The 230,686-nt window shown below is 34.4% G+C and carries 194 protein-coding genes (2 of these 194 only partly in view); 100 read left to right on the top strand and 94 right to left on the bottom strand.

Annotated elements, in window-relative coordinates; genetic code table 11:
* Together AA088_RS02735 and AA088_RS02730 are read right to left on the bottom strand one after the other, a co-directional pair.
* On the bottom strand, positions 1–1,271 hold the 5' portion of the coding sequence (locus tag AA088_RS02735) for an efflux RND transporter permease subunit (RefSeq protein WP_046743416.1). It extends 2,026 nt beyond the left edge of the window; the window shows 1,271 of its 3,297 coding nt (coding positions 1–1,271); its start codon is at positions 1,269–1,271; its stop codon lies off the left edge, out of view.
* A 3-nt stretch (positions 1,272–1,274) separates the two neighbouring features.
* Positions 1,275–2,444, bottom strand: a complete 1,170-nt coding sequence (locus tag AA088_RS02730; RefSeq protein ID WP_046743415.1) for an efflux RND transporter periplasmic adaptor subunit — start codon at positions 2,442–2,444, stop codon at positions 1,275–1,277.
* A 366-nt stretch (positions 2,445–2,810) separates the two neighbouring features.
* Between AA088_RS02730 and AA088_RS18525 the strand changes: the two genes are divergently transcribed.
* On the top strand, positions 2,811–2,948 hold the full coding sequence (locus AA088_RS18525) for a hypothetical protein (RefSeq protein WP_162199665.1): 138 nt from the start codon (positions 2,811–2,813) through the stop codon (positions 2,946–2,948).
* On the opposite strand, the gene AA088_RS02720 is transcribed toward AA088_RS18525, so the two are convergent.
* The gene (locus AA088_RS02720) at positions 2,949–3,545 is read right to left on the bottom strand and encodes a riboflavin synthase (protein ID WP_046743413.1); all 597 of its coding nucleotides are present in this window, start codon (positions 3,543–3,545) and stop codon (positions 2,949–2,951) included. It abuts the gene before it with no gap.
* Between the two features lie 56 nt (positions 3,546–3,601).
* Between AA088_RS02720 and pdxA the strand changes: the two genes are divergently transcribed.
* The 6 genes from pdxA (at position 3,602) to accC (ending at position 8,600) form a co-directional block, all read left to right on the top strand.
* Positions 3,602–4,648, top strand: coding sequence for a 4-hydroxythreonine-4-phosphate dehydrogenase PdxA (gene pdxA / locus AA088_RS02715; protein WP_046743412.1), 1,047 nt, complete (start codon positions 3,602–3,604; stop codon positions 4,646–4,648).
* Positions 4,649–4,725: 77 nt separating this feature from the next.
* Positions 4,726–5,262: a YceD family protein gene (locus AA088_RS02710; RefSeq protein WP_046743411.1), complete on the top strand. Its 537-nt coding sequence runs from the start codon at positions 4,726–4,728 to the stop codon at positions 5,260–5,262.
* Between the two features lie 8 nt (positions 5,263–5,270).
* A complete protein-coding gene (rpmF, locus tag AA088_RS02705; RefSeq protein WP_046743410.1) occupies positions 5,271–5,471 on the top strand; it encodes a 50S ribosomal protein L32 in 201 nt (66 codons plus the stop codon).
* Positions 5,472–5,648: 177 nt separating this feature from the next.
* Positions 5,649–6,647, top strand: coding sequence for a beta-ketoacyl-ACP synthase III (locus AA088_RS02700; RefSeq protein ID WP_046743409.1), 999 nt, complete (start codon positions 5,649–5,651; stop codon positions 6,645–6,647).
* Between the two features lie 20 nt (positions 6,648–6,667).
* On the top strand, positions 6,668–7,162 hold the full coding sequence (accB, locus tag AA088_RS02695; RefSeq protein ID WP_046743408.1) for an acetyl-CoA carboxylase biotin carboxyl carrier protein: 495 nt from the start codon (positions 6,668–6,670) through the stop codon (positions 7,160–7,162).
* A gap of 88 nt (positions 7,163–7,250) precedes the next feature.
* Positions 7,251–8,600 (top strand): acetyl-CoA carboxylase biotin carboxylase subunit, encoded by a 1,350-nt coding sequence (accC, locus tag AA088_RS02690; protein ID WP_046743407.1) that lies wholly within the window; start codon positions 7,251–7,253, stop codon positions 8,598–8,600.
* Positions 8,601–8,681: 81 nt separating this feature from the next.
* Here the strand turns inward: accC and AA088_RS02685 are convergent, their stop codons facing one another.
* Both AA088_RS02685 and AA088_RS02680 read right to left on the bottom strand, forming a co-directional pair.
* Positions 8,682–9,239, bottom strand: coding sequence for a YbhB/YbcL family Raf kinase inhibitor-like protein (locus AA088_RS02685; protein WP_046743406.1), 558 nt, complete (start codon positions 9,237–9,239; stop codon positions 8,682–8,684).
* Between the two features lie 89 nt (positions 9,240–9,328).
* Positions 9,329–10,171 (bottom strand): helix-turn-helix transcriptional regulator, encoded by an 843-nt coding sequence (locus AA088_RS02680; RefSeq protein WP_046743405.1) that lies wholly within the window; start codon positions 10,169–10,171, stop codon positions 9,329–9,331.
* A 108-nt stretch (positions 10,172–10,279) separates the two neighbouring features.
* Here AA088_RS02680 and AA088_RS02675 point away from each other — a divergent pair, with 108 nt between their 5' ends.
* Both AA088_RS02675 and AA088_RS02670 read left to right on the top strand, forming a co-directional pair.
* The gene (locus AA088_RS02675) at positions 10,280–11,392 is read left to right on the top strand and encodes an NAD(P)/FAD-dependent oxidoreductase (protein ID WP_046743404.1); all 1,113 of its coding nucleotides are present in this window, start codon (positions 10,280–10,282) and stop codon (positions 11,390–11,392) included.
* The gene (locus AA088_RS02670; RefSeq protein ID WP_046743403.1) at positions 11,389–11,838 is read left to right on the top strand and encodes a 3-oxoacyl-ACP synthase; all 450 of its coding nucleotides are present in this window, start codon (positions 11,389–11,391) and stop codon (positions 11,836–11,838) included. The genes AA088_RS02675 and AA088_RS02670 overlap by 4 nt, the downstream gene beginning before the upstream one ends.
* 142 nt (positions 11,839–11,980) lie before the next feature.
* On the opposite strand, the gene AA088_RS17520 is transcribed toward AA088_RS02670, so the two are convergent.
* The 9 genes from AA088_RS17520 to AA088_RS02625 form a co-directional block, all read right to left on the bottom strand.
* Complete coding sequence (locus tag AA088_RS17520) at positions 11,981–15,019, bottom strand: FG-GAP-like repeat-containing protein (protein WP_052752756.1); 3,039 nt, start codon at positions 15,017–15,019, stop codon at positions 11,981–11,983.
* Between the two features lie 64 nt (positions 15,020–15,083).
* Positions 15,084–16,184, bottom strand: coding sequence for a hypothetical protein (locus tag AA088_RS02660; protein WP_046743402.1), 1,101 nt, complete (start codon positions 16,182–16,184; stop codon positions 15,084–15,086).
* A gap of 136 nt (positions 16,185–16,320) precedes the next feature.
* Positions 16,321–17,271 (bottom strand): ABC transporter ATP-binding protein, encoded by a 951-nt coding sequence (locus AA088_RS02655; RefSeq protein WP_046743401.1) that lies wholly within the window; start codon positions 17,269–17,271, stop codon positions 16,321–16,323.
* A gap of 176 nt (positions 17,272–17,447) precedes the next feature.
* Positions 17,448–19,607: a prolyl oligopeptidase family serine peptidase gene (locus AA088_RS02650; RefSeq protein WP_046743400.1), complete on the bottom strand. Its 2,160-nt coding sequence runs from the start codon at positions 19,605–19,607 to the stop codon at positions 17,448–17,450.
* Between the two features lie 143 nt (positions 19,608–19,750).
* A complete protein-coding gene (locus AA088_RS02645) occupies positions 19,751–20,146 on the bottom strand; it encodes a DoxX family membrane protein (RefSeq protein ID WP_046743399.1) in 396 nt (131 codons plus the stop codon).
* 182 nt (positions 20,147–20,328) lie between these two features.
* On the bottom strand, positions 20,329–21,318 hold the full coding sequence (locus tag AA088_RS02640; RefSeq protein ID WP_046743398.1) for an aspartate-semialdehyde dehydrogenase: 990 nt from the start codon (positions 21,316–21,318) through the stop codon (positions 20,329–20,331).
* Between the two features lie 193 nt (positions 21,319–21,511).
* Positions 21,512–21,928, bottom strand: a complete 417-nt coding sequence (mscL, locus tag AA088_RS02635) for a large conductance mechanosensitive channel protein MscL (RefSeq protein ID WP_046743397.1) — start codon at positions 21,926–21,928, stop codon at positions 21,512–21,514.
* A gap of 86 nt (positions 21,929–22,014) precedes the next feature.
* Positions 22,015–23,124 carry an alanine racemase gene (gene alr, locus AA088_RS02630; RefSeq protein WP_046743396.1) on the bottom strand — a complete coding sequence of 370 codons (1,110 nt, stop codon included), beginning with the start codon at positions 23,122–23,124 and terminating at the stop codon, positions 22,015–22,017.
* 8 nt (positions 23,125–23,132) lie between these two features.
* Positions 23,133–23,777 (bottom strand): thymidine kinase, encoded by a 645-nt coding sequence (locus AA088_RS02625; protein WP_046743395.1) that lies wholly within the window; start codon positions 23,775–23,777, stop codon positions 23,133–23,135.
* A 103-nt stretch (positions 23,778–23,880) separates the two neighbouring features.
* Between AA088_RS02625 and AA088_RS02620 the strand changes: the two genes are divergently transcribed.
* The gene (locus AA088_RS02620) at positions 23,881–24,720 is read left to right on the top strand and encodes a hypothetical protein (protein WP_046743394.1); all 840 of its coding nucleotides are present in this window, start codon (positions 23,881–23,883) and stop codon (positions 24,718–24,720) included.
* Between the two features lie 53 nt (positions 24,721–24,773).
* Here the strand turns inward: AA088_RS02620 and AA088_RS02615 are convergent, their stop codons facing one another.
* Positions 24,774–28,838, bottom strand: a complete 4,065-nt coding sequence (locus AA088_RS02615) for a T9SS C-terminal target domain-containing protein (protein ID WP_046743393.1) — start codon at positions 28,836–28,838, stop codon at positions 24,774–24,776.
* A 137-nt stretch (positions 28,839–28,975) separates the two neighbouring features.
* Here AA088_RS02615 and rsmI point away from each other — a divergent pair, with 137 nt between their 5' ends.
* Positions 28,976–29,647 (top strand): 16S rRNA (cytidine(1402)-2'-O)-methyltransferase, encoded by a 672-nt coding sequence (rsmI, locus tag AA088_RS02610; RefSeq protein WP_046743392.1) that lies wholly within the window; start codon positions 28,976–28,978, stop codon positions 29,645–29,647.
* A 34-nt stretch (positions 29,648–29,681) separates the two neighbouring features.
* Here the strand turns inward: rsmI and AA088_RS17515 are convergent, their stop codons facing one another.
* Positions 29,682–30,116: a glycosyltransferase gene (locus AA088_RS17515; RefSeq protein WP_052752755.1), complete on the bottom strand. Its 435-nt coding sequence runs from the start codon at positions 30,114–30,116 to the stop codon at positions 29,682–29,684.
* A gap of 51 nt (positions 30,117–30,167) precedes the next feature.
* Complete coding sequence (locus tag AA088_RS02600; protein ID WP_046743391.1) at positions 30,168–31,343, bottom strand: response regulator; 1,176 nt, start codon at positions 31,341–31,343, stop codon at positions 30,168–30,170.
* 309 nt (positions 31,344–31,652) lie between these two features.
* On the opposite strand from AA088_RS02600, the gene AA088_RS02595 reads away from it, so the two are divergent.
* The 4 genes from AA088_RS02595 (at position 31,653) to AA088_RS02580 (ending at position 38,768) form a co-directional block, all read left to right on the top strand.
* The gene (locus tag AA088_RS02595; RefSeq protein WP_046743390.1) at positions 31,653–34,733 is read left to right on the top strand and encodes a membrane protein; all 3,081 of its coding nucleotides are present in this window, start codon (positions 31,653–31,655) and stop codon (positions 34,731–34,733) included.
* Positions 34,730–35,941: a hypothetical protein gene (locus tag AA088_RS02590; RefSeq protein ID WP_241483373.1), complete on the top strand. Its 1,212-nt coding sequence runs from the start codon at positions 34,730–34,732 to the stop codon at positions 35,939–35,941. The genes AA088_RS02595 and AA088_RS02590 overlap by 4 nt, the downstream gene beginning before the upstream one ends.
* Entirely contained in the window at positions 35,938–37,452 is a 1,515-nt protein-coding gene (locus AA088_RS02585; RefSeq protein ID WP_046743389.1) for a glycoside hydrolase family 2 TIM barrel-domain containing protein, read from the top strand. Before AA088_RS02590 ends, AA088_RS02585 begins: the two co-directional genes overlap by 4 nt.
* A gap of 170 nt (positions 37,453–37,622) precedes the next feature.
* The gene (locus AA088_RS02580; RefSeq protein ID WP_156168370.1) at positions 37,623–38,768 is read left to right on the top strand and encodes a hypothetical protein; all 1,146 of its coding nucleotides are present in this window, start codon (positions 37,623–37,625) and stop codon (positions 38,766–38,768) included.
* 29 nt (positions 38,769–38,797) lie between these two features.
* Here AA088_RS02580 and AA088_RS02575 read toward each other — a convergent pair whose 3' ends face one another.
* The 3 genes from AA088_RS02575 to AA088_RS02565 all read right to left on the bottom strand — a co-directional run bounded on the left by AA088_RS02575 (position 38,798) and on the right by AA088_RS02565 (position 41,765).
* On the bottom strand, positions 38,798–40,006 hold the full coding sequence (locus AA088_RS02575; protein ID WP_046743387.1) for a glycosyltransferase: 1,209 nt from the start codon (positions 40,004–40,006) through the stop codon (positions 38,798–38,800).
* 160 nt (positions 40,007–40,166) lie between these two features.
* Positions 40,167–41,399 carry an oligosaccharide flippase family protein gene (locus AA088_RS02570; protein WP_046743386.1) on the bottom strand — a complete coding sequence of 411 codons (1,233 nt, stop codon included), beginning with the start codon at positions 41,397–41,399 and terminating at the stop codon, positions 40,167–40,169.
* An 87-nt stretch (positions 41,400–41,486) separates the two neighbouring features.
* Positions 41,487–41,765, bottom strand: a complete 279-nt coding sequence (locus tag AA088_RS02565) for a hypothetical protein (RefSeq protein ID WP_046743385.1) — start codon at positions 41,763–41,765, stop codon at positions 41,487–41,489.
* 210 nt (positions 41,766–41,975) lie between these two features.
* Between AA088_RS02565 and AA088_RS02560 the strand changes: the two genes are divergently transcribed.
* Entirely contained in the window at positions 41,976–43,964 is a 1,989-nt protein-coding gene (locus tag AA088_RS02560) for a tetratricopeptide repeat protein (protein WP_241483372.1), read from the top strand.
* Positions 43,965–44,461: 497 nt separating this feature from the next.
* Here the strand turns inward: AA088_RS02560 and AA088_RS02550 are convergent, their stop codons facing one another.
* Entirely contained in the window at positions 44,462–46,909 is a 2,448-nt protein-coding gene (locus tag AA088_RS02550; protein WP_046743382.1) for a DUF4114 domain-containing protein, read from the bottom strand.
* A gap of 163 nt (positions 46,910–47,072) precedes the next feature.
* Here AA088_RS02550 and AA088_RS02545 point away from each other — a divergent pair, with 163 nt between their 5' ends.
* Positions 47,073–47,741, top strand: coding sequence for a class I SAM-dependent methyltransferase (locus AA088_RS02545; protein WP_046743381.1), 669 nt, complete (start codon positions 47,073–47,075; stop codon positions 47,739–47,741).
* 1 nt (position 47,742) lies between these two features.
* Here AA088_RS02545 and AA088_RS02540 read toward each other — a convergent pair whose 3' ends face one another.
* The 8 genes from AA088_RS02540 to AA088_RS02505 all read right to left on the bottom strand — a co-directional run bounded on the left by AA088_RS02540 (position 47,743) and on the right by AA088_RS02505 (position 54,800).
* On the bottom strand, positions 47,743–48,450 hold the full coding sequence (locus AA088_RS02540) for a LytR/AlgR family response regulator transcription factor (RefSeq protein ID WP_046743380.1): 708 nt from the start codon (positions 48,448–48,450) through the stop codon (positions 47,743–47,745).
* A 4-nt stretch (positions 48,451–48,454) separates the two neighbouring features.
* Positions 48,455–48,772 carry an Hpt domain-containing protein gene (locus tag AA088_RS02535; protein WP_046743379.1) on the bottom strand — a complete coding sequence of 106 codons (318 nt, stop codon included), beginning with the start codon at positions 48,770–48,772 and terminating at the stop codon, positions 48,455–48,457.
* A gap of 2 nt (positions 48,773–48,774) precedes the next feature.
* Positions 48,775–49,824 (bottom strand): sensor histidine kinase, encoded by a 1,050-nt coding sequence (locus tag AA088_RS02530; protein ID WP_046743378.1) that lies wholly within the window; start codon positions 49,822–49,824, stop codon positions 48,775–48,777.
* Positions 49,825–50,964 (bottom strand): FIST signal transduction protein, encoded by a 1,140-nt coding sequence (locus AA088_RS02525; protein ID WP_046743377.1) that lies wholly within the window; start codon positions 50,962–50,964, stop codon positions 49,825–49,827.
* A gap of 1 nt (position 50,965) precedes the next feature.
* A complete protein-coding gene (locus AA088_RS02520) occupies positions 50,966–52,945 on the bottom strand; it encodes a PAS domain S-box protein (RefSeq protein ID WP_046743376.1) in 1,980 nt (659 codons plus the stop codon).
* Complete coding sequence (locus AA088_RS02515; protein WP_046743375.1) at positions 52,942–53,484, bottom strand: heme NO-binding domain-containing protein; 543 nt, start codon at positions 53,482–53,484, stop codon at positions 52,942–52,944. Before AA088_RS02515 ends, AA088_RS02520 begins: the two co-directional genes overlap by 4 nt.
* 89 nt (positions 53,485–53,573) lie before the next feature.
* Positions 53,574–53,987, bottom strand: coding sequence for a response regulator (locus tag AA088_RS02510; protein WP_046743374.1), 414 nt, complete (start codon positions 53,985–53,987; stop codon positions 53,574–53,576).
* Between the two features lie 222 nt (positions 53,988–54,209).
* Complete coding sequence (locus tag AA088_RS02505) at positions 54,210–54,800, bottom strand: carboxymuconolactone decarboxylase family protein (RefSeq protein ID WP_046743373.1); 591 nt, start codon at positions 54,798–54,800, stop codon at positions 54,210–54,212.
* A gap of 66 nt (positions 54,801–54,866) precedes the next feature.
* Here AA088_RS02505 and AA088_RS02500 point away from each other — a divergent pair, with 66 nt between their 5' ends.
* The 5 genes from AA088_RS02500 (at position 54,867) to AA088_RS02480 (ending at position 61,068) form a co-directional block, all read left to right on the top strand.
* Positions 54,867–55,289 carry an OsmC family protein gene (locus tag AA088_RS02500; protein ID WP_046743372.1) on the top strand — a complete coding sequence of 141 codons (423 nt, stop codon included), beginning with the start codon at positions 54,867–54,869 and terminating at the stop codon, positions 55,287–55,289.
* A gap of 126 nt (positions 55,290–55,415) precedes the next feature.
* The gene (gene recJ, locus AA088_RS02495; protein WP_046743371.1) at positions 55,416–57,104 is read left to right on the top strand and encodes a single-stranded-DNA-specific exonuclease RecJ; all 1,689 of its coding nucleotides are present in this window, start codon (positions 55,416–55,418) and stop codon (positions 57,102–57,104) included.
* Between the two features lie 131 nt (positions 57,105–57,235).
* Complete coding sequence (locus tag AA088_RS02490) at positions 57,236–59,311, top strand: glycoside hydrolase family 97 protein (protein ID WP_052752753.1); 2,076 nt, start codon at positions 57,236–57,238, stop codon at positions 59,309–59,311.
* Positions 59,312–59,379: 68 nt separating this feature from the next.
* Positions 59,380–60,651, top strand: coding sequence for an MFS transporter (locus tag AA088_RS02485; RefSeq protein ID WP_046743370.1), 1,272 nt, complete (start codon positions 59,380–59,382; stop codon positions 60,649–60,651).
* Between the two features lie 60 nt (positions 60,652–60,711).
* Positions 60,712–61,068 (top strand): hypothetical protein, encoded by a 357-nt coding sequence (locus AA088_RS02480; RefSeq protein ID WP_046743369.1) that lies wholly within the window; start codon positions 60,712–60,714, stop codon positions 61,066–61,068.
* A gap of 19 nt (positions 61,069–61,087) precedes the next feature.
* Here the strand turns inward: AA088_RS02480 and AA088_RS02475 are convergent, their stop codons facing one another.
* The 6 genes from AA088_RS02475 to AA088_RS02450 all read right to left on the bottom strand — a co-directional run bounded on the left by AA088_RS02475 (position 61,088) and on the right by AA088_RS02450 (position 67,324).
* Positions 61,088–61,852: a UDP-2,3-diacylglucosamine diphosphatase gene (locus AA088_RS02475; protein WP_046743368.1), complete on the bottom strand. Its 765-nt coding sequence runs from the start codon at positions 61,850–61,852 to the stop codon at positions 61,088–61,090.
* 48 nt (positions 61,853–61,900) lie between these two features.
* Positions 61,901–62,353 carry a 6-pyruvoyl trahydropterin synthase family protein gene (locus tag AA088_RS02470; protein ID WP_046743367.1) on the bottom strand — a complete coding sequence of 151 codons (453 nt, stop codon included), beginning with the start codon at positions 62,351–62,353 and terminating at the stop codon, positions 61,901–61,903.
* A gap of 129 nt (positions 62,354–62,482) precedes the next feature.
* A complete protein-coding gene (locus tag AA088_RS02465) occupies positions 62,483–64,357 on the bottom strand; it encodes an AAA family ATPase (RefSeq protein WP_156168368.1) in 1,875 nt (624 codons plus the stop codon).
* Between the two features lie 203 nt (positions 64,358–64,560).
* Positions 64,561–65,328: an enoyl-CoA hydratase/isomerase family protein gene (locus tag AA088_RS02460; protein WP_046743365.1), complete on the bottom strand. Its 768-nt coding sequence runs from the start codon at positions 65,326–65,328 to the stop codon at positions 64,561–64,563.
* 158 nt (positions 65,329–65,486) lie between these two features.
* Entirely contained in the window at positions 65,487–66,818 is a 1,332-nt protein-coding gene (locus AA088_RS02455) for an MATE family efflux transporter (RefSeq protein WP_046743364.1), read from the bottom strand.
* Positions 66,815–67,324 (bottom strand): GNAT family N-acetyltransferase, encoded by a 510-nt coding sequence (locus tag AA088_RS02450; RefSeq protein ID WP_046743363.1) that lies wholly within the window; start codon positions 67,322–67,324, stop codon positions 66,815–66,817. Before AA088_RS02450 ends, AA088_RS02455 begins: the two co-directional genes overlap by 4 nt.
* Before the next feature lie 100 nt (positions 67,325–67,424).
* Between AA088_RS02450 and AA088_RS02445 the strand changes: the two genes are divergently transcribed.
* Together AA088_RS02445 and AA088_RS18140 are read left to right on the top strand one after the other, a co-directional pair.
* A complete protein-coding gene (locus AA088_RS02445; protein ID WP_046743362.1) occupies positions 67,425–68,219 on the top strand; it encodes a universal stress protein in 795 nt (264 codons plus the stop codon).
* Between the two features lie 114 nt (positions 68,220–68,333).
* Positions 68,334–68,501 (top strand): hypothetical protein, encoded by a 168-nt coding sequence (locus AA088_RS18140; protein WP_156168366.1) that lies wholly within the window; start codon positions 68,334–68,336, stop codon positions 68,499–68,501.
* A gap of 40 nt (positions 68,502–68,541) precedes the next feature.
* Here AA088_RS18140 and AA088_RS02440 read toward each other — a convergent pair whose 3' ends face one another.
* The 6 genes from AA088_RS02440 to AA088_RS02415 all read right to left on the bottom strand — a co-directional run bounded on the left by AA088_RS02440 (position 68,542) and on the right by AA088_RS02415 (position 78,622).
* Entirely contained in the window at positions 68,542–69,393 is an 852-nt protein-coding gene (locus AA088_RS02440) for an alpha/beta hydrolase family protein (RefSeq protein ID WP_174442395.1), read from the bottom strand.
* A gap of 2 nt (positions 69,394–69,395) precedes the next feature.
* Entirely contained in the window at positions 69,396–72,161 is a 2,766-nt protein-coding gene (locus AA088_RS02435) for a PD-(D/E)XK nuclease family protein (RefSeq protein ID WP_046743361.1), read from the bottom strand.
* Between the two features lie 66 nt (positions 72,162–72,227).
* On the bottom strand, positions 72,228–73,601 hold the full coding sequence (locus tag AA088_RS02430) for an OmpA family protein (RefSeq protein ID WP_046743360.1): 1,374 nt from the start codon (positions 73,599–73,601) through the stop codon (positions 72,228–72,230).
* A 121-nt stretch (positions 73,602–73,722) separates the two neighbouring features.
* A complete protein-coding gene (gene kbl, locus AA088_RS02425; protein ID WP_046743359.1) occupies positions 73,723–74,916 on the bottom strand; it encodes a glycine C-acetyltransferase in 1,194 nt (397 codons plus the stop codon).
* Positions 74,917–75,041: 125 nt separating this feature from the next.
* Positions 75,042–78,188, bottom strand: coding sequence for a UvrD-helicase domain-containing protein (locus tag AA088_RS02420; RefSeq protein WP_046743358.1), 3,147 nt, complete (start codon positions 78,186–78,188; stop codon positions 75,042–75,044).
* A 134-nt stretch (positions 78,189–78,322) separates the two neighbouring features.
* Positions 78,323–78,622, bottom strand: coding sequence for a hypothetical protein (locus tag AA088_RS02415; RefSeq protein ID WP_046743357.1), 300 nt, complete (start codon positions 78,620–78,622; stop codon positions 78,323–78,325).
* 270 nt (positions 78,623–78,892) lie between these two features.
* On the opposite strand from AA088_RS02415, the gene AA088_RS02410 reads away from it, so the two are divergent.
* On the top strand, positions 78,893–79,501 hold the full coding sequence (locus AA088_RS02410) for a superoxide dismutase (protein ID WP_046743356.1): 609 nt from the start codon (positions 78,893–78,895) through the stop codon (positions 79,499–79,501).
* Positions 79,502–79,807: 306 nt separating this feature from the next.
* Here AA088_RS02410 and AA088_RS02405 read toward each other — a convergent pair whose 3' ends face one another.
* The 5 genes from AA088_RS02405 to purN all read right to left on the bottom strand — a co-directional run bounded on the left by AA088_RS02405 (position 79,808) and on the right by purN (position 84,509).
* Positions 79,808–81,706, bottom strand: coding sequence for an amidophosphoribosyltransferase (locus tag AA088_RS02405; protein WP_046743355.1), 1,899 nt, complete (start codon positions 81,704–81,706; stop codon positions 79,808–79,810).
* Between the two features lie 71 nt (positions 81,707–81,777).
* Positions 81,778–82,704 (bottom strand): PfkB family carbohydrate kinase, encoded by a 927-nt coding sequence (locus AA088_RS02400; protein ID WP_046743354.1) that lies wholly within the window; start codon positions 82,702–82,704, stop codon positions 81,778–81,780.
* Positions 82,705–82,811: 107 nt separating this feature from the next.
* Positions 82,812–83,402, bottom strand: coding sequence for an START domain-containing protein (locus AA088_RS17510; RefSeq protein WP_052752752.1), 591 nt, complete (start codon positions 83,400–83,402; stop codon positions 82,812–82,814).
* 58 nt (positions 83,403–83,460) lie between these two features.
* A complete protein-coding gene (rnhA, locus tag AA088_RS02390; protein ID WP_046743353.1) occupies positions 83,461–83,937 on the bottom strand; it encodes a ribonuclease HI in 477 nt (158 codons plus the stop codon).
* Complete coding sequence (purN, locus tag AA088_RS02385) at positions 83,937–84,509, bottom strand: phosphoribosylglycinamide formyltransferase (RefSeq protein WP_046743352.1); 573 nt, start codon at positions 84,507–84,509, stop codon at positions 83,937–83,939. The genes rnhA and purN overlap by 1 nt, the downstream gene beginning before the upstream one ends.
* A 186-nt stretch (positions 84,510–84,695) precedes the next feature.
* On the opposite strand from purN, the gene AA088_RS02380 reads away from it, so the two are divergent.
* The 6 genes from AA088_RS02380 to AA088_RS02355 all read left to right on the top strand — a co-directional run bounded on the left by AA088_RS02380 (position 84,696) and on the right by AA088_RS02355 (position 89,758).
* Positions 84,696–84,932 (top strand): acyl carrier protein, encoded by a 237-nt coding sequence (locus AA088_RS02380; RefSeq protein WP_002988156.1) that lies wholly within the window; start codon positions 84,696–84,698, stop codon positions 84,930–84,932.
* Between the two features lie 108 nt (positions 84,933–85,040).
* On the top strand, positions 85,041–86,291 hold the full coding sequence (gene fabF / locus AA088_RS02375) for a beta-ketoacyl-ACP synthase II (protein ID WP_046743351.1): 1,251 nt from the start codon (positions 85,041–85,043) through the stop codon (positions 86,289–86,291).
* A gap of 9 nt (positions 86,292–86,300) precedes the next feature.
* Positions 86,301–87,035 carry a ribonuclease III gene (gene rnc / locus AA088_RS02370; RefSeq protein WP_046743350.1) on the top strand — a complete coding sequence of 245 codons (735 nt, stop codon included), beginning with the start codon at positions 86,301–86,303 and terminating at the stop codon, positions 87,033–87,035.
* 174 nt (positions 87,036–87,209) lie between these two features.
* Complete coding sequence (locus AA088_RS02365) at positions 87,210–87,695, top strand: IPExxxVDY family protein (RefSeq protein ID WP_046743349.1); 486 nt, start codon at positions 87,210–87,212, stop codon at positions 87,693–87,695.
* On the top strand, positions 87,695–89,125 hold the full coding sequence (gene pyk, locus AA088_RS02360; RefSeq protein WP_046743348.1) for a pyruvate kinase: 1,431 nt from the start codon (positions 87,695–87,697) through the stop codon (positions 89,123–89,125). The genes AA088_RS02365 and pyk overlap by 1 nt, the downstream gene beginning before the upstream one ends.
* A gap of 6 nt (positions 89,126–89,131) precedes the next feature.
* Positions 89,132–89,758, top strand: coding sequence for a low molecular weight phosphatase family protein (locus AA088_RS02355; RefSeq protein ID WP_046743347.1), 627 nt, complete (start codon positions 89,132–89,134; stop codon positions 89,756–89,758).
* A gap of 61 nt (positions 89,759–89,819) precedes the next feature.
* Here AA088_RS02355 and dinB read toward each other — a convergent pair whose 3' ends face one another.
* Entirely contained in the window at positions 89,820–90,932 is a 1,113-nt protein-coding gene (dinB, locus tag AA088_RS02350; protein ID WP_046743346.1) for a DNA polymerase IV, read from the bottom strand.
* Positions 90,933–90,972: 40 nt separating this feature from the next.
* Here dinB and AA088_RS02345 point away from each other — a divergent pair, with 40 nt between their 5' ends.
* The 6 genes from AA088_RS02345 (at position 90,973) to AA088_RS02320 (ending at position 96,917) form a co-directional block, all read left to right on the top strand.
* Complete coding sequence (locus AA088_RS02345; RefSeq protein ID WP_046743345.1) at positions 90,973–91,449, top strand: CYTH domain-containing protein; 477 nt, start codon at positions 90,973–90,975, stop codon at positions 91,447–91,449.
* A complete protein-coding gene (locus tag AA088_RS02340; RefSeq protein WP_046743344.1) occupies positions 91,442–91,930 on the top strand; it encodes a YciI family protein in 489 nt (162 codons plus the stop codon). The genes AA088_RS02345 and AA088_RS02340 overlap by 8 nt, the downstream gene beginning before the upstream one ends.
* 28 nt (positions 91,931–91,958) lie before the next feature.
* On the top strand, positions 91,959–92,840 hold the full coding sequence (locus tag AA088_RS02335; RefSeq protein ID WP_046743343.1) for an endonuclease/exonuclease/phosphatase family protein: 882 nt from the start codon (positions 91,959–91,961) through the stop codon (positions 92,838–92,840).
* Between the two features lie 653 nt (positions 92,841–93,493).
* Positions 93,494–94,804 carry a PcfJ domain-containing protein gene (locus AA088_RS02330; RefSeq protein WP_046743342.1) on the top strand — a complete coding sequence of 437 codons (1,311 nt, stop codon included), beginning with the start codon at positions 93,494–93,496 and terminating at the stop codon, positions 94,802–94,804.
* A gap of 10 nt (positions 94,805–94,814) precedes the next feature.
* The gene (locus AA088_RS02325) at positions 94,815–96,212 is read left to right on the top strand and encodes an RtcB family protein (RefSeq protein ID WP_046743341.1); all 1,398 of its coding nucleotides are present in this window, start codon (positions 94,815–94,817) and stop codon (positions 96,210–96,212) included.
* 138 nt (positions 96,213–96,350) lie between these two features.
* On the top strand, positions 96,351–96,917 hold the full coding sequence (locus tag AA088_RS02320; protein ID WP_046743340.1) for a tetratricopeptide repeat protein: 567 nt from the start codon (positions 96,351–96,353) through the stop codon (positions 96,915–96,917).
* A gap of 61 nt (positions 96,918–96,978) precedes the next feature.
* Here AA088_RS02320 and AA088_RS18135 read toward each other — a convergent pair whose 3' ends face one another.
* On the bottom strand, positions 96,979–97,140 hold the full coding sequence (locus tag AA088_RS18135; protein WP_156168364.1) for a hypothetical protein: 162 nt from the start codon (positions 97,138–97,140) through the stop codon (positions 96,979–96,981).
* A gap of 110 nt (positions 97,141–97,250) precedes the next feature.
* Entirely contained in the window at positions 97,251–98,363 is a 1,113-nt protein-coding gene (locus AA088_RS02315) for a TolB family protein (protein WP_046743339.1), read from the bottom strand.
* Positions 98,364–98,408: 45 nt separating this feature from the next.
* Between AA088_RS02315 and AA088_RS02310 the strand changes: the two genes are divergently transcribed.
* Complete coding sequence (locus AA088_RS02310) at positions 98,409–99,656, top strand: M28 family peptidase (protein ID WP_046743338.1); 1,248 nt, start codon at positions 98,409–98,411, stop codon at positions 99,654–99,656.
* 226 nt (positions 99,657–99,882) lie between these two features.
* Here the strand turns inward: AA088_RS02310 and pbpC are convergent, their stop codons facing one another.
* The 6 genes from pbpC to AA088_RS02280 all read right to left on the bottom strand — a co-directional run bounded on the left by pbpC (position 99,883) and on the right by AA088_RS02280 (position 109,960).
* Complete coding sequence (gene pbpC / locus AA088_RS02305; RefSeq protein WP_046743337.1) at positions 99,883–102,234, bottom strand: penicillin-binding protein 1C; 2,352 nt, start codon at positions 102,232–102,234, stop codon at positions 99,883–99,885.
* Positions 102,235–102,251: 17 nt separating this feature from the next.
* Positions 102,252–102,596, bottom strand: a complete 345-nt coding sequence (locus AA088_RS02300) for an antibiotic biosynthesis monooxygenase family protein (protein WP_046743336.1) — start codon at positions 102,594–102,596, stop codon at positions 102,252–102,254.
* Positions 102,575–108,118, bottom strand: a complete 5,544-nt coding sequence (locus AA088_RS02295) for an alpha-2-macroglobulin family protein (protein ID WP_046743335.1) — start codon at positions 108,116–108,118, stop codon at positions 102,575–102,577. The genes AA088_RS02300 and AA088_RS02295 overlap by 22 nt, the downstream gene beginning before the upstream one ends.
* Positions 108,119–108,224: 106 nt before the next feature.
* Positions 108,225–109,265 carry an isoaspartyl peptidase/L-asparaginase family protein gene (locus AA088_RS02290; protein WP_046743334.1) on the bottom strand — a complete coding sequence of 347 codons (1,041 nt, stop codon included), beginning with the start codon at positions 109,263–109,265 and terminating at the stop codon, positions 108,225–108,227.
* Positions 109,266–109,416: 151 nt separating this feature from the next.
* Entirely contained in the window at positions 109,417–109,650 is a 234-nt protein-coding gene (locus AA088_RS02285; RefSeq protein ID WP_046743333.1) for a hypothetical protein, read from the bottom strand.
* Between the two features lie 19 nt (positions 109,651–109,669).
* Complete coding sequence (locus AA088_RS02280) at positions 109,670–109,960, bottom strand: hypothetical protein (protein WP_156168362.1); 291 nt, start codon at positions 109,958–109,960, stop codon at positions 109,670–109,672.
* Between the two features lie 168 nt (positions 109,961–110,128).
* On the opposite strand from AA088_RS02280, the gene AA088_RS02275 reads away from it, so the two are divergent.
* From AA088_RS02275 to amaB, 3 genes are all read left to right on the top strand, one after another.
* Complete coding sequence (locus AA088_RS02275; protein WP_046743331.1) at positions 110,129–110,674, top strand: 3-hydroxyanthranilate 3,4-dioxygenase; 546 nt, start codon at positions 110,129–110,131, stop codon at positions 110,672–110,674.
* On the top strand, positions 110,667–111,380 hold the full coding sequence (locus AA088_RS02270) for a hypothetical protein (protein WP_046743330.1): 714 nt from the start codon (positions 110,667–110,669) through the stop codon (positions 111,378–111,380). The genes AA088_RS02275 and AA088_RS02270 overlap by 8 nt, the downstream gene beginning before the upstream one ends.
* 85 nt (positions 111,381–111,465) lie before the next feature.
* Positions 111,466–113,019, top strand: coding sequence for an L-piperidine-6-carboxylate dehydrogenase (gene amaB, locus AA088_RS02265; RefSeq protein WP_046743521.1), 1,554 nt, complete (start codon positions 111,466–111,468; stop codon positions 113,017–113,019).
* A gap of 129 nt (positions 113,020–113,148) precedes the next feature.
* Here the strand turns inward: amaB and AA088_RS02260 are convergent, their stop codons facing one another.
* The 13 genes from AA088_RS02260 to prs all read right to left on the bottom strand — a co-directional run bounded on the left by AA088_RS02260 (position 113,149) and on the right by prs (position 123,056).
* Positions 113,149–114,138: an acyl-ACP desaturase gene (locus AA088_RS02260; protein ID WP_046743329.1), complete on the bottom strand. Its 990-nt coding sequence runs from the start codon at positions 114,136–114,138 to the stop codon at positions 113,149–113,151.
* Between the two features lie 35 nt (positions 114,139–114,173).
* Complete coding sequence (locus tag AA088_RS02255; RefSeq protein WP_046743328.1) at positions 114,174–115,667, bottom strand: nicotinate phosphoribosyltransferase; 1,494 nt, start codon at positions 115,665–115,667, stop codon at positions 114,174–114,176.
* A 166-nt stretch (positions 115,668–115,833) separates the two neighbouring features.
* Positions 115,834–116,469, bottom strand: coding sequence for a transglutaminase-like domain-containing protein (locus tag AA088_RS02250; protein WP_046743327.1), 636 nt, complete (start codon positions 116,467–116,469; stop codon positions 115,834–115,836).
* The gene (locus AA088_RS02245; protein WP_046743326.1) at positions 116,466–117,221 is read right to left on the bottom strand and encodes a metallophosphoesterase; all 756 of its coding nucleotides are present in this window, start codon (positions 117,219–117,221) and stop codon (positions 116,466–116,468) included. Before AA088_RS02245 ends, AA088_RS02250 begins: the two co-directional genes overlap by 4 nt.
* Before the next feature lie 94 nt (positions 117,222–117,315).
* Positions 117,316–117,864, bottom strand: coding sequence for a 2OG-Fe(II) oxygenase (locus AA088_RS02240; protein ID WP_046743325.1), 549 nt, complete (start codon positions 117,862–117,864; stop codon positions 117,316–117,318).
* Between the two features lie 49 nt (positions 117,865–117,913).
* Positions 117,914–118,453, bottom strand: coding sequence for an RNA 2'-phosphotransferase (locus tag AA088_RS02235; RefSeq protein WP_046743324.1), 540 nt, complete (start codon positions 118,451–118,453; stop codon positions 117,914–117,916).
* Positions 118,450–119,085: a DUF4291 domain-containing protein gene (locus tag AA088_RS02230; RefSeq protein ID WP_046743323.1), complete on the bottom strand. Its 636-nt coding sequence runs from the start codon at positions 119,083–119,085 to the stop codon at positions 118,450–118,452. Before AA088_RS02230 ends, AA088_RS02235 begins: the two co-directional genes overlap by 4 nt.
* A 102-nt stretch (positions 119,086–119,187) precedes the next feature.
* Positions 119,188–119,718 (bottom strand): O-acetyl-ADP-ribose deacetylase, encoded by a 531-nt coding sequence (locus AA088_RS02225; protein ID WP_046743322.1) that lies wholly within the window; start codon positions 119,716–119,718, stop codon positions 119,188–119,190.
* A 1-nt stretch (position 119,719) separates the two neighbouring features.
* The gene (locus AA088_RS02220; RefSeq protein ID WP_046743321.1) at positions 119,720–120,586 is read right to left on the bottom strand and encodes an MBL fold metallo-hydrolase; all 867 of its coding nucleotides are present in this window, start codon (positions 120,584–120,586) and stop codon (positions 119,720–119,722) included.
* A gap of 90 nt (positions 120,587–120,676) precedes the next feature.
* Positions 120,677–120,820, bottom strand: a complete 144-nt coding sequence (locus AA088_RS18790) for an NADAR domain-containing protein (protein WP_316931668.1) — start codon at positions 120,818–120,820, stop codon at positions 120,677–120,679.
* A gap of 4 nt (positions 120,821–120,824) precedes the next feature.
* On the bottom strand, positions 120,825–121,226 hold the full coding sequence (locus tag AA088_RS02215; RefSeq protein ID WP_316931667.1) for an NADAR family protein: 402 nt from the start codon (positions 121,224–121,226) through the stop codon (positions 120,825–120,827).
* Complete coding sequence (locus tag AA088_RS02210; RefSeq protein WP_046743320.1) at positions 121,223–122,170, bottom strand: ADP-ribosylglycohydrolase family protein; 948 nt, start codon at positions 122,168–122,170, stop codon at positions 121,223–121,225. The genes AA088_RS02215 and AA088_RS02210 overlap by 4 nt, the downstream gene beginning before the upstream one ends.
* Before the next feature lie 70 nt (positions 122,171–122,240).
* Positions 122,241–123,056, bottom strand: a complete 816-nt coding sequence (gene prs / locus AA088_RS02205) for a ribose-phosphate diphosphokinase (RefSeq protein ID WP_046743319.1) — start codon at positions 123,054–123,056, stop codon at positions 122,241–122,243.
* A gap of 161 nt (positions 123,057–123,217) precedes the next feature.
* Here prs and AA088_RS02200 point away from each other — a divergent pair, with 161 nt between their 5' ends.
* Entirely contained in the window at positions 123,218–124,222 is a 1,005-nt protein-coding gene (locus AA088_RS02200) for a hypothetical protein (RefSeq protein ID WP_046743318.1), read from the top strand.
* Between the two features lie 309 nt (positions 124,223–124,531).
* On the opposite strand, the gene AA088_RS02195 is transcribed toward AA088_RS02200, so the two are convergent.
* From AA088_RS02195 to AA088_RS02170, 6 genes are all read right to left on the bottom strand, one after another.
* The gene (locus tag AA088_RS02195) at positions 124,532–125,209 is read right to left on the bottom strand and encodes an NUDIX hydrolase (RefSeq protein ID WP_046743317.1); all 678 of its coding nucleotides are present in this window, start codon (positions 125,207–125,209) and stop codon (positions 124,532–124,534) included.
* A gap of 16 nt (positions 125,210–125,225) precedes the next feature.
* The gene (locus AA088_RS02190; RefSeq protein ID WP_046743316.1) at positions 125,226–126,362 is read right to left on the bottom strand and encodes an ATP-binding protein; all 1,137 of its coding nucleotides are present in this window, start codon (positions 126,360–126,362) and stop codon (positions 125,226–125,228) included.
* Positions 126,359–126,988 (bottom strand): HD domain-containing protein, encoded by a 630-nt coding sequence (locus AA088_RS02185; RefSeq protein ID WP_046743315.1) that lies wholly within the window; start codon positions 126,986–126,988, stop codon positions 126,359–126,361. Before AA088_RS02185 ends, AA088_RS02190 begins: the two co-directional genes overlap by 4 nt.
* Entirely contained in the window at positions 126,988–127,740 is a 753-nt protein-coding gene (locus tag AA088_RS02180) for an SDR family NAD(P)-dependent oxidoreductase (RefSeq protein WP_046743314.1), read from the bottom strand. The genes AA088_RS02185 and AA088_RS02180 overlap by 1 nt, the downstream gene beginning before the upstream one ends.
* Before the next feature lie 84 nt (positions 127,741–127,824).
* A complete protein-coding gene (locus tag AA088_RS02175) occupies positions 127,825–128,694 on the bottom strand; it encodes an aldo/keto reductase (RefSeq protein ID WP_082106535.1) in 870 nt (289 codons plus the stop codon).
* A 178-nt stretch (positions 128,695–128,872) separates the two neighbouring features.
* Positions 128,873–130,705, bottom strand: a complete 1,833-nt coding sequence (locus AA088_RS02170; RefSeq protein WP_046743313.1) for a sodium:solute symporter family protein — start codon at positions 130,703–130,705, stop codon at positions 128,873–128,875.
* Positions 130,706–130,940: 235 nt separating this feature from the next.
* Here AA088_RS02170 and AA088_RS02165 point away from each other — a divergent pair, with 235 nt between their 5' ends.
* The 9 genes from AA088_RS02165 to AA088_RS02125 all read left to right on the top strand — a co-directional run bounded on the left by AA088_RS02165 (position 130,941) and on the right by AA088_RS02125 (position 141,966).
* Positions 130,941–131,936, top strand: a complete 996-nt coding sequence (locus tag AA088_RS02165) for an AAA family ATPase (RefSeq protein WP_046743519.1) — start codon at positions 130,941–130,943, stop codon at positions 131,934–131,936.
* Positions 131,937–132,003: 67 nt separating this feature from the next.
* A complete protein-coding gene (locus tag AA088_RS02160; RefSeq protein WP_046743518.1) occupies positions 132,004–132,870 on the top strand; it encodes a DUF58 domain-containing protein in 867 nt (288 codons plus the stop codon).
* Positions 132,871–132,873: 3 nt separating this feature from the next.
* Positions 132,874–134,568: a hypothetical protein gene (locus tag AA088_RS02155; RefSeq protein WP_064972157.1), complete on the top strand. Its 1,695-nt coding sequence runs from the start codon at positions 132,874–132,876 to the stop codon at positions 134,566–134,568.
* Complete coding sequence (locus tag AA088_RS02150; protein ID WP_046743312.1) at positions 134,565–135,572, top strand: vWA domain-containing protein; 1,008 nt, start codon at positions 134,565–134,567, stop codon at positions 135,570–135,572. Before AA088_RS02155 ends, AA088_RS02150 begins: the two co-directional genes overlap by 4 nt.
* 8 nt (positions 135,573–135,580) lie before the next feature.
* Positions 135,581–136,615 (top strand): vWA domain-containing protein, encoded by a 1,035-nt coding sequence (locus AA088_RS02145; protein ID WP_046743311.1) that lies wholly within the window; start codon positions 135,581–135,583, stop codon positions 136,613–136,615.
* A complete protein-coding gene (locus AA088_RS02140; protein WP_046743310.1) occupies positions 136,612–137,472 on the top strand; it encodes a tetratricopeptide repeat protein in 861 nt (286 codons plus the stop codon). Before AA088_RS02145 ends, AA088_RS02140 begins: the two co-directional genes overlap by 4 nt.
* A 39-nt stretch (positions 137,473–137,511) precedes the next feature.
* Entirely contained in the window at positions 137,512–139,284 is a 1,773-nt protein-coding gene (locus AA088_RS02135; protein WP_046743309.1) for a BatD family protein, read from the top strand.
* A 6-nt stretch (positions 139,285–139,290) separates the two neighbouring features.
* Positions 139,291–140,052 (top strand): tetratricopeptide repeat protein, encoded by a 762-nt coding sequence (locus tag AA088_RS02130; protein WP_046743308.1) that lies wholly within the window; start codon positions 139,291–139,293, stop codon positions 140,050–140,052.
* Positions 140,053–140,103: 51 nt separating this feature from the next.
* On the top strand, positions 140,104–141,966 hold the full coding sequence (locus AA088_RS02125; protein ID WP_046743307.1) for a SulP family inorganic anion transporter: 1,863 nt from the start codon (positions 140,104–140,106) through the stop codon (positions 141,964–141,966).
* 298 nt (positions 141,967–142,264) lie between these two features.
* Here the strand turns inward: AA088_RS02125 and AA088_RS02120 are convergent, their stop codons facing one another.
* Positions 142,265–142,852, bottom strand: a complete 588-nt coding sequence (locus AA088_RS02120; RefSeq protein WP_046743306.1) for a CvpA family protein — start codon at positions 142,850–142,852, stop codon at positions 142,265–142,267.
* A gap of 316 nt (positions 142,853–143,168) precedes the next feature.
* Between AA088_RS02120 and AA088_RS02115 the strand changes: the two genes are divergently transcribed.
* From AA088_RS02115 to AA088_RS02105, 3 genes are read left to right on the top strand one after another with little or no spacing between them, the layout of a single operon-like run.
* Positions 143,169–143,525, top strand: coding sequence for a hypothetical protein (locus AA088_RS02115; RefSeq protein WP_046743305.1), 357 nt, complete (start codon positions 143,169–143,171; stop codon positions 143,523–143,525).
* Between the two features lie 43 nt (positions 143,526–143,568).
* Complete coding sequence (gene pheS, locus AA088_RS02110; RefSeq protein ID WP_046743304.1) at positions 143,569–144,588, top strand: phenylalanine--tRNA ligase subunit alpha; 1,020 nt, start codon at positions 143,569–143,571, stop codon at positions 144,586–144,588.
* A gap of 41 nt (positions 144,589–144,629) precedes the next feature.
* Positions 144,630–145,025: a hypothetical protein gene (locus tag AA088_RS02105; RefSeq protein ID WP_046743303.1), complete on the top strand. Its 396-nt coding sequence runs from the start codon at positions 144,630–144,632 to the stop codon at positions 145,023–145,025.
* A gap of 147 nt (positions 145,026–145,172) precedes the next feature.
* On the opposite strand, the gene AA088_RS02100 is transcribed toward AA088_RS02105, so the two are convergent.
* A complete protein-coding gene (locus tag AA088_RS02100; RefSeq protein ID WP_046743302.1) occupies positions 145,173–146,174 on the bottom strand; it encodes an NAD(P)H-dependent glycerol-3-phosphate dehydrogenase in 1,002 nt (333 codons plus the stop codon).
* Between the two features lie 128 nt (positions 146,175–146,302).
* On the opposite strand from AA088_RS02100, the gene AA088_RS02095 reads away from it, so the two are divergent.
* From AA088_RS02095 to AA088_RS02085, 3 genes are all read left to right on the top strand, one after another.
* On the top strand, positions 146,303–147,247 hold the full coding sequence (locus tag AA088_RS02095; protein WP_046743301.1) for a hypothetical protein: 945 nt from the start codon (positions 146,303–146,305) through the stop codon (positions 147,245–147,247).
* A 210-nt stretch (positions 147,248–147,457) separates the two neighbouring features.
* Positions 147,458–147,955, top strand: coding sequence for a peptidoglycan-binding protein LysM (gene lysM / locus AA088_RS02090; RefSeq protein WP_046743300.1), 498 nt, complete (start codon positions 147,458–147,460; stop codon positions 147,953–147,955).
* 132 nt (positions 147,956–148,087) lie between these two features.
* A complete protein-coding gene (locus AA088_RS02085) occupies positions 148,088–148,489 on the top strand; it encodes a hypothetical protein (protein ID WP_156168360.1) in 402 nt (133 codons plus the stop codon).
* A 10-nt stretch (positions 148,490–148,499) separates the two neighbouring features.
* On the opposite strand, the gene nadD is transcribed toward AA088_RS02085, so the two are convergent.
* From nadD to AA088_RS02070, 3 genes are read right to left on the bottom strand one after another with little or no spacing between them, the layout of a single operon-like run.
* Positions 148,500–149,081 (bottom strand): nicotinate (nicotinamide) nucleotide adenylyltransferase, encoded by a 582-nt coding sequence (nadD, locus tag AA088_RS02080; protein ID WP_046743298.1) that lies wholly within the window; start codon positions 149,079–149,081, stop codon positions 148,500–148,502.
* Positions 149,082–149,085: 4 nt separating this feature from the next.
* Entirely contained in the window at positions 149,086–149,667 is a 582-nt protein-coding gene (gmk, locus tag AA088_RS02075) for a guanylate kinase (protein ID WP_046743297.1), read from the bottom strand.
* A complete protein-coding gene (locus AA088_RS02070) occupies positions 149,667–150,527 on the bottom strand; it encodes a YicC/YloC family endoribonuclease (protein WP_046743296.1) in 861 nt (286 codons plus the stop codon). The genes gmk and AA088_RS02070 overlap by 1 nt, the downstream gene beginning before the upstream one ends.
* A 158-nt stretch (positions 150,528–150,685) precedes the next feature.
* Between AA088_RS02070 and AA088_RS02065 the strand changes: the two genes are divergently transcribed.
* Complete coding sequence (locus tag AA088_RS02065) at positions 150,686–151,363, top strand: PrsW family intramembrane metalloprotease (RefSeq protein WP_046743295.1); 678 nt, start codon at positions 150,686–150,688, stop codon at positions 151,361–151,363.
* Here the strand turns inward: AA088_RS02065 and AA088_RS02060 are convergent.
* Complete coding sequence (locus tag AA088_RS02060; RefSeq protein ID WP_046743294.1) at positions 151,350–152,318, bottom strand: YheT family hydrolase; 969 nt, start codon at positions 152,316–152,318, stop codon at positions 151,350–151,352. The two genes, AA088_RS02065 and AA088_RS02060, sit on opposite strands and share 14 nt — an antisense overlap.
* Positions 152,319–152,350: 32 nt before the next feature.
* Here AA088_RS02060 and AA088_RS02055 point away from each other — a divergent pair, with 32 nt between their 5' ends.
* Together AA088_RS02055 and AA088_RS02050 are read left to right on the top strand one after the other, a co-directional pair.
* On the top strand, positions 152,351–152,827 hold the full coding sequence (locus AA088_RS02055) for an acyl-CoA thioesterase (RefSeq protein WP_046743293.1): 477 nt from the start codon (positions 152,351–152,353) through the stop codon (positions 152,825–152,827).
* A gap of 75 nt (positions 152,828–152,902) precedes the next feature.
* The gene (locus AA088_RS02050) at positions 152,903–153,346 is read left to right on the top strand and encodes a DUF1761 domain-containing protein (protein WP_046743292.1); all 444 of its coding nucleotides are present in this window, start codon (positions 152,903–152,905) and stop codon (positions 153,344–153,346) included.
* Positions 153,347–153,398: 52 nt separating this feature from the next.
* Here the strand turns inward: AA088_RS02050 and AA088_RS02045 are convergent, their stop codons facing one another.
* Positions 153,399–154,106 carry a hypothetical protein gene (locus AA088_RS02045; protein ID WP_046743291.1) on the bottom strand — a complete coding sequence of 236 codons (708 nt, stop codon included), beginning with the start codon at positions 154,104–154,106 and terminating at the stop codon, positions 153,399–153,401.
* A gap of 113 nt (positions 154,107–154,219) precedes the next feature.
* On the bottom strand, positions 154,220–154,951 hold the full coding sequence (locus AA088_RS02040; RefSeq protein ID WP_156168358.1) for a DUF6733 family protein: 732 nt from the start codon (positions 154,949–154,951) through the stop codon (positions 154,220–154,222).
* A 441-nt stretch (positions 154,952–155,392) separates the two neighbouring features.
* On the opposite strand from AA088_RS02040, the gene gltB reads away from it, so the two are divergent.
* The 9 genes from gltB to AA088_RS01995 all read left to right on the top strand — a co-directional run bounded on the left by gltB (position 155,393) and on the right by AA088_RS01995 (position 171,744).
* The gene (gene gltB, locus AA088_RS02035; protein ID WP_046743290.1) at positions 155,393–159,898 is read left to right on the top strand and encodes a glutamate synthase large subunit; all 4,506 of its coding nucleotides are present in this window, start codon (positions 155,393–155,395) and stop codon (positions 159,896–159,898) included.
* A 3-nt stretch (positions 159,899–159,901) separates the two neighbouring features.
* Complete coding sequence (locus tag AA088_RS02030) at positions 159,902–161,368, top strand: glutamate synthase subunit beta (RefSeq protein ID WP_046743289.1); 1,467 nt, start codon at positions 159,902–159,904, stop codon at positions 161,366–161,368.
* An 801-nt stretch (positions 161,369–162,169) separates the two neighbouring features.
* Positions 162,170–163,063 (top strand): branched-chain-amino-acid transaminase, encoded by an 894-nt coding sequence (gene ilvE / locus AA088_RS02025; protein ID WP_046743288.1) that lies wholly within the window; start codon positions 162,170–162,172, stop codon positions 163,061–163,063.
* A 2-nt stretch (positions 163,064–163,065) separates the two neighbouring features.
* Complete coding sequence (gene ilvD, locus AA088_RS02020) at positions 163,066–164,745, top strand: dihydroxy-acid dehydratase (RefSeq protein ID WP_046743287.1); 1,680 nt, start codon at positions 163,066–163,068, stop codon at positions 164,743–164,745.
* Positions 164,746–164,817: 72 nt separating this feature from the next.
* Positions 164,818–166,551, top strand: coding sequence for a biosynthetic-type acetolactate synthase large subunit (gene ilvB / locus AA088_RS02015; RefSeq protein ID WP_046743286.1), 1,734 nt, complete (start codon positions 164,818–164,820; stop codon positions 166,549–166,551).
* Between the two features lie 2 nt (positions 166,552–166,553).
* The gene (ilvN, locus tag AA088_RS02010; RefSeq protein WP_046743285.1) at positions 166,554–167,081 is read left to right on the top strand and encodes an acetolactate synthase small subunit; all 528 of its coding nucleotides are present in this window, start codon (positions 166,554–166,556) and stop codon (positions 167,079–167,081) included.
* Between the two features lie 123 nt (positions 167,082–167,204).
* Complete coding sequence (ilvC, locus tag AA088_RS02005) at positions 167,205–168,707, top strand: ketol-acid reductoisomerase (protein WP_046743284.1); 1,503 nt, start codon at positions 167,205–167,207, stop codon at positions 168,705–168,707.
* Between the two features lie 161 nt (positions 168,708–168,868).
* Complete coding sequence (gene ilvA / locus AA088_RS02000) at positions 168,869–170,143, top strand: threonine ammonia-lyase IlvA (RefSeq protein WP_046743283.1); 1,275 nt, start codon at positions 168,869–168,871, stop codon at positions 170,141–170,143.
* A gap of 23 nt (positions 170,144–170,166) precedes the next feature.
* A complete protein-coding gene (locus tag AA088_RS01995; protein WP_046743282.1) occupies positions 170,167–171,744 on the top strand; it encodes an NADP-dependent glyceraldehyde-3-phosphate dehydrogenase in 1,578 nt (525 codons plus the stop codon).
* Positions 171,745–171,893: 149 nt separating this feature from the next.
* Here the strand turns inward: AA088_RS01995 and AA088_RS01990 are convergent, their stop codons facing one another.
* From AA088_RS01990 to AA088_RS01980, 3 genes are read right to left on the bottom strand one after another with little or no spacing between them, the layout of a single operon-like run.
* On the bottom strand, positions 171,894–173,036 hold the full coding sequence (locus AA088_RS01990) for a hypothetical protein (protein WP_046743281.1): 1,143 nt from the start codon (positions 173,034–173,036) through the stop codon (positions 171,894–171,896).
* Positions 173,033–173,932, bottom strand: a complete 900-nt coding sequence (locus AA088_RS01985) for a DMT family transporter (RefSeq protein WP_046743280.1) — start codon at positions 173,930–173,932, stop codon at positions 173,033–173,035. The genes AA088_RS01990 and AA088_RS01985 overlap by 4 nt, the downstream gene beginning before the upstream one ends.
* On the bottom strand, positions 173,932–174,282 hold the full coding sequence (locus AA088_RS01980; protein ID WP_046743515.1) for an arsenate reductase family protein: 351 nt from the start codon (positions 174,280–174,282) through the stop codon (positions 173,932–173,934). Before AA088_RS01980 ends, AA088_RS01985 begins: the two co-directional genes overlap by 1 nt.
* A 133-nt stretch (positions 174,283–174,415) precedes the next feature.
* Between AA088_RS01980 and AA088_RS01975 the strand changes: the two genes are divergently transcribed.
* Both AA088_RS01975 and AA088_RS01970 read left to right on the top strand, forming a co-directional pair.
* Positions 174,416–175,672 (top strand): cation:proton antiporter, encoded by a 1,257-nt coding sequence (locus AA088_RS01975; protein ID WP_046743279.1) that lies wholly within the window; start codon positions 174,416–174,418, stop codon positions 175,670–175,672.
* Positions 175,673–175,825: 153 nt separating this feature from the next.
* On the top strand, positions 175,826–177,676 hold the full coding sequence (locus AA088_RS01970) for a PLP-dependent aminotransferase family protein (RefSeq protein ID WP_046743278.1): 1,851 nt from the start codon (positions 175,826–175,828) through the stop codon (positions 177,674–177,676).
* Here AA088_RS01970 and AA088_RS01965 read toward each other — a convergent pair whose 3' ends face one another.
* Positions 177,677–179,326, bottom strand: coding sequence for a M1 family metallopeptidase (locus AA088_RS01965; protein ID WP_052752749.1), 1,650 nt, complete (start codon positions 179,324–179,326; stop codon positions 177,677–177,679).
* Positions 179,327–179,420: 94 nt separating this feature from the next.
* On the opposite strand from AA088_RS01965, the gene AA088_RS01960 reads away from it, so the two are divergent.
* A complete protein-coding gene (locus tag AA088_RS01960; RefSeq protein WP_046743277.1) occupies positions 179,421–180,563 on the top strand; it encodes a cystathionine gamma-synthase in 1,143 nt (380 codons plus the stop codon).
* Positions 180,564–180,626: 63 nt separating this feature from the next.
* Here AA088_RS01960 and AA088_RS01955 read toward each other — a convergent pair whose 3' ends face one another.
* On the bottom strand, positions 180,627–181,415 hold the full coding sequence (locus AA088_RS01955) for a THC0290_0291 family protein (RefSeq protein ID WP_046743276.1): 789 nt from the start codon (positions 181,413–181,415) through the stop codon (positions 180,627–180,629).
* A gap of 251 nt (positions 181,416–181,666) precedes the next feature.
* On the opposite strand from AA088_RS01955, the gene gdhA reads away from it, so the two are divergent.
* The 9 genes from gdhA to AA088_RS01910 all read left to right on the top strand — a co-directional run bounded on the left by gdhA (position 181,667) and on the right by AA088_RS01910 (position 199,050).
* Entirely contained in the window at positions 181,667–183,010 is a 1,344-nt protein-coding gene (gene gdhA / locus AA088_RS01950; protein WP_046743275.1) for an NADP-specific glutamate dehydrogenase, read from the top strand.
* A gap of 173 nt (positions 183,011–183,183) precedes the next feature.
* The gene (gene porZ / locus AA088_RS01945; RefSeq protein ID WP_046743274.1) at positions 183,184–185,490 is read left to right on the top strand and encodes a type IX secretion system anionic LPS delivery protein PorZ; all 2,307 of its coding nucleotides are present in this window, start codon (positions 183,184–183,186) and stop codon (positions 185,488–185,490) included.
* A complete protein-coding gene (gene recO, locus AA088_RS01940) occupies positions 185,491–186,210 on the top strand; it encodes a DNA repair protein RecO (RefSeq protein WP_046743273.1) in 720 nt (239 codons plus the stop codon). It begins immediately after the preceding gene.
* Entirely contained in the window at positions 186,194–188,614 is a 2,421-nt protein-coding gene (locus AA088_RS01935; RefSeq protein ID WP_046743272.1) for a TonB-dependent receptor plug domain-containing protein, read from the top strand. Before recO ends, AA088_RS01935 begins: the two co-directional genes overlap by 17 nt.
* 171 nt (positions 188,615–188,785) lie before the next feature.
* A complete protein-coding gene (locus tag AA088_RS01930) occupies positions 188,786–193,681 on the top strand; it encodes a GEVED domain-containing protein (protein ID WP_046743271.1) in 4,896 nt (1,631 codons plus the stop codon).
* 116 nt (positions 193,682–193,797) lie between these two features.
* Positions 193,798–197,250, top strand: a complete 3,453-nt coding sequence (ileS, locus tag AA088_RS01925; RefSeq protein ID WP_046743270.1) for an isoleucine--tRNA ligase — start codon at positions 193,798–193,800, stop codon at positions 197,248–197,250.
* A gap of 3 nt (positions 197,251–197,253) precedes the next feature.
* Entirely contained in the window at positions 197,254–197,634 is a 381-nt protein-coding gene (locus AA088_RS01920; protein WP_046743269.1) for a TraR/DksA family transcriptional regulator, read from the top strand.
* A gap of 103 nt (positions 197,635–197,737) precedes the next feature.
* The gene (locus AA088_RS01915) at positions 197,738–198,355 is read left to right on the top strand and encodes a hypothetical protein (protein WP_046743268.1); all 618 of its coding nucleotides are present in this window, start codon (positions 197,738–197,740) and stop codon (positions 198,353–198,355) included.
* 53 nt (positions 198,356–198,408) lie between these two features.
* Complete coding sequence (locus tag AA088_RS01910) at positions 198,409–199,050, top strand: lipoprotein signal peptidase (RefSeq protein WP_046743267.1); 642 nt, start codon at positions 198,409–198,411, stop codon at positions 199,048–199,050.
* Positions 199,051–199,054: 4 nt separating this feature from the next.
* Here AA088_RS01910 and AA088_RS01905 read toward each other — a convergent pair whose 3' ends face one another.
* Complete coding sequence (locus AA088_RS01905) at positions 199,055–199,627, bottom strand: 5-formyltetrahydrofolate cyclo-ligase (protein ID WP_046743266.1); 573 nt, start codon at positions 199,625–199,627, stop codon at positions 199,055–199,057.
* Between the two features lie 248 nt (positions 199,628–199,875).
* On the opposite strand from AA088_RS01905, the gene uvrC reads away from it, so the two are divergent.
* The 10 genes from uvrC (at position 199,876) to AA088_RS01855 (ending at position 215,833) form a co-directional block, all read left to right on the top strand.
* The gene (gene uvrC, locus AA088_RS01900; protein WP_046743265.1) at positions 199,876–201,666 is read left to right on the top strand and encodes an excinuclease ABC subunit UvrC; all 1,791 of its coding nucleotides are present in this window, start codon (positions 199,876–199,878) and stop codon (positions 201,664–201,666) included.
* A 7-nt stretch (positions 201,667–201,673) separates the two neighbouring features.
* Entirely contained in the window at positions 201,674–203,899 is a 2,226-nt protein-coding gene (locus AA088_RS01895; RefSeq protein WP_046743513.1) for a patatin-like phospholipase family protein, read from the top strand.
* A 316-nt stretch (positions 203,900–204,215) separates the two neighbouring features.
* Positions 204,216–205,376 carry a homogentisate 1,2-dioxygenase gene (locus AA088_RS01890; protein WP_046743264.1) on the top strand — a complete coding sequence of 387 codons (1,161 nt, stop codon included), beginning with the start codon at positions 204,216–204,218 and terminating at the stop codon, positions 205,374–205,376.
* 124 nt (positions 205,377–205,500) lie between these two features.
* Positions 205,501–206,664, top strand: a complete 1,164-nt coding sequence (hppD, locus tag AA088_RS01885) for a 4-hydroxyphenylpyruvate dioxygenase (RefSeq protein ID WP_046743263.1) — start codon at positions 205,501–205,503, stop codon at positions 206,662–206,664.
* 62 nt (positions 206,665–206,726) lie between these two features.
* Positions 206,727–207,671, top strand: coding sequence for a tryptophan 2,3-dioxygenase family protein (locus tag AA088_RS01880; protein ID WP_046743262.1), 945 nt, complete (start codon positions 206,727–206,729; stop codon positions 207,669–207,671).
* A 593-nt stretch (positions 207,672–208,264) separates the two neighbouring features.
* The gene (locus AA088_RS01875) at positions 208,265–209,041 is read left to right on the top strand and encodes a DUF3108 domain-containing protein (RefSeq protein WP_046743261.1); all 777 of its coding nucleotides are present in this window, start codon (positions 208,265–208,267) and stop codon (positions 209,039–209,041) included.
* A gap of 2 nt (positions 209,042–209,043) precedes the next feature.
* Positions 209,044–210,009, top strand: coding sequence for a tryptophan 2,3-dioxygenase family protein (locus tag AA088_RS01870; protein WP_046743260.1), 966 nt, complete (start codon positions 209,044–209,046; stop codon positions 210,007–210,009).
* Complete coding sequence (locus AA088_RS01865; RefSeq protein WP_046743259.1) at positions 210,006–211,295, top strand: peptidoglycan DD-metalloendopeptidase family protein; 1,290 nt, start codon at positions 210,006–210,008, stop codon at positions 211,293–211,295. The genes AA088_RS01870 and AA088_RS01865 overlap by 4 nt, the downstream gene beginning before the upstream one ends.
* Before the next feature lie 5 nt (positions 211,296–211,300).
* The gene (gene pgi, locus AA088_RS01860; RefSeq protein ID WP_046743258.1) at positions 211,301–212,944 is read left to right on the top strand and encodes a glucose-6-phosphate isomerase; all 1,644 of its coding nucleotides are present in this window, start codon (positions 211,301–211,303) and stop codon (positions 212,942–212,944) included.
* A gap of 156 nt (positions 212,945–213,100) precedes the next feature.
* A complete protein-coding gene (locus AA088_RS01855) occupies positions 213,101–215,833 on the top strand; it encodes a TonB-dependent receptor (protein ID WP_046743257.1) in 2,733 nt (910 codons plus the stop codon).
* A 77-nt stretch (positions 215,834–215,910) separates the two neighbouring features.
* Here the strand turns inward: AA088_RS01855 and AA088_RS01850 are convergent, their stop codons facing one another.
* The 3 genes from AA088_RS01850 to AA088_RS01840 all read right to left on the bottom strand — a co-directional run bounded on the left by AA088_RS01850 (position 215,911) and on the right by AA088_RS01840 (position 217,968).
* Entirely contained in the window at positions 215,911–216,081 is a 171-nt protein-coding gene (locus AA088_RS01850; protein WP_156168356.1) for a hypothetical protein, read from the bottom strand.
* A 68-nt stretch (positions 216,082–216,149) separates the two neighbouring features.
* On the bottom strand, positions 216,150–216,902 hold the full coding sequence (locus tag AA088_RS01845) for a nucleotidyltransferase domain-containing protein (RefSeq protein WP_046743255.1): 753 nt from the start codon (positions 216,900–216,902) through the stop codon (positions 216,150–216,152).
* A 4-nt stretch (positions 216,903–216,906) separates the two neighbouring features.
* Positions 216,907–217,968 (bottom strand): lanthionine synthetase LanC family protein, encoded by a 1,062-nt coding sequence (locus AA088_RS01840; RefSeq protein WP_046743254.1) that lies wholly within the window; start codon positions 217,966–217,968, stop codon positions 216,907–216,909.
* Positions 217,969–218,096: 128 nt separating this feature from the next.
* Here AA088_RS01840 and AA088_RS01835 point away from each other — a divergent pair, with 128 nt between their 5' ends.
* A complete protein-coding gene (locus AA088_RS01835) occupies positions 218,097–218,543 on the top strand; it encodes a hypothetical protein (RefSeq protein WP_046743253.1) in 447 nt (148 codons plus the stop codon).
* Between the two features lie 118 nt (positions 218,544–218,661).
* Here the strand turns inward: AA088_RS01835 and AA088_RS01830 are convergent, their stop codons facing one another.
* Complete coding sequence (locus AA088_RS01830; RefSeq protein ID WP_046743252.1) at positions 218,662–219,708, bottom strand: endonuclease/exonuclease/phosphatase family protein; 1,047 nt, start codon at positions 219,706–219,708, stop codon at positions 218,662–218,664.
* Positions 219,709–219,845: 137 nt separating this feature from the next.
* Between AA088_RS01830 and AA088_RS01825 the strand changes: the two genes are divergently transcribed.
* Both AA088_RS01825 and AA088_RS01820 read left to right on the top strand, forming a co-directional pair.
* Positions 219,846–222,650 carry a carboxypeptidase regulatory-like domain-containing protein gene (locus AA088_RS01825; protein WP_046743251.1) on the top strand — a complete coding sequence of 935 codons (2,805 nt, stop codon included), beginning with the start codon at positions 219,846–219,848 and terminating at the stop codon, positions 222,648–222,650.
* Positions 222,651–222,714: 64 nt separating this feature from the next.
* Positions 222,715–224,124 carry a DUF5689 domain-containing protein gene (locus AA088_RS01820; RefSeq protein ID WP_046743250.1) on the top strand — a complete coding sequence of 470 codons (1,410 nt, stop codon included), beginning with the start codon at positions 222,715–222,717 and terminating at the stop codon, positions 224,122–224,124.
* Between the two features lie 173 nt (positions 224,125–224,297).
* Here AA088_RS01820 and AA088_RS01815 read toward each other — a convergent pair whose 3' ends face one another.
* Positions 224,298–224,483, bottom strand: a complete 186-nt coding sequence (locus AA088_RS01815) for a hypothetical protein (RefSeq protein WP_046743249.1) — start codon at positions 224,481–224,483, stop codon at positions 224,298–224,300.
* Positions 224,484–224,600: 117 nt separating this feature from the next.
* Positions 224,601–226,358 (bottom strand): helix-turn-helix domain-containing protein, encoded by a 1,758-nt coding sequence (locus AA088_RS01810; protein ID WP_046743248.1) that lies wholly within the window; start codon positions 226,356–226,358, stop codon positions 224,601–224,603.
* Positions 226,359–226,757: 399 nt separating this feature from the next.
* Between AA088_RS01810 and AA088_RS01805 the strand changes: the two genes are divergently transcribed.
* The 6 genes from AA088_RS01805 to AA088_RS01780 all read left to right on the top strand — a co-directional run.
* On the top strand, positions 226,758–226,955 hold the full coding sequence (locus AA088_RS01805) for a hypothetical protein (protein ID WP_046743247.1): 198 nt from the start codon (positions 226,758–226,760) through the stop codon (positions 226,953–226,955).
* An 88-nt stretch (positions 226,956–227,043) separates the two neighbouring features.
* Positions 227,044–227,637 carry a hypothetical protein gene (locus tag AA088_RS01800; protein ID WP_156168354.1) on the top strand — a complete coding sequence of 198 codons (594 nt, stop codon included), beginning with the start codon at positions 227,044–227,046 and terminating at the stop codon, positions 227,635–227,637.
* Positions 227,638–227,644: 7 nt separating this feature from the next.
* Positions 227,645–228,559, top strand: a complete 915-nt coding sequence (locus AA088_RS01795; RefSeq protein WP_046743245.1) for an HTTM domain-containing protein — start codon at positions 227,645–227,647, stop codon at positions 228,557–228,559.
* A gap of 52 nt (positions 228,560–228,611) precedes the next feature.
* On the top strand, positions 228,612–228,947 hold the full coding sequence (locus tag AA088_RS01790) for a PadR family transcriptional regulator (RefSeq protein ID WP_046743244.1): 336 nt from the start codon (positions 228,612–228,614) through the stop codon (positions 228,945–228,947).
* Positions 228,944–229,522: an HAAS signaling domain-containing protein gene (locus AA088_RS01785; protein ID WP_046743243.1), complete on the top strand. Its 579-nt coding sequence runs from the start codon at positions 228,944–228,946 to the stop codon at positions 229,520–229,522. The genes AA088_RS01790 and AA088_RS01785 overlap by 4 nt, the downstream gene beginning before the upstream one ends.
* Positions 229,523–229,595: 73 nt before the next feature.
* Positions 229,596–230,686 carry the 5' end (the start) of a peptidase associated/transthyretin-like domain-containing protein gene (locus AA088_RS01780; protein WP_156168352.1) on the top strand. Its footprint extends 1,522 nt past the window's final position, so 1,091 of the gene's 2,613 nt are visible here — the first part of the coding sequence; the start codon lies at positions 229,596–229,598; its stop codon lies off the right edge, out of view.

The raw sequence follows: 230,686 nt of genomic DNA, 5'->3' as shown, positions 1-230,686 counted from the left end.
GTTCCGTCAACGGCGGCTTTTATTGGTGATTTCCCTTTTTCATAGTGTTGATAGATATTTTCTGCAATAACAATTCCGTCATCAACCAAAATACCAATTACGATAATCATCCCAAAAAGAGACAGCACGTTGATTGTTACATCAAATTGTCCTGCAAAAATAAACATTCCCAAAAAAGAAATAGGCAATCCAAATGCTACCCAAAAAGCCAAACGAGTGTTGAGAAATATAGAAAGGAATATCAAAACCAATAACATTCCTATGATAGCATTTTCAATAAGTAAATCTGTTCGTTGATTCAATGTAACAGATAAATCACGTACTACGTCCAAACGAACGTTGTCATATTTTTGATTGAATTCTTCTATATACTTCTTAACATTATCTGCTGAGCTGATAAGATCTTCATTATTGGTACTTGTGACAGAAATATTTACCGATAGTTGCTGATTGAAATAAGTAGCATTCGGTGTTTCTGAAAAACGATCGCGAATAATTGCGACGTCTTTTAATCGAACTGTTTTCCCGTTGGGTGTGGCTTTTACGATTAAGTTTGAAAGCTCATCGCCATAATATGAACGATTATTGGCACGAATCAAATATTCTTCAGTATCTGTTTTGATATTTCCTCCAGTTACTAGAATATTCGAAGTGCTTACTGCTTGTGCTACATCTGCAAATGTTAGATTGTATGCTAGTAAACTAGCTTCATTAACTGCAATCTCAATTTCTTCGGCAGGATACCCAGAAATTGATACTTGTGAAATACCTTCAATTCCACGAAGGTCATTTTCAATTTGCCGTCCTATTTGTTTTAAAGTAACCAATGGCACATTGTTTCCACTTACAGCAAAAGAGATGGTTTCACGTACAGCTTCTTGTTTGGCAACAATGAGTGGCTCCATTCCTGTTGGAAAGCTTGGCACACGATCTACTGCATTTTTGACCTCTAGGAGCATGAAATCAATATTTTCTCCCTTTTCGATTTCAACAGTGATTGTTCCACTATTTTCTCGAGATGTTGAGGTAACCCGATCAATTCCTTTTAATCCTTTTAAATTGTCTTCAATTTTTAATACGATTCCTTCTTCAATTTCTTGAGGAGATGCTCCAGGATACGTAATATTGATATTGATGATTTTTGAGTCTACTAGAGGAAAAAAAGATGATTTTAATGAAAAAGCACCGATGATTCCAAAAATGACAAAAGCAAATATGAATACATTAACGGCAACGTGATAGCGAATAAAATAGGCAATTAACTTTTTCATAACCTATTTTTTTGTAGTTGTAGAATCGTTTTTAGAAATATTTTCGTTCATTTCTTTATCTCGTTTTTCACTAAAGGCTTTAACTGCCATACCTGCATAAGCTCCTGGTATGGGTTTAGAAAGAATTACGGTACCATCAGGAATATTTTTTAACACTACTTTTGTGTCTGAAAAGTATACGGGATCCACTGAAATTACATCTAATATACTGTCTTTTACCACATACACTTCTTCGCTGTCGAGCAAAAGAGCTCGGTTAATTTCGATTGCGTTTTCTTCATTTTTGGCATTCAATTGTGCTTCAAGATACATTCCTTCTTTTAGGCGTTCATCTGAAACTTCAATGTAAGCTGTAATAGTTTGTGTAGTTTGATCAATACTTCCATTTACACGAGATATAACACCAGAAAAAGTTGCGGTATTTTCCAAATTTTTAAGTGTAACTTTTTCTCCTACTTTGAGTAGTGTAGCATAGGTTTTACTTAAGGCAACTTCCATTTCATATACTGAGTCATCAATAAATTCTCCTAGTTTTTGCCCGTTACGAACCAAAGAACCTTCAGTAACTAGAGATGCTGTTAAAATTCCTGAGAAAGGTGCTCGTATAGTATATTTTACCAATCGTTGCTCTTGATTTTTTACGTTGTAGTAGCTTGACACAATTCCACGTCCTGTAATAAAGTATTTTTCTTTCTCAGAAGTCATTTGTGGTAATATAGGTGTAGTTTTATTGAGATCAAAACTAGTAAGGTATGCTTGCCATTTAGGATAAATTTCAGGGAAATCCAATCGTAGGTCAGGCATAATAGCAGCAATAGAATTGTATAAATTACTTTTTGCAGCTTGAACACTAGCTTGGTATTCAGAAGCGTCAATACGAATCATGGTTTCTCCTTGGCGATATTCTTGTCCGGGCTTAAATAACTTATTGCTACCTCTAAATATACCTTGAACTTCCGAGTATAACTCTACACGTCTTTTTGCAACTAAATTTCCGTTGGCAGGTACGACAATAGGAATAATTGAATTTTTTACCGTATCTGTGTATACAGTTTTGATTACTTTTTTCGGCACAGGTTTTGGTTGTTTTTTATCGGCAATTAATTTTTGAGCATATAAGAAAGCTCCCACGATAAATAACAATCCAATAATCGAAAGAATTATTTTTCGCATTAGGCGGAATTATTTTAAGATGGTTAGATTACAAATTTATTTATAAGTTCTATGTAACATTCTTAAAAAAAACTTAATAAAAATTTTTATTTAAATAAAAAATAGTCTCCGTAGCTTTGCAGACAGAAATTTGTGCCTCAAGAACATAAAATTTTAAGAGTTTAGAAAACCAATTATATTAAAAATGCGTATAAATAAGTAAGTAAAATATTCGTTTGACGTTTTATTTTGTTATTTCATAGATAAATTTGCAATGATATAACACAAAATATTTTGTCAGAACCTATAATTTTATACTTTTACATCGTTATGGCAAAAATGAATCAAAAGACCCTGATGTGTTTTGTTGTATTAGCATTTGCTTTTTTGACATCAACAAACGCCCAAATCGCACCGCCGCCACCAGGACCGCCACCGCCACCGGGATTTCCGATTGACGCTGGAATTATAGGTGTATTAGCTGCAGGATTATTATATGGTATACGGAAAAAAGTGAACAAGTAATTACTTCGATAGCCCCTGAAGCCTTGCAACGTATTTCCCTATAACATCAAATTCTAAATTTACAATTGAGCCAACTTCCAAATATTGGAATGTTGTATGCGTATAAGTATATGGAATAATTGCAACAGAAAATGAGTTGCGTTTAGAATTAACAACAGTCAAACTTGTACCATTCACAGTAATCGATCCTTTTTCTATAGTGATATTATTCAAAGACGCATCATACTCGAACGTATAATACCAACTTCCATCACTTTCTTCAATGGCTGTACATGTTGCTATTTGATCTACATGTCCCTGTACAATATGTCCATCTAAGCGGTCTCCTAATTTCATAGCACGCTCTAAATTAACACGATCATGTACCTTCCATGTACCAATATTTGTTTTTTCTAAGGTTTCTTGAATAGCAGTTACGACATATGTATGGGTGTTTAAATCTCTATCGACAACTGTTAGGCAAACGCCATTGTGAGCAACACTTTGATCAATCTTTAATTCTGGCGTCAGTTGACTCTGAACTGTAATATGAAGGTTTTCTTTTTCCTGTTCTAATTGTGTGATAATACCTAAATCTTCAATAATCCCCGTAAACATCTATTAATTTCGTTAAATTTGCATGTAAAATTAGAAATAAAAGTTTTAAAACTTAAATGAAGAAAGAGGAAAAAATAAAAGTAGGTATTTCAATTGGTGATTTGAATGGAATAGGAACAGAGGTAATTCTAAAAACATTTGAAGACAATAGAATGCTAGAATTATGTACACCTATTATTTTTGGTTCGACAAAAATTTTATCATTTCAGAAAAAGCAATTTAATATACAAGCTAACTTTCACGGGATTCCAACTGCTGATAAAGCCCAGCATGGAAAAATAAATGTAGTGAACATTTCTAAAGACCCTATTACAATTGAGTATGGGAAGTCATCGGAAGAGGCTGGAAAGTTTGCGATAAAATCTTTCACAGAAGCGACAAAAGCTCTTAAAGAAGATATGATTGATGTACTGGTTACAGCTCCAATCAATAAACACAACGTTCAATCGGAAGACTTTTCTTTTCCTGGACATACAGATTATTTAGGTCAAGAGTTAGAAGGCGATAGTTTGATGTTAATGGTAAATGATACGCTTAGAGTAGGTTTACTGACCGATCATGTAGCGGTTAAAGATGTTTCTAAGAGTATTACACCTGAACTGATAAAGAAGAAAGTACAGGTAGTACATAACACATTGAAGCAAGATTTTGGTATCATGAAGCCAAAAATTGCAGTTTTAGGAATCAATCCGCACGTAGGAGATAATGGAGTAATTGGCAAAGAAGATGATGAGGTTTTGAAACCTACTCTAGAAAAAATAAAAAACGAAGGCAAGTTGGTTTTTGGACCATATGCAGCAGATAGTTTTTTTGCGTCGAGTAATTATAAAAACTTTGATGCAATTCTAGCCGCATATCATGATCAAGGTCTTATTCCGTTCAAAACCCTGTCTTTTGGACAAGGTGTGAACTTCACAGCAGGACTCAATAAAATACGTACTTCTCCCGATCATGGAACAGCGTATGAAATTGCAGGAAAAAACAAAGCAGATCACAACTCGTTTAAAGAAGCGGTATTTACAGGTATACAGATTTTTAGGAATAGAAGTCTGTATCAAGAGATTGCAAAAAACCCTTTAAAAAAACAGCCAAGTAAGATATAAACAAAAAAATGTTGACAACTTTACGTTGCTAAAGAAAAATTTATATCTTTGCACGCTCGAAACTGATGTTTAAGAAGATGGAATTAAAGGATTTTACAATTCCTTTTATAGGATTAAAGGAAGGAAAGCACCAGTTTGATTATCAAATTGATAATTCGTTCTTTGAACTTTTTGACTTTGATGAATTTAATGCAGCAACCATACAGGTTGAGTTAGAATTTCTTAAAAAACAGACCATGCTCGAACTAGCATTTAGCGCTTCGGGAACGGTAAATGTGAATTGTGATTTAACAAACGAACCGTATGAGCAAGCTGTAAAAGGAAGTTTAGATTTAATTGTCAAGTTTGGTCATGAATACAATGACGAAAATGAAGAAATTCTAATAATTCCTCATGGTGAGTACCAAATAAACGTTGCTCAATACATATATGAAATGATTGTATTGGCAATACCATCAAAACGAGTTCATCCAGGTATTGCAGATGGTACATTACAATCTGAAATATTAGAAAAGTTAGAAGAATTACAACCTGGTACAGAAAAAAAAGAAACAGAAGAGGATATTGATCCTCGATGGGATACATTAAAAAAACTATTAACGGATAATAAATAACATAGAAAATGGCACATCCAAAGAGAAAAATCTCAAAAACTAGAAGAGATAAGAGAAGAACACATTATAAAGCTACAGTTCCTCAAATCGCTACGTGCCCAACAACTGGTGAAGCACATTTATATCACAGAGCACACTGGCACGAAGGAAAATTATATTATAGAGGAAAAGTATTGATTGACAATACATCAGAAGAAAACTTAGCATAAATCATACATGTTTAGTCATAAAAGCTCTCACTTTCGTGAGAGTTTTTTATTTGTTCTCTATTTTCTTGGTAAAAATGTAAAAACAACATAATTTGCCGGGATTATCAGAGATTTTTAGTAATTTCGTTTAATTTTTAATGAATTTTTGTTAAAAAGCAAAAAAACCAACGTGAAGGTATGACCAAAATTACAGCAGCAATAACAGCTGTAGGAGCCTATGTTCCTGAATATGTATTAACCAACAAGATACTTGAAACAATGGTTGATACTAACGATGAGTGGATTACTACTCGAACAGGTATCAAAGAACGCAGAATTCTTAAAAAAGAAGGAGCTGGAACTTCATATTTAGCTATTAAAGCTGCGGAAGATTTACTCGCAAAAAAGAATTTAGATCCTAAAGAAATCGATCTTGTTATTGTTGCGACAGCGACTCCTGATATGCCTGTAGCTTCAACTGCGGTATATACTGCAACTCAAATTGGTGCTACCAATGCGTTTGCATTCGATCTTCAAGCAGCATGCTCAAGCTTTCTATATGGAATGTCTACTGCAGCAAGTTATGTACAATCTGGACGTTACAAAAAAGTGTTATTGATAGGAGCAGATAAAATGTCTTCTATTATTGATTATGAAGATAGAGCGACTTGTATCATTTTTGGTGATGGTGCTGGTGCAGTTTTATTTGAACCAGATGAAGATGGCTTAGGCTTACAAGATGAATATTTACGAAGTGATGGTGTTGGACGTGAGTTTCTTAAAATTGATGCTGGAGGATCCATATTGCCTGCTTCTGAAGAAACTGTAAAGAATAAACAACATACTGTTTTTCAAGATGGTAAAACAGTTTTTAAGTTTGCAGTATCTAACATGGCAGATGTGAGTGCCAAAATCATGGAAGACAACCAGCTAACGAACGAAGATGTACAATGGCTAGTACCACATCAAGCCAACAAACGTATTATCGATGCTACTGCACGACGTATGGGCGTAGACGAAAGTAAAGTCATGATGAACATTCAACGGTACGGAAATACCACTTCGGCAACGTTACCCTTGTGTTTATATGAATATGAAAAACAACTCAAAAAAGGAGATAATCTCATATTTGCTGCTTTTGGTGGTGGATTTACTTGGGGCGCTATCTACTTAAAATGGGCATATAATTCAAACTAAAAACGACTAAAACCTGTATCATGGATTTAAAAGAAATTCAAAGCTTAATTAAATTCGTAGCCAAATCTGGAGCAAGTGAAGTAAAACTTGAAATGGAAGATGTTAAAATTACCATTAAAACAGGAAGTGGCGAGTCTAAAGGAGAAACAACAACTGTGGTTCAACAAATACCAATGGCTGGTATTCCTCAACAAGCAGCTCCTGCTCCAGTAGCACAACCGGTAGCTCCTGCTGCTAAAGAAGTTTCTGCTGCAGCATCAGATGACGACTCAAAATATGTAACAATAAAATCACCAATCATTGGTACTTTCTACAGAAAGCCATCACCAGACAAACCTGCATTTGTTGAGGTTGGTAAATCTATTTCAGAAGGAGATGTATTGTGTGTGATTGAAGCAATGAAACTTTTCAACGAAATCGAATCAGAAGTTTCAGGTAAAATAGTGAAGGTTCTTGTAGATGACGCTTCACCTGTAGAATTTGATCAACCATTATTCTTGGTAGATCCATCGTAAGAAATTTTAAATAATGCTTGGTGCTTTACAAATTATAAAAAGCATCAACACTTACTGATCTTAATTTCAACATTTAAAATTTCAAAAGATGTTCAAAAAAATATTAGTTGCCAATAGAGGTGAAATAGCACTAAGAGTTATTAGAACCTGTAAGGAAATGGGTATCAAAACCGTTGCAGTATATTCAACTGCTGATGTAGATAGCCTTCATGTACGATTTGCTGATGAAGCAGTATGTATTGGACCTGCTCCTAGTAGTGAATCGTATTTAAAAATGTCAAATATTATTGCGGCTGCAGAAATTACGAATGCAGACGCTATTCACCCAGGATACGGATTCTTATCTGAAAACGCTAAATTCTCAAAAATTTGTGAAGAACACAATATCAAATTCATTGGAGCTTCTGCCGAAATGATTGATAAAATGGGAGATAAAGCTTCTGCTAAAGCAACTATGAAAGCAGCAGGCGTTCCATGTGTTCCAGGAAGTGATGGAATTATTGAGAACTTTGAAGAATGTGAAAAATTAGCACTTGAAGTAGGCTATCCAGTAATGTTAAAAGCTACTGCTGGTGGTGGTGGGAAAGGAATGCGTGCCGTATGGAAACCAGAAGATTTAAAACCAGCTTGGGATTCTGCTCGACAAGAATCAAAAGCTGCTTTTGGAAATAACGACATGTACATGGAAAAACTGATTGAAGAGCCACGACACATCGAAATTCAAGTGGTAGGTGATTCTACAGGAAAAGCATGTCACTTGTCTGAACGAGATTGTTCTGTACAGCGTCGACACCAAAAACTAACAGAAGAAGTACCTTCTCCATTTATGACAGACGATTTACGTCAACGTATGGGAGAAGCTGCTGTAAAAGCTGCAGAATATATCAACTATGAAGGTGCTGGAACGGTGGAATTTTTGGTAGATAAGCACCGAAACTTCTACTTTATGGAAATGAACACACGTATTCAAGTAGAGCATCCAATTACAGAACAAGTAATTGATTTTGATTTGATTCGTGAGCAAATTCTAGTGGCAGCAGGTGTTCCGATTTCAGGAAAAAATTATACACCAAATTTACATTCAATTGAGTGTAGAATTAATGCCGAAGATCCTTATAATAATTTTAGACCTTCTCCTGGAAGAATCACAACCTTGCATGCTCCAGGTGGACACGGAGTACGCTTAGATACACACGTATATGCTGGATATGCAATTCCACCTAACTATGATTCAATGATTGCAAAGTTAATTACGACGGCTCAAACGCGTGAAGAAGCAATCAACAAAATGAAACGTGCGTTAGATGAATTCGTAATTGAAGGAATTAAAACAACCATTCCGTTCCATAGACAATTAATGGACCACCCTGATTATGTGGCAGGAAATTATACAACAAAATTCATGGAAGATTTTGAAATGAAACCAGAAGCAGAGTAAAATTCAATCCAGATTCAATATAAAAAAAGCTCCGTACTGATTAAGTACGGAGCTTTTTTATAGTATTAAAAAATACGCATATTACTTTTTTTCGCGCTTGTAATATGCTACTATGCTTGCTTTTGCCAACATATTATTCCAAATATAATATCCTACAACTGCTGGATTTGTATCTTTTGTTAATTCTAAAGAATCCGTCTTCAAAGCATACACCGTAATAATATATTGATGGAATCCGTGACCTTCTGGCGGACATGGACCACCGTAACCAGCACTTCCATAATCGGTAATGCTTTGTATACTTCCCTTAGGGATTAAATTAAGAGATGCATTTCCTGCGTTACTAACAAGTTCACTCACGTTGGCAGGAATATCAAACACAATCCAATGCCACCATCCGCTGCCCGTTGGTGCGTCTGGATCATACATTGTAATTGCAAAACTTTTGGTGCCTTCTGGAGCATTTGACCATGATAGTTGAGGTGATTCATTTTTTCCAGTACAACCAAAACCATTAAATTCTTGCGTTGTTGAAGCTTGTCCTCCTAAATCTTTACTTGTTAAAGTAAATGTATTTTGCCCAAAAGTAGAGGTAACAATCAGTACAAATAATAACAAAAAAAGAGTGGTATGTTTCATAATTAAAAGAGTTTAAAATTATAAAACAAAACTATGCTATGATGCGTGATAAGAAAATATCTGTTAGCTCAAAAAGTAGTGATAAAAGCTCAATTTAATAATTGATATTGCTTAGGAGTCATTCCAAATTTAGTTTTAAAAGCATGGACAAAGTTAGATAAGTTTTCGTAACCAAGCGCTTCAAAAATATCTGAAGGTCTTTTATTTTCATTTTTTAATAAAAAAGCGGCATGTTCTAACCGTTGATTTAGAAACCATTTTATAGGTGGTTGCTGAAAGTGTTTTTCAAATGTTCGCTTGAAAGTAGAAACGCTCATATGAGCTAAAAAAGCAAGTTCTTTCAAAGTGAGTTTCTGTAGCTTGTTACTTTGTACCACATTCATAAAATGACTTGTTTGATTATCTTTTGCCGCTAATAAAAATGACAAAAAATCAGCGCCTTGTGTGGCGACCAAATACAATAAAATTTCTTCCAGCTTTACTTGTAAAAGTTTCTGTTGTGCATTGTACGGAAGTTGTAGCAAATCTTCCAAGCTCTTTACAAACAATCGGATAAAATCGTCGTACTTGCAGGATTTTGCCGAAATTGTAGCTGCAACATTTGTGTTATTAATTTGATGTTTTTCCACAAACTGAAACAAAGCTTCATCCGAAAAAAAGAGCAAAATACTTTTATAAAATTGATTGCTCTCCGACAAATTTTCTGTCATCAAGCAATGACCAGATTTCATAATCAAAAAAGCATCATTGGTTATAGAAATAGGTTGATCACTAGTCGCCACTTTTTTAAATCCTTCTTGTAAAAAGCTAAAGGTATTTTGGGTGAGATTGATTTTACTGTTAAAATGTGAAGTTGTAGATTCATAATTGAATAACTGAATGGACCATTTTTTTTCAGTAATTAAATAATCAGGCAATGTATAAATATGCATATCGTATGGTTCTCAATACACAAAAATACAATCTTGATGCAATTTTTCAATCCAGAATAAAAACAATTGCAAACCTTTAGTTATCTTGAAACGCAAAGAAGGAAGCCTATGAAATTAAGCTATTGGGAATACAAAACATGGTTGCGTAATGTCGATTTCACTATTGTGGGAAGCGGCATTGTGGGATTGAATTGTGCGTTACAACTTCGAAAGCGCTATCCTTCAGCAAAAATTGTAGTGTTGGAAAAAGGAATCTTACCACAAGGAGCGAGCACAAAAAATGCTGGTTTTGCCTGTTTCGGAAGCCTCTCAGAGATTTTAGATGATTTAAACAGTCATTCGGAAGAAGAAGTTGTAAACCTTGTTAAAAGACGTGTAAAAGGCTTGCAATTGCTTCGCAAAACCTTAGGCGATACCACAATTGATTATCAAGGTTGGGGCGGTTATGAATTGTTTACGGAGGAAGATGCTGCATTGTACGAAGCATGTTTGGAAAAAAAAGACAGCATCAATCAGTTACTATATTCGGTTTTTGATGGAAAAGTGTTTAGCGAAGTTGCAAATACATTTCACTTTGAAAAAATTCAGTCACGCTATATTTTTAATCAGTTTGAAGGGCAAATTGATACAGGAAAAATGATGCAAGCCTTGTTGCAAAAAGCAGTTTCGCAGAACATTCACATTTTAAATTCCGTTTCGGTAGATGCATTCTCGGAAGCTGGAAATACAGTACACATACAAACCAATCATTTTGACTTTTACACAAATAAATTATTGATTGCGACCAATGGATTTGCTTCGCAATTACTCAACGAAAATGTACAACCTGCGCGCGCGCAAGTATTAATTACCAAACCGATTAAAAATTTACATATCAAAGGAACATTTCACTTAGATAAAGGGTATTACTACTTTCGAAATATTGACAATCGTATTTTATTTGGTGGTGGACGAAATTTAGATTTTATAGGAGAACAAACGACTGAATTTGCGGAAACTGAATTGATTCAGCAAAAATTAGAAGCGCTTTTACAAACGACCATTTTACCGAATAGAACTTTTGAAATTGACCATCGCTGGAGTGGTATTATGGGAGTCGGAACGCAGAAAAAAGCCATAGTAAAAGCACTTTCCAGTCATGTGTTTTGTGGTGTTCGTTTGGGCGGAATGGGTGTTGCAATTGGAAGTTTGGTAGGAAAAGAATTGGCAGATTTGATATGAAAATTAAAGAATCTTTATACAACGTATGTTTGGAGATTGTCAACGAGCGACATACAAAAATTCAAGAACGTTTTTCGGAAATTCAAGAGGCGATGTTGTCAGAAACCAAAAGTTCGGCAGGTGATAAGCACGAAACCGGACGCGCTATGTTACAATTGGAGCGTGAAAAGATAGGCAATCAATTGGCAGAAATTCAAAAAGTAAAAGAAACCTTGTATAAAATTGATTCGAAATGGGAAGCAACACAAGGTTGTTTGGGAAGTATTGTATATACTTCTCAAGCCAATTATTTTATTGCTGTAAGCGTGGGCAAACTCATTGTCAACAACGATACATTTTATGCTATTGCTACAAATACACCTATTGGAAAATTACTACTTGGTAAAAAAGTAGGTGATGAGGTTACATTTAGAGATCAATCGTTTGTGATTCAAAAGATTTTTTAAACTTGTTTGAAAAGGGTTACTAGAAAGTATAAAGAAGTAATTTTTTAGTTGATTGGCTAACCTAACTAAAAACGTAACCGATAAGAATAAAAAAACTCCAACACTTATATCTGTTGGAGTTTGATTCTCATCATGTAAGTTGTTATAGTTTGATGAATTTTTGGGTGAATATTTTTCCGTCTGATTCTAATCGTAAAATATAGTTTCCTGTTGGTAAGTTAGATACATCAATAGAATGCTCTTTCAATTTTAGGTTCATCATACGTTTTCCTTCTATATTGAAAATTGTTGCAATTTTACCAACCAAATCTACGGGACTATTAATATTCATAATTTTTCCTACTGGATTTGGATGAATGGCTACATTTTCCAAGGTTTCATCAACAATACTAAGTGTTTGTCCTTCGGTAACAATATGATGTGTATTGATGGATGGGTTCACAATATTATCAACAGTTCCAGAAGGCCAGTAAATGATAATATTATTAATTGTGGTATCAGTTCCCAATCCAAAATGTGTATTTAATGTGCTCATAAATCGGAAGCCTTCACCACTTCGTACATCACGAATTTGTACGCCAGAAGCAGTATGTAACTCAATACGAGCTCCAATTCCATTGATATTGCTGGCAACACCTGTAGTGGTAATTTTAACCCAATTGTTACTATTAGTAGTATTTGTATAAAGAGTCGTTCCCGAGATTGCATCAATAAAACCATCATTATTAAGATCTCCAAAAGAACCATTATTTCCAGCAATTACATTATCATATACTGTAAAAGTCATGTCTCCATTTCCGAAAAGAATACTTCCATTAGAAGCTATATCTAAATTTCCATCATTGTCAAAATCGTATGTGGCATTTTCAATTCCTGTATTGGTTAAAGCAGGCAATATTCCAGAAGTGGAAGTTACATCTGTAAATGTACTATTTCCATTATTACGCATTAATTTATGAGTTCCGTTGGCCGTTGAACTTGCTCCTACAAAAACATCCATATCTCCATCATTATCAAAATCGCCCCAAGCAGAAGACCAAGTTTGAATTGGATCTGCTAAGCCTAGCGTAGAAGCAACTTCCGTAAAAGTTCCGCTTCCATCATTTTCATGCATTTCATTGATATTAATAGTTGTAGCACCACCACGACACTTGGCAATAAACATATCCATATCTCTGTCATTGTCATAATCAATCCAAATAGAACCATAATTTCCTCCGCCGGCATCATCTCCTAGTCCACCTTGATTAAAAGTAAGGTTTCCACTTCCGTCATTTATATAGTATACATTTGGGTCAACATCATGACAAACAAATGCATCTAGATGTCCATCTTGATTAATATCCACAAAATTGGAGCGTTGAGAAAAAACATATTCAGTCCCTGAAATTTCTGTAAATCCTGTTCCTGTAGAATTTGCTCGCATAAAAGTTACTCCATTTCCACCACCATATAATAAATCCGTAAAACCATTACGATCAAAATCAGCAGCAGCCAAACTCCACGAAGGAGTATTATCAGCAGCAGTTGTTGTTATGTTTGTAGGTGTAGTTCCTAAACCTCCGGTTGCTTGTTGATAAAATATATTTACATTCGTAGTTCCAATAGAAACCACATCATCTAAAAAGTCACCATCCATATCAACAGCAGCTCTTTGTGTTCCTGTAGTATTTACAGTTGAAGTAGTAAAGCTTGCTGGCGGCGGCGGTGCTAAGGTTGTAAATGTAAGTGGGCCACCCCAAATACTAGCGTCTAAACCACAAATTGCACGTACATATACTTCATAATTGGTAGCTGGAGTAAGTGAAGTTGGATTGACTGTAGTTGAACTTGCCGCAGTTCCTGCACTAGTTGGTGTTCCAGTACCAGCAGGTTGTACAACGTATTCCCAAGCAGTTTCTCCACTATTGGCTACCCATGAAATAGTAGCCGAGTTTTGTGTAATTGTTGATGCAGTTATACTAGAAGGCGCAATACAAAAAGACCCGCAGGTTTCTACTCGTACTAAATCGATTGACATATCACCTTCAAAACCTGTTCCTGTTCCTGTGTGACTAAATTCCAAATAAATGACTTGACCTAGATATGCATCTAAATTTATACCCACAGGAACCCAAGCTTCAGTCGCACTCATTTGCAACTCGCCAACCTGTGTAAAAACGGTTGTAAAAGGACCTGAAGCTGATGTTCCAACTTTTACGTTCAGTGTTCCCATATCACTACCAAAAGCATGTAAATAAAAAGATAATTCGGCACCATCAGTAGCACTAGATAAATCAATTGCAGGACTAACTGCTGAAGCGGTTGCGGTAGTATTTCCAGAAGCTTCATAATTCATAAAGCTTCCACTGCTATATGCTGCACTTGGGCCAGTTCCTGTTGAACCAGAATCATTAGGGATTTCCCACGAACCATTTCCATTATTCAAATCGCCTGTCCATCCAGCAGCAGAATCAAATTCTTCAGTGAAAATATAAGTTGATGAACCAGAACCACAAGTAACACCTGTAGGGGCAGGAGGCGGACAATTGCTTTGAGTGAGTGAAGCACTATTGATACTACAATTAACATCTTGGTCATTTTGAATAGAAATTGTAATGTCAGTACCATTTGCGTATGGACCAAACTGAACAGTTCCTGCAGCTGATAGCGCCTGATTTGCACTACCTTGGTTGTCTGAAATAGTGAGTGACGTTGCAGAACCTAAATCTGAAACGGATACATCTACTAAAAATCCACCACTAGTAGCACAATCATCAACAATGGTATATGCAGCGGTTGGATTGGTACAGGTAGCACAACTTACATCAAAATCCCAAGGAATATACCCATTATCACTACAATTAACCGTTACATCTGAGTTAATAGAAACGGTAATAGTGTCTCCATTTGATTGGAATGTTAGTCCAGTAAGATCACCACCATTTCCATAACCATTATATAATTCTGTGCCATTGGTATCAAGAACAATCAGTTCATCCCATGTATTTTCTACTTGACCAGCATTAAATGTTACTTGCAAAGCAGAGCCATCTGAACTTGTAAAAACAAAGCTAGTAGTATCATTATTGACATAACAATAGGTTGTATTTACTGCGCCTAACGTACAATCGACGGTAGTTTGCGCATTTGCAAAAAAGCAACATGCTAAGAAGCAAATAAGAAGTGTAATTTTTTTCATAGGTTGGTTTTTATAGCTGTTAATCTAATTAGAGATTTACAGCGAAAGTTTAGTTAATAGTTTCTTAATCACATTCGGTTGTTAATCCATCAATCCATTGTCCAATCATTTCGACTGCTTCTTCATGGATAATGCTTCTTCCGAGTAAAGGCATTCTGAACTCTTCAGCAGTAGTATTTAAACGATAGTACATTACTGAACGTTCTTTTAGCGAAGGCGTTACAATTTTGATCATTCCAGGGATTTCGGTATCAGGATCAACACAAATACCCAAGTTTGCATCAATAGAAGATTCATCAAAAGCAAAGCGAACTGGTCGATAATCGCAATGTGATAATTCTTGATGGCAATGCGCACAATTGATGTCAATATAGGAGCGAACACGAAGATTGATAGGTTGTGTGTCATCACTCCATTTTACGACTGTATTAATTGTTTCAGGTAAATTGTTTTCCAGATAACCTTTGTCTATTAGTTTTTGTAATTGGTTTTTAGTTCCATCCGCATAGTCGTAATTGCTGTTAAGGTTTTGAGGTTTAACACCAATAGGAACGGAAGCTTCTCCGCTTTTATGACAAGTGAAGCATTCAACTTCCGAAGGAATTCTGTAGTTGGTGTTTTTCAGCACACCATTTTCCATAAAGTCTATATTAGTAAAAGAGCCTGAAAGGCTAAAAGTAGCTTCGGTTTGAGCATCGTTCCAAATATAGTCTGCAAAATACCAATCATCTGCTTTTTTAAGCATGATTCTAGTTTCTACAATACGAGTATTATTTTCAGGTTGTACATTGTTGTAATAGAATGTTTTGATAAGAAATGTTCCGACAGGAAAATTGATTAGTTCGCTATCACCCATATACGTAGCTTGCACATCATCTGGCATCCATACAAACCGTTTCTTTTTGGCATAATCAGTAAATAATGTAGAAATTGGTTCATAAGGAATTACACCCAATACAGGTTCTTGTTCTTTCATGTCGCCTTCAAAAAAGTGATATTCTGATAATGTATTGAATGGAAAAGCTTCCATGTCAAGTACTACAGGCGACACAGGAATTGGCACGTAGTCATCATCTACAGTAGTGGTGTCATTATCGTCAGCACAAGAAAAAAGCGTAGCGGAAAGTAGCGCTACACTAGCGATTTTGAGTAATTTTTGAATCATGTTTTAGTTTAGTTAGAACACTAATATAGCAAAAAAAACAAATGTATCGTTTGAGTATTAGTGAGTTAGTCAATATATAAAACAACTCAAAACGTTTTTTTCCTACTTTTTAAACGGAATTATTTAAAAAAACTGGCTATAATTGTAGCATTAATGAAGTTTCAACACCATTTTCCAACGCCTCCAAACTTTCAAAAAAAACAATGGTATTTTTATGTTTAGCCAATATTAAATAATGGCTTCCTTTAAAGTAACTTTTACGAACTGTGACTTTAAAGTTAGAGTTTTCAGAAATTTTGAGTTGATGTGGATAGATAAGTAGCGTTTCGTTTTCGGTTTCTATATGTGGAAATAAGTCGCTTGACAATTCGTTAACTTCGCCAAAGAGAGATGCTATATATTTACTTGGTGGATTGTTATACAGTATTTTTGAGTCGTTTTGTGCGATAAGCTCCCCTTTTTTAAGCACAAGAGTTGTATCTGCAAATGAAAGGGCGTCAGTACGATCGTGTGTGGCTACAATGCAGGTAATGTTTTCTTTTTTAAGATAGTGGAAAAGATTTCTGCGCAAGGCGTTTTTACGAAAGTTATCAATATGACTAAACGGTTCGTCCAACAAAAGGATTTCAGGTTCGCGAGCCAATGCTTTGGCAAGTGCGACGCGTTGTTGTTGTCCACCGCTCAAAAGTTTTGTTTTTACATGTGCAAAAGCAGTCATTTCCACCATTTGTAGCAGTTCGTTGACGCGCTGTTCTTTTTTTTCTAGATAGAAATTAGAGAGATGTGTTCCGATGTTTTCAGCAACAGTTGTATATGGCATCAAGTCAAAATCTTGTGCGACGTATTTCATGCGCTCAAACCCAGGAACTAAATGATAACTGGGTCCTAAAATTTGTTCATCATTCCAAAAAATATCACCTTTATCCACATCATGTAAACCGTACAGCAGTTTAAGTAAGGTGCTTTTTCCACAACCACTTTCCCCAATAATAGATACATGTGCGCCTTTTGGAATACGAAAAGAAATATCTTTTAAAATAGGTGTGTTTTTATTATATGAAAAGGAAAGATGTTCAACCGTGAGCATAGCAATTGTTTGGAGGTGCAAAAATACGCAGATAATCCTTTAAATGCTATTTTTTAGATTCTAGAATCATGAATCAAGACTTTTTCTTAATCTTATCTGTTTTAACTTTTTATCAATAAAAAACCGTCAAACGTAGCTTCGTTTGACGGTTTTGTGTGTTTATAAACGATGTTCTCTTAGTCTTTAAACTTTTCTAAGATTGCTTTGTTTGGCAATTCTTTAAAGCCCATATTATACAACGTGAAGCCGTAAATGTCTGCATATTGCTCAATAGTTTTTGAAATAGGTGTTCCAGCACCGTGTCCCGCATCCGTTTCAATACGAATAAGTGTTGGATTGTTTCCTGCTTGTTTGGCTTGCAATTCGGCAGCAAATTTAAAACTATGTGCTGGCACAACACGATCGTCATGATCGCCTGTTGTGATTAGTGTAGCGGGATATTCAACCCCTTCTTTAACATTATGAACCGGAGAATACCCTTTTAGGTATTCAAACATTTCTTTGCTATCATTTGCAGTTCCGTAGTCGTATGCCCAACCTGCACCGGCAGTAAATGTATGGTATCGTAACATGTCTAATACGCCAACAGCAGGCAAGGCCACTTTGATTAAATCTGGGCGTTGAGTCATGGTTGCTCCTACTAATAAACCACCGTTTGAGCCTCCGCGAATAGCTAAGAAGTTACTTGAAGTATATTTTTCATCAATTAAATATTCTGCGGCAGCGATAAAATCATCAAAAACATTTTGCTTTTGCATTTGAGTACCTGCTTTGTGCCATTCTTTACCGTATTCGCCACCACCACGAAGATTAGCCACTGCATAAATTCCTCCTTGTTCCATCCAAACCACATTAGCCACACTAAAAGAAGGCGTTAAGGAAATGTTGAAACCTCCATAACCATATAGAATTGTTGGATTTTCCCCATTCATTTTAACTCCTTTTTTGTGGGTAATAATCATCGGAATTTTTGTGCCATCTTTTGATTTATAGAATACTTGTTTGCTTTCGTATTGATCTGGATCAAAGTCAATTCCAGGTTTTCTATATACATTAGAAGTTCCATCTGTAGGATTGTAAGTATAGGTTGTACTAGGCGTTTTGTAGTTGGAAAATGAATAATATAAAACTTCATCTTCTTTTTCTCCATTAAATCCTCCAGCACTTCCAACGCCTGGTAATTTTATTTCACGAACTAATTTTCCTTCATAGTCATATTGCAATACTTTGGAAACAGCATCTACCATATATTCTGCAAAGAAATAACCTGAACCTGTCGAAATGCTTAATACATTTTCTGTTTCAGGAATAAAATCTTGCCAGTTTTCAGGAGCTGGATTTGAAGCATCAACGGTTACTATTTTTTGATTTGGTGCATTCATGTTGGTCATGATATACAATTTTGACCCTACATTTTCAATAATATATGAGTCAGTATCAGTATGATCTAAAATTGTTACAATTTCACTATCAGGCTTAGACAAATCCTTCATTAACATTTTATTCCCTGAGGTAGAAACTCTAGGATAAATAAATAAATAGTTTCCATCTTCAGTTACGCTTCCGCCTATGTATCTATGTTTCTCTTCTGGTGTTCCTCCATAAACCAGTTTGTCTTCTTTTTGAGATGTTCCAAGTTTATGATAATATAATTTGTGTTGATCTGTTTTGGCAGACAATTCACTTCCCTTAGGTTTGTCATAACTAGAATAGTAAAAACCTTCATTTCCTTTCCAAGATATTCCAGAAAACTTGATGTCTACTAATGTGTCTTCTATAACTTCTTTGGAAGCAACGTCCATAATGATAATTTTACGCCAATCGCTTCCTCCTTCTGAAATAGAATAGGCAACAATTTCTTTATTGTCAGAAAAATTTAGCCCACTACCTAAAGAAATCGTTCCGTCTTCGGCAAATTTATTAGGATCTAAAAATACTTCTGGCTCGCTATCACCTTTTTGGCGGTAAATTACAGATTGATTTTGCAGCCCGTCGTTCTTGTAAAAATAGGTGTATTCACCTCTTTTTACAGGGGCACTGATACGTTCATAGTTTACCAATTGCGTATATCGTTTTTTGAGTGCGTCACGAAATGGAATACTATCTAAATACCCAAAAGTTGTTTTGTTTTGTTCTTTTACCCATGCTTCAGTTTCTGGAGAACGGTCATCTTCCAGCCAACGATATGGATCTTTTACTTCAGTTCCAAAGTAGGTGTCAACTTCTTCTTTTTGTTGCGTTTCTGGATACGTCACTTTAATTTCAGTTTTTTCAGGTTCTTTCTCGCAGGAGAAAAAAAATAGTGCGAGACAACTAATTTTTAGTATATGTTTCATAGGATGATTTTTTAGTATGTGTGATTAAACAAATATTAACTAAAATATTCGTTAGATACACGATTGGTCTTTTTCAAATGTACTTCAAAAAAAACCACTTCAGAACAAATAGAAGCGGTTTTAACAAAATACTAAGATTTCGTTCAATAAAATAATGGTCGGAACTGTGACCAGTGTTTATAGATTAAGATTCCGTTGAGTACTACGACAATAATAGCTCCAATCATTCCGCCAGAAAGGTCTAAAAAGATGTGAAAAAGAAAAATGTTTACAGAAATAGGCGCAAGAAGAATTAAAGCAAAAGGCACCCATTTTTTGATTATGAGTAATATTCCAATATATACTTCAAGTGCCCCGACAATTGGAAGGATATATCCAGTAGCGCCTAGAGATGCCATAAAACTACTTGCGTTAGGAGGTAGTGAAGGTTGAGGCATGAAGCCGGTACCATTGAAAATCATAAAGAGTTTGTTGGCGCCAAATACGATGAGGATTAGCCCCAAAACAAAGCGAATGATTTTAGTGAATTTTGAGTTCATACGCAAAATATTTAGTGTTAGAGTTCTTTGAAGATAAGAAAAAGAAAGTGGATTTTCTAAATATTTCGACAACAGGAGTATTTATTCTTTGGTAATAACTATCTAATTTGTAGATGTTTGAAAAAAATAAGGACGCAGAATAATTCTGCATCCTTAAAGAAAGATTATTTATTTTTAATAAATCAAACCAACTTATTGGCTACCAAATGCTGTGCAATTTGAACTGCATTGGTGGCAGCGCCTTTTCGTAAATTGTCTGACACAATCCACATATTTAAAGAATTGGGTTGCGAACCATCTCGACGAATTCTTCCGACAAAAACATCATCTTTTCCTTCGGCATAGATTGGCATTGGATATACATTTACATCGGGATTGTCTTGAACAATAACTCCTGGAGATTCATGTAGTAATTTACGAACCTCGTCGATATCAAAGTCATTTTCAAATTCTACATTTACACTTTCAGAGTGTCCGCCAACTACAGGAATTCTAATAGCTGTTGCTGTAATAGCAATACTTTTATCATCCAAAATTTTTTGTGTTTCCCGCACCAATTTCATTTCTTCTTTAGTGTAACCATTGTTTTCAAAAACATCACAATGTGGCAATGCATTTCGGTGAATAGGATATGGATATGCCATTTCTCCTTTTTGACCAGCATATTCATTTTCGAGCTGCTGTACGGCTTTGACACCAGTTCCTGTAATAGATTGATAGGTTGAAACGACGATTCGTTTGATTTTATATTTTTTATGTAAAGGAGCTAGAGCAACCACCATTTGAATGGTAGAACAATTAGGATTAGCGATAATTTTATCAGTACGTGTCAACTCATTCGCATTGATTTCTGGAACTACTAATTTTTTTGTGTGATCCATTCGCCATGCAGAAGAATTATCAATGACAGTTGTTCCAACTGCTTCAAATTTTGGTGCCCATTCAAGCGACGTATTTCCTCCTGCAGAAAATAATGCAATATCAGGTTGAGCATTTACAGCATCTTGCATACTTACAATAGGATACGCTTTTCCTTGATAATTGATTTCTTTTCCAACGGATCTTTCTGAAGCTACAGGAATTAGCGTTGAAACAGGGAAATTCTGTTCAGCTAATACTTGAAGCATAACAGTTCCTACCATACCTGTGGCTCCAACAACAGCTACTTTCATAGTTTTTATTTTTTTAGACTTTTATATTGATGGTAAAAATTGTCTTTTACCTTGATTTTTTAGCAAAATTAGTAATAAATATAGCGCAGACAGTATAAAAAAAGTAAATTCTCAAAAATATCACATAAAGTTATATATAACACAAAAGCCACTCAATATTGAGTGGCTTTTACGTGATTTTATGTATTGATTATTATTTTTGATCTTTTAATAAATCTCTAATTTGAGTTAGTAATTCTTCTTGAGTTGGACCTGCTGGTGGTGCTGGTTCTTCTTCTTTTTTCGTTCTTGTTTTGTTATATGCTTTTACAATCATAAACATTACAAATCCTACAATAATCAAGTTTACAATCGAGTTGATCCAAATACCATATGATATTACAGCACTTCCTGCTTCTTTTGCAGCTTCTACGGTTTCATATTCTTTCCCATCTAAAGTAATGAATAAGTTGGCAAAGTCAGTTCCACCAGTAAAGTATCCTACAAATGGCATCACGATATTGTCTACAAAACCTTTTACAACAGCTCCAATAGCACCAGCCATGATTACCGCAACGGCAAGATCCACGACATTTCCTGTCATGATAAACTTCTTAAATTCTTTTAACATAATGTGTAGTTATTAGTTATTATTGAATCTAAAAATAGTAAAAATTACGTTAGATTTCAATTTGCTGTGATTAACTTTTTGTTGAGTTATCGAAGAAAGATGCGTTTTATTCGTTGAGAGATTGCTGTTAGCAGTTCATAGGAAATGGTATTTACTTTTGCAGCAAGTTCCTCGGCGGTTTGTCCTTCACCAAAAATAATGACTTCGTCTCCTTCATCACAACGGATACCTGTAATATTTACCATGATCATATCCATACACACATTTCCAATGATAGGCGCTTTTTTTCCATTAATTAAGACGCTTCCAACACCATTTCCAAATCTTCTATTGATTCCATCAGCATGTCCAAGAGGTATCGTTGCAATTGTTGTGAAATCTTCTGCAACAAAAGCACGATTATAACCAACACTTTCTCCTTTTTCAATACGGTGAATTTGAGAAATGACTGATTTTAAAGAAGCAATAGGACGTAAGTTTTTAGCATATTTAGGATCATTTCCAAAACCATATAAACCGATTCCTGAGCGAACCATGTCAAAATGTGCTTCAGGATAGTTCAAAATACCAGAGGTATTGGTCATATGCTTCATCGGTTTGTAAGGCAATCCTTTTTCAAACGCTTCCGCCACGTTATTAAACAAACGAATTTGATTTTGTGTAAACGTTTTTTCGTTGGCATCTTCAGAGGCAGCTAGATGTGAAAATATTGAAACTGCTTTGATTTGCGAAAGTGTTTTCAGTTTTTGAACGACATGCGGAGCATCTGTATGGAAAAAGCCCAAACGGTTCAATCCTGTATTGAATTTTATATGAACAGGATAGTCTTTTTTTCCTTGTTTGGCAGCTTCTTTTGCAAAGGCTGTTAAAATGCGGTCGTTATATAAACTCGGCTCCAAGTTGTAAGCTATGGCATGTTTTAAATTGATAAGCTGTGGATGTAATACCAAGATAGGAGTGGTAATGCCAGCAGCTCGTAGATAGGCACCTTCTCTAATATAGGCAACAGCAAAATAGTCAACATTGAGCTCATCTTGCAAGTATTTAGCAATTTCAGTAGCATCACTTCCGTAGCCAAATGCTTTGACAACGGCAAGCATTTTCGTTCCTGCTTTTGTTTTGGATTTTAAAAATTCAAAATTTTGTTGGAGAGCTTTAAAATTTATCTCTAAAACAGATTCTTGTACGTGTAGCATTATGGTAGTTAATTGTCAGATGATTGTTTTGGAATTACTTCTTCCGCATCGTCAACTTCAATCTCTTTTACAGATTCTTTAAGCATTGCTTTGTAAAAAGCGCCACGACTTAGGGGTTCGTATTCGTCTGTTTCTCCAAGTAAAACTAGATCGTCACTTTTAGATTTTCTGAAACTATATTGTGCTAGATTTCCAGTGCGTGTACAAACGGCATGTACTTTCGTCACATATTCGGCAGTAGCCATTAGGGCAGGCATAGGACCAAAGGGATTTCCTTTAAAGTCCATATCTAATCCAGCTACGATTACTCGAATTCCTTTGTTAGCCAAGTCATTACATACAGCAACAATTCCATCATCAAAAAATTGGGCTTCATCAATCCCAACAACATCACAATCATCGGCTAATAAACGGATATTAGCTGCAGCAGGGACAGGCGTTGAACGAATTTCGTTTGCGTCGTGAGATACAACTTTTTCTTCATCATAACGAATATCAACAGCAGGTTTGAAGATTTCTACTTTTTGCTTTGCAAATTGTGCTCTTTTGAGTCTACGGATCAGTTCTTCGGTTTTTCCAGAGAACATTGAACCACAAATAACTTCAATCCAACCAAATTGTTCTTTATGATTTACTGTATTTTCGAGAAACATTTTGTAATTTTCAAGTCGAAAACGAATTTATACTCGTTTTTGTAAAGGTGGAACAAATTTATTAAAAAACCAAAGGTTATACAACGACATTAGTTTAAAAATTATGAAGAAAAAATTAGAAGGAGATTTAGTGAGTATCGCACATCGAATCCTTAAATTAAAAGGGAAAGAGGACGTTGTAGCATTGCATAAAGAAGCGAAGGAAGTTTTTGAAAAATTGTCGGTGCTCTTATTTTTTGAAGAGCAGTTTAAAGACACTGTTCCTGATTATGCAGACTCTTCTTTTTTTCAAACTTTAGAGAATGTGTATAATCATGATAAGGTTGAAAAAAATGCAGAAGAAGAGGAAATTATTCGTCATCATTTAGTGAGTGAAGATCCTGAACAAGACGAACTAATAGAGCCTTTAATGGAAACTATTAAAGATATGGTGGCGGAAATGCCAGAAGATGATGACAACGGTTCAGAAGAAGTAGAGATACAAATTCCTCAAAAACCAACACCATCTGCTCCAAAACAAGAAACACTCGAAGATATTTTGGCAGATGTGTTGCCACAACCCACATTTGTAAAAAGTGATGAGGTTGTTAATAATAATGTTGTAGACGCTTCTGCTGTAGAAACCGTAACTAAAGAGGTGACAACTAAAGTTGAAGTTGAGGTTAAAGCAACAAAAACAGAGACCAAACCTAAATCGTTGAACGATCGATTAAATACAGGAATTTCCATAGGTTTAAATGATCGTATTGCGTTTACGAAACATTTATTTGATGGCAATCAAGAAGATTATAATAGAGTAATTTCGCAGTTAAATACTTCAGAAACAGAAACTGCAGCCAAAGACTTTATTTATAATATGATTAAGCCCGAATATAATAATTGGGTAGGCAAGGAAGAATACGAAGATCGTTTTATTGAAATTATTGAGCGGAAGTTTGCCTAAGCAAGGATTTTTTTAGAATACAAATAGAAAACTACTAACAATCAAGGAGATTGTTAGTAGTTTAAGTATATCCATCCTGTTTTTTTGATTGTATTTTCTTGTAATTTAAGAATATAGAAGTAGGTTCCTATGGGTAATCGTTCATTATTGCCCAATAAAACTAGGTTTTGATTGCTTCTGCCATTCCAGTCGTTTGCATAATTTTTAGTTTGATACACTACTGTTCCCCAACGATTGAAAATAATCAATTCATTATCATTATAATTCTCTAGACAATTTATTTCCCAAACATCATTTATATGATCATTGTTTGGAGAAAATCCACTTGGAATTTCTAAACAATCTGGAAATGTAGTGGCATTAGCAGAATTGTTAGCGATGTTTAAGTCGGTTTCTGAGAGATTCGTAATTTGAACAATATTTGTATAATCATCACTATCAACTACGATAACATGTAATGTTAATGTTGCTGAACTTCCAGCGGGAAGAGATGAAATAGTCCATACTTGAGAAGTATTATTATATAATCCAATACTTGCATTATGTGAATTATATTCATAACCATTAGGAAGCAATTCTTCCACGATAATATTGGTTGCTTCAGTATTGCTATAGTTGGTTATTGTTATAGTAAATTGAATAGTTTCATTAATAGAAGGAGTTTGTGTATCAACTTCTTTTTCTATTCCTAAATCTACACAAGAAATTGCTGTAACAGAGACCATTTCTCGAGCAATCCCAGGACAATTATTTTCGTTCAAGACTTCTATTTCATATACTGTATTTGCCAAAATAACAGGTGTTTCATACGCTGTTCCTGTAAATATAGGTTGTGTAGGGTTTGATGTGTCGTACCAGTTGTAGGTATAGTTGGTAATAGGATTGTCAATTGTAAGTATGGTAGTGCTTCCTATACATGTTTCAGTATTGCTTACAGTTATGTTGATGTTATCATGAACTTCAAAAACGCTTAGTTGTAGTTGTATTTCATCATCGTCTGTAATTCCATCTCCTAAATCATCCACATCAAAACTTGTATTAACATCACTATCTAAATCAATAGTACTTGTTGCGGTAATTTCGGCAGTTACTTCAAATTGATTCGCAATGCTTGAATCGATATCTAAAATCGTAGTGATAATTGTTGCGGTAAATGTATTGTTTCCTGCATTACTAGATATTGAAATTCCTGAGAGTTCCCAAATTCCTGATACATTCGAATAAGTTCCGCCTACATCATCTGAAATAAATGTAAATCCAGAAACACTTAAATTACTTTCTATCGCAACAGCTGTAACATCATCAGGGCCATTATTTGTAATTGTCAGCGTAAATATAGCTTCATCACCTTCACAATATTGTGTCTGGTTTGGCGTCATTGAAATTTCCAGATCTGCACTTGGCGGAATAGGTAATACATTTAAGGTTGCAAAAGTGCTTGTAGCATCAATATTATTTAAGTTTGAAAAATTTGAAAATTCATTTGTATAAAAATTGGGTGAGTTGGATGTAACAAGAACTGAAAAGGAGCAATTGGCAACACCATCCGGAAAAACCAAATTTGCAATTCCCACAAAGTCATCATTTGCTAGACCTACAAAATCAGCCGTACAACCATTACTTTGTACCCAAGTTGGTGAGCTTGCCAAAACGATTCCAGAGGGCAAATTATCTGTAAAGGAAATACCTGATTGTGCAGCGTTTCCAGGAGTGTTTTGAATTGTAAATGTTAGAAGGGAAGTTTCAGAAGTAAAGATTTCATTAGGTGTAAAGTTTTTAGTTACACTTGGTGATAATACTTGCGCACTAGAAATAGAAATATTAGTACTTGGATCTGCTTCTGAATTATTGGCAGGGTCTGGTTGAACTTCTGCAATATTGTTAAAAGAACCTCCAAAACTTGGCGATGAAACAGGAATGATAATCTGAATAGTCGCATCAGGTTCTAAAATAGGAATGAACCCAGAAACTTCATTGGTAGTATTATCTATTGAAAAAGAAGGTATGCAAGTTGCATTTCCATTGGTAATTGTACATGTCGGAGCTCCCGTTATTGTAAAAGCACTATTTACGTTCGTAGAAAAGAACGCATTTGTTGCTGTTGAACTTACAATACTATTGGTAATATCTACAATCCAATTAAAATTTGAATTGATAGGAATTGTAGCTTGTGAAGGATACGTCTGAATAATCAAATCAACACAAGAGGTTAGGTAACTTACTTCAGAAGCTGTTTGAGTTGAATTTGCTAAACCTACAATGCTCACAGAAGCAGCATTTTCTACAGGAACAACCAAGTCAGAACATTGAGGATTCCAGTTTACGACAACTTCAAAAGTTATAGTACTTTGTGTAGGTAATATCCAATTTTCTGCTTCTGTAATTTCCCAGAAAACTTCATCAATTTGTGTAAGCTCACTTCCTATATTGGCATTGGTTATATTATAACAATCTGCTGTTCCCGTTGTTTGAATACAAGTTACAGACTGTAACACTCCTGTGGCTGTTGAGGTTCCTCCATAAAAATCAATTAAAGTTAAAGGAATATCATTCGTATTATTATTAGCAACGGTAATATGGTAAGTTACGTCTCCCCAGGGCATTGGGTTTGTATCCGAACCACCTATAGGTAATGATGGACTTACTTGTGTTTTGGTTATAGAAACATTGTCAGGGGTTATGCAATCGTTCGTACCTGTTGCTTGTGGGAGTAATATGGTATCAAAATCATTGTTATTGCCCAAATCACAATCTATGTGTTGTAAAACATTTGCTGTAGTTCTGTATGGAGAATCTATAATACCATCAGTTGGGCAAACCGGTTCTGTATAATCTACAATTGTTTCTATTACGATTACAGTGCCTACAGGAATTTGAAAATTTTCGATTTGCCAAAATTGTTCTTGAATATCAAAGGTCAGGTCAGCACATGTTATGCCTCCTGTTGTACTGATACATGTAATGCTGACAAATTCCCAAGGGATGCCTAAATTTTGCATAAAAAACTGAATAGATGTATCTAACGGACCATTATTTACCAATGTAGTTTGATATGTTACCTGTTGATTAAAGTCAGAGAGAACAGGACCAGGCATTGGATCTATTTGTTCGGTAGCAATACTTACATCCGTACACGGACATTCAGTAGAAAAGAGCAAATCTGTAATTTCAATATTTGATTGATTTGAATTTGTATTATTTTCCGCAAGAACTAATTGTACAAAACTTTGAATGATAATTAAGTCAGAATCAATTCCGCAATCTCCTTCGGTATATTCAAAAACAACCCTAAAAGAGAGGCTACCTTGAGAGGGAAAAATAATTTCTTCAGGAATACCATATACTTGTTGAATGGGAACAATCATAGTAGGGTTTCCTGGTAATACGCCAAAATCGGTCGGACACAAAACACCATTAGTACTTCCCAAACATTCAAGTGATAGTAACTGCAAAGTAGCACTTCCGTTTACAGAATTAGACTGTAATCCTTGAAACAATAAAAAACTATCAAGAGGATATTGTACACTACTATTATTGGTAATTGTAAACTCGAATGTAACTTGATCGCCCCAAGCAGAAATACCAGTTCCTGAAACAGGGTTGACTTGTTGGTAGGTTACTGAAAAATCTAATGGTACATAGGTAACATCCATAGAAACAATAGAAGTATTGTTATTGGGAGTGCTATCTGTGGTTCCGTTGGGAGGAGTTACCGTAGCTGTAGTTGAAATTCCTCCCGAAAACTTAGGAGCTCTTGCTAAAATCCTTATTTGAACACTTGATGCATTGGGCATATTGGGAAGTGTCGCTGTTACTATGGCTGTATTAGCATTGTAAGTAAGACTAGTTGCTAAATTTGCTCCTCCAACAGCATTGATACTTTCTACAGATAAGGCTTCTACATTAGCATTAAGTTGTTGTAAAAATGTAGCATTGCTCACAGCATTACCAGAATTACTGATTGTGACTGTATAGTAAAACTCTTCAAAAAGAACAACATTGGAAATAGGAGTTCCGTTCAAATTTGTTACTTCTATACTGGTAGATAAGTCTGTGGTTTGACTCCATCCAGTATATAAGCTAAAAAGAAGAAGGATAGGTAGGTATAGTTGTTTCATATTATTATTAATGATGTGGAAATCCTATAAGGTTGCGTATATATAACAATAAAGATAGAGGAATTACGACTTATATTCTTTTAATAGTTACTTTTGAACTGTATTTTAATAAGAACTTCAACTTTAAAATGTAGACCATCATGAAACTTTATATTGTGCCAACACCTATTGGAAACTTACAAGACATGACATTTAGAGCTATTGAAGTTTTAAAAAATGTAGATGTAATCTTGGCAGAAGATACACGCACAAGTGGAAAACTATTGAAACATTTTGAAATTAGTACACCAATGCAAAGTCATCATATGCACAATGAACATAAAACAATGGAAACGTTGGTAAAACGCATGCAGGCGGGTGAAACGTTTGCTTTAATTAGTGATGCGGGAACACCAGCTATTTCTGACCCAGGGTTTTTATTAACGCGTGAATGCATTGCTAATGATATTCCTGTAGAGTGTTTGCCAGGAGCTACAGCATTTGTTCCTGCCTTGGTCAATAGTGGTTTGCCAAATGATAAATTTGTGTTTGAAGGATTTTTACCGGTAAAAAAAGGGAGGCAAACACGATTAAAACTTTTAGCAGAAGAAACTAGAACGATGATTTTTTATGAGTCACCACATAAATTGACCAAAACACTAGGACATTTCTGCGAATATTTTGGCGATGAGCGTCACGTTTCAGTTTCTCGCGAACTAACCAAACTTTATGAAGAAACCTTTCGAGGAACAGCAAAAGAAGTCCTGACACATTATGAAAACAAACCTCCCAAAGGAGAAATTGTTATCATAGTGGAAGGAAAAAAATAAAACACTCTTTAATGTATCGCAGAGTATTTACAATTTAACAAGCTCTTTCCAAGATTCCGCGAAGAGAGAATACATTTTTATGGACAATTCTTTTCGTTTTATTAAAAATACTCACTACAATTCCTTTTTTTTCTTCAATAATGTGAAAAACATTTGTCAAAAGCTTGATATCCTTACGATGAAATTTTTGCAAACATAAAATATAAGGGAATTCCTTTTTGCTAGTCAAGTAGCGAACTCCAGCTTTTATAGCTGCATTATGCCCACGATCTTTTTTAACATCAATAGTTGCGATTTGGATAGGGACTTCTTCTTTAATTTCATGTAGCTTTTTTAATGTACCATCAGTACTTCCATTGTTGACAAAACAAATTTCTAAGCGAGTTTTGTTAGCCAAGATGTCTGTAAATTGTTGTACGTCGATATCTTTTTCATTATTCCGAAATACAATCAGAATTCCAATTTTCATAAATAGTAGGTTTAGGGGAAATTAGGGGAAACGTATATATATTTTTTAGAGTTAAATAACGGTAAGACTTGTGTTTTTAGGAATACTTTTTTTTCCTCGATATGACCATGCAATTTGTCCTAACTGACCAATAATTTTGATTGAATCTTTCATAGACAGTTTTGAACCATCTGCATGAATCCAACGCTTAAGAGGCTTTTCACACATCATTGCTTTGGCTTTATCAAGTCCGAAATGCTTGCGCATACGCATGAAAATTTCTACATCAAATAACCATTTAGTAATGAATTTTTTATCAAACGCCAGTTGAATTACATCTTTATGAAAGATTTTAGCACCGCATTGCGTATCTTTAAAATTCATAGCTAAAATTGTTCGAATAATTAGATTAATAGTCATGCTGATAATTTTTCGAGCAGATTCTTTTGTAATATTTGCGCCCATTCTACTAATTCTTGAACCACTCACAATCTTAAAATTAGAGTTTTCTATAGTAGAAACTAAGTCGTCAAAATCTGCGAGATCTGTAGACAAATCGGCATCTAAGAATCCTATATAATCTAAATCTTCCTGTTGTGCCATGTGCAACATGCCTAAACGAACGGCTTCGGCTTTGCCTCCATTTTTTTCGCAATTGTATACTGTAATAAAATCTTCTCTTCCTTTCTGCAAATTGTGTAAAACTTCTAAAGTAGTATCCTTGCTTCCGTCATTTACAAAGCACAATCGATAACCAGAGTTGCGATCGACAAAATCAGTAAACTCTTTACTTAACAAACGTTCGGCTTCATTATAACAAGGTATTACAACACCCACACAACGCTGTTGTATCATTACGGTTTCTTTATGAGCTACTGTTTCTGTTCTTGGAACTCCAATCAAACGTTTTACACGAGCGCAGACCTCATTTAGGCTCAGTGGTTTTTTCATATAATCATTTACACCAAGGTCAAACCCTTTTACAATCATTTCATCATCGGTATTTCCCGATAAAATCATTATTGGTGTTTTATCTCCTTTTTGATTTCTAATGTGTTGAACAATCTCCATTCCAGAAATCGTAGGCATATTCATGTCTACAATTACTAGATCAGGATGAAATGTATCATACAATTCGATCCCTTTAAGAGCGTTGGTTTCGGTTAACACTTCATAGCCCAATTCCTGTAATCTATTTTCTAAAGGAATCAATACTAACTTTTGATCGTCTATTGCTAAAATTTTCATAATACATTGTTTTTGAGGTTCAACAACGGTTCAAAAGTAAACTGGATTTGCAGAGTAATTTTTGAGAAACGTGTCAAAAGAATCTATCTTTAGACGAAATGCAATTTCCTTTAGTCCAATTAAAAACGGTACCGTTTATCTTTACTGTAACAAAAAATATTAAGACATATACACGCTAATTAGAAGTATTTAAAAGCATAAAATAAAATGTGAAATCTTTCTTTTTTTGGAGTGTGGTAGTTATTTTTTAATAAAACTTAAAGAAGGAAAATTCACGAGCTCTAATTGAAGGAAGAGCTGAAAAATATTATGGAAAAGGCGACCAACAAATTATTACTAGTAGCATTACTTCTCGGAGTAGCTTTTCATGGTACGTCTATCTTTTTTACGTTAGAAACTACTTATGATGCACTGATTCACTTGTTTTTTGCAGATCATTATGCAAATAGTTGGTTTGAACCGTGGAACTACAAATGGTATACAGGATTTACTGTAATGAGTTATCCGCCGCTCGTACACCAAGCTATTGCTGCTCTGTCTTATATTGGAGGGCTTAAATTTGGGTTGTTTACGGTGGCCATTATCGCTGTATTATTATTTATTACAAGTGTATATCGTTTTTCTTTACTTCTCACTGGAAATAAAAAAGTTGCCGGTTATGCGGCTTTACTGGCGGTTTTTTCATCGTCATTTTTAGAAACATTACACATTTTTGGACAACTGCCTAGTATTGTGGGAATTTCGATATTGATGCATGCTTTGCCAGAAATATATCTGTGGTTAAAAACAGGTAAATACCAATACTTATGTACATCGCTTTCGTTGATTGCGGTAACAGTGACTTCACATCATGTAACGCCTATTTTTGGAATGGTATTCTTCATTTTTCCTCTAATAGGAATGGTAATTATGGATGTTTCCCGTGAACAGGTTAGCACGAATAAAGGAGTTACTTTTATTGTTTTTTGGAAAAACTTTTGGAAGCTATTCAACCGTATTGCGGGTTTTGGCATCTCGTCTTTAGTCGTTATAATAGGATGTATTTTACCATATTGGATTAATTCTAAAAACAATCCTATTACGCAAGTACCAATTCCGCACGGATCGCGAGATCATTTCTTGGAAATTACATCGTCTGGATTGGTTTTTTTTCTAATTCCTTGGGGAGTTTTGTTGTTTTTATTGCCCTATATTTTTTATAGGTATTACAGCAAGCGATACTTATTTTTTGGATTATCAATTTCGTTATTATTCATACTTGGAACTGGTGGCACAACTCCAATTCCTCGAATGATTTTGGGAGAAACTGCATTTAATATTCTAACCTTAGATCGTTTTACATTATGGGCTTCAATTATGTCATTACCGCTTTTTGGAGAATGTATTTACAGATTTGTAGAAACGGATCTTAAAACCATTTTTCAAGAAAAAGTTGGGGTAATTTATCACCGGATTATTGGAGGAGTTTTAGCCATAGTGTTTGTCTTTATGAGCATTTTTACAATGAGTTTGGGTTATTTTAGACCTTCTCAGCCGCAAAAAATTAACATGCTGCCTATCGTGAATTTCTTAAATCAAGATCAACACGATCAATGGCGTTATTTAACCTTGGGATTTGGAGATCAAATGGCTTGGTTGTCTGCGCAAACTAATGCGTTATCTGTTGATGGAAATTACCACTCGGCACGTCGTTTGCCAGAATTAACCACGCGACCTATAGAACGTTTGGAAAATTCAAAATTTAAAGGAGTTGCGGGTATTGGTTCGTTACAACAATTTTTAACCACACCTGAAAAATATAATTTAAAATATATATTTTCGAATGACAAATTCTATGATCCAATACTGTATTTCTGTGGTTGGCAACGTTTATCTCCTTTGGAAAATGGCATCATAGTTTGGGAAAAATTAAACGTTCCGCCCTTATCATCTATATTGCCGAAAGATGAGGTTGCGACCTGGCAAAAACTTGCATGGGGAATTATTCCATTTACGACGGTGATTTTAGCTTTTCTTTTCACTATTCAGCCAGTATTTTTAAGATATATTCAAAGAAAAGAAACAGATGCACACCAATATATAAAGTTTAGCAAAAGCTATTCTAAATTTTCTGAGAGACTCTTTACAATCAATCATATGTGGGCAATTGTATTGGTGATAATTAGTATTTTAGGAATGTATCAACTTTATATTAAAAATGATACTCAGCGATTCCCTGAAAATGTTGTAAAAGCCTATTATGATGCTCTCGATTTTAAAGAATTTGAAAAAGCACACAGTTTTATCAACCCCGAAAATAACTTAACAATTGCACAATACATGCTCGAAATTTCCGCCACGGATGGTTTGTTAAGTTCATATGCAAAACTTGATGCAATCTCTACAAAAATAATGACACAAACGGATAGTTTGGCAACGATACAAGTTGTAACCAAATGGATTACTCCGTTGGAAAAAATAGAAAAAATAACGCATAAAACAGTAATAAAAAAGAATGGCAAATGGTTTTTGGAGGCAGAAAAAGTAACAGCCGATCTTCCGCCAGATCAATTATTTTCTCAAAACAAAACACTTTATTTTAACCATGGAAGAAGACGAATTACAACCGAGCAAACATATCATGAAGATGTATTAAAACAACCGGTATTAGAAATTATTTCAGCAAAATTGGTAAAGCGAAATGGTCATTATGCAATCATTGGCGAAGTACAAAATATAGACAATGTGCCAGCAGATGTCGTACTAAAAGGAACATTGTACAATGATGAAAACAAGGCATTGGCAACATACAACGCTAAATATCATATGAAACATAAATTGATGCCAAAAGAAAGTACGTCATTCCGTATCAATTTTGAAGGGATTGCTTGGTCAAAAGTACAAGATTCTATTTCAGATACATTCAATCCGGATGAATTTACACCCGTTGATTTGGTGGATGAACCTACTAAATTTAATGTACAAGCAGCAGGAAATGTGTCTAGTTCTAATCTTTACAAAAGTATCGTTCTTAGTGATATGGTTGTGACTCCCCAAACAATAACAGGAACTCTTTTTAATAGCGGATTACAGGAAATTACGGTTCCACAATTACTCATTTCCTATTACAATGAAGCCCAAGAAATTTTATGGGTAGATCATCAATTTTTGGATGAAGGAATTCGCCAACAACGAAAACAACCGTTCCATTATCCGATTATACAACAAGACACTATTCAGGTGATTAGTACTAATATGGAGAATTGTTATGTAAATGGATTGCCAAACGCAGACATTTCTAACAAGATTGTTCCCAACAGAAAAACACACAATGTATTACAACAAATAGAAGGTTCGGTATACAGTTACGTCAAGATTGAACTGAATTCTTACATAGGAAACCCAAAATGATGAAATTAAATTACTTTTTATATGGTCTTTTATGGTGTATATCGTCTAGTACGAATAATATCAGTGTGATTAATAACGATTCGATTCGACTAAAAACAGAACAACAAAACTTCACTGCAGGAACAACCATTGTATTAACATTTTCTGGTTCAGAAGATGCTTCTATTAGGTTGTATTGTTCTAATAGTTATGGAACTACATTACTCAATCCAAAAGTGACTACTAATGAATTGCAATATATATTGCCTGCACATATTAGTAATAAAGCTGGTGTTGTTCAATGGAAATTGCTCAATAACGCCTCTTCACTATCAGGAATAGTACACATTGTTCCACAAGAACAACCAGTTTCTTTAGAAACGTATGTTGGTCCGCCAAGTATAGAAGCAGGAAAAACAGACTATACAATGCTAGTTACCATACCAACAGATACTTTTGATAATCCTTTGCCAGAAAACACAAAAGTAACGCTACGACGCCAATTTTTATCAAGTGAACAACAAGATACAATCAAAACAAGTAATTTAATTGCATATCAAAATATGTATGCTCCCATAAAAAGTGGAAGAATGTTACTTGCTACCGAATGTTTAAACTTAAATTCTAAAGAATATACTGTTGAGATTATGCCAGCAATTGCAACAGATTTTGAGATTTTTTCAAAGCGTTCACATGAATATGCAGACGGGAATCAGCTCACAACTTTTACCACTTCAATACTCAAAGATAAGTATGGAAATACAGTTAGCGATGGCACTTACGTAGAATTTATCATCAAAAATGCTCATGGTAACCTATTAAAAACTGTAGGAATGACGATTGATGGTGTAGCAACGGCACAAATGATGCATCCGGATCATGAAGAAACATGGAAAATAAAGGCATATGTAACTGGAATTTCAGAAAGTAACACGCTCTCTTTAACATATAAGCAAGTGGTAAAAGACTTCACAGTTTCGTTTTCAAAAAACAACCGAAATATTGAAGTCGGACCATTACAAAGCTTTATGAAACAACACATTCCAGATGGTTTGCAGGTAATGTTACACATTTCTCAAAATGGAAACGTAGTAAAAAGTGATCTCAAAGAATCGCGAAATGGTTTTGTGAATTTTGAGCTAAATCCAAATGTAATTAGTAATGGAAAGTATGTTATACACATTACTGCGGCAGGAATCACTAAGATATTTAAAGAAATACAACTATGATAAAAACAGATAAGAATATCATGAGAGGATTTTTGGTGTTAACCTATGTGTTCATCATTTCCATGTTAATTTTCCTAGTGAGTTCTGCATTTGGATATCTAAATACGGGAGCCGATAGAAGTCATATGTTGCATACAGAAGTGAAAAAAGAGCAAATATATTTGCCTAAAATGACATGGATTAACGATGGAAATAAAGGAAGAAAACTAGATACACAAACATTAACCCAAATAGAAAATGATTACTTAAATGCTTGGTATATACGACATGTAGCATACAAAACCAATCAAACAGTTGGAATTGACGATTATTATACAGAAAATGCTCGCAAAAACATATTAGAATATGTTGCGCAAAATGAAGAGCAAAAAATCACGATACATACTACGACACTTTCACATGAACCCAATATTGAATTTTTTAGTGAAGATGGACAATTGGTAGTTTTAAAAGATACCAATGTAATAGCATACAAGCAAGTGTATCAAAACGAAACATTTGTGACAGAAACGACAGAGATTGCAAATTATACAGTGATTTTACTATTGGAAGACGGTTTTTGGCGCATTCGCCATTTGGTAAAAGATTCTGTAGAAACACTTCAAAATACGACTCAAACTAAAAAGATAGCAAGTGTAAATTTACAAGGAATCAATTATTATCCACAAGCGACTCCTTGGGATATGTATGGTGATAATTTTGATCTAAAAAGTATCCAAAATGACTTTGAAATTATTAAAAAAGCAGGATTAAATACTATTCGAATCTTTATTCCGTATGAAGATTTTGGCAAAGCCAATGTACAATCGAGCAAACTAGAAAAACTTCAAAAGGTGTTGGATGCTGCTGAAGAGAAACAGCTAAAAGTAATTGCTACTTTGTTTGACTTTTATGGTGATTATAGAATTTTAGACTGGACACTTACGCAGCGACATGCAGAAATGATTGTTACTACTTTTAAAAATCACAAAGCCCTCTTTGCGTGGGACATCAAAAACGAACCTAACTTAGACTTTAAAACACGCGGAAAACAAAACGTAATTGCTTGGTTAGAGAGCATGATTTCATTGGTCAAATCTATTGACAACAAACACTTGCTTACCATAGGTTGGTCAAATATGGAAAGTGCTCACTTATTGCAAAACACTGTTGATTTTGTGTCTTTTCACTATTATGACGCTCCAGCAGATTTTTCTCAACAGTACGCTCAATTAAAATTAAAAGTTACTGATAAACCGATTGTTTTGGGAGAATTTGGACAATCGTCCTACGGTGGTTTTTGGAAACCTTTTGTAGGTTCAGAAAAAAAACAAGCAGCCTATTTCACAGAAATGCTTCAAATTCTTGAAGCAGAAGATATGTCTTATTTGGTTTGGACGCTCTATGATTTTGAAGATATTCCTAGCAAGGTAGTGGGGAAACGCCCGTGGCGTACCAATCCACAAAAAAAGTTTGGTATTATTGACAATAAAGGAAATAAGAAAAAAGCATTTGAGTGTATAGCGCAATAAAAATCTATTAAAACACATTTAAACTAAAAAATTAGTTAAAACTAAATATTTAGTTATATTTGATTGCAATCAAAAAATCAGTAAGAATGTATTTTAAAAAGAAGCTCAAATTTCTCTTCCTTTTTATGGTTGGAATATGTTTTTGGAGATGTTCGGAAGTTTCAAAAAATGTGGAAACCATAGAATTTTCAACCGAATATAAATTCAATTCGCAAATTCAAGAAAAAGTAAAAAAAGATACAGTTGCTTGGAAACATCAAATATCTGCTGCAGATTATGCTTCCAAAGGTGATTATAAAAATGCTTTATTACAATGGGATAACGCTATGAGAGGACGTAATCGTAACTACACACCTTTCCAAAAAGATTCGTTGCATGCTTTATACACAGCAGTACCTGCAAAACATACAATCATAGCTGAGGCTAAAAATCATCAAGTGGTAATTATCAATGAAGCACATCATAATTCAATGCATCGGATGTTTACAAAATCGCTCTTAGAAGACTTGTATACTGTAGGATACCGTTATTTGCTTTTAGAAGCTTTAGCAAATGGTGAATATATGGATGCGGATTTGAATACTAGAAAATATCCTGTACAACAAACGGGTTATTATACCAAAGATCCGCAATTTGGTAATCTTATTCGAACAGCTTTAGCGCTAGGATTTACACTAGTACCTTATGAATCTTCAGAAAATGTCAATGGTAAACAACGAGAGATTGCCCAAGCAAGAAACATCCAAAAAATTATTCAAAATGATCCTTCAGCAAAGTTTTTGATTCACTGCGGATTTGATCATGTGCTTGAAGGAATTCATCGTTCTTGGGAGAAAACCATGGCAGAACGACTGAAAGAATACACAAAAATAGATCCACTTACAATTCATCAAGTATTGTATAGCGAAAAAGGAAACTCACAATTCAATCATCCATTATTGAAGGTTTTTCACATACAAACTTCTTCTGTGTTAATGGATAAAAATAAAAAACCTTTTCCATACAAACGAGGAGAAACTTGGTGCGACCTAGCTGTTTTTCATCCCAATACAATATATATTGATGAAAGACCTGATTGGCTTTTTCAGTATGGAAATCAAAGAGTAATGATTGATTTAACTTCTATAAAGATGTCATTTCCAGTAATGGTTTTAGCCTATATAAAGGGAGAAGATATCAAAACGGCTGTTCCAGTTGATATCACAGAAGTGGCAACCAAAACAACCGTTTGCAGTTTAGGGCTAAAAAAAGGGAGTTATGAAATTATCGTAACTAACGGAAAACAATCCGTAAAATTTAGTGAAACGGTAAAATAAAACCGCTTATACTGTTTTTTGTATCCTTGTTATGAACGTATAGATTTTAATACGCCAATGTTTTTAGTTTTCAGTATGGTTTCAAACAGTTCCAAATACATATCTGTAATGCGCTTCATAGGAAAAGCTGTGGCAGCTTCATAATTGGTTTTACCAAGCGAAATTCTATACACATCATTCATAACAATTGCTTCAATGGCTTTTGCTAAACTATCTGTATTACCAGGTTCAAAAAATTCACCTCGATATCCTTCGTCTTTTACAAGTAAGGCCAAATCGCCTAAATCAGGCATTACAACAGCTTTGCCATAACTTCCAGCTTGGTGTAATACACCCGAACTTCCAGTAGTTGAAGTATAAGGAAACACTACAACAGCACTTTCATTAAATAAAGTTGCAACTGCTGCCTCTGGCACATATCCTGTAAATGTTAGCTGTGGAACATGAGCATATTGTTTTTGAACGCTTGCTAAATACCTAGGCACATTTGGATTATCGGTTCCAGCGATTACAATCTCTAAATCTAAACCTGTTTTTTTACGAACTTTTACTACTGCTTCAATCATAGTTTCTACCTTTTTGTAGGTCCCAAACTTACCAAAAGCCATTACCTTTAGCGCTCCTTTAGGTATTTCATAAGTAGGTTTTTCTGCAATTTCAAATGTTCCATGAGGAATTAGAGTAATATTATCTGCATAATATTTAGCTTCCAAAATATCGACATACTTCTTCATAGTAACAGCTACAATATCAGCTTTGAGTACTAATTTAGTTAGGTTGGTTCCTATAAAATTGTAGATTTTTTGTAGCATTTTGTTGGATGTAAAACCAGCGCTTCCCAAATCAACCTCTTCCAAAATATTGTGTAATAGTACAATAGTAGGAATGTTTTTAATTTTACAAAACCAAGGAATCATCAATCCTAATGCAGCAGGAATTTTTTTATCGCCAAATTTCATAAACTGTAAATTGAACAATACCGCATCTGGTTTGGTTTGCTGAATCGATTTTGTAACCGAGAATATATTTTTATAACTATTAAATTTCCAACATTCTTTTACCGTTACCTTGCAACCATCTTCCGAAAAGTTTAAGTCCTTAGTTTCCGGTGTTTTATCTGTCAACAGAATAATTTCTGTAATAGTTTCTTTTTGACGAAAACTTTTTACCAAATGATAAGCGTATTCATTTAGTGTAACTTTACTAGGCGGATAAGCGGTAACAATGGCAAGCTTCATAATATTTAATTTTAAGTACAATACAAATTTGCACTTTCAACTATTAAAAAATAGACGAGTTGTGCCGAAATGCAATTATGTTTAGACGAAAGGAAAAAGAGTTTAGATTTTGTTTTTACATGTATATTGAATGTAACTTCAAAAGATGTAGCATGATCTACTATTTATTGCTAAAGAAAAATGATAGTTGAACAAATAATAGTAAAACCATAGCAATGATTTGTACATGCACTACTTGAGCAAGATCTTTATGAAAGAAAAAGATTAATAGTACTTGTAACATTCCAAAAACTCCTGAGATTAGTACAGGAATATACTTGTCTAGTGATAAATAGTAATAGGCAAAAATATTAGAGAGCGCAAAAATGCCAGTTGCCAATGCATATTTCCAAAGTAAAGGTGTAATCTCTAAATAGCTTTGCCCAAATAAGATTGAAACTATTTGGGTTGGAAAAATGATACATCCTACAATTATAATTGCAGCAATCACAGCAATATAACTCACGTATTTCAATAAAATTGGCGCCGTGGCTTTTCCTTCTTTTTGTAATTTAACCACGGTAGGTAAAAGCAGCATGACAAACATCCATGCAATAAAATACACAACGCGACCAATAAGCGCTAGCGAGGCATATAATCCAGCTTCATACGATTCAAAATAGTGTTTTACTAGTAAAATATCACTATTGTTAATAATAATCTGTGTTAGTTCGTAAAAAGCTGTGATAACAAAAAAATTACGCACCAATTTGTTCTGCGATTTGGTAAGAAGGCTTTTACTTTTCCAATAAATTTTTGAAATATCAAAAGGAATAAGCCCGCAAAAAAAAGAAGCTAAGATTCCTATAGAAATGATTAACGAAGATTCAATTTTTAAACTGTATAAAAGTACCAATGTAATAAGCAAACGACTTAACATTTCGGCTTGATAAGTTACAGAAAGCGATACCAATTGTTGTTTTCCTTGAAAGATACCTCTATTGATACTCATGATAAAATATAGAGGAACTCCTACTCCGAAAATGATAAACATTGCTGCTGTTGAGGTTTTAAAGAATACTTGTAATTGGTTGGCAAATACAATAATTACACTTCCTAGAATAATACCAAAAAAAATGGCTTTTTTATACATAGCTGCCGCAAAATCCCTGAAAACATTGGCTTCAAATACTACTGAAAACTTTGCAGTAACCAACTGAAATGTCATTGCAATGAATGAGAATATCAACAAAAAAGTAACTAGAATTGCAGCATCTGCAAACTTTTCAGGACCTAAAATTCTCCCTAGCAGCAAATTGTAAACATAATTTCCGCCATTTACCAACAGCACACTTACCATAAACAAATGTGCTGTGGTAAAACGGGTTTTTAGTTTTTTTGTGATAGTAATCATTAGTAATGTGTAATTTTTTTAAAAATTAGGTGTTTACAGTACTCAATACCATATGTTGAAAACAATAAAACATACATTGCATACTTGTTAAGCCACTTGTGAACAATTAAAATCTTGGTAAATATCTTTACAGCCATTTCCAATAACAGAAAACAACTTATAATTGCGCAACGCAATTGCAGTTAGTGTTTTGATACCTTCTACACCATCATGATCAATTTCTGTAATACCATCAATATTGACAACGATATTTTCTTGTTTTTCAATAAGATATTCAAAGTGTATAATGAATGATCTAGTTGTTAACGAATTTAATTTTCCACGTAGTAAAAAAGTCTCGTTTTGTTGTGTGATTTGTAAAGCCATTTTTTTAAGTTTTTGGGATTAATTCTGCTACAAATATCTTTGAAATACCATGAAAAAAGATGTGACGTCGGTGAGATTCAATTTTCTTACGATGAATGATTGATAGGTTGTGCTTAACTTACAATTGTCTAAAAATCAATAACTATGTATATAAAATTTAGGGTCTTTTTCACAGTTATATTTGTTACTGCATTATGTTTCTCACAACAAATGGACGAAGGGTTTTTGTATTTGGAAAACGGAAAGTATCAAGCAGCAGAAACTTTTTTTGAAGATGTTCTTAAGGAGTTTCCAACACATAAAACGGCACGTTTATGTTATGGTCGCGCTGTAGGATTGAATGGGAATGCTCTAAAAGCAAAAAAAATATTTACCAAATTGATAAACGACTATCCAAATGATTTTGAAGTAAAGTTAAATTATGGAGAATCGTTATTATGGAATGGTGAGTTTGATGTTGCGAATGCATACTACCAAAAATTAGTTATTGAAGATTCAACAAGTTTTCCTGCGTTATTAGGGTATGCAAATACCTTATCAAACCTTCAAGAATATGAAAAAGCACTGCAATTTGTAAACAAAGCTTTGGTAGTATCTCCAAAAAATCCAAATGCTCTGGTTTCTAAAAAATATATTTATTTAGGAAATGCCTATCAAAAACAGCAAATGCAACAGTATGAAGCTGCAGAAAGCGTATTAAAACAATGTTTGTCAATTTTTGCTGACGATAAAGACGCATTATTGAACTTAGCAAATTTATACCTAATCGTAAATGCCTTGGAAAAAGCTGAAAAAACCTATACAAGGTTATTAGATAACTCTACAAATAGTACAGACAAAATAAGTGCTATTAATGGATTGGCTTTAGTTGAACATTTAAAAGGAAAAGAAAAATCAGCTTTAAAAATGAGTCAAGTAGCATATGATTCATTAATAGATAAAATAGAAACAAAAGTGCAGCAACAAACGCAAGAGCGTTATATTCAAGCTTTGATTTGGAATAAAAAATTCAAAAAAGCACAAATGTTAATTGACGAGTTGATGAAGAATCAATCAAATGAAAACTGGATACTAGCTTTACGAGCAACTTTGAATGTATATAAAAGCAACTTTAAAGAGAGTTTGAACGATTACGAGCAAATTTTAACCAATGACTCAACTTCTTTCGACGGAAATTTAGGAAAAGCGAACGTATTAAAAGCATTAGGGCGCTATGATGAAGCATATGCTGCTGCAGAAAACACACTGATATTTTATAATAACCAAAAAGATGCAGTTAATTTTATCAAAGAGCTCAACCTAAAATTTTCGCCATTCTATGAAGGAAAAGCATCGTATACATTTGATAATGGAAATAATAAGGCATTCTCTGTAAATAATTCTGTAGAAATTCCTTTTTCTACACGTTTGCGATTGCTCGGAAATTATACGTTTCGAACAACGCATACTACAGGAATAGATAATCAAGCAAACTCACATGCTGTTTCTGCGGGCGTAGCTTATCAATTATTATCAAACTTGGCCATTAAAGGTACATTTGGAGTGACATCTGCGTCAGCAAAAAATAATGAGTACACACAATTACTAGCAGATGTGTTGGTAAATATAAAGCCATTTAAACTACAAACATTGGATATGGGTTACAAGCGTGAACTACAAAGTTTTAATGCAGCGTTGTTGGATCGTGAGATTATGCAAAACCATTTGTATGCAAACTATAACATTAGCTCTAATTTTGGTGTGGGATGGTTTACACAATATTATTATACAACACAAAATGATGATAATTCAAGACATTTGTTATTTACCTCTTTGTATTACACTATGCTGAATACACCTTCTTTAAAAGTTGGTGCAAACTATCAGTATATTACCTTTCAAAATCAAGTTCCAACAATTTATTTTAGTCCCAAACGATTCAATGCTGGCGAAGTTTTTATAAACTTGATAAAAGATGAAAACATTGCCAAAACAGGCGAATGGTTTTACGAACTGACAGCTGCCACAGGACTGCAATACACTGAAAACCTAGAACGCCAAAATACCTATCGTTTTCAGGGAAAAGTAGGCTATAAATTTTCAGACAAAGGCTTTGTGAATATTTTTGGCACACGTAGCAATATTGCTTCTGCTACTGCTGCTGGATTTACCTTTACAGAATTAGGGATACGCTTGAAGTGGTTCTTTCAGAAAAACTAATTTTGCTAACACGCAATTAAAAAGGATTTTTTGAGTAAAAGGTTGATTTGCAAAGTTTCTAAAAACACATAGTTTTTTAAAAATGATGCTAAAAATATTTGTACAATACAACATAGGAGCTTTTAAAATTTGAGTATTAATCACGCCTTTTCTTTCTTCTATTTCAATTACACTTTTATTATGAGAAGACGTAGCATTAGCATTGAAAAATATATCAATGTTGCTATTTTCTCTGAATAAGGTAAAAACATACATTTTGTTGGCAATTTTTCCCTGTTTAGGCTCTATTAATTAGTCTTTTGTATATCACCATATATGAATTTTAGTGTTTTATTACTTGCGTGTAAATACTATTCTAAGGGTAATTATTAAGAAAGTTATTCAAAAATTTTGGTTATTTTTTGTAGAGTCATTAAATAAAAAAAGACAAAAGAAGTATTTCTTTTGCCTTTTCAATCAACCAATTAAAATTACTATGAATATAAAAACAACCTAAGTTACTTAGCAATAAGTTTGAGGGTTTTGAAGGTTTGTGCTTTGCTTTTTATACTACAAAAATACAATCCAGGACGCCAGTTATAACGGTTTAGGGGAACCGTGTTCTGACCAATTTCGGCTTTAACCATTTGCATATAAACTACTTTTCCTAGTTGATCGTACACGAGTAACTGTACGTCCTCAGATTGTTTTGCTGTAAAGTGAATATTTGTTTGTGTAGTTATCGGGTTTGGAACAGCCATAAGCTTTGTAGTGTTGTCTATTTCAAATTGTGCAACACTTAATGTGTTTTCCAATCCAAAGGATACATTGTTCACTTGCACATTAAATGGAACATAACTATGATAATCGCCTTGGATGGAAAAAATAACCGTTTTTACATCTGAAATTGTAGCAGGAGTTCCGCTTCCGTCCAAGAATTCATCAAATGAAATCGTGTAAACAGTTTCTGAAGTATTTGCTGGAATGATTTTGCGATATCGATTGTTCCAATCGGTTAGGTTTTCCTGTACTAGGATGACTTCTACAGGTTGAGAGTTGGTAATATTGAACTGAATATTCTCATAATCACTCACCACCAAGGTTTGATCGCCTGGCAATACATGTCTAAAAAGGTTCATAGTTCCTTTTACTTGCCCAGAAACCAAAGCTTCTCTTTCAATTTCAAATGTATTTTCAAGATCATTTACCGTGGTATTGTGTACCTGAAAATTATTAACAATTACAAGTTCTTCTAAATAATCAATTCCCCACGGGCCGTCTGCTAAATACAGGGCATCTTGCTGTGATGAAGCAGAGGTGCTTAATGAAATACCAGCATCAAATAATTGCCCAGTTGGTATAACCACGGTATCTGTCCAAAACCCTGTTAGCGATATATTTTGTGTCATTGTGGTACGATTTGCTATTTCTGTGGCAGCGATGCTTGCTTCAAAAAAAGCAGTATATACACTAGCTTTATTTATAATATTGAGGTAAATATTTCCATTAGCATAGTAGCCCGACCGAACAAATACTGGCGGAACGATATCGTTTACTATTTGACTGTTTAATGGTTTTTCTAGTGTAAGAGTGTCAATAATATGATTTCCAATGGTAAACACTTGTGATAGTGAACTTCCCCAAATTTGAAAATTGTAGTAATCGCCTGCCGGATATTGCTCAATATTCCAAAAACTGTATAGTTCATTCGCTGTATTTCCAAGTTTTACAGAGAAGCTTAATGTATATTCTGTTTCTCCCGAAGCTCTTTTAATTTTGGAACTAATCAATTGATGGCCACGCACCATTACTGTTCGTATATCTTCTAGTGAAGAACTATTCAATCGATCACAAATAACCTTTGAATGATCATAAATGGCTCCTTGAGTAGCAGTTGCCAATACGGCAGAAACTCTTGTATTATCTTGATACACATCTAGAGCAAAAATTTCAGAAGCGTTCGTAATTGGAATTAAGTCTGTTGGACTTGATAAATACGTGGTTTCCGTTCCGTACATACCTGTATCAGGCAAGTAGGTGTCCAAACTGGTTCCATCTTCAGCGTGCAAAGAAGCATAGGTTTGCTTGTTGAATAAGGTTTGCAATTGTTTCGTATTTTGAACATTTCCTGTTTGAGTACGTTTAAGATTTCGTTTTGCAATTAAGCTTGCTAAGTTTCCATTACTTTCCAACCCGCCATCATTCGCTGAGGTTACATCTGTAGCACTTTCTACATCTGCATAATTTGTAGTTTTTAAAGCTGTATATGGATTGGCAGTTATATAAAATATAGCATCATTAAAATCATTATCACAGGATCCATAATCACGTCTAATGTCTTCAAAACCTAATATAATTCGCTCATTATCAGGGTCATTTAATAATACATTATGATGTTGTAAATTTTCATCGGCTTCAGGATTGTACGAAGGGTTGGAATATAGTTTCCACAATCCATCTCCAACAGTACTCGTATTTGAATCCCATGCATTGGCTAGTAAAACCCAGCCAATTCCTGTTCCTGAAGAAAATGTACCAATCTTCACTTTATCACCTACTAACAATCCACCACCGCTTCCTAATGCAGATACATTTGGAAAAATTATAGTGATATCTTCAGGTTGAGGCGCTGTAAGAGGTGGATTATTGACATCATACGTATAAAACCCTAACACATTTCTATAACCAGCACCTTCACTTACAAAGGTTACCCAAATATCTGCAGTTTGGTTAATAATCAAGTCTGTATCGTATCCTGAAGAAATATAATGCGGATTGTAATCAGGGACAGGGTAGTTCTCCGGAAGTGTATTACTAATCATCTCTAAAGTTTCTATTGAAACATTGTCGCCAGGGACTTCCAAATATAAAGGAGTTCCATTTGATGTATAATTGCCTAAATATTGATAGTTTTGAGCATTTGTAACTATAGTTGCTAATATGCTGATAAGTAATAGTTTTTTCATAACTCTTCCGTTTTGTATTACAAAGCTAGCAACAGGAAAAAAGTAAAATTGAGATCATCGGTATGATTAGTTTAAGTGTAGACGAAATGCAATTTTCTGTTGACTAATTTAGTTCGCTTTTCAAGATTTTATTATATCTAATTATCTTTACAGTCAATAACTTATGAAAAAAGAACCCTTGAAGAAATATAAAACGCCATGGCCCACAAAAGCGGCAATGGAACAGATATATGAATTGAACTTGTGGGGAACTAACGGTTCTGAATTCTATTCGGGAAGTGGTTCACATGACGAAAAAATTATTGTACCGTATATAAAAGCAGTAAATTCTTTTTTTAAATCTTTTAAAGAGCCTTTGACAGTTTGCGATCTTGGTTGTGGTGATTTTAATGTAGGCAAACAATTGCTAACATATGTAAAAGAGTATATTGCCGTTGATATTGTTTTTGATTTGATTGAACGTAATAAGGAAAAGTTTAAAAGAGAAAATGTTCACTTTGTGTGTTCGGATATTTCTAAAGATACGTTACCAAAAACAGATTGTGTGTTGATTCGACAAGTATTACAACATCTATCTAACGATGAAGTTTCCCGTATTGTACCTAAGTTAAAAGAGTATACGTATCTCATCCTTACGGAACATCTTCCAGAAAATGATTTTATTCCCAATCTTGATATTATTTCTGGACAAGGCATTCGTTTAAAAAAGAATAGCGGCATTAATTTACTTGCAGCTCCATTTTATTTAAAAGTAAGAGAAACACAGGAATTAGTGTCTATAACACTACCAAATGGAAAAGGGAAAATTGTGACGTATGTATATACTCTTTAGACTATAGTAAGTCCAAACGTTTCATAAGTTCAGGTCTTTTAGAACGGCTTACAGGAATCACATCTTTTTTAATCAAAACACTATTGTCTTCTATGTCAATAATCTTTTTTAAATTGATGATATATGAGCGATGAATTTTTAAGAATAGGGACTCAGGAAGCTTTTCTTCAATTTTTTTTAAGGTAGAATGTACTGTGTAGTTTTTGTCTTCTGTTTTGATATGAATATAATCTCCTTTAGCTTCTACTAGATAAATACTTGGAATATCAATTTTAATCAAACGACGATCTATATTGATATAAAAGTCATTTTCATAGGTTTTATCAGTTTTGGACGTATCTGAAGTTTTCGCAATGAGTTGATGTTTCTTTGCTTTTTCAATGGCCATTTTAAAGCGATCGGTTGCAATGGGCTTTAATAAATAATCAACAATACATTCATATTGGAATGCTTCAATTGCAAATTTAGGATCGGAAGTTGTTAAAACAATACTCGGTGGATTTTTAAGTGTTTTTACAAAGTCAAAACCAGTAAAATCAGGCATGTGGATATCCAAAAAAATAAGATCTACTTTGTGTTCGTTGAGGTATTTTATAGCTTGCATTGCGTTGGGAAATTCACTGACAACTTCTAGCGATCTCACATCATCGCAGAGTGTTTTTATAATTGTTCTTGCCAGTTTTTCATCATCAATAATAATACAATTCATCACCTCAAAATGTTTTTAGATATGTCGTAATTGAGCGTAAGATTTGTTCAAAGTCTTGCTGCCCTTTTAAGCTTTTTTCTCGAAGATTATGTTCATAGCTATTTGCGAGTTCATAACTTTTTTCGAGACCTAAAATACTAATTTTGTGCTTAAGTTTGTGAACGTTTTCCTCTATTTTTTTGTAATCTTTTTTCTTCAAACTTTCATAGTATTCTTTTTGCTCTTCAGGGAATTCGGTTAAAATTACATCAATCAGCGTTTTACGCACAGATTCATCTCCACGCGCCAATTGCTCAATATAATGTAAGTTTGGTTGTTCCATTATTACTTTTTTAGCGTAAAGTAAAAAGTAGTTCCTTTGCTGGGAGTCGACTGTATCCAAATTTCTCCCTTATAAAGTTCGATGATTTTTTTGACAATTGAAAGTCCAATCCCTGTTGATTTATAGTCGTTTTCTAGTTTTTGAAACGCAATAAAAATTTTGTCAAAGTATTTTGCTTCAATTCCTTTACCATTATCTTTTACATAAAATTCCCAAAATTCATTTTTATCTGAAAAACCAATCGTAATTTTTCCTTCAGTTTTGTCATTGAATTTGATTGCATTTCTTAATAAGTTACGAAATAATTCTTTCAATCGAAAATGATCGCCTGTAACTGTTGGCAATGATTCAGGAATCGAAATAGTAATATGAGACGGAATTTGTGTGAAACTGATGACTTCTTGAAGTACTTCATTGGTATCAACTTTGTAAAAGTCTTTTTCAACACGGCTTATTGTAGAGTATTTTAAAATTCCTTTTACCAGCATGTCCATCTTTTCCACATTATCACGAATTAATTGGATAGTTTCCTTTCCATTATCGTCTAGCAATGCTTTATAATCTTCTTCAAGCCAAGACGTAAGTGCATCAATACTTTGTAAAGGTGATTTTAAATCGTGAGAAACCAAATGTGTGTAGTCTTTCAACTCTTGATTTTGACGTTCTAAGTTGGTCAATAGTTTATCCCGTTGTTGATTAATTTTTAAAATTTCTTTAGTTTGATTTTCAATAATATCTACCAAACGTAATGAGTCTGGAGTAACATTTTCATCGTCCTTATTTTTAGTAGTTTCATAGGTGTTAAGGATATCAATTACACTTTGAAGTTTTTTAATAATTTCTTTTTGCGCCTGTGATTCTTTTCGAAGTTGTTTGTTAGCCTCAAATAATTCCTCTGAACTGATTGCCGTTGCGCGTTGTAGCATGGCAAATTGTTCATTAGATGTGTCATACGAACGATTTACCGCATCCAAAAAGCGTTCAATCTCAGGATTTGATTGCAAATCTGAACTCAAATATTTTCGTATTTGTCTTTTTAAAAGAGGATTCATTTATTCGCTTATTAGCGTGATAGTCATTGTTTGATTGTGTAATTGGCAGTTTTGCTCACCGCGAAAAGGAGCAATTTCTCCATACGAATACAATCCGCAAATTGTAGTATGTTTTCCAACAACTTCAATTACTTCTTCTACTTCTTCTTCAACACGTTGATCCAGCACTAATTTTCGTCCAATACAACTAACTAAAATTGCTAGATCTGGTTCTTTTTCTTGAAATTCTAGAGCATTGGATGCCGCTTCTTCAGAAGCATCTACAATATTATCTACATTAGTCATCATGAGTTGTACCCGAGAATTTTCAAGAATATCTCCAGCCAATACCATCGAGTTGTCTTCTTCATTAATATTGAGAATGGTACGCACAATAGATTGCTTTTCATTGGATGATTTTACTTTTAGCGGATATAACAATGCTGCAGCAGGCAATTCTTTCGATTTTTCGCCTAAGTATTTTTTATAGAGATCCAATGCAGGTTGATCATCCAATTCGTATAAAATATTAGCTTTTGATCGGGTTACAACACGTTCTGGACCAAATGGTGTCCATCCACCATTTATAGAAAAACTTACGTTTAAACTTTCTCCATATAGCCCAATAGCTACAATTTCTCCAGATTTTGGAAGTTCATTGTATGATGCTATTGTTTTTTCAAACCGAGCTGCATCACCACACAAAGCTCCTGTGATAAGGATATTGTTATCAACAGCAGCATTCATTCCTTGTGTTAATTGACTTCCGTTGATAAAACTTCCTTCGGAAACAACAAATATGTGTTTAAGGCCTGTTACAGGAAATTGATTGATTAAGTTTTTACCGGTCAAAAAACTGTCTGTCTTTTCAGAATCGGTTAACACATTTGCCGTTTTAATTTCGTAGTAACTTTTTTCAAACTCGATTGCTGTAATGGTAACACTTTCGTCATCTACATATTGTGAAGTAATATCGCCTGCAGAAGAGCCAAACACAAATTCGCCATCTGCAAAAAGGGCTTTAACTTCATCAAGTATAGATTCATCTTCTAATAAGTATCTATTTCCAAATACTAGCACCAAGGGTTTTTTTAGCGAAATGTTCTCACTTAAATATTCCCAAGTTGAAGAAGCCGTCTTTTTAAGTTGTACCGTTTTCATCCTATTTTTTTATCGTGAAGAAGAATGTTGTTCCTTCTCCTAATTCGCTTTTTAGCCAAATGGTACCTCCATATAAATCAACTATTTTTTTTACAATAGACAATCCGATACCTGTAGACTCTTTGTTTTTATGTAAGGAATGAAAGATTTTGAATATGCGTTCATGATACTTTTTTTCAATTCCAATTCCGTTATCTCGGACAGAAAATTGATAAAAAGAAGGTTTTTCTACATAATCAATTTCGACAATTCCTTGTTCTTTGTTACAGAATTTAATAGCGTTGCTCATTAAGTTCTGAAAAAGTTGTTGAAATTTGGTAGGATCGCCTTTTACAATAGGCAGTTTTTTTAATAGGTTAATGGTGATGTGATCTGGAACAAATAATAAACGTTTTACATCGTCCATTGTTGTGTTGAGATCTATACTTTCAGCTTCTTTGGTTTCAGAGCCCGCACTGGAATATTCTAAGATATTGGAAATCAATTTTTCCATAGTTTCCAAAGTGGCTTCAATCATATTGAAATTTTGAAGCGTTTCTTCGTCAAATGTTCCTTCATTATCTGACTTAATCCAAGAAATCAAGGCATCAATGCTTCGTAATGGCGATTTGAGATCGTGCGAAACAATATGTGCATATTCGTAGAGTTCGTTATTGCTTTTTTCAAGCTCTTTTAGAATTTTTTCTTTTTGCTTTTCGAGAGTTTTAAGTTCTGTAATATCCAAATGAATTCCAATAGAACCAATAATTTCTCCTTGAATGTTATAATTTGGCGCACCACTTATCAACCAATTTCTTGGTTCCCCTTTTTTATTGGTTACATGAATTTCGTATGAGTTGGACTCGCCAGCCATTCGTTTTTTGTTTTCTTCGGTAATTATATGTTCATCTTTCGCAATAGGGAACATTTTACCTCCTATTTTACCGATTAATTCTTCTTCAGAATAACCAGACATTTCACAGAAGCTTTGGTTTACCATTAAAATTTTATCATCACTATCTACTTCTACTAAACCAAGGTTCATATTCGCAATGATGCTACTATATTTTTCTTTTTGGGTTTCCAAACTTCTTCTATATTGCCTTTTTAACGTAATATCTCTATACGTCCATAAGTGACCTTTATACCTATTTCCTTCAATAATAGGAACAAAGTCAAGCTCCAGAATTGTACCATCGTTCATTACCAACTCTTTGCCAATTACCTGCTTCTTTTCTTTTAAGATTTCGTTGAGAGTTTCAATAAAAATATCAGGCTCTTTAAATAAGCTTTTGCTTTGTTCAGCAGCATTCGAACAGTCTTGACCTATCATCATTTCGGGAGCTACTGGAATTTTAAAGATTTCGCAAAACTTTGCATTAGTAAGCACAATTTTTCGATCTTCATCTTCTAGTAAAATTGCACTATCTAAGTTGAGAATAAGAGTTGCTAGTCGGTTCTCAGATTCAATGAGTTTATCATCAAATACTTTTTGAGAAGTAATATCACGAATAATTCCTTGTGCCGCAATCGGTTTTTGATTGGCATCATAAATTAAGCTCGCATTAATTTGTATCCAACGAATTTCTTTTGTTTTGGTATATACGCGAGCTGTGTAATTTGAAAAGGTTCCTTTTTTTATTAATTCTTTAAATGAAGCACGAGTGTAAGCAGCATCTTCAGGATGAATTAGGTGATTAACATTTAGCGATTCTTTGGAAACATCAAAGCCAAAAAGCGCACAAGCAGCATCATTCATTGTTAGTACATTTCCGCTTAAATCCATAACCAAATACGCATCGATTATATTTTCAAAAACACCTGCCAGTTGCGAAGTTTTTTCGCTGACAGATGCTTTTAATTTGGCATTTGTTACTTTGAGTTCTTCAGAAAGCTCGTATAATTCTCTAGATTTATCTTCTAGGATTTTTTCGGCGGCTCGGCGTGCTGCTCTTTCGCGTTCAAGTGTGCGTTGTAATATGTCGATTTTTTCTTGACTCATGAATGTTTTTTGATGATAAACTTTACTTCAGTTCCATCTTCTTTAATTTTTTCTAAAACAATTTCTGCAGAACTGTTAAAATGCTCAAAGGTTTTATTCATCAAACCCAATCCAAAATGATGCATAGCACGACTTGATTTGTAAATCATTGTCAATGAGTTTTTTGTCTTTTTTTCTACAATAAAAGTAGGCAATTCGGCATCGGGATATATTTTTTTGACTTCTACATGAATATGATTTTCAATAGAAGATAACATTTCTATCGGATCTTTGTAAGTGTCTAAAAGACCAGGGTAATTTTTTTCAATAACACTAAAAAAGTGTTCTGCATAGGTTAATAATAAGTCATCAATAGAAATGTCTGTATTTGTGCTTAAGTTTTGTAACAACTGAAGCATTTCGGAAAATCGATAAGTCCCAATTGATGTATATATTCCGTTAGATTCTAATTGTGATTGCGTAATAATTGTATCAACCATTTCTAGACCAAATTTGTCTTCTACTAAGTCTAAAAATTCTGTAAAAATGATTCCTTTCATAAAACATTTTTCAGGTCAAACGCAGTCAAGACCTATTTTTATATTGTAATATACTATCTTTTTCTACTGCGTGTAAAAAGATAGGCGCATTAAGCGCTTTTTAATTCATTGATGGACCAATATGAAAGAGTAATGTCAATTTTAGAAACGTATTCTTCATATTTTAAAGGTTTTAAAATATAGCCAGAAATACCAATTCTATAACATTCTAAAATATCTTTTCTATTATCTGATGTTGTTAAAATAATGGTTGGAATATGTCGCAAATCAGGATTACTTTTTAAAATAGATAGGAACTCAATACCATTAATTTTTGGCATATTCAAATCTAACAAGATGATATCAGGTAAATTATCTTTGGTTTCTAAAATAGCCAAGGCTTCTTCAGCATTTTTAGCTTCAGTAATTGTATGTTTTGCCTTTAACAATGAAACCGTACGATTCATTTTCATGATTTCGATCAAGTTATCCTCTATTAATAATACTTTCAATGCATTTTTCATTTTTTTCCAGTTTTCAGCAATTATGATACAATTTTACTTTATAAAAAATCATTAAAAGTCAATTGAAGATTAAACAAGAATATGTATAGACGAAATGCAAATATGTATAGATGAAATATTTTGTATGTGCACGATTTTTCCTTTCTTCACAGAAGAAGAATGAGCTAAAAAAACCTTTATTTTACTAAATAAAGGTTTTGTATAGTGTTAGTTTTGAGTTGTTTAAATGTGCTTTCCTTTTTCCCAGCCGTGCTTCCCTAAGTATTGATTTCCACTTTCAACAGCACCTTCTTCAATAGATGTTCCCATACTATCATTCCAACGATTTAAGTAACCAAATAAGGAAATGACACCTAGCATTTCAACTATTTCGCCTTCGTTCCAATGTTTATATAATTCGTCTTTAATTTTCTCATCTACCGCATTAGGAATTACCGATGCAGCCAAAGAAAAATCCAACGCAGCGCGTTCTGCATCTGAAAAAGCAGGATGTGTTTTATATTCCCATATGTTATCCAACTGTTCTTGCTCAGCTCCATAACGCTCAGCAGCTCTAATTGCATGTGCTTGACAATAACGACAACCAGTCGCATTACTACTTACCCAAGCAATCATTCGTTTCAAAGCAGAAGTTACACGACCTTCATTTGCCATTACAGCTTTGTTAAGGTTGATAAATGCTTTTGAAATGGCGGGTCTGCGCTGCATAGTCAATACAGAGTTTGGACAAAACCCAAGTGTTTCGTTAAAAAATTCAGCTAATTCTTTGGTTTCCAAATCATGTTCTGGGCTCAAAGGTGTTACTAAAGGCATAGTATATTTTTTTTAATTAATTACTCGTATTTTTGATACCAACAAGAAACGAAAAAAACTTCAAATATGGCACACAAAGTCACTACACATTGGAAAGGAAATATGTTATTTGAGTCAGATAACCCAAGTGGAAAAACGGTTTTGATTGATACGTCTCCTGAAAACGGAGGAAACAACGAAGGATTGTCACCCAAAGCCATGATGTTGTCTTCGCTTGCAGGTTGTTCAGGATTGGACGTCGTTTCTATTTTAAAAAAAATGAAAGTTACTGTAGACGATTTTAAAATGGAAGTTTCAGGAGAACTTACCGAAAATCACCCGAAATATTATCATACCGTAACGATAGACTATCATTTTTATGGGGCTAACTTAGATGAAAAGAAAATCAAACGTGCCGTAGATTTGTCTGTAGAAGTTTATTGTGGTGTGATGGAAATGTTTCGTCGTTTTGCAAAAGTGGAAACTAATACGTACTTTCATAACTCTTAATTCCGTAGTATAATTTTCCTCAGTTTATAAACATCAAAAAATCATTCCGTACATAGAGCGTAGCCAAAAATGTAGGGAAGTATACTTCTTGAAGCTAAGAAAGAAGTAATTTTTAATAGCAGATACATGCGTTGGACGTTAAAACCAAAACCAGAAACACATAAAATAAACCATTTAATGGAAGTGCTTCAAGTAGATGAAGTCATAGCAACATTACTTTTGCAACGTGGCATTGAAACCTATGAAGAAGCAAAAACTTTTTTTCGCCCTTCTATTAAACATCTTCACGATCCGTTTTTGATGAAGGATATGGAGATTGCTGTAGCACGAATTGATAAAGCAATTTCTGGCGGAGAAAATATATTGGTATATGGTGATTATGATGTAGATGGAACTACTTCGGTCGCTTTGATGTCTTCGTATTTAAAAACACTATACCCAAATGTAGCAACGTATATTCCCGATCGTTATGAAGAAGGTTACGGATTGTCATTCCAAGGAATTAATTATGCGTCTGATAATGATATCTCACTCATTATTACGCTTGACTGTGGTATTAAAGCGATAGACAAAGTTGCGTATGCAGCAGAAAAAGGAATTGATATTGTAATCTGTGATCATCATCGACCAGGAAGTGAATTGCCCAAAGCAGTTGCTATTTTAGATCCTAAACGAGACGATTGCAACTATCCATACGATGAACTTTGTGGCTGTGGAGTTGGGTTTAAATTAATTCAAGCACTAGCTTCTAGAAGAGGACAGTCTGTTGTCGAATTGTTTCCTTACCTCGATTTAGTTGCTACAGCAATTGCTGCAGATATCGTTCCCATTACTGGAGAAAATAGAACGCTTGCATATTTTGGAATGCAAGTTATCAATTCTGCTCCAAGAGCAGGAATCAAGGCAATTATTGCTCAGTTAAAAAAACAAACATTAACAATTACAGATGTTGTTTTTGTTGTTGCTCCTCGAATCAATGCAGCAGGAAGAATAAGTCATGGATTGCATGCTGTTGAACTTCTTACAGAACAAAATGAAGATGTGGCGAAACAGTTTGCTGCATCTATTGAGGAATTCAATGCTGAGCGTCGTGAGTTGGATCAGGATATAACACTAGAGGCTTTTCGTCAAGTAGAAAAACTTGGAGAAGAAGAACGCAGTACAACTGTGGTGTATAATGAAAATTGGCACAAAGGGGTTATTGGAATTGTGGCTTCTCGACTGATTGAAACCTATTACCGTCCAACATTGGTTTTTACTAAAAGTGGTGACAAATTGGCTGCATCAGCACGCTCTATTAAAGGATTTGATGTATACAATGCGATAGAACAATGTCAAGAACATCTTATTCAGTTTGGCGGACATACATATGCTGCAGGACTTACCTTGAAAGAAGAAAATTATCAAGCATTTAAAGATGCATTTGAAGAAGTTGTAAAAACAACAATTGATACACATCTTTGCACACCTGAAATATTGATTGATAAAGAGATTACTCTTCCGGAAGTTACCCCAAAATTTTATCGAATTCTAAAACAGTTTGCTCCGTTTGGGCCTAAAAATATGAGTCCAATCTTTATGAGCAAGCAATTACAAGATACGGGTTGGGCAAAATGTGTAGGAACAGATAATGCGCACTTAAAAGTAACTGTTGTTCAGCGAAATACACAACCTATTGGTGGAATCGGCTTTGGTTTAGGAGACAAACTTCCTAAAGTTGCCAATAAAAAGCCGTTTGATGCTGTTTATTCCATCGATGAAAATGTGTGGAATGGAGAAACCAATCTTCAACTACGATTGCGAGACATAAAGTAACGATTTCCTTTTGCTTATTTTTTTGTCAAGGAAAAAAGGTGTTTAGAACAACTTATCAACACGAAAACGGTTGCGTACTGTCTGTTAATCCTGAAAAGACTATTTTTAAATATAATTCAATCAAAACCATCATGAAAACTATCCTAAAAATTGTTTTTTTCATTGGAATTTACTGCTTTTATTCGTGTATAAAAGAAGTAACTACAACAACTATTTTATCACCCAATCAGAAGATTAACGTTTCTTTTTTCTTATCAGAAAATGGAGAGCCACAATACAAAATTACTCATAAATCAAAGACAGTAATTGACACGTCAGCTTTAGGTTTTGATTTAAAAGATGTTCCTTCTTTAGCCAAGAATTTTAAAATTATCAAAACTAAAACAAACTCTACTGATGAAACTTGGAAGATGCCTTGGGGCGAACAGGAAACCGTACGAAATCATTACAATGAACTAACAATTGAGTTACAAGAAAAAAATACATTAGCAAGGAAACTCAATATTGTTTTTAAAGTATATGACGATGGTGTAGGTTTTCGATATGAATTCCCTAAACAAGAACAATTAAAAGAAGTGATTATTGTAGATGAAAACACTCAATTTCAGCTTACAGACGACCATACTACATGGTGGATTCCAGGTGATTGGGACATTTATGAACACTTATACACCACATCTAAAGTTTCTGAAATTGATGCACTAAGTAAAGTCAATCATGAAAGTTTAGCACAAACCTATATTCCAGAAAATGCTGTAAATACACCAGTAACAATGAAAACAGCAGATGGCTTACATATCAGTTTTCACGAAGCTGCTTTGATTGATTATTCAGGAATGACACTGAAAGTAGATACAGAAAATCTATTATTACAAAGTGAATTAGTAGGTTCGGAACGAACAGATTACAAAGTAAAACGCACGACACCATTCACCACACCTTGGAGAACAATTCAAATTACAGAAAAAGCAACAGAATTAATCGATTCAAAATTAATAGTTAATCTAAATGAACCTTCAAAAATAGCTGACATTTCTTGGTTTACACCGATGAAATATACTGGTATTTGGTGGGAAATGCATTTAGGAAAATCTTCTTGGGACAAAGCCTCAGGTAAACATGGGGCAACAACTGAAAATGCGAAAGCATTTATCGATTTCTCCGCCAAAAATAACATTAAAGGAGTTTTGGTTGAAGGGTGGAATACAGGTTGGGAACATTGGATTGGTTTTGAAGACAGAGAAGGAGTCTTTGATTTTATAACTCCTTATGATGATTATGATTTACATGAAGTAGTGCGGTATGCAAAAGAAAAAGGAGTCGAAATTATTATGCATCATGAAACGTCGGCGGCTATTGGAACCTATGATAAGCAAATGGACAAAGCGTATCAGTTGATGAAGGATTTGGAAATTCATTCGGTGAAGTCTGGTTACGTGGGTAAAATTATTCCAAAAGGAGAATATCATCATGGACAATGGATGGTGAATCATTACAACAACGCAGCCATAAAGGCAGCCGAATACGAAGTGGCAGTAAACGCGCACGAACCCATCAAAGCAACAGGATTACGTAGAACCTATCCAAATATTATTTCACGAGAAGGACTACGTGGACAAGAGTTCAATGCTTGGGCAGCAGATGGAGGAAATCCACCAGAACATTTGCCAATTGTAGCTTTTACACGAATGTTGGCTGGTCCAATTGATTATACACCTGGAATTTTTAATATCAAACTCACTCCTTATAAGGAAACTAATCAAGTCAATACAACAATTGCACAACAACTAGCACTGTATGTAGTAATATACAGTCCAATACAAATGGCTGCCGATTTGATAGAAAATTATGAAGGAAACCCTGCCTTACAATTCATTCGTGATGTTGGTGTCGATTGGAAACAAACCAAAGTGTTGAATGGAGAAGTAGGTGATTTTGTCACGATTGCTCGTGAAGAACGTAACACAGGCAATTGGTTTTTAGGAAGTATTACCGATGAAAACCCACGCAATCTAGAAGTTTCGTTAACCTTTCTCGAGCCTAATACTACATATACAGCAACTATCTATAAAGATGGAAAAGAAGCCCATTGGGATAAAAATCCTACTGCTATAGAAATTGAACATATGGAAGTAACTTCAACGACTAAAATAACGTTAAAGCTTGCTGCAGGTGGTGGAACTGCAATTAGTTTTATCAAAAAATAAATTGTAGAACATGGAATGTATCGTATTTATATTATGTATTGCGTATTTTTGTGAAGAAATATAACAACGTGCCTAAACAAGATCCATACGCTGCATTACGATTTCGAGAATTTAATATTTTTCTACTAGTTCGCTTCTTTTTAGTATTTGCATGGTCTATGCAATTTATTGTGATTGAATGGGAAGTATACTCTATCACAAAAGATCCGTGGTCTCTTGGTTTAATTGGATTGATGGAAGTTATTCCAGCAGTTTCAATGGCTTTGTTTGCAGGACATGTGGTAGATCAACGTGAAAAAAGAAATCTATTGGCTATATGTATTGCCTTCTTTTCATTGATTAGTTTTGGACTCTTTTTTTTAACATCTCCTCAAATAACTGCAAATTGGTCACAACAATCAATTTTATATAGTATTTATGGCTTGGTTTTTTTTGGTGGATTTTTACGTTCTTTTTTTGGACCAACTATTTTTTCGTTAATAGCACTCATTGTTCCCAAAAAAATCTATCCAAATGCGGCAACTTGGAGTAGTTCTACTTGGCAAACAGCAACAATTTTAGGACCTGCTTTTGCTGGGTTTACTATCAATTGGATTGGAGTACATTGGTCGTTGTGTATCATTTTTGGATTAGTTCTTTTATCATTTATCATTGTATTTTTTATTGAGAAAAAGCCAATATTGAATCCAAAAATTGGAGAAAATGTATGGAAAAGCTTAGGAGAAGGTCTGCTTTTTGTATACAATGAAAAAGCAGTGTTAGGCGCATTAACCTTAGATATGATTGCTGTTTTATTTGGAGGCGCAGTTGCATTATTACCTGTATTTGCGCAAGATATTTTGGAAGTAGGATCGCAAGGATTTGGAATGTTACGCGCAGCTCCAGCGGTTGGTGCAGTCTTAACAATGTTGATTACTGCTTATATTCCAATTAGTAAAAATGCAGGACTTAAATTACTGGGAGCTATTTTTGGATTTGGAGTGTGTATCATCATTTTTGGATTATCGACTATGTTTTGGATTTCTCTGATAGCTCTGTTTTTTAGTGGTGTATTTGATGGTGTTTCTATGGTAATTCGACAAACCATACTTCAACTTAAAACACCTGATGAAATGCGTGGACGTGTTGCTTCTGTAAACTCAATGTTTGTAGGATCATCAAATGAATTGGGAGCGTTTGAAAGTGGGTTAACAGCAAAGTTGATGGGAACCGTTAACGCAGTTGTTTTTGGAGGAACCATGACACTTATAACGGTTATTACTACAGGATTAGCTTCGCCTACTTTTAGAAAGTTAGATTTAACGGAAGATATGAAAGCGCATTCAGAACAAGAATCTTAACATTATTTATTTAGACTAAATATAAATAATTAATATATTTGTTCACTCAAAGTAAAAAACATGAGTGATATACAGCATATTTATCATAATACAATTGGCATATCTTTTCAATGGGAAAAAGATTTAGCTAATAATAGAAATGATTTTTTTCAAGTTATTTTTAGAGATACAGGCTTTTATCTTTCATTTCAGCAACTTGAGAGTTTTGCACAGCTTATTCAAGAAGCAAAAATCAGAGGTTGTTGTAAAAATTGTGAAAAGAATGCTCACTGTCGATTAATTTTATTAAAAACGCCAGCTTCTCAGGTTGATTTAGCTGTTTCTATAGAAGAATTAGAAACTATAACCGATCTTGTTGAAGGTACTTTGTTTCAAATAAAGCTTAAGAAGTATTTGAATGACGTATGTCGGAATTAATTGAAGAGTATAAAAGAGCCTAAAAATCTAGCTCAAATTTTTTTAAAGAAAAAACTTCTCCATCAAATTCGCCATACGTGTAATATTGAATCCAATCACCTAAATTTATATAACGACTCTTTTCATTGAGATTTATTTCTAGCGGTAAGTGACGATGTCCAAAAATAAAGTAATCATAATGTTTCGTTTCCAGTTTACGCTTAGCATATTGAACAAGCCATTCGTTATCTTCTCCCAAAAATTTGGCGTCTTCATCTCCAGAAATGAGTTTATTTTTTACAGACATATATTGTCCCAATCGCACCCCAATATCTGGATGCAGCCATTGGAAACACCATTGAAAGAATTTGTTGGTAAACACTTTTTTCATGCGTTTGTACCCTTTATCGCCAGGACCAAGTCCATCACCGTGACCAATTAAAAAAGTGGTACCGTTAAAGGTAAATTCTTGTGGTTTATGATATACTGGTATGTTGAGCTCTTTTTCAAAATATCCGTTCATCCATAAATCATGATTTCCAACAAAAAAATAAATAGGAATGCCTTTGTCACGCAATTCGGCAAGTTTTCCTAAAGTTCTAACAAATCCTTTTGGGACAACGGTTTTATACTCAAACCAAAAATCAAATAAATCTCCTAATAAAAAAATAGCAGCAGCATCTTTCTCAATTTCGTTTAACCAAGCCACGAATTTTTTTTCTCTGGGAAAACTAGCTTCAGCAGTTGGCGCACCTAAATGATTATCTGAAGAGAAATATATTTTTTTTCCTTTGGGAATGTTCATGATGTAAATATAAGAAAGCACTTCGACATTGCTTAATGCTCTTTTTTTTTATTCGTTATCACTTGCAAACCACTCTGCACAAGAAGAATCTGTTTCTTGCAAGCGAAGTGAAAACAATTTGATTTCTTTTGGAAGTCTATTTTTAATCTTTTCGGCAAAGTCAATCACCATATTTTCGCTTGTTGGTTGATAATCTGCCAAAATTACATTGTGACCTTCTTCACGCATCTTTAATGCTAAATTAATGTGTGGTGTATTTTTGTTAAAAACGATTGCATGATCAAATATATCAACCACTTCTTCCTTCACAATTTTTTTTAAGTCACTAAAATCGATTACCATTCCCCATTTTACATTCGAATTATCAGTAATTGGTGTTCCAATCACGGTTACCGAAAGTTTATAACTATGTCCGTGTACATTTTTACATTTTCCGTCGTAGCCATATAAAGCGTGACCAGTTTCAAAATTAAATTGCTTTGTAATGCGAATTTTACTCATGTTCATTTTTCAATTATGCCGCAAAGATAGTTTTTTTTGGTGTTAGGTGTTGGGTTTGGGGTTTAGGTCTTATTTTTTTGTGATGATTTTGATTTTTGGAATGAGGATAATTATTATTAAAAATTAAAACTATTTTTTTTTAATAAAATCATAAAGCTTTTCAATAAAAACCCTTAATTCTTCATTATTATAAATAAGTTCTTTATATGTTATATCACTTTCTAAAAAGTAGTTGCAAATTTTCAATTTGTAGTCATTTTTTAAAGTTCCTGAATTTGAGTAAAAAGCCTTTAAATACTTTTCTTTAAAACCGCTTTCTATAAACTTATCCTTATAGAACTTTCCTAAGCCAATATTTTTATAATCATCTCTTTTAAAAGAAATTTTTTCGACTTCTTTTTTTATTAATGTTTCCATAAAACCGTTAACGGTTTTCAATGGTAATAAGTTTTCAATTTCTTTACAGATTGTATTCAAATAAAGAAAATTAGAGGATTTTTTGCTGAGGATTTCTAATTCTTCAGCTCTTCTAGCTTTTTGGCTTTTTCCTTTGGCATTATCATTATCAGCAATCAAACAGATTCTATTTGAAAGAGCAAATGAATTTATAATGTCTTTAACTTCTTCTTCGGAATATTCAATTTCATCATCAAACAAATAGTGAGTAATTAAATTTCCACCATATTCAAAAAAAGCAAAATCAATGTCTTCTTTTAATGGAGATTCATTTCTTTTACTGTTAACATATAATTTTAAAAATTTAGAAATATATTTTCGATCTGTTGGACCTTCCACCCATATAGAAGTATTTGCCAAAAAGATTGAAGAAGACTGTACACCAAGTTTATCTAAAATTTCTTTATCTGGTTTTACATTTTCTTTTATTTCAAATCTTTCAGAATTAATCTTTTGAAATTGAAAAATACTAATATCATTTTTATCAATAGTTAAGTCTAAAAAGTGATTTGAATGTGTTGTAAAAAAAAATTTTAAGTTTTTAGATTTAATGTATTCATCATTTAATATGGTTTCTAAAAAAATACGTTGAAAACCAGGGTGTAGATGTGTTTCAGGTTCTTCAATAAAAAGCCATGTTTTATCTTGGGCAGTAAATACGGGAAGTAATAAAATTATGATTGCTTGAATTCCGTCTCCCACATGATGTATAGCCTTCTCGTCTTTACCGACTTGAATGAGAAGTTCTTTATCTTCAATATCATAAGTCAGTTTTACTTTCTTATTATTGAAAAAATACTTTGATAAGAAAGATTGAAATTCTTCTAAATCAACTCTCTTATGGTCTTTAGCATTATTAAACCTATAAACCTTGTCATAGACTTCCAATCCAGTAAAAATAATATCTTCTTTTATTTTATAATTTAATTCAATCGTTTTTTCGAAAGAATCTGTGTTTAAATGAGGACTGTTATGAGTACTTCTCAGTATTGGAATATATATTTTGTTTTTAGGCTCATTCCTTTGTATAAAAAAAATTTCTTCAAATAAATTATTAACGGATTTACGAAAATGATTAAATCCAAAAGTATTATTAAAATTTGCTAAAACAGAATTTTCTTTTAAGTTTTTAAAAAATAATTCTTTCTCATTAGAATCAATGTTATTTTTCAACATTTTATAATCATCAAGATTCTTGAATATACTATTATAACTATCAATAATTTCAAAAAACCCTTCTCCCTTAACAACCTTTTCACAGAAAATATCAATGTCCTTTTTCATACTTTCTAGAGATTTCCCTTCTTGGCTTGATATTTCAATAAATTCATCACATGATTTTAATAAAGCTTTCAAAAACCTACTTTTACCAGAGTTATTGGCGCCGACGAAAAAATTTATGGTTTTAAACTCTCCTACTTGCGTTTTTTCCTTTTCTTTTTTAAGAAAGTTTATGGGCTTATTATTTAAAAAATAAATACTTTTTATTTGTTTACCACTTATTTCTTCAGTTTCAGATAAATTTGTGTGTGAAAAATTAAGATACATGAAATTTTTTTTAGAGCTAAAATAAAGAAATGTATTTATTTTCTTTCGATATGGATATTGAAACACCTATTTTTAATAATAAAGAAGGGGTTCTCGATACAAAATTTCATAGAAACTTCACTCAAATAGACGCATAATAACTCTAGCAGCAAGATTCGCATCATGTGAGGAATGACAAAGCGAGTCTAAACTATCTAAAAATCTTATTTCCTAAACTTTGCCAACGCATTTTTGGTAAAATCCGAAAGGACTAATTTCCCAGAAAGTTCGGCGCGTTCAAAAAGTAGCGTGTCCCAATGCTGAGTGTCTTCCCATAGTATTTTTTTCATGTTTGTCAAGGCGTTTGGATTGTAAGAAGCGAGTTTTGCCGAGAAGAGTTCTACTTCCTTGTCCAATTCTGATTGAGTTTCAAAAACCTTAGCAAATAAACCTTTTTCTTTTGCCCAATACGCAGTTTTCCATTCGGTTGGTGCTAGACTTAATTCAGAAAAACCAGCTTTGCCAATTCGGTTTTGTACCGCAGGAGCAATTACAAAAGGACCGATTCCAATAGTCAATTCTGAAAGTTTTATGGATGCAGCTTCCGTAGCAAATGCATAATCACATGCAGCAATTATCCCAACACCGCCACCAACGGCTTTTCCTTGTATGCGACCAACAATTAATTTTCCACAAGTACGCATGGCATTGATAACATTCGCAAAACCACTAAAAAAAGTTTTTCCTTCTTCTAAGTTATCAATAGCTACTAACTCATCAAAAGAAGCGCCTGCACAAAATGCACGATTGCCTTCGCTTTTTAAAATAATGATGTGTACAGCATTGTTTTGTCCTAATTTTTTAAGCTCATTCGTTAAGCGCTCCAATAATTCACCAGGAAAAGAATTACTTGCAGGATGCCCAAACTCTATTGTTGCAATATGATTTTGAATGCTTGTATATAAACTTCCGTTTGTTCTAGTTGTCGTCATAAGGAATTGCTTTTAAAGCATAAAAATAAGAAGATTTTCCACAGTCAACATTTTTAACAATAAGAATTCATCTCTATTTGTATTATTATGATGTGTATGTCTAGACGTTATTGTAAGTAGAAAATAATGTAAAAAAAGCGAAGAATATATGTTTTAATCTATTCTCTAGTTTTTGGTACAAACTCTTTGCGAAATATATAAATAAGTGGAAATCCACGAGCTATAATCCATAATATAAATGCTATCCAAACACCATATAATTTTAAATGTAATGAATCCAAAATAAAAATTGTCGGAACAAATACTGCAAAAGTAGCAATCAATAATACATTTCGGAGTGTAGCCATTTTTCCTAAACCTTTAAAAATGCCATCAAAAATAAAGGCGATAGCACAAATAGGTTGCATGGCCAATACGAGAATAAAAACAGCATAGAATTCTTGTAAGACGTCTGCTTCTTTTGTAAAAAGCCTTCCAATAGGATAATATAATATTCCGCCAATGATGAACATACCTACGCCAACATATATGGCATATTTGGTCAATCGCTCGCTCAATTTTACGAGTTCCGTATAATTTTTTTCTCCATAAAGTTTACCTGAAAGAATATTTCCTGCACTTGAATATCCATCAATAACAAAAGCACCGAAAAACCAAATATTTATTAAAATAGTATAAGCAGCGCTGTATTGAGCACCATACCCTGTTGAAAAAGAGGTGCCAAAGTATAATGCGGTATTAAGCGCAATAGTTCTAATGACTAAGTTCACAATCATAATTACCAAATTAGGTAGTTCGTGGTGAAGGGGAAACTGTATCTTTAGTGGAATTTGAGTTTTTTTACATAAAAATAGAATAGATAATAGTGCCATCATCAACTGAGAAATCAAGCTTGCATATGCAGCTCCTTCTATATGCATTGCTGGGATAAAACCTTCTATTCCATATACAAGAGCAAAATCTAAAATCACATTGAGCACTGCCCCAAGAATGGCAACAATCATAGGAATGATAGTGTTTTGTAAACCTCTGAAGACTCCAAAAATGGCAAATGTAAGCAGAGTGAAAGGCAAGCCAAAAATTCGTATTCGGTAATAGGAGCTGCTGTAATCTAAAATGATCCCATGAGCATTATACAGTTTTAGAACTGACTCTGCAAAAGGATACGTAATTAGAATGAGTAAAAAACTAATTAGTAAGATGATAGCAATTGCTTGCGCGGGTAATGTTTTAATCTGTTCTAACTTATTTGCACCCAAATATTGGGATACCAATGCAGAAATAGCACTGCGAGTTTGTCCAAAAACCCATACGAGCATTGAAATAAATGCACCTGCAATACCTACTGCGGCTAAGGCTTCGGTGGCATGTATATCAACATTTCCAACAACAGCAGTATCTGTAATTGATAATACGGGTTCTGCTATGCCCGCAATGAGTGCAGGAATTGCTAGTTTGTTGACTAAAGATGTGGAGACTTTCGTTTTCAAAAGATACGTTCGTAACAATAAAATGGATATACACTTTGTTTGGGAAAGTATATATTTTCGAGTCGTTTATAACCGCGAAGTTCGTAAAACTTTTGGTTTCTATGATTCTTACTAAACGTGTCTAATCTTATAGAGCGATAGTTATTTCTTATAGCATAGTTTTCAGCAAACTCCATTAAGAATTGAGCATATCCTTTGCCTTGCTGTTTTGGGTGAATGGCCAATCGATGTATATATAGATTCTGATTATTAGGTGTTACCCATTGTACCGATTTATATTCTTCATCCATTAATGTAGAAACCACAATGCATCCCACAACTTTCGCAGATGAGATAAGTACATATAATTCTTCACGCAATATATCTTTTTCAAAAATTTCGCGATTGGGATAGTTTTCATTCCACTGAAAAATTTGTTTTGTAATCATATATTGCGCACACGCTTTTGTAATTTTTAAAAGCGTATCTATGTCTTTATCAGTTGCTTTTCGAACGTGTAGATTCATCTAATAATAGATTGTAGTTGCAGTTTTTAAAGATATTTTAAAAAAATGAAAAAGAAGCTTTGAATTAAAAAATCATTATTTTTGCAAAAAAAATAAGACAATGCAACACATTTTAGTTCCCATAGGAGAGTCAGCAAATGCAAAAAGTACATTACAATATGCGATAGATTTTGCACAAGTTATGAAGGCAAAAGTATTTGTTTTTAGAGCTTTCAAAGTGCTTTCGAAAGCAGGAACTATTTTAAATGTCAACGAAATTATTGATCGTGAAACAAAAGGATATGTAAAAGAAATCGTTGATAGTGTAGAGTTGAAAGATGTTGAGGTTTCCATTATTGCAGCAAAAGGAAATGTGATTGACAGTATTAATGCTATTGATAAAGAACTCGGTATCGATTTGATTATTCTAGGACCGAGAAGCAATTCTATTAAAGAAGAAGTGTTTTTAGGAAGTACTTCAGGAAGCATTGTGAAACAAACCGATATTTCTGTGTTGGTTGTTCCTGAAGGGTATGTTTTTCAGCCTATTAAAAAAGTGTTGACAGCCATTAAATCAGGTATTATCAAAAGGAAAGAAGTGTTAAAACCATTAGAAACAATTTTAGAGGTTTTTGGTGCGCAAATGCAATTATTACAAATAAAAACACCCGATTTTTTACCAGAAGATCAAGAATTTCATTCTGAGTTGGCAGCTATAACTTCAGGATATCGAAGTTCGGAAAATTCAACGTTGTTTCAAGGTGTTTTAGAGCATTTAAATGCTAATAATCCAGATATGATTTGCGTATTTAGACGTAAGAGAGGATTTTTTCAAAAACTTTGGGAGCAGAATTCTGTGAAAAAAGTAGATTTTGAAAGTCGTTTGCCGTTATTAGTTTTGAAAGGATCGGAATAGCAAAACAAATTATTTTACAATACCTAAGCTGCTCGATATTGATATTGAGCAGCTTTTTAGTTTCTATATGTTTCTATTTTGTAACTTTAGACATTAACCAAAAATTTTTAAATCATGAAAAAAAGAAACTTAAAAAGTTTACATCTGCGTAAAAAAGTAATTAGCAGTTTAAAGGGAGAAGTTGTAAAAGGACAATTTAGAAGAGGTTCTGACGATCCAAATTGTAGCGGTGATACAGCAGTAATATATACGTGTCACCAGAAGTGCAACGAACAACAATAAGAGATGATGTTAAAAAAGCGAGTTGAAAAACTCGTTTTTTTTATGTGTTTTTAATAAAATCAATGGTTGTTTGTACCACTTTTTGTAAATCGTTTGGTAAAAATGATTCATTCCACGGATGGCGTGCACCAAAAACGTGATCGGCATTTTCAATAAGTACAAGTTCACTATTAGGATTCCAATGGTTTAGATTTCTAGCTTCTTCCATCGAAACAGCAGAATCATTTGTGCCATGAATTATCAAATGTGGAATAGTGAGCTTTTGAGTGGCTTTTTCAATATGTAAACGCTTAGCATTTGCTTGAAAATCTTCAAAAAACTGATAATAATGTGGCATTTGCTGTTTTGTACGTCCATTGGTAACATACATTACTCCTTTAGTTTTCCAATCTTCCAAAGCAGTTCCTTTTGGAAAACGTACCGCATAATCTGAAACGCCAGCCCAAGAGACTATTTGGGTAATTTTTTTATTTTCTGCGGCTGTAATGGTCACAATTCCACCTCCACGAGAATGTCCAATTAGTGAAATATGTTCTGTATTTACTTCTGATGAAAAAGAAAAAGAAGAATCAGTAATGTGATGAATGACAAATTGTAAATCGTCTAATTCTTTTGAATAGTTATTTTCTCCAAATGATTGTAAGTCTGGAAAATCAATAGGTTGCTCCATGGTGCCACCATTATGAGAAAAATTGAATTTAACGAAAAAAAAACCTGCTTTTGCAAATGTGTCAGCAACTAAGTTCCATGCGCCCCAATCTTTAAATCCTTTATAACCATGACAAAATAAGACAATTGGCTTTGGCTTAGCACTGTTCTCAAAAAAATAATCTATAAGGATGCTTTTGTTATTAAAGCGCGTTAAAACGTTATTTCTTAGCTTTTGAATCATGGTTATACTTCTTTTTCAGTAAACGGAATTGATATATCACATATTTCTAGAATAAGTTTTGTAAGTTCTGATAAGAAATCTTCCAATAGTTCAAGTGTAATTGTTTGGTTTTTGGAACGTGCTCTCGCAGATTCTTTAGTGCCAAACTTTAAAAAGCCACTTTGTAAGTTTTTGAAGGAAATAATGCCGGCTTCGGTTTCATTAGAAAAGCCTTGTTTTTGGTAAATCATATATGCATATGCCAGTACTTGAAAACTTTTACTGTATTTATAGTCTTGGGTAAGCAATTCCCAATCAACAATTTCCAAATCACTTTGTACAACTTTTCCAGTTTTGTAATCAATAATACGCATAACGCCATCAAGTTCGTCCACTCGGTCTACTTTTCCACCAATATACACAGGAAAATCTAGGTTGGGAATTTCTACTTTTGCTTGTAACGTTTGTTCGATTTGTAATATTCGTAATATTTTTCCTTTTTTGAGCGTTTGTAGTTCTTGTTGTAAAAAGTTTGTTACATATCGTTTGGCTACATTAAAAATGATAAGATTTTTTCCTCGTTGAATGTTGCCTTCTCCATATGTCTTTTTAAAATTTTGAGAGACTAACAATTCTACTTGCTTGAACATAGCTTTTACATCGTGTGAAGAAACAATCTTCCCTTCAAAGGGTTTGTATAGCATTTCTAAGGTGTCGTGTACAACTGTCCCTAGTGTGTTGGCTGCCACAGTTTCTTCTACTACTTCATATTCATTAATACCTAATATTTTTTGATAATAAAAGTCAATAGGATTCCGAATGTAGGAGGTTAATGCAGAAGGAGAAAAACCTTTGGCTGCTATATCTTTTAATCGAGCTAAAACAGAGTCATCTTTCGGAATTACAGCTAGCTTTGATTCAATTTTAGGCACTTTTGGAATTACAACATTTTGTGTAATAGTATGGTTGGGCAATTTATACGTTTCTAATTGCATTAGGAAGCGACTTTTTTCACCACCATTTAAGCCATCTGCTTCTGTATTGTATAGTAGGTACACTTTTTCTGCTCTATGTAACAATCGGTAAAAATGATACGTATATATAGCATCTTTTTCCTTGTAAGTTGGCAGGTTAAATTGTTTTTTTAAATCAAAAGGAATAAAGGAATTGTTGCTTTTCCCTGATGGTAAAATGCCTTCGTTGACAGAAGAAAGAATAACTGTTTTAAAATCGAGCACACGTGTTTCCAGCATTCCCATCAATTGTAAGCCTTGCAAAGGTTCTCCTTTAAAATCGAGGGTCTCAGTGCTTATTATCTCTTTATATAAAGCTAATAATGATTTTAAATCTGTAATATAATTGTGTTGTTTAACTAAGAGTTGCAACTGATTGAAAACTTCATTGAAGCGATATAAATATTCCAACGCTAGTAAATGTTGTTCTCTTTGTTGTATCAATACAGATTTTAAACGACGAATAAGAGCTATGCTATTTTGTATGGCAATTTTCGGCTGATTATTCCAAAAAGTAAATAAAGTTTGAGCAATTTCCTGTAGTTCATTAGGAAAGCGTTCAATAATAGCTTCTGTAGTAATAAAAATGATATTATTGGTTTGAATATAGTCAATAATAATGGTAGCAATATTTTGTTGATTTACTTGAAATAGCGGTCGTAAGTTAGTATCTGAAAGGATATTGATGACATTCTTATAATAAAAAGCATTGTTTTTATAATGTTCCTGTAAAACAAACAAATTATTAAAGGTAGTTGCTAGTGGAATGTCTTTTAATGGGAAACCCATAGTGATATTGAGTCGTTCAATAGCAGGTGGAAGTGAGTTTAAGCAGGGAATTAATAATTGTTCTTCACCTAGTACTACAGCAACATCTTGGAGACTTTCATCATTTGTGTGTAATTGTTGTAATATTTCCCCAATATATTTAGCTTGAGTAACATTTTTAGGAACGCCAATAATATGTATATCTTTTTCCTGAGAAAAATGAGTATCAATCCATAAAAAAGGGTGTTTTTTAAAATAGTTCCATTCGTAGCGATGTCGACGTAAAAATAAACTCGCATCATGTTGAGAATCGTCAAAAAATACTTGGTCTGTATCCCATACAATTTCTGCTAAGCCAACTTCTAGAAATTCTTGTATAATTTTTTCTTCAGCAGTGTTCAAGGCATTAAAACCAATAAAGTAATGTTTTTTATGCTCGTTTTTCTGAAGATAGAACTCCAAACTATCAACAGCTTCACGATATACGAGCCCTTGATATGCAATTCCTTTTTGAGTTATTTTTTCAACTAAATTTTCGTAGTATTCTTGTAGCTTATCCCAAAATTTCAAATAATTAGTCATTAAGTCGCTAGGCTCTTTGTCTGGAGACCATTGTTGAATTCTTTGAACAGCGCTGAGATAATTAAAAATTTCGGTATGAGAAATGAGATAGCGGTCTATTTCATTAAAATCCTGTAATAGTATTTGAGCCCATTTAGAGAAAGAGTCAAAAGGCTCTTGTTCACTTTTTGGAGTCAATTCTTTATATACGGTATAAAACTCAAAAAGCAACTCGGTATTACTTACTGAGGTATAGCCAGATATTTGTTCTACTAATTCTTCAATGCTTAAAATATCTGGGGCAAATATAGTTTGCTGTATTTGTAGAGAGAGTTCATTTTTTAAGAAAACACCAGCACGTTTACTTGGAAGCACCAGTGTAAGATTACTGATATCTGTATTGTTTTTTAAAATGTAATTAACAACATGTGACAGGAATGATTTCATAAAAGTAAAAATAAAAAAACGCCTCGATATTTCGAGGCGTTTTCTATAGTCTTATATGTAACTAAATTATTTTCTATCTAATTTAATCTCTACTCTTCTGTTTTGAGCTCTTCCTGCTCTAGTTCCGTTAGATGCGATAGGGTCAGATTCTCCATATCCTACAGCAGTAAACTTGTTACTTACTTTAGACTCTAAATATTTCTTAACCGCATTAGCTCTCTTTTCAGATAACTTTTGGTTTAAAGCATCAGATCCTACACTGTCAGTGTGTCCACCGATTGTGAATTCTTCTTTAGGGAACCCTTTGATTAATTCAGCAATCTTGTCTAAGATAGCATACGTTTCAGCTTTGAAAGAATCTTTTCCAGAGTTGAAGTATACAGTTCTTGCTAAGTTGTCTAATTCAGTGATTTCAGTAACAGTCATTCTAGCTACTGGAGGACATCCATCGTTTTCAGCAACACCAGCTACTTCTGGACATCTGTCATCTTTGTCTAATACTCCGTCACCATCTTTATCAGTCCATGGGCATCCTTTGTTTGCAGATGGTCCTGCTTCGTTTGGACAGTTATCTTTAGCGTCAGCGATTCCGTCACCGTCAGCATCTGGACATCCATTTAAAGAAGCTAAACCAGCAACTTCTGGACAATCATCCTTAGCGTCAGCGATTCCGTCACCGTCAGTATCAGGACATCCGTTTAATGCAGCTAAACCAGCTGTATCAGGACATTCATCTTTACTATCTTCGATTCCGTCACCATCAGTATCAGGACATCCGTTGAATTCTGGTAAACCTTTTACGTCTGGACATGCATCTTCTCTATCGTAAATTCCATCACCGTCAGTATCTTTTCCTCCAAAACGGATAGCAATACCAGCCATGTGTTGGAAGTGAGGAGCTAAATAATCCTCGAAAGAGTGCTTATAGTTAGATTGTAAGTTGAAAGCGATGTTATCAGTAAACCAGTAGTTTAAACCTAAACCTCCGTTTAAAGTACCTGCTCCGATATCATCAACCCAAGTATAACCACCACCAACTTCTACATAAGGATCAAATTTCCCTAAATCAACAAGTTCGTTAATGTTGTACTTAATCATACCATCAAATCCGTAGTAAGTTAAATCTTCTACTTTAACATCTCCATAGTTTTCAATTCTGTTCACAGAACCTCTAACTCCAACAGAAAATCCGTCTCCAACATATTTAGAAACGCTAATTGTAGAAAGTGTTGGTAGGATATTATAGTGGTCTCCTACATTGAAGTATTCGTCAAACCACTTTCCAGTAATACCAGCCGCTTCCATATCATTTGTTGGGTAGAAGTCAACAGCATTAACGGCAATATTTATTTGCCAAGGGTTATTTTCGTCTTGAGCTTTTACGTTGCTGAATCCTACTACAAGCAACAAAGCAACTAAAAATCTGCTAAGATGTTTCATGTTTTAATTATTTAATTTTAAGTGTTAATTAAAGGACAAATGTAAGTTGTTAAAACTTATTAACAAAGACAAATATATTAATTTTTTTAGAATCCCTTAAGAAATATACACATTAAAGTATTTAAATTACATTTAATTCTTTTCCGATTTCAGTAAAAGCTGTAATTGCCTTATCTAAGTGAGCTTTTGTATGAGCAGCAGATAATTGCACACGAATTCTTGCTTTTCCTTTTGGAACTACAGGATAAAAGAAACCGATTACATAGATTCCCTTTTCTAATAGTTTGTCGGCCATCACTTGCGATAGCTTGGCGTCATATAGCATTACAGGCACTATAGCTGAATCACCATCAACAATATCAAACCCCGCATTTTTGATTCCTTTTTTGAAATAGGCTGTATTTTCTGCTAATTTATCACGAAGTGTAGTATCGTTCTCTAACATTTCAAAAACTTTAATTGACGCACCCACAATAGCCGGAGCTAAAGAGTTTGAAAATAAATAAGGCCTAGAACGTTGACGTAATATATCAATAATCTCTTTTTTTCCTGTTGTATAACCACCCATGGCTCCACCCATAGCTTTTCCTAGTGTTCCTGTAATGATATCAATTTTACCCATTACATTTTTTTCTTCTAAGGTTCCTCGACCTGTTTCTCCTATAAAACCAGTGGCGTGGCATTCGTCAATCATAATCATAGCGTCATATTTTTCAGCTAAGGCCACTATTTCATCTAGCGGAGCTACCAATCCATCCATGGAAAATACACCATCAGTAACAATAATCTTAAAACGAGCTCCATCAGAAATAGCTTGAAGCAATTGCTTTTCTAAGTCGGCCATGTCATTGTTTTGATAACGATATCGTGCAGCTTTGCATAAACGAACTCCATCAATAATAGAGGCATGATTTAGAGAATCTGAAATAATAGCGTCTTCTTTTGATAGTAGTGGTTCAAAAACGCCTCCATTTGCATCAAATGCAGCAGCATATAAAATAGTATCTTCAGTTCCGTAGAATTCTGCAATCTTTTGCTCTAATTTTTTGTGAATATCTTGTGTTCCACAAATAAAACGTACAGAAGACATTCCAAAACCATGTGTATCCATTACATCTTTTGCGGCTTGAATCACCTCAGGATGTGATGATAATCCTAGGTAATTATTTGCACAAAAATTGATCACTGTTTCTCCAGTATTGATCGTAATTTCTGCTCCTTGGGCAGAAGTAATGATACGTTCTTTCTTATAAAGTCCGGCGTCCTTTATTTCTTGAAGTTCTTGTTGTAAATGTTGTTGTATACTTCCGTACATACTTTTTCTTTTTTTACAAAAATAGTTACGATTTTTGAGTTAGACTATTAATCTTTTGAATTTATCGTAAAAATAACATCGTTTTTTACCGTATTTTTAGGGTAAATGCAAAATTGGAAGAAGGCTTACACATAGTTTATGTCAATTTTATCATTGATATACAATATGATTTTTTGTGTTACTAAGAATCCCATTTCAGAGAGAGTATCTGCATATTCATATATTTGTTCAACATAATAAGGATTGTGCATTCCTGTTTTGTAATCGATAATGATTGTTTCTCCGTTGGCGTTTACTACTATGCGATCTGGTCGTAGAATTTTTCCATTTTTGGATATGATATCTTTTTCATTGTATACCGTATTTTCTTGGTCAAAAAATGGAGCAATTTCTGGATGTTGAACGACAAGATGGATATTGTTTGATAGTTTGGTGCGTTGCTCTTCATCAATAACTCCTTTACTTAGATATTCATCCAATACAAAGTCAATGTCGGAAGGGTATTTTATTTCTGCTAAAACATCATGTATTAGATTTCCTTTTTCAATTGCTTCTTCTTGGGAAGTATCCCAAAGCAATCCTTGTTTGGTCATTAAGTGTAAGTTGTGCTCTTCTTTAGCAGTACTAATAAATTGCTGTTGAATAATGGTTTCAATTGATTCAGTGTTGTCTGTTTTTGCTAAATTTTTTTCTGAGTTACCAAATGTATAGAGTGTTTGTTCGTCATTCCATTTGCCTATTTTTTTAAGGTAATTGATAAATATTCCTGAAAAAGTTTGCAATCGTTCATTCCCTTTACTATCAATATCTGTTTTTGTGATGACGTGTAATTGTTGTTCAGCACGAGTAAAAGCAACATACAGAATGTTGAAATTATCCAATTCTAATTGTGACCGACGTTCATCGTACAAGTATTCGCCCAATTCACCATAGTCTTTCAAAGTGCTGTTAAGACTTAAATAGGCTTCTTCAAAATTATTGAAGTCTTCCTTTTGCACAGGATACCAGATTTTAGCATTTTGTTCTCTGTAAATATCGTCTTTGGCAAACGGATATATGACAACAGGGAATTCCAATCCTTTTGATTTGTGAATGGTCATGATTTGTACTGCATTTTCTGCACCCGAAGCAATAATGCTCAAGTTGTTTTTTCTCTTTTCCCAATATTCTAAAAATCCAGCAAAGCCAAGTTGTTTTTTCTGTGTATATTCCAATACGAAATCCAAGAAAAATTGCACATATGCATCTGATTCTTCTGTGAGCTTAAATGTTCGCACACAATATTCAACAGCCTCGTATAAGGATAATTGTAAAAAATAAGTAAAGTCAAAATTAAAGTCAGTTAAAACACCAAACAATTCGTCTAAGTCAAGAGTTACATGTTTTTTTAAAAACTGATGTATGTTTGAAATTGCTAGTTTTTCTGTAGCCAGATAATGTAGTATTTGCAATTTGACTTCATTGTTTTTCGGTTCTATGGCCAAACGGAGCAAATCAGTTACAAAAGTTACTTTTTTTGAACGCTTAATAAGGAGGGTTTCTGAGGAAATAATAGGAATTTCATGAGCTGATAGAATATCTGCTATGGCAATCCCTTCACTTTTTTTTCGAGTTAATACACAGATATCTTTATAGGAAAATCCATTTTGAAGCGTTTCTTCAATTTTTTCCAATACTTTTTGAGGAATTATTTCAAATTCTTCTTCAACAGTATTGCTTTCAACAAATTGAAACGACACAAAACCTCCTTTTTTGTCGTTGATTAATTGCGAGCTTCCGTTTTTATATATATTGGCGTAATTTTCTTTTTGAAAAAATGCGGCAAGATGATGAAAAAAACTATTGTTAAAGTTGATAATCTCATCATAACTGCGATAGTTTGTAGGTAAGTTTCTAGGATCTTTTTCTACAAAAAAAGGATTCACTTCATTGTTGAGTCCAATAAATTGCTCTGCTTTTCCTCCACGCCAACGATATATAGATTGTTTGGCATCACCAACAATAGTTAATGAACCGGTTTTTCCATCTAGTGTTTCTGTTTGTAGTTTGTTTGAAATTAATGGAATCAAATTGTGCCATTGCATTTCTGATGTATCTTGAAACTCATCAATAAAATAGTGCTTGTATTTTTCTCCTAAACGCTCATAAATAAATGGTGCAGGTTCGTCTTTGATGGTTTCGCTGATAAGTGTATTGAATTCTGAGATTAACACAATATTTTGCTCTTCTTTCAACGTATCTAACTCATGTTGAATTGCATTTAGAACAGAAAGCGGAGTTATGTTTTTATAGAAATTTTTGAGAAAACCAATTTCATATACGTTTTCTTTACAACTTATGTAGATTTCAGTGAGTTGCGGTAAAAGACGATCAATAGTTGCAGCCGTAGCGGGGTTTGTTGTCTTTTTATATATTGTTCCGTTTTGTAGATCTTCAGCTAATTTATTGCCGTATAAGCTTCTTTCATTAAAGTCGCCTTCTGCAATTTTTTTAAAATGGTTGGGTAAAGTTTTTCGAAGAAAATCATCAAAGGTTAATCCTGCATTTTCAATAAGTTCCAAAACGGTATTACCTGTACTGATTAATTTTTCAGTTGTTGTGTCAATCTTGGATTTAAGTACATCTTTTAACTTATTAAAATCTGCCAGAGTTTTGTCCTTTAACTTACGTAGATGCGGAAGTTCGTTTTCATTCAATAAAAGTTTAGCAATCTCATTCAAGTCAAAAGAAATATCCCAACTTTTGTCTTCATCGGCTTTTTCGAGAGCATAATCAATCAAAACATTGGAAACTAGCTCATCTTCTCCTGCTTTAGAAATGAGTTGATCTACCGCTTCATTAAGTAGGGCATCTGTGTCAAGTTCTACTTCAAAGTTCAGCGGAAGCTTCAAATCGTATGCAAAAGTTCGAATAACGCTATGAGTAAATTTGTCGATTGTAGCGACTTCAAAAAAAGCATAATTATGTAGTATACTTTTAAGAACTTCTCTAGCTTTTTGTTGTAATTGAGTAGGATGTAGCGTTAACTCTTCTGCTAAATCTATAAACATAGGTGATTTTTGGCTTTCATCATCAAAAGCAAATTGCTTTAAACTGTTAATGATTCTAGCTTTCATTTCCGCAACCGCTTTATTGGTAAAAGTAACAGCCAAAATTTGCTTGTAAGAATCTTTTTGTGTTTGACTTAAAAGAATGCGCAAATAATCTTTGACTAAAGTATACGTCTTTCCAGAACCAGCAGAAGCATTGTAAATGATAAATGGTGTAGACACAGAAGGTTTTTTAGTTGTTTTACAAAGATAATTGAAAATATAAATTGTCTTCACATGAAAAAAAGATGCTACTCAAAATGAATTTTAAACCATTTCGAATAGCATCTTTATTTTAAAGGTAATAGATGAAGTTTTTAGCAGACATATCCTGGACACGAAATTCCTCCAGAATTACCACCAGTTCCGCCGCCAGTTCCACCACCGGTTCCGCCGCAATTATATACGGTACAATTGGCAAATGAATAATCGTTGCAGTTTGTGTATTGTGTACATGTAACGGTAAGATCGCAGTCTGAAATACAAGTTTCTGCAATGGATAAATTAATTGGTTGACAACGATACTCTGTTCTACCTCCTTTTATGTTTTCGGATTCAAGGTTAGAAATTTGTGTCTTTTTGAATTGCAACTTTTTAGTTAAACTCTTTTTTTTCATGATTTTAATTTTTTGGTTAAACAAAATTTATGTTGAGGAGTATCAAGTGGTTAATTTGACTCTTCTCTATAAAGTAACAAAAAGTATTTCAAAAAAGTAGGCCTCATTATGTAGTATTTTTATGATAAATTGAATTTGAAATACTTCTTTTTGAATAGATTAACTTTATGTGAAGATTATCATAATCTTTTTTAACTGTTTTATATTGTCGGCTTATATGATTAAATTTGTAGGAGTAAAAGACTAATGTTTAACTAAAAAAAGAATATAATGGCTTTTGAATTACCAAAATTACCATATGCATATGATGCATTGGAACCAAATATTGATGCTAGAACTATGGAAATTCACCATACAAAACATCACAACGGGTATACCACAAAATTAAATAGCGCAATAGAAGGAACTGAACTTGAAGGGAAGTCAATCGAAGATATTTTAACGAACTTAGATATGAACAATACAGCAGTTCGTAACAACGGAGGTGGTTTTTACAATCACAGCCTTTTCTGGGAAGTAATGAAACCAGAAGATAGAGGATATCTTTCGGGAGAATTAAAAGATGCTATAGAGGCAGAATTTGGTTCTAAAGATGCTTTTATAGAGGCATTTAGTAAAGCTGCTGCTACTCAATTCGGTTCGGGTTGGGCTTGGTTATGTGTTCACAAAGGAGGAAAAGTTGAAGTTTGTTCTACTCCAAATCAAGACAATCCATTAATGCCAGGTGTTGGTTGTGGAGGAACTCCAATTTTAGGATTGGATGTTTGGGAACACGCATATTACTTAAATTATCAAAATAGACGTCCAGATTATATTGATGCTTTTTTCAAAGTAATCAACTGGAATGAAGTAGAAAGACGTTATGCTGAGGCAAAGTAAGAATGATAATTCTTGGAAAAAATTAATTAAAGACGAGCAGAAATGTTCGTCTTTTTTAGTTCACAAAAAAGCATAAAAAAAGGTGGAATAAACCACCTTTTTTTGCCCCAAATCTTACCATGAACTTAACCTACTTATGCTATGGCATTGCTAATGTAAGTAGACTCGTTAAAAGAGTCATAAAAAATCAGACCAAATACCTCTTTTTTAGACTAAGTGTTTATTTTAACTTTTATTTAAGCTTTTTGTATCTGTAAGACTATTTTTCTTACGTGGCAAAATGCTCTAAAGAAATGAGTATAAGAACTAATAAGCGCGCTCTTTATTTCCTTCATAAAAGTTAATAAATGCTCTGTTTACCACACGATTTCCTCCGTTGGTAGGGTAATTCCCTGTAAAGTACCAATCTCCTAGATTTTTAGGGCAAGCCTCATTAAGATTGGCAACTGTTTGGAATATTACTTGTACTTCAGCATTTACAGTTTCGGTTGTAATAAGTTCACTAATTTTTGCTGATATTTCTTCATCAGTAAATGGTTCGTAGATTTCTTTTACGAAATTTTGAACATCTATATCTTTTAGGTTTTCTTGCGCTTTGCATTTTTTGTAAACATCTTCAACTAGACTGTACTGACCACGTTCTTTTAGTAATTCTAATGAAGCTCTAAATGCAATCAAGTCTTCCATTCGAGCCATGTCAATTCCATAGCAATCAGGATAGCGAATTTGAGGAGCTGAAGAAACGACTACAATCTTTTTGGGATGCAAACGATCCATCATTTTAATGATACTTTTCTTTAGTGTTGTTCCACGTACAATACTATCATCAATAATGACCAAATTATCTTGCGGTTTTATCACTCCATAGGTTACATCATATACGTGCGCTACCAAGTCGTCGCGGCTACTGTCTTCAGTAATAAATGTTCGTAGTTTAACATCTTTAATAGCTATTTTTTCAACCCTTGGACGCTCAGAAAGAATTTCACGTACTTTTTCTGCAGATAATGAACGCTGACCATCTAAAATTTCTTTGGTTTTACGCTCGTTCAAGTATTCTTCAACGGCTTCCGTGAGTCCAAAAAAGGAAGTTTCTGCTGTGTTAGGTATAAACGAAAATACTGTGTTGTTGATGTCATCATCAATAGCTTTTAATACTTTTGGCAATAGCAATTTTCCAAGCATTTTTCGCTCTCGGTATATTTCTGCATCACTTCCTCTAGAAAAATAAATTCGTTCAAACGAACATGCTTTTCGCGTTAATGGTTCTAAAATCTTTTTCGTTTGTATAGATCCGTCTTTTTTAATAATTAACGCATTTCCTGGTTCAATTTCCTGAACATTTTCAAAATCAACATTAAATACAGTTTGTATAACAGGTCTTTCAGAAGCTACCACCACAATTTCATCATCTTTGTAATAATAGGCAGGACGAATTCCTGCAGGATCGCGAAGCACAAAGGAATCGCCATGACCTAACAATCCTGCCATTGCGTAACCTCCATCCCAGTCTTTAGCAGATTTTTTTAAGATCTTCGCTATATTTAAACGCTCTGCAATTAAAGGAGAAGCTTGTTGTTTATTATAACCTTCTGCTTTGAGTTTTTTATAAATTTTTGCTACTGCATCATCTAAGAAGTGCCCGATTTTTTCCATTATGGTTATCGTGTCGGCTTTTTCTTTAGGATGTTGTCCTAAGCTGATTAGTTTTTCAAAAAGCTGATTTACATTCGTCATATTGAAGTTTCCAGCTACTATCAAATTACGGTGCATCCAATTGTTTTGTCTTAAAAAAGGATGAACACTTTCTATGTTATTTTTTCCAAACGTTCCATAACGAACATGTCCTAAAAATAGTTCTCCAAGATAAGGGAGTTCCTTTTTTTGTCTGGCAACATTTTGGTTTAGGTCTTCGTCTTGCTCTAGAACTGCATTGATACGTTCGTTGATTTGCCCAAAAATATCTTGAATAGGTTGTGGGTTGTTGGAACGAACTCTACTTATGTAACGTTCTCCAGGATTCATATCAAGTTTGATACTAGCCAATCCAGCACCATCTTGTCCGCGATTGTGCTGTTTTTCCATTAGAAGATACATTTTATTGATACCATAAAAAGCAGTACCATATTTTTCTTTATAATATTCTAATGGTTTTAAAAGCCTTAAAAGTGCAATTCCGCACTCATGTTTCAAAGCATCACTCATTTATGTGTAGTTTGTTGTGTTGTTGTTCTTTTCTGTAATAAAAAAAAGCGCTCGAAAACGAGCGCAAGTTTTTAATTAATTTCTATTTCAAACTGCGTTAGTTGTTTAAACTGTTGCAGACGATTTGTAATTTCTTCATTTGTGAGCGATTCCATTCGTTGTGTTCCAAATTTTTCAACACAGAAGGAAGCTAAATTGGAACCGTAAATGATTGCATTTTTCATACTTTCAAAAGAAATGTCTTCATGCTTGGCTATATATCCTGAAAAACCACCTGCAAATGTGTCTCCAGCTCCAGTAGGATCAAACACTTCTTCTAGCGGTAATGCAGGAGCAAAGAAAATATTTCCGTCGTTAAAAATTAACGCACCGTGTTCTCCTTTTTTAATCACTACATATTTTGGTCCCATTTCATGAATTTTCTGAGCGGCTTTTACTAAAGAATATTCTTTAGATAGTTGGCGAGCTTCTTCATCATTAATTGTAATAACATCTACTTTCTTAATTACAGCAAGTAAATCGTCCCAAGCACAATCCATCCAAAAGTTCATGGTATCAAGAACAATTAACTTTGGCTTTTTGCTCATTTGGTTAATTACACTCATTTGTACGCCAGGATGTAGATTTCCTAACATTACAATTTCAGCATCTTTATAATTTTCTGGAACTACAGGGTTAAAATCGGCTAATACGTTTAACTCTGTAACTAAAGTATCTCTAGAGTTCATATCATTATGATATTTTCCACTCCAAAAGAATGTTTTTCCTCCTTTTACTACTTCTATTCCAGAAATATCAATATTTCTAGAAGCCAACATATCTAAATATTCTTGAGGAAAATCTTCTCCAACTACTGATACAATAGCTGCGTCTACGTTAAAATTTGAAGCAGATAAACCTATATATGTAGCTGCACCACCTAAAATTTTATCAGTTTTCCCAAATGGTGTTTCAATTGCGTCAAAAGCAACAGTCCCTACAATTAATAATTTGCTCATTTCTCTAATTAAAATTTTTGCAAACTTACATAAAATTTTTCCAAGAAAATAGCTTCCTAAGGATGATGTAAGTTTTACAGATTCTTGTAAAGTTATTTACAATAATATTATTCTATACGTTCTCTCAATGCTAAAAAATTATAATAAGGAGCCCGAGTAATTGTTGTGTTTACAAACCAGCTAGGAACATTCCCGCCAGGATCGCCATGCATTTGGTGAGTAATTGTAACTTCTTCTCCTTTTTCTTCTAAGAGCCAATATCCTTCAAATTCAGTGATTCTTAAATACTCATCCAGTTCTTCATATGCGTTTGGAGCAGAAGAAACAGTAATGAGTAGAATTTCTGAAGTAATTCTTTTTATTTGAAGATAAATAACAACATCTCTATTGCGTATAGGCCATGGAAGGTCGAGTGCCATCCAAATTAAGTATTCATTTTCAGATTTTTTTTGAAGAAGCTTGCTGTCAATAGCCTTGTAATTCCATGTATATAGTTGATTTCCATCTATGATTACATTTTTAACTTTGTCCAAAGAACTTTTAACAGTCATCATGGCTTTGTAGGCTTTTATTTTGCTGGAATCAGTAGTTTTGGTATAAATTTGAATCTCATCTTTGTCTTTCTTCAGTGTCCAATTTTCTTGTGCAAAAAATGGCACACAAATAAAAAAGCCAATAATAGCAATATAGAATTTCATGTATGATTTTGAGGGAGTTATGTGGGCAAAAATACAAATATGATACCAAAAAAGCTATTTAAAGTAATTTTGCACTTTCATTTTCGAAGAAACTATCAATTTTGAGCTTTTCTTTTTTAGAGGCTTCTACAGCTAAAAAATCACAGCGTTCATTTTGAGGATGATTATTATGCCCCTTAATCCACTGAAAGTTTACAATATGTTTTCTGTAAATTTTTAAGAAGCGCATCCAAAGATCAGCGTTCTTTTTTCCTGAAAACCCTTTTTTTTCCCAACCAAAAACCCATTTTTTTTCTACAGAATCTACTACATATTTAGAATCAGTGAAAACAGTTACATCTGTATGCATATATTTCAATTTCTCTAAAGCAACGATTACAGCCAACAATTCCATACGATTGTTCGTTGTTTTTCGATATCCTTCAGAAAATTCTTTTTGATAGGGTTTCCCTACCCATTCCATCACAATTCCGTAGCCACCAGGCCCTGGATTTCCTCTTGAAGAACCATCCGTATATATATGTACGTCCGCCATTAGTGTGCAGAAATTAATAGTTTTTCAATCACTTTAGGAAAATGAGCATATTCTAATTCATGAATTTTTTGAGCAAGCGTTTCAGCCGTATCGGTAGAGTCAATTGCGGTTTTTGCCTGAAAAATAATAGCTCCTTCATCATAATTCTCGTTTACATAATGAATTGTAATGCCACTTTCTTGCTCATTATTTTCAATTACTGCTTTGTGTACATGTGCTCCATACATTCCTTTTCCTCCATATTTTGGAAGCAAGGCAGGATGAATATTAATGACTTTATTTGGAAAGGCCTCAATGATTGATGATGGAAATTTCCATAAAAAACCAGCAAGCACAATAAGGTCAATATGCGCACTTTTTAGCAAATTGAGAACGTCATCACTCGTATAAAAAGCAGGTCTGTTGAAGCTAAAGGCACTGATTTTGTGGTTTTTAGCTCGTTCTAACACTTTGGCATGCTGATTGTTAGTCAACACCTGAACAACGGAAGCATTGTTTCGTTCTTGAAAATATCGAATAATATTTTCAGCATTCGTTCCGGAACCCGAAGCAAAAATTGCAATACGCTTCATAAAGAATGAAATTTTAGGACGGTTGTTTTGGACAAAAAAAAGAATAATTATTAACAAAATGAAGGCAAAAGCAAATTAGTTGTCCTAAAAAATTAGTAAATTAGAACACATTTTTCGAACAAAATGTTGTTTTAAATTAAAGTTTTTTATTTTTGCCAACAATTAAATTTTAAAAACTATAAGATTATGTCAGACATTGCATCAAGAGTAAAAGCGATTATCGTAGACAAATTAGGTGTAGATGAAAACGAAGTTGTTGCTGAAGCTAGCTTCACTAATGATTTAGGAGCAGATTCATTAGACACTGTAGAATTGATTATGGAATTCGAAAAAGAATTCGATATTCAAATTCCAGATGATCAAGCAGAAAACATTGCAACTGTTGGTCAAGCTATCTCTTACATCGAAGAAGCTAAAAAGTAAGGAAATAACAAAATTTCATATTATAAAAACATTAGGATGCTATTATAGCATTCTAATGTTTTTAGTAAATGACTTCTTCTTAAAATTTTTAAACTAACTTAATCAAAAATGGAATTAAAGCGAGTTGTAGTTACAGGTTTGGGTGCATTGACCCCAATCGGAAATACCGTTGAAGAATATTGGAATGGGCTTGTAGAAGGTAAAAGCGGAGCCGCTCCAGTAACACATTTTGATGCTGAGAAGTTTAAAACAAAGTTTGCTTGTGAAATAAAGGACTTCAATGTTACAGACTTTATTAACAGAAAAGAAGCAAGAAAAATGGACAAGTTTTCGCAATATGCAATGGTTGCTTCTGACGAAGCTATTGCTGATTCGAAACTAGACCTAGAAAAAATTAATAAATTAAGAGTTGGTGTTATATGGGGCGCAGGAATTGGCGGATTAGAAACATTTCAAGAAGAAGTGATTAATTATGCCAATGGTGATGGTACTCCAAAATTTAACCCTTTCTTTATTCCAAAAATGATTGCAGATATTGCTCCAGGAAATATTTCCATTAAACATGGTTTTATGGGGCCTAACTACACGACTGTATCTGCCTGTGCATCGTCTGCTAATGCAATGATTGATGCATTAAATAATATACGTTTAGGACATTGTGATGTAATTGTAACTGGAGGAAGTGAAGCTGCTGTTACTATTGCAGGAATGGGAGGATTCAACGCTATGCATGCGATGTCTACCCGAAATGATGATCCAAAAAGTGCTTCAAGACCTTTTGATGCAACTAGAGATGGGTTTGTGTTAGGAGAAGGAGCCGGAGCAATTATTCTTGAAGAATATGAACATGCGAAGGCAAGAGGAGCAAAAATATATGCAGAAGTTGTGGGTGGTGGTTTATCTTCAGACGCATACCATATGACAGCTCCGCACCCTGATGGAATTGGTGTTGTTGCTGTTATGAAAAACTGTCTTGAAAATGCAGGAATGAAGCCAGAAGAAGTTGATCATATCAACACACATGGAACGTCAACTCCTTTAGGAGATGTAGCGGAATTAAAAGCAATTTCAGAAGTATTTGGACCGCACGCAAAAAACATCAATATCAACTCTACCAAATCAATGACAGGACATTTGTTAGGAGCTGCAGGCGCTATTGAAGCAATTGCGTCAATTTTGGCTATTGAGCATGGAATTGTTCCTCCTACAATTAACCACTCTACTGTTGATGAGAATATTGACCCAAGTTTAAATTTAACACTAAATAAAGCTCAAAAACGCGACATTAAAGTAGCGATGAGCAATACGTTTGGATTTGGTGGACATAATGCTTGTGTATTATTCAAAAAGTTAGACTAAAATCATAGAATGAACTTGGTTCGTAAAATATTGAATTCCCGATCTAAAGAAGACGGGAATTTTTTTGTCGAACTCGAAGATATTTTAGGCTTTAAAACCAAAAAGAAAAATGTTTATAAAAAAGCATTTACACATCGCTCTCTTAATAAAAAAGATGCAATGGGTAACTCTATTAATTATGAACGTTTAGAGTTTTTAGGAGATGCAATGTTGAGTAGTGTTATTTCTGCTTATCTTTTCAATGAAGTTCCTTCTGGAAATGAAGGGTATCTAACCAAAATGCGCTCAAAAATAGTGAGTCGTGAACATTTGAATGAACTTGGGAGAGATTTGAAGTTGATTGATTTAGTACAGTCTCGTATTCCAAAAGATAACTTTGGAGAAAATATTCATGGAAATTTATTCGAAGCATTAATTGGAGCAATATTTTTAGATAAAGGCTATAAATATTGTGAAAAATTCATCCACACACGTGTTATTTCTCCATATGTAGATATTGAACGCTTAGAAGGCAAAATAATTAGTTACAAAAGTTTACTAATTGAATGGTGTCAAAAAGAAAAAAAGAACTTCAAATATGATGTTTATGAAGACACTGGAAATGACGAATTAAAACATTTTGCGGTTAAACTCTTTATAGATAATCGAGTGGTTGCTAAAGCTCGAGCAACATCCAAGAAAAAGGCAGAAGAAAAAGCATCAAAACGTGCATATTTTGCGTTTCAAAAACAAATTTCACGTTAAAAATAATCATCAAAATTTCTTAAACTTTACATTATTCTTGTTGGATTTTGAAATTTCTAAAAAAGAAACAGCAAGCGATAACGTTTTCGTTGTGAAATCTACATAAACATTACCAAAAATTAACTTTTATCTAGCCATTAAATTATATATTTACATTTAGTAAAAGCAAGATTAATGGCTGTTCATAAACTCTTTGAAGATGATTTTGAAGAAGATAATTATACCTTAATAGCAATCCATTGCTCAACGGAAGATTATCGACTTGCCTATTTATTAAACACAAATCTTAACTTAAAATTAGCAAGAAAAAGAGAAGATTTGGATTATAATTATATGGAGGCATCTTTTTCAATTTATGAATGGTATGATAAAGAAAATTTTGCAACATGGAATCTAGTAACTAACACAAGTAAAAAAGAAGTAGAACAAATAGCTAGTGCTGGTTCGTTGTTTTCAGAACAACAAGGAAAAAGAACGGTAACCAAATACTTGATTCCCGAGCGAAAAAAAGTAGATTATTTTGTAAAAATTTCTAATGAAAGCCATTTAAAATCATCTAAAATACTGCTCTCAAGAATCAATGCTATTGCCGAAGTAATTACAGCCTACACGTTGAACCCAAATCAACTAAAATCTAAAAACAATTTAATTTTTGAGTAATGCCAAAAAGAAAAAAAACGAAAATAGTAGCAACCTTAGGACCTGCGTCTGGATCAAGAGAAGTCATAAAAAAAATGATTGAAGAAGGAGTAGATGTATTTCGCATCAACTTTTCGCATGCCAATTATGAAGATGTAAAAGAGCGCATCGCTATTATTAGAGAGTTGAGCGAAGAGTATGAATTCAATACTTCCATATTAGCCGATTTACAAGGGCCAAAATTACGTGTTGGAATCATGTCTGAAGATGTAATTGTAGAGCCAGGTGATGAAATTACTTTTTGTACTGGAGAAGAATTCAAAGGAACTTCAGAAAAAGTTTTTATGAATTATGAAAACTTTCCGCGTGATGTAAAAGAAGGAGAACGCATTCTTTTAGATGATGGGAAATTGATTTTTGAAGTTGTTTCTACAGATGGAGAGCAGGAAGTAAAAGCAAAAGTAATACAAGGAGGACCTTTAAAATCTAAAAAAGGCGTTAACCTTCCTAACACAAATATCTCGTTGCCTGCATTGACTGAAAAAGATGTAGAAGACGCTATTTTTGCAATTGGAGAAAAAGTAGATTGGATTGCACTTTCATTTGTGCGTCATAGTCAAGACTTGATGGATCTTCAAGCAATTATTAATGAGCATTCAGATCATAAAATTCCAATTATCGCTAAAATTGAAAAACCTGAAGCTGTTGAAAATATAGATAAGATTGTTGCTTATTGTGACGGATTAATGGTAGCACGTGGTGACTTAGGTGTGGAAGTGCCTGCACAAGAAGTTCCGTTAATTCAAAAGCAATTAGTATTACGTGCCAAAAAAGCACGAATTCCTGTGATTATTGCAACACAAATGATGGAAACAATGATTACAAGTTTAACACCAACCAGAGCAGAAGTAAATGATGTAGCAAACTCTGTAATGGATGGAGCAGATGCAGTAATGCTTTCTGGAGAAACGTCAGTTGGACAATATCCTGTGCAAGTTATACAACAAATGACAAAAATTATTAAGAGTGTAGAAGATTCTCCATTAATCAGCGTACCTCATTCTCCTCCGCATATCCGTACCAAACGATACATTACCAAATCGGTGTGCTATCATGCGTCTCATATGGCAAATGAAATTAAGGCCAAAGCGATATGTACACTCACCAATAGTGGCTATACTGCTTTTCAGATTTCTGCTTGGCGACCAGCGTCTCATATCTTAGTATTTACATCAAACAAGAGAATCCTTTCACAACTCAATCTACTTTGGGGCGTAAAAGCATTCTATTATGACAAATTTGTAAGTACAGATGATACCGTTGAAGATGTAAATCAAATAGCAAAAGATAAAGGGTTTGTAAAAAAAGATGACATGCTTATCAATCTTGCTGCAATGCCAATTACAGACAAAGGAATGGTAAATACCTTGCGTGTTTCACTCATTGAATAACAAAAAATGATTTTTCAAGAACTACATTCAACTATAGAAAGATTAAAAAAGCAATTTGATACAATCTCTTTTGACAGAAAAGAAGAGCTAGAAAAATTGTCTTTATATATAAAGGGAAAGTTAGATGTGCATGAAACACCTAAATTAATTGTGATTTGCACGCATAATTCTCGAAGAAGTCATTTAGGTCAGTTGTGGTTGGCTGTCGCTGCTAGCTATTATCAATTGCCAAAAATAGAAACATTCTCAGGAGGAACTGAAGCAACAGCATTTCATCCAAATGCAGTGGCAGCTCTTCAACGAATCGGTTTCACACTAACAATTGCTGAGCAAGCAAAAAATCCTGTATATCAAGTTCGTTGGCAAACGAATCAAGATGCTTACGAAGCGTTTTCTAAAAAATTTGAAGATGCTCCAAATCCAACCAAAGAATTTGCAGCAATCATGGTATGTTCGGAAGCTGATGAAGGTTGTCCATATGTGCCAGGCACCGATTTTAGAATCGCATTGCCTTTTGATGACCCGAAAGCGTTTGATAGGACTGATAAAGAAGCTGCAAAATACGACGAACGTTGCGAACAAATCGGAATGGAAATGTTGTATGTAATCTCTAAGGTTTCGGAAAATAATTAAGGAGCTCAAAACAGCTACAAGTAAAAAACCTATCAATTCTTTTTGATAGGTTACTAAATAATCAAAAATCAAACTTCAATTGAACAGAAAAATGTTGCTTCTGTTCAGTTTGATTTTCTTTTTTCTTGTCTCTGTCGGTATTCAAATTGCTTAATGAAATGCCCAACAATCGCACAGAATTCTTTAATTTTTCTTGATACAATAATTCTTTGGCGGTATCCAATATTAGACTTTTATCCGAAATATAATACGGAATCGTTTTACTGCGAGTTTGGGTAGTAAAATTACTGTATTTAATTTTCAACGTAACCGTTTTTCCAGACACATCGTATCTTTTTAATCGTTTTTCTAGTTCGACGGCAATATTCAGTAACTTTTCTAACATAAAAACCTCGCTAGTCAAATTGTCCGAAAACGTTCGCTCTGCACCAACAGATTTAGCAATTCTATTTGGTTTTACTTCGCTTAGGTGAATTCCACGAACCACATTGTGATAAAAACGCCCAGACTTTCCAAAATGATCTGTTAAAAATTCAATACTTTTCTCTTTCAGGTCTTTCCCAGTAAAAATTCCCAATTGATACATGCGCTCCGCAGTTACTTTACCTACTCCGTAAAACTTTCTGATATCTAAATTCTCTAAAAAATCAAGGACGTCTTCCGGCGGCACTGTTTTTTGGCCATTTGGTTTATTATAATCACTAGCTACTTTGGCGATAAACTTATTAATAGAAATACCCGCAGAAGCTGTTAACCCTACTTTTTCAAGGATTTTAGCACGAACTTCCTCTGCAATTAATGAAGCACTTGGATTTCCTTTTTTATTATGTGTCACATCCAAATATGCTTCATCAAGTGATAATGGTTCAACCAAATCGGTATATTCATAAAAAATAGTGCGAATTTGTTGTGAAATCTCTTTATATCGATCAAATCTAGGTTTAACGAAAATCAAATCTGGGCAACGTTTTTTTGCTAAAAAACCACTCATCGCACTGCGCACGCCAAACTTTCGCGCTTCATAACTTGCAGCACTCACAACCCCACGTTTTGAACCACCACCAACGGCCAAGGGTTTCCCTTTCAATTCAGGATTGTCCAATTGCTCTACAGACGCATAAAATGCGTCCATATCAACGTGAATAATTTTTCGCAAAGGGAAATCGAAAGCCATAATTAAAATTATAATATCTTTAGCCTATATTGTAAGTTTAATGAAAGAAATAGAACGCAAATTTCTCATCAAAAATACTGATTTTAAAAAAGAAGCTACGAACTCTTTTGAAATCGCTCAAGGTTTTCTTAATAACGATCCTGCGCGAACGGTTCGTATTCGCATCAAAGGGAATCAAGGGTTTTTAACTATAAAGGGAAAAACAAACAAAAGTGGTACCACGCGTTTTGAATGGGAAAAGGAAATTCCTGTTGCTGAAGCAAAACAATTGCTAAATTTATGCAAAGACGGGATTATTGAAAAAAGAAGGTTTATTGTTCCTGTAAAAGATCATATTTTTGAAGTAGATGAATTTTTTGGAGCCAATAAAGGATTGTTCGTTGCAGAAGTAGAATTACAGCATGAAAACGAAACCATAAGTACACCTAGTTGGCTTGGAAAAGAAGTTACCGGAAAAACTCAATACTATAACTCGCAACTTAGTCAAAAACCATATAAAACCTGGCATCATGAATAAATATATTAGTTTAATCACGCTTATAATTTTATGTGTTGCGTGTAATCAAGTTCCTGAAAAAGTAGAAGAGACACAAGAGATTGCTCAAAAGAAATCGCCTTTACAAGTTAAAAAAGAACTGGAAGACAAAGGCTTCAAAGTGCTTTCGTATATAGATGGAAAAACCAAAGATACGGTTTTGATGCAGCAATATTTTATGGCCTTTCTTAAACGTGGAAAAAATCGTTCACAAAGCAAGGAAGAAGCAGATAGTTTACAACAATTGCATTTGGAACATTTATCAAAAATGTATGAACTAGGCTACGCAGATATTTCTGGACCTTTTGGTGACTTGGGCGACATTCGTGGTGTGACTATTTACAACGTTCCAACCATCGAAATGGCAGATAGCTTGGCAAACGCAGATCCGTCAGTGAAAGCAGGACGTTTGGAAATAGAAATGCACCCGTGGTGGGCAGCAAAAGGTTTTCCACTGCGATAACTTGTTCCCGTGAAAGCGGGAATCTATCATGAAACTCAAAAATCAAATCAAAATAGCATTGCAAGTTTTCTTGTGTGTAGTCATTGTCATACACATAACGATCAAAGATTACTTTTATCTTTCTTCTCTGATTTTTTATGCAACACCACTCCCGTTAATTGCACTGGGAATATTATTTTTACTATTATTTGTAAAAGTTTCTACTAGAAAATACTATATAGTAACTGTATTGATTATCTTAGGCATTTGGGTAAAAAATAGTTACATACAGACAACCTCTGAAAATATCTCGGAAGGATTTGAAATAGTACTATGGAATGCGTATCGTACTGAAAATTTTGAAGATGCTTTTCAAGAAAATGAATCGCTCCCTGACGTAATGGTGTTAATTGAATGTGACGAAAAAGAATATGCTTCAATTCAAAAAAAGTATCCAAATTATCACTTTCAACTCACGGAAGAAGCCATTGGAATTTTCTCAAAAACACCAATAAAAATTCATTCAAATACTACTACAAAGCAGAACGTAACAATCGTACACTTCAGTACTCAAAACACATATTTTTATGCAATTGATGTGACGGCAAACATTAAATATTTTAGAGAACCAATGTTAAAAAGTGTCATTTCTGAGATAAAAACAGAGGAAAAAACAATCATTTTAGGAGACTTTAACACACCTTTTGAGTCATTATTTTTTAAAAATTTTAAAAAAAAGTATCAACATGCATTCACTAAAAAAGGCAATGGGTTTCGAGAAACTTGGTTTTGGAATATTCCATTGCTCTCACTAGACCATATCTGGGTTTCTAATGATTTAGAAATTTTGAAAACAGAAAAAATTTCTACTTGGAAATCAGATCATTCCATGCTCAGAATGACGCTCAAAAATACAGCTATAGAAAAATAAATTTGGAATTTTGAAAAATGATATTCTATATTTGCAACCGTTGAAACACAACGAGAAAAATTAATTAATAAAAAAAACAGAAAAGTGCAAAACGTAAAATTTACATATCGAAATAGTGTTGGAAATACTCCGATGCGCGACTTGGGTTTTACCAGTTGTATCTTTCAGTAGAAATATAACTCTCATTAATGAAAACCCGAGTCCAAAAAGGCTCGGGTTTTTTCATGGGTATTTTTAAAAAATATGCGCAAAGCAGCAACAAAACATATCGTAACAACTTCTGCAAAACTGCAGCAATTGTTCATTTTAGAACCTAACTATTCTTTGGAATAAAAGAATAGACATACAACAGTATCAAAGCTCGGTTCTAATACAGAATCGAGCTTTTTTTTTAGAAAGAACAATTTTAAAAAATTGAGAGAAACATATAGCGAACGACTAAAAATAATCACAGAATAACCCAAAAAACTAGAAATCGTGTAGCAATACAAGCAATTGAAATGAAAAATTTGATCAGAGAACATCAGCGACTGTAAACTTGGGAGAAGGTTTTCAGTAGCAAAAAAATGTAAACATTAACAAAAAAACACAATGAAACAGCAAACACACACATTGAAATTTTTTACTGAAAACAACACTCAAAATTTACAGTTATGGAAACACAACATATACATCGAAAACACATTTCGAAGTCCCGACGACTAAAACAAAAATTAGCAGAAAAAGCGAGAGAAAAAGCAATTCAAGAAAGCTTTCAGAGACACAATCAAGCGAAAAAAGTAGTATTTCCTGCAATGGTGCAAGCCATCTACGAAGGAAATAGCACGGTAAAGTACAAAGACGAATCCTTAGCACAACGAATTGCACATCACTTTGTCGGATTGCATTCTAAAAAAGATAGCAGACGACGAAAAGCATTCAAAGAACTGTTGGATCATTTGTATCAGCAGCGATGCACAAAACTGCTACGAAATCGCGAATATTTACAAATCTTATATCAAATTGCTTGGTTCAGTTTGCAATATCAAAAAGATGTCAAAACATGGAAGCGTAAAAGCTACAATGAAGAGAGACAACTGAAAGATTTGATCTCGCATTGCTTTGTAAAGTACGAAGTGCCAGTATTTATGTACGATGCGTGGCTTACAAGAAATCGTAAATACATCTCATGGTTTATTGATCTGGCAAGTGGTTATAGTGTGAAAAAACTAAGCAAAGTTCCTGTGTATTTATCTAAAAAAGGAGCGCACTATTTTCTCCAAGCGCCAGCAAGCTATTCTATTGAAATGGCACTGAGACGAGCACAAGCGTTAGCTTTTGGAGCGGATGAAGTAACTGCCGATCGAATTGCACACTCGTACATCAGCAGAAACGGATTCTCCAATGAAGCGTTTTGGGAAACGGTGATTCAGTTTTTTGCCAAACAAACGATGTTGGATTTTCGAAAAATGAACGAGATTATTGACTATCTAAGCGATTGCATTCGTGATGATGCATCATATTCTATCAAAGGTAGAACGATCAATTCGCTCACGCGACAATCGGACGAATGGCACGCAGCACAAGCTATATACGAAGCGCAAGATGCTTTAGACCTTTACCATTGGGAACCTACGCTTGATACGTCATTCGTGGAATTTCAAAAGAAAGGAAGTGATGTTAAAAAGTTCCGCTTGTTTGAACTTTGTTCTTCGGAAGAACTCATCAAAGAAGGAAATAAAATGAATCATTGTGTCGCTTCGTACGCATATTCATGTGTTGCGCGTGTCACTGGGATTTTTTCACTGCGATGTATGAGTTTTTCTAACGGAAACGAAACATTAGCAACGATAGAAGTAAATATAAACTCAAAAAAGATCGTGCAAGCAAAAGCGCGATTCAACAAACCAATTTCCGCGGAAGCGAACCGAATCATGAAAACATGGGCAACACAACATGAGCTCGCAATCGGGAAATGGTTATAAAATTATAGTTATGGGAAAATTAAAATTACGAGGGAAAGACCTCATAAACATAGGATATCCGCAAAAAGGAAAAGTGATCAGTATTGCCATTGATGTGATGCTGAAATACTTTAAACGCGATCGAAAAGACAAAGTGTTACAGCGTTTGAAAACAATATTGAAAGATCCTGAAAAATATGTAGGAGATGGAATCGTAGGAAGAATTGCAGAAGAATTGATAACTCCTGTGCAAGTGGAAGCCAAACAATTAGAAACGAAACGTGCACCATTTACCATTTTTGGTGAAAACGAAATTGAAAATGAAGCTAAACATCAATTGTATACAGCATTAAAATTGCCAATTGCAAAAGCTGGTGCATTGATGCCTGATGGACATGCAGGGTATGGCTTGCCAATTGGAGGTGTATTGGCAGCAAAAGAAGCTGTAATTCCATATGGAGTTGGTGTAGATATTGGTTGTAGAATGTGCCTCTCTATTTATGATACTCCCGTTTCGTACTTGGATGGGCATAAAGATAAATATGTAAAAATGTTGCAAGAACATACCAAATTTGGTGGTTTTGAAACACACAAACGAATCAATGACCATGAAATCTTTGAACGTTCAGAATTCAAAGAAATTCCAACGGTAAAAAAGCTGTTCAAAAAAGCGTATCAGCAATTGGGTTCTTCAGGAGGAGGAAATCATTTTGTAGAGTTTGGTATTGTTCATGTTTCTGATGAACACAATGAATTTAATGTTCCTGTGGGAAACTATCTCGGAATTCTATCGCATAGCGGATCACGTGGTTTAGGAGCAAATATTGCTAAACATTACACCAAATTAGCAATCAAGCAAACGCCACTACCGGGAGAAGCTACAAATCTAGCATGGCTCGATTTGAATACACATGACGGACAAGAATACTGGTTGGCAATGAATCTTGCGGGTGATTATGCATCAGCCTGCCATCATGATATTCATAAACGCTTAGGAAAAGCATTGGGTTTACGACCATTAGCAATGGTTGAAAATCATCACAATTTTGCTTGGAAAGAAGTTGTAGATGGGGAAGAATTAATCGTACATCGAAAAGGTGCTACACCTGCGCAAAAAGGAGTACTTGGAATTATTCCAGGTTCTATGACAGCTCCAGGATTCATTGTTAGAGGAACAGGGAATAAGCAATCATTGCAATCGGCTTCGCATGGAGCGGGACGTATATTGTCTAGAAGCAAAGCGAAACGAACCATTACACAAAGTGATATTAAAAAACAATTAAAAGATCACGGAGTTACCTTGATTGGAGGTAGTATTGATGAAGCACCGATGGCATATAAAAATATTCATCAAGTAATGAGCCATCAAACAGCATTGGTGGAAATTGTAGGGACTTTTACGCCAAAAATTGTGCGTATGGACCGCTAAACAAATTTGTCATTCCTGCGCAGACAGGAATTTAGAGTTGCATCTTCACAAAATACTAGGGAAACTGCGGTTCTCAATGTTTCTCTAGTATTCAAAAAGAAGGTGTTTACTAAATTAATAAAAATAAAAAAGAATAAAATGACATTAAATATAGCAGATCAATACTATTTAAAAGCGAAAGCTGCAATGAGTGGATACTGTACAGATTGGGAAGAAGCTTGTGAAGCAATTGGATATGCAATTTCGTATGATGATGAACATTGTGCTTCTTTGTGTTTACTAGGAGAAATTCAAGCGATGTATTTAGGAAACTATGAAGCTGCTTTTGAAAATTTTGACAAATGCATTGCTTCTAATGTCGAGTATGCAGAAGTATATCCAACATACATCAAGTTTTTGATTTGGGCTGATGAGATTGATAAAGCGAAAAAATTAGTAACATTTGCCAAAAAAGTAAAAGCAGTATCTATAGCGCAATTGCTATGGTGCGAAGCATATCTTTTTGAAGTTGAAAAAAAATACAAACAATCATTAAAGTGTTTGGAAAAAGCAAAAACATACACTTATAATGAAGATTTTATGTATTTTCTGCAAAATGAAGAATATCGGATTCAAAAAAAGCTTGATATATTTAAGAAAAAGCAAAAAACAAAACTAGCAAAGAAGAGAAGTAAAAATGTTCAATTCAGATCTTTATTAGATTGATTTTTAACTAAAAACTGTTTGATAGCATTTATAAAAAAGCCATCAAACAGTTTCTTTTTTTCTATTGTTGGTTAGATACGCAATTATCTTCTCCATTATAAATAAAAGAACGACAGGTAACCGTAATTAGAGAAGTTGTTCCCGTTCCTCCTTTTACCTTATTGGTTTGTAATAGAGAAATAGAGTGTTTTTTTAACGAAATTTTTTTACTGCTTTTTTTCATAAGTATATAATTTAAAAGTATTTACCTTTAAATGTACTTAAAGAAAATCGAAAAAAACAGAAAAACTTTAGTAGGCTACACTGAATTTATAAATTAGAGTGCAAAACCTTTTAGTCTTGCCATTCTGCAATAAACAAATTGGTATCTCTGCCGCCACCATTGTTACGGTTAGAAGAAAATACTAATTTTTTTCCATCATTAGAAAATACAGGGAAAGCATCAAATGTTTTACTATGAGTGATACGTTCCAAGCCAGTACCATCCAAATTAATCATGTATAAGTTGAAAGGAAAACCACCACTTTCATGATTTGATGAAAAGATTACTTTTTCTCCAGAAGGATGAAAAAACGGACTCCAATTTGCATTTCCTAAATCAGTTAATTGACGTAAGTCACTTCCATCAGCGTTGCAAATATATAATTCCATTTGTGTAGGTTGTACTAACCCTTCAGCCAACAACTCTTTATATTCTTTAATCTCTTCTTGGGTTCTTGGACGTGATGAACGAAAAATAATCTTTGTTCCATCTGGAGAGAAAAATGCGCCGCCATCATAACCTAGTTCATTAGTAATTTGCTTTACATCAGTTCCGTCCAAATTCATTGTATACAATTCCAAATCGCCACTTCGTGTTGAGGTAAACACAATTTTATCACCTTTTGGAGACACTGTTGGTTCGGCATCATACCCTTTTTCGTTGGTCAATTGCTTCACAATGTTTCCATCCAAATCAGCAATAAAAATATCGAACGAATCGTATACAGGCCAAATGTATTTCCCGTTTTTGCGTAATGGAACATCAGGGCATTTTTCATCTACTAAATGTGTAGAGGCATAAATAATATGTTTGTTATCAGGTAAAAAATAAGAACAAGTTGTACGTCCTTTTCCTGTACTTACCATTGGAGGCATTTGATCTTTAAAAGTTTCGTCGGCATTCATCAAGAACATTTGATCACAGGAAACGTTCCATTGAGTATTATTGGATTGAAATACTAATTGTTGATCGTCAAAACTCCAATATGCTTCGGCATTATCGCCGCCAAAAGTAACTTGATGTATATTTTTAAAGTGTTTTTCTTCTGGGAAAATTAATGGATTTTCAGAAGTTTTTTGCTCTGTTTCTTTTTCGGTAGAAACACTTGTAGTTGTTTTCTCTTTAGAAGCTTCTTTGCATGAAAAAAAAGCAAGACACACAATTAAAACGAAAATACGTGACATAGAATGCTGATATTTTTGATAATTTTACACAAAAATAACTTTCTTATGCGCAACAAACCATTATTTGTACTTCTTTTTTTAATAATCATAGCAGCTTGTAAAACAGAACATAAGGTAAAAGATCGAATCAAAGAGGATGTTTTAGTATTAGCAGCAGATTCTTTACATGGGAGAGCTACAGGAACAGAAGGAGAATTGTTGGCCGCTTCTTACATTGCTAATCGTTTCCAAGAAATAGGAATTCAACCAAAAGGAACTGATAAGTATTTTCAAGCATTTACATTTAGCCCTAAAACAGATCCACATAGTGAAGTTGAGTATGCTCGTCAAACAAATGACAGTACTATTACTGGGAGAAATGTGATAGGGTTTATTGATAATAATGCTGAAAACACAATTATTATTGGGGCGCATTACGATCATCTTGGAATGGGACAAGAAGGCTCACTTCACAGAGGAGAACCTGCTATTCACAATGGCGCAGACGATAATGCTAGCGGAGTAGCAGTTATGTTGCATTTAGCAGCTAGGTTGATTCACGGAAACACTAATAATAATTATCTTTTCATTGCTTTTTCGGGGGAAGAAATGGGGTTGTTAGGCTCTAATTACTTTGTTAAAAATCCAACGGTTGATTTAAGTAAAACAAATTACATGATCAACATGGACATGGTAGGGCGCTTAAAAAAGAACAAAAACCTAGCCGTTTATGGAACAGGAACTTCTCCTATTTGGGAAGAAACTATCAATACAGCAAATGAAGCTCATGTATTTGATTTAAAACTAAATCCTTCTGGAGTAGGGCCTTCAGATCATACTTCTTTTTATTTGCAAGATATTCCTGTGTTGCATCTTTTTACAGGTCAGCATGTAGATTACCATAAGCCATCAGACGATTTAGAAAAGTTGAATTATCAAGGAATGCTTCAAATCTCAAATTATATTTATAAAATAATTTCGCAATTGAATGCTTCAGGAAAATTAGAGTTTACCAAAACAGCTAATGAATCGGATGATACACCACGATTTAAAGTTACGTTAGGTGTTGTTCCTGATTATTTATTTGACGGAAAAGGGATGCGAATTGATGGTGTTAGTGAAGATCGTCCTGCACAAAAAGCAGGATTGCAAAAAGGAGATGTCGTAATTCAACTAGGGGAACACAGTGTGATTAATATGAAAAGCTATATGAAAGCGTTGTCTCAATTTGAAAATGGTGACACCACAACCGTAAAAGTAGATCGCAATGGAAATACAGTGACTGCTAAGATTGTGTTTTTCAATAAAAAATAAAATACTTTTCTCAGCCGTCATACTTACTTATTACAATTTTATCTCCTAAAGGTGTAAGTTGATGGCTTAATACTTTTGTTGGTTGGGAGTTATTTTTAATACGTCACCAAAAAAGCAATTATTATCACAATATTTCTAGAAATTATTTTGCCCCATTTTATATTCTCGGTAAAAAAGGATAGAAGAGAAGGATAATAGTAATCATTATGATTAAATATTTTATTTTTTATTCTTGAATTTCAATCGTTCGTTTGGCTTCATTACCTAATTCATCAACGACGGTAATGATATGTTTTCCAATAGAAGGTTTGACTTCTAATTCATGGATGGCTTGAGTTTCTGCTAAAAAAACTTCATCTACATACCAAAACACTTTTGTGTCGGGAATGGTATGTGCCAAACGCAGAATTAAGCCATTTGTAGTTTCGTTAAAATCTTTCGGAAGAAATACCTTGACCGCTTCTTTTGGATAAATAAAATCCATCATTTTTTGTTTTTCAGAAACGCAATCATATCGAAAAGGAGGCAATGTTTTATATAGCGGATTTTTTGCTTGATAGTAATATTCCATCAATGGAGGCAACACAAACCAACTTTTGTGTATCATTTGATTGAGCGGTTGACATGAGGAGTTGACTTGAAAACGTTCGCTCATATCTAAATGTACCCAAACATGATAGGGACATGGTTTTGTTTTTAATCCACTTCGTGGAATTAATTGTATTTGAGTAGATTCGCAAATTTCAGTAGCTCGATAACCACTTTTTGAACAAATAGAAACTTTTTCTAGCTCATCATGCGGAACAGTAAACCATTCACTTTTTGGTAATCCTTCAAAAACGTCAAATAAGATTGGTGCTGCCGTTACAGTTCCTATCAATCCTGGGCGACCTTCTCCATCAGCATTTCCAACCCAAACACCAACAACATAATTTTTAGTGGTTCCAATAGCCCATGCATCTCTAAAACCAAAACTAGTTCCTGTTTTCCATGCAATTTGCTTACTTGAATCAAAAAACTCCCAATTTTCTTCTCCTTCAGGACGATTTACTTCTTTCAATGATTCATATGTTAAGTACATAGAGCCTGCATCGAAAATGGTTTTTTCTGTTGTGAGTGAGCCTAAATGTATAGTATCTTTCATGATAAAGGAAGGTTCACAAAATTCATTGCTATAATATTGTCCGGAATGCTGTTCAAAATGATTAATTGTAGCAGAAAATGCAGCGTATGTCTTGCAAAGATCCCACAAGTTGCTTTCTGCACCACCTAATATTAAGGATAATCCATAATGATCAGCACTTTGCGATATATCTTTTAGTTGCAATTTTTGAAGGTAATAGAGAAATTTATCCAAACCAAATTGACGTAACATTCGAACTGCTGGAACATTGAGTGAACGTGATAAAGCACGTTTTGCGGTAACAGCACCATCATAGGTTTCGTTATAGTTTTGTGGATTGTAATTACCAATTTGCGTAGGTACATCCACTACTAACGTATTTGGTAGAAGATCGCCTGCATCGAGGATTGCAGTATATAAAAAGGGTTTCATTATACTTCCAGTACTTCGCGGTTTGTGAATAATGTTTACGTCTTTTTGGTGTACATTATCTGTTGGAGTGTTACCAACATAGGCTAGTACTTTTCGGGTTTTTACATCTAGTACTAAAACAGCAGCATTGTAAATTTGATTCTGTTGTAATTCTTGGTAATGCTTGGCAACAATTGTATTTACTTCTTGTTGTAAGCCTATATTAATAGAAGTTTGAATGCGTTTTCCTTTATATGTTTCGCTAATTTTATTGAGTAAATGTTGTGCAGTTTGTGGTAACGGATATGGTTTCTGCGGAAGTGACTCATTAATGGCTAATTCGTAAGTAAGTGAGTCAATAATAGTTTGCTCAAACAGTTTTTTTAATAATCGATTGCGTTTCTTTTTTAGTTGAATTTGGTTTTTCCCGGGATAAATTAAACTTGGAGCATTTGGCAAAACTGCCAGCGTAGCATTTTCTGCCCATGAGAGTTCGTTTGGTCTGCGCCCAAAGTAGCGCCATGCTGCAGCATCCAACCCAACCACATTTCCACCAAAAGGAGCGTGCGACGCATAAAAGTTTAAAATTTCTTCTTTGGAATGACGAAATTCTAGTCTTGTGGCTAATATAATTTCCTTTAGTTTTTCTATATATGTACGTTTTTGTCCGTTACGTGATAAGCGAATCACTTGTTGTGTTAACGTACTTCCACCTCGCTTAACTTCCCCAGATTTTGCATTTTGCCATAAGGCTTTTGCTATAGAGACAGGGTTAAAACCAGGGTGTTTATAGAAATATTCGTCTTCAAATTGAACAATACAGGTTTTAAACTTTTCTGGAACGGAATCTAATTTTGGAAATCGCCACTGACCATCATCTGCAATTTTTGCACCTAATAGGACACCTTCACGACTTTCAATAACCGTAGAAGTTGGTGTATTGAAAAGCGTTTTGGGTAAACAAAAATAGTAGCTAATCAATAATGCAATAATGATTACCGTTTTTATTTTGTTCTTTTTTATTTTTTTGATGATGAAGTTCAATGAAGTTCCTTTAAATTTTAAGGAGATAATTTCTCAAAACTGTACTCACGTTCTACTTTACAGATTTTTACATTGTAATACGCATACCAATTTTTAATCCCTTTTTGTTGTGCAATTATATGATCTGTTTGCTGTTTCCAAGCAGCAATGGCTTCAAGACTTTTCCAGTAACTAACGGTAATCCCAATTGAGCTACGTGCACTGTCTAAACCAATAAACCCTTTTTGTTGCTTGGCTAAGGTTTCCATTTGTTGTGCCATTTCTAAATAACCGTCTAGCGTTTCTGTTTGAATAGAAGTGAAAATTACTGCGTAATACGGTGTGAAATTTTCTGCTTTATTTACTTTACGACTTCGATCCATTGTCCTTTGGTACGTATAAAATAGTCATTATCATACATTGCTTCTGCTTGAACTCCTGGTAAATAGTATTTTCCTAAGTATGATGCATTGAGTAATACATTAAACGTTTTTGATTTTCCTTGTGGTAAATCAAAATAAAAGTTCACTCGATCATCGCGAATATCTGTGTGTCTTGCTTCACTTGATGGTGTATTTCCATAATCCGTAAAACGGGTATTCACAATTTCCCAGCCAGAAGGAAAAATTTCTGTAAGAGCAATATCTCCCACATACACAGATTGGTCGTTGGAAATAGTTACACTAGCCATAAAATCAGTTCCTTGCTGTAGTTTGGAAACATCAATAGCGTTGCCAAGTTTATCCTTGTACGTAATGCGAATACTTAAATTACGCTTTTCCGCCAATTCTTCGCCAAACGGTAATTTCCCGGTATTCAGTACACGTACAAATAATACATTATCTTCTTTATTTTCAATTTGTAAAGTATTGGTGCCAGTTTTGATAGCCAATTCACGCTGTGCGATTGTTTTTGTGGTAACAATTTCTTCTGCTTTTTGTCCGTTAGTGGAAAATTGCATTTTGATGTTTTTTCCACCATTTTGCTGAACCATTTTACCCATTGCTAGCAAACAATACGCTGTAGTTTGTGTGCTCATCCAACGATTGGAAGACAAATCTTTTGCAATAATTTTAGCAAGATCAACCGCTTTTTTATCATTCAAAATAACTAGAGTTTCCATTGCCATGGCACGATTTCTATCTACCGATCCGTATGTGTAGTCATAACGTCCGTTAGCTGGTATAAAATTGATATTGGCTGAATTTGCTATTTGCAAAGCAGCTTCTTTTTGTGAAGCCAATGCATATGCTGCTGCCAATCGCCATTTTGCATCATTTGATAAGTTTTTTGATTCGCGCAAGCGATTCATAGAAGGTAGATCTGGATGACCTGCCAATGCTAATGTATACAAACGATACGCTTGTGTCAAATCTGAATAATAATAACGATTGTCATCGTTTCGCCAAGTACGTGCAGCATTTTTTTGATAGTTGATCCACTGACTCATAAATGTTAATGGAAGTGTATATCCTTTCTTTTCGGCTTCAATCATAAAGTGACCAGCATAACATGTTCCCCAATCGTCTGCGGAGCGTTCTCCAATCCAATAACTTAATCCACCATTAGGTCGCTGAAAGTGAGCCAATCGCTTGATTCCTTTTTCAATATTGTTTTGAATTTGCTGTTTTTTAGATGAGGTTAAATCAAAAATATCATTCAAATATAATTGTGGAAATACACTAGAAGTTGTTTGTTCAATACATCCATGTGGATAACGAATCAAATAGTCCATTCGTGAAGTAAAATCCATTGGTGGCAATGTAGAAAATTCTACTGTTGCAACATTGGTTCCTAGAACTCCAAAGGTGTCAAAATCCAAGGTTTTTGCCGTTTTTCCATCTAATGTAAGCTCATGAACTTTCTTAGCGATTGGATTTGTATTTTCTACGTCCAATTCTACTTTGTATGATGCTTTTTCACCATTTCCTGAAGCCAATACTTCAATAGTTTGAATGCCCTTTACTTCGGCAACATCCAATTCAAAGAACAGCATTTTTTCGTCAGGTTTGGCAAAGGAAACAGATTGTGAGTTGCTTCCTGCAACAGAGATTCCGTTTTGGAGTTTCAACTGAACATTTACATTTTTTACCTTATTTTCCATTGCAAAGACAGTCACTGGAAGCGTTACTTTTTCGCCCGGACTTAATTTTCTTGGAACTGTTGCCAATACCATCAAAGGTTTTTTGACCTGCGAAGACTTTTCGGCACTTCCATACGCTTCTGTTGAAGGATTTCCAGCAACTACCATTGTACGTACAGCACCGATATAATTTGGCATTTCAATTTTGTGCGACTTTGTTTCTCCTGCTTTTAAAGTGAATGGCCCAAGATATTTTACCACCGGTTTAAAACGATTTGCTTTTTTGTTTTTTGACCCATTTCCATCATCGCCACCACCAATAGCAAATACTTGATCAATTTCGCCACTAAAAGCGCCAATGATATCGTCATAAATATCCCAAGTACGAACGCCTAAGGCTTGTCGTTGATAAAAAATATCCCAAGGATTTGGAGTTTTAAAACGTGTTAGGTCTAGTAAACCTTCGTCTACCATTGCAATGGTATACGTCATTGCTTTGTTATTTTCTTCACTTACTTTTACAGTAAATGTTTCTTCAGGACGCAGTGTTTCAGGCATACTAATTTTTGGTTGTAAGATTGTTGAAGGGTCTTCAACCATTATTGGAATAATACCGTATAAGCGAATTGGCAAGTCATTTGATACGTTATCATGTTTTTGTACCAAAGATATGTTTACAAACACATTTGGTGCCATTTCTTTTGTAATCGGAATAGTAGTTGTGGTTTGCTCTTTTTCTGTTTTTACCCACTTTGTGCTGAGAACTTCTGTGCCATTTTCGACGCTGATTAATGCACGTCCTCCTTTTCCAGATGGAAAGGTAATCGTAGCAGTTTCTCCTACATTATAATTGGTTTTATCAGCAGAAAAGAGTAACATTTTTGCAGTTTCAGCATTTCCGTCATTTGCTTTTCGCCACCAGTTTTTGTAAAAGTATGCAGTACGCCCGGTTGCATGACCACTTTTGGGATCATATACCCTAATCAAATAGCGGCCACGTTCTTCATCTGGAATGTTAATCGTAAAGTTGCCTTTTCCGTTACTATCCGTATTTATGGTTATTGTTTTATAATGTTCATGATAGTCACTTCCCGAATATGAAGACAAATCTTCATAAGATGAACTCCACCACCAACGCCAATTAATTTCATAGATTTTGACCTCTAGTCCATTGCGCTTGATTGGATTTCCTTTATCATCAACAGTTATGACCTCAAAGACATTATTTTCATCTGTATAAAATGAACCGTATCGTTTTGGCTCGGGAGATTTTAGTCCAACAAACGAAGCATAGGGTGCCAAGTTTTTAGAAAAAGCATCAATTGAAAAATCACCGCCATTTTCAAAGACACGTGTTAGGAAAGAAGCTCGTAGCATTCCTGGAGCACTTTTGTCGACACTTATTTTTTTGGTGATTTGTGCTAATCCTTCTTCATTCAGAGTTCCTTTGAACATTACAAATTCTTCTGCGTTGAATGTTCGTGTCGGATCGTTGAACTCATATGCAGGGAATTTTTTAAATGTAGTATTTGTACTAGTAAGTCGAACGTTCACTTCAGCTTTTAAGTTTTTTGCTGGTGCACCATGCAACCAAGTTGCTTTTAGTGTTCCTTGAACGGTCTCAGAACTGCTTAATATTTCATCTTCAAAATCAATATTAATTTTAAGTCGATTCGGTTTAACTGTTTCAACTTTTAGTGTTTTAGAGAATTGAGCACCTCCAACGCTTACCGTAGCAAACCAATTACCAGTAGGAGCTTCCGTTGCTGTAGGGACAGTAAATTTGTAGAAGTTGTCAATGCCTTGTGTTTGTATTTTTTTGTAGACCAATTTTCCACGGGCATCGGTTACTTCCATTTTTACAGGATGGTCTTTTGGAAGCGGGTTTCCTTTATCATTTAACACAAATGCTAGGTGCAAGGTATCGCCAGGACGCCATACACCGCGTTCTCCGTATATATATCCATTAATACCTTTATTAATTTTTTTACCAGAAACATCAAATTTACTAAGAGAAAGTGAACTTCCATCGTTTAGCTTTACGTAGGTAAACTGGTTGTTTTTGGAAACAGCGGCAAAGTATGCATTTTTATCAGCATCAATAATGGTAAGACCGTCTGCGTCGGTACGTTTAAAAGCTATTTCTTGTTGTTGATAGTTGTATAAAGTTACTTTTGCTCCCACTACAGGATTTGTAGTGACAATATCGCTTACAGCAAAATAATACGATTTGTTTTCACCTCTTTTTGCAATTACTCCTAGGTCGGATGCAAGGATATTAGTTGTTAAGAAACGATTCTGTAAATAGTAAGAATCAGTACAAGGATTATCTCGATCTCTCCAATTGTATCGGTAGTTTCGGAAGTTATATATACGATTGTCCCAATATTCTTCTTCGTTTTCTTCTTCCTCTTCAGGATTTTGATAATAATCGTCACGATATGTGTCAGTTTCTACTTCAGAAACTTCACCTTCTTCACATGTGAACAAAGAATATTCTTTTTTAAAACTAATTTCTACTTGATATATTGCTCCAGGTTCGGCTTTAAAGAATTTGGATAAATCAATTCCATAGGTTTTCCATTGTCCATCATTTTGAGCGTTATTTTTGATGAGATCAATAGTTTGTTTTGCTACACGTCTTCCAACTTGTCGAATACTATATCTATCAGTGTTTCCAAGATGGTTTTCTTGTAAGAACTGCAATACGTTATCTTCATATATTTTAATAATTCGAACATCAACAGCGTTTAGATTTACTGCCTGAAAGTTGTATGTTAAATTTTTAGAGTTCGGTAAAATGACGCCTTTACTCACTTCACGAACTTGTGGCTTTAATTGTTCAAAAGAAATGGATTCTGTAAAGTTTTTTTTCAGCGTATATCCTTCTTTATTTTTGATGCCAGGAAATACCTCGAGCGTTGTAGAACCTGTTATTCTGTTAGTTGGATATACATTCAGTATATTTCCATCAACCGCATAAGTGATATTTTTTTGATTTTTAAGATCAACCAGTCCTTCAAAGTTTTGATTTTTCAATAATGGATCTGAAAAATTGATACTTATTTTTTGTTCAGGATTTTGCGTTACGGTAATATCAACTACAGAAAAGTTGTTTTGTCCTGGAATATTAAAAGTTTTAGAACCTTCGGTGTCGGCGTCAATAGGTTTTCCGGTCCAAGAAATCTCTATTTCTGAATCATTTTCTAATCTGTTAATGCTGTCAATAGTAAATTCATACGAAGTGCGGCTTAATTGCGAGGAAGTATTCCATCGTACAGGAAGAGCTTTTCCACTTTGCATAACCTTTAGTAAACTTTCTAGTTTTTCTGAAGGAATTATATCTGCAGAACGCAACATACCATTTAGATATTGCCATTCTTTTGAATGTGATTGCAAATCGTTTGTAGCGATTGTAAAATTTGGTGTGATGGTTTTAAAAGCAAATGTGTACGAATTGAACTCTTTAGGTATATCTTTATAAATATCTTTTAAATGGATAGTTACACTATATTCAGTATTGGGTTGTAACGAGTTATTTGGAATAAAACGCAGCGTTTTATTATTTTGAACTTGAAGTTTTCCTTCAATTTTGGGAGAAATACGGATCAATTCAGTTGAAACCTCTTGATCGTTCTTCCATTGTGGCACTTCTTTTTGAAGACCAATAATAATAGGTTCATTTACTGAAACGGTTCCAGCAGTTGTTTGGTAAACATAGTCTTTGAATTCAAAAATGTTATCAGTTTCAGGCTGTTCTTTTTTACAAGAAAACAAGGCTATAAATACCCAAGAAATAATAAAAATAGTAGTGTAACGCATGATATTTTTTTTATAAAGTAACTAGACTTTTTAGTGATGATGTAGATTAAATGAGTATTCGTTTCCAGAAATATAGAATTCGTTGAGGGGATTTTAATTATCGTTTTTATTCTTTATAAATTCCAACGGTAATATTTCCGTTTTCGTCAACTTTAGCTCGATACATTCCAGGGGTGTTAAATTCGGCTACTAAATTTCCGTTGGTATCTATGGCAATGATGCCGCCATCTCCTCCCATTTTCTTGAGCTTGTTTTGAATAACTTCTTTCGCAGCTTCTTCCAACGACATGCTTTTGTATTCCATCATCGCCGAAATATCGTACGCAACTGCAGCTCTAATAAAGTATTCTCCATGTCCTGTACTTGAAACGGCACAAGTTTTATTGTTTGCGTATGTTCCAGCACCTATAATTGGCGAATCTCCAATACGATTCCATTTTTTATTAGTCATACCTCCTGTTGAGGTTCCGGCAGCAAGATTTCCGTCTTTATCTAAAGCCACACAACCTACGGTTCCATATTTATACTCTTTTATATACGGATCGATATATGCCGCTTTATCTTGATTGCCCATCTTTGCTTTTTGAAGTGATTTGAAACGTGCTTCAGTATAAAAATAACTTGTGTCTACTATTTCCAATCCTTGTAAAGCCGCAAACTCTTCTGCACCTTGTCTTGCCAATAACACATGGTCAGAATTTTCCATAACCTTACGAGCTGCGGAGATTGGGTTTTTCAAATTTGTAACTCCAGCTACTGCACCTGCATTTAACGTTTTTCCTTCCATAATGGAAGCATCCAATTCGTTTTTACCATTATTGGCAAAAACAGCTCCTTTTCCGGCGTTGAATAAAGGAGAATTTTCTAAAATATGAATCGTCTGTTCAACAGCGTCAAGACTTGTGCCGCCATTTTGCAAAATTTCATATCCTTTTTGAGCTGCTTTTTTCAAAGTTGCTTCATATTGAGCTTCCATTTCTGGTGTCATATTCTCTTTTAAAATAGTACCTGCACCACCATGAATTACCAAACCAAAATTATTTTTAGACATTTCATTAACAGTAGTCGCTTTTTTTTCAGGGGAAGAATCAGTGCAACTATTTAATAAAAAGATACTTAGTAGGAAAATGAAAGCAAATTTTTTCATGAGAGTAGAAGATTAATTAATGGTTTTAAATTTACATAATTTCCAATGGAAAAGTAATTGTTTTACAAAGAATTAATCATAGCGTTCACAAAAAAAAAGCCCCAAAAAGTATGTTCTTTTGGAGCTTTTTGCAATCATTGTATTTTGTTAACTATGCTTCGCAAGGAATATCGATAGATTGTTGACACCCTAAGTCCCAAGAAGGATCACACTCACAAGCAGTGTACAATTCGCTGTACCAAGTACATTGGCGAAGGTCATATGTAAAAAGGCATTCTCTAATATTTCTTGTTAATGGCAGAGGAGTAGGTGCTTGAGTTCCACCATTAAGTTTTGAAACAGATGCTTTTTTAAGTGATAACGATTTTAATTTCTTTTTTTTCATGATATGTTAATTTTAAAAATTAGGCTTGACAAATACGCACAGATTCAATACCACAATTGAGGTCTTGAGTAATAGGGCACGGGAAGTTTATTGATTCGCAACCGCCTTGCCAAGAAGGTTCGCAATTACATGCGGTGTAAAGTTCACTTACCCAAGTACAAGTAAATAAGTCTTGCGTGTTTCCACATCCTCCAGGATCAATAGTACACGTAAGATGTGATTGTACCAAAGCACCACCTTTAACAGCTCCTAGCTTAGAAATTTGCTTCTTTCCCAAAGCCAATTTCTTAGTCAATTTCTTTTTTTTCATGATTATAGTAAGTTTGATTATAAAAAAAAGATAGACAATAATACTAGCAGAAAAGTACGGTTTTCCCTTACTTAACATTTTTGTAGAATAGGCTTTCAATTCAATGTTTAACGAAAAGCAGCAGAATCGGTAAAAATTCAGTAATTTTAAGGAATAAAATTTAATCAAATGGCGATACAAAAACCATTCAATCTTAATAAATGGATTGAAGAAAATAGAGACTCATTAAAACCTCCAGTTGCAAACAAAAATTTATATAAAGAAGCAGGTGATTATATTGTAATGATTGTTGGTGGACCTAACGCACGGAAAGATTATCATTATAACGAAACAGAGGAACTTTTTTATCAATTAGAAGGAAATATTGAAGTCCATATACAAGAAGATGGAGTAAAGAAAACGATGAAATTAGGCCCTGGAGATATGTATTTGCATCCAGCAGGTATTCCACACTCACCTGTTCGTTATGAAAACTCTATTGGGTTGGTTGTGGAGCGAAAACGAAAAGGAACCGATTTGATGGATGGTTTACAATGGTATTGTGATAATTGTAATCATAAATTACACGAAGTTACATTTCCATTAAACGATGTAGAAAAGGATTTTCTTGGACATTTTAAAACATTCTATGCTTCCAAAGAACTGCGTACTTGTAATCAATGCGGAACTGTAATGCCTGTTGATAAACGTTTTGTCGCTGAGGAAGATGCGTAATTTATTGCTTTGTTTTTTAACTGTTTTAATTTCTTGTGAAACAAAACTTACTGCAGAAGAAGTAGTTCAAAATGCTATTGAAAATGCACACGGAGGGAAAGTGGCTTGGGAAACCATAAAAGAAATTAGTTACGAAAAGACAACTGTATTCTACGATGTTAATGGAAATCAAGAACAGGTAAAAAAGCAAATAATCCATACGGTGCTTCAGCCTAAATTTACTTCTAGCATAACATGGAAAGATAAAGATGTAGAAAAACATATCGTATATAATGGAAATGAAACAACTGTTTTTTACGATTCAGTGTTACAGACAGAACCAACTATTATTCAAAATGCTTATAAAGACATAATGGGAGCGCACTTTGTGTTTTGGCAACCATACAAACTTTTAACAGACACTGCAACGGTAACATTTGAAAGAAAAGTACGCTTAGAAGATGGAACAGATGCATACATGATTAAGGCTACCTATCCAGAAAGTGATGCTGTTTGGTGGTTTTACTTTGATATACATACAGGACTTTTTAAAGAAAATCTAGTAAAACATGGAAAAACGTTCAGTCATATTAAAAACATTCAATATGAAAATGAGACTGGTCTTAAACTGCACAAAGAGCGAAAAAGCTTTTTGATAAACGAAATGAATGATCAAAAGTACTTGCGTGCGCATTATCACTATCGTATTTTATCTGTAAAAAGATAAACAAAAAGGTGTGCGAATGAAGATTGCTAGAATTGTAGTATCTTCGCAGAAATTTAACAAAAGAACTAAAAAAAGTTATAAATATATGGGAGCAGTAGCTACTGATTTCGGAATTAAAGAAGCCTTGGAAATACTAGGCTTAAAAGATATTAACGAAGGAACATCCACAGGATCAAATAATTTCTCTAATGGAGAGTTGATTGAATCGTATTCACCTGTTGATGGAAAACTTATAGGAAAAGTGAAATCTTCTACTAGAGAAGATTACGATAAAGTAATGGAAGCTGCTACATCGGCTTTTAAAACTTGGCGTGTTATGCCTGCTCCTCAACGTGGAGAAATTGTACGTCAGTTTGGTGAAAAATTAAGAGAAAAGAAAGAAGCTCTAGGGAAATTGGTTTCTTACGAAATGGGGAAATCATATCAAGAAGGGTTAGGGGAAGTTCAAGAAATGATTGACATTTGTGATTTTGCAGTAGGATTATCACGTCAGTTACATGGACTTACCATGCATTCTGAACGTCCTGGGCATAGAATGTACGAACAGTACCACCCGCTTGGTGTAGTAGGAATTATTTCAGCGTTCAACTTTCCAGTAGCTGTTTGGTCATGGAATACTGCACTGGCTTGGATTTGTGGAGATGTTTGTGTTTGGAAACCTTCTGAAAAAACGCCAATGTGTGGTGTAGCTTGTCAAAACATAGCAGCAGAGGTTTTTGCTGAAAATAATTTACCTGAAGGAATTTCTTGCTTAATCAACGGAGATTATAAAGTAGGAGAATATCTTTCAAAAGATACTCGTGTTCCATTAGTTTCTGCAACAGGATCTACTCGTATGGGTAAAATTGTAGCTAAAGAAGTAGCGGGACGTTTAGGGAAATCTTTATTAGAGCTAGGAGGAAATAACGCAATCATTGTAACTCCTGATGCAGATATTAAAATGACTGTCATTGGAGCTGTTTTTGGAGCTGTAGGAACATGTGGGCAACGTTGTACGTCAACACGTCGTTTAATAATCCATGAATCTATTTACGATAAAGTAAAAGATGCCATTGTAGATGCATATGGACAATTGCGTATTGGAAACCCGTTAGACGAAAACAATCATGTAGGTCCGTTGATTGATAAAGACGCCGTAAAAATGTATAAACAAGCTCTTGAAAAAGTAGTTGCAGAAGGAGGAAATATTGTGGTTGATGGAGCTGTATTAGAAGGCGAAGGATATGAAAGTGGTTGTTATGTAAAACCAGCAATTGCTGAAGCAGATAATTCTTTTGAAATTGTACAACATGAAACTTTTGCACCAGTACTATACTTATTAAAGTACAGTGGAACTATTGAAGATGCTATTGAAATCCAAAATGGTGTTGCTCAAGGATTGTCTTCGGCTGTAATGACAAATAATTTGCGTGAAGCAGAACGTTTTTTAAGTCATGCAGGTTCTGATTGTGGAATTGCGAATGTAAATATTGGAACGTCTGGAGCAGAAATTGGAGGTGCTTTTGGTGGAGAAAAAGAAACTGGTGGTGGTCGTGAGTCAGGTTCAGATGCATGGAAAGTGTATATGCGTAGACAAACGAATACAATTAATTATACAACAGAATTGCCATTAGCGCAAGGAATTAAATTTGATTTATAAAAAATCAAAAAACTATAAACTAAAAACCGCTTCAATTACGAAGCGGTTTTTTTATACATTTTTACGAGGGTATTTTAAAAATAGGAGCAACAACTCTCATGAGGTAAATATACATTGTCAATTAAAGAACTATAGCATCCCGTTGGCTTCAACCCATTTAAACTTAGTGATGTCTTTAGGAATGCTTACTCGTTCTGCAATACGTGCCATTCGATCAGGTAATTTCATCAAATAATCACGTGCCTTTTCGGCTTTGGTAGTTAGTCCATTTAAGTGATCAATTTCCCAATACGAAATAAGTTTTTGCATAATATCAATGTAATCGTGTGTCGTGTATACACCTAAACGTTGTGCAGCATTAGAGAAATTTTCAAAAGCAGTACCGATACTTTCTCCAGATTCACGAACAAATTGTGCAGGCATTACGATTTTTTTTCGCATCATATCTTCAAACGCTAAAATCATTTCGCTAGGATCGTATTGAAATATCTTTTTTACAAACTCTCTGTACGCTAAATGATGTCGCATTTCATCTCCTGCAATGATGTTACACATTTTACTTAATAAAGAGTTTCCTTTCTTTTTGGCTAACCTTCCAACACGTTTATGCGAAATATTGGTAGCTAATTCTTGAAAACTTGTATACACGAAGTTTCGATACGGATCATTTGCTGTGCCAATATCAAACCCGTCGTTTATCAAATGTTGCGTAGTCACTTCTACTTCACGCATGTTTACACGACCTGATAAATAGAGATATTTATTTAATACATCTCCGTGACGATTTTCTTCTCCTGTCCAATGACGAATCCAACGTGACCAACCATTTTTAGCATGTTGATCAACACCTTCTACATCCATTAACCAAGATTCATAGGTTGGCAAAGCTTCTTCAGTTATTGTATCTCCCACCAAAACAACCCAAAAATCATAACTAAGCTCTTTGGCTTCTTCTCGAATTTGGTGTACTTCATCAAAAAATGTTTCTTCTTGTGAATTTGGCAAAAAATCTGTTGGTTGCCATATTTTTTCTGTTGGAATTAAATATTTTTCTATGAAACTATCGATTTCTTTTTCAATAGTTTGCATGACTTCTAATCGAATGTTATGTAAGGGCATTAACGATGGGTTTTAGGTTGGCGCCAAAAGTACCATTATATATCTGTAATCACCGCTATTTTTTCATAATTAACATCTTTTGTAGATTTTGAGATATTTGTTCTGATATCTTGTAAAGATAGTTCGTGTAACAGGTCTCCATTTTTAAAAACAGGAGTTAAGAGTCCTTCTTTTTCTTCTAGAAGAGTGCATTCATCCTTAAAATGAATTTTACCATCTTTTTCAAATAATTGAATTAATCCTTTTGCAGATTTTTTTGTGCCATCATCTGTAATAGGATCTTTAAAAATAGCACGTCCTTCACCATGTATTTCTACATATGTAGCTTTCATTGCAAAGCCAAAAGTGTCACGTGTATTGTATTGATAGGTAAAACTTCCAATTCCTAAAACGACATTGGTAGAAGCAAACCCTTTGCTTTTTAACCGTTCACATATTTGTACAGCTCTATCAATGGTAATGCTATCTCCGTAAATAGCACCAATTTTAGGGTGTAATACTTTGTATCCTTGAGAATTGATGCTTCCGCCAAATTCATCCCAAAGAAGTTCAATAACGCCTTTTTTTATAATCGGATCATCGTGTTCACAACCACAAATAATGTCAACAGGATTTCCAGAATCTGGTCGAATGACTAATTTTCCATCACGATTTAGAATTTCTTCTTTAAGTTTTGGCAAATAGATGGTCAATACTTTCCACAAATCCCAAGTATCAGAAACTATTGATAAAATTCCTGTTGGATAGGTTTGTAGTAAGTGTTTAAATGTTTCTATTTCTCCTTCTTTACTTCCAGCACACATCACACTATGTTCTGTAGCGTGAACGCTTCCAATAACAATTTCTTTAGTAATATCAGCTTTGTAGTATTTTTCTAAACTTGCTAAAACAGGAAATGTGTCACTTCCTGTAAAAGATAGTGCATGTCCCATTCCGCTCAACATAGAAGATTCAATGCCAGACATTCCTCGCATGGAAAAATCGTGTCCTTGCCAATTGATGAAGTCTGTATTTTCTTTGTCTGTTTCTAATGCAAATTTTGTCAAGATTGTTTTGTATTGTTTTGCAATGGTAGCGGAAGTACAGGGTTGCCAAATGATGTTTGAAAGTAAGGTTTCCAAGTAATTGGTAATCCAAAAAAACTCGGGAAGTGTATTAACTATAGTAAACATTGGTGTGCGGATTGGTACTTCAACTCCTTCAGGTAAGGCTTTAATCTCTATAGGTAAATAGCCCAAGTCATGTAAAGCTTCTATGTGTGAAATATCATAATTGACCCCTAAATAATTGTCAACATATTTTTTATACTCAGCAACTACTGCTGCTTTTGGCTGACTGAAAAATTCGTCATTGAATTGCGTGATAAGGTATTCTTTGATGAAGTATTGTAAACCGAAAAATACAACGCTGTCAATACCTTTAATTCTACTTTTTCGTGGTGTCCAATTCGAATATACTTTGGTTGTTCCTTGCGGATATTGCTCTTTATGTCCGAGCTTGTAACCATCAGTTAACAATAAAGGATTCATAGAAATATTATTTTGCGTTAATTATACGCAAATATATATTGTTTTTTAATATTGACAAATAGTTTGTTGGTTTATTTGGTGAAATAATTGCGAATTAATCGCAATGAAAGAATTATCTTTAGTTTGATACTGAAAACTTCTTTTTAAACTATAAAGATATTGCTTCTTATAGTTTAAATTCTGTCATATTTTCATCAACATCAAAAATATGAGGATAGTGTTCTTTGATATTTTTCTTCATGAAATCTAGCGGAACATCTTCAAAATGACCATAATCATCGGTATATTCCATAAACAAATTTCCTTCGTTGTTGTAGGATTGTAAGAACGAGTGATGTTCACCATCAAATACCAAAGGTGCAACGTTAAATTTTTCACATAAAGATGCGTTGAACGCAGGTGATAGTTTAAGCCATTTGCTATTCAGATATACATTGACCATTCCGTGCGGAGTAAGTTCGTTAGAGCCAAATTTTTCTATCAATCGTTCCACAGCGATATGATTTTTGACTTTTCCTAGATGCAATCTGGCAGGAATTCCAACTGCTCGCAAACATGCAATTAAGAGAATTGATTTTTCCACGCAATTTCCACTCTTTTTTTGAGCAATGATACTGGCTTTGTAATTTTCTTTAGAGAAGCTAATGTTGTATGGGGCGTATTTCCAATGATCACGTACTTTGTTATACAGATTGATGGCTTTGTCTTTGTGAGACATCGCATCATCTTTGTATGCAACAATTAGCTGTTGAATTACTTCACTTTCGTAATCGAAATAGTATGTATTTTTTAGATAGTTCATTTTTTACGAAGCACACGCATTTTGTTTCTTCCTTTTTCATCAGGATATAATTCAGGTAAAGGATCACTTTGCCAATATTCTTTGGTATTTATATCTAAAATGGACAGTTTGCCTGTAAAAGCTGCGCCAGTATCTACATCCCATAAATTGTAAGCTTTCATAGGAATATAACAACTATACCCTATTGTTGGTGTATGACCAATATATATTTCTTTATAGTGTTGAAATCGTCTTGGGGTATATCTTGCATCACTTAGATTTTTTAACCCTATTTTTTCAGCTAAAAGGGCCGATTCGATCAATGTTCTATCGAAGTAAAAATTCTTTGGATAGTGTTCTTTGGTGACACCGTGCATTGAGGTAAATCCAGCATGTAAAAATAACCGATTTTGCTCGTCAATATAGTAGTTTTCTAAGTTTTCGTAGAAATCTAAATGTTGTTGTTTGTTATAATTGACACGCTCATAGCTTTCCAAAGTTTCTTTTCCACCGTGCATATACCAAACATCACTAATATGGCCATCTAGCAACCATTCATGACACCAAACATCATGATTTCCACGGATGAAAACACAGTGTTGTTTGGTGTTCAATTGGATTAAAAATTCTATCAATTCTGCAGATTCACTCCATCCATCAACATAGTCGCCCAAAAATATTAGAGTATCATCTACAGTAACATTTGCTCGTTCTAGTACTTGCGTTAGTGCTCTAAATCCTCCATGTATGTCTCCTATGGCAAGTGTTCTCATGTGTGTAATTTTCCTCTAAAATACTATAAAAATCAACCAAAAGAATAGTAATTGATATATTATAACTTATTGATAATATAGAAAAGATTCTAGCTTACTTGCTATGTAACTTATACATAATATCAGTTCGAAGCACATATTTTGTACCGCTTTTTAAAACGGCTCCTTCATGACGTAAACCATGTAAAAATAGTAATGCGCTTCCTTTTTTAGGGTAAATTGTAGTTCCAGATCTAAATATAGTTTCTCCACCTTCAAAATCATCATTCAAATAGATTAAAAAGCTATATTGACTTGCTTCCGTGGCATTTCTGCGATAACTTCCATCTCGATGCATTTTAAAACGATGTCCTTCTTCATATTTATAGAATCGAAGCATCTCATTTAAACCAAAAGCATGACTATACCCTATTTGTTCAGGAACATGTGCTTTTATTTTTTCCCAAAGTATTTCTGCATGCGCTTCATCTTTATACATAACACGCAAATTGTTTCGAACAGTCGTCATTAATATTTGTTTCCCGTGAATGTTTACTTTAGCTTCTTCATAGCCCATTTTTTCACTTTTAGCAATTAACTCATCACATGCTGAATGCGATAAAAAGTTGTCAACGACATATATATAATCTGCTAGTTTTTTCATGGTCTCTGTGTTTTATAATTTGTGTGCTTCGCACCAACTTAGCGTACAATTAGAATTCTATAAATTCCATCGGAACTTCTTCTGTTAACCAAACACCATTTTCTGATTGGTAAAACGGATGATCCTGCGCATGCATTTCGCCGCTTCGTATTGTAAGAATGATCGGTTTTCCACGTCTGCTTCCTACATTAATGGCGGTTTCTTTGTCTGCACTCAAATGCACGTGTTGTCTCATACCTTTTATCAATCCTTTTTCTTGAATAGATGTGATAAATTTTTCAACCGTTCCATGATACAAATACTTTGGTGGTTCTTTTGGTTGCAATGCCAAATCGATATCTACAGAATGTCCTTGATTGGCTCTAATCATCGTTTTATCTTCGTTAAAAGCAAAACGTTTTTTATTGTTTGTCGCAACCACTTCTTCTAGTTCTTCCATAGAAAGTGTATATGGTTTGACGTTTATTTTTTCAAGTAACACAGCAACTGAAGTCCAGCCATTTCTATCGAGCGTAATTCCTAATTTATCAGGATGATGTCTAAGCACATAACTTAGAAATTTGCTTATGTTTTTATTTTTTTTACTCATTGTAATTGCAATTTTTTCTGCAATTCGTCACCTTCTGGCAGAAAAGGGCGTTCTGCAGGAATCATTAGTTTCTCCAATTGATTCGACTTTACGAATTCATATTGTTCTGCCACAAACTCAGATATATCTTCTATTTCAATGATATCTTCTTTAGCGTACGAACGTATAAACTGATTTCGAATTCCAATTTGAATTGCCCTGCGTTCTAGTTTTGCGCCATACGGATCGTGATCGGGATCCCATTGCAATCGAACGTTGGATGATTTTACCTTTTTTTGCCAAGTTTCTTGCGATTCATAGATTTCAGATTTGAACGAAGAGTGTACTGCGTTTTCCAAATATGTTTGAAAGGCTTCTCGCTTTAAGTGAATTGCCAAAACGACTTCTTGCCCTTCTTTCGTTCCCCAACCGTTTCGGTACATCATCCATAAGAAATTTGGTTTAATCCATGTCATACGTTCAAGGCTAAATGCGCCTCCAAAAAATTGATTTCGAACAGCAAAATCACCTATTTTAGGTCGATAGGATTGATATACAATTATCTTTTCATCATCGTATTGCGCCATGATATGATGCCCATTTTGAGGCCATTCATTATTTTGTTCTATATAGTTTTGTATGTTAAGCTTCATGTTTTCTGATTAATTTGTTGATTTCTTCATCGTTAGTATAAACAAATTGTTTTCTTAGAAGTACTTTTAGACTTCAATTGTATACTCTTCCTTTAACCCTACTTAATCTATATTAAGGTTTTCATCTGCCATTAATTTATGATAGATCTCATAATTCTCCTGATCGAAACAACAGAAATAGAGTTCATCAATGGTATCTTTATGTTTGTATGTTGCAACTGTTTTGATAGCGATTTCAGCAGCTAATTGTTTTGGAAACTTATAAATTCCCGTGCTGATGTTTGGAAACGCAATTGTTTTGATGTTGTGTTCAATTGCCAAATCCAAACTATTCTTATAACAATTAGCTAACAATTCTTCTTTATTTTTTCCTCCAGCATTCCAAACAGGTCCTACTGTATGAATTACATATTCTGAAGGTAATTTTCCAGCCGTTGTAATGACAGCTTCACCTGTGTTACATTTTCCTTGTTGCGCTCTTATTTTTTTACAAGCTTCCAATATTTCACTTCCGCCTTTTCTGTGAATGGCGCCATCTACACCGCCGCCGCCAAGTAATGACGAATTAGCAGCATTAACGATTGCGTTTACTTTTAAAGTAGTGATATCGGCTTGTATGACTTGTATTTCCATTTTAATTGATCGGCGTTTGCGCCAATATGTTTTTAACAGCTTTTCCAACAGGAATCCGATGTACGGGAATTTTAATGTTGTAATGCTGTATGTGTTTTTTTATTTCTTTGTCTATTTCATGTTGATCGTATCGTGATGAAAAATGCCCTAAGATCAATTTGTCGATATTGATATTCGCCACCATTTTAAATACTTCATCTAGCGAACTATGTTTGTTTTTCCAAGATTTTGTATTTGTTTCATTTTTGGTCAAAAATGTAGCTTCATGGATGAGGATTTCACTATTGTGATAACGCGCATAGTTTTCAATTGGTGTATCTGCCGAATATGACAATATGTTTCTTTTGACTACATTCGTCAGGAAATGATCACCATGTTCTTTTTTGATTTTGATCAATTCATCTTTCTGCAAATTCACAAATTCCGATTTGAGTTTTTGTTTGGTTTCGTATACTTTGAAACTCAAACTTTTTAGCAAACCTGGTTGTACGACATGACCATTTTCAATCGCTTCTACTTGAATCGTATTTTTGGTAGCAATGATTGATTTGTCTTCTATCTCTTGCCAATTTGTTCCTGTATTATGTGGATCAAATTTGGTAAAGAAATCTTTTAGAAATGGAAATGAGCCTGAATCTTTCGGATAGTAAATGGTAGGTTTTAATCCCGCAAATAATTGATTAAACTGTAATAAACCTGTCAAATGATCTCTATCGGCATGAGAGATGAACGCATGTTTTATCTTTCCTGCTTTTCCTAATAAGTTTGCACAAACACCATCGCCTGCATCAAATAAAATTCCTAGTTCTTCTACGTAATACCAAGTTGCATATAACGCCGTTGAATATCCATGTATTGTAAGTTTCATTGTTTTGATATTATAAATTCTAAATGTTGAATTTGAATTTGTCTTGTTCTCAACTGCGCTTGAAATGACAAATATGAGTTAAAAGAACATCTATTTACTTAAACGATCACGAACTTCCATCAATGCAAATCCAAGCAGGTTTTGTCCTTTCCATAAATTAGGATTTGTGACGTGCTCATCATTTTCACTCATACCAATTCCCCATATTTTGTCTTTTGGACTCGCCTCTACCAAAATTCTATTTTTTGTATTTAATAGAAATTGTTTTTAAATCTTTATGCTGCGAAAATTTATGATAGTTTCCTTCTACAACCACCTCAAATTTGTGTTTATTCCAAATAACAGGATCAAAGTTTTTGACTTGCCGACCAAGTTGTTTCACACCATGCGGATGGTGTATGTTTAAAATTTCTTTTCGAATTTCAATATCGTTAAAAATACGTGCTTTTTCAGCCATCATCCAATGTTCAGCAGTTTTGTATGTTTCATTATCAACCGTAAAACCCTCTTTCGACCATTGACTAAAACAGCTTTTGGTAATACTTCCATCTTTTGCAGGTTGATGTCCCCAAAAAAAGAGGAATTTCAATCGCTTTTTTGAATTGAATTGTAGTTGTATCTGTGGTACTGTGTATTTCATGTTATTAAACTTTCGTGGAAACGATCAATTAAATTATAAATGTCTTCATAACGTGCTAATTGAAATTTCCAAATTTCCGGAATGGCAGTAAAGCCATAATATAACCCTGCTAATCCACCAGCAATTGCGCCAGTAGTATCCGTGTCTTCTCCTAAGTTGACAGCTTTCAAGACACATTCTTCATATGTTTCTGTTGTTAAAAAACACCACAAAGACGCTTCTAGTGCATGCAATACATAACCACTTGCACGAATTTCTTCATTTTTGTATTGAAAGATATCATTTTGTAAAATTCTATCGAAAATGTTCAGTTCTTCTGAATTAAATTCTCGCATTTTGGCAAAATTGTTTACAAGCTTTTTTACTTGCGCATACGCTTGAAATTTCTCCGTTCCTTTTACTAATAATAAACCAAATTCAACATAGATAAAGCATGCCAATACTGAACGGAAATGTGCGTGTGTAATGGCAGATACATCTTTAATAATTTGATAACGATCTTCTATATTTTCAATGTCTTTTAAGAAATATATCAATGGTAATGTTCGCATTAACGAACCATTTCCATTGTCTTCTTCAAATATATTTCCAGAAAAATACGCAGATTCTCCTTTTAAAATTCTGTCAAGCGTATGCCTTGTAGTTCCACCAACATCAAAAACTTTGTGATGCGCACCCCAATAACCTTCTTTGTACCATTTGACAAAAGTTTTCCCAATGTTTTCTATATCATAACCGTTTGTCAAACTTTCGGTAAGACATAAGGTGAGCGAAGAATCATCCGACCAAGTTCCTGGCGGTTGATTCCAACACATATATCCCATCATGTCTTTTACAGGATTTTGTGTTAAGTAAGTTCTTGAAGCGAATTCTACTGGAACGCCCAAAGCGTCACCTGTAGCAACTCCAAATATTCCTCCTTGTAAGCGTTCTAATAAGTCCATAATCTTTTGTTTTAAATTTTAAATGATAAATGTTGAATTCTAAATTAATTTTCACTCACGACTCAACACTTTATAACTTTATCTGTACTACTTTTTCCGATGCTACCTCTCTAAATGAGTTTGTGGTATATATCGTTTTGTATATCTTTTTTAGCTCTTCAAATCCTTTATTAAATATTCCGTGACTTACGATTAAGTAAAGATTGCCAACGTTCTTTTCTTGCAATGCTTTTCCAAGTCCTATAAATGTGCCACCGCCATCACAGATATCATCTACCACAATCGCTTTTTTTCCCTTTAAATCATCTGCATAAACAGTAAATCCTGAGAGTTTCCCTGTTTTTACATCACGCTTTTTAGAACATTCTATGACTTCTATTCCTCCTACATATGCTGAGAGTTTGTATATTTTTTTTAATGCACCGCCATCAGGTGAAATGAGCACGAAATCTTCTTTGAAGTTTTCTAAGCATTTTTGAACAAATTCATAATTTTCGATTACTTCTACATTATCCAATAGCGCAGGTGTAACTTCTGAATGCGGATCAAAAATGGTCACTTTGTTATATTTTTGACTATTGATGATGTCTGTATAGACTTTGATACTCAATGGTTCTCCCGAAACCATCAAACGATCTTGTCGTGCTGCTGGCATGTACGGAATGAATAAATTGATTTCTTTTACGTTCATTCTTCGCAATGCATCTGTGGCTAACAAAAGTAAACCTAGATCATTGAAAGAGGTAATACGCTGCGTGATTGTTATGGCACTTTCTACCTTTTCTTTGATTTTGATGTGTGGTTCACCTCCCGAAAATGTAAACGATTCAAATTCTATCGATTTTCCAAAAGGTGTAAAGTTTGTATCTAAGTGTAAATAATTCATTTTAGCGTTATTTATACGCAAATATAAAATGCTTTTTGGGTTTCACAAATTATTTTGTGTGTTTTTTACATTAATTAATATAAAAATTAAAAGATTTAAGTATTAAAAGAGTGAAAAATACTCTGTTTCTTCGTATCTTTTTGTCTTTGAAATATAGTTATATGAGTGAAGAAAAAAAGTATTCAATTGAGTCAATGGTAGATGTAAACCCTTTAGAACATATGAGATACAGGCCAGCTATGTATATTGGTCGTATTGATGAACTTGGCAATATAGAAATTATAAAAGCACTGTTTGAATTTTTCAATTTGTACTCAGAATGGGATAAGGCTCATTTTACATACATTTCTGAAAATTCGCATAAAATTACTTTTAATAGTACTCTTAATTTTGAGCTTTCCACTAAGTATTTTTTAGGATTAAAATATTCTAATAGTATTAATGATTATCTATTTCAACTTATTGTGGGATTGTCTGAAAAATGTAATATTAAGTATAAAAACAATGATTTATATTTTGAAAAAGGAAAGTTGATTTCTGAGAAAGAAGTTACAAATACAAATGAGTTTGTTGTTATGTTTCAATTTGATGCTACTATTTTACACAGCAAAAAATTACCTAAATATTTACTGTTCAACTTTTTTAAGCGCCATTCTTTTTTATATCCAAAAAAAGAAATTCATGTGTTTGAAAACAAAAAAAGTGTAGCTAGTTTTTCATCGAATGGAATACAAGATTGGTTTGAAACACAAAGTTATGATGCTGCACTTTTAATGAAACCTTTTCAGTTTTCTGTGGAAGATGAAACCCTTGATTTGAAAGCTGAAATTATGTTTTCCATGCATCACGGTAAGGAATCTTTTTCTACAATTACGTTACCAAGAGCTGATTTTATAAGACGGAACGGAACACATACCAAAGGATTTTTAAAAGGTTTTCATCGTGCGATCAAGGAAATTCTTGGAGAAACGACACTTAAACTTTCAGAATATCAAAATTTAATAGGCGTTTTTAAATTAACATATCCAACGATATCATTTTACGGTCCGACACAAAATGAAGTTGGAAGTGAAGAATTGGTGGAAATTTTTGAGAAAGTTACCTATGAATACTTAATAGTAAATACTCGTTTTAGAAATACAATGTTGAAATTGTTTGGTTTATAACCGTTTTTCATTTCGATTCCGCTCAATGTGCAAATGAAACTGGAGTTTGCGTGAAGGACGGAGACGGCATCCTTTTGTTTTGATACGTCATTACGAGGAGTTTGCGACGAAGTAATCTGCATCTAGGAGAAACAGATTGCCCCAACAAATTGGTAATTTGTCTCGCAATGACAAACTTCAAAATAAGATATAGCCGAGAGTCTGACTGTTTACGGGCACGCTACTGTTATTTTATTGAAAGATATTTTAATCTCAATAATACTCGATGTGACAACTGAAAAAACGAATAAGTACTGAGATTAAAGTAAATTACTTAATATCAAACAAGAAACCTTCTTTTTGAAGCTTGAAGTATTGTTTTTTGTTGAATTTAAACAAATTGGCTGGTCGCCCGCGCCCTTCAGAGACTTTTTCGTCGAGTTCTTCTAAAATGTCAAAGCTCATAATTTTTTTGCGAAAGTTTCTGCGATCAATTTTTTTCTCTAATATGGTCATGTATAGTTTTTCTAAATCAGAAAAGAGAAATTTAGTTGACAGAAGGTCAAAACCAATAGGTTCGTAAGTGAGTTTATTTCGTAAGCGAGTTTTTGCTTTTTCTAAAATTATATCGTGATCAAAGGCGAGTTTGGGCAAGTTATTAGTAGGAAACCAAGCGACATCTTGTGCGTCAGTATCCGCTTTGATATCGTGATGAGAAGGTTTAACTAATGCAAAGTATGCTACGGAAATGACACGATTTCGCGGATCTCGATTAGGCGCTCCAAATGAATAAAGTTGCTCTAAATAATCAATTGTAACATTGGTTTCTTCTTTCAATTCACGTTCTACGGCAGTTTCCAAACTTTCTTCTTCTTTAACTAGCCCACCAGGAATTGCCCATGAACCTTGAAATGGAGCTACTTTTCTTTTAATTAGTAGAACATTTAGTTCATCGTTTTTGTAACCAAATACAACAGCGTCAACAGCTACTCGAATATTTTGCTTCATAGTACAAAAGTACAAATTAACTGTATTTGATTTTTCGTAAAATACGAATCGTTGCTTTGTAGAGTTCGTAAATATCCTTATCGTACATTTTTAATAACGGACCAGCTTGATCTAGTTTATCTTTTGCTTCATGAAAACCATTTAAATAACAAATCATGTATGTAGCTGGTAGGTTGCGCAAATCATAATCTTCATTCTCGTTAATTGGAATACTTTTTTGTAATTTTTCTAAAATAGTATTATTGGTATTGTATATATGATGTAGTGTTTTTTTGTCAAATTGTGGAGCTTCAAAAATCAAGTTGCTATTCATATTATACATTCCATTAGGTTGAAAGGTAATTGTGACTTTTTCTAAAGGATAGTATTTGTATTTATTCTGTAAGCCTAGAGGCACATATTCAATAATCGTAAAAACGTCTTCGTTATACGTAATCTCAACCTGATCTAGCGCAGAATAGAATAGTTTTACTTGTTCGTTAATTAACTCAATATCAACTCTCGAATAAAATATTTTATCCTTCTTTTTTTGTTTAATTCCCGCCCAACAAACGATAAATTGTTCTTTGAAAACTTGATAGTATGATTCAAGATCTTTGTGTTCATTATTAATAAAGTTGATAACACTATCTAAAGTGAGTTTGATGTTATTTTGTGCATTTTTTTCAATGTTATACACAATTTCAGAATTAACATCTTTAATTTCTATATCAAATACTTTAGGCATTGAAATGCTTCCATCACGAAAAAATACTGAGCCACCATAATATTTCCAGATATTCTTTCGGAGGGATGTTATTTTTCCTTTTGATCGAATGGTTACCAAACCGACTACTTTTCCTTTGGGTAAATGTGGAAAGTAAACGTTTTCATATTGAACAATTGGAGGATTGACCAAATAGGCATTGATAAGATTCTGAATTTTACTATCATCAAAAAAATCAACTCCAACAATTTTATTGTCTTCATCTTCCACACCAATTACGATGTATGAATTGTTCTCCGGATTGCTATTGGATAATGCACAAATATGTTTGAGAAACTTTGCTTTTCCTTCTTTTTCACCAATGTTCAACTTTCGCTTTTTATCATAAAAACTATTCTCATCGTTGTGAGCGAGTAAGTTTTTAATCAAAAGGCGCTTATTAATCATAGTAATAGTAATTCGTTTTGAATATTTTCTCTAGCAATGGTTTCCCATAACTCGTGGTATTTTTCGGTAAAATAGATTTTTGGACGTTTTAGAAAATGATGCAATACTTTTTTTCGTCCTTTCTTATACATAAAATCAGGGAAAACAGCATATTCTCTTCGAATTTTTTGAGTGTACAATTGATATACTTCCCAAGGTGTTCCTAAAATTGCCAAATCCCAGTCCAAAAGATAGGCATTATCTTGATTGTTCGTATTGATGATTTCGTGTTTTTTGGTAGAAATAATCAAATTTGCGCAGCTTTCAATTCGTTTGGACTCTATTTTTAAGCTTTTAAGCCTTTTTTGAGCAAAAAGAGCACTTTTCTCCTCATTATTGTTCTTGCGAGCATTATAAATTACATCATGATACCAAATGGCAAATAAGATGATGTCATAATCGTGTAAATCAGCTTGATCGTTTGTGGCTAAATCCAACATATGGTGTATATGTTGTAAATTGTGATAATGTCTTTTTTTAGAACTGTATTTTTTGTGAATTTCTTCCCAAAGAACATCTAATAAAAGTGTATTATTGGTATATTTAGATGATAAATTCAACCATGACAGAAGCAGCCTGTTTTGCATCACGATTTTTTTACGATTGTACTCGACGCTTGCGCTGTACACATTACCATTAAGTCTGCTATATTGACATGTGACGGTCTTGAAATTATAAAATAGGCAATTTCCGCCACATCTTGAGGTGTTAACGGTTGATATCCTTGATACACTTTCTCGGCACGCTCGGAATTTCCTTTGAAACGCACATCGCTAAATTCGGTTTCTACCAAGCCAGGATTTATTGCGCCCACGCGAATCCCATGTGCATTCAAATCAATCCGCATGCCTTGATTGAGCGCATCAACCGCATGTTTACTCGCACAATACACATTTCCGTTCGGATAGACTTCTTTTCCCGCCGTAGAACCAATATTCAAGATATGACCTGAATTTCGGGCCACCATTTGTGGAATAATTGCTTTACTCACATATAATAACCCTTTTACATTGATGTCTAGCATTGCATCCCAATCGTCCAAGCTCCCGTTTTGTATTGGATCTAAACCATGCGCATTTCCTGCATTATTGATTAAAATATCAATGGTTTTGAAATCTTCAGGCAACGAACTGATAGCAGCTACTACTTTCTGGCGATTACGTACGTCAAAATTTAAAGTATGAACATCAGTTTTTGAACTCAGTTCTTGTTGCAATTCGTCTAAACGTTCTTGCCTACGTCCACAAAGAATCAAACGAAGTTCATGTTTGGCAAATTGGCGTGCAATTTCACGTCCAATTCCACTGGTAGCACCAGTAATAAAAGCTGTTTTTTTCATATTTCATTTCCCGCGCAGGCGGGAATCTTTAAAAATTAAACTAAAAATCTCAATTCTAACATCTCAATACTAACAACTGCGAAGCTACGGAACTTTGTGTCCTTGGCTTTCTACTAACAATGTAAACCAATCTTGCAAATCCAACTCAATTTCAACAGCTTTTGCAGCATTGGTAATTCGCTCAGGCGTAGCAGTTCCAATTACAGGATGTACGTTGGCAGGATGTTTTAAAATCCATGCTAAGATTAATTGATCTTTGGTCGCATTATATTTTTGCGTGAGCTGATTTAAAATTATATGAATTCGATCGGTTTGCTCATTTTTTTCTCTAAAAATTGTTCCTAAGGGTTGCCATGCCATTGGTAATATGGAATTCGTAATCATGTAATCAAGCGTTCCATTATGCATAGCGTCAAAATCAGTCAAGGAAAACTGAATTTGATTGGCGGAAATGTCATTTTTGGTACTAATCATGGTCATTTGTGACGGCGTAAAGTTAGAAACTCCAAAATCTTTGATTTTTCCTTGTGATTTTAATTTGTCGATTGCTTTTGAAACTTCTTCCGGATGCATCAACGGACTTGGTCGATGCAGTAATAACAAATCTAAATATTCGGTTTGTAGATTTTTTAATGAAGTTTCCACAGACCAAATAATGTATTCAGAAGAATAATCATAATGCTTAATTCTATTTTGGCGAGTTTCTGCTTCATACTGAATACCGCATTTAGAAATCAGTTGAATGTTGTCACGATCAATTCCGCTTTGCGCAAATGCGTTTCCAAAGTCAGCTTCAGTAGTATAACCGCCATAAATATCTGCGTGATCAAATGTTGTAATTCCAGCGTTTATACAATGATGCATCAAGTTTTCCATTTGCGAAGAGGACAATTGTTTGCCCCAAATTCCCCAAGTCATGGTACCGGCAATAATTCTTGAATAATGTGTGTGCACAGTCTTAAAAATTTGTATAAAAATACGAATTTGAATTATAGATTCTGCGCCATTCAAAACTTGTTTCAGAATCTCACAAATTTATTTGGTACTGTTAGGATAACCTATTCAGTTTAGCTCAATAAAATGTCAAAACATAAAAAATAGCAAATAGGTTGCTGCTTAGCAAGCAATGAATTTAAAAAATGGACGCTCGAATTTTTTTCCAAAGTTTAGTTAATATGAATCCTGCAATCAATGCTGTAACAGATAAACCTATCGCAAGTACAGTTTCGCCATAAATCCAATAACCTGTGGCAAACATGATACTGTAAATGAAAATCATTGCCACAACCATTGCCAAAATCCCTGAAGGGACATTCCACGCTTTAGTATCGGTAACAATTTCTGTATTTGCTGCTTTCGCTTCTGCAATCGTTTTTTGCCAGCCAGGTCCGCCAGGTTGTATTTTTCTGTAAAAATTGAATAGTGTTTCTTTCGTTTCTGGTTGTGTTAGATAGGTAACTGTAAGCCAAATAATTGTGGTGATTAGTACAACCAATGGAAATTGCATGTAACTTGGCATCCATCCTTGTACCGTTTCTCCTGCTTCATTTTGATGTGTAAAAAGAATTTCTCCAACAGCAGTCATTTTAAATAATATAGAGATTATACCTGAAGCAATCATAGCCGAAATTTCACTCCATGCATTGATACGCCACCAAAACCAGCGTAAAATAAAAATCAGCCCTGTTCCTGCACCGAACATGATAATAATGTCAAAAAGCTGACTTGCATTTTGCAGAGCCAATGCAAAAAAGGCACTTAAAGTCATTAAAATGATTGTTGAAATTCGCCCTACATTGACCAATTCTTTTTCAGAAGCATTTTTGTTGATAGTTTGCTTGTAGAAATCGTTTACAACATACGATGATCCCCAATTTAAGTGTGTCGAAATGGTAGACATGTATGCAGCAACTAAAGATGCTAATACCAATCCTAAAAGTCCACTAGGTAGCTTGGTTAACATGGCAGAATAGGCAACATCGTGCCCCAATTTATCATCGGTAATGCTAGGAAATGCTTCACGAATACTTTCTAAATCAGGAAAAACAATCAATGAAGCCAATGCGACTAAAATCCAAGGCCAGGGACGCAAGGCATAGTGCATAATATTGAAGAAAAATGTAGCGCCGATTGCATGATTTTCATCTTTCGCTGCTAACATTCGTTGTGCAATATAACCGCCGCCGCCAGGTTCTGCGCCAGGAAACCACGTACTCCACCATTGTACTGCTAGCGGAATGATAATAAGAGTAATTAATATTTCGGTATTATTAAAATCTGGAAAAATATTGAGCTTATTTGTTACATTTTCATGCGTAATCAATTTTTCCAATCCACCAACTTCGGGAAGGTTTACACAATAATACGCAGCGCCAATTGCACCAGCCATTGCGACAAAAAACAATAGAAAATCGGTGTAGATAACTCCTTTAAATCCGCCAATAGCACTAAAAATGACGGTAATTAATCCGGCATATACTACAGTTTCCCACGGCTGTAAACCAAGCATTACGGAGCCAATTTTTATAGCAGCTAAGGTAACACCAGCCATTGCAAAAACATTAAAAATAACGCCAAGATACATTGCTCGAAACCAACGTAGGAATTTGGCAGGTTTTCCGCCGTAACGCAATTCATAAAACTCAATGTCGGTAGCCACATTCGATTTTCTCCATAATTTAGCATACACAAAAACAGTCAATAACCCTGTAATTAGAAATGCCCACCACATCCAGTTGGACGAAACACCATCTTTACGGACAATGTCAGTTACAAAATTTGGGGTGTCTGTCGAAAATGTAGTGGCTACCATGGAAACTCCTAAAATCCACCAAGGCATGTTGCGTCCCGATAAAAAATATTCGGTACTATTTTTTCCTGAAGTTTTGGATACATAGATTCCGATTCCCAAAACAATCGCAAAAAATCCAAAAATAAGACTATAGTCTAAAACTGATAATTCCATAAAAAAAGATTCAAAAAGGCAATATTTGTTATAAATTTCAAGCCTGTATTACGCTGAGTTATCAACAAAAAAATGAGAGAGTTGGTAACGAACTTCACTTTTGAGTTTTAAAGGCTTCAATATATAAATTATCCTAAATATTTTAACCAATTATTAACAGCAATCCACGAATAATTTTAACAATTTGCAACGTTTAAATGTGATTAGTAAATTCACGCCACAAAAAAGTACCCAAATGGAAGATACGATAGATATTAGAGCAATCAGCGAGAAAATAGAAAAAGAAAGTGCCTTCATTGACCTGCTAACCTTTGAAATGAATAAGGTAATTGTTGGGCAAAAGCACATGGTAGAACGACTTTTAATCGGTTTGCTTGGAAAAGGACATATTTTGTTAGAAGGTGTTCCTGGATTGGCAAAAACCTTGGCTATAAATACCTTAAGTAAGGCGGTGCAAGGAAGTTTTAGTAGAATTCAGTTTACGCCCGATTTACTTCCAGCAGATGTTGTAGGAACGTTGATTTACAACATGAAAGAAAATGATTTTTCTATTAAAAAAGGACCAATCTTCGCCAACTTCGTGCTGGCAGATGAAATTAACCGTGCGCCTGCCAAAGTACAATCGGCTTTGCTAGAAGCTATGCAAGAAAAGCAAGTAACTATTGGAGACGAAACATTTATCCTTGATAAGCCATTCTTAGTAATGGCAACGCAAAACCCTGTGGAACAAGAAGGTACATACCCGTTGCCAGAGGCTCAAGTAGACCGTTTTATGCTAAAAACGGTGATTGATTATCCAAAAATGGATGAAGAACAACTCATCATGCGTGCTAACTTAAATGGTGGTTTTGATCGTGTAAATCCTGTGGTTTCTGTTGATCAAATTATCAAAGCCCAAGAAGCGGTAAAAGAAGTTTACATGGATGAAAAGATCGAAAAATACATTCTTGATATCATCTTTGCGACACGTTATCCAGAAAAATATAAATTAGAAGAACTCAAGCCATTAATCAGTTTTGGAGCATCGCCTCGTGGGAGTATTAATCTTGGAAATGCGGCTCGTTGTTATGCATTTATCAAACGAAGAGGCTATGTAATTCCAGAAGATGTACGCGCTGTTGTACACGATGTATTGCGCCATAGAATTGGAATTACCTACGAAGCTGAAGCTGAAAATATCACTTCTGAAGAAATCATCAACAAAATCGTTAACGAAATAGAAGTACCATAGGATTTTAGAATTTAGAAGTACGATTTTTTAAATCGCCTATCAAAAATCTACAATCGGAAATGAAGTGATGGACACGAAAGAGTTACTAAAAAAAGTTCGCAAAATAGAAATTAAAACGCGCCGTTTGAGCGATCATATTTTTGGAGGAGAATATCATTCTACTTTCAAAGGTCGCGGAATGACGTTTAGTGAAGTACGTCAATATCAATTTGGTGACGATGTGCGAAATATCGATTGGAATGTAACTGCACGCTACAATGAACCTTTTGTAAAAGTATTTGAAGAAGAGCGCGAACTTACCATGATGTTGATGGTAGATGTATCAGGTTCGGAACTTTTTGGAACAAACGAACAGTTTAAAAATGAAACCATTACAGAAATTTCTGCAACGTTGGCATTTTCAGCGATGCAAAATAATGACAAGGTTGGATTGATTTTGTTTTCTGACGAAATTGAATTGTTCATTCCTCCTAAAAAAGGAAAATCGCACGTATTACGCATTATTCGCGAGTTGCTTGAATTTACTCCCAAAAGTACCAAAACGGATATTTCACAAGCATTGCGATTCTTGTCAAGTGTGATGAAGAAAAAAGCAATTGTATTTATTCTTTCAGATTTTATTACTGACGAATATGAACAAACACTTAAGATTGCAGCCAAAAAACATGACCTTACAGGGATTCGAATTTATGACAAGCGTGAAGAAGAAATTCCAAATTTAGGAATTGTGCAAATGTTAGATAGTGAAACAGGGGAAACCATGCTGGTGAATACGAGTTCAAAAACAGTGCGAAAAAATTACGCAAAATTCTATCAAGATAAAGTCAACTATTTTCAAGAATTATTTTCGAGAAGTGGCGCAGGCGCATTAAGTACAAGAGTTGACGAAAGTTATGTGAAAAAATTATTAGGCTATTTTAAACGAAGAGGCTAACGAATGAAGAATTGTGAATTGAGAATGACAAATTTAAAAGTACATACCTTAAAAAAACAGGAATCATTTCTTCAAATGATTGGGTTTGTAGTGCTTTTTTTCTTGTGTGCATTAACAAGTACATATGCTCAAAATGTCACAGCTCAGGTAGATTCTACACAAATAAAAATTGGAGAAGAAATAAAACTTACCATTGCTGTGGAAGCAGATTCTACAGCGAGCATAGTTTTTCCGGAAGGTGAAAACATTTTTTTGCCGCTAGAATTGTTGGAATCGTATCAAGTAGACACGCTAAAAAAAGATGCCAAATACAATCTTATCAAAAAATATGGTGTGACGCAATTTGATTCTGGTTCTTATTATATTCCAAAACAAGTTGTATTAATTAATAATAAGCCATTTTTTACAGATTCGATTCGTGTTGCTGTGGCCGATGTTGCTGTTGATACACTCAAGCAGAAAATGTATGAAATAAAATCATTAGTTTCTGTTGAAAAAACCAGCAGCGATTGGTGGAAGTATTTCTTACTAGTTTTAGGACTGTTGATAGCTTTCGGATTGTACTTCTACTACTTTGTGTTTCAGCTCAAGCCAAAAAAGAAGAAAAAAAAGAAAGCGGAAATTCCTCCATATGACCGTGCTCTACTCCAATTAAATGAGTTGGATAAATCCACACTTTTACTCAAATCAGAATACAAGGATTACTATTCAGAACTAACCAATATTGTTCGACAATATATTGAAGAAGAAGTTCATATTGATGCACTCGAAAGTACCACAGAAGAACTTATTCGTAAAATTGAAGCACAAAAAGACGCAGGATATTTGGCATTGAAAGATGAAACAATCAAAAATCTAAAAAATGTCTTGCAAACGGCAGATTTGGTAAAATTTGCAAAATCAAAACCCGACGATGCCGTTGTAAAAGCAGATCGTAATCTGGTAGAAAATATCGTTGTAGAAACAAAAGAAGCAATTCCAGAAATCTCAGAAGAAGAACGCAAAAAAGACGAAGAATATCAACTACGATTACTAGAACAACAACGTAAAAAACGACGTTTTAGAAATACAGTTATTGGCGTGGCTGCAATGATTATTGTTTTTGGAGGATTGATTGGTTACGCTGTTCTCAACTATGTAAAAGAAAACACTTATATCGGTCATTCTATGAGTGATCTTTCCGAAGGCGAGTGGATAACAAGTCGTTATGGAGCTGCAGGATTCACAATTGCAACGCCTAAGGTATTAAAACGTATTACACCAATTCAGAGCAATGATTCTGTGCCAGCTCCTGTACAAACGGATATTTTTGCTTATCAAAGCCATTTGGCGCCACTTTCAATAGTATTAGAATTGGTCACTTTTACGCAAAAACCAGAAATTACATTAGATGATATTGGCAATCAAATATTAAAGGGATTTGAAGATAATGGGGCTACTGAACTGATAGTGAAATATGATGAATTTGAATCACCACAAGGAATCAAAGGACTTAAAATGTATGGAACAGGAACTTTTGTGGATGAAGTTAGTCCATTAGGAGGCACCAATGACAGAGCTTATGAAGTCTATATTTTTGAAGAAGGACGTGGAATACAAATTCTCAAATTCATGTATGCTGAAAAAGATGAAGAAGGAAAAGACATAGTAGAACGAGTGTTAAATTCAATGACACAAACAGAGGAGGAACAACAATGATAGGAAATTACAGTTTTGCACATCCAGAGTTTTTTTGGTTGCTATTGTTTATTCCATTAGCAATAGTATGGTATGTTTGGAAAAAACCGAAGCAACTAGCAGCTGTAAAAATGTCAAGTTTACAAGGCTTCAAAACGACACCAAGCATATTACCCAAACTAAAACCGATACTCTTTATATTGCGATTGTTGGCACTTGTAGCCTTAATTACAGCATTGGCGCGACCACAAACCAAAGAAGTATCTACACGAATCAAAACCAATAAAGGAATTGATATTGTGATGGCAATTGATGTGTCAGCGAGTATGTTAGCACGTGATTTGAAACCCAATCGTTTAAGTGCATTGAAACGTGTTGCTGCTGAATTTATTGATGGTCGCCCAAGCGATCGAATTGGTTTGGTAGTATATGCAGGAGAAAGTTTTACGAAAACACCAATTACGACAGATAAAAACATCATTCAAAATGCTTTAAAAGACATCAAGTATGAGCATGGAGAATTAGTTGGTGGAACAGCAATTGGTATGGGACTGGCGACTGCTGTAAACCGTTTAAAAGACAGTAAAGCAAAAAGTAAAGTAATTATTCTGTTAACAGATGGTGTGAATAATGCAGGATTTATTGAGCCGCAAATTGCGTCAGAACTAGCGTTAGAATATGGCATTAAAACCTATACAATTGGAATTGGAACTAACGGAATGGCTTCCACTCCGTTTGCGTTAAATCCTGACGGAACAATCATGTTTCGTAACATGCAAGTAGAAATTGACGAAAAGCTCTTGCAGGAAATTGCACAAACAACAGGAGGAAAATACTTTAGGGCGACCAATAGCAAAAAATTAGCCGAAATCTACGAGGAGATTAATAAATTAGAAAAAACAGAAATAGAAGAATTTAGATATACCAACTATGAAGAGAAATTTCGAATTTTTGTCTTCTTTGCGGGTATATTACTATTGATAGAAATAGTATTACGTACTACGGTATTTAGAAGTTTTATCTAAAGCGAACTATGTTAGAAGAAAAAAAATATTTTTACTTACTCATCATCATCCCTATTGTAGTGTTGGTTTATATTCTCTTGCAGTTATGGAAACGAAAAGCACAGAGAACATTTGCTAACAAACAATTGTTAGAACGCTTGAGTCCCGAAAAATCAACATTCAAACCTATACTAAAATTGATTATTTGGTGTTTGGCGATAGCTTCACTGGTAGTAGCATTAGTAAACCCTAAAATAGGAACCAAACTAGAAACAGTAAAGCGTGAAGGAGTTGATATTGTTTTTGCTGTAGATGTCTCTAAAAGTATGTTAGCTGAAGATATTTCCCCAAGTCGTATAGACAAAGCAAAGCGAATCGTATCAGAGATTATTAACAATTTAGGAAGCGATCGTATCGGAATCATTGCGTATGCGGGAAGAGCAGTGCCACAATTACCAATAACCACCGATTTTTCTGCGGCAAAAATGTTTTTATCAAACCTCAATACAGATATGCTATCATCGCAAGGAACAGCCATTGATGATGCAATACGTTTGGCAAAAACCTACTACGATGATATAGAACAAACAAATCGAGTATTGGTAATCATTTCTGATGGTGAAGATCATTCCAGTGGTGCCGCCAAGCTTGCCGAAGAAGCAACCAAAGAAGGAATAAAAACTTTTACCATCGGTATTGGAACAGCAAAAGGTGGTCGAATTCCAATAAAAAGAAGAGGAATTACTGAATCGTACAAGCGCGATGCTCAAGGAGAAGTAGTAATAACGCGTTTAAACGAAAAAACATTACAAAAAATAGCTGCTGAAGGAGACGGAGCTTATATTGATGGAACGGTAACAGAAACAGCTGTTAATTTTATCACAGATAAATTGGGAGCTATGAATAAAACAGAATTTGAAGCCAAAAAATTCTCTGAATATCAAGATCAATTTCAGTGGTTTTTAGGCTTGGGAATTTTTCTATTACTAATAGACATTTTTTTACTAGAACGAAAAACAGCTTGGCTGCAAAAGTTGAACTTATTTAATGAAAAAAAATCATGAAATACTTCAAACAAACATTCGCACTTTTAGTATTGATGGTTTCTGTGATGTATGGACAAAATAAGGAAACAGAACAAATCAAAAAAGAATCTAAAGTTTATACGTACAATGCGAACAAAGCTTTAGCAGAAAATAGTTTCGCGGATGCTGAAGCCGAATATAGAAAGGCAATTTCAAAAGATGGCGAAAATGCAACTGCAAAATATAATTTAGGGAATGCGTACTATCAAAACGAAAGTTATGAGCAGGCATTCAATCGTTACAAACAGGCTTCAGAAGTAGCTCTAACAAAAGCAGAAAAACACAAAGCATATCACAATATGGGCAATGTCTTTATGAAAAATAAAGAATATGAAAAGGCAGTAGCAGCGTATAAAAATGCATTGCGAAATAATCCAACAGATGACGAAACACGCTATAATTTTGCCTTAGCGAAAGAAATGCTCGAAAAAAATCCTCCAAAAGAAGACGACAAGGACAAAAAAGACAAAGACCAAAAAGAAGAAAACAAAGAACAAGATAAAAAGGATCAAGACAGCAAAGATCAAAACGATAAAAAAGAAAACGAAGGCGATAAAGAAAAGGACGAAGGAGGAAAAGACGATAAAAATAAAGACGGAGAAGGCGATAAAGAAAAAGAAAAAAATAAACAAGACCCTAAGCAAGACCAGAATAAAGGCGATCAAAAAGAAGATCAAAATAATCAACCACAAAAACAACCCAAACCGAATCAGTTGTCGCCACAACAAGTTAAAAGTTTGCTGCAAGCAATGAATAATGCTGAAAAGAAAACACAAGATAAGTTGAATGAAAAAAAGGCAAAAGGCATCAAAGTAAAAACGGAAAAAGACTGGTAATTTACTTTGTAACACGTAGGTTTAAAGTTTAAAACATACATGAAAACAAACACATACATACTTACTATTATTGTTGCGCTATTCACAAGTGTGCTTTCGGCTCAAGTTACTTTTGAAACCAAAGTAAGCAAAAAGAAACTAGGCGTAAATGAGCGTTTGCGTGTAGACTTTGAAATGGATAGGGATGGAGATAATTTTACGGCACCTAAATTTACAGGATTTCGTGTAGCGGCTGGTCCTATACAATCTATGAATCATGTATGGAACAACGGACAACGCTCTTTTTCTAAGACCTACACCTATTTTTTACAGCCTACAGCAGAAGGGAAATTTACAATCAAACAAGCACAGATTGAAATTGATGGGCAAATATATAAAACACTTCCTGTTACGGTTGAGGTTACCAAAGCGGTTGATAAACCCAAAGATGGCAATAATGCGGATTATGTGGTTTCGGAAGGAATTCATTTAGTAACTGAAATCTCAAATGGAAACCCATATTTGAATGAACCTGTAACGATTTCCTATAAACTATATGTAAAACCTGGAATCAATGTAAATGATTATCGAGAAATATCAAAACCTACGTTTACGAACTTTTGGAGCCAAAATATTGAAACAAAACTTACTGCACAAAACGGAACATATAATGGCGAGCCGTATCCGTATGTAACATTACGACGTTTTGTATTATATCCGCAAAAAACAGGAAAACAAGTTATAGAACCTTTTTCTATCGATTTACAAGTTTCAGTGCCTACGCAACGAAGAGATATTTTTGGAAGACGTTATGAAACGGTACATAAAACTTTGTCATCTGCGAGTAGAACAATTGAGGTAAAAGCATTGCCTGAAGCAGGGAAACCTGAAGATTTTTCAGGAGCTGTTGGCGATTTTGATTTTGAGGTTACAGCAAGTAAAACTTCGTTGAACGCAACAGAATCGCTTCAAGCAACAGTGGAAGTGTCAGGAAAAGGAAACTTGAAACTATTCCAATTACCCAAACTTAAATTGCCTAGCTCACTTGAGGTGTACGATCCGGAATTTACTGAACGTGTCAGTACACGAATAACAGGAATGCAAGGAAAAATCTCCGATAGCTATACAATAGTTCCTCAATTTAAAGGGAAATATCCAATTCCGAGTATTTCATTTTCATACTTTGATCCAAAGGAAAAAAAATACAAAACACTTACGTCAAATGAAATTGTTATTGATGTAATAGAAGGTCCGGTAAATACAACTACAGTGGATAATTCTGATAACCAATCTACTACGCAAAAACAAATCGTAACGAGTAGTGGTTCTCAATTCAAATTCTTAAAAACAACGGCAAACTTAGAAGCCATAGAAGCAAAAGATTTCTTTAAATCAAATGTATTCTATGCGTTATTATTAGGGCCATTTTTATTTATTCCAATTATCTTATTTGCAAGAAGAAAGAAAAGAGCGTATGATAATGATATAGAAGGAAATAAAACACGTACTGCAAACCGTTTAGCTAAACGTTACCTTTCTGAAGCCAAGAAAAAAATAGACGATAAAGAAGCATTTTATGAAGTGCTAGAGCGCGCACTACACAACTATTTACGAGCCAAATTACGTATAGAAACTTCAGAATTTAGTAAAGAAAAAATTCAAAGTTTATTGGTAGAGCGCAATGCACATCAACAAACGGTTGACGAATTTATTGAGTTGTTGAAAAGCTGCGAATTTGCGCGTTATACACCAGCTTCTGACGTAGCTATTCATAAAGATTATGAAAAAGCAGTGCAAACCATTTCACAAATAGACAAACAAATACGTAGATAAAAAGAAATGAAAAACAAGATTACATTTATTTTGCTCATGTTCATTTCTAGTCTAACGCTAGTTTTTGGACAAAATAATACTGCTTTATTTGAAGAAGCAAACAAAGCGTACAATGAAGGAAATTATCCAGAAGCAATTACCAAATATCAATCTATTTTAGAAACGGGTAATCACTCTGCTGCTATCTATTATAACTTGGGAAATGCATACTATAAAAGCAGTGAAATTGGACCAAGTATTTACTATTTTGAAAAAGCGTTACAATTGGCACCAAATGATACTGATATTCAAAATAATTTAGCGTTTGCCAAAAACATGACAATTGACGCTATTGAACCATTACCTAAAACACAACTCTCAAAATTTGTTAATAATATCACTGATGTTTTTACATACAATCAATGGGCGTGGATTGCTGTATTTTTTGCTTTTCTCTGTGTAATCTCGTTCTTACTATATCAATTTGCATATCAAAGTTTAAAAAAGCGAATATATTTTTTAATCAGTGGAATTGCATTTCTTTTTATTATAGGAACAGTTGCTATAGCATATCATGAATATGGAGAAGCGCAACAAGATCGACCAGCAATTGTATTCGCCGCCGAAACTATTGTAAAATCAGAACCGAACTTACGTAGTCAAGAAGTTTTTACACTGCATGAAGGAACAAAAGTTCAAGTACTAGATACTGTCAGCAACTGGAAAAAAATTCGCCTTATAGATGGAAAAACAGGTTGGATTATTTCAGAAGATATTAATGAATTGTAACAGTTTATTAATACTTTTATGTGACTATTACAGATACCAAACCAACCAACTATGAAAAATTTATTCTCTAATATAAAAGGTGATGCTTTTGGTGGAATTACCGCAGGAATTGTAGCTTTACCTTTAGCACTAGCATTTGGGGTTTCTTCAGGATTAGGACCTAGTGCAGGATTGTATGGAGCTATTTTTATCAGTTTTTTTGCTGCACTTTTTGGAGGAACGAACACTCAAATTTCAGGACCAACAGCTCCAATGACGGCTGTAAGTATGGTGGTTATTGCTGGAATTATTGCTGCGAATGATGGCGACCCTGAAAAAGCACTACCCGCAATTCTTACGGTTTTCTTACTAGCTGGAATAATGCAAATTGGCTTGGGAGCCATTGGTTTAGGAAAATACATTAAATACATACCTTATCCAGTAGTTTCTGGTTTTATGACTGCGATAGGAGTAATTATTTTAATTACACAAATTTTACCTTCTATTGGCTATTATCCAAAAGAAGATATGGAATATGTTGAAAAATTTAAGCCGCAAGCAGAAGAAGTAATACTAGAAAATATTCTTAAAGAAGAACAAAAAGAAGGAATTCTGGTTTTAGAAAATTTTGAAGAAACCATCAAAAGAGGAAAAGCAATTACTGAAGAAGAAATTCTAAAAGAATCCAAAACATTAGCAAAAAATAATGCTTCGGGAGTTGTAGGAGCTATCAAAGTATTACCAAGAGCTCTTAAAAACATTAATTGGCTAGAATTATTATTGGCACTAGGAACTATTATTATTATTTATGGTTTTAAACGGATTACAAAGACTATTCCTAGTACACTTGTTGCACTTGTGGTTATGTCTGGAATTGCATATGGTTTTGGATTAAACTACAAACCTATTGAAAAGATTACTGGAGATTTTCCGATGCCTAAAATGGAAATTTTTACTCAGTTTGACCTTGGAAGTATCTCGCCATACATATTTACAGCATTAACGTTGGCACTATTAGGAGCAATCGATTCTCTTTTAACTAGTGTTGTGGCAGATAATATGACCAAAACAAAACACAACCCGAATAAAGAATTGGTAGGTCAAGGAATTGGAAACTCTATCGGTGCAATTTTCGGCGGGATTCCTGGAGCTGGAGCTACTATTCGGACAGTAGTTAATATCAATTCTGGAGGAAAAACCCGTTTATCGGGAATGATTGCAGGTGTACTTTTACTAATCATTCTTTTAGCTCTTGGACCAGTAGCTTCACAAATTCCAGCGGCTGTTTTAGCGGGAATTTTAATCACTGTAGGAATTGGTGTGATGGATTATAAAGGACTGAAAGCCATTCCAAGTTTGCCAAAAGATATCAAATTAGGCCCCATTCAACTAAGTTCAGAAGTGTTAATTATGCTCACTGTATTGGCATTGTCTACTTTTTGGGATTTAATCTATGCCGTAGGAATTGGTCTCGTAATTGCTTCTTTGATGTTTATGAAAAAGATTGGTGATATTACAGCGCAAGGCTCTGATATTAAAACTTTGCGTGAAGAAGCTTGGGAAGACGAAATTGATTTTCCAGACAATTTAAAAGAAGAAGTATTTATCAAACATATCAAAGGGCCTTTATTTTTTGGTTCTACAAGTGAAATTCAAGCATTGTCCAAGCAATTACCCAATACAGCACGTGTAATTATTATTCGTATGGAAAAAATGCAGTATATCGATCAATCAGGATTATATACTTTAGAAGATATATTAGTTGATCTTAAAAGTGTGGGACGCAAAGTACTATTTGTCAACGTACCTACACAACCGCGTTACATGATGGAACGTATTGATATTATTCCAGATCTTATTCCAGAAGAAGATTGTTTTGACAGTTTTGAAGCTTGTTTGCAGTGGATTAAAACGAACGTAAAAGATACAATTTAGCGAGTTTTAAAAAATCAAATCAAACACAAAAGAAAATAATTTATAAATCAGATAAAAGAAGCATAGCAAAAACAATACAATCATTCCTAAACAGCAACCACAATTACCTTTGCCATTTGTTTGATACGTTCTAAAATGCCGAGAATCAGTGTTGTTTTGTTCGACCAACATAAGTTTTAGATTGTTTTTTTCTTTTGATACGGTTTATTCAACGTGATTTGTAATTTTTTTTGAGGCAGTTGTGCTATTTTATGTTCACTAAGATGCTCAATTTTTGGATTTTCACATTTTTCACACATTACTCTGAGCTTTGATTTTCTTCAATTTCCTGTATATCTTTTTGTTGTTGTTCATCATCTTTGCGTTGTCGTTCTTCGTCATTTATTTTCTCATCTATATTGGTTTCTTCCAACACATATGCAAACACAAAACCTCCAATTTCTTTTACAGGTTCATATAATACTGAGTTATCAATGGTTTCTTGCTTTACGAATTCCATTGTATTGTTTGTTCGGTCAAAAAACACTAAGATTGCGCCAGCGATTACTGCCATTTTCAATCCGCCAAAAGCACCACCAAGTAATTTATTCAAAATTCCTAACGATGCAAAATCAGCAATTTTTGTCAATAGTTTTCCTGCTAAGGTAATCAATACTAAAATCACAATAAACGTAATCGCAAAAGCGGTTAAGTTGATGTATTTTTCATCCCAAGAATGAAACTGTTCACTTAAATAATCGCCTGCGAAATAGGAAAAATGAATCGCTCCGTACAATCCCGCAATTAGCGCTACGAGCGAAGCAACTTCTACAAAAAGTCCTTTCATTAAGCCACGAACGATTCCGAGTAAAATCATTCCGCCTAAAATGATATCAATAAAATTCATCTACGATGGTTTTTAACAAATATAGAACTTTTATTGAAAGGTTTTTATTGTGTTAAATGGCGATACCTAAATGAAATATTGTTTTGTTTGCGATAAATCGCTTCACTGAAGGTACTAATATCACAGTCATCTCTTATATCAAAAGGAAATACAAGTTTTTTCGATATTCCTTTATTTTAAAACGCATGTAGAATTTAACTTCTTGGGATTTTTCATATGCGTAATTTCCATAAATTTCCTTGAAATTCTTATTCATCACAAATCTATAATTTTAAATGTACGTTACGTACCTTTGCCACAGAAAAGGAACAAAGTCATGGCAAGAGATGAACAACTGAAAGAGCGATGGAATGTTGTAGTTGAAAAGCTAACAAAACAATTTGCTGAAGGCGACACGCTTGATTTAGATTCAATTATTTATTTGATTGGCGTACAAGAACTCGGACAATTACATAGAAATTTTAAGAAAGACGAGAAAATCAATTTAATGCATATTGCAATTTGCCGTTTACTCGAACCATATGGTTATTATGAGTTTGATTATTTTGATGATGATGGTTGGCCACATTATAAATTCAAAGAGCAATTGCCCACCCTAAAGGCTGGCGAACAAACAATTTTGATGAAAGAAGCTATTGTCAACTACTTTTTAGAAAAGGAATATATCGATTAAGTGAGTTTTATGTAAATTTGCAAGCTAAATTAAGAAGGTTGTCATGATAGATAAGATCAAGGAACATATCGCAGAAGTAGAAAAATTCACCACTAAAGCCAAAGAAGACATAGAAAACTTCCGAATCAAATATTTGGGAAAGAAAGGTCTGTTGAATGAATTTTTTGCGGAATTTAAAAATGTTCCTAATGAACAGAAAAAGGAATTTGGACAAACGATCAATCAACTCAAAACTGCGGCGCAAGAAAAAGTCAACGCACTTAAAGAAGCTTTAGAAAATTCAGCAGAAGAAAAAGGGAAATATGGTGATTTGACGCGTCCTGCACAACCAATCGAAATTGGAGCACGTCATCCAATATCCATTGTGAAGAATCAAATTACTGATATTTTTGCGCGAATTGGGTTCAATGTATCTGAAGGTCCTGAAATTGAAGATGATTGGCATAATTTTACAGCATTGAATCTTCCAGAATATCACCCTGCACGCGATATGCAAGATACGTTCTTTATTCAAACCAACCCTGATATCTTATTGCGTACTCATACAAGTTCTGTGCAAGTACGTTATATGGAAAATAATCAACCTCCTATTCGTACAATATCACCCGGTAGAGTGTATCGAAATGAAGCGATCTCTGCACGTTCTCACTGCTTTTTTCATCAAATAGAAGGCTTATATATTGACAAAGAAGTAAGTTTTGCAGATTTAAAACAGACATTGCAACACTTTACCAAAGAAATGTTTGGGAAATCTAAAATCCGTTTGCGTCCGTCGTACTTTCCATTTACTGAGCCAAGTGCCGAAATTGATGTGTATTGGGGATTGGAAACTGAAACGGATTATAAGATTACCAAAGGAACAGGTTGGTTGGAAATTGGAGGCTGCGGAATGGTAGATCCAAATGTGTTAACCAATTGCGGGATAGATCCTGAAACCTATTCTGGTTTTGCGTTTGGTGTAGGTATTGACCGAATCGCAATGCTATTATATCAAATAGGAGATATACGTTTGTTAAGTGAAAATGATGTTCGTTTCTTAGAACAATTTAAGTCAGTATTGTAATCAAAACATCTAAAAAATATATTTCCTACAAAGAAAAATAGATGAAAAAAGACATAGAAATTCCGAAAGTTGAAGGTGTATATATGGCGGTTGTGCAAGAGCATAATACTATATACAATACAGACGATTGGAACGCATATATCATTAATGATAAAGATGTAGAGTTGGAAATGTTGTTGGTTGTTTCACATGGTTACAACGAGACCAAACAAACTTCTTTAATGCGTCATAAATTAGAAAAGTTGCCTGCAAAATCCTATGCAAAAGTAGAGTGGATGCAGGAAGATGTATTGGCGTTGAATAATGAATTTAGAGTTACTTTTTTTGAAGGAGGAAAAATGTTTGACAAGAAATATCTTTTCCGAAAAAATACGATTAACAAAAATGCTTTCCGCTCACTTCCATTAATGGAACAAAAAGGCGTGTTGGTAAAATAGATTTTATTTGTTTTTTAGATTTATTTAGAAACGCTTTGCTTCAGAAGTTAGACTTTTCTTGTCATTTCAGCATAGGCAGGAATACATTTTCAAACTTTCAAGTCAATAAATAAGTACACTAAAAATTGCTACACTGTTGCATTAAGACTAATCTAGTTTCTCGGTTAATTTACTAAATACTTTTTTAGGATCTTTATTTTGATACAAAATTGCATACACAGCGTTAATAATAGGTAACTGTGTTTTTTTTGTATTCTTTTGATTTAAAAGAAAAGCACTTTTGGTCGCGTAATAACCTTCGGCAACCATGTTCATTTCCATTTGCGCAGATTTCACCGTGTAACCTTTCCCGATCATATTTCCAAACATACGATTTCGAGAAAATACAGAATATCCTGTTACGAGAAGGTCACCTAAATAAGCAGAATTATTAATATTACGCTTCATCTTATGCATTTTTTTGATAAAGCGTTTCATTTCACGTATAGCGTTACTCATTAACACACTTTGAAAGTTGTCTCCGTAACCCAAACCATGTGCAATTCCTGCTGCGATAGCATAAATATTTTTTAACATTACAGCATATTCCGTACCGATTACGTCGTCGCTTACTTTTGTTTTGATATAATTACTAGCCAGTGTATTGGCAATAGCTTTCGCTTTTTTCTGATCGGCACATGAAATAGTTAAATACGATAAACGTTCTAAAGCTACTTCTTCTGCATGACAAGGACCGGCAATGACCGCAATATTTTCAAACGGAATATTGTATACATCATGAAAATGTTCACCTACTAACAATCCAGATTCTGGAATAATTCCTTTGACGGCAGAAACTACTATTTTTTGAGTAATATCTGTCGTTAATTTTTGCAATTCATCATAAATAAAAGCTGAAGGAATCACAAAAATTAACACATCTGCATACGCTGCAATTTCGTTGATATTGTTGCTAAGTTTTAACTTATTTGTATTAAATTCAACAGAACTTAAATAACTTGGATTGTGTTGTTCTTTTAGTAAATATTCTTTTGTGTACACACTTCGCATATACCAACCTACTTCATCCAAATTTTCACAAAGCATTTTCACAATGGCAGTAGCCCAACTTCCAGCTCCAAAAACGGCGTATTTCAATTCTTTATCCATAAAGGGGTTCATCTGAGATTCAAAAATACACAAAATATCGCTCTTATCTTAGTGTTGAAAATCAGTTGTTTGTTTTTTTGGCATGTGTTTTGAAAGAACAAAAATAATAACATTAAAACGTTTGGCTTATGAAGACTATAAAATTACTATTAGCAGTTACATTATTTAGTTCTATAATGAGTTCTTGTTATACAGAAGTTATTGTAGAAGACCCAATTATTGACGAGCCAGGCATTACGTTACATCAATTATTGAGCTCGTATGAATTGTGGTATGTAAATATTAATGAAACAACAGGAAATGGAGAAGTGCCATTTTTACAACGAGCATTTACAGTATCATTCAGAAATGGAACTCTGTTTGCAAACAATAACATTTCTGGGATTGGAAGCAATGGAAATGGGTATGGAATCGATGTGGGAATTTATGCTACCGATTATAATATTGTTGATATAGACCATGATGTTGATGGATATTATCCATTACGTGTATATCAAATAGGTGTAAATAGAATCCGCTTACACGATAGCGCTACAAATACGAGCTATTATTTAACAGGATATCAGCGTTCAAATTTCGATTATGACTTTGTTTTCTATGATAATATTCACTATTTACTGCAGGAATTTACCGCTTGGAAAAAGACATATACTAGTCAAGCAGGAATGCTAAATCAATTTGACGATGAAAACTTTTTAGCATTTTTAGCAGGAGGAAATGACGATACATTTTTATCTTCTACAGATTCTGTTAATACGCCAATTGCAGATTTGATATACGATTACGAAGGAGTTTATACTGTATATGATGTAGAAGGTGATCCGTATTCGAAAGTTTTAACATTAGATTATGATTATTTAGACAATGAATACTTCGAATTGAACGTTATCAATGACGAAACAATAGAGTTATATCATCCAGATTCAGGAACAACCTACGAATTTCAAGGAAGAGGATACATTCAATATTTACGTTCTTCTACAGATGCTAACTCGACAAAGTTGAAGCAAACAAACAAGAAACGTAAAAAGATTATTAATAAGAAGTTCAATAAGGACGACTTTAAGAAATAAAAATATAAAGACTTTGGTTGGTTATTTAGTTTAGAAACAGTTTTTGCATCCGTGCAGAGGCTGTTTCTTTTTTAAAGACTACCAGAAGCTTTTAAAATTTGTAAAAACACTACAATAAATAAAAAATTCAATGGTACAAACCTTTTGATAATTATTCAATTTTTTGTACTTTTTCATTCAACCCTTTATTAACAAATAAACAAGAATACTATGGGATTATTTTCATTTATAAAAGACGCTGGAGCAAAATTATTTGGCGGAAAAACGTCTGCTGAAAAAGCGGCAGAAGAAGCAAAAGAAAATGAAGAAGCTGCAGCAGCGGCAAAGGAAAAAGCAGAAGCTTCTATTGTTGAAACAATTCATGACTTAGATCTTCAAGTTGAAGATTTATCAGTTTCGCTATATGGTGATACTGCTATTATTACTGGAAAAGCGCACGACCAAGCTACAAAAGAAAAAGTAGTACTGGTTGTAGGGAATACACAAGGTATTGCAATGGTTGATGACCAAATGGAAGTAGAGCATACAGAACCAGAAGCACAATTTCATACAGTTGCCAAAGGAGATACACTTGGTAAAATTGCCAAACAATATTACGGTAATGCAATGAAATATCCTGTTATTTTTGAAGCTAATAAGCCAATGTTAAAAGATCCAGATTTAATTTATCCAGGACAAGTATTACGAATTCCAGCTTTAGATTCATAAAAAAACAAAAAAACTCCTCAAAATGAGGAGTTTTTTGATAAAATACCCTTCAAAACTTACAAAAAAGGGGAAAAGTCCCCTTGTGTGATACCTTGTAAATCTTCTAATATTGTGGTCTAAATAACTGCTAGTATGAAGAGTTATCGGTCGTTAATTATAATTCCGCTTTTTATTATATTATTAATTCTAATGGGAATCACTGCTTTTGTGATGCCTAAAAAAGAAATTATTGGAACTTGGGTATCAGAACAAAATCCAGATTATAAGCTAGAGTTTATGCAAAATGGAGTCTGTAGAGATTTTTATGCAAATAAACCACATAAAAACTATGTGTATACTATTTCGACTCAATGTAATGAAAATAGTGCTTATCGTTCTTTATTTGTTAAAATAGAAGACGAAGAAGGTTTCTTTTCAAAATGCTATGAGCTGAAAGGTGTAAATGAACAAAATAATGGAATTTTAGTTTTAGGTGATACAGAAAAAGATGAAGAGTATCGATATTCTAAAATTTTAGATAATAGTGGTTTGTAGTTTTTAAAGTCTACTTTCTATAAAAATTCATTTCGTCAATATACTGCCAAACTTCTGCAGGAAGTAAGGGTTTGATGTTTTTATTCGCTTTAATTGCTTTACGAATAAAAGTAGAAGAAATTTCCATAATAGGAGCATCTACAGGATGTATTTTAGGATGATTTTCAAATTGATGCGCTATTGTACCTTCAGAGATGCGAGGATATACATAAATATCATGATGTTGAAGAATCAACTCATAGTTTTTCCATTTATGTAGACTCTTTAAGTTGTCTTCTCCCATAATTAGACAAAACTCGTATTTTGGATATTTTTCTTGTAAATACGCTAATGTGTTAACAGTATAGTTGGGTTGTGGAAGATTAAATTCTATGTTGCTCGGTGAAATTTTATCGTATGTTTCTGTAGCAATCATTACCATTTGATATCGATGATGATTATCTAATAAAGAATTTTTTTTCTTAAAAGGGTTATGAGGTGTCACCACCATCCAAATGGCATCTAAATCACTATATTCTGCCATATGATTGGCAATTGCCAAATGACCTATATGGATTGGGTTGAATGTGCCAAAATACAAACCAACTTTCATAAAACTATTTATTTTCTGTACTGATAAATTCGCTTACAATGCGCTCGGCTTCCGCTTTGGCTTTACCTAAATCGTCGTTTTCAATGATGACATCAAATTGTGGAGCAGTCGCCATTTCAACTGCCGCTTTGGAAACACGCATATTGATTTTTTCTTCGCTTTCTGTTTTTCTCTTTTTCAATCGTTTAATCAACTCATTGATACTTGGGGGTTTGATAAAAATAGTAAGTGTTTCTTCAGGAAACTTACGTTTGATACGTAATCCGCCAACCACATCAATATCAAAAATAACATTCTTTCCAGCATTGCAAATACGATCTACTTCGGTTTTAAGTGTGCCATAATAATTTTCAGGATACACTTCTTCCCATTCTACAAATTCTTTGTTGCGAATTTTTTCTTTAAATTGTGGGACAGATAAAAAATAATAATCTTTTCCTTCTACTTCAGCACCTCTTTTTTCGCGAGAGGCTGCCGAAATTGAAAACTCTAAGTTGAGTTCGGGAATGCCTAATAAATGGCGTACTATAGTAGTTTTTCCTGCGCCAGAAGGTGCTGCAAATACAATTAATTTTCCTCTTTTCATTACAGCACGTTTAGTAATTGTTCTTTGATTTTTTCCAATTCGTCTTTCATTTGAACGACCAATTGTTGCATAGGAGCATAGTTTGATTTTGAACCAATAGTGTTAATTTCACGACCAATTTCTTGGGTAATAAACCCTAATTTTCTTCCGTTTGATTTGGATGATTGTAATGTTTGTGTGAAATAATTCAAGTGATTGTTTAAACGTACTTTTTCTTCTGTAATATCAAATTTCTCTAAATAATAAATCAATTCTTGTTCGAAGCGATTTTCATCTACTTGCTCTTTCAAATCGTCTAGGGCACGACGCAAACGCTCTCTTACAGAAGTCATTCGATCCCCATCCATAGCAATTACTTTTTCTAGCAATTCTGCAATATTTTGAATGCGCAATTGAAAATCTTCTTCAAGTACTTTTCCTTCAGCAATACGATATTCGTCCAATTGATCAATTGCGTATTGAAGAGCTTTTTCAATGACTTCAAATTCACTTTCATCAATTTCTTCGCGTTCAGTTTTTAACGCATCTGGCATACGAACGACCATTTTTAGCAACTCAACAGTATCTGCATCTGGGTCAATTTCACGTAATTGATCCATATATTCCTTTACCACACCTTTGTTGATTGTCGTGGTAGTTTCTTCTGCTGTTACTTCTATGTATAGGGAAAAATCAACTTTTCCTCTTAATAAAGAAGCCGCAATGGTTTTACGCATTTCCAATTCTTTTTCGCGGTAGTACGAAGGAATACGTGCATTTAGATCTAAACTTTTACTGTTAAGCGACTTCAGTTCGATCGTAATTTTTTTTGACGGAAGTTGTTCTACAGACTTTCCGAATCCTGTCATAGACTTTATCATACGGCAAAAATAGTAAAAATAGCGACAATGCTTAGGTTTCTTTGTCGGTTTCTACAATAGTGAAAATAACTCAAATAGGATTCTTTTCAATATGATAAACACGTGAAAAAAATCGTTTTTTAATTTTCCTTTTTTGTTATTTTTGACAAAACTGCCAAATGTCTTTAGTATTATTATCTATTGCGCCTGCTTTATTGGTCATTATTTATATTTATTATAGCGATAAATATGATAAAGAACCAAAGCATTTGTTATTTGTTTGTTTCTTTTTAGGTGCGGTAGGTAGTATTTTAATTGCTTCGGTTTCTCACCTTGTAGTTTCTCAATATTTTCCTGTTTTAGAAAATCCTGTCGTTTGGATTCAGTTTTTTAAAGCTTTTATTGTTGTTGCTTTAGTGGAAGAATTTAGTAAGTACATTTTTGTTCGATATTTTGCACAAGGACACAAAGAGTTTGATGAACCGTATGACGGAATTATGTATGCCGTAATGGTATCCATGGGCTTTGCAGTAACAGAAAACCTAGCATATGCATTTCAAGGAGGTATTGATACGGCTATTTATCGAGCATTTACAGCAGTTCCGGCGCATGCAACCTTTGGGATTATTATGGGATATTATATGGGGAAAGCTAAATTTTCAAGAAATCGAATTAAATTTAATCTTATCGGATTAGGATTGGCAACCTTTTTTCATGGTATTTATGATTTTTTCCTATTCATAAATTATATTCCAGGAATATCAATTGGAGCTTTTTTGTCTCTAGCTGTTGGAATTTTACTTTCTCAAAAAGCGATACGAATTCATCAAAGAAACTCGCATTTTAGACCAAAGTAGCAAAATGCAAAGCTCTTTTTTCGTTGTAATACACATTGTCTTCTTCAAAAAAACCTACATGGCCGCCATATTTGGGAATTTCTAAGTGCAAATTTTTATTCTTTTCAGCTTCTTCTATCGGAAAACATTCTTTGGATAAAAACGAATCATTTTTTGCATTAATTAATAGAGTAGGAATCTTTATGTAGGGTAAAAACTGTCGTGATGAACACTTTTCGTAATAATCGAATGCGTCTTTAAAACCATGAGCTTTCGAAGTGTATAAATTATCAATATACAGCATAGAATTTGCCTTTTTGATATCTTCTAACTTGATTAAACTAGGAAAAGCTGCGTGTTTGTGTTCTAGTTTTTGACGTAAATATTTAATAAACATTCTACTGTATAAATAATTTTCTGTACGCTTCATTTGCTGTAATGAACCTTTTAATTGGCAAGGAACAGAAACAGCAATTCCAGCTTTGATTTCTTTTGGAACACGAACAGTTTCTCCTAAATATTTCAATAACACATTACCGCCAAGACTAAAACCTTTCAAGACTATGTGTGAATACTGCGGGTGATTGGTTAAAATATGTTCTACTACTTCACGTAAATCTCCTGTAGCGCCCGCATTGTATGATTTAAACAATCGGTTAGGCTGTCCACTACAACTTCTAAAGTTCATAGCGACAGCGTCATATCCATTTCGGTTAAAAATTTTTGCAGTTCCTTTTATGTATGCACGCTGTGCGTTTCCTTCTAACCCATGTAAAATAATAATGAGTTTACTAACATTTTTATGATAGGCTGCATAGCTCCAATCTAAATCAATAAAATCTTGATCGCTCAATGTAATACGTTCACGTTTTTGGTAAACACCTAAAACATTTCGATAAAGGCCACAATACACGGTAGAAAAATGCCCGTTTTTAAAAATATGTGGCGGGTTATAATGACTTTTAACTAATGGCATGTTACTTTTGGTAAAAAGAAAAAATAAATATAATGTATTTTAAAGAATTTGACATTCGTTGGAGTGATTTAGATGCAAATCGCCATTTAGCGAATTCTGCGTATATAAATTTTATGAGTCATACGCGTATGGGATTTCTAATTGAAAATGGTTTTACACAACAACAGTTAGCAAAGCACAATATCGGACCAGTAGTGTTTTATGAACACATGTACTATTTTAAAGAAGCGTTTCCTGGGAAACCTGTAAAAGTATCATTAGAAATTGCTGGATTAAGTGAAGATGGAATGTTTTTTGAATTTGTTCATAATTTTTATGACATCCATGGGAAAAACTTTGCCAGTTGCGAAATGATGGGCGCTTGGATTGATTTAAAAACACGCCAATTAATTGGATTGCCCAACGAATTCAATACGGCTATTGCCAAGGCACCAAAATCAGAAAATTTTAAAATATTGTCTAAAGAAGATACACGTCGTTTCGGAAAAAAACCTGAAAACTTGCAGTAACTATTTGATTGTTAGTGAAAAAGAAGTAATTTTAAACAACACCTAAAAACGTTAATAACTAACATCTCAAAAATTATGGAAAACGTGAATTGGATTGCACTCATAGTAGCTGCACTCTCAACATTGGTTATCGGATTTATTTGGTACGGACCATTATTTGGAAAAGCTTGGATGAAAGAGACAGGCATAACTGAAGAAAAAGCAAAACAAGGAAGTATGGTAGTACGACTTGGAATAAGTGTAGTCTTAGCTTTTGTCGCTGTGTTTTTTATCTATATCAATTCAGTAGTAACTGGAGGATTACCGCCAGACGAATTACACAGTGTTAGTAATGTGCAATACCATACTTTTGGACATGGGGCTTTTCATGGAGCACTAATAGCATTGTTAATTGTAATGCCAGCATTAGTAACCAATGCATTATTTGAACAAAAATCATTCAAATATATGTTGATAAATGTTGGGTATTGGATTGTTACCTTTGCCATTATGGGGGGAATTGTCAATGCATGGATATAATTAAAAAGAAAAAAGAGAGGCTATTAAGTTTCTCTTTCTTTTTAATAATGTCTTATCCTTTCCAAATAGAATGATTCAATCCAATAATAAACGGGACACCTCGGTATGCAGTGATGTCTATTGCCTTTCCTCCACCGTTATATAATACCCAGCGATTTCTTCGATAATAAAAAATTCCGTTATTCCTACCAATTATCCAAACAGTTCCATCACTATTACAAGCAATTTTTTGTGCAATTCCATTACCTTGTAGTCGCATCCAACCCATTCCATTACCTCTCCAAATGCTTCCATCTTCTGCAATAATATAAGGAATTCCTCTATGAGCAGCAATATCTATAGCTTTTCCACCGCCAGGATACAAATTCCAGTTGCGTCCATCAAATGAAAAAACATTATTATTCACACCAATCAACCACAATTGTCCGTTGTCACTATAAATTCTTTTCCCTAAGCCATCACCTAACATAGGTGTCCAACCAGAACCTGTTCCTTTCCAAATACCATTATTCAATCCAATAATATACGGAGTTCCGTTATGAACAGTAATATCAAGTGCTCTTCCATTTCCAGGATATTCTTTCCATAGTCGTCCATTAAAAGAATACACTTTATGTTGCATTCCAATAACCCAAAGCGTTCCATTGTCATTATAAATAGCTTGTCCCTTTCCACCACCAGGCAATTGTTTCCAAATTTGTGCATCTGCGGAAGTAATACAAAATACTAGTAAAGTGAGTATGCAGGTAATTTTCTTCATGGTGATTGAATTAATGATTCTCTCTAAAAATACAAATTTAATGCCATAAAAAAAGCCTTTGAAATTCTTGTTTCAAAGGCTGTTCAGTAAGAATATTATTTTTATAATAGAATTTATAGATTAACGAAGAACGATAATTTATAAAAATCATCTGCTATAGCACCGTCATCTTCATCTGCAAGATTGGCTCCAAATGAAAGACGTAAACCAGCATTTCCTTTTGTAAATTGCACATAAGGACCTAAGCCGATATATACATCATTGCTATCCAAGTTCCCGCCGCCATTAACGCTACCTCCTGTAAAAGTAAGCTGCTCTAAGTGTCCTCCAAATGAAAAGAATGAAGCTGCTTTGTAACCAAAATTCAACCAGTAGTGAATGTAATTCGTTGTATTTTGTCCTGCTGCGGTATTATCGCTCAATGCTGCGTAGTATCCAAAGTAAAGTTGTCCTTCAAACTTTTTGGAACCATAGTTTACGGTCAAATTAGGAACAATACCGTCACCAATAATTCCTTCTTGTGCAGCACCACTAGACAACAAGCTACCAAACGTAAAACCTAGTTGTGGATTAATGTCAAAATCACCTACAGAAAAATTGTAGCCTAATCCAAATTCAGTCCAATTTCTCCAAGCGCTTCCAGTACCAGCGCCCCATTGAATTCCATAAGCTGTTAATGATCCTTTTTCACTAACATCATACGAAAAAGTCATCATTGGGTTTAGTCCAAAAAATACATCGTGGTTTAGGGAAAGTCCAGCGCCAAATTTGTCTTCAGTAGTTTCTTCTTGCGCAAAAAATGTAAAAGTTGTAAATACTAATAAACAAGTAAAAATTTTTCTCATAATAGTTTTCATTTTTTAATTAGATCAATAACAAACCTATATAAATAATTTTTTAACCCTATATTTTTTAGGGGTAAAAAAATAATTTTTATGACAATGTAAATTTTACCCTTATATTTTTTAAGGGTTAACTTTTTAAAAGAAGATTTTTTGATAAATTGATAAAGTAGTTTTTATTTATTTTATATGATTTTAGTTAAAAAAGTAATTATTTGATATAAAAACTAATTTTTCGCAAACGTTTTCGTAAAAAATTAACATTTTATAAGATTTTTAAACATGTATGATTTTGATAAAATAAAGCCTTAAAATTGGTAATTTATCATTGAACAACACTATAAATTATCAATTTCAGAAAAGTGTTTTGTGTTTTTTTATTATAAAATTCTTGCGGTTATCTTAGACATTAAATCATGGTGTAAAAAACCTTAAAAATATTTGATGATGCTAACGAAACAAGGACTCTATTTACCCGAATTTGAACACGATAATTGCGGCGCTGGATTTATATGTAGCCTAACAGGAAAACGCTCCAATGATATCATTCATAAAGCACTCGAAATTTTGGTAAAACTAGAACATCGCGGTGCGGTTAGTGCGGATGGCGTTACGGGTGATGGTGCCGGAATTTTAATAGATATTCCGCATGAATTCTTTAAAAAATCGTGCGATTTCAAACTGCCAAAAGCGGGCGAATATGCAGTCAGCAATGTATTTCTTCCCCAAAAAGACAATCAGCGACAGTACTGTATTGAGGTTTTTGAAAAGGAAATAGCAACTCAAGGATTACAACTCATCGGTTGGCGCGATGTGCCAGTAAATAGTGATGTTTTGGGTGAAATTGCCAAAGAAACAGAGCCGTTTGTAAAACAACTATTTGTTGGAAAATCATCAGCATCACAAAGCAATCGTGAGTTCAATATCAAACTATTTGCGGCGCGAAAAATTACGGAACACATCATTTATAATTCCAAACTTTCGCAGCATAAATTTTTCTATGTTCCAAGTTTGTCTACCAAAATCATCATATTCAAAGGCTTGCTCAAACCAGAACACATCAACGAATACTATTTGGACTTATTCGATGCCGATTTAGACACACGCTTGGCGTTGGTACATCAGCGATTTTCAACCAACACCTTTCCTACGTGGGATTTGGCGCAACCATTTCGCTACATCTGTCATAACGGTGAAATCAATACCCTTCGCGGGAATGTTTCTCGGATGTTTTCGCGTGAAGAAATCATGGAAAGTCCATTATTCGGAAAAGACATCAAGCGCATTTTACCAACCATTCTTAAAGGAAAATCCGATTCAGCTACCTTAGATATGGTGGTGGAATTATTACTCATGTCAGGGCGTTCACTGCCAGAAGCCATGATGATGTTAGTGCCGGAAGCTTGGGAGAAAAACCCAAACATGTCTGACACCAAAAGCGCATTTTACGAATACAATTCCTGTGTCATGGAACCGTGGGACGGACCTGCGTCGATTCCATTTACAGATGGAAATTACATTGGTGCAGTGTTGGACAGAAACGGATTGCGTCCGTCGCGATATACCGTTACAAAAAACGGAAATGTCATCATGTCGTCAGAAATGGGCGTTGTGGATATCAAACCAGAAAACGTAGCATTTCACGGGCGTTTAGAACCTGGAAAAATGTTTTTAGTAAACATGAATGAAGGGCGAATTGTCAATGACGAAGAAATCAAGGAAACGATTGCGGCAAAACATCCATACCGAAAATGGTTGAATGAAAACCTAGTGCATTTACGCGATATTTCCGCTAAAAAAGGTCCGATTCAATATGACGAAATTGACCTTAAAAAGCGTGAAATTGTCTTCGGCTATACACAAGAAGATTTAAACACCATCATTCGTCCCATGGCGCAACTGGCAAAAGAACCCATTGGTTCTATGGGAAGCGATACACCAATCGCAATTCTTTCAGAAAAGCCACAACTCATTTACAACTATTTTAAGCAGCTGTTTGCGCAAGTAACGAATCCGCCGTTGGATGGTGTTCGCGAAGAATTAATCACAGACATCAGTCTCACATTGGGAAGCGATGTCAATCTTTTTGACATCAGCCCGGAGCATTGTAAAAAGCTGAAAATTCAAAATCCAGTCATTTCTAAGCACGATTTGGATAAAATTCGAAACTACGACAGCAATCCAAACTTTAAAGTGGCGTCTATTTCAATGTTGTACGAAGTAAATCGTGGTTTAAACGAACTAGAAATCGCTTTAGAAAACTTGATGCACAAAGCATCCAAAGCAATTGACAACGGCGCAAATATCATCATTCTATCCGATAGATATGTAGACGAAAAACATGCGCCAATTCCAGCATTATTAGCGTGTTCATACGTCAATCACGCCTTGCACAAACTCAAAAAACGCTCCAAAATAAGCCTGATTATTGAATCAGCAGAACCACGCGAAGTACATCATTTTGCACTGTTATTTGGTTTTGGTGCGAGCGCGGTCAATCCGTATATCGTAAATGAAATTGTAGAAAAGCAAGTACTTAATGGCGATATCACAGAACATGAATATCTAACCGCAATCAAAAATTACAACAAAGCAATAGGAAAAGGTATTCTAAAAGTGATGAACAAAATCGGAATTTCGACGCTCAATTCTTATCGTGGTTCGCAACTATTTGAATGTATCGGAATCAATTCGACGACAGTCAAGAAATACTTTCCCAACACACCCACGCGCATTCAAGGAATTGGCTTACGCGAAATAGAACAAGAAATTGTAAAACGTCACAAAAAAGCTTTTCAAGTCAATGAAGTGAGCGCAGACATTGAAGTTGGTGGCGAATATCGTTGGCGACGTGGACAAGAAAAACATGTATTCAATCCGTTGACGGTTGCCAAATTGCAAGAATCCGTCAGAACAAACAAAGCTTCCACGTTCAAAGAATATTCCGAGTTGGTCAATAATCAATCCAAAAGCCTCATGACTATTCGTGGCTTGTTTGAATTTGACCAATTTGATCCAATTCCGATTGAAGAAGTAGAACCGTGGACGGAAATTGTAAAACGTTTCAAAACAGGCGCTATGTCGTATGGTTCTATCAGTAAAGAAGCGCACGAAAACTTAGCTATTGCGATGAACAGAATCGGTGGAAAATCGAACTCAGGCGAAGGCGGCGAAGACCAAGAGCGTTTCTATAAAAGTGCGCAAGGCGACTGGAAAAACTCGGCTATCAAGCAAGTTGCTTCAGGACGTTTTGGTGTGACATCAAATTATTTGACAAATGCGAATGAAATTCAAATCAAAATTGCACAAGGTGCCAAACCAGGTGAAGGTGGACAATTGCCAGGACCAAAAGTAAATCCTGAAATTGCAAAAACGCGAAACTCTACGCCGTATGTCGGACTCATTTCGCCGCCGCCGCATCACGATATCTATTCCATTGAAGATTTATCACAACTCATTTACGACGTCAAAGCTGCCAATCGTGAAGCTAGAATCAATGTGAAATTGGTCTCTGAAATTGGCGTAGGAACTGTCGCTGCGGGAGTTGCCAAAGCAAAAGCCGATGTCATTCTCATTTCTGGATTTGATGGCGGAACAGGCGCTTCTCCACTAACATCTTTAAAACATGCAGGACTGCCATGGGAATTGGGAATTGCGGAAGCACAACAAACCTTGGTGATGAACAATCTCCGAAATCGTGTGGTGTTGGAATGTGACGGACAATTAAAAACAGGTCGCGATGTTGCGATTGCCTGTTTATTAGGCGCTGAAGAATTTGGGTTTGCCACCGCGCCGTTAGTGGCTTCGGGTTGTATTATGATGCGTGTTTGTCACTTAAATACTTGTCCTGTCGGAATTGCAACGCAAAATCCTGAATTGCGGAAAAAGTTCAAAGGAAAACCAGAACACGTCGTGAATTATATGTATTTCGTAGCGCAGGAATTGCGAGAAATCATGGCAAAACTTGGGTTTAAAACTGTGAACGAAATGGTGGGACAAGTCCAAAAACTCAATCGAAACAAAGCCATTGAACATTACAAAGCCTCTGGAATTGATTTGACGCCGATTCTTCACAAAGTAGCAGTTTCCGATGCGGTAAAATTGTACAATACAGAAGCCCAAGAGCACAATTTAGAAACACATCTGGATTTCAACATCATCAAACAAGCGCATCAAGCATTATTTAGAAGACAACGAACCGATTTACAATTCAACATCACCAATATTGACAGAGCTGTTGGCGCGATTATCAGCAATGAAATCTCTAAAATTTACGGTGCAGAAGGATTGCCAGAAGATACCATCAATATAGACTTTAAAGGTGCTGCGGGACAAAGTTTTGGAGCGTTTACAACCAAAGGAATTCGCATGACAGTTCACGGTAATACCAATGATTACTTAGGAAAAGGCTTATCAGGCGGAAAACTCATCGTAAAAGTTCCGAAAGAATCCACGATTATTCCTGAAGACAATGTCATCACAGGAAATGTAACCTTGTACGGCGCCACTTCGGGCGAAGTGTACATCAACGGAAAAGCAGGCGAGCGTTTTTGTGTGCGAAACTCAGGCGCGAAAGCTGTGGTAGAAGGAATTGGCGATCACGGTTGTGAATACATGACGGGTGGTGTGGCAGTTATTCTTGGGAAAATTGGACGCAATTTTGGTGCAGGAATGAGCGGCGGAATCGCGTATATTTTGGACATGGACAATACTTTTTTTGTGCAAAATTGCAATTCAGAAAGTCTAAATATAGATCCGATTACATCGAAAGAAGACGAACTGCAACTCAAACAACTCATCCAAAATCACTATCAGGCCACGGAAAGTCCTTTAGCGAAACGAATTTTAGACGATTGGCAACATTATCTGCCAAAATTCTTAAAAATAGTACCAGAAGAATACCGTCAGGCTTTGGTACGATTACAAAAAGAACAATTGCAAACAGCGTAAGACATGGGAAAAATAACAGGATTTATGGAGTACAAACGCCAAGATGAAGCGTATAAAGCTCCAGCAAAACGTATCAAAAACTACAAAGAATTTACCATCGCGCTAGAAAAATCAAAACTGGAAGAACAAGGTGCGCGCTGTATGGATTGTGGCATTCCGTTTTGTCACAGCGGTTGTCCGCTCGGAAACTTAATTCCCGATTTCAATGACAAAGTCTATCGTGGTAAATGGAAAGAAGCGGCAGAAATATTGCACGCAACGAACAACTTTCCAGAATTTACAGGTCGCTTATGTCCCGCGCCTTGCGAAGAAGCGTGTGTGTTAGGCATCAACGAAGATCCGGTAAGTATTGAAAATATTGAGAAAAATATTGTAGAAACCGCTTTTACGGAAGGCTGGATTGTTCCAAAACCACCGAAAGTACGTACCGAAAAATCGGTTGCGATTGTCGGTTCTGGCCCTGCAGGATTGGCTGCGGCACAACAACTCAATCGTGCAGGTCATTCGGTAACTGTTTTTGAACGTGATGAAAAAATTGGCGGATTGTTGCGTTACGGAATTCCAGATTTTAAGATGGAAAAACACATTATCGACCGTCGTTTGGCTGTGTTAGAAGAAGAAGGAATTACCTTCAAAACCAATGCACATGTTGGTGTGACCATAGATGCACAACAACTCAAAGCAGATTTTGATGCAATTTTACTCTGCGGTGGCGCGACAGTACGAAGAAACATTCCGATTGACGGCGCAGACGCGAAAGGCGTTCACCAAGCGATGGATTTCCTAAAACTCAACAATCAATACGTAGATGGTTTGGTAGATTTTGAAGACATCATTTCTGCGAAAGACAAAAAAGTCATTGTCATTGGCGGTGGCGATACAGGTTCGGATTGTATTGGTACAAGTAATCGTCACGGCGCAAAATCAGTTACAAATTTTGAAATCTTAAGCAAGCCAACGGTTGGCAGACCCGCGCATCAACCGTGGCCGTATTGGCCGATGAAGCTCAAAACAACATCGTCACATCAAGAAGGTGTGGAACGTCATTTTAGCATTTCAACAGAAAAATTCATCAAAGATGCCAACGGAAACCTTACGGGATTAAAAACTGTACAAGTTGAATGGATTTTTGAAGAAGGCAAACGACCGACACTCAAAAAAATTTCAAACACAGAAAAAACGTGGGAATGCGATTTGGTATTATTAGCATTAGGTTTTACAGGTGCAGAAAAAACATTGGCAGAAGCATTTGACCTAGAAATGGATTTCAGAACCAACATCAAAGCAACGACCAAAAACTACGCTACCAACAAAGACGGAATCTTCGTAGCGGGCGACATGCGCAGAGGACAATCGCTCATTGTTTGGGCAATTTCGGAAGGTCGCCAAGCAGCACATCATGTAGATGCGTATTTAATGGGAAGTTCTAATTTGCCGTTAAAAGATGAGAATGATTTGCCGAGGATTTAATAAAATAGTAGTTAAGAGAGTATTTTTGAAGTAAAATAAAAGTTGCCTTATTCATGATTTTGTTTGATTCTTTAAATAACAATCTTAAGAAATAAAGAGTGAAAAGTGGAATTGCGATGCGTAGCATCAAGCATGGAGCGCATGAACGAATGGTGCGCAGCAATTTCCTATAGATTGTCTTGACTTTTTTGGCTCGTTTTTGTGTCAAGACAAAAATGAGCGTTACCAAAAAGGTTCTTATGTTGCCTAAAATTATAATATCAACTTAAAAACTTTTCCCTACAAACACAGGAAAAACCCAACATTTTTTCAAAAACGATTAGGAATCTTAAAAAACTTTTTCAATCTTTGATACAACAAATGAACAAGCAAACACAAAATATCATTGTCATCAACATTATTGTGATTCAGTCACAACGATGAGGAATGCGATATTTTTGAACAATATAAATACTTAGCCTTCCTGAAAAATGGAAGGCTTTTTTTTTACAAAAATTAAAGGATAAGAGGAAAATATATTTAACATGAAACAGGTCATTATCAATATCATTGTCATTATTATGAATTCTACGTGAGTTGATACAATCTGCTATATAGAAAATAAAAGCCTGTATCAACTTGATACAGGCTTTTTTTATTCAAAATATCAGGTGTTGAATGTTGTATCAGTAAACATATTATGTAATTGATTATCAGTGTATTAAATAAAAAATTGTAAAATTGATTTAAGGCGAAAGTCTCAAAACAATAATTTCAAAAAAACATAATAAAACTAATTTCGAATCATAAAGTACTAGTAACATGTATTATACAAACGACAGTATCATCTATCACAACGGAGCGTTTCTGCATCCTGAAACGGCGTCTGCAAACTTGTACAGTCAAACCTTACACTACGGAAATGGCGTATTTGAAGGCATCCGTTCGTACAAAACTAAATTCGGCGCAAAAATCTTTAAAGCACATGAACATTACGAGCGACTCAAATTTGGCGCAAGCGTTATGGGAATTCCGTGCCACTATACTACGGAAGAATTGGTAGACATCACGTATCAATTACTAGCAAAAAACAATCTCGAAGACGCGTACATCAGACCTATTTTGACCACAGGCGCCAATATGAGTTTGTTAACGTCTGACGAATCCATCCTAACCATCCAATGTTGGGAATGGGGAAAATATATGGGCGACAAACTCTTACGTGTAAAAACTTCTCGCTTTGAGCGTCCCAATCCAAAATCGTGCTTTGTAGAAGCAAAAATCACGGGACATTACACCAACTCTATTCTATCAACTAACGAAGCTAAAAACGAAGGTTATGACGAAGCGTTATTGTTAGACATGAACGGAAATGTAGCAGAATGTTCGGGCGCGAATGTATTTATGGAAAAAAATGGCAAACTCTATACACCAAAACGCGGACATATCATGCCTGGCATTACACGTTCTACCATCATCGACATCTGTAAAGAAATAGGTATTTCTGTAGAAGAAACCAGCTTTACGCTAGCCGAACTCAAACAAGCAGACAGTGCCTTTTTTACAGGAACTGCCGCTGAGGTTGTCGGTTTACAATCGTTGGATGACTATATATTTCCACTTTCGTGGGAAGCGTCTCTCGGCTACAAATTGATGCAACTATACAAACAAGAAGTACTGTGCAAACGCAACAGCAAACTCTCTGAAGCAATTTAAAAATGAACAATCTCAATAAATACAGTAAAACTGTTACACAAGATCCTACGCAACCTGCGGCACAAGCCATGTTGCACGCTATTGGGTTGACCAAAGAAGACTTTTTTAAACCAATTGTCGGCATTGCAAGTACAGGCTACGAAGGCAATCCGTGTAACATGCACTTAAACGACTTAGCAAAACTCGCCAAACAAGGAACGAAAAACTCAGCTATTGTTGGACTCATATTTAACACGATTGGCGTGAGTGACGGAATCTCGATGGGAACACCTGGAATGCGCTATTCCTTACCATCACGCGACATCATTGCGGATTCTATGGAAACCGTAGTGCAAGCCATGAGTTACGACGGATTAATCACGGTAGTAGGTTGCGACAAAAACATGCCAGGTGCGTTAATGGCAATGATTCGTTTAAATCGTCCGAGTATTCTGGTTTATGGCGGAACGATTGATTCTGGATGTCACAACGGAAAAAAACTCGATGTGGTTTCTGCTTTTGAAGCGTGGGGAAGCAAAGTAGCAGGCACAATGGACGAAACTGAATACCAAAATATCGTTGAAAAAGCTTGTCCAGGTGCTGGCGCTTGTGGCGGAATGTACACGGCAAACACGATGGCATCTGCCATAGAAGCCTTGGGAATGGCATTACCGTTCAATTCGTCAAATCCTGCATTGAGCGATGCTAAAAAGCAAGAATCGGTTGCGGCTGGTGAAGCCATGCGTGTATTGTTAGAAAAAGATATCAAGCCGTCAGATATCATCACAAGAAAATCATTAGAAAATGCAGTGCGTTTGGTGACTATTTTGGGCGGATCTACCAATGCAGTATTACACTTTCTCGCCATAGCGAGAGCAGCACAAATTGAATTTACACTAGAAGACTTTCAAAAAATAAGCGATACCACTCCATTTCTAGCTGACTTAAAACCAAGCGGAAAATACTTAATGGAAGATGTGCATGCGGTTGGCGGAATTCCTGCGGTATTAAAATATCTACTCAAAAAAGGACTCTTACACGGCGATTGTTTAACCGTAACGGGAAAAACCATGGTAGAAAACTTACTGGATGTTGACGATTTAACAGAAGGGCAAGATGTAATAAAACCAGTTGAAAAACCAATCAAAGTTTCGGGACACTTACGCATGCTATATGGAAACTTGGCAAGTGAAGGAAGCGTAGCGAAAATTACAGGGAAAGAAGGATTAAAATTCACAGGAAAAGCCAAAGTCTTTGAAGGCGAATACGAAGCCAACGACGGAATCCGTGATGGAAAAGTAGCAAAAGGAGATGTCGTCGTCATTCGTTATGAAGGACCCAAAGGCGGACCAGGAATGCCAGAAATGCTCAAACCAACGGCAGCTATCATGGGCGCAGGTTTAGGAAAAGAAGTCGCGCTTATTACAGACGGACGTTTTTCAGGCGGAACACACGGTTTTGTCGTAGGTCACATCACACCAGAAGCACAAGAAGGTGGCACAATCGCACTTGTAAAAGACGGTGATATCATCACAATTGATGCCGAAACGAACACGATTCAACTAGAAGTTTCAGACGAAGAACTTCAAGAACGAAAAAAACAATGGAAAGCACCCGAACTCAAATTTGAACGCGGAGTTTTATACAAATATGCAAAAACAGTGTCTTCCGCATCCAAAGGTTGCGTTACAGACGAATTCTAAAAGAATTCCTTTGTCACATCGAGCGCAGTCGAGATGTATTTGAAAATCGAAAGGCATTAAAAAATCAACACTATGGAAACAAAAACCATACAAAAACAACTAGAAACACAACCAACAACGGAGCGACTCACAGGAAGTGAAGCCATCGTTCGCTGTTTGTTGGCAGAAGGTGTAAAAACGCTTTACGGATATCCTGGCGGCGCCATTATGCCTGTGTATGACGAATTATACAAATACCAAGATAAAATTCATCATGTATTAACGCGTCACGAACAAGGCGCAACGCATGCAGCACAAGGATATGCACGAATTTCGGGAGAAGTCGGAGTTGCCATTGCTACTTCAGGACCTGGTGCCACCAATCTCATCACAGGAATTGCCGATGCGCAAATCGATTCGACGCCGTTGGTATGTATTACGGGACAAGTCGCGTCACATTTGTTAGGAAGTGATGCATTTCAAGAAACAGACATTGTAGGTATTTCTACGCCTGTCACCAAATGGAATCATCAAATTACGAAAGCTTCTGAAATTCCAGAAGTGATGGCAAAAGCATTCTACATTGCTAGAAGCGGTCGCCCAGGACCAGTGTTGATTGACATTACCAAAGATGCACAATTTGAAGAATTCGATTTTTCATATCAAAAATGTACGGCAGTTCGCAGTTACAAAGCGGTGCCAGAAGTAGACGAAACCTCATTACACGCTGCTGCAGAAATCATCAATAATGCTAAAAAACCATTAATTGTTTGGGGACAAGGTGTGATTTTAGGCAAAGCGGAAGCTGAATTTAAAGCCTTTATCGAAAAAGCAGGAATTCCGTCTGCGTGGACCATTATGGGTGTTTCCGCCATTCCAACCGAACATCCGCTCAATGTGGGAATGGTAGGAATGCACGGAAACTATGCGCCAAACAAACTTACTAACGAATGTGATGTGCTCATCGCAATTGGAATGCGTTTCGATGACCGTGTTACAGGAAATTTAGCCACATACGCCAAACAAGCAAAAGTCATTCACTTTGAAATTGATCCTGCGGAAGTGGATAAAAATGTAAAAACAGATGTTGCAGTTTTGGGTGATGCAAAAGTGAATCTGGCAAAAATTTTACCGCTTATCCAGAAAAAAGAACATCCAATTTGGCGCCGTGCTTTCGACGATTTGTACGCAATTGAATATGAAAAAGTCATCAAAAACGATTTGCATCCTACCAAAGAAGGATTAACGATGGGCGAAGTGTTAAAAGAAATCAACAAGCAAAGCAACGGTGAAGCCGCGATTGTATCGGATGTCGGGCAACACCAAATGATTGCCTGTCGTTACGCCAATTTCAAACAGACAAAAAGTAACATTACTTCTGGCGGACTGGGAACAATGGGATTTGGCTTACCAGCCGCCATTGGAGCAAAAATGGCAGCGCCAGAGCGTGAAGTCGTGTGTATTTGTGGCGATGGTGGTTACCAAATGACGATTCAGGAATTGGGAACGATTTTTCAGCAAAAAGCCGCTGTGAAAATTGTGGTCTTAAACAATGATTTCTTGGGAATGGTACGACAGTGGCAACAATTGTTTTTTGACAAACGCTACGCATCTACCGAAATGACCAATCCTGATTTTGTAGCGATTGCCAAAGGATATTACTTAAACGCACGCCGTGTTACCAGACGAGATGAATTAGCGGAAGCGGTACAAGAAATGATGCAAAGCAAAGAAGCGTACTTTTTAGAAGTATGTGTAGAAAAAGAAGATAACGTCTTCCCAATGATTCCAACAGGAGCATCGGTTTCAGACATAAGACTAGCGTAATTATGGAACAAGAAAGCAAACTATTTACGGTTTCGGTATATACTGAAAATAACATCGGATTGTTGAACAGAATCTCCGCAATTTTTCAGCGAAGACATATCAATATTGAAAGTATCAACTCATCTGTTTGTGAGATTGAAGGTGTTTCTCGATGGACTTTAGTTGTGAATCTCTCTGAAGAACAAATGAAAAAAATAATTGGACAGATTGAAAAACAAGTAGAGGTCATTAAAGCGTATTATCACACGGAAGAAGAAACTGTATACCAAGAATCGTGTCTTTTCAAGCTGCGTTCAGACTTATTGTTTGATGGAAGTGAAATCCAAAATTTGATTATCGAAAACAATGCGCGAATCGTTACGGTAAACAAACAATTTTTCGTCATCGAAAAATCGGGACGCAAAGAAGAAATTGAACTTCTATACAGAGAATTGAGCGTGTTTGGCATCATGCAATTCACACGTTCGGGACGTATTGCGGTTTCCAAAGAAGAAATGAAAATCTCTGAAATATTGGCGGTATTTCAATAATTATAGAACTAAGAGTCTAGAGTCAAGATTCTAGACGAAACAAAACACGAAAAACAAATAAAAAAATATAGAGTAAAAAAGTCTAGATTCTAGATTATTGACTCAAACATAAAAAAATAAGTCATGTCAAACTATTTCAACACCTTACCATTACGTGAACAATTAGCGCAATTAGGAAAATGTAGATTTATGGAAGCTTCCGAATTTACAGACGGCATAAATGCACTCAAAAACAAAAAAATAGTCATCGTGGGTTGTGGCGCACAAGGACTCAATCAAGGACTCAACATGCGCGATTCCGGCTTGGATATTTCGTATGCACTTCGCCAAGCTGCCATTGATGAAGAACGCACTTCGTACATAAATGCAACAACACACGGTTTTAAAATAGGAACCTACAAACAACTCATTCCAGAAGCAGATTTGGTGTTAAATCTTACGCCAGATAAGCAACACACAAACGTTGTCAAAGCTGTCATGCCCTTGATGAAAAAAGGCGCTACACTTAGTTATTCGCACGGTTTCAATATTGTGGAAGAAGGCACTAAAATTCGGGAAGATATTACCGTAATTATGGTCGCGCCAAAATGTCCTGGAACGGAAGTTCGTGAAGAATACAAACGCGGATTTGGTGTACCAACGTTGATTGCGGTACATCCAGAAAATGATCCTGAAAACAAAGGTTGGGCGCAGGCAAAAGCGTATGCAGTTGCTACAGGCGGACACCGAGCAGGTGTGTTGGAATCGTCGTTTATTGCAGAAGTAAAAAGTGATTTAATGGGCGAACAAACCATTTTGTGCGGCGTATTGCAAACAGGTTCTATTTTGGCATTCGATAAAATGGTTGCAGAAGGAATTGATGCGAATTATGCTGCAAAACTCATTCAATTAGGTTGGGAAACCATTACGGAAGCCTTGAAACATGGCGGAATTACGAATATGATGGATCGTTTGTCAAATCCTGCAAAAATAAAGGCGTTTGAGCTTTCAGAACAGTTAAAAGCCATTCTAAAACCATTATTTGAGAAACATATGGACGATATTATTTCGGGACATTTCTCTAAAACGATGATGGAAGATTGGGCAAATGATGATGAAAATCTGTTGAAATGGCGTGAAGCGACTGGTGAAACAGCCTTTGAAAAAACAAGTTTAACCACCGACCATATTTCGGAGCAAGAATACTTTGATTACGGAACGTTGTTGGTAGCTTTTGTGAAATCAGGAGTCGAATTGGCGTTTGAAACAATGGTAAGCGCAGGAATCATTGAAGATTCTGCCTATTACGAATCGCTGCACGAATTACCGTTGATTGCAAACACCATCGCGCGTAAAAAACTATTTGAAATGAATCGTGTCATTTCCGATACGGCAGAATACGGTTGTTACCTATTTGATCACGCAGCAAAACCATTGCTAAAAGATTTCATGAAAACCGTAGATAGTACCGTAATTGGAAAACCATTTTCAGCGTCCAATGCCGTTGACAATGTAGAATTAATTGCTGTAAACGACGCCATTCGAAATCATCCGATTGAAGCAGTAGGAAAACGACTCAGAGCGGCGATGACTGCAATGAAAACGATTAAAACTTCTGTAAAAGAAGCAAAAGCTGTTACGGTTTAGATATTAGTAATGAGTACTGAGAATTGAGATTTTTAAGGTGAATGCTTTTGCAGGAATGACAGTTGAAATGCATAGTAAAATTTTTAAAAAGAGAATAGATAATTAAACTTGTCTCAATACTCAATACTAACATCTCAATACTAAAAAAAACGAAAAACAAAATGCAAATCGTGCAACCAACCACAAAAACATACGCTCCAACGTTAGCAGCCGTCAAAGAGGCTGCGCAAACACTCAAAGGCATTGCCTCGGTGACGCCTTTGAGTTATAATGATTACTATTCCAAGCTATATAATTGTAATCTGTACCTAAAAAGAGAGGATTTACAGCAAGTGCGCTCGTATAAAATTCGCGGCGCATACAACAAAATCGCTTCGCTGACTGAAACGCAAATTGAAAATGAAATTGTGTGTGCCAGCGCCGGAAATCACGCGCAAGGCGTGGCGTTGTCATGTAAATTATTGAAAATAAAAGGCACGATTTTTATGCCGACACCAACGCCCAAACAAAAAATTGAGCAAGTCAATATGTTTGGCGAAAACTTTGTAGAAGTTGTCCTCATTGGCGATACGTTTGATGATGCGTATCACGCGGCAATGGAGCAATCGGAACAGTTAAACAAAACCTTTATTCATCCGTTTAATGACGAAAAAGTCATTGAAGGACAAGCTACTATCGGATTGGAAATTTTAAAGCAATTAGAAACGCCAATCGATTATGTTTTTGTGCCTGTAGGCGGTGGCGGATTGTCTGCGGGATTGTCTTCCGTATTCAAAATGTTGTCTCCCAATACAAAAATCATTGGCGTGGAGCCGAAAGGCGCGCCTTCTATGTCAACTTCGATTGAAAATAACCGAAATACAACTTTAAAAAACATCGAAAACTTCGTTGATGGCGCAGCTGTCAAACGTGTGGGCGATTTGAATTTCCATATCTGCAAAGAAAATTTACACCAAATGATTACGGTTGATGAAGGTGAAGTGTGTCAAACTATTTTAGACTTATACAACAAACAAGCTATTGTCGTTGAGCCTGCAGGAGCATTAAGTTTATGTGCTTTATCGCAATATAAAGATGAAATAAAAAATAAAAATGTTGTGTGTGTCATTAGCGGAAGCAATAACGATATTACTCGAACGGCAGAAATCAAAGAACGTGCATTGCTGTATGCAAATTTAAAACATTACTTCATCATCAAATTTCCGCAACGTGCAGGTGCTTTGCGTGAATTTGTGGCTGAAATTCTCGGTCCGACAGATGATATCACGCATTTTGAATACACTAAAAAGACCAATCGTGAAAATGGCGCTGCTGTGGTTGGGTTGGAATTAAAAAATGCAGCAGACTTGGAAATTTTAATTACCAAAATGAAATTACGTAACTTTTATGGCGACTATCTCAACGATAAACCTGATTTATTTCAGTTTTTAGTCTAAAAATTACACGAAAAAGAAACTCTATGAACATTCCCGAAAAGTATCAAATCAAAGAAACAATTACCCAAAATACCTATCTCGTCAATGGCGAATTGAAAAAATGGACAGGGCAAACTTCTGAAGTCTATTCTACCATTTCTTCTACTTCAACCTATCAAAAAACCTTGCTTGGAACCATTCCAACCTTAGGGGAAACAGAAGCGTTGGAAGCGTTGAATTCTGCGGTGGCTGCGTATGATAAAGGACAAGGATTGTGGCCAACGATGAAAGTGGTGGACAGAATTGCGTGCATGGAAAAATTTGTGGAACAAATGAAAACTAAACGCGAAGAAGTTGTCAAATTATTGATGTGGGAAATTGGCAAAAACTTGGCAGATTCTGAAAAAGAATTCGACAGAACCGTTGAATATATTTACGATACCATTGAAGATTATACACAAATGGATCGCGATAGTGCAAAGTTTGAAAAGCACGATGGTGTCAATGCACATATTCGTCGCGGACCGTTGGGCGTTGTGCTGTGTTTAGGACCTTATAATTATCCGCTGAACGAGACGTTTGCTTTGTTGATTCCAGCGATTATCATGGGAAATACAACCATATTTAAACCTGCAAAATTTGGGGTTTTATTATTATCTCCCTTGTTGGAAGCCTTTCAAAACAGTTTCCCAAAAGGTGTGGTAAATATCATCTACGGACGCGGACGCACAGTGGCTTCTCCGATTATGAAAGACGGCCGTGTAGATGTGTTGGCGTTGATTGGAAATAGTGCATCTGCAAACGCTTTGCAAAGTGTGCACCCTAAAAGTAATCGTTTGCGCATGGTATTAGGCTTGGAAGCGAAAAATCCTGCGATTGTATTAAAAGATGCAGATTTGGATTTGGCAATTAGCGAATGTATTGCAGGAACGACTTCGTTTAACGGACAACGTTGTACGGCGTTAAAAGTATTGTACGTGCATTCAGCTATTATTGAAGAATTCAACAAGCGATTCTCTGAAAAAGTAGATGCGCTCAAATTTGGAAATCCGTGGGAAGAAGGCGCAAAACTTACGCCGTTACCAGAACCTGATAAACCTGCGTACATTCAAGAATTGATTGACGATGCCTTGGAAAAAGGTGCAAAAATCATCAATAAAAAAGGCGGCGAAACTACGGAAAATTATATTTTTCCAGCAGTGCTATATCCTGTTTCTAAAGACATGCGCGTGTATAAAGAAGAGCAATTTGGTCCTGTGATTCCTGTAATGTCCTTTTCAGATATTGAACAACCGTTGGATGACATGGCGGAATCCAATTACGGACAGCAAGTGAGTCTGTTTGGAAAAGATATTAAAACGCTTGCACCCTTGATTGATACGTTGGTAAACTTAGTCTGTCGTGTGAATTTGAACAGTTCATGTCAGCGTGGCCCAGACGTATATCCGTTTACAGGACGAAAAGATTCTGCTGTAGCAACCTTAAGTGTACATGATGCGTTGCGTTCTTTTTCCATCCGAACGTTTGTCGCTTCTAAAGATAACGAGTCTAACAATGCTATTTTAACGGAGTTACTGCAAAGTAGAGCTTCTAATTTTGTAAGTACGGATTATATTTTATAGAGGTGTTAGGTTTTGGGTGTTGGGACGCTTCGCTTTTGGGCTGTTTTATTTTTAATGCTAGATGTTGAATGTTGGATTTTGAATTAAGCAAAACAAATCTAAAAGCAAAGCGCGTCTAAAAATCTAAGTAAGTCTAATAGTCTAGAAATCTATTCCTTAAACGGCAAATGCTCTTTAAAATCTTTGATTTTAATGTTTTTAATAAAAGGTTTAATTAATGAATTTAAAAGAGGTCTTTTATGACGGATATAACACGTAAGATCTTGTGGTTTTGCACCAAGAGTACTTTTAATCTCTGAAGCTGTTCTACCTAGATTGATTTGTTTTTTTTGATGCAATATTCCCAAGCGAACATAGTCGTTTAAAATTCTAGGATATATTGCATAATCTTTGTTAAGTGAATAGTTTAAGCCAATAAAATGAGCATCTAAATTTTCACCATTTTTCATCGCAGACAAAAATCCGACAAGTGTATCGTCTAAAAAATAACCTTTTACAATAAATTGATCGCCATATATTTTTTTAAGATTTATATATGTATTCAAGTTTAGTACTTGCGCATTGAAATTTGCATTGGCAATTGTATTTTCGTAGAGAGATTGCAACTCACTTTTATAAGATTCAATTTCTTCAGCGGTAAATTCAATTGTTTTTAACGTTTCACTTTTACTATCGGCTCTATTGGCTTTAACTCTATATTTGGATTTAAGAGCATCCTTATAATTGTCAAATGATTTCCATTCTGGCAAAATTTTAAGAATCATATTCGGCTCAACTTTCATGGGCGAATAGCCATACTCTTTTAATTGATTCGTAATAACTAAAGAGGAATCTTTAAAGTCTTTAATGAACACGGCGTGCAATTTGTGAATTCGCTGCATTAAAGTTTGCAGAGCAAACACCAATTCATGAAACAATTCTTGAGTCAGAGAATCTTTTTTAATAAATGTACCATACTCACCACTTAAAAATACATTTCCACAGAACATAATTTTAAGAGAACTATGGCAGAATAATTTGTTGATACGTTTCTTTAACCATTCAGCAATTTTTATATTTTGTGTAATGGTTTCTATTGCAATATGCACGGTTTGTGTAGCTGCAAAGGCAACCGCTTTTCGCTCCTCATTAAGTAAAACAATATATTGAAAAACAATGGTGGCGTTTGCAGTTTCGTATGCATTAAAAAACTCGGGCGTATAGTATGTATTATCACAACAACCTAGCTGTTGCCAATATTCTTGAGGAATATCATTTACACTATCGTAAAAAAGATGTTTTACAGTACTCATGTACGTGTTTTGACTTTATTGATTGAAACAAGGTAAACACCTGCAAAAATCAACGTAGCCGCAACAATTTTAATCAAATTTAAGGAATCACTACCCATAATAATTGCAAAAATTCCAGCAATTACAGGTTGTATATACAAAAATGTGCTAACAGTCGAGGCTTTTAATTGACGCAATGCTAGGGGATTTAATAAATAGGTCGCAAAAGTGGCACCAATAATTACAAATAATGTTTCAAAAATAACAAAAGGAGAAAATAAAGCCCAATCTACAGCACTTAATTCTGCGTAGCCAAAAGGTAAAACTAAAAATGTACCGAATAAAAACAACCACTTAATAAATGTAAACGGATGGTATTTGACACTTAATTTTTTGATGATAATGATATAGATACTATAAGAAACAGCATTGATAAAGACCAATAAATTTCCCAGTGGAACATTATCGGATGCAAGCGCAGATTTTCCATAAACACTTAACACTACAGCTCCTGACAAGCCAAGAATGATTCCTAAAATTTTACGTGGAAGAATTTTTTCCTTCAAAAAAATAGCAGACATAATCAATACCAAAATAGGCACTACAACCATAATCACTGAAGCATGAATTGGAGTTGTAAATTCAAGTCCCTTAAAAAAGGTAAGCATATTCAAGGCAATTCCAAAAATTGCAGCAAAAAAGAAGGTTATAAAATCTTTTCGATCAATTTTTTCCTTAGGAGCAAACATACTAAACAACCAAAACAAGGTTGCTGCGCCAGCTACACGCAATAAAATGAATCCGAAGGGTTGTATATAACCACCTTTAATTACGTCAGAAGCAAACGTAAAAGTTACTCCATAAAAAACTTGTACAGCAAAAGCTGCTACAAAAGCTGAATTCCTATCAGAGACCATTACGACAATGCTTCTTTAGCAGCTGCTACAGTTTTGGCAGAATTGCCAATAAAAATTTGATTATTTGCAATAATAACGGGACGTTTTAAAAATGTATAATGTTCTAAAATATATTTTTTAAAGTCTTTTTCAGATAAATCCTGATTTTTCAAATCTTTCTCTTTGTATAAACGAGCTCGTTTGCTAAATAATGCTTCGTAATTACCAGAAAGTTCATGCATTTCTTGTAACTGTTTCTCTGTAATAAGCTCTTCCTTAATATCTTGTAAAATAACATCTGATGAAGGAGCTAATTCTTTTAAAATTCGTTGACAGGTATTACAGGTACTTAAATGATATATTTTTTTCATCGTGCGAGAATAGAATGTTGAATGTTGTGTGTGCTCAGTCGTTAAAAACGATAAACTTTTGCAAAGAAAATTCATTTCGATTAAAAATTAATACTTTTAGGTCAAATAAAATACCGACCTCAAATAGCACGATATGGATTATTTCATGATTACTACCGTTCTTGTATGTTTAGCAGCAGTTTTTGGCTATATCAATGTTCGATTTTTAAAACTTCCCAATACTATTGGATTGATGTTAATTACGATTCTATTTACTTTAGGAGTTTTTGGACTCAGTTATGTAGATGCAACGCTACTTAATGCAGAAAGATATATCATTTCTCAAATAGATTTCAGAAGTGTTTTATTAGATATCATGTTGAGTTTTTTACTATTTGCAGGAGCGTTACATACTAATTTTGAGCAACTTAAAGTACAGCGTTGGCCTGTGTTAATATTTGCAACATTAGGTGTGCTCGTTTCTACATTTTTAGTAGGAATTATGATGTACTATGTGTTAATGTTGATTGGTTTGGAAGTAAATTTTATTTATTGCTTGCTCTTTGGAGCATTGATTTCGCCTACCGATCCGATAGCGGTATTAGGGATTTTGAAAAAAGCAGGAGTTCCTAAAAAACTAGAAACAAAAATTGTTGGAGAATCGCTCTTTAATGATGGAGTAGGTGTGGTAATCTTTTTAACAATATTTCAAATTGCAAATTCGGGAGCAGGAAACGTAAGCATTACAGATGTAGCCAAGCTTTTTGGATTGGAAGTTTTTGGTGGAATTTTATTAGGCGCTTTGCTTGGTTGGATTACTTATAGATTGTTAAAGTCGATTGATGATTATGACATAGAAGTAATTATTACTTTGGCAGTTGTAATGGTAGGAACGGCAATTGCGCACAAATTACATGTGTCGGCTCCGTTAGCAGTCGTTACTGCCGGATTGATTGTTGGAAACGATACTGTACGCGATACTGCAATGTCGGAAGTAACCGAAACGTATGTAGATAAATTTTGGGAATTAATCGATATTCTATTAAACACAATTTTATTTGTATTGATAGGGATGGAAATGTTAGTCATCACTTTTAAAGGCACCTATATTTTTGCTGGACTTATTGCGGTTCCTGTGGTTTTACTATGTAGATATATCTCTTTGTTATTTCCTATTAAATTCTTTGAAAAACGACTCAATTTTGTGCCTAAAACAAACCTCATTATGACGTGGGGCGGATTGCGTGGCGGAATTTCCATTGCCCTTGCTTTAGGCCTTACGGCAGAAATGGAACGAGATCTTTTCTTAGTAATTACCTATGTAGTTGTTATATTTTCAATTTTAGTACAAGGGCTTACGGTAGGAAATCTGGTTAAAAAAATTGAACAAAAAAAACTTTCAAAAAAGTAGTTTTTTCTATAAAATAGTATTCTTTTTAATTACTGAATGTACGTGTTTTTTTAGAAGGAAGAACTCACTGTTTTATACGACAAAAAAGACAATCAAAAGCTATCAAAAAATTAATTTGATGTATCTTGCCAAACGTATTAAAAAAATAAAATCATGCTAGACACTCAAGTCTTAACATATATAAAAAATGTATTAGATAATAAGCCAACAGACTGGTTGCGACTTACAACTCATCGATTGGATATTTATACTGAAAAATTGGCAAAACAAGAATTCTTGGAAGAGTTTGAAAAACTTTATGAATCTGCCAATGCTGATGCTTTTGCTCTGCAAGAATTACCAACAGCATACGATTATATTCGTTTAGGGCATCCACTTTCGTGTGTGTTAGAATGGACTATAGCCAAACTAATGCGCACCAAAGCTCAAAATGTGATTAGTTTTTCCTCAACTGTTACGCCTATTTTAGCAGTATTGAGAAAAAATCTATTAGAAAATAAGAAAACACAAATTGTTTATATTGATTCCTTGCCTGAAGCTTTTAACGAAGAAGTGATACATACTGTATACGGATATCAATTTGAAACAAAAAAAATCAATAACATTGCTGAAATTCCTGCCTTTGAAGGAAGTGTTGTTCTTTTTTCACAAAAAGACGAAGTATATAACTTTGACAGAACATTGTTAGCAGATTTTGTTATCAATGCGCATCCTAAATATGGAAGTATATTGTTGATTAACAGAGAAGAAAATGAAGAGTATGTTTCTGAAATTCAGCATGTACGTAGAAGGGAAACAATAGCAATGACACCAGTCAACTGTTTGAAAGTGTTAAATAAGCTTACAAACAATGCATATATAGATACCGATGAGGATACTAGAGAAGCAGATAAAAAAAGTGTTGTGGCTTCGATCAATACGATTGCAAATGTAGCTACCAAGGCTTTAGTGGGTTCTAGTGGATTGTCAATTCAATATGCAATTATGATGGGCTTAATTGATGATGCTTTAGAAAAACATCCTGAAAAAGATATCAAATTTATAGTGCCACCAAATTGTTATGGAGGAACTAACGATCAAGCACGTCGTATAGCGGCATGTATTGACAAAGTAGAGATTGTAGATTTACCTGTAGATGGCGATAATGATATGGTTAAAAGTGTCAATACAGTACTAGATCAGGTGGCAAAAGAAGATGCAATTCCATATATCATTGCAGAAATTCCAACAAACCCAAGAGTTGAAGTACCGGATTTGAATGCGCTCAAGGCGGCTTTAGAGCAAAAACGTACTACTGCAAATGGAGAAGTTGCTGTAGATTCTGTCTTTATATTAGATCAAACCTTTTGTCCAAATGTTCACTTTTTAGGAGAAGGTGATACACTTTCTACAGTACGAGCAATTTCTTATGCAAGCGGGTCTAAATTTCCGAGTGGCGGATTATGTACTGCAGGATATTGTATTGGAAATAAAAAAACAGCCTATTTAATGGATGCTATTGAAAAGCATTTGGTTGTATGTGACAACGAGGCAACCGATTTACAATATAAAATATTAGCAAATCAATTGCCATCTATGAATCAACGAATTGCCGATGCATATGCAAATACACGTGAGTTTGTAGATTTTATTGAAGAAACATTGCCAGAAGCGAAAATCAATTTTGTATCTAAAGAATTGGCTACACAAGGTTTTACACCATCTGTATTTTCATTAGATCTTCCAACAAAAGGAAGTACAGAAGAAGAAAGAGAAGCGTATAAAAGAGGGCTAAATCACAAGCTGATTACTATGATGATTATGGAAATTCCTCATGAAAGCAAATATTGTGTTAGTTATGGACAATTAAAGGGTTGCTACTGGACGATTCCAGCAACATCTACACAAGGAACAACCAAAGAAGGAGATAAAGATTATATTGCACGTGTAGCGTTGTCGGGCAATATGGATTTAGAGCGACATAAAGAAGTTTTCTCAAAATTTGTAGAAACTATCAAAGCATAATCAATCACCACTTTTTTTAGCTGTTACATAAAAATTTGGATCCAATTCGATAGTTGTTACGGTAGTAGGCATTTCTTTCGTTTGCCATTCGGTTGTTGGCGAAAGCCATATAACCTCTTTATTAATGGCCATGCGAACTTTCATGTCAAAATCAGCAACTGTATTTTCCCAGCGATACATCAATTTGTTGTCTTTTCGTTGGTAGGTCAATACAGGGATGTCTGTAGTACGCAAATATTGATCAAAAACTGCTGAAAGGTCAATTCCTGATTTTTCGCTGATGTATTTTTCTATTTGCTGAGTGTGTACTGTTTGGTGGTAGAAGTCTTTATTTAACCCTCGGAGAATATGTCGCCATTTTTCATCATTATCAATAAGTTGGCGAATGGTATGCAACATGTTGGCTCCTTTATAATACATATCACTTGAGCCTTCATGATTTACATTATAAACCCCAATAATGGGAATGTCATTTTGGATACTTCTACGAGTCCCGATTACATACTCAGCACTTGCTTTTTTTCCATAAAAATAGTCTAAAAACAAATTTTCAGAATACGCAGTAAAACTTTCATGAATCCACATGTCTGCTATATCAATGTTTGTAATGTTATTGGCAAACCATTCGTGACCAGATTCATGTACAATAATAAAGTCAAATTTCATTCCCCATCCTGTACGACTTAGGTCATAACCGCGGTAACCGTTGGTATAACCATTGCCATAAGTTACAGAGCTTTGATGTTCCATACCCAAATATGGAACTTCTACGAGTTTATAACTATCTTCATAAAAAGGATAAGAACCAAACCAATGCTCAAAAGCTTCTATGGTACGTCTGGCATCTTTAAATTGTTTTTTAGCTTTCTCTACATTATCACGTAATACATAATAATCCATATCTAAAGTACCTTTTTCTCCTTGATAGGTTTCTCCAAAATGAACATAGTCTCCTATATTAATATTAACACCATAATTATTAATAGGATTCATTACTTTCCAATGATAGGTTTTTGTGTTGTTTTCTTTTTCTTCAACACTTTCCAATCTTCCGTTTGAAACATTCATTAAATTCTTAGGTACGTTGACACTAATCTTCATGCTATCAACTTCATCATACATATGGTCTTTGCATGGCCACCAAACACTAGCGCCTAATCCTTGACAAGAAGAAGCAATAAAAGGGAGTCCGTTATCATCAGAACTCCAGGTAATTCCTCCATCCCAAGGCGGGCGTTTAGCTACTTTGGGCTTGCCTTCATAAAAAACTTGTACGCTATATACATTTCCTTTTCTTTGCCTCTTTTTTAGATGAATATAATGTGCATTGCCTTCATGAGTAATTTCTAGCTCTTCACCATTTTGAATCGCTTTTGTGAGTTGTAAAGGCGGTTGAAGATCTATTTGAAGTGTTTTTTGTCCTCTTTCTAAAACTTTATATTGTATAGTATTACTTCCAGCAATAGTTTGTGTGTCTGGATTAACGGTAATATCTAAATGGTAATGCGTTAAATCCCACCAAACACGCTCAGGAGTTATCGATCCGCGCAATGTGTCTTGCTTGGTAAAATGTTGTGAAAAAGCAGTTGTGTGTATCCACAAAAAAGCGAAAAGTAGATATATTGAGAAAGTATTATTTTTATGCAGCATATTTGCTAAAATTAAATGTAGTTAAAGGTACATTTATAATCTTTAATATTGAGAAATGAAGAGTTAAAATATATTCTGCAACAAACAAAAGGCTATGAAATTTAATACAAAAACGATTCACGGTGGACAAAAACCAGACAAGGCGTATGGAGCTGTCATGATGCCAATTTATCAAACATCTACATATGCACAACGTTCTCCAGGAGACCACAAAGGGTATGAATATTCACGAACTCATAATCCGACTAGAACAGCGTTAGAAAATGCATTGGCAAGTATAGAAAATGGAAATTATGGTTTGGCATTTGCTTCAGGTTTGGCGGCAATCGATGCTGTTTTGAAATTGTTTAAATCGGGTGATGAGGTTATTTCAACAAATGACCTTTATGGAGGAACATATCGGTTATTTACAAAGGTTTTTGAGGATTTTGGTATAAAATTTCACTTTGTTGGAATGAATGATATTACAAATGTAGAAGCGTATATTAACCAAAACACCAAATTGATTTGGGTTGAAACACCTACCAATCCTATGATGAATATTGTTGATATTAAAGCAGTCGCACATATAGCAAAACAAAACAAATTATTATTGGCCGTCGACAATACATTTGCAACACCATATTTACAACAACCTTTAGCATTAGGCGCAGATATTGTTATGCACTCTGCGACAAAATATATAGGCGGCCATAGTGACCTTGTAATGGGTGGATTAGTAGTAAATGATAAAGAACTGGCAGATAAATTATATTTTATTCAAAATGCTAGTGGAGCAATTAGTAGTCCAATGGATAGTTTTTTGGCTTTACGTGGTATCAAAACACTACATGTACGTATGCAACGTCATTGCGAGAATGGTAAAGCAGTTGCGGAATATTTAAAAACACATCCAAAAGTAGAAAAAGTATATTGGCCAGGGTTTGAAGATCATCCCAATCATCTCATTGCAAAAACACAGATGAATGATTTTGGAGGAATGCTCTCGTTTGTTACTAAAGGAGACAATTATGAACAAACGGTCAAAATCATAGAAAATCTAAAAATATTCACGCTAGCAGAATCACTAGGAGGTGTTGAATCATTGGCAGGACATCCTGCAAGTATGACGCACGCAAGCATCCCCAAAGAAGAACGCAAAAAAATAGGAATTGTTGATTCGTTAATACGTCTTAGTATTGGAATTGAAGATGTAGATGATTTAATTGCAGATTTGGAACAAGCTCTAGGAAAATAATCATATATAAAATAAAGCCATTCGCAATACGAATGGCTTTATTTTATATATTTTTAATAACTCTTAAAAGTTCAAATAATAAATATATCCTACATTTATAACGAAAGACCAGTCATTGGCTTTGTTTTCAGGATATAAATTCTCGTCTGGGTTAACACCATCAACCCAGTTTGAAAAGTAGTATCGCCAACGAAGATCAAACAAAAGATCAGAAACTTCAGTTAACTTGTAACGTGTTCCAATACTAGCAACTACAGACCAAGTTGAACCACTTTCATTTCTGTATGCATTTTGATATTTTACAGGTAAAACTCCTGGATCTGTAAGTCTTCCCAAATCAGATTCAACAGTTGGAGTGAAATAATTATATTGTACTCCTAATGCGGCATATGGCGCTAATAAATAGCCGCCACTTTCAAACTCACGAATACTTCTTGGGAAATATTCTAACTGTGTTCCTACATTCAAAACACGGGTGCTTCCATGCATTGCGCGTAATTGATTGGCTGTGAGTGAAACTTTATCATCACCCACATAACGACCAAAATGTTCTAAATTAACCGTAGTAAAAGTCAACTCATTTCGAACTTTAAAATGATCATTGAAATATGTGTAACGTGTAAAACAGTTACATTCTGCGCGATACGAGAAGTTTAAATAATGAACAATTCCAAACTCTGCCCCAACATTTCCAATATTGGTTTCAAAGTCATTACGTTCCCCATAATCTGATTGAAATGCATTAGGTCCTATAATAAATCCAATCTCGTGTGAAAAACCAAATTGAGAATACACAGAACCAGCATACATCAGCATGAAAAGTAGGAAGATAGGGCGAATTCTATTTAACATGTTATAAACCAGCTATTTTTATAAGGCTACACAGCAAATATATAAAAACCCTTAAAACAAAAAAACAAAAAGTGTATTATCTAATCTTTAATGTTCTTTAATGGCAGTGAATGAAGGGATTTCCTTTCAGTCAAAATTTAATATATGTACATTATCAAATTATAAAAAAAAGACTGTTTATTTTTAATTAAATGTATATTTGTATAGTCAAATAATGAAATTAATAAAAATTTGTTAATTAAACTTCGTTTATGGAAGCAAAAGTAAAAGAGTTTTTAGACTCGGTAAAGCAGACTAACGGACATGAATCTGAATTTTTACAAGCAGTTCAGGAAGTGGCGGAAGCTGTAATCCCTTATATTGAAGGAAAAGAAAAATACAAAGGGACAAAAATACTTGAAAGAATGGTAGAGCCTGAACGTGTTGTAATGTTTAGAGTTTCTTGGGTAGATGATAATGGAGAAATTCAGGTAAACCGCGGGTACAGAATTCAAATGAATTCTGCGATAGGACCTTATAAAGGAGGACTGCGTTTTCATCCAAGCGTAAACTTGAGTATTCTTAAGTTCTTGGCTTTCGAGCAAGTATTTAAAAATAGTTTAACAACACTTCCAATGGGTGGAGGAAAAGGAGGTTCTGACTTCAATCCAAAAGGAAAATCTGATAATGAGATTATGCGTTTCTGTCAAGCTTTCATGTCAGAGTTATATAGACATATTGGACCAGATACAGATGTGCCTGCAGGAGATATCGGTGTTGGTGGACGCGAAATAGGATACATGTTTGGAATGTACAAAAAGTTGCGTAACGAGTTTACAGGAGTACTTACAGGAAAAGGTATCAATTGGGGAGGATCTTTAATTCGTCCTGAAGCTACTGGATACGGGAATGTATATTTTGCACAAAACATGTTAAATACTAGAAACGAATCATTCAACGGAAAAACTGTTGTAATTTCAGGTTCTGGAAATGTGGCTCAGTATGCTGCTGAAAAAGCTATCCAATTAGGAGCAAAAGTAGTAACTATGTCAGATTCTTCTGGGTATATTCATGATAAAGACGGAATCGATGAAGACAAGTTAGCTTTCATAATGGATTTAAAAAATGTAAAGCGAGGGCGTATCAAAGAATATACAGAAAAATATACTGGAGCTGAGTACTTCGAAGGAGAACGTCCTTGGAGTATTGCTTGTGATATTGCTTTGCCATGTGCCACTCAAAATGAATTAAACGGAGAAGAAGCTAAAACATTAGTAAGTAACGGATGTATTTGTGTTAGTGAAGGAGCAAACATGCCTTCTACACCAGAAGCAATTGAAGTATTTTTAGAAAATAAAATTCTTTTTGCTCCAGGAAAAGCATCTAATGCAGGAGGAGTAGCTACTTCAGGATTGGAAATGACACAAAACTCATTACGTATGAGTTGGACTCGCGAGGAAGTTGATGCAAAATTACATGCTATTATGAACGACATCCACGCTAAATGTGTTGAGCATGGAACGGATGATAGCGGATTTGTGGACTACGTAAAAGGAGCAAATATTGCAGGATTCGTAAAAGTAGCTGATGCTATGATCGCTCAAGGCGTATTATAAATTTATCTATTAAATCATATAAAAGCTTCTCGCAAATACGTGAGAAGTTTTTTTTATGACAATAATATATGATAACCAATTCATTTACGTTATTATTAAATATATTTGATGAAATATCTCAAAAAGAATGGCAAACGGTTGTTTTGTCGAGACAGTTCTAAATAGAAAAATAAATGAAGAGGGTTTTATATTTACTACTTTTATTAAGCCATATGTTCTCTTACGGACAATCTGCTAATAATTCATGGTTAGGTCACTATTCATATAATAATGTGGTAGATATTTCTGCCAATTCCGAAAAAATTTACGGAGCTTCAGACAATGCTTTTTTTACTTACAATATACAATCAGGCGAGATAGAGAAAATTTCTACCGTAAATGGTTTGTCTGGAGAAGAAATTAGCACAGCTTACTTAAGCGATGCCGCTCAAAAATATGTTTTGGGCTATACTACAGGACTTATAGAAGTATTTGACATCAATACAAGAGAAATTCGTAAAGTGGTAGATATTGTTGATAAGCCAACAATTCCACCAAACAAAAAACAACTTAACCATATTTTAGAATACAATGGTAAATTGTATATCGCTACAAATTATGGAATATCTCTGTACGATATCAATGCGTTGGAATTTGGTGATACATACTTTATTGGGGCAAATGGGAGTCAACTAGAAGTAAGACAAACAACTATTTTTGGTGAGTATATATATGCAGCAACAAATGCAGGAATATATAGGGCAATTGTTGCCAATGATAATTTGATTGATTTTGCAGAATGGGAACGAATCAATTCTTCTAATTGGCAAGGAATCATTGCTTTTGGAGATGACTTATATGGAATTACTACAACCCGAAGAATGTTTCGTTTCAATGGGACTGGCTTTTCTTTTCTATCACAAGTTCCTCAATACCCAACATTATTAGAAGACTTTAAAGTTATTGATAATTACATGATTGTTGTACATGATCAAGAAGTACACGTGTATGACAGTGACTTAAATGAAGTAGCGGGAATTCAGGCGTTAGATGAATACCCAGAATTGGAGTTCAATTCAGTATTACTTATAGAAAACACATTATATCTCGGAACTGAAACTCAAGGAATCTTAAAAACAACCTTTCCAATGCCAAGTACGGCAACTCAAATATTGCCTGATGGGCCTCTGCTAAACAATACATTTTCTATCACGGCAATTCCTAATGAACTATGGGTGGTATACGGTGATTATGATGCAGGATATAATCCATATCCTTTAGATAAAAGAGGAGTAAGTCACTTACAAGAAATGGCTTGGGTAAATATTCCATATACCGATGCGTATGATGCGAGAAGTATAGTTCATGCGGCTGTAAATCCTTCCAATACCAATGAAGTATTTTTAAGTTCATTTTTCTCAGGAGTATTGCGCATAGAAGAAAATGAACCTGTGGAATTATTTAACACTACCAATAGCGGTCTTGAGTCGTTAGATATTGGTAATCCAAACTATATTGACATACGTATTGGAGCAACTGAGTTTGATGATGATGGAAATTTGTGGGTATTGAATTCTAAAGTAGATAATGGAATAAAAGTATTGCGAACCAGCGGCCAATGGGAATCGTATACAGTTACTGAAATAATCAGTGATCCTTTTAGCGCAGAAAATGCTCTTTCTAAAATTGAAATTAGCAACAACGGATTAAAATTTATTTCCACACAATCTCACGGAGTATTAGCTTTTGATGAAACGCGTAGCGCAGGTTCACGATTTGTTTCTATCAGTGAAGAAGAAGCAGGAAATTTGCCTTCAACTGATGTTAGGGCGATTGAAATTGATAAAACAGGAAACCTGTGGATTGGTACTGTAAAAGGAATTAGAGTATACTATGGAGCTGATGGAATTTTTGATGATAGTGATCCGCAATCAGATGACATCATTATTGTAGATGAAGATGGAGTGCCTAAAGAATTACTATTTGAGCAAACTGTGACAGATATTGAAGTTGATGGTTCGAACAATAAATGGATTGCGACTTCAGCTTCAGGAGTATTCTATATGTCTTCAGATGCCACAGAAACACTAGCGCATTTTACAAAAGACAATTCGCCACTACCTACAAATACTGTAACAGATATCGAAATAGACTCAGAAACAGGTCGTGTATATATTGCTACAACCAAAGGACTATTGTCATTCCAAGGGACGGCTACTGCTCCCAAAGAAACATTAGAAAATGTTTATGCGTATCCAAATCCAGTACGTCCTGGTTTTAGTGGAAACTTAACCATTGCAGGTCTCACTAACAATGCAAATGTAAAGATTACTGATATTGAGGGAAATTTGGTTTACGAAACAACATCAGAAGGAGGAACACTACTGTGGGATTTAACCGCTTTTGGGAAACATAAAGTGGCTTCTGGAGTTTATTTAATTTTGATTGCAAATGAAGATGGTTCAGAAACCAAGGTAACCAAAGTAATGGTCGTTCGTTAAATGATAGTAACCACTAAAGCTATCGTGATATCAACCATCAAATATGGTGATGCAGGTATCATTGTCAAATGTTTTACAGCTTCCGACGGAATAAAAAGCTATCTATTACGAGGAATCTTAAAATCAAAAAAAGGAAAACTTAAAATTGCATACTTCCAACCGTTAATGCAACTGGAAATTGTTGCGAATCACAAAAACAAAGGAAGCTTAGAATACATAAAAGAAGTAAAAACGGTATATCCGTATACTTCTATACATACCACTATTGCCAAAAGTGCTATTGTGCTTTTCTTGTCTGAAATATTAAACTTTTCCATTCAAGAAGAAGAAAAAAATGAATCTCTATTTGCATTTATTGAAAACGCCTTGCAATGGTTGGATATACATGACGAGGTGGCAAACTTTCACATATTCTTTCTTATTCATCTAACGAAATATTTAGGATTTTATCCAGAAACAGCGCATATTCACAAAAACTACTTTGATTTATATGAAGGTCAGTTTTTTGATGAAAGTACTTTAAATGAATGCATTTCAGGAGAAAATTTAACACTCTTTAAACGCTTATTAGGCATAAAATTTGATGAACAACACACTATAGCATTATCTTCTCATAGAAGAAATGAAATTCTTGCAATATTCATTCAATATTTTAAATTACATTTGCAAGGGTTTAGGCAACCGAAATCAATGGAAGTGTTACATGAAGTATTCAAATAAAATAAAAGGTATTGTCGTTATAATTTCTTTTATTTTTTCTACTGCTCTATTTAGTCAAGAAATTCAAGTAAAAGATATTATTAATGATCGTAACATTTCTAATGTAAATGTGTACAATAAAGACCAATCAAAAGGAGGAATTACCAATGCAAGAGGTCGCATTGATATCTCCATGTTTGGTGAAAATGAAGAAATTACATTTCAACACATTTCTTATCTTCCAGTAACGATTACTAAAAAGCTAATCTTAGAAAATAAGAACAAAATACACTTGGTAAGATCTTCCTCAGAATTATCAAAAATTATCATTTCAGTCTCTAAATGGCAGCAAGACAAAAAAGAAGTTCCTAAAAAAATTGTTAGTATCAGTAATAATGATATTGTAAACTCTTCACCGCAAACAGCTGCAGATCTTTTAGAAAGAAGTGGAAAAATATTTGTTCAAAAAAGTCAACTAGGTGGTGGAAGCCCTATGATAAGAGGGTTTTCAACGAATAGGTTATTGATATCTGTTGATGGTGTCCGAATGAATAACGCTATCTTCAGAGGAGGAAATATACAAAATGTGATTTCTATTGACCCTTTTAATGTTAATAATACCGAAGTGATTCTTGGTCCTGGCTCAGTAATTTATGGAAGTGATGCTGTTGGAGGTGTAATGAATTTTTATACCAAAACACCCAAACTATCTTGGACAGAAGAAACAAAATTTTCAGGAAATGCGAATCTGAGATATGCTTCTGCAAATAAAGAAAAAACAGGGCATTTTGACTTTAATATAGGGTTAAAAAAATGGGCATTTTTGACCAGTGTGAGCTACAATGATTTTGATGACCTTCGTATGGGAAAAAATGGAGATGATGCGTATTTAAGACCAGAATTTGTAACTAGAATGAATGGTAGTGATGTGGTAGTAAATAATGGAAATCCACTCATTCAGCGATTTACAGGATATAGCCAGTTCAACGTGGCACAACGTATAAAATTAGTGCCTGATGATTTTTGGGAATTTGATCTTGGATTTCATTACTCTGAAACATCTGATTATCCACGCTATGATCGTTTAATTCAATATAGAAATGGTGAACTACGTTATGGAGATTGGTTTTATGGCCCGCAAAAATGGTTTATGGCAAATCTTCAAACACAAAAAAAAGGAAATAATACCTATTATGACAATGTAAAATTTACCAATGCTTATCAGCGTTTTGAAGAAAGTAGACATAATAGAAACTTTCAAGATGTCATCTTAAATGTTACAGAAGAAAAAGTAGAAGCTATCTCTTCTAGCCTTGACTTTGAAAAAAGATTCAATCCAAAAATAAAAGTATTTTATGGTTTAGAATATGTATACAATAAGGTGCATTCTGATGGATATGATCAAAATATTGATACGAACGAAATCATGGACGCACCTTCTCGATATCCTGAAGGAGCTAGATGGCAATCAATGGCTGCTTATACAAGTGTAGAATACAAGCCCAATCCTAAATTTATTGTACAATCTGGATTGCGATACAATCATATACTGATTAATACAGATTTTGATAGAACTTTTTACCCTTTCCCTTTTACAGAAGCCAGCACAAATACAGGAGCATTTACAGGAAGTATTGGCTTTAGTTGGTTGCCTAAAAATTGGCAAATAACCGCAAACCTTGGAACGGCATTTCGCGCACCAAACATTGACGATATTGGAAAAGTGTTTGATTCGGAACCAGGTTCAGTAGTTGTTCCTAATCCACACCTTACGCCAGAGTATGCATACAATGCAGAATTTGGGATACAAAAAAAAATAGGAAATAGTTTCGATCTAAATTTTACAGCTTTCTACACACTTTTAGATGATGCATTGATACGAAAAGATTTTTCTTTAAATGGAGAAACAGAAATTATATACAATGGAGAGCCTAGCAATGTTCAAGCAATTCAAAATGCTTCGAAAGTGTTTACATACGGATTTGAATTTGGGTTTGCTGCTAGATTTGATAAAAAAACCCAAATCACGGCAGACTTAACAATTCCTCGCGGGGAAGAAGAGCAAGCAGATGGGACAAAAGTTCCTTTGCGACATGTGTCGCCTATTTTCGGAAATGTACATTTCATATATAAAACTAATAAACTTAAGTTTGACATCTTTACTAATTTTAATGGCTCAATTGACTACAATAATTTAGCTCCTTCTGAGCGTAGTAAAGATTACTTTTATTTGAGCGATGAAAATGGAAACCCGTATTCTCCTTCGTGGGTTACCATCAATGCAAGATCTAACATTGAGATTACTGAAAATGTCAATCTTACAGCTTCTTTAGAAAACATTACAGATCAGCGATATAGAGTGTACTCTTCTGGAATTACAGCAGCTGGAAGAAACTTGATTTTAGGAGTGAATTATACATTTTGAATTTTTTAAGAAAGAAAATATTTGTTAAAAACAAACTATTTCGAAATTTAGTCACAATTTTGTCGACAAATTCATAGATTTCATCTAAATTAATAGATTCAAAACACTACCATTACATGAAAATTAAAAAATAAAGTAAATTTACATTGCCTTAAAAAAATTCTTAACCCAATGAAACAAATCTACTCATTACTAATATTATTATTTAGTTTTTCGTATGCGAGCGCTCAATATTGTGCCTCTGCAGGGAATAGTGTTGCTGACGAATGGATAGGACGAGTTCAATTAAATACACTTGATAACGCAAGTCCTGCTCAGCCAGCAAGTGGATATACAGACTTTACTGCTGTAACTCCTACGAACCTTAACACTACATCCAATTATACAGTTACCGTAACAAAAACTTGGAGCGGTACCGTATATAGTGAAGGAGTTGGTGTATGGATCGATTTCAATCAAGATGGTGACTTTTTCGATTCGGGAGAGCTAGTATTCAATAGTACCCCGAGCACAACTGCTGTTGTATCTGGTAATTTTACAGTCCCTGGAACTGCTTTAGCGGGAAATACACGAATGCGTGTACAAATGCAGTATAATGTAACACCAAGTGATCCATGTGATGTTGTAGCTACAGGTTTTGATTATGGAGAAGTTGAAGACTATACAGTAAATATTGTAGCAGCTTCGCTTCCGCCAGATATTTTTGTAAGTGGTAACTTAGTAGAAATTCTAGATGGTTCACTAAATGTACCTTCATTGGCAGATCATACGAGTTTTGGAAACGCTACAGTAGGTGTGGGTAGTGTAACAAGAACGTATACCATTGAAAATACTGGAACTTCAACAGATTTAACTCTCCCTAGTAACCCAGTAAGTTTTGGTGTGGGAACCAATGCAGCCTTTTCTATAACAACCCAGCCTTCAGATTTGTCATTATCTCCTGGAGAAACCACTACGTTCTCCATAACCTATTCGCCAACACTTGTTGGAGTAGCTACAGGAGAAATTATTATTGCAAATAACGATCCTGATTTATTAGAACAATCATATACCTTTAATATAAGTGGTAACGGAGTGTTACCAACTGTAAGTCCTGGAGCTATTTCGAGCAATTTACAATTATGGATGAAAGCAGATGCTGGGACGTCATTAACAGGAACAGATGTAGATAGCTGGACAGATCAGTCTTCAAACGGATTTACTGCAGTATCACAAGGAACTACAGATGCTCAATACGTTGCTAACGGATTAAACTTTAACCCAGTAATTCAATTTACAGGGAATCAATTTCTTAATTTAGGAAATCAGCCAGAATTAGATCTTCAGCCGTTGAATGACGAAATGACCATTATTACTATGGTTATTACTAACGGAGCATCTACTGGAACAGTAATTTGTAAAGGAAATAACGATATACGTAACTATCAAGTTTGGTTTGGTACTACTGATAGGGTGTTACACCATACTTTAGGAAGATTAAGTGGAACAGGTGCTCAACAAGCAGTTCGCTGGGGAACAATCTATGCATTAAATGAACCGAAATTAACTGCAGGTATTGTGTCTAATACAGGTGATCCATTAACGCGATTAACACCTTATGTAAATGGTGTGTTAGATCCTGCAGATCGAAATGACGGGGTTCTTTCTGGAGATGCGTCGGGTGTAGACGTATTAATTGGAGCACGTCGAGCAGGTTCTGCAAACACTGGATCTGGTTATACATATAATGGAGAAATCGCTGAAATTATTATGTATGATAGAGATATCTCCGTATCTGAAATGGAGCGAATCGAGTCATACTTGGCAATTAAATATGGAATCACTCTAGGATCTAATGATGCATATTGGGATACACCAACCAATACTTCATCACCTTTTGGATATGCGGGAACAAGTAAAGACTACGTAGCTTCTGATGGAAGCGTAATTTGGGATGGTTCTGCAAATGCTGGATTTGGATATAATGTGTTTGGGATTGCTAGAGATGATAACTCTGGATTGTCTCAAATACAATCAAAAAGTGTTAATGTAAGCCCTGCTGATGTGCTAACCATTCGAAAAGAATCAGGCTCGTTCGATTCTAACTTAAGTTATCTAATCGTAGGAAACAATGGTATGGCAGAAACAATTCAAACTACTACATTGCCAGAAAGAACTCTAGGAATGTTGAATAAAGTTTGGTTGGCAAGAGAAAGCACAGTTGATGTTGGAACAGTAGAACTAGAGTTTGATATGAGTGCTAGTGGATTGACTAATTTGGATGATTTAGAATTATATATTGCAGACAACTCTTCTTTTACAGCCTATGAAAACTATGAAGGAACTAATGTAGGAGGAATATTAACATTTACAGGGGTAAATCTTGAAGATGGACAATATTTTACACTTGCAGAACCTCAAACAGTTACAGGAGCTAATTCATTATTCTTTGATGGTGTAGATGATTATGTAGAAGACAGAACGCCTATAACTACTTCTTTAACTGATTACACAGTAATGGGTTGGATTAAAAACCCAGGTCAGTCTGTTGCAAATGCAGATAGAAGAATTTTAGGTGTACAAGGACAATTTAGATTCTACTTGAGTTCTGGGTTATTAGCAATTCAAGAAGGACAAACTGGTGGTGTGCCTAGAGCGGCTAGTTCCGGTATTACTGATTGGGTTCACTTTGCAATTGTTGTCAATTCAGCAACATCGACAGCCAATTATTATCTTAATGGGTTACTAATCGGAGGAGGAGGATTGGATCCATTACCATCAAATTCAAACCCTTTCCGAATGGGAACTTTTGATAATATAAATTTCTTTACAGGATCAATTGATGAAGTGCGAATTTTTGACGTTGCTCTGACGACCGATCAATTACGAGAAATGGTGCATCAAGAAATTGAGCAAAATGGATCAAATGTAAGAGGAAAAACCATTCCAAAAGATATTGAAGACTTTACCTCTGGAGCAAACGTATTGTGGTCTTCGTTAGTTACTTATTATGATATGTCTTCTATCAAAGGAAATCGTTTGGAAGATATGACCGGGAATGGAAACTATTCATTCATGAAAAATATGTCAACCATTGAGCCTCAAACAGCTCCAATGCCATATACTACTATTGCTGATGGAAACTGGACGAGTGATGCTACTTGGGAGCATGGTAATGTTTGGGATACACCTTCGGCTTCCAGCATTAACTGGTCAATAGTTGAAATTAAAAATAATGTTACTGCAAGCGCGAGCTATTCTACCTTAGGATTAATCGTTGATCCAGGAGCAAGACTTACAATATCTGGAGTTAATCCGGTTGTAACTAGTACATCTCCATTTGCTATTACAGCAGGATCAGGTTCTTCATTAACAAATATATGGTATACAGAAATTAACGGAACTATTGATTTGCAAGGAGAAAGCCAATTTTTACAAACAGTACGAAGTGACTTGGCTGTTACAAGTGCAGGAACAGTTGAAAGAGATCAGCAAGGAACAGCAAATCGTTTTACTTACAATTATTGGTCATCGCCTGTAAGTTTAGTCAATACTACTGCAAATAACCAAACGTATACTTTACAAGACGTTCTATTGGATGGTACAACGGTTGCTACGCCAGGAGCTGTTGCGTGGACGACCAATGCAGATGGATTAACTTCGCCATTTACCATAAGTACACGTTGGATATATAAATTTGTTAATGGTGGAGATGAAGACTATGACGCTTGGTTGCTTACTCGAAATACTGGAAACATAAATCCTGGAGAAGGATATACAATGAAAGGAGTTTCCTTAGGAGATGAAAAAGAAGAACAAAACTATGTGTTCAGAGGAAAACCAAACAATGGAGTTATAACGGTTGGGCCTCTTGGGGATGATAACTTATACCTTGTTGGAAACCCATATCCAAGTTCAATTGATGCAGATGAGTTTATTAATGATAACCTAGCGAATGACGCAACTTCTGGAACATTATACTTCTGGGAACATTGGGGAGGAGGAACCCATGTGCTTCTAGATTACCAAGGAGGTTATGCTACTTATACGCTTGGTGGAGGAACTCCGGCAATGTCGCATCCAACGGTTGATCAAACTGGTTCGGGAACTGAAACACCAAAAAGATATATCCCAGTAGGACAAGGATTCTTTGTACAAGGAGATAACAATGCTGGAAATGGAACTTCCGCTACTGTTGAATTCAATAACTCGCAAAGAATTTATGTGCCAGAATATATTGGTTCTTTTGAATTTTCAACATTCATGCGATCTGGAAATAGCGATGATGTAGGACTTATTCCTAATCCAGCAAACGCAGAAAGCACTGCAACTGAGTCAGATTCAGAAACTGAAACAGTTCCAACTACAGAAGAAGAAATCTATGAATATCTAGGAATTCCTAAGGATAATAGAAAGAAAATTCGTTTAGGTTATACCAATCCTGCAGGTTTCCACAGACAGTTATTAGTGACTTTTGATAGAAGAACAACAGATGGTATTGACAGAGGGTTTGATGGAGAATCAATTGGAGTTACTGCAAATGATATGTATTGGTTTCTTGAAAATGAAAAATACGTAATTCAAGCTGTAAGCAGCTTACATGATGCGAGAGAGTTCCCTCTGGGAATTGTTTCTGAAAATTCAGGAGGTGGAATAATCACTCTTGACGGATTAGAAAATATTGATAATAGTGTAAATATCTATATCAAGAACAATCATACTGGGACAACACATGACCTACGTGCAAGTGACTTCCAGATTTCTGTTCCAGCAGGAGAAACTAATGATAAATATTCGTTAGTATTCCAACCAGAAAATCAATTAAGCGTTAACAGTGTAATTTTAGAAAATGGAATTCAAATTTATACGGATAAATTAACGGATGAGTTGGTGATTACCAACAATACTGGATTCTCACTAGAAAATATTGATATTCATACCATACTTGGACAACAAATAATGTCTATTACTGATGGAATTAACGAAACAACTATTCGAATTCCAATAGATAATGTGTCAAGTGGTATTTACATTGCAAATATCTATTCTGAAAAAGGAAAAATTAGTAAAAAGCTGATTATAGAATAAACCAGAATAAAACCTAAAAAAAAGACCACTTGACTGCCAAGTGGTCTTTTTTTATTTAAGACATTACAATTCAATGAAATTCATTAATTTCGCAAACTTAATATACAGCAAAACAAATGGCTACTAAATTTACAGAATACAACGGATTAAACTTACCATCAGTTGCAGATGAAATACTAAACTACTGGGAAGAAAATAACATCTTTGAAAAAAGTATCAATTCTCGTGAAAATGCTGAATCATTTGTGTTTTTTGAAGGACCACCTTCTGCAAATGGACTTCCAGGAATTCATCACGTGTTAGCAAGAGCCATTAAAGATATTTTCTGCAGATATAAAACTCAAAAAGGATATCAAGTAAAACGTAAAGCAGGTTGGGATACTCATGGTTTGCCAATAGAGTTAGGTGTAGAAAAAGAGCTGAAGATTACGAAAGAAGACATTGGAACTAAAATTTCAATTGAAGAATACAATGAAGCCTGCAAAAAAGCAGTAATGCGTTATACGGATATCTGGAACAATATGACACGCCGTACTGGGTATTGGGTGGATATGGAAACTCCGTATATCACTTACAAGTCTAAATATATGGAGAGTGTTTGGTGGTTACTAAAACAAATCTATGATAAAGGACTGATGTACAAAGGCTATACAATACAACCTTATTCGCCAAAAGCAGGAACGGGTTTAAGTTCGCATGAATTAAATCAGCCGGGAACCTATCAAGATGTAACAGATACAACGGTGGTGGCCCAATTTAAAGCAATCAAAGAAACACTGCCTAATGAACTGAAGGATATAGATGGAGATGTTCATTTTTTAGCATGGACGACTACTCCGTGGACGTTACCTTCAAATACCGCATTAACAGTTGGGCCAAAAATTGAATATGTGCTTGTACAATCATACAATCAATATACGTTTGAACCAATCAATGTCATATTGGCAAAAAACTTAGTTGGGAAACAATTCGCAGGAAAATTCACGAAAGTAGAAACTCAAGAAGAATTAAAAGCTTACCAACAAGAAGATAAAAAAATACCATATTTTGTAGTAAGCGAGCATAAAGGAAGTGACTTGGTTGGGATTAAATATGAACAACTACTCGATTATGCATTGCCCTATGAAAATGCAGCAAATGCATTTAGAGTCATATCAGGTGATTTTGTAACAACAGAAGATGGAACAGGAATCGTGCATACGGCGCCAACATTTGGAGCAGATGATGCTAAAGTTGCTAAAGAAGCTACGCCAGAAGTTCCGCCAATGTTAGTATTAGATGAAAATGGAAATCCTGTGCCTTTGGTAGACTTACAAGGCCGTTTTAGACCTGAAATGGGTGAATTTGGAGGAAAATATGTGAAAAATGAATACTATGCAGATGGAGAAGCTCCTGAAAAATCAGTAGATGTAGAGTTGGCAATCAAGCTCAAAACTGAAAATAAAGCTTTCAAAGTCGAAAAATATGTTCACAGTTATCCAAACTGCTGGCGTACAGATAAACCTATTTTATACTATCCTTTAGATTCTTGGTTCATTAAAATTACAGATGTAAAAAACAAAATGTATGAACTGAACCAAACAATCAATTGGAAGCCTAAAGCAACTGGAGAAGGGCGTTTTGGTAACTGGATTGCAGGAGCGAATGATTGGAACTTATCTCGTTCTCGATTCTGGGGAATTCCATTGCCAATATGGCGAACAGAAGATGGAAAAGAAGAATTGATTATCGGTTCGTTAGAAGAGCTCAAAGCAGAAATTCAAAAAGCAATTGAAGCAGGTGTAGAGACGAAAGATGTATATGCTAGTTTTGAAGTTGGAAATATGTCTGAAGAAAACTATGAAAAAGTAGATTTACACAAGCACATTGTAGATACAATCACACTTGTATCGCCTTCAGGAAAACCAATGAAACGAGAAAGCGATCTCATTGATGTATGGTTTGATTCTGGATCAATGCCGTATGCTCAATGGCATTATCCGTTTGAAAACAAAGAAAAGATTGATGCTAATGAGAGTTACCCTGCTAATTTTATTGCTGAAGGAGTTGATCAAACACGCGGATGGTTTTATACGCTTCATGCAATAGGAACTATGGTTTTTGATTCTGTTGCCTATAAAAATGTAGTGTCTAACGGATTGGTATTAGATAAAGACGGACAAAAAATGTCCAAGCGTTTAGGAAATGCTGTCGATCCATTTTTTACCCTCGATAAATATGGGCCAGATGCTACGCGTTGGTACATGATTTCAAATGCAAATCCTTGGGACAATTTGAAGTTTTCATGGGAAAAACCAGATCCTGAAAAAGGAGAGTCTTTTGAAGAGCATTCGCCGGGAATTGAAGAAGTTCGTCGTAAATTCTTTGGAACACTGTACAATACGTATTCGTTCTTTAGTCTGTATGCAAACATTGACAATTTTACATATAGTGAAGATGAAATTCCGCTAGCAGAACGCCCAGAAATTGACCGTTGGATTCTTTCAGAATTACATACATTAGTTAAGAATGTAGATGCGTTTTATGCTGATTATGAGCCTACAAGAGCTGTAAGAGCTATTTCAGAATTTGTACAAGAAAACCTAAGTAACTGGTTTGTACGTTTAAGTAGAAGACGATTTTGGAAAGGAGAGTATGGATCTGATAAAATTTCTGCTTACCAAACACTATACACTTGTATGTTAACTGTAGCTAAACTAGGAGCACCAATTGCACCTTTTTATATGGACAGACTTTACAAAGACTTAACCAAAGCTACAAATACAGAAAACTTTGAAAGTGTACATTTGGCAAAATTTCCAACGTATGACGAAGCGTTTATTGACAAATCGCTAGAGCGTAAAATGGAAAATGCACAAACAATATCTTCCTTGGTTCTATCGTTAAGAGCTAAAGAAAAGATAAAAGTGCGCCAACCGTTACAACGCATTATGGTTCCAGTGTTAGATGCCCAAAATAAGGCAGAAATATTGGCTGTTGCCGAACTAATCAAGTCAGAGGTTAATGTAAAAGAAATAGAACTTTTAGATGATGCTTCGGGTATATTAGTTAAGCAAATAAAACCAAATTTCAAGGTGTTGGGGCCTAAATATGGAAAAGATATGAAAGCGGTTGCGGCTGTAATCATGCAGTTTGGACAAGAAGAAATCGCCGAAATTGAAAAAACAGGAAAAATACCTGTAGAAATTAACGGAAAAAATAGTACATTAGACATTACAGAAGTAGAAATTACTTCGCAAGATATTGAAGGTTGGTTAGTAGCCAATTCGGGAGGAGTTACTGTGGCGTTGGACGTAACAATTACTGACGAATTGCGTAAAGAAGGAGTTGCTAGAGAATTAGTAAATAGAATCCAAAATTTACGTAAAGATTCTGGTTTTGAAGTTACCGACAAAATAAAAGTTACGCTACAAAAAGACGAGCAATTAGTAGAGGCTATGAACGCAAATTTAGACTATGTGAAAACAGAAACGTTAACGGCTGAATTAAACTTTGTAGACAAACTAGAAAATGGAACAGAAATTGCTTTCGATGATGTGAACACCGTATTGTTTATTAAAAAAATGTAAGTCATGGAAGATACTAAAATAAGATACTCAGACAAGCAACTTGAAGAATTTAAAAAAATTATTCAAGACAAGATTGATCAGGCACAAAAAGATTTAGCACTGCTTAAAAGTGCTTACATGAACGATCATAACAATGGTACCGATGATACATCGCCTACTTTTAAAGCGTTTGAGGAAGGTTCTGAAACCATGTCGAAAGAAAAAAATATGCAATTGGCCATTCGTCAAGAAAAATTTATTCGTGACTTGAAAAATGCACTGATTCGTATTGAAAATAAAACATACGGAATTTGCAGAGTTACTGGAAAATTAATCAATCCAGAACGCTTAAAATTAGTGCCACATGCAACTCTAAGCATTGAAGCAAAAAATATGCAGAAGTAAAAATTAAGCAATTATATTACAAAGCGCTCATAGAGCGCTTTTCTTTTTTATTATTAAGGAATCCATTTTTTTAAATTTGCTGTAACTCAGTAGCGCCAATCTGTTGAAAAATACACTATTTCTCATATCGTTTTTTCTAGTACATGCCTTAGGTGTTGCACAAAAGGTAACCCAACAAACCATAGGGACTCATGGTATACAAGAAATCCATATCAACACAGATAAGGTATTTCAGCTTAATGTATACAGTACAAACAATAAAACAATTACGATAGAAACTAAAATGGAAGGAGAGTATTACCACGACGTCAATGTGGTAACAGCTACCAAAAACAAACAATTGCATATTGAATGTGCATTTGCTGAAGGATTTGAATTGCCTAATGATAAACTAAGTGCGCATAAAGTATTTTCTATTACCATGAATATCTTTATCCCAAAGCAATTAGATGTGCAGATACACGGAGATGAAACGCAGGTATATGTTGAAGGCAATTTTCATAAATTCTGGGCTGCATTAATCTCAGGTAATTATATTATTAAAAACTTTTTTGCAGAAGCAAAAATCCAAACAAAAAAAGGAAATATTCACTACATAAAACGACAAATGCCTGTATTTGAAACTTGCACAACGCATCAGCTTACTTTTTATGAAAAAGGAAAAAAAGTAGAGATGACTGCCAACAATGGAAAGATCACATATTCTTCTCATAAAGGTTAAAAATATTCTTATTTTAGCAGGCGATTCATTTTCAAACGAAAAATGTACGATACATGTCTTTAAAAAAAGCTATTGGGATTATTGTTTTGGTGTTGCTTATAGACCAAATCAGTAAAATATATATCAAAACAAACTTCGCTTTGGGCGAATCTGTGGAAGTTTTCAGTTGGTTTCAAATTTTATTTGTGGAAAATAAAGGAATGGCTTGGGGCGTTGAACTGCCTGGAAGTTATGGGAAACTCTTTTTAACTTTATTTCGCTTATTTGCTATCACCGCCATAGGATATTGGTTGTTTGATGCAGTGAAGAAAAAAAGCTCAAAAGTATTAATCGTTGCAATTGCATTAATATTTGCAGGAGCTTTTGGAAACATTATTGACTCTGTGTTTTACGGTATTATTTTCAACGAAAGTGTATATAAAGGAGAAGTCGCAACATTTTTACCAGAAGCAGGAGGGTATGCGCCTATATTTCACGGGCGTGTTGTAGATATGCTACATTTTCCGTTAATTGACACTACTTGGCCAGAATGGATGCCTTGGATTGGAGGTGATCGCTTTACATTTTTTGATCCAGTTTTTAATATAGCTGATTCTGCTATTACAATAGGAGTAGCGTTGCTGATTATTTTTAATAAAAAAGCATTTCCTAAAAAAGCAAAAACAGCTAGAGAAATCGTCCAAGAAGAAATATAACTACTTATCGGTTTTTAAAGTAAAATGTTTGTTTTGGTGTGACGCAATAATCTAACGGAATATCATTTTCATCCTTTGTAAAAAGAATATTTTCTGGAGGAAAAAAAGATAATCCAATTTTGAGTGTTGAAGGATTGCATTCGGCTAAAAAACGGTCATAAAATCCTTTGCCATACCCAATACGGTTTCCTTTAATATCATATGCTAAAAGCGGCACAAAAACAACCTCTATTTTTTTTGAAGGAACTTCAATTCCATCAACAGGTTCAGGAATATTATAACTATTTTTTTGGATTACTGTGGTATCTGTCAGTAGAAAATGAGTGAGTGAATGGTCGTCGAAATTACTCTTAGAAAGAATAATATCCTTGTCTTTTCCTGCGAGAATATTCAAAATAAATTCCGTATCAATTTCTTTTTGTTCAGTTATTGTAAGAAATAAATGATAATAGCGCTTATCCCAAATAGGAAGTTTTAATAAGTTATTAGCTATAGCAATGCTAAACTCATCAATTTGCGTTGCAGAAAGTGCGTTGCGCATTGTTTTATACTTCTTCCGTAAGGCAACTTTTGACATGGTAAAAACATTTGCAACAAAAATAAAAATTGTACCTTAGATGTGCATTTGTTTTTGGAATAATTGTAGGTAACTTTGTTGAAGAAAGCTATTAGTATATAATAAATTGCTACGAGCCTAGTTGAGATTAAAAACAATTAAACGAAAGAATTTTTGATCTTTCATAAAATTAGCTTTTGTTTTTGTCAGATTGTAACAAGATTACATCAATTTCTAAAAATAAATATTTCAGTACTCAATACTACCAAATGACCGAAGCACTCGAACTACAACTCAAAACCTTACCCACCAATCCTGGAGTATATCAATACTATGATAAGGAAGGAAAGTTATTATATGTAGGAAAGGCAAAAAACCTAAAAAAACGAGTGTTGTCATACTTTACCAAAAATCACGAATACGGAAAAACGAGAGTATTGGTAAAAAAAATTGCATCCATTAAGCATATTGTAGTGGCTACTGAAACGGATGCATTACTGCTCGAAAATAATTTAATCAAAAAATACCAGCCGCGTTACAATGTCATGCTAAAAGATGACAAATCGTATCCGTGGATTTGTATTAAAAATGAACGCTTTCCACGTGTATTCCCTACCAGAAAAATGGTTAAAGATGGTTCTGAATATTTTGGTCCGTATACGAGTATGAAAACGGTTCGAACCCTATTCGATTTAATCAAAGGATTGTATCCGTTACGAACTTGCAATTATGATCTTTCTCAAGAAAAAATAAATACCGGCAAGTATAAAGTATGTTTGGAATATCATTTAGGGAATTGTATTGGTCCGTGTGAAGGATACCAAACGGTTCAAAGTTATGATGAGCAAATAGTTGCCATTCGTGAAATCCTTAAAGGAAACTTTAAGGATTCTTTACATCGTTTTAAAGAGCAAATGAAAACATTTGCAGAAAATATGGAGTTTGAACGTGCTCAAAAAGTCAAGGAAAAACTAGATATTTTAACAAACTATCAAGCTAAATCTACTATCGTTAATCCAAAAATTAGCAATGTTGATGTTTTTTCTATTGTTTCAGATGAAAGTTTTGGGTATGTAAACTATTTGCAACTATCACATGGTTCCATTGTACGGTCGCATACTATGGAAATTAAAAAGAAGTTAGACGAAACGGATAAAGAATTACTAGAATTGGCCATTACCGAAATTCATCAACGTTTTTCGACGAACTCTAAAGAATTATATGTGCCTTTTAAAATAGAGATTGGGGAAAATTTTAAAATTACCGTCCCAAAATTAGGCGATAAAAAACGCATTTTAGAACTATCGTTGCGAAATGCAAAATACTTCCGACAAGAACGTTTCAAGCAAATAAAGCTTACAGATCCTGATAAGCATGTGAATAGATTGATGAAACAAATGAAAAAAGACTTACGTCTTTCGGAAGAGCCAAGGCATATTGAGTGTTTTGATAACTCAAACATTCAAGGAACTAATCCTGTGGCCGCTTGTGTGGTATTTAAAGATGGAAAACCTAGTAAAAAGGAGTACCGTCATTACAATATCAAAACGGTTGTGGGTCCAGACGATTTTGCTTCCATGGAAGAAGTTGTATACAGGCGCTATAAAAGATTATTGGAAGAAGAATCATCTTTACCTCAATTAATTGTAATTGATGGAGGAAAAGGACAACTTTCCTCAGCATTGAAAAGTTTGGATGCGTTAAATTTACGTGGGAAAATAGCAATTATAGGTATAGCCAAACGTTTGGAAGAAATCTATTATCCTGGAGACTCAATTCCGTTGTATCTTGATAAGAAAAGTGAAACACTTAAAATCATACAGCAATTACGGAACGAAGCACATCGATTTGGAATAACATTTCACAGAAAAAAAAGAAGCAATAATGCACTGAATTCTGAGTTAGAATCAATTGAAGGAATTGGAGAAAAAACCATTGTGGAGTTACTTAAGAAGTTCAAATCGGTCAAACGAATTTCTGAAGCTTCCCTCGATCAAATCTCGGCAGTAGTTGGAAATAGTAGAGCAAAAAAAATATACGATAACTTTCATCAAAAATAGTGTTAGCATGAAAAAGTGGATACTGATTTGCATAGCAATTTTTAGTTTCTTAACTGCTACAGCGCAAAAAGAACAACCTAAAAAACAAGACCTAAAAGTAGGATTGGTATTGAGTGGAGGCGGAGCCAAAGGATTGGCGCATATTGGGGTGCTTAAAATTATTGATAGTCTTGGAATTCGAGTAGACTATGTAGGCGGAACAAGTATGGGAGCTATTATTGGTTCGTTATATGCTTCAGGATATACAGGTAACCAGATAGATTCAATCTTTAAAAAGACAGATTTTGAACGACTCATACAAGATGAATTGCCACGATCTGCCAAAACTTTCTATGAAAAAGAAGATGCGGAACGATATGCAATTACGTTGCCATTTGACAATTTTAAAGTAAGTTTCCCTTCTTCCATTTCAAAAGGACAAAATGTATACAACAAGTTGGCACAATTGCTCATGCATGTCAATCATATTGATGATTTTAGTAAACTGCCAATTCCGTTTTTATGTGTGGCTTCTGATATTGAAAAAGGAGAACAGGTGGTTCTAGAAAAAGGATATTTACCAGAGGCAATTACTGCGAGTGGAGCATTTCCCTCCTTATTTGAGCCTATACCGATAAAAAAAAGGCTACTTATTGATGGAGGAGTAACCAATAATTACCCAGTAGATGAAGTATTGGCAAAAAAAGTAGATGTAATTATTGGAATTGATGTACAAGACGGGTTATATGAAAGAGATAAGCTTAACTCAGCAGTTGCCATTCTCAATCAAATCAACAATTTCCGAACTATTAATGCCATGAAGGATAAAAATGAAAAGACAGATGTCTATATTCGTCCAGATATTGTTGGTTTTTCGGTAATCTCTTTTGATAGAGGACGTGAATTGATAACAAGAGGAGAGGTAGCTGGCAGAGAAGAAATAGAAGCCTTAAAGGAAATTGCAGCGCAACAGCAACAAAAAAGAAATATTAAACCAGTAAAGGTAAAAGATTCTTTAAATGTAAATTACATTCACTTACGTGGAAACAAGAAATATACCCGTTCATACGTTCGAGGAAAATTGCGTTTTAAAACGCCTGCCAAAATACCATTTCAAAAATTTCAAGAAGGAATAAGTAATTTGGCAGCCACTGGAAATTTTACAGGAATTCGTTATCGAACAATTCCAAACAATGTGGGTTCAGAAGATATTGTTTTAAATCTGAGGGAACGACCAGAAACAATGTTTTTACGTTTAGGAGCACATTATGATGATGTATATAAAACCGCAGGATTAATCAATGTGACAAAGAAAAAAGTCCTATTTAACAATGATGTAGCGTCTTTTGATTTCATTATCGGGGATAATATCCGATATAATTTTGAATATTACATTGACAAAGGATATTACTGGAGTATTGGTGTCAAATCACGATTCAATTCGTTTGAGCGAGGTGTAAATTACGATTTAATAAGAGAAGATAATACAAATCCCAATCTTAATAGAATAGATGTTGATGTCTCAGACTTTACGAATCAACTATACCTTCAAACGGTATTAAGAGAAGAATTTGTTTTTGGAGTTGGAGCTGAGCACAAACGGTTAAAAATTGCTTCCGAAACAATCACTGAAACAGACCAAGAAGAAACTGTATTTGAAAAAAGTGATTTTATCAGCTCATTTGGGTTTTTAAAATTGGATACTTACGATAATAAGTACTTTCCAAAATCAGGAATCTTTTTTTCGGGTAACTTTCATTGGTATCTGTACTCGTCAGATTACAACAAAAACTTTGAGCCATTCTCACTTGCAAGAGGAAAAATAGGGTATGCTACTTCAATATTTGATAATGTATCACTAAACATTTCTTCAGAAGGAGGATTTAAAATTGGGGACGCTTCTACCAATTCCTTAGATTTTGTATTAGGAGGCTATGGAAATAATTTTATTAACAATTACATCGCTTTCCTCGGATATGATTTCTTGAGTTTTGCTGGTGATAGCTTTGTGAAAGGAACAATTGCATTAGATTATAATTTTTGGACCAAACATCACTTGAATTTCACAGCAAACTACGCCAATGCAGGCGAAAATATCTTTGGAAATGGAGAATGGTTTACAAAGCCAGACTTTAACGGGTATGCTATTGGATATGGATTGGAAACCTTTTTTGGTCCCTTACAAGTAAAATATTCTTGGTCGCCTGATATAGAAGAAGATACGTTGTATGTTAGTATAGGTTTTTGGTTTTAACTTATAAAGTGCCTAAGCCCTTGCAAAATCAAAGAAAAAGTACACATAAAGTTTCATTCGATTCTAAAAAATAGAAAGCAAACATGATTTCGGTCATACAACATATCCAAATAATTACGATATTTGTGTGCAGAAGATAAAAAAGTTATCTATACAAGTGAAACCCTTTTGGAACGACTTACTCGCACATTTACACTATCTTATCAAGCGAAATCCTGAATAAGACAGCGTTATTTTTTTGCTAAATGTGATGCCTTTCTTCACATTTTTCTATATTTTATAATAGTATTTTACCATCACAAAAAAATAACAAAAAATGCCTTTTTACCATACATTAGGAACTATTCCGCCAAAACGACACACAATATTTAAAAAGCCTAATGGCGATTTGTATTACGAACAGCTTTTCGGAACAATTGGTTTTGACGGAATGTCTACCAATAGTTACCATGAACACAGACCTACACAGGTTAAAGAAATTCGAAAGCAATATAGCGTAGCTCCCAAAGTGGCTAAAGCTAATAATATTCAGTCATATCGATTTCGTGGATTTCAAGTGCCGCCACAAGCAGATTATCTTGAAAGTAGAAAAGTAATCTTGACCAACAGTGATTGTAACATTATTTTGGCAGCACCTCAAGAATCAACACGAGATTATTTTTACAAAAATACCGACGCTGACGAATTGATTTTTATCCATAAAGGAACAGGAAAACTTCGTACCATGCTGGGAAATCTTGATTTTAAATATGGAGATTATCTTTTAGTACCGCGAGGTGTGATTTACAAAATAGATTTTGAAACGGAAGACAATCGCTTATTTATTGTAGAATCATACCGCCCAATTTATACACCAAAGCGTTACAGAAACTGGTTTGGTCAGCTATTAGAGCATTCGCCTTTTTGCGAGCGTGATATAAGAAGACCTTATGAATTAGAAACCAATGATGAAAAAGGTGACTTTCTAATCAAAGTAAAAAAACAAGGAGATATTTTTGAAATGATATATGCCACACATCCTTTTGATGTGGTAGGTTATGATGGTTATAACTATCCGTATGCATTTTCAATTCACGATTTTGAACCAATTACAGGTCGTATTCATCAACCGCCACCAGTACATCAAACCTTTGAAACAGATGCTTTTGTTGTATGTTCCTTTGTGCCAAGGCTATATGATTATCACCCAGATGCTATTCCAGCTCCATACAATCATAGTAATATAGACAGTGATGAAGTATTATATTATGTAGATGGTGACTTTATGAGTCGAAATGATATTGATGCAGGGCATATTTCTTTGCATCCTGCGGGAATTCCACATGGGCCACATCCAGGTGCTGTAGAACGTAGTATTGGTCAAACAGAAACTGAAGAATTAGCAGTAATGGTAGATACGTTCAAGCCATTGCAAGTAACGGAAGAAGCAATGAAAATTGCCGATGAAAGCTATTTTCAATCTTGGTTGGAAGATTAACGCATGAGACAACACATTCAAAATATTGCAACGCATATTCGGGCTATGTGGTAAATAAAAACCACTTAGGGACATAATCAAAAACATATATGCGAATTTGCGAAAAGCACTAAAAAATAAAAAAATGGCAGCAGAAATAAAAAACTTACGAGATTTACAAAATACAGAATACGGACTTAAAAAATTATTTGAAGAAGCGGAAGATTTTCTTCCTTTGCTTGGAACTGACTATGTAGAATTATATGTTGGAAACGCAAAACAATCAGCACATTTCTACAAAACAGCTTTTGGTTTTCAGTCAGAAGCTTATGCAGGTTTGGAAACAGGAATAAAAGACAGAGTTTCATATGTATTAAAACAAGATAAGATTCGATTGGTCTTAACAACGCCATTAAATAAAGGCGGTGAAATCAACGAACATATTGACCTACATGGAGATGGAGTAAAAGTAGTTGCACTCTGGGTTGAAGATGCTACAAAAGCCTTTGAAGAAACTACCAAAAGAGGAGCAAAACCATACATGGAGCCAACCAAAGAAGAAGATGAGCATGGATATGTAATTCGTTCTGGAATTTACACCTATGGAGAAACGGTGCATATATTTGTAGAACGTAAAAATTATAATGGAGTCTTTTTACCTGGATACGAAAAATGGGTTTCTCATTACAATCCAGAACCAGTTGGGTTAAAATTCATTGACCATATGGTAGGAAATGTAGGCTGGGGAAAAATGAAGGAATGGTGTGAATTCTATGCAAAAGTAATGGGCTTTGCACAAATTATTTCTTTTACTGACGATGATATTTCTACAGAATATACAGCTTTGATGAGTAAAGTAATGAGTAATGGAAATGGTCGAATCAAGTTCCCAATTAATGAGCCAGCTAAAGGAAAAAAGAAATCGCAAATAGAAGAATATCTTGACTTTTACAATGGTGCAGGTGTACAACACATAGCTGTGGCTACAGATAATATTATAGAAACGGTTTCTCAAATGCGTGAACGCGGAGTAGAATTCTTATATGTTCCAGAAACCTATTATGATGATTTATTAGAACGTGTAGGTGATATTGATGAAGATGTAGAAGAACTTAAAAAACACGGAATCTTAATTGATCGTGATGAAGAAGGGTATTTACTACAGTTATTTACCAAAACAATTGTGGACAGACCAACAATGTTTTTCGAAATCATTCAGCGTAAAGGTGCACAATCATTCGGTGTTGGAAACTTCAAAGCGTTGTTTGAAGCGATTGAAAGAGAACAAGCTGCTCGCGGAACTTTATAATATATAATGATAAGAACGTACTTTACATACGTTCTTATCATTTCTCTTCTAAAAACTACAACATGACCAGAGAAGAATTACTCGAGGCTATAGACAAAAAATATTTGGCTATGGGACAAGATCCTGATGTGCACCTTTCGGGATTACTTTATGCAGAGCCAATGAAATATTGGGATTTTATACAGTTGGATGCATTGTTAGGATTGCAAACACAACGTACACAATTACCTGATGAAATGGTTTTCATTATGTATCATCAAATTAATGAGTTGCTGTTTAAAATGATTTTGTGGGAAATGCAACAAATCGCACACACAGAACACATTCAGCCAGAAAAATTTGTGATGCATTTAATGCGTATCAGCCGCTATTTTGATATGTTATCTAATTCATTTGACATTATGAGTGAAGGAATGGAAGTAGAGCAATACATGAAATTCCGTGATACATTAACTCCTGCTAGTGGTTTTCAATCAGTGCAGTATCGAAAAATAGAAATTGCTTCGACAGAGTTAATCAATTTGATTGATTATCGATTCAGAGCGACGATTGATCGTGAAACACCTTATGAACATGCTTATAATAATATGTATTGGCAGGTTGCAGGGAATAATCATAAAACGGGAATGCGTAGTAAATTGATGGTAAACTTTGATGAGAAGTACAAAAAAGAACTCATTGAATGGATGAAAGAATATAATACTATCAATTTATGGACGAAATTCAAGCAATTACCTGATGAATTTCAAAAAAACACATCTTTAATCAATGCAATGCGTCATTATGACCATACGGTCAATATAAGTTGGGTAATGCATCATTACAATACTGCCGACAAGTATATTAATTCTCAAAAAGGAAATCCGGAAGCTACGGGGGGAAGTGATTGGCAAAAGTATATGCATCCTAAATATCAAAAAAGAATCTTCTTTCCAGACTTATGGAGCAAAGAAGAATTGGAAAATTGGGGAATTACGAATCTTGAAGGCTATAAAGTACTCAAATAACCCAAAATACAAAAATGAAAAAACATAAAAATGTTGAAATTATCTCAAAAAAATGAGTTTTTATTTGAACATTTATCAATAAACATCGATTAAATACAATCCTAAATATAAAAATTGTGTTAAAGTTAAATATTATGCCTGCATAGTATAATTCTCGTCTTATATTTGCAGTGCAAAAGCGAGTGGTTTCCTTTTGCAACTTTAAGAAGAGAGATTTTCATAATTTAAAGTTTTGGTTGGTTAATAAAAAAGGAACTCGGTCACATGACCGAGTTTTTTTTTGAATGTATAGCACAAAACATACCTGTCAAAATCACATTATTTGTACAATTTTACAACACTTATTATGTGTACTTTGTTCTATAAAAAGTAAGTGTTTAGTAAAGTTCTTAAGAAGAAATCAATACTCTTGACACCTTATTTTTCTAAAAGTAATCGTCTTGTTGTGGAAATAGCAAAAACCTTTCAAAACCGCTTTGTTTCCGCCTTTTTATCAATCATTTATCTTTTTTTGGAATAGTAATTGTAATGCAAGAATAAATTAACATAAAATAATACTTATTTTATTATTTTTACAAATCATTACTCAAATCATGAAACGAATACTCTCCATATTAATCTTACTAGTGTCTTTCATATTACAGGCACAAAATAAAGACACTGCTTTTCAATCGGGCGAATGGTTCAAATTTCGAATTCACTACGGTTTTATCAATGCAAGCTACGCAACTCTTGAAGTAAAAGATGAATACTTAAATGGGAAAAATGTATACCATGTGATAGGAAAAGGACAAACAACAGGATTTGCTAGTTGGTTTTTTAAGGTTGATGATAACTATGAGAGCTATTTCGATAAAGAAACAGGAAGACCATACAAATTCATTCGTCAAATTGATGAAGGAGGTCATACGAAAGACATAGAAATCGATTTTAATCACGAGCGCGAAAAAGCGTTAGTCAATAATAAAAAGCATAAAACCAAAAAGGAATATAACATTGAAAAAGATGTGCAGGATATGGTTTCTGCATTTTACTATTTACGAAACAATTATGATGTATCTAATATCAAAGAAGGAGACGAAATTATTCTCAACATGTTTTTTGATAAAGAAAACTTTAAGTTCAAGTTAAAATTTCTTGGCAGAGAAATTATGCGTACAAAATTTGGAAAAGTTCCTTGCTTAAAATTTAGACCTTATGTACAAGCAGGACGTGTTTTTAAAGAAAATGAAAGTTTAACACTTTGGGTATCTGATGATGAAAACAAAATTCCAATTCGCATTAAAGCCAAACTTATGGTAGGTTCGCTCAAAGCTGACCTAGACGCTTTCAAAGGACTCAAACATCCTTTTAAAATTGTAGTAGATTAACCATGAAGATTCCACCAGATATTGCAGAACGGATTGAAAAATTAGACAGAAAGTATACAAACTCTGGGCAAGATTTAGGTTCTTATCTTGACGGTTTACTCCATCAACGATATCTGACCTATTGGGATTATATTCACTTAGATACACTATTAAGCTTACAAATTCCTCGCACTTTTTTTCCTGATGAAGAAATTTTTATCATGTATCATCAGATTACGGAATTGTATTTTAAGCTAATCATTCATGAACAAAAGCAAATTATAGACGATAAAGATCAAACAGCAGAATTTTTTACGCAACGAATATATCGTATTAACAATTATTTCAAAGCACTAATTTCTTCTTTTGAAATAATGATTAATGGTATGGAGCGTGAACAATTTTTAAACTATCGCATGTCATTGTTGCCTGCTAGTGGATTTCAATCAGCTCAATACCGTATGATTGAATTATATGCAACACCTATGGAAAATTTGGTGCATCATACAGTACGCAGTCAATTTTCGTCTGAAAGTTCATTGGATGATCTTTATGAAAATATTTATTGGAAAAAAGGAGCAACCGATAGTAAAACTGGAGAAAAAACATTGACACTCAAACAATTTGAATATCGATATACGCCACGTTTTATGCGAATTGCAAAAGAAGTACAGCACAGTACAATATACCATCGCTATTTAACGTTGCCTACAAAAGTAAAAAAAGACAAAAACCTTATAGAAGCTCTCAAAACCTTAGATCTGAATGCAAATGTTAATTGGCCATTGATGCATATGGGATCGGCTTATCGCTACTTACGACGCGAAAAAAAGACAGTAGAATCAACAGGAGGCACTAATTGGAGAGAATATTTGCCGCCAAGTTTTCAAAAAGTGATCTTTTTTCCTGAAATTTGGAGCGAAAATGAAAAAAGTGAATGGGGAAAAGAATGGGTAGATCATATTTTCAATACAGAAAAGACACAATGAGAATCGAGAAAATTATAGTATTTGCACTCTTGGCAATTGTATTTTATGCTTGTGAAAAAGTAGAAGAAAAACAAGATATTGCTGAAAAAGTAGTAGTCGAAGAGCCAGAAATTATGGAGTTTGGTTTCAACCTAAACGACTTTATCGTAGTACGTGATACCGTAAGAAACGGAGATAGTTTTGGTAAAATTCTCGAAAAAAATAATATTGGATACGGAACGGTTTTTAATATTGTTGAAAAAACCAAAGATACATTTGATATTAGCAAAATTACAGCAGGCAAACCGTATACATTACTCTGCACAAAAGGAGATTCACTACAACGCCCAGAATGTTTTATTTATCAACCAAATAGCATTGAATATGTAGTGATTAAATTCAAAGATTCTATCAATGCTTACAAAGAAAGTAAGCCTGTAAAAATTGTTCAAAAAGAAGCATCAGGAGTCATTACAAGTTCTTTATCTTCCGCACTTGATGATGCTGGGTTAAGTCAGCGATTAGCATACGATATGTCAGATATCTATGCATGGACTATCGACTTTTTTAGATTGCAAAAAGGTGATGAGTTCAAAGTTATTTATACGGAAAAGTATATAAATGATACGACTTCTGTAGGAATTGATCGAATTCACGCTGCCTACTTCAAACACAATAATGAGCCATTTTATGCGTTCGAATTTGAAACCGATAGTGTAAACAAAGTAAAGGATTACTATGATGAAAATGCTAAAAATTTGCGTCGCGCATTTTTAAAAGCACCAGTGCGTTACAAACATGTACGTATTTCATCCCGTTACAATTTACGTAGACGTATCAAATTGTATGGAAATCGTGTGAGACCACACAAAGGAACTGACTTTGCAGCTCCAATGGGAACACCCATCATTTCTACAGCTAACGGTGTTGTCGTCGAATCAGCTCGTAGAGGAGGAAATGGAAACTATGTAAAAGTAAAGCACAATAGCACATATACAACTCAATACTTGCACATGAAAAAACGCAAAGTAAAAGTAGGCGAATTTGTAAAGCAAGGAGATGTAATTGGTTGGGTAGGAATGACAGGAAATACTTCTGGTCCTCATGTGTGTTATCGTTTTTGGAAAAACGGAAAACAAGTAGATCCTTTCAAACAAAAACTGCCAGATGCAGACCCTATAGACGCAACACTCAAGGAATCTTACCTCGAGTACATTCAGCCATTAAAGGCACAAATAGATGCTATCAAAATACAACTTCCTAAAGAAGATATCAACGAAGAAGACGCTATAACTTCTATAAACTAAAAACCATGTTAACAAACATAAACCCTACAGAAACTGAAGTTTGGAAAAGACTTCAGGAGCATTTCTATGCAACGAAATCGTTTGCGATAACAGAATATTTTAAAAAAGATACCCAACGTGCAGATCGCTTTACCATTCAATGGAAAGACTTTTATATAGACTATTCTAAAAACAGAATTTCGCAAGAAACTATGGATCTATTACTGCAATTAGCAGAAGAGGTTAAGTTAAAGCAGAATATTGAAAAGTACTTTTCAGGTGATAGTATCAATGAAACTGAAGGCAGAGCAGTATTGCATACAGCGCTACGTGCACATGAAAATAGTGAAGTATTTGTAGATGGTGTCAACGTGATTCCAGAAATTAATGCAGTTAAGAAAAAAATTCGTGCATTCTCGGAAGCAATTATTTCTGGTCATAAAAAAGGATACACAGGAAAAGCGTTTACAGATATTGTAAATATTGGAATTGGAGGATCTGATCTTGGCCCAGCCATGGTTACAGAAGCACTTGAATACTATAAAAATCAGTTGAATATTCATTTTGTTTCAAATGTAGATGGAGATCATGTACAAGAAGTAATAAAAAATCTTAATCCTGAAACAACACTATTTGTTATAGTTTCAAAAACATTTACGACACAAGAAACACTAACAAATGCAATGACTATTCGTAAATGGTTTTTATCACATGCATCAGAAGAGGCAGTTGCCCAACACTTTATAGCGGTATCAACTAACTTAGAAAAAATCAACGAATTTGGAATTGCTTCTGAAAATGTATTTCCAATGTGGAATTGGGTTGGAGGACGTTTTTCCTTATGGAGTGCAGTTGGTTTATCTATAAGTTTATCGGTAGGATATGAAAACTTTGAAAAATTGCTTTCTGGAGCACGTAATATGGATGAGCATTTCAAACACTCCCCGTTTAATGAAAACATTCCGGTAGTATTGGCATTAATAAGTGTTTGGTATAATAATTTTTATGAAGCAGAAAGCGAGGCAATCATTCCATACACACAATATTTACATCGTTTTTCGGCCTATCTGCAACAAGGTATCATGGAAAGTAATGGAAAAAGCATTGACAGAAATGGAAATAAAGTTCAGTACCAAACAGGGACATTGATTTGGGGCGAACCTGGGACTAATTCGCAACACGCATTCTTTCAATTGATACATCAAGGAACTAAATTAATTCCAGCAGACTTTATTGGATATGTACATTCGTTGCACAACGATAAAGAACATCATGAAAAGTTAATGGCCAACTTTTTTGCGCAAACGGAAGCTTTACTAAATGGAAAAACTAAGGAAGAAGTGATTGCAGAATTGAAAGAAAAAGGTTTAGAACCAGCTCAAATAGAAAAATTACTTCCTTTTAAGCTATTTGAAGGAAACAAACCGACAAACACGATACTTATTGATAAACTTACTCCAGAGAGTTTGGGTGCGTTGATTGCGTTGTATGAACATAAAATATTTGTTCAAGGTGTTATATGGAACATATTTAGTTACGATCAATGGGGTGTAGAGCTTGGAAAACAACTGGCTACTAAAATTTTGACAGACATTCAAGGAGAAGAAATTACCAAACATGATGTTTCTACTGCTAATCTTTTAAAATACTTTAAAAAAAGTAGAAAATAACTGTTAATAATTTAGTTTATATCTTAATTCACTGCAAAACAAATAAATAAGTTAAAAACGTAATTTTGAAAAAATGTTAAAACATTTAACATTCGCTTAATATATGCATGCACAATAAATACGATTTTTGCGGCATTAAATAAACTAATAAAACTTATGAAGACGATTAACAATTTGTTTTTTGTAGTAGCGATGTTCTTAGTAACATCTGTTGCTTTTTCTCAAGGAACTGTTACTGGTAAAGTAGTAGATGAAACAGGTCCACTACCTGGAGCTAGTATTGTTGTGAAGGGAACAACAAATGGAACATCAGCCGACATTGATGGAAAATTCAAATTAGACGTGAAAAGTGCTACTGGTACTATTGAAGTATCGTACGTAGGATTTGGAACAAAATCAGTTACTTTCAATGTAACTAGAGGAACTCAAGATCTAGGAACTATTACTTTAGTTTCAGATAACTCTCTTGATGAGGTAGTAATTGTTGGTGTGGTTGACATCGCAAAAGAGCGTGAAACTCCTGTCGCAGTATCTACAATCAAAGCAGAAGAAATTGTTGAAAGATTAGGAAACCAAGAACTTCCAGAATTATTAAATGCAACACCTTCGGTATATGCAACTAAATCTGGTGGAGGTTTTGGAGATTCTAGAATTAACATTCGTGGATTTGACCAAAGAAATACGGCTGTTTTAGTGAATGGTGTTCCTGTAAACGATATGGAGAATGGAGCTGTTTACTGGAGTAACTGGACAGGTTTAGCAGATGTTGCTTCTGCTATCCAAGTACAAAGAGGTTTAGGTTCTTCTAAATTAGCTATTTCTTCAGTAGGTGGTACATTAAACATTGTAACAAAAACTACTGAAAGAAACGAAGGAGGATTTGTTGGAACTACCTTAGGTAACGATAACTACTTAAAAACAATCGCTTCTTACTCTACAGGAAGAATGGAGAATGGATTTGCATTCACAGGATTATTAAGTAGAACTGCTGGAGATGGGTACATCAACGGAACTGCTTTTGAAGGATACAACTATTTCTTAGGATTTGGATGGACTGACGAGAACAGAACTCACGATATTCAATTTACTGCAACTGGAGCGCCTCAAGTTCACAACCAAAGAACTACTAGCTTCTTTAATGCAGCTACAATTGCTCAGTACTTACAGTATGGAGACAAATATAACTACAACCATGGTACATTAAATGGTGAAGAGTTCAACTGGAGAAGAAACTTCTACCACAAACCAGTATTATCATTAAACTGGGATTGGAACATTAATGATAACATGAAATTATCAACTGTAGGATATGCATCATTTGGTCGTGGTGGTGGAACTGGAGATATCGGAAGATTACCAGGATTCAACTTCGCGTCAAGCCAAATCTTCAGAAACCAACAAACAGGAGAAGTTTTATGGGATAAAATTGTTCAGTATAACAAAGGAAACGCTGTAACATTCTCTGACGGAAACGTTTACCAAAGAAACGATCAAGAAAATGGTTTATTCATCAACGATAGTAGAGATAATGGTTTATCAAGAAGAGCTTCTATCAACTCTCACAACTGGTTTGGTATTTTAGCAAACTTAAACACAAAGTTAAATGATAACTTAACGTTAGATGTGGGTATCGATGCTAGAACATATAAAGGTTTCCACTACAGAAGATTAGATAACTTATTAGGAGCAGATGCATATAGAGATAACGACGATGTAAACAATCCTAACCGAGTATTAACAAATACGTACTCTTCTGAATTTTCTTCTATCGTAAATGTATTTAAAGATATCGATGATGAAGATAAGATTGATTACTATAACATCGGATATGTACGTTGGTTAGGAATCTTTGGTCAATTAGAATATAAGAAAGATGCAATTTCTGCATTCGTACAATTCTCAGGTTCTAATCAAGGGTTTAGTAGAGAAGATTTCTTCTTATTAACGCCTGCTGAAGGACAACGTACAGATTGGGAAAACATCCTTGGAGGAACTATCAAAGGAGGATTAAACTACAACATTGACGAAAACCACAACGTATTTGGTAATGTTGGATACTACTCTAAGCAACCTTTATTTGATGCTGTATACTTAAGAAATACTAATGAGTTAAATGACGATTACAGAAATGAAAAAGTATTCGGTGCTGAAATTGGATATGGATACAAATCTGAAAAGTTAAACGTAAACTTGAACTTATATAGAACGTCTTGGAAAGATAGATACATCAACTTAACAGGTACTTTCGCTGATCCAAATGATCCAATGGCGCAAGTACAAGGGGTAACTAACTTAGTAGGTTTAGAGCAAGTTCACTCTGGAGTTGAATTAGAGTTTTCATACCGTCCGTTAGACTTCTTAACATTTAATGGTATGGCATCTGTAGGTAACTGGGAATACGGAGGAACAATCTCTGGACCAGCATTCAACGTAAATGACCAAAACCAAGTAGTTGGACAAAATACGTTATACTTAGACGATGTAAAAGTTGGAAATTCTGCACAAACAACTACGCGTTTAGCAGCTATCGTTGAGCCAGTTGAGCGTTTAAAGTTTGATATCTCTTGGTTTAGAGCAGACGATTTATACGCTGATATCAACGCAGAAGACTTTGATGAAGCTGATAACAGAGGTTCATTACAATTACCAGCATACAACTTATTTGATGGTGGTGTGTCATACAAGTGGTTAGTAGGAAATGAGAAACAAAATTCAATCAACTTCAGATTGAACATCAACAACTTATTTAACACTACGTACTTAGCTGAATCACAAACAAACATTTTTGCAAATCCTGGAGACGATACGTACGACGGGATCAACACTGCAAACAAAGCTTTCTTTGGATTTGGAAGAACTTGGAACTTTAGCGTTCGTTACAACTTCTAAGAAGCTAGTAAATAAATAATAAAAGAAAAGCTCTGCTATTTAGCAGAGCTTTTTGTTTTTTAAAAAAGAAGACCTTTTTAGGTTTCACGGTCGCAATACGAATCACCTCTTGTATCACAACACTGACTTTCTTCTGTTGGAGGGCATCCAGCTGTGTAATTACAGGTGGTTACCCCACTTGCTCCTACAGTGATCGTACACCATACTGTTCCACCACCTTTTACAGTAGCTAAATTAGAAACAGACATTTTCTTAAGACTTAATTTCTTTTTACTTTTTTTCATGATTAGGATTTTAAAATAATTACTTAAATATCTTAATTATCCCATTCAATAAGTGTTGAAGATTCGTTAAAATTATGTAAATGCTTTCTTAAAAAAATATGAATACTTTCTAATTGTGATTTTTCTCTTTTGTTTAAAGCAGCTAACCAAAGAGCTTTAAATTTGGCATCTGGAAAACTTGGAAATCCGTATGTCTTGATATATTTTTCATCTGTTAAAAAGCGAATTAACTTACTATCGTTTCCATAAATCATTTCGGCATTCAACTTCTCCGCATAATAACTGATAGCTTTTTCTAGATACAAAATATAATTATACATATAAAAAGGATCTTTCGGATTCGAATTTTGAATGTATTCATACTTTTTATATAATGAATGCATATAAAGTTGGCAATCAGTTTCGGAAACTTCTTTTGATATAAGAGGAGTTTCTACATAATTTTTTGCAATTTCCTGAAGAAAAGCAACTTCTCCATAAGGATCGTATATAGCTTTACCAATATGGTAAATTCTCGCTTCCATTTTTACATGTGAAAAAAATTGCCTATTGAACTTATCTAGCGTGATTGATTGGCTTCTTCCGATAAATGAAAAGGTAAACCCCTCAATAGTTTCTAATCCCTTAAATGAGCCAGTTGTACTATCATCAAGAACGAGTCTAATATCTACATCAGAGTTTTTGGTTTCAATACCAACTGCATAACTCCCTGTAAGAAGAATGCCTCTCACCATATCTTTTTGTTTCCAATACGATATAAACTTTTGCAGTGCTTTTTCCATCATAATATTAAATCAACATACATTTAGACCATTCGTTTGAAGCAGTATGGTGTAGCGAGAAATCGATTAATCCTAGTCCTGCATAACCTTTCCATATACTTGAATCATACATGTTTTGAGCTAATTCACCTACTGAAAAATCTGTAATACATTGTAGAGCCTCTTTTTTATGCAAATTATCACAAGTAGTGTTTGCGATTTTTTGATAAATCATAGCGCATTTTGCTTGAGAAACTATATCGGTTGTTGGAATATGTTTCTTTGCTAAACGTAAGTAGTAAAAAGCTTTTTTCTCTAATTCTGCATCACAAAGTAAAACAGAAGCCTTCCATAGGCAATATCCTTGATCTAATCGGTGTTTTTGAGTGGTTTCTAACAAATGTAAAAGCCGATAGCTAGCTCTTTTAATTAATGAGAAACAAAAAGGTGCAAATTCTTTCTCTGTTGCGATTTCTGTTAGAAGTAATATAATTGATGACACATTAGAAAGAGAACTTAATTCAAAGCAAGAATTTTCTTTTTCAAACGGATATTCTCGATGTGTCCAAAAAATACCTTCCGTATCTGTTTTCTTGATAAATTCCATATAAAAAAGATATTGCATGATGTATGTTTTAAACATTTCTTTTTGTTTTACATCTTGCACAGATTGATATTTTTTAAAGAAGTAGAAACAAATACCAGAAGCACCAAAAAAGAAATCATAAATATGTCTATGAAGGTATTCCATCATAGTAGTATATAAAAACAAATCAATTGAAGAATCTAAAAAATCATCAATATCTATATCAACTATTTCCTGTTCATTCAAATGCAATACCATCCATCCAATGCCCGCAATACCACTAAAAAAACTTGTGTCTCCTATGTTTTTATGCATCATTTCCACTGCAGTTTCAAGTTTTTCTACGGCAGTAGTATATGCATGTTCATCTTTAAACAATATGTTTCTATAAAAATAATATAGACTTTCCCCTGTTAAACCATCAAGAAGACCAGTTTTTTCAGTAACTGATTGCTGCTTTAAAGCATTAAAAATGGAGTTTGAAATGGAATGAGTTCTATACATAGAATACTTTGTAAGACTTAAAAATAACATTAAAAGATGGAAAAATTCTTACGTTTTTTAAACTTTAGCAAAACAATAACACAAACAAAAAATTACCTACATTTGTAAAAACATCAAAAAACCAACTCATGTACGAAACTATCCAAACACTACATTCCTATTGGGCATACTTTGTATTATTTATCTTAATTGTGGCAGTTGCTAATGCCATTATCGGATATACATCCAATAAAAAATTTGTATCGAAGGACTTGCGCCTGTCACTATTCGCACTCATCTTTACACACTTGCAATTAGTTATTGGGCTCATACTTTATTTTGTATCTCCTTTTGGAATGAAAATGATTTCTGATAGAGGAATGGGAGGAATGAGTTCTGCGGAACGCTTATTAGCTTTAGAACATCCTTTTGTAGGGATTCTTGCAATTGCATTAATTACAATTGGTTGGTCTAAACATAAAAAACAACAAACAGATAAGGGTGCATTTGGTAAAATAGCACTTTTCTATGGTTTGGGATTATTATTAATTCTATCAAGATTACCTTGGAATCAATGGTTAGGTTTAGGAATGTAATCAAAAAATAAGAACAGCTTTAAATAAAAAAAACCTTGATTAATGATAATCAAGGTTTTTTTATTTTATAAGAATCGCTATCTATATTCGATGAGTCACATTGAAGCGTCGTAGAATGTTATTCAGCCTCTTTAATTAAATGTACATACACAGGAAAGTGGTCACTATACCCACCAGTATACGCTCCATCTGCAAAGCTTCTAAACGGATATCCTTTATAGCGTCCACGTTTATTTGATAAATACGTTTTATTATAAATACCTGCTTTGTAATAACGATATTCAGAATAGTCTCTTTCTAATAATGGAGCTGTAAATACTATTTGGTCAAACAAATTCCATCCGTCTCTATATGCAAGTGTTCCGTTTCCACTACGCGCCATGCTTTCCATTGGGTTGAATAAGTCTTTTCCCTTAGCATCTTCACGATCTTCTTTTGTTTTTAAAATTTCCTTCATGCTTACATTAAAAGGGTCGTCATTCAAATCGCCCATGGTAAAGATTTTTGCTTCTTTATTAAGGTCTTGTAACGAATCGATAATTTGTTTATTTAGCTCTGCTGCTTTCATACGTTTAGGTCTGCTTCGAGCTTCACCACCACTACGTGAAGGCCAGTGATTTACAATTACATGAATTTCTTCTCCATCCAAAACACCAGAAACCAACAATTGATCTCTCGTATAAATACGTTGCTCTCCATCATAAATATACAATGGATGCTTTGAGAAACTATGCGGTTGAAAAACACCTTGTTTATAAATTAATCCAACATCAATTCCTCTTAAATCAGGAGAATCAAAGTGAATAATTCCATAATCTGAATCTTTCAATTTTGGATCATTAATCAAATCTTCCAGCACTTGTTTGTTTTCAATTTCAGCAACACCAACAATAGCAGGTGTTGTTTTGGTAACATCATATCCAATATCAGAAATAACACGTGCTAATTTTGAAATTTTGTCTTTATAAACTTTTGAACGATCACCTTGAATTTCCATAATAGGACTCTTCTCGTCATCTTTCAGTGGGTCATTAATCGTATCAAACAAATTCTCTACATTGTAAAAGGCAATTGTTTGAACTTTATACTGCTTTTTTTTCTGTGCCCATGCATGGGAAAACACTAGTAAAAACGCAAGTAATACTAGGGATTTAAGGTTTTTCATTTATTAAATGTTATGTTATCTTAAATAATCTACGCAAAAGATAGACCAAAAGTAGTTATTAATTATAAATAATGTACATTTGCCCGTCGTTATTAAAGATTTTTTAACTCGAATAATAATTAATTGCAAATTACAGTATGAAAAAACTTATTTTTTTATTTGGGTTGCTATCTGTTTGGTTTGTCACTGGACAAAACTCAATTACAGGAGTTGTAGTTGATGCCGATACAGATGATGCACTCCAAAATGTTATAGTTTCGGTTGCTGGAAATAACAACAAAGAAGTTGTTACAGATGCTTCAGGAGCTTTTAAGTTAACAAATGTTGCAGTAGGTAAAGTGGATATTACATTCACAAAAGATGGATATTCAATCTTGAGAATGCCAATAACTCTGAAAGAGGGTGAGGCAATTGACCTAGGAACGATTTTGTTAAAAAAGTTTATCCAAGAAGATGTGACATTGATTACATTGACTGATGATGAATTGAATGACGATTCAACAGCAGCAGATAACATTTCAGGATTACTACAGTCGTCAAGAGATGTATTTTTAAGAACTGCAGCTTTTGAATTTGGAGCTACCTTTTTTAGAGTAAGAGGATTAGATTCTGAGAATGGAACAGTACTAATTAATGGTATTGAAATGAATAAATTGTTTAATGGAAGACCACAATGGAGTAATTGGGGAGGATTGAACGATGTTGTAAGGAATCAAGAACTTACAAATGGATTAAGTGCTTCTGATTATACTTTTGGAGGTGTTTTAGGAACGACAAATATTAATACAAGAGCTTCTCAATACAGAGAAGGAGGTAGAGTGACTTACTCTTCATCAGATAGAAGCTATACCAATAGAATTATGGCAACCTATTCTTCAGGGTTATTAGAAAGCGGATGGGCTTACACTGTTTCTGCTGGAAGAAGATGGGGTGATGAAGGATTTAATGATGGAACTTTCTATGATGCAAATTCTCTATTTGTTTCAGTTGAAAAGAAATTAAACGACAAACACAGCATAAACTTTACAGGAATTTATGCTCCCAATAGAAGAGGTTTATCTTCAGCCAATACGCAAGAGGTGTATGACCTAAAAGGAATTCGATACAACGAGTTTTGGGGATACCAAGATGGAGAAAAACGTAACTCTCGTGTACGTAGAGTAGTTGAGCCAATTTTGATGTTAAATCACTACTGGGATATTTCTGACAATACAACATTAAATACAAATGTTGCATATCAATTCGGAGAGCAAGGAAGAAGCCGTTTAGATTTTGGTGGAACTGACTTAGATGCTAGCGGATTCCCAATTGGAAATGGTGTAAATCCAAGTCCAACGTATTATCAAAAACTGCCAAGTTACTTCCAACGTAATTTTCCAGATAACCCAGCATTAGCATTTGGGGCGCAAGAAGCTTTTGTGCAAGATGGGCAAATTGATTGGGTTGCTTTATATGCTGCAAACCAAAACAATCTAGTAGCTGGTGGAAATGCAATCAATATTGTATATGAAGATAGAACAGACGATAGACAATTTACAGCAAATACAATTTTAAATACAGCAATCAACGATAATATTACGTTGAATGCAAATGTAAATTTCTCTTCTTTGGTTTCTGAAAACTTCGCTGAAGTAACTGACTTATTAGGAGGAAGAGCATATTTAGATGTAGATCCTTTTGCTAGTGATTTGACAAATGAGCCTGGAGCAGTACAAAACGATTTGAATAATCCGAACAGATTAGTAACAGAAGGAGATCGTTTCCGTTACAATTTTGAAATCCGTTCAAACACCATCGGAGGTTTTGCTCAAGCACAGTTCAAGTATAAAAAAATTGACTTCTTTGTAGCTGGTAGTGTTGAAAATACTACGTATCAACGTGAAGGATTATACCGAAATGGTGGTTTTCCAAACACTTCTTTTGGAAAAGGAGAAAAATTGACTTTCACAGGTATTGGAGCAAAAGGAGGATTTACTTATAAATTAACAGGACGCCATTTATTCGATGTTAATGGAGGATATTTAACAAGAGCCCCATCAATTCGTAATACCTACTCAAATTCAAGAGAAAATAATAATGTAGTGCCAAATATTACAGAAGAAAAAATTACCTCTTTTGATGCGAGCTATATCTACAGATCTCCATTAATCAAGGCAAGATTGACAGGGTACTATACTAAAATGGAAGATGCAAATGAAATATCATTCTTCTTTGCAGATGGTATTGGTGGAGACAATCAAGCATTTGTTCAGGAAATTTTACAAGGTGTAGATAAAAGACATATTGGTGGAGAATTAGGAGTTGAATATCAAGTAACTTCTACAATCAAATTAAAAGGAGTTGCGTCTGTAGGTCAATATACCTACGATAACAACCCGAACCTTTTTGTAACTACAGAAGATAATATTGAAACCAGAGCTGCTGGATTTGTGGATGGAAAGCTAGACTTTGGTGAAGTAAGCTTAAAAGATTATAAAATTGCTGGAGGACCACAAAGAGCATTTTCTTTAGGATTTGAATATAGAGATCCAGATTACTGGTGGTTTGGAGCAACAAGCAACTTCTTCTCAAATGCATATATTGACGTAAGTCCATTACAGAGAAGTAGCAACTTCTATACAGATTATGATGGACAAGTTTTCAATGATTACGATCCAGAACTAGCACGTGAATTATTAAGACAAGAGCAATTTGACGACTATATGCTAGTTAATCTTGTGGGTGGTAAATCATGGAAATTAGGAGACTACTATGTTGGTTTCTTTGCAAGTATCAACAACGTATTTGACAAGGAATACAGAACGGGAGGTTTTGAGCAAGGAAGAAATGCCAACTTTAGAGAGCTAAGAGATGATTCAGCACTAGAAACAAGAGTATTTGGTAACAGATACTGGTATGGTAGAGGAAGAACATATTTCTTAAACTTATATTTTAGATTCTAATAAAACTTAAAACAAAGATTGCGTAACTTTATAATGGGTTATGTAGAAAAATAAAATCAAACAGATGAAAGCAAATAAAATTTTTAGTCTAATAGCGGTCCTAGGAATTATGGGAACAGTTATTACTTCTTGTGTTCAAGATGATGAGTTTGCAATTCCTTCGGGGACAACAGCAGTTGATCCAGGACTTACAGCAAATGCTACTTTCCAAAATATGGTAGCAAGATATTTACAAGCGGTAGCTGATGGTGATGAGATTGCTACAATAGCTACTGATGAAGCAGAGATTATCATTGAAGGATATGTAGTGTCTAGTGATCAAGCAGGAAACTTCTTTGAAGAACTAGTTATTCAAAACAAACGAAATGCTGCAAACCCTGATGCAGATCCAAGATTAGGATTCCGTGTAGATATTAACCAAGCAGCACTTTTTAACCGTTATGAATTTGGTCGAAAAGTATACATCAAAATGAATGGTTTAGCAATTGGCTTAGAAAATGGGGTGTATGCAATCGGAAAACCAAATGGAAATGACATTGATCAAATTCAACCTTTTGAATTAGACAATTTTGTAGTAAGAGGAACTGAAGTTGCTGAAATTGAGCCTAAAGTTACAACAATTGGCGAGTTGACTGCTGCAGATGAAAACACGTTCATTAAATTAGAAAGTGTACAATTCGGTAGAAATGATATCGGATTAACATATGCAGGTGAGCCTTCAGACAATTTTGACGGATTCAGAACGATTGAAGAATGTGATGAGAACGGAACAATCGCACTACAAACAAGTACATTTGCCGATTTCAAATCATTAACAATCGATGAAAACAAAGGAAGTATTCAAGGAGTTTTCACTAGAGATTTCGGAGATGACATTAATGTATTAGTTATAAACACCTTAGCTGATATCAACTTTAACGATACTGTTCGTTGTGATCCTAATATCCTTGAGTGTACAGGACCAGTTTCAGATGCTGTAACTGTATTTGAGCAAGATTTTGAAACAATTACCAATGAAGCACAATTAGATCCATTAGGTTGGACTAACGTAAACGTTTCAGGAGGTACTGAACGTTTTGAAGACGGTGCTTTTGGCGGAGATAGATATATGATTATTTCTGCTTTTGGAACTGGAGAAAACCCGTTAGAAGCATGGTTGGTAACACCAGCAATCAATTTAGATGGAACTACACAAGAAGAATTAACATTCAATGTTTCTGCAAACTTTGAAACAGGACAAATTCTTGAAGCTTACATCACTGAAAACTATACAGGTGATCCAACAACTACAGAGTGGACTTTATTAGATGCTAACATTCCAATTGGTGGAAGTGGATTTGGAAGTTTCGTACCTTCAAGTATCAATATCTCTTGTTTAAATGGAGATGTAAACGTAGCATTCAAATATTTAGGTGCTGCTGGTGGTGCAGAAACAAGATATCACATTGACGATATCAAAGTAACAGGAATGTAAGATTCTGTTTCATAAAAGATTTATATAAAAGAGCACTAGTAGTAGTGCTCTTTTTTTTTGTAGTAAGTTATAATTATGTGTATAAAATTAACTCCAAAAAAGGTTTCGCTTAATAAAAAAATGCTGCCTCGAATAAGCAGCATTTTTAGGAAACTTGAAATAAAAAAGGAACACTATTGCGTGTCAATAGTGTCTTTTCCGCATAAAAGAGTATATGTATTCAAAGGGGTTCCATTGGCAAGTGCACAAACAGAAGTTTCGGGTACAATTCCTCCTTTTATATGATTGCTTTGATAGAAATCAACAATTTTAGATTTATTAAGTTTTAATTTTTGAGAGAAGTTTTTTAAATTTTTCATAATGTGGATGTTTTGCGATTGTGAAGTAAAAGTATCGCAAAAAACCACTCGATTTTTTCACTTTTTCGTGAGATTTATAAATATCATTATAAAAATACAGTTTTAAATAATTGACAATCAAGCAGTTGTTTTAAGTTCTTGATTTTCCAGTTGTTTGAGGAAATATGAAGGATGAATACCTGTTTTTCTGTGAAAAGCAATAGAAAACGACTGTGCATTATTAAAACCGACCTCTAAAGCAATTGCTTTTATAGTATAAGAACGGAATAATTTGTTCTCTTTTAATTGAGAAATAGCATAATCAATACGAAGCTCGTTCATATAATTTGCAAAATTAATTCCTTTAGTATAATTGATAATTTTGGATAGATACGTACTATTTGTGTCTAATTCTTTTGCAAGTTTGGTTAACGTATAATTCTTTTTTGTGTATTTATGACTCTTTTCAAATTTATCCAATTTGACTAAAACAGCATCTACAATATCACTTGATAAACCCAGGTTTTCTTTTGCATCTGTAGCAGGTATTTTACGAATAGCCTTATCTTTTAATTGCTCATTATTCTCATACTTTTTCATTAGTGATTCAAAACGTTTTTTATAAATAGTGTTTCTTCTCACATAATAAAAAATAATGATTGAAAGTAAAGCAGATAAAATAATAAGAACAGTTATTGTTTTTTGAGATAAAAAGTTGCTATTTTCCAGTTCATTAATGAGCTCTTCTTTTTCAGAAATTAATAAAGGAGTATCATATTTCTTTACAATGAGTTTCCCTAAGTTTTGATAATTCTCTTCTATAATTTTATCAACAACCAATAATTTTTCAATAGCTTCCAATTGATTCAGACGATCACCATTTGCTTTGTATTCTTGGTTCAAAAACTCATAAGCTTCTCTAGCTTGAAAAATAACTTTGGGTGTAAGCTGATATATTGAATCAATCTTATTTAAATAAGTTATTGCTTCGTTGGTTTCTTTTTGTGCTACTAAGCATTTATAGGTAAATAAATAAGTAGAACAAAGCGCTTTTTCATTTTGAGTAAAATATGTGGCTGCCTTTAATAAACTGTCTCTGCCTTTAGAATAATTTTCCTTATAATAGGAAGTAATCCCATAAGAGGTCAAAAACCAAGGATATAAGTATTGTGATGGATGTGCCAAACTTGCTTCAATACCTTTTTGGTGTGCAAGCTCTGCGGCTTCAAAATTTTTATTCTTGTTATATGAATCTGCTAATGCAAAAAGTGATTTTAAATACTGTTCAGGGTTTTTCTTCTCATACTCATTATCAAGGATGAATTTTAGATTCTCTTGAAAAATTTTTAATGCTTCGGAAGTTTCATTGCTTACATTCTTTAATAAGCCTATATAATGTCTAACTGAAATTTGCTGATCAATGTTTTGACTTTCAAGCGCCAAATTATTAGCTAGCGCAAAATTGTCGAGAGCTGCGGTATAATCTGTATTATAATAAAGTTGAATTCCTTTCAAAAGATACCCTTCGGCTGGATAGTCAGTTAGGTTCGCATTTTTTGAAAGCATTATGATGCTATCGGTATACTTAATTGCTGTTGGTGTATGACTATAATATGTCACAAATTCCTCATATGCCTTAATAATTTGAACAATATTGTTGTCTTTTTTGGCTTTTTGTAATGTTACTTGGGCAGCAACTTTACTCTTTTCAGTGTTTTCATTTGAATTTTTCGTGTCAGACTTATACGCAGAATCAAAATTTTCTTGAGAAAACCCAAAAAAGAAGGTACATGTCAGGCATGCAAGTATCGAAATCAGCTTTTTATTGACAATAAAATTAAAATCAATCACTGAAATCGCTAAAAAAAACAGTTTTTTAACGGAATTTTTGTTCACTTTTTTTCAAAAAAATTAAATACGTCGTAAAAGTAATTCTCTTCCCCTCCTTATTAACATGTAATAACTTACTTCATGCAGTAGCAAGTATGACTTTTCCCTTTATTACTACATAAAATATAAACTTTTTATTTCAAATATTAGCTAAATATAGACTTTTTTGACAGAATATTCATTATTTGTCTGACGTGAGTATTTACGAATGTTCATGGATAAAAGAGACAGATGATATTTATAAATACGGTGCGTAGATTTATAAATACAAAAACTAACCATTTGAAAATGTGATAATTGCGTCGTTATTTAGCCAATGAAAATTTGTTGCAACGATTTTTTTAAGGCGTAATCCGAAAAGCCTCAAATAGAGTAGGAACCAAAACTTTATTAAAATTTAACATTATGAAAAAATTAGTAAAATTAACAGGAGGATTAGCAGTAGTAGCATTGCTTGCAGTATCAGCAATTTCAACTACAAACGCACAAGAAGTATCTATGGATGATGTAACAGTTTCTACAGCTGAGAACTTAGACATCCAGTTGAAAGAAGATTGGACATTCATCTCAAGAGACTTTGTATATAAAGGATCTAGCGACTAATATATAGTCTTGAAAAAAGAAAGGGTCTTTATAGGCCTTTTCTTTTTCATTTTATATCTACTCATCAAATGTAAAAAAGTATACCATCATGAAAGTTTTAAAAAATATATTAATAGGTTATTTAGTAATTCACTTACTATGTATGATTATTATTGGTTTTGCAAGCTTTTCTACATTTCAGTCAGAAGAAAATCAAGAAAACTTGAATCCTTTTGGAAAATTTGTAGCCAATAGTGCTTCGTATTTTGAAACACCAAAACCTGTAACAGATGCTATCTTTTTTTATGCAAAGTATACAGGAACAAATAGAGGCTATTCATTTTTCTCACCAAATATCTCGCCTGTAAAAGTAAGTATGCGTTTTATGGCAGATGGAAAGCAGATTAAGCTTCCGTTCAAATCTCCAGAATCCAAGTTAAAATTTAGATCGGCAAACTTACATTTCAACTCAAATATTTTTGATATTGAAGAACGAGAAATTATTCTCAAATCAATTTCATCGTCATTATTCAATAATCACCCAGAAGTAGATCAAATAGATATTTACCTTGATTTATTTCGTTTTAATACATTAGAAAATGCTCAAAAAGAAGGTGCAAAAGTAATGTATAAGGAAATATTAGGATTTTCAACAACCAAAAATAAAGAGTTGGCAATGCAAGCTACTACGATTCAAAACTAATAGAACCATGAAAAAAACAATCGACATATTTGTATTTGGTAAAACCAAAACCCTAAAAAAAGAGTGGGCTATCAAAGCAATTGCTTTATTTTCGGCTATTAATGTATTATTTATTGTTCCTGATTTGTTTTATATTTTTGGTGAACAAGGAATTTTACAACAAGCTGTCAATGAACGCTATATCTTTTGGTACCAACCAGTATTAGGATGGTTTGCTGATATTTTTGGCTATGTAGGAATTTCGTATAACGCTACATTTTTGATTTTCTTAGCAATGTATATGCTAAGTTTAGCATGCTTGTGGTTTAATTTTAAACGACCAGTATTTGCGGTGCTAAGTTGGTTTATTCACTTTATGTTTGTCAACTCAACATATCTATTTTCGTATGGGGCTGACTATTTTGTGTCGTTCATGTTATTCATGAATATTCTTATTTGTGCAGGCTATTTATTTAAAAAAGAACACCGAGGTGCCTTATACAGTTTTGCTATTCGCTTTTTACAATTACACCTATGTTTAGTGTATTTTTTTGCAGGAATTGGAAAACTATTAGGAACTGATTGGTTGGACGGCAATGCAATATGGATGGTAATCAACACCTATACTTCAAGTACTATTGCAGATGGTTCAACTGCGATGGTGGCGTACCCGATTATCTTTAAAATACTAGCTTGGGGTACAGTAATTCTTGAATTGTTATATCCAATCTTAATCTATAGTAAGCAAACGAGAAAAGTAACTTTAGTTTTAGTACTTATGCTACACGCAGGAATTGGAATTTTTATGCAGTTCTACATATTTGCAGTATTAATGATGCTCTTAAATATAATCGCTTTTGGTCATTATTTTAAATGGAAGCCTTCCTTACAAGAAGAAACAACTAAAAGCAAAGCATCATCAACTAAAATAGTATATAGTTAAAAAATTTCACAAAGTACATTGTATTGCTATGTATTTTGTATATATTTGAACTATGAATTCTGAATTTGTTCAAAAGTGGCAATCGCAGGTTAAGAAAGGAACCTTAGCATTTATACTCTTAAATATCTTAAAAGATAATGAGTTTTATGGGTACGAGCTCATTGAGCAAGTGCGAAAATATACCACAATCGAAATTGCCGAAGGAACATTGTATCCATTGATGAATCGATTAAAAAAAGAAGGATTGGTTACTTCCAAATGGGTTGAACAAGAATCTGGAATTCCAAGAAAATATTACCAATTAACCAATGTTGGAATCAGTACACTTGCAGAAATGCGCACCTACTGGGATGGATTAGAAACCGCTATTCAAAAGTTAACAAAATGAAGCAAATAGCATTCGAAAATAAATCAGCTCAAAAAATATACGATAGTTATTTTAGAAGAATTCGTAGAACAATCTCAGTACTATCTGAAGCGGATAAGCAAGATGTGTTGATGGAATTTAATAGCCATATTTATGAAGGTTTACAGAATATAGAAGGTGATGATGAAGTAGATAAACTGTTAAAAATCACGCAAGGTTTGGGCGATCCAGAAGTTGTTTTGAAACCATTAGTAGCAGAGAAAAAACTAAAGCAAGCAACAACAACCTTCAATCCGAAACATATTTTTCAAGCGATCTTTCTGAATTTAAAAAGTGGAATCAAATATTCGATTTTTGCCATCTTATATTTATGCTTGTTCAGTTTTGGAGTGTTAATGATCTTCAAAATTATAAATCCTGAAAATACAGGGTTGTTTATTAAAAATGGAAGTTTTGTTGCGTTAGGAACCTTAAAAACTACCGATACAGAAGTGATGGAAGTTCTAGGAGATATGTTTATTCCAATTATGCTCCTTAGCGCACTTTTATTATATATTTTACTAACGCTCGGACTCAAAATGACTCGAAAAAAATAAAAAAATTTGAATTAATACATAGTATTACAATGTAAGTAGTATAGTTTAATACATTGTTCAAAAAACAAAGAAAATGTCACGTCAAATAACACATATTACAATACTTATCAGCTTCTTCTTGTCGGCTATGGGGATAGCACAAACAAAGACTCTTCAAGGAAAAGTGAGCGATATGCAAGGACTTGCGGTAGAAGGTGCTGCAATTGTAGTGTATGATGCGTCAAAAAACATCAAAAAATATACAGTGACAGATGCGCTAGGAATGTTTTCTATGGAAAGCGAAATCGTTTCAACAGATATGATTGAGATTACACATATTGCCTATGTAAAACAACAAAAAGAAGTCTCTTCGCTAAATCTTTCTCAAGAAATTATCCATCTAGATATCATTTTAGAAGATAACACGGATTCATTAGATCAAGTTGTAATTATTTCTAGCAATGAAGTAAAAGACACAGTTCGTTTGGATTTGGAAAAGCTAAAGCTATACGAAGATGATAATTTGAAGGACATTCTTAGTAAAATTCCAAACTTTCGTTTAACGGACGATGGAACGATTATTTATAAAGGAAAAAATATCGATAAGATTCTTGTAAACAAAAAACCATCGTTTGAAAACCAAAACAATATCGCACTCGAAAGTATTGAGAAAAAGATTATTAAAGATATTAGTGTAATCAATAATTATAATGATGAGTTTACTCTCGATTTTGACGAAACAGAAGAAAGTGTCTTAAATATTGATTTGAAAGAATCACAATCAAGTATCTTGAACGGTTCGCTAGAAGCCAAAGCAGGATATCAAGACAAGTATGAATTACGTGCGAAAGGATTTATGTTTTCTGAAAACTTGAACGCTTTCTTTACCAACAACACTAATAATATCGGAAAAACTACAATCAGCGCTCGAGAAATCAAAAATATTTTCAAAACGGGCTTGCCAATTTCTGAGTACCAAGAACACACATTAGGAGACTTATTCGCAACCAATGAAAACTTACAAAAAGACTTCTTTAGCAGTACAAATTTGACGCTTCGCAATCAGACACAACGTTTAAAAACATCTGCGGTGTTGTATTATTTTACGCCAGACAGAATCAACAGTGTAGTACAAGACGTAAGCACGTTGGACAATGTATCGCTGTTAAGTAGTATTGAAAAAAT

Origin of the sequence: Kordia zhangzhouensis (assembly GCF_001005305.1) — a bacterium.
GTDB lineage: Bacteria > Bacteroidota > Bacteroidia > Flavobacteriales > Flavobacteriaceae > Kordia > Kordia zhangzhouensis.
The sequence above is the reverse complement of the archived record's forward strand: the minus strand, read 5'-3'. Positions and strand labels throughout refer to the sequence as shown.

Coding starts and splice junctions, on each gene's coding strand:
- AA088_RS02585 (WP_046743389.1), top strand. CDS start 35,938: ATGATAAAAACAGATAAGAATATCATGAGAGGATTTTTGGTGTTAACC.
- AA088_RS01960 (WP_046743277.1), top strand. CDS start 179,421: ATGAAATTTAATACAAAAACGATTCACGGTGGACAAAAACCAGACAAG.
- AA088_RS02685 (WP_046743406.1), bottom strand. CDS start 9,239: ATGAAACATACCACTCTTTTTTTGTTATTATTTGTACTGATTGTTACC.
- mscL (WP_046743397.1), bottom strand. CDS start 21,928: ATGTTAAAAGAATTTAAGAAGTTTATCATGACAGGAAATGTCGTGGAT.
- AA088_RS17515 (WP_052752755.1), bottom strand. CDS start 30,116: ATGAAAATTGGAATTCTGATTGTATTTCGGAATAATGAAAAAGATATC.
- AA088_RS02030 (WP_046743289.1), top strand. CDS start 159,902: ATGGGAAAAATAACAGGATTTATGGAGTACAAACGCCAAGATGAAGCG.
- AA088_RS02130 (WP_046743308.1), top strand. CDS start 139,291: ATGAAAAACAAGATTACATTTATTTTGCTCATGTTCATTTCTAGTCTA.
- AA088_RS02195 (WP_046743317.1), bottom strand. CDS start 125,209: ATGAAGCAAAATATTCGAGTAGCTGTTGACGCTGTTGTATTTGGTTAC.
- AA088_RS02450 (WP_046743363.1), bottom strand. CDS start 67,324: ATGAATCTACACGTTCGAAAAGCAACTGATAAAGACATAGATACGCTT.
- AA088_RS02115 (WP_046743305.1), top strand. CDS start 143,169: ATGGCAAGAGATGAACAACTGAAAGAGCGATGGAATGTTGTAGTTGAA.
- AA088_RS01800 (WP_156168354.1), top strand. CDS start 227,044: ATGAAAGTTTTAAAAAATATATTAATAGGTTATTTAGTAATTCACTTA.
- AA088_RS02190 (WP_046743316.1), bottom strand. CDS start 126,362: ATGATTAATAAGCGCCTTTTGATTAAAAACTTACTCGCTCACAACGAT.
- lysM (WP_046743300.1), top strand. CDS start 147,458: ATGGGATTATTTTCATTTATAAAAGACGCTGGAGCAAAATTATTTGGC.
- AA088_RS02185 (WP_046743315.1), bottom strand. CDS start 126,988: ATGCAAAACAGGCTGCTTCTGTCATGGTTGAATTTATCATCTAAATAT.
- accB (WP_046743408.1), top strand. CDS start 6,668: ATGGATTTAAAAGAAATTCAAAGCTTAATTAAATTCGTAGCCAAATCT.
- AA088_RS01845 (WP_046743255.1), bottom strand. CDS start 216,902: ATGATGGAAAAAGCACTGCAAAAGTTTATATCGTATTGGAAACAAAAA.
- rnc (WP_046743350.1), top strand. CDS start 86,301: ATGAACTTGGTTCGTAAAATATTGAATTCCCGATCTAAAGAAGACGGG.
- AA088_RS02365 (WP_046743349.1), top strand. CDS start 87,210: ATGGCTGTTCATAAACTCTTTGAAGATGATTTTGAAGAAGATAATTAT.
- ilvB (WP_046743286.1), top strand. CDS start 164,818: ATGGAAACAAAAACCATACAAAAACAACTAGAAACACAACCAACAACG.
- AA088_RS02490 (WP_052752753.1), top strand. CDS start 57,236: ATGAAAACTATCCTAAAAATTGTTTTTTTCATTGGAATTTACTGCTTT.
- AA088_RS02575 (WP_046743387.1), bottom strand. CDS start 40,006: ATGAAGCTTGCCATTGTTACCGCTTATCCGCCTAGTAAAGTTACACTA.
- AA088_RS02310 (WP_046743338.1), top strand. CDS start 98,409: ATGCGCAACAAACCATTATTTGTACTTCTTTTTTTAATAATCATAGCA.
- AA088_RS01830 (WP_046743252.1), bottom strand. CDS start 219,708: ATGAAAAACCTTAAATCCCTAGTATTACTTGCGTTTTTACTAGTGTTT.
- AA088_RS02280 (WP_156168362.1), bottom strand. CDS start 109,960: ATGAAAAAAAAGAAATTGACTAAGAAATTGGCTTTGGGAAAGAAGCAA.
- AA088_RS02210 (WP_046743320.1), bottom strand. CDS start 122,170: ATGGACTTATTAGAACGCTTACAAGGAGGAATATTTGGAGTTGCTACA.
- AA088_RS02235 (WP_046743324.1), bottom strand. CDS start 118,453: ATGAGTAAAAAAAATAAAAACATAAGCAAATTTCTAAGTTATGTGCTT.
- recJ (WP_046743371.1), top strand. CDS start 55,416: ATGCGTTGGACGTTAAAACCAAAACCAGAAACACATAAAATAAACCAT.
- AA088_RS01815 (WP_046743249.1), bottom strand. CDS start 224,483: ATGAAAAATTTAAAAAACTTCTCTCAAAAATTAAAACTTAATAAATCT.
- AA088_RS02135 (WP_046743309.1), top strand. CDS start 137,512: ATGAAAACAAACACATACATACTTACTATTATTGTTGCGCTATTCACA.
- AA088_RS01890 (WP_046743264.1), top strand. CDS start 204,216: ATGCCTTTTTACCATACATTAGGAACTATTCCGCCAAAACGACACACA.
- AA088_RS18135 (WP_156168364.1), bottom strand. CDS start 97,140: ATGAAAAAAAGCAGTAAAAAAATTTCGTTAAAAAAACACTCTATTTCT.
- ilvN (WP_046743285.1), top strand. CDS start 166,554: ATGGAACAAGAAAGCAAACTATTTACGGTTTCGGTATATACTGAAAAT.
- AA088_RS02465 (WP_156168368.1), bottom strand. CDS start 64,357: ATGTATCTTAATTTTTCACACACAAATTTATCTGAAACTGAAGAAATA.
- hppD (WP_046743263.1), top strand. CDS start 205,501: ATGGCAGCAGAAATAAAAAACTTACGAGATTTACAAAATACAGAATAC.
- prs (WP_046743319.1), bottom strand. CDS start 123,056: ATGAATTATTTACACTTAGATACAAACTTTACACCTTTTGGAAAATCG.
- AA088_RS02100 (WP_046743302.1), bottom strand. CDS start 146,174: ATGGATAAAGAATTGAAATACGCCGTTTTTGGAGCTGGAAGTTGGGCT.
- recO (WP_046743273.1), top strand. CDS start 185,491: ATGATAGTAACCACTAAAGCTATCGTGATATCAACCATCAAATATGGT.
- AA088_RS02645 (WP_046743399.1), bottom strand. CDS start 20,146: ATGAACTCAAAATTCACTAAAATCATTCGCTTTGTTTTGGGGCTAATC.
- AA088_RS02475 (WP_046743368.1), bottom strand. CDS start 61,852: ATGAACATTCCCAAAGGAAAAAAAATATATTTCTCTTCAGATAATCAT.
- AA088_RS02500 (WP_046743372.1), top strand. CDS start 54,867: ATGGCACACAAAGTCACTACACATTGGAAAGGAAATATGTTATTTGAG.
- AA088_RS02515 (WP_046743375.1), bottom strand. CDS start 53,484: ATGAAAGGAATCATTTTTACAGAATTTTTAGACTTAGTAGAAGACAAA.
- AA088_RS01825 (WP_046743251.1), top strand. CDS start 219,846: ATGAAAAAACTTATTTTTTTATTTGGGTTGCTATCTGTTTGGTTTGTC.
- AA088_RS02660 (WP_046743402.1), bottom strand. CDS start 16,184: ATGATTCAAAAATTACTCAAAATCGCTAGTGTAGCGCTACTTTCCGCT.
- uvrC (WP_046743265.1), top strand. CDS start 199,876: ATGACCGAAGCACTCGAACTACAACTCAAAACCTTACCCACCAATCCT.
- AA088_RS01975 (WP_046743279.1), top strand. CDS start 174,416: ATGGATTATTTCATGATTACTACCGTTCTTGTATGTTTAGCAGCAGTT.
- AA088_RS02290 (WP_046743334.1), bottom strand. CDS start 109,265: ATGAAAAAATTTGCTTTCATTTTCCTACTAAGTATCTTTTTATTAAAT.
- AA088_RS02245 (WP_046743326.1), bottom strand. CDS start 117,221: ATGAGAACACTTGCCATAGGAGACATACATGGAGGATTTAGAGCACTA.
- AA088_RS02545 (WP_046743381.1), top strand. CDS start 47,073: ATGAAAAAAGAACCCTTGAAGAAATATAAAACGCCATGGCCCACAAAA.
- AA088_RS02710 (WP_046743411.1), top strand. CDS start 4,726: ATGGAATTAAAGGATTTTACAATTCCTTTTATAGGATTAAAGGAAGGA.
- dinB (WP_046743346.1), bottom strand. CDS start 90,932: ATGGCTTTCGATTTCCCTTTGCGAAAAATTATTCACGTTGATATGGAC.
- AA088_RS02410 (WP_046743356.1), top strand. CDS start 78,893: ATGGCTTTTGAATTACCAAAATTACCATATGCATATGATGCATTGGAA.
- AA088_RS02540 (WP_046743380.1), bottom strand. CDS start 48,450: ATGAATTGTATTATTATTGATGATGAAAAACTGGCAAGAACAATTATA.
- AA088_RS02520 (WP_046743376.1), bottom strand. CDS start 52,945: ATGAGTCAAGAAAAAATCGACATATTACAACGCACACTTGAACGCGAA.
- AA088_RS01790 (WP_046743244.1), top strand. CDS start 228,612: ATGAATTCTGAATTTGTTCAAAAGTGGCAATCGCAGGTTAAGAAAGGA.
- AA088_RS02340 (WP_046743344.1), top strand. CDS start 91,442: ATGAATAAATATATTAGTTTAATCACGCTTATAATTTTATGTGTTGCG.
- ilvC (WP_046743284.1), top strand. CDS start 167,205: ATGTCAAACTATTTCAACACCTTACCATTACGTGAACAATTAGCGCAA.
- AA088_RS01930 (WP_046743271.1), top strand. CDS start 188,786: ATGAAACAAATCTACTCATTACTAATATTATTATTTAGTTTTTCGTAT.
- AA088_RS01955 (WP_046743276.1), bottom strand. CDS start 181,415: ATGTTAAATAGAATTCGCCCTATCTTCCTACTTTTCATGCTGATGTAT.
- AA088_RS02230 (WP_046743323.1), bottom strand. CDS start 119,085: ATGAAGCTTAACATACAAAACTATATAGAACAAAATAATGAATGGCCT.
- AA088_RS02345 (WP_046743345.1), top strand. CDS start 90,973: ATGAAAGAAATAGAACGCAAATTTCTCATCAAAAATACTGATTTTAAA.
- porZ (WP_046743274.1), top strand. CDS start 183,184: ATGAAGAGGGTTTTATATTTACTACTTTTATTAAGCCATATGTTCTCT.
- AA088_RS01870 (WP_046743260.1), top strand. CDS start 209,044: ATGAAGATTCCACCAGATATTGCAGAACGGATTGAAAAATTAGACAGA.
- AA088_RS02550 (WP_046743382.1), bottom strand. CDS start 46,909: ATGAAAAAACTATTACTTATCAGCATATTAGCAACTATAGTTACAAAT.
- purN (WP_046743352.1), bottom strand. CDS start 84,509: ATGAAGCGTATTGCAATTTTTGCTTCGGGTTCCGGAACGAATGCTGAA.
- AA088_RS02070 (WP_046743296.1), bottom strand. CDS start 150,527: ATGATAAAGTCTATGACAGGATTCGGAAAGTCTGTAGAACAACTTCCG.
- AA088_RS17520 (WP_052752756.1), bottom strand. CDS start 15,019: ATGAAAAAAATTACACTTCTTATTTGCTTCTTAGCATGTTGCTTTTTT.
- AA088_RS02215 (WP_316931667.1), bottom strand. CDS start 121,226: ATGAAATACACAGTACCACAGATACAACTACAATTCAATTCAAAAAAG.
- AA088_RS01785 (WP_046743243.1), top strand. CDS start 228,944: ATGAAGCAAATAGCATTCGAAAATAAATCAGCTCAAAAAATATACGAT.
- AA088_RS01970 (WP_046743278.1), top strand. CDS start 175,826: ATGCTAGACACTCAAGTCTTAACATATATAAAAAATGTATTAGATAAT.
- AA088_RS02620 (WP_046743394.1), top strand. CDS start 23,881: ATGAAGAAAAAATTAGAAGGAGATTTAGTGAGTATCGCACATCGAATC.
- AA088_RS02560 (WP_241483372.1), top strand. CDS start 41,976: ATGGACGAAGGGTTTTTGTATTTGGAAAACGGAAAGTATCAAGCAGCA.
- AA088_RS02650 (WP_046743400.1), bottom strand. CDS start 19,607: ATGAAACATATACTAAAAATTAGTTGTCTCGCACTATTTTTTTTCTCC.
- AA088_RS02105 (WP_046743303.1), top strand. CDS start 144,630: ATGAAAAAAGACATAGAAATTCCGAAAGTTGAAGGTGTATATATGGCG.
- AA088_RS02355 (WP_046743347.1), top strand. CDS start 89,132: ATGATTTTTCAAGAACTACATTCAACTATAGAAAGATTAAAAAAGCAA.
- ilvD (WP_046743287.1), top strand. CDS start 163,066: ATGAACAATCTCAATAAATACAGTAAAACTGTTACACAAGATCCTACG.
- AA088_RS01855 (WP_046743257.1), top strand. CDS start 213,101: ATGAAGACGATTAACAATTTGTTTTTTGTAGTAGCGATGTTCTTAGTA.
- AA088_RS01895 (WP_046743513.1), top strand. CDS start 201,674: ATGAAAAAGTGGATACTGATTTGCATAGCAATTTTTAGTTTCTTAACT.
- gmk (WP_046743297.1), bottom strand. CDS start 149,667: ATGAAAAGAGGAAAATTAATTGTATTTGCAGCACCTTCTGGCGCAGGA.
- AA088_RS02700 (WP_046743409.1), top strand. CDS start 5,649: ATGACCAAAATTACAGCAGCAATAACAGCTGTAGGAGCCTATGTTCCT.
- AA088_RS01935 (WP_046743272.1), top strand. CDS start 186,194: ATGAAGTATTCAAATAAAATAAAAGGTATTGTCGTTATAATTTCTTTT.
- AA088_RS02445 (WP_046743362.1), top strand. CDS start 67,425: ATGCAACACATTTTAGTTCCCATAGGAGAGTCAGCAAATGCAAAAAGT.
- AA088_RS01965 (WP_052752749.1), bottom strand. CDS start 179,326: ATGCTGCATAAAAATAATACTTTCTCAATATATCTACTTTTCGCTTTT.
- amaB (WP_046743521.1), top strand. CDS start 111,466: ATGGGAGCAGTAGCTACTGATTTCGGAATTAAAGAAGCCTTGGAAATA.
- AA088_RS02440 (WP_174442395.1), bottom strand. CDS start 69,393: ATGATTCAAAAGCTAAGAAATAACGTTTTAACGCGCTTTAATAACAAA.
- AA088_RS02220 (WP_046743321.1), bottom strand. CDS start 120,586: ATGAAACTTACAATACATGGATATTCAACGGCGTTATATGCAACTTGG.
- AA088_RS01920 (WP_046743269.1), top strand. CDS start 197,254: ATGGAAGATACTAAAATAAGATACTCAGACAAGCAACTTGAAGAATTT.
- AA088_RS01985 (WP_046743280.1), bottom strand. CDS start 173,932: ATGGTCTCTGATAGGAATTCAGCTTTTGTAGCAGCTTTTGCTGTACAA.
- AA088_RS02065 (WP_046743295.1), top strand. CDS start 150,686: ATGTCTTTAGTATTATTATCTATTGCGCCTGCTTTATTGGTCATTATT.
- AA088_RS01905 (WP_046743266.1), bottom strand. CDS start 199,627: ATGTCAAAAGTTGCCTTACGGAAGAAGTATAAAACAATGCGCAACGCA.
- rpmF (WP_046743410.1), top strand. CDS start 5,271: ATGGCACATCCAAAGAGAAAAATCTCAAAAACTAGAAGAGATAAGAGA.
- AA088_RS02275 (WP_046743331.1), top strand. CDS start 110,129: ATGGCGATACAAAAACCATTCAATCTTAATAAATGGATTGAAGAAAAT.
- pyk (WP_046743348.1), top strand. CDS start 87,695: ATGCCAAAAAGAAAAAAAACGAAAATAGTAGCAACCTTAGGACCTGCG.
- AA088_RS01840 (WP_046743254.1), bottom strand. CDS start 217,968: ATGTATAGAACTCATTCCATTTCAAACTCCATTTTTAATGCTTTAAAG.
- AA088_RS02320 (WP_046743340.1), top strand. CDS start 96,351: ATGACATTAAATATAGCAGATCAATACTATTTAAAAGCGAAAGCTGCA.
- AA088_RS02655 (WP_046743401.1), bottom strand. CDS start 17,271: ATGCTCACGGTTGAACATCTTTCCTTTTCATATAATAAAAACACACCT.
- accC (WP_046743407.1), top strand. CDS start 7,251: ATGTTCAAAAAAATATTAGTTGCCAATAGAGGTGAAATAGCACTAAGA.
- AA088_RS02590 (WP_241483373.1), top strand. CDS start 34,730: ATGATGAAATTAAATTACTTTTTATATGGTCTTTTATGGTGTATATCG.
- AA088_RS02140 (WP_046743310.1), top strand. CDS start 136,612: ATGAAATACTTCAAACAAACATTCGCACTTTTAGTATTGATGGTTTCT.
- ilvE (WP_046743288.1), top strand. CDS start 162,170: ATGTATTATACAAACGACAGTATCATCTATCACAACGGAGCGTTTCTG.
- AA088_RS18140 (WP_156168366.1), top strand. CDS start 68,334: ATGAAAAAAAGAAACTTAAAAAGTTTACATCTGCGTAAAAAAGTAATT.
- AA088_RS02670 (WP_046743403.1), top strand. CDS start 11,389: ATGAAAATTAAAGAATCTTTATACAACGTATGTTTGGAGATTGTCAAC.
- AA088_RS02055 (WP_046743293.1), top strand. CDS start 152,351: ATGTATTTTAAAGAATTTGACATTCGTTGGAGTGATTTAGATGCAAAT.
- AA088_RS02285 (WP_046743333.1), bottom strand. CDS start 109,650: ATGAAAAAAAAGAAATTAAAATCGTTATCACTTAAAAAAGCATCTGTT.
- gdhA (WP_046743275.1), top strand. CDS start 181,667: ATGGAAGCAAAAGTAAAAGAGTTTTTAGACTCGGTAAAGCAGACTAAC.
- pdxA (WP_046743412.1), top strand. CDS start 3,602: ATGAAGAAAGAGGAAAAAATAAAAGTAGGTATTTCAATTGGTGATTTG.
- AA088_RS01820 (WP_046743250.1), top strand. CDS start 222,715: ATGAAAGCAAATAAAATTTTTAGTCTAATAGCGGTCCTAGGAATTATG.
- AA088_RS02675 (WP_046743404.1), top strand. CDS start 10,280: ATGAAATTAAGCTATTGGGAATACAAAACATGGTTGCGTAATGTCGAT.
- AA088_RS02570 (WP_046743386.1), bottom strand. CDS start 41,399: ATGATTACTATCACAAAAAAACTAAAAACCCGTTTTACCACAGCACAT.
- AA088_RS02480 (WP_046743369.1), top strand. CDS start 60,712: ATGAGTGATATACAGCATATTTATCATAATACAATTGGCATATCTTTT.
- AA088_RS02095 (WP_046743301.1), top strand. CDS start 146,303: ATGAAGACTATAAAATTACTATTAGCAGTTACATTATTTAGTTCTATA.
- rnhA (WP_046743353.1), bottom strand. CDS start 83,937: ATGGCGGACGTACATATATATACGGATGGTTCTTCAAGAGGAAATCCA.
- AA088_RS02335 (WP_046743343.1), top strand. CDS start 91,959: ATGAAACTCAAAAATCAAATCAAAATAGCATTGCAAGTTTTCTTGTGT.
- AA088_RS02530 (WP_046743378.1), bottom strand. CDS start 49,824: ATGAATCCTCTTTTAAAAAGACAAATACGAAAATATTTGAGTTCAGAT.
- AA088_RS17510 (WP_052752752.1), bottom strand. CDS start 83,402: ATGAAATTCTATATTGCTATTATTGGCTTTTTTATTTGTGTGCCATTT.
- AA088_RS02625 (WP_046743395.1), bottom strand. CDS start 23,777: ATGTTTCTCGAAAATACAGTAAATCATAAAGAACAATTTGGTTGGATT.
- AA088_RS02295 (WP_046743335.1), bottom strand. CDS start 108,118: ATGCGTTACACTACTATTTTTATTATTTCTTGGGTATTTATAGCCTTG.
- AA088_RS02160 (WP_046743518.1), top strand. CDS start 132,004: ATGGACACGAAAGAGTTACTAAAAAAAGTTCGCAAAATAGAAATTAAA.
- AA088_RS02300 (WP_046743336.1), bottom strand. CDS start 102,596: ATGGATCGAAGTCGTAAAGTAAATAAAGCAGAAAATTTCACACCGTAT.
- AA088_RS02150 (WP_046743312.1), top strand. CDS start 134,565: ATGATAGGAAATTACAGTTTTGCACATCCAGAGTTTTTTTGGTTGCTA.
- AA088_RS02260 (WP_046743329.1), bottom strand. CDS start 114,138: ATGCCCTTACATAACATTCGATTAGAAGTCATGCAAACTATTGAAAAA.
- AA088_RS02400 (WP_046743354.1), bottom strand. CDS start 82,704: ATGAGCAAATTATTAATTGTAGGGACTGTTGCTTTTGACGCAATTGAA.
- AA088_RS01995 (WP_046743282.1), top strand. CDS start 170,167: ATGAACATTCCCGAAAAGTATCAAATCAAAGAAACAATTACCCAAAAT.
- AA088_RS02200 (WP_046743318.1), top strand. CDS start 123,218: ATGAGTGAAGAAAAAAAGTATTCAATTGAGTCAATGGTAGATGTAAAC.
- ilvA (WP_046743283.1), top strand. CDS start 168,869: ATGCAAATCGTGCAACCAACCACAAAAACATACGCTCCAACGTTAGCA.
- nadD (WP_046743298.1), bottom strand. CDS start 149,081: ATGAAAGTTGGTTTGTATTTTGGCACATTCAACCCAATCCATATAGGT.
- AA088_RS02470 (WP_046743367.1), bottom strand. CDS start 62,353: ATGAGTAAAATTCGCATTACAAAGCAATTTAATTTTGAAACTGGTCAC.
- fabF (WP_046743351.1), top strand. CDS start 85,041: ATGGAATTAAAGCGAGTTGTAGTTACAGGTTTGGGTGCATTGACCCCA.
- AA088_RS01990 (WP_046743281.1), bottom strand. CDS start 173,036: ATGAGTACTGTAAAACATCTTTTTTACGATAGTGTAAATGATATTCCT.
- AA088_RS01910 (WP_046743267.1), top strand. CDS start 198,409: ATGTCTTTAAAAAAAGCTATTGGGATTATTGTTTTGGTGTTGCTTATA.
- AA088_RS02255 (WP_046743328.1), bottom strand. CDS start 115,667: ATGAATCCTTTATTGTTAACTGATGGTTACAAGCTCGGACATAAAGAG.
- AA088_RS02330 (WP_046743342.1), top strand. CDS start 93,494: ATGGAAACACAACATATACATCGAAAACACATTTCGAAGTCCCGACGA.
- AA088_RS02600 (WP_046743391.1), bottom strand. CDS start 31,343: ATGAAAATTTTAGCAATAGACGATCAAAAGTTAGTATTGATTCCTTTA.
- AA088_RS01835 (WP_046743253.1), top strand. CDS start 218,097: ATGTACGAAACTATCCAAACACTACATTCCTATTGGGCATACTTTGTA.
- AA088_RS02165 (WP_046743519.1), top strand. CDS start 130,941: ATGGAAGATACGATAGATATTAGAGCAATCAGCGAGAAAATAGAAAAA.
- AA088_RS02510 (WP_046743374.1), bottom strand. CDS start 53,987: ATGAAAAATGCATTGAAAGTATTATTAATAGAGGATAACTTGATCGAA.
- AA088_RS02565 (WP_046743385.1), bottom strand. CDS start 41,765: ATGGCTTTACAAATCACACAACAAAACGAGACTTTTTTACTACGTGGA.
- AA088_RS02270 (WP_046743330.1), top strand. CDS start 110,667: ATGCGTAATTTATTGCTTTGTTTTTTAACTGTTTTAATTTCTTGTGAA.
- AA088_RS02415 (WP_046743357.1), bottom strand. CDS start 78,622: ATGAAAAAAAAGAGTTTAACTAAAAAGTTGCAATTCAAAAAGACACAA.
- gltB (WP_046743290.1), top strand. CDS start 155,393: ATGATGCTAACGAAACAAGGACTCTATTTACCCGAATTTGAACACGAT.
- AA088_RS02525 (WP_046743377.1), bottom strand. CDS start 50,964: ATGAAAACGGTACAACTTAAAAAGACGGCTTCTTCAACTTGGGAATAT.
- AA088_RS02045 (WP_046743291.1), bottom strand. CDS start 154,106: ATGAAGAAAATTACCTGCATACTCACTTTACTAGTATTTTGTATTACT.
- AA088_RS01880 (WP_046743262.1), top strand. CDS start 206,727: ATGACCAGAGAAGAATTACTCGAGGCTATAGACAAAAAATATTTGGCT.
- AA088_RS02250 (WP_046743327.1), bottom strand. CDS start 116,469: ATGAACTATCTAAAAAATACATACTATTTCGATTACGAAAGTGAAGTA.
- AA088_RS02730 (WP_046743415.1), bottom strand. CDS start 2,444: ATGCGAAAAATAATTCTTTCGATTATTGGATTGTTATTTATCGTGGGA.
- AA088_RS02380 (WP_002988156.1), top strand. CDS start 84,696: ATGTCAGACATTGCATCAAGAGTAAAAGCGATTATCGTAGACAAATTA.
- kbl (WP_046743359.1), bottom strand. CDS start 74,916: ATGTACGGAAGTATACAACAACATTTACAACAAGAACTTCAAGAAATA.
- AA088_RS02615 (WP_046743393.1), bottom strand. CDS start 28,838: ATGAAACAACTATACCTACCTATCCTTCTTCTTTTTAGCTTATATACT.
- pgi (WP_046743258.1), top strand. CDS start 211,301: ATGTTAACAAACATAAACCCTACAGAAACTGAAGTTTGGAAAAGACTT.
- AA088_RS01875 (WP_046743261.1), top strand. CDS start 208,265: ATGAAACGAATACTCTCCATATTAATCTTACTAGTGTCTTTCATATTA.
- AA088_RS02125 (WP_046743307.1), top strand. CDS start 140,104: ATGAAAAATTTATTCTCTAATATAAAAGGTGATGCTTTTGGTGGAATT.
- AA088_RS02430 (WP_046743360.1), bottom strand. CDS start 73,601: ATGAAACATCTTAGCAGATTTTTAGTTGCTTTGTTGCTTGTAGTAGGA.
- AA088_RS02040 (WP_156168358.1), bottom strand. CDS start 154,951: ATGAGAAAAATTTTTACTTGTTTATTAGTATTTACAACTTTTACATTT.
- AA088_RS02505 (WP_046743373.1), bottom strand. CDS start 54,800: ATGCCTTTAGTAACACCTTTGAGCCCAGAACATGATTTGGAAACCAAA.
- AA088_RS02155 (WP_064972157.1), top strand. CDS start 132,874: ATGAAGAATTGTGAATTGAGAATGACAAATTTAAAAGTACATACCTTA.
- ileS (WP_046743270.1), top strand. CDS start 193,798: ATGGCTACTAAATTTACAGAATACAACGGATTAAACTTACCATCAGTT.
- AA088_RS02405 (WP_046743355.1), bottom strand. CDS start 81,706: ATGAGTGATGCTTTGAAACATGAGTGCGGAATTGCACTTTTAAGGCTT.
- AA088_RS02720 (WP_046743413.1), bottom strand. CDS start 3,545: ATGTTTACGGGGATTATTGAAGATTTAGGTATTATCACACAATTAGAA.
- AA088_RS02640 (WP_046743398.1), bottom strand. CDS start 21,318: ATGAAAGTAGCTGTTGTTGGAGCCACAGGTATGGTAGGAACTGTTATG.
- AA088_RS01850 (WP_156168356.1), bottom strand. CDS start 216,081: ATGTCTGTTTCTAATTTAGCTACTGTAAAAGGTGGTGGAACAGTATGG.
- AA088_RS02085 (WP_156168360.1), top strand. CDS start 148,088: ATGAAGAGTTATCGGTCGTTAATTATAATTCCGCTTTTTATTATATTA.
- AA088_RS02315 (WP_046743339.1), bottom strand. CDS start 98,363: ATGTCACGTATTTTCGTTTTAATTGTGTGTCTTGCTTTTTTTTCATGC.
- AA088_RS02050 (WP_046743292.1), top strand. CDS start 152,903: ATGGAAAACGTGAATTGGATTGCACTCATAGTAGCTGCACTCTCAACA.
- AA088_RS01980 (WP_046743515.1), bottom strand. CDS start 174,282: ATGAAAAAAATATATCATTTAAGTACCTGTAATACCTGTCAACGAATT.
- AA088_RS02180 (WP_046743314.1), bottom strand. CDS start 127,740: ATGAAAAAAACAGCTTTTATTACTGGTGCTACCAGTGGAATTGGACGT.
- AA088_RS02680 (WP_046743405.1), bottom strand. CDS start 10,171: ATGCATATTTATACATTGCCTGATTATTTAATTACTGAAAAAAAATGG.
- alr (WP_046743396.1), bottom strand. CDS start 23,124: ATGCTACACGTACAAGAATCTGTTTTAGAGATAAATTTTAAAGCTCTC.
- AA088_RS02535 (WP_046743379.1), bottom strand. CDS start 48,772: ATGGAACAACCAAACTTACATTATATTGAGCAATTGGCGCGTGGAGAT.
- AA088_RS02170 (WP_046743313.1), bottom strand. CDS start 130,705: ATGGAATTATCAGTTTTAGACTATAGTCTTATTTTTGGATTTTTTGCG.
- AA088_RS02060 (WP_046743294.1), bottom strand. CDS start 152,318: ATGCCATTAGTTAAAAGTCATTATAACCCGCCACATATTTTTAAAAAC.
- AA088_RS02325 (WP_046743341.1), top strand. CDS start 94,815: ATGGGAAAATTAAAATTACGAGGGAAAGACCTCATAAACATAGGATAT.
- AA088_RS02225 (WP_046743322.1), bottom strand. CDS start 119,718: ATGGAAATACAAGTCATACAAGCCGATATCACTACTTTAAAAGTAAAC.
- AA088_RS01865 (WP_046743259.1), top strand. CDS start 210,006: ATGAGAATCGAGAAAATTATAGTATTTGCACTCTTGGCAATTGTATTT.
- AA088_RS01795 (WP_046743245.1), top strand. CDS start 227,645: ATGAAAAAAACAATCGACATATTTGTATTTGGTAAAACCAAAACCCTA.
- AA088_RS02460 (WP_046743365.1), bottom strand. CDS start 65,328: ATGACGACAACTAGAACAAACGGAAGTTTATATACAAGCATTCAAAAT.
- AA088_RS02145 (WP_046743311.1), top strand. CDS start 135,581: ATGTTAGAAGAAAAAAAATATTTTTACTTACTCATCATCATCCCTATT.
- AA088_RS02435 (WP_046743361.1), bottom strand. CDS start 72,161: ATGAAATCATTCCTGTCACATGTTGTTAATTACATTTTAAAAAACAAT.
- pheS (WP_046743304.1), top strand. CDS start 143,569: ATGATAGATAAGATCAAGGAACATATCGCAGAAGTAGAAAAATTCACC.
- AA088_RS02595 (WP_046743390.1), top strand. CDS start 31,653: ATGGAAAAGGCGACCAACAAATTATTACTAGTAGCATTACTTCTCGGA.
- AA088_RS02120 (WP_046743306.1), bottom strand. CDS start 142,852: ATGAATTTTATTGATATCATTTTAGGCGGAATGATTTTACTCGGAATC.
- AA088_RS02240 (WP_046743325.1), bottom strand. CDS start 117,864: ATGAAAAAACTAGCAGATTATATATATGTCGTTGACAACTTTTTATCG.
- AA088_RS01805 (WP_046743247.1), top strand. CDS start 226,758: ATGAAAAAATTAGTAAAATTAACAGGAGGATTAGCAGTAGTAGCATTG.